184 protein-coding genes, 2 tRNA genes, 2 pseudogenes and 2 other annotated features (1 of these 190 running past the window's edge) are annotated in these 230686 nt (G+C 47.7%); of the genes and pseudogenes, 27 read left to right on the top strand and 161 right to left on the bottom strand.

The features are described from left to right. The first annotated feature begins 296 nt into the window (after positions 1 to 296). A complete protein-coding gene (locus tag M1L66_RS04550; protein ID WP_187022975.1) occupies positions 297 to 1967 on the top strand; it encodes a cell wall-binding protein in 1671 nt (556 codons plus the stop codon). Positions 1968 to 2179: 212 nt separating this feature from the next. Here M1L66_RS04550 and M1L66_RS04545 read toward each other — a convergent pair whose 3' ends face one another. After that, on the bottom strand, positions 2180 to 3634 hold the full coding sequence (locus M1L66_RS04545) for a hypothetical protein (protein ID WP_187022974.1): 1455 nt from the start codon (positions 3632 to 3634) through the stop codon (positions 2180 to 2182). 1110 nt (positions 3635 to 4744) lie between these two features. Between M1L66_RS04545 and M1L66_RS04540 the strand changes: the two genes are divergently transcribed. The 3 genes from M1L66_RS04540 to M1L66_RS04530 all read left to right on the top strand — a co-directional run bounded on the left by M1L66_RS04540 (position 4745) and on the right by M1L66_RS04530 (position 9890). Next, positions 4745 to 6565, top strand: coding sequence for a phosphotransferase (locus M1L66_RS04540; RefSeq protein ID WP_434691250.1), 1821 nt, complete (start codon positions 4745 to 4747; stop codon positions 6563 to 6565). Positions 6566 to 6679: 114 nt separating this feature from the next. After that, the gene (locus M1L66_RS04535) at positions 6680 to 7825 is read left to right on the top strand and encodes a cell wall-binding protein (protein ID WP_434691247.1); all 1146 of its coding nucleotides are present in this window, start codon (positions 6680 to 6682) and stop codon (positions 7823 to 7825) included. A gap of 214 nt (positions 7826 to 8039) precedes the next feature. Then, positions 8040 to 9890 (top strand): GH25 family lysozyme, encoded by a 1851-nt coding sequence (locus M1L66_RS04530; protein ID WP_434691244.1) that lies wholly within the window; start codon positions 8040 to 8042, stop codon positions 9888 to 9890. A gap of 87 nt (positions 9891 to 9977) precedes the next feature. Here the strand turns inward: M1L66_RS04530 and M1L66_RS04525 are convergent, their stop codons facing one another. The 3 genes from M1L66_RS04525 to thrC all read right to left on the bottom strand — a co-directional run bounded on the left by M1L66_RS04525 (position 9978) and on the right by thrC (position 14908). Continuing rightward, positions 9978 to 12095: a glutamine synthetase III gene (locus M1L66_RS04525; RefSeq protein ID WP_187022970.1), complete on the bottom strand. Its 2118-nt coding sequence runs from the start codon at positions 12093 to 12095 to the stop codon at positions 9978 to 9980. 303 nt (positions 12096 to 12398) lie between these two features. Then, positions 12399 to 13262 carry a class II fructose-1,6-bisphosphate aldolase gene (gene fba / locus M1L66_RS04520; protein ID WP_156834068.1) on the bottom strand — a complete coding sequence of 288 codons (864 nt, stop codon included), beginning with the start codon at positions 13260 to 13262 and terminating at the stop codon, positions 12399 to 12401. Between the two features lie 158 nt (positions 13263 to 13420). Next, entirely contained in the window at positions 13421 to 14908 is a 1488-nt protein-coding gene (thrC, locus tag M1L66_RS04515) for a threonine synthase (RefSeq protein WP_187022969.1), read from the bottom strand. Between the two features lie 245 nt (positions 14909 to 15153). Here thrC and sfsA point away from each other — a divergent pair, with 245 nt between their 5' ends. Next, complete coding sequence (sfsA, locus tag M1L66_RS04510; RefSeq protein WP_434691239.1) at positions 15154 to 15966, top strand: DNA/RNA nuclease SfsA; 813 nt, start codon at positions 15154 to 15156, stop codon at positions 15964 to 15966. Here sfsA and M1L66_RS04505 read toward each other — a convergent pair. The 34 genes and pseudogenes from M1L66_RS04505 to M1L66_RS04340 all read right to left on the bottom strand — a co-directional run bounded on the left by M1L66_RS04505 (position 15963) and on the right by M1L66_RS04340 (position 50922). Then, positions 15963 to 16889, bottom strand: coding sequence for a TPM domain-containing protein (locus tag M1L66_RS04505; protein WP_434691236.1), 927 nt, complete (start codon positions 16887 to 16889; stop codon positions 15963 to 15965). The two genes, sfsA and M1L66_RS04505, sit on opposite strands and share 4 nt — an antisense overlap. Then, positions 16886 to 17971 (bottom strand): TFIIB-type zinc ribbon-containing protein, encoded by a 1086-nt coding sequence (locus M1L66_RS04500; protein ID WP_434691234.1) that lies wholly within the window; start codon positions 17969 to 17971, stop codon positions 16886 to 16888. Before M1L66_RS04500 ends, M1L66_RS04505 begins: the two co-directional genes overlap by 4 nt. Beyond that, positions 17968 to 19239 (bottom strand): SPFH domain-containing protein, encoded by a 1272-nt coding sequence (locus M1L66_RS04495; RefSeq protein WP_434691232.1) that lies wholly within the window; start codon positions 19237 to 19239, stop codon positions 17968 to 17970. Before M1L66_RS04495 ends, M1L66_RS04500 begins: the two co-directional genes overlap by 4 nt. Before the next feature lie 165 nt (positions 19240 to 19404). After that, entirely contained in the window at positions 19405 to 20457 is a 1053-nt protein-coding gene (locus tag M1L66_RS04490; RefSeq protein ID WP_434691229.1) for a helix-turn-helix domain-containing protein, read from the bottom strand. A gap of 124 nt (positions 20458 to 20581) precedes the next feature. Next, entirely contained in the window at positions 20582 to 21412 is an 831-nt protein-coding gene (locus tag M1L66_RS04485) for a deoxyribonuclease IV (protein WP_187022963.1), read from the bottom strand. Between the two features lie 194 nt (positions 21413 to 21606). Then, complete coding sequence (locus M1L66_RS04480) at positions 21607 to 22569, bottom strand: ABC transporter permease (RefSeq protein ID WP_187022962.1); 963 nt, start codon at positions 22567 to 22569, stop codon at positions 21607 to 21609. Then, entirely contained in the window at positions 22547 to 23509 is a 963-nt protein-coding gene (locus M1L66_RS04475) for an ABC transporter ATP-binding protein (RefSeq protein WP_187023044.1), read from the bottom strand. The genes M1L66_RS04480 and M1L66_RS04475 overlap by 23 nt, the downstream gene beginning before the upstream one ends. Then, positions 23509 to 26001: a hypothetical protein gene (locus M1L66_RS04470; protein ID WP_187022961.1), complete on the bottom strand. Its 2493-nt coding sequence runs from the start codon at positions 25999 to 26001 to the stop codon at positions 23509 to 23511. Before M1L66_RS04470 ends, M1L66_RS04475 begins: the two co-directional genes overlap by 1 nt. Before the next feature lie 7 nt (positions 26002 to 26008). Next, the gene (locus M1L66_RS04465; protein WP_187022960.1) at positions 26009 to 27145 is read right to left on the bottom strand and encodes a sensor histidine kinase; all 1137 of its coding nucleotides are present in this window, start codon (positions 27143 to 27145) and stop codon (positions 26009 to 26011) included. Next, entirely contained in the window at positions 27135 to 27842 is a 708-nt protein-coding gene (locus M1L66_RS04460) for a response regulator transcription factor (protein ID WP_002601661.1), read from the bottom strand. Before M1L66_RS04460 ends, M1L66_RS04465 begins: the two co-directional genes overlap by 11 nt. A 122-nt stretch (positions 27843 to 27964) precedes the next feature. After that, positions 27965 to 28882, bottom strand: coding sequence for a cell wall anchor protein (locus M1L66_RS04455; protein ID WP_434691224.1), 918 nt, complete (start codon positions 28880 to 28882; stop codon positions 27965 to 27967). A 53-nt stretch (positions 28883 to 28935) separates the two neighbouring features. Next, positions 28936 to 29283, bottom strand: coding sequence for a hypothetical protein (locus M1L66_RS04450; protein WP_434691221.1), 348 nt, complete (start codon positions 29281 to 29283; stop codon positions 28936 to 28938). Further along, positions 29283 to 30386, bottom strand: a complete 1104-nt coding sequence (locus M1L66_RS04445) for a hypothetical protein (RefSeq protein WP_434691218.1) — start codon at positions 30384 to 30386, stop codon at positions 29283 to 29285. Before M1L66_RS04445 ends, M1L66_RS04450 begins: the two co-directional genes overlap by 1 nt. A gap of 111 nt (positions 30387 to 30497) precedes the next feature. Next, positions 30498 to 30761 (bottom strand): annotated as a pseudogene (locus M1L66_RS04440) (MFS transporter); the annotation flags it as partial. Between the two features lie 738 nt (positions 30762 to 31499). Beyond that, positions 31500 to 31634 carry a hypothetical protein gene (locus tag M1L66_RS04435; protein WP_434691215.1) on the bottom strand — a complete coding sequence of 45 codons (135 nt, stop codon included), beginning with the start codon at positions 31632 to 31634 and terminating at the stop codon, positions 31500 to 31502. A gap of 42 nt (positions 31635 to 31676) precedes the next feature. Beyond that, positions 31677 to 31913 (bottom strand): MarR family transcriptional regulator, encoded by a 237-nt coding sequence (locus M1L66_RS04430; RefSeq protein WP_434691212.1) that lies wholly within the window; start codon positions 31911 to 31913, stop codon positions 31677 to 31679. Positions 31914 to 32621: 708 nt separating this feature from the next. After that, positions 32622 to 34763, bottom strand: a complete 2142-nt coding sequence (locus tag M1L66_RS04425) for an RNA degradosome polyphosphate kinase (RefSeq protein WP_434691209.1) — start codon at positions 34761 to 34763, stop codon at positions 32622 to 32624. Then, on the bottom strand, positions 34763 to 36331 hold the full coding sequence (locus M1L66_RS04420) for a Ppx/GppA phosphatase family protein (protein WP_002601670.1): 1569 nt from the start codon (positions 36329 to 36331) through the stop codon (positions 34763 to 34765). Before M1L66_RS04420 ends, M1L66_RS04425 begins: the two co-directional genes overlap by 1 nt. A gap of 76 nt (positions 36332 to 36407) precedes the next feature. Next, positions 36408 to 37709 (bottom strand): ATP-binding protein, encoded by a 1302-nt coding sequence (locus M1L66_RS04415; protein ID WP_434691206.1) that lies wholly within the window; start codon positions 37707 to 37709, stop codon positions 36408 to 36410. 64 nt (positions 37710 to 37773) lie between these two features. Then, a complete protein-coding gene (gene pheA / locus M1L66_RS04410) occupies positions 37774 to 38910 on the bottom strand; it encodes a prephenate dehydratase (protein WP_434691203.1) in 1137 nt (378 codons plus the stop codon). Next, positions 38907 to 39656 carry a lysophospholipid acyltransferase family protein gene (locus M1L66_RS04405; RefSeq protein ID WP_373262480.1) on the bottom strand — a complete coding sequence of 250 codons (750 nt, stop codon included), beginning with the start codon at positions 39654 to 39656 and terminating at the stop codon, positions 38907 to 38909. The genes pheA and M1L66_RS04405 overlap by 4 nt, the downstream gene beginning before the upstream one ends. Before the next feature lie 55 nt (positions 39657 to 39711). Then, complete coding sequence (locus M1L66_RS04400) at positions 39712 to 40215, bottom strand: putative ABC transporter permease (RefSeq protein WP_243270336.1); 504 nt, start codon at positions 40213 to 40215, stop codon at positions 39712 to 39714. A gap of 130 nt (positions 40216 to 40345) precedes the next feature. Then, positions 40346 to 41842, bottom strand: a complete 1497-nt coding sequence (gene cls / locus M1L66_RS04395) for a cardiolipin synthase (RefSeq protein ID WP_434691199.1) — start codon at positions 41840 to 41842, stop codon at positions 40346 to 40348. A gap of 193 nt (positions 41843 to 42035) precedes the next feature. Then, positions 42036 to 43754, bottom strand: coding sequence for a GspE/PulE family protein (locus tag M1L66_RS04390; protein WP_434691196.1), 1719 nt, complete (start codon positions 43752 to 43754; stop codon positions 42036 to 42038). 47 nt (positions 43755 to 43801) lie between these two features. After that, positions 43802 to 44389 carry a type II secretion system protein gene (locus tag M1L66_RS04385; RefSeq protein ID WP_434691194.1) on the bottom strand — a complete coding sequence of 196 codons (588 nt, stop codon included), beginning with the start codon at positions 44387 to 44389 and terminating at the stop codon, positions 43802 to 43804. An 8-nt stretch (positions 44390 to 44397) separates the two neighbouring features. After that, complete coding sequence (locus M1L66_RS04380) at positions 44398 to 44817, bottom strand: prepilin-type N-terminal cleavage/methylation domain-containing protein (protein ID WP_349768946.1); 420 nt, start codon at positions 44815 to 44817, stop codon at positions 44398 to 44400. Positions 44818 to 45004: 187 nt separating this feature from the next. Next, positions 45005 to 45784, bottom strand: coding sequence for a hypothetical protein (locus M1L66_RS04375; RefSeq protein ID WP_434691191.1), 780 nt, complete (start codon positions 45782 to 45784; stop codon positions 45005 to 45007). A gap of 29 nt (positions 45785 to 45813) precedes the next feature. Next, positions 45814 to 46491 (bottom strand): hypothetical protein, encoded by a 678-nt coding sequence (locus tag M1L66_RS04370; RefSeq protein WP_434691188.1) that lies wholly within the window; start codon positions 46489 to 46491, stop codon positions 45814 to 45816. Between the two features lie 10 nt (positions 46492 to 46501). Beyond that, positions 46502 to 47980 carry a pilus assembly protein PilM gene (gene pilM, locus M1L66_RS04365; protein WP_187022948.1) on the bottom strand — a complete coding sequence of 493 codons (1479 nt, stop codon included), beginning with the start codon at positions 47978 to 47980 and terminating at the stop codon, positions 46502 to 46504. A gap of 22 nt (positions 47981 to 48002) precedes the next feature. Further along, on the bottom strand, positions 48003 to 49190 hold the full coding sequence (locus tag M1L66_RS04360) for a type II secretion system F family protein (protein ID WP_434691185.1): 1188 nt from the start codon (positions 49188 to 49190) through the stop codon (positions 48003 to 48005). A gap of 88 nt (positions 49191 to 49278) precedes the next feature. Next, positions 49279 to 49857: a prepilin peptidase gene (locus M1L66_RS04355; protein WP_434691182.1), complete on the bottom strand. Its 579-nt coding sequence runs from the start codon at positions 49855 to 49857 to the stop codon at positions 49279 to 49281. Further along, positions 49847 to 50275 carry a prepilin-type N-terminal cleavage/methylation domain-containing protein gene (locus tag M1L66_RS04350; RefSeq protein WP_242355868.1) on the bottom strand — a complete coding sequence of 143 codons (429 nt, stop codon included), beginning with the start codon at positions 50273 to 50275 and terminating at the stop codon, positions 49847 to 49849. Before M1L66_RS04350 ends, M1L66_RS04355 begins: the two co-directional genes overlap by 11 nt. Positions 50276 to 50291: 16 nt before the next feature. Further along, positions 50292 to 50717, bottom strand: coding sequence for a prepilin-type N-terminal cleavage/methylation domain-containing protein (locus M1L66_RS04345; protein WP_187022945.1), 426 nt, complete (start codon positions 50715 to 50717; stop codon positions 50292 to 50294). Positions 50718 to 50742: 25 nt separating this feature from the next. Beyond that, entirely contained in the window at positions 50743 to 50922 is a 180-nt protein-coding gene (locus M1L66_RS04340; RefSeq protein WP_187022944.1) for a DUF4250 domain-containing protein, read from the bottom strand. 183 nt (positions 50923 to 51105) lie between these two features. Here M1L66_RS04340 and M1L66_RS04335 point away from each other — a divergent pair, with 183 nt between their 5' ends. Continuing rightward, on the top strand, positions 51106 to 52113 hold the full coding sequence (locus M1L66_RS04335; RefSeq protein ID WP_434691178.1) for an asparaginase: 1008 nt from the start codon (positions 51106 to 51108) through the stop codon (positions 52111 to 52113). A 47-nt stretch (positions 52114 to 52160) separates the two neighbouring features. On the opposite strand, the gene clpB is transcribed toward M1L66_RS04335, so the two are convergent. Then, positions 52161 to 54749 (bottom strand): ATP-dependent chaperone ClpB, encoded by a 2589-nt coding sequence (gene clpB / locus M1L66_RS04330; protein WP_434691176.1) that lies wholly within the window; start codon positions 54747 to 54749, stop codon positions 52161 to 52163. Positions 54750 to 55021: 272 nt separating this feature from the next. Here clpB and M1L66_RS04325 point away from each other — a divergent pair, with 272 nt between their 5' ends. Then, a complete protein-coding gene (locus M1L66_RS04325) occupies positions 55022 to 55600 on the top strand; it encodes a glucan-binding protein (RefSeq protein ID WP_434691174.1) in 579 nt (192 codons plus the stop codon). Between the two features lie 192 nt (positions 55601 to 55792). Here the strand turns inward: M1L66_RS04325 and M1L66_RS04320 are convergent, their stop codons facing one another. The 22 genes from M1L66_RS04320 to M1L66_RS04215 form a co-directional block, all read right to left on the bottom strand. Beyond that, positions 55793 to 57115, bottom strand: a complete 1323-nt coding sequence (locus M1L66_RS04320) for an MATE family efflux transporter (RefSeq protein ID WP_434691171.1) — start codon at positions 57113 to 57115, stop codon at positions 55793 to 55795. A gap of 110 nt (positions 57116 to 57225) precedes the next feature. Then, positions 57226 to 58203, bottom strand: coding sequence for a Gfo/Idh/MocA family protein (locus M1L66_RS04315; protein WP_187022939.1), 978 nt, complete (start codon positions 58201 to 58203; stop codon positions 57226 to 57228). Positions 58204 to 58236: 33 nt separating this feature from the next. Then, the gene (locus M1L66_RS04310) at positions 58237 to 58974 is read right to left on the bottom strand and encodes a class B sortase (protein WP_187022938.1); all 738 of its coding nucleotides are present in this window, start codon (positions 58972 to 58974) and stop codon (positions 58237 to 58239) included. Beyond that, positions 58971 to 72620: a SpaA isopeptide-forming pilin-related protein gene (locus M1L66_RS04305; protein WP_434691167.1), complete on the bottom strand. Its 13650-nt coding sequence runs from the start codon at positions 72618 to 72620 to the stop codon at positions 58971 to 58973. Before M1L66_RS04305 ends, M1L66_RS04310 begins: the two co-directional genes overlap by 4 nt. Positions 72621 to 72785: 165 nt before the next feature. Beyond that, positions 72786 to 72926 (bottom strand): hypothetical protein, encoded by a 141-nt coding sequence (locus M1L66_RS04300; protein ID WP_434691165.1) that lies wholly within the window; start codon positions 72924 to 72926, stop codon positions 72786 to 72788. Beyond that, a complete protein-coding gene (locus M1L66_RS04295; protein ID WP_434691162.1) occupies positions 72901 to 76881 on the bottom strand; it encodes a hypothetical protein in 3981 nt (1326 codons plus the stop codon). Before M1L66_RS04295 ends, M1L66_RS04300 begins: the two co-directional genes overlap by 26 nt. A gap of 162 nt (positions 76882 to 77043) precedes the next feature. Continuing rightward, entirely contained in the window at positions 77044 to 79338 is a 2295-nt protein-coding gene (locus tag M1L66_RS04290; protein ID WP_434691160.1) for a DUF6273 domain-containing protein, read from the bottom strand. Further along, positions 79326 to 80255, bottom strand: a complete 930-nt coding sequence (locus M1L66_RS04285) for a hypothetical protein (RefSeq protein ID WP_434691157.1) — start codon at positions 80253 to 80255, stop codon at positions 79326 to 79328. The genes M1L66_RS04290 and M1L66_RS04285 overlap by 13 nt, the downstream gene beginning before the upstream one ends. A 942-nt stretch (positions 80256 to 81197) precedes the next feature. Beyond that, positions 81198 to 82904, bottom strand: coding sequence for a leucine-rich repeat domain-containing protein (locus tag M1L66_RS04280; protein ID WP_434691154.1), 1707 nt, complete (start codon positions 82902 to 82904; stop codon positions 81198 to 81200). Positions 82905 to 83326: 422 nt separating this feature from the next. Continuing rightward, positions 83327 to 83917, bottom strand: a complete 591-nt coding sequence (locus M1L66_RS04275; RefSeq protein WP_434691152.1) for a hypothetical protein — start codon at positions 83915 to 83917, stop codon at positions 83327 to 83329. Between the two features lie 245 nt (positions 83918 to 84162). Continuing rightward, the gene (prfA, locus tag M1L66_RS04270; protein WP_187022931.1) at positions 84163 to 85239 is read right to left on the bottom strand and encodes a peptide chain release factor 1; all 1077 of its coding nucleotides are present in this window, start codon (positions 85237 to 85239) and stop codon (positions 84163 to 84165) included. Between the two features lie 51 nt (positions 85240 to 85290). Then, positions 85291 to 86262 carry a N5-glutamine methyltransferase family protein gene (locus M1L66_RS04265; RefSeq protein WP_434691149.1) on the bottom strand — a complete coding sequence of 324 codons (972 nt, stop codon included), beginning with the start codon at positions 86260 to 86262 and terminating at the stop codon, positions 85291 to 85293. Next, positions 86259 to 87203: a DUF1385 domain-containing protein gene (locus M1L66_RS04260; RefSeq protein WP_434691146.1), complete on the bottom strand. Its 945-nt coding sequence runs from the start codon at positions 87201 to 87203 to the stop codon at positions 86259 to 86261. The genes M1L66_RS04265 and M1L66_RS04260 overlap by 4 nt, the downstream gene beginning before the upstream one ends. 79 nt (positions 87204 to 87282) lie before the next feature. Continuing rightward, positions 87283 to 87492, bottom strand: coding sequence for a 50S ribosomal protein L31 (gene rpmE, locus M1L66_RS04255; RefSeq protein ID WP_002601704.1), 210 nt, complete (start codon positions 87490 to 87492; stop codon positions 87283 to 87285). A 239-nt stretch (positions 87493 to 87731) separates the two neighbouring features. Further along, the gene (rho, locus tag M1L66_RS04250) at positions 87732 to 89435 is read right to left on the bottom strand and encodes a transcription termination factor Rho (protein WP_187022929.1); all 1704 of its coding nucleotides are present in this window, start codon (positions 89433 to 89435) and stop codon (positions 87732 to 87734) included. 275 nt (positions 89436 to 89710) lie between these two features. Further along, positions 89711 to 91012 (bottom strand): ectonucleotide pyrophosphatase/phosphodiesterase, encoded by a 1302-nt coding sequence (locus M1L66_RS04245; RefSeq protein WP_434691142.1) that lies wholly within the window; start codon positions 91010 to 91012, stop codon positions 89711 to 89713. A 22-nt stretch (positions 91013 to 91034) separates the two neighbouring features. Continuing rightward, the gene (locus M1L66_RS04240; protein WP_434691140.1) at positions 91035 to 92366 is read right to left on the bottom strand and encodes a replication-associated recombination protein A; all 1332 of its coding nucleotides are present in this window, start codon (positions 92364 to 92366) and stop codon (positions 91035 to 91037) included. 775 nt (positions 92367 to 93141) lie between these two features. After that, on the bottom strand, positions 93142 to 93939 hold the full coding sequence (ucpA, locus tag M1L66_RS04235; protein ID WP_002601709.1) for an SDR family oxidoreductase UcpA: 798 nt from the start codon (positions 93937 to 93939) through the stop codon (positions 93142 to 93144). Between the two features lie 66 nt (positions 93940 to 94005). Continuing rightward, positions 94006 to 95412: an APC family permease gene (locus M1L66_RS04230; protein ID WP_434691138.1), complete on the bottom strand. Its 1407-nt coding sequence runs from the start codon at positions 95410 to 95412 to the stop codon at positions 94006 to 94008. A 239-nt stretch (positions 95413 to 95651) separates the two neighbouring features. After that, complete coding sequence (locus tag M1L66_RS04225) at positions 95652 to 97073, bottom strand: sensor histidine kinase (protein WP_434691136.1); 1422 nt, start codon at positions 97071 to 97073, stop codon at positions 95652 to 95654. A gap of 70 nt (positions 97074 to 97143) precedes the next feature. After that, positions 97144 to 97719, bottom strand: coding sequence for an ANTAR domain-containing response regulator (locus M1L66_RS04220; protein ID WP_187022925.1), 576 nt, complete (start codon positions 97717 to 97719; stop codon positions 97144 to 97146). Between the two features lie 98 nt (positions 97720 to 97817). Next, a complete protein-coding gene (locus M1L66_RS04215; RefSeq protein WP_187022924.1) occupies positions 97818 to 98537 on the bottom strand; it encodes a polysaccharide deacetylase family protein in 720 nt (239 codons plus the stop codon). A gap of 183 nt (positions 98538 to 98720) precedes the next feature. On the opposite strand from M1L66_RS04215, the gene M1L66_RS04210 reads away from it, so the two are divergent. After that, entirely contained in the window at positions 98721 to 99326 is a 606-nt protein-coding gene (locus M1L66_RS04210) for an AAA family ATPase (RefSeq protein WP_187022923.1), read from the top strand. A 103-nt stretch (positions 99327 to 99429) separates the two neighbouring features. On the opposite strand, the gene M1L66_RS04205 is transcribed toward M1L66_RS04210, so the two are convergent. Beyond that, positions 99430 to 99624, bottom strand: a complete 195-nt coding sequence (locus tag M1L66_RS04205; protein WP_187022922.1) for a hypothetical protein — start codon at positions 99622 to 99624, stop codon at positions 99430 to 99432. A gap of 160 nt (positions 99625 to 99784) precedes the next feature. Between M1L66_RS04205 and M1L66_RS04200 the strand changes: the two genes are divergently transcribed. Next, positions 99785 to 100981, top strand: coding sequence for an acyltransferase (locus tag M1L66_RS04200; RefSeq protein ID WP_434691131.1), 1197 nt, complete (start codon positions 99785 to 99787; stop codon positions 100979 to 100981). Positions 100982 to 101030: 49 nt separating this feature from the next. On the opposite strand, the gene M1L66_RS04195 is transcribed toward M1L66_RS04200, so the two are convergent. The 17 genes from M1L66_RS04195 to M1L66_RS04115 all read right to left on the bottom strand — a co-directional run bounded on the left by M1L66_RS04195 (position 101031) and on the right by M1L66_RS04115 (position 115799). Continuing rightward, entirely contained in the window at positions 101031 to 101717 is a 687-nt protein-coding gene (locus M1L66_RS04195; protein ID WP_187022920.1) for a response regulator, read from the bottom strand. Further along, a complete protein-coding gene (locus tag M1L66_RS04190) occupies positions 101710 to 103200 on the bottom strand; it encodes a sensor histidine kinase (RefSeq protein WP_187022919.1) in 1491 nt (496 codons plus the stop codon). The genes M1L66_RS04195 and M1L66_RS04190 overlap by 8 nt, the downstream gene beginning before the upstream one ends. Next, complete coding sequence (locus M1L66_RS04185; RefSeq protein ID WP_434691127.1) at positions 103197 to 104771, bottom strand: TrkH family potassium uptake protein; 1575 nt, start codon at positions 104769 to 104771, stop codon at positions 103197 to 103199. The genes M1L66_RS04190 and M1L66_RS04185 overlap by 4 nt, the downstream gene beginning before the upstream one ends. Next, complete coding sequence (locus M1L66_RS04180) at positions 104761 to 105438, bottom strand: potassium channel family protein (protein WP_187022917.1); 678 nt, start codon at positions 105436 to 105438, stop codon at positions 104761 to 104763. The genes M1L66_RS04185 and M1L66_RS04180 overlap by 11 nt, the downstream gene beginning before the upstream one ends. Next, the gene (locus tag M1L66_RS04175; protein ID WP_002601722.1) at positions 105435 to 105875 is read right to left on the bottom strand and encodes a potassium channel family protein; all 441 of its coding nucleotides are present in this window, start codon (positions 105873 to 105875) and stop codon (positions 105435 to 105437) included. Before M1L66_RS04175 ends, M1L66_RS04180 begins: the two co-directional genes overlap by 4 nt. A gap of 213 nt (positions 105876 to 106088) precedes the next feature. Continuing rightward, entirely contained in the window at positions 106089 to 106292 is a 204-nt protein-coding gene (locus M1L66_RS04170) for a cold-shock protein (RefSeq protein ID WP_002601723.1), read from the bottom strand. A gap of 242 nt (positions 106293 to 106534) precedes the next feature. Beyond that, positions 106535 to 106909, bottom strand: coding sequence for a 50S ribosomal protein L7/L12 (gene rplL, locus M1L66_RS04165; RefSeq protein WP_002601724.1), 375 nt, complete (start codon positions 106907 to 106909; stop codon positions 106535 to 106537). A 120-nt stretch (positions 106910 to 107029) separates the two neighbouring features. Beyond that, positions 107030 to 107533, bottom strand: coding sequence for a 50S ribosomal protein L10 (gene rplJ, locus M1L66_RS04160; RefSeq protein ID WP_006773123.1), 504 nt, complete (start codon positions 107531 to 107533; stop codon positions 107030 to 107032). A 119-nt stretch (positions 107534 to 107652) separates the two neighbouring features. After that, positions 107653 to 107795, bottom strand: a sequence feature (ribosomal protein L10 leader region). 41 nt (positions 107796 to 107836) lie between these two features. After that, complete coding sequence (gene rplA / locus M1L66_RS04155) at positions 107837 to 108532, bottom strand: 50S ribosomal protein L1 (RefSeq protein ID WP_002601726.1); 696 nt, start codon at positions 108530 to 108532, stop codon at positions 107837 to 107839. 210 nt (positions 108533 to 108742) lie between these two features. Continuing rightward, positions 108743 to 109168 carry a 50S ribosomal protein L11 gene (gene rplK / locus M1L66_RS04150; RefSeq protein ID WP_002601727.1) on the bottom strand — a complete coding sequence of 142 codons (426 nt, stop codon included), beginning with the start codon at positions 109166 to 109168 and terminating at the stop codon, positions 108743 to 108745. An 84-nt stretch (positions 109169 to 109252) separates the two neighbouring features. Beyond that, the gene (gene nusG, locus M1L66_RS04145) at positions 109253 to 109768 is read right to left on the bottom strand and encodes a transcription termination/antitermination protein NusG (protein ID WP_055654710.1); all 516 of its coding nucleotides are present in this window, start codon (positions 109766 to 109768) and stop codon (positions 109253 to 109255) included. Between the two features lie 23 nt (positions 109769 to 109791). Beyond that, the gene (gene secE, locus M1L66_RS04140) at positions 109792 to 109995 is read right to left on the bottom strand and encodes a preprotein translocase subunit SecE (protein ID WP_002601729.1); all 204 of its coding nucleotides are present in this window, start codon (positions 109993 to 109995) and stop codon (positions 109792 to 109794) included. Positions 109996 to 110022: 27 nt separating this feature from the next. After that, entirely contained in the window at positions 110023 to 110172 is a 150-nt protein-coding gene (gene rpmG, locus M1L66_RS04135; RefSeq protein WP_080552267.1) for a 50S ribosomal protein L33, read from the bottom strand. A gap of 382 nt (positions 110173 to 110554) precedes the next feature. Continuing rightward, the gene (locus tag M1L66_RS04130) at positions 110555 to 112519 is read right to left on the bottom strand and encodes a DUF5107 domain-containing protein (protein WP_434691121.1); all 1965 of its coding nucleotides are present in this window, start codon (positions 112517 to 112519) and stop codon (positions 110555 to 110557) included. Positions 112520 to 112522: 3 nt separating this feature from the next. Further along, positions 112523 to 113392, bottom strand: coding sequence for a carbohydrate ABC transporter permease (locus M1L66_RS04125; RefSeq protein ID WP_187022915.1), 870 nt, complete (start codon positions 113390 to 113392; stop codon positions 112523 to 112525). 13 nt (positions 113393 to 113405) lie between these two features. Next, on the bottom strand, positions 113406 to 114350 hold the full coding sequence (locus tag M1L66_RS04120; protein ID WP_187022914.1) for a carbohydrate ABC transporter permease: 945 nt from the start codon (positions 114348 to 114350) through the stop codon (positions 113406 to 113408). A gap of 105 nt (positions 114351 to 114455) precedes the next feature. Then, entirely contained in the window at positions 114456 to 115799 is a 1344-nt protein-coding gene (locus tag M1L66_RS04115) for an ABC transporter substrate-binding protein (protein WP_055654704.1), read from the bottom strand. A gap of 253 nt (positions 115800 to 116052) precedes the next feature. On the opposite strand from M1L66_RS04115, the gene M1L66_RS04110 reads away from it, so the two are divergent. Continuing rightward, positions 116053 to 116247 (top strand): hypothetical protein, encoded by a 195-nt coding sequence (locus M1L66_RS04110; RefSeq protein WP_434691117.1) that lies wholly within the window; start codon positions 116053 to 116055, stop codon positions 116245 to 116247. A gap of 9 nt (positions 116248 to 116256) precedes the next feature. On the opposite strand, the gene M1L66_RS04105 is transcribed toward M1L66_RS04110, so the two are convergent. The 25 genes from M1L66_RS04105 to M1L66_RS03985 all read right to left on the bottom strand — a co-directional run bounded on the left by M1L66_RS04105 (position 116257) and on the right by M1L66_RS03985 (position 143834). Continuing rightward, entirely contained in the window at positions 116257 to 116598 is a 342-nt protein-coding gene (locus M1L66_RS04105; protein WP_434691114.1) for a helix-turn-helix domain-containing protein, read from the bottom strand. Between the two features lie 54 nt (positions 116599 to 116652). Beyond that, a complete protein-coding gene (gene glmM / locus M1L66_RS04100) occupies positions 116653 to 118008 on the bottom strand; it encodes a phosphoglucosamine mutase (RefSeq protein WP_187022516.1) in 1356 nt (451 codons plus the stop codon). Positions 118009 to 118132: 124 nt separating this feature from the next. Then, positions 118133 to 120388: a hypothetical protein gene (locus M1L66_RS04095; RefSeq protein WP_434691111.1), complete on the bottom strand. Its 2256-nt coding sequence runs from the start codon at positions 120386 to 120388 to the stop codon at positions 118133 to 118135. Between the two features lie 27 nt (positions 120389 to 120415). Further along, positions 120416 to 121657, bottom strand: coding sequence for a nucleotide sugar dehydrogenase (locus M1L66_RS04090; RefSeq protein WP_434691108.1), 1242 nt, complete (start codon positions 121655 to 121657; stop codon positions 120416 to 120418). Between the two features lie 45 nt (positions 121658 to 121702). Beyond that, entirely contained in the window at positions 121703 to 122788 is a 1086-nt protein-coding gene (locus tag M1L66_RS04085) for an NAD-dependent epimerase/dehydratase family protein (protein WP_434691105.1), read from the bottom strand. 14 nt (positions 122789 to 122802) lie between these two features. Beyond that, positions 122803 to 123846: a glycosyltransferase family 2 protein gene (locus M1L66_RS04080; RefSeq protein WP_434691102.1), complete on the bottom strand. Its 1044-nt coding sequence runs from the start codon at positions 123844 to 123846 to the stop codon at positions 122803 to 122805. Positions 123847 to 123862: 16 nt separating this feature from the next. Beyond that, entirely contained in the window at positions 123863 to 124402 is a 540-nt protein-coding gene (locus M1L66_RS04075; RefSeq protein ID WP_434691099.1) for a serine O-acetyltransferase, read from the bottom strand. Between the two features lie 7 nt (positions 124403 to 124409). Continuing rightward, the gene (locus M1L66_RS04070) at positions 124410 to 125447 is read right to left on the bottom strand and encodes an acyltransferase family protein (RefSeq protein WP_434691096.1); all 1038 of its coding nucleotides are present in this window, start codon (positions 125445 to 125447) and stop codon (positions 124410 to 124412) included. A gap of 8 nt (positions 125448 to 125455) precedes the next feature. Beyond that, complete coding sequence (locus tag M1L66_RS04065) at positions 125456 to 126424, bottom strand: hypothetical protein (RefSeq protein WP_434691094.1); 969 nt, start codon at positions 126422 to 126424, stop codon at positions 125456 to 125458. A 1-nt stretch (position 126425) separates the two neighbouring features. Then, positions 126426 to 127949, bottom strand: coding sequence for a sugar isomerase (locus M1L66_RS04060; RefSeq protein WP_434691091.1), 1524 nt, complete (start codon positions 127947 to 127949; stop codon positions 126426 to 126428). A gap of 9 nt (positions 127950 to 127958) precedes the next feature. After that, positions 127959 to 128852: an ATP-grasp fold amidoligase family protein gene (locus M1L66_RS04055; protein WP_025530864.1), complete on the bottom strand. Its 894-nt coding sequence runs from the start codon at positions 128850 to 128852 to the stop codon at positions 127959 to 127961. A 16-nt stretch (positions 128853 to 128868) separates the two neighbouring features. Next, complete coding sequence (locus M1L66_RS04050) at positions 128869 to 129996, bottom strand: hypothetical protein (protein WP_434691088.1); 1128 nt, start codon at positions 129994 to 129996, stop codon at positions 128869 to 128871. A 50-nt stretch (positions 129997 to 130046) separates the two neighbouring features. Continuing rightward, entirely contained in the window at positions 130047 to 131219 is a 1173-nt protein-coding gene (locus M1L66_RS04045) for a glycosyltransferase family 4 protein (protein WP_110322902.1), read from the bottom strand. Positions 131220 to 131242: 23 nt separating this feature from the next. Then, positions 131243 to 132391, bottom strand: coding sequence for a glycosyltransferase (locus M1L66_RS04040; protein WP_434691085.1), 1149 nt, complete (start codon positions 132389 to 132391; stop codon positions 131243 to 131245). Continuing rightward, the gene (locus tag M1L66_RS04035) at positions 132388 to 132993 is read right to left on the bottom strand and encodes an acetyltransferase (RefSeq protein ID WP_434691082.1); all 606 of its coding nucleotides are present in this window, start codon (positions 132991 to 132993) and stop codon (positions 132388 to 132390) included. The genes M1L66_RS04040 and M1L66_RS04035 overlap by 4 nt, the downstream gene beginning before the upstream one ends. After that, on the bottom strand, positions 132990 to 133640 hold the full coding sequence (locus M1L66_RS04030) for a sugar transferase (protein ID WP_434691079.1): 651 nt from the start codon (positions 133638 to 133640) through the stop codon (positions 132990 to 132992). The genes M1L66_RS04035 and M1L66_RS04030 overlap by 4 nt, the downstream gene beginning before the upstream one ends. Before the next feature lie 27 nt (positions 133641 to 133667). Continuing rightward, the gene (locus M1L66_RS04025; protein WP_434694191.1) at positions 133668 to 134852 is read right to left on the bottom strand and encodes a DegT/DnrJ/EryC1/StrS family aminotransferase; all 1185 of its coding nucleotides are present in this window, start codon (positions 134850 to 134852) and stop codon (positions 133668 to 133670) included. Between the two features lie 132 nt (positions 134853 to 134984). Next, positions 134985 to 135509 carry an antiterminator LoaP gene (gene loaP, locus M1L66_RS04020; RefSeq protein ID WP_434691076.1) on the bottom strand — a complete coding sequence of 175 codons (525 nt, stop codon included), beginning with the start codon at positions 135507 to 135509 and terminating at the stop codon, positions 134985 to 134987. Positions 135510 to 135740: 231 nt separating this feature from the next. Further along, positions 135741 to 137660: a nucleoside-diphosphate sugar epimerase/dehydratase gene (locus M1L66_RS04015; protein ID WP_434691074.1), complete on the bottom strand. Its 1920-nt coding sequence runs from the start codon at positions 137658 to 137660 to the stop codon at positions 135741 to 135743. 17 nt (positions 137661 to 137677) lie between these two features. Beyond that, positions 137678 to 138466 carry a CpsD/CapB family tyrosine-protein kinase gene (locus M1L66_RS04010; protein WP_434691071.1) on the bottom strand — a complete coding sequence of 263 codons (789 nt, stop codon included), beginning with the start codon at positions 138464 to 138466 and terminating at the stop codon, positions 137678 to 137680. After that, positions 138467 to 139201: a YveK family protein gene (locus M1L66_RS04005; protein ID WP_187022536.1), complete on the bottom strand. Its 735-nt coding sequence runs from the start codon at positions 139199 to 139201 to the stop codon at positions 138467 to 138469. A gap of 19 nt (positions 139202 to 139220) precedes the next feature. Then, positions 139221 to 139952 carry a CpsB/CapC family capsule biosynthesis tyrosine phosphatase gene (locus M1L66_RS04000; protein WP_187022537.1) on the bottom strand — a complete coding sequence of 244 codons (732 nt, stop codon included), beginning with the start codon at positions 139950 to 139952 and terminating at the stop codon, positions 139221 to 139223. A 93-nt stretch (positions 139953 to 140045) separates the two neighbouring features. Beyond that, complete coding sequence (locus M1L66_RS03995; RefSeq protein ID WP_434691067.1) at positions 140046 to 141590, bottom strand: hypothetical protein; 1545 nt, start codon at positions 141588 to 141590, stop codon at positions 140046 to 140048. Between the two features lie 16 nt (positions 141591 to 141606). Beyond that, positions 141607 to 142548, bottom strand: a complete 942-nt coding sequence (locus tag M1L66_RS03990; protein WP_434691064.1) for a hypothetical protein — start codon at positions 142546 to 142548, stop codon at positions 141607 to 141609. A gap of 428 nt (positions 142549 to 142976) precedes the next feature. Next, the gene (locus tag M1L66_RS03985) at positions 142977 to 143834 is read right to left on the bottom strand and encodes a tyrosine-type recombinase/integrase (RefSeq protein WP_187022540.1); all 858 of its coding nucleotides are present in this window, start codon (positions 143832 to 143834) and stop codon (positions 142977 to 142979) included. Between the two features lie 325 nt (positions 143835 to 144159). Here M1L66_RS03985 and M1L66_RS03980 point away from each other — a divergent pair, with 325 nt between their 5' ends. Further along, positions 144160 to 145428, top strand: a complete 1269-nt coding sequence (locus tag M1L66_RS03980) for a serine dehydratase subunit alpha family protein (RefSeq protein ID WP_025530066.1) — start codon at positions 144160 to 144162, stop codon at positions 145426 to 145428. Positions 145429 to 145622: 194 nt separating this feature from the next. Here the strand turns inward: M1L66_RS03980 and M1L66_RS03975 are convergent, their stop codons facing one another. The 6 genes from M1L66_RS03975 to M1L66_RS03950 form a co-directional block, all read right to left on the bottom strand. Further along, on the bottom strand, positions 145623 to 147293 hold the full coding sequence (locus M1L66_RS03975) for a DUF4091 domain-containing protein (RefSeq protein ID WP_434691061.1): 1671 nt from the start codon (positions 147291 to 147293) through the stop codon (positions 145623 to 145625). Next, a complete protein-coding gene (locus M1L66_RS03970) occupies positions 147293 to 148705 on the bottom strand; it encodes a sulfatase (RefSeq protein WP_187022543.1) in 1413 nt (470 codons plus the stop codon). Before M1L66_RS03970 ends, M1L66_RS03975 begins: the two co-directional genes overlap by 1 nt. A gap of 34 nt (positions 148706 to 148739) precedes the next feature. Further along, positions 148740 to 150203, bottom strand: a complete 1464-nt coding sequence (locus M1L66_RS03965; RefSeq protein WP_434691057.1) for a sulfatase-like hydrolase/transferase — start codon at positions 150201 to 150203, stop codon at positions 148740 to 148742. 3 nt (positions 150204 to 150206) lie between these two features. Continuing rightward, positions 150207 to 151781 carry an extracellular solute-binding protein gene (locus tag M1L66_RS03960; protein ID WP_434691055.1) on the bottom strand — a complete coding sequence of 525 codons (1575 nt, stop codon included), beginning with the start codon at positions 151779 to 151781 and terminating at the stop codon, positions 150207 to 150209. 93 nt (positions 151782 to 151874) lie between these two features. Then, the gene (locus M1L66_RS03955) at positions 151875 to 152774 is read right to left on the bottom strand and encodes a carbohydrate ABC transporter permease (protein ID WP_187022546.1); all 900 of its coding nucleotides are present in this window, start codon (positions 152772 to 152774) and stop codon (positions 151875 to 151877) included. Beyond that, a complete protein-coding gene (locus M1L66_RS03950) occupies positions 152774 to 153721 on the bottom strand; it encodes an ABC transporter permease (protein ID WP_002601767.1) in 948 nt (315 codons plus the stop codon). The genes M1L66_RS03955 and M1L66_RS03950 overlap by 1 nt, the downstream gene beginning before the upstream one ends. 371 nt (positions 153722 to 154092) lie before the next feature. Here M1L66_RS03950 and M1L66_RS03945 point away from each other — a divergent pair, with 371 nt between their 5' ends. Further along, the gene (locus M1L66_RS03945; RefSeq protein ID WP_187022547.1) at positions 154093 to 156327 is read left to right on the top strand and encodes a helix-turn-helix domain-containing protein; all 2235 of its coding nucleotides are present in this window, start codon (positions 154093 to 154095) and stop codon (positions 156325 to 156327) included. Between the two features lie 81 nt (positions 156328 to 156408). Here the strand turns inward: M1L66_RS03945 and rfbD are convergent, their stop codons facing one another. The 5 genes from rfbD to M1L66_RS03920 form a co-directional block, all read right to left on the bottom strand. Then, the gene (rfbD, locus tag M1L66_RS03940) at positions 156409 to 157251 is read right to left on the bottom strand and encodes a dTDP-4-dehydrorhamnose reductase (protein WP_187022548.1); all 843 of its coding nucleotides are present in this window, start codon (positions 157249 to 157251) and stop codon (positions 156409 to 156411) included. A gap of 27 nt (positions 157252 to 157278) precedes the next feature. Beyond that, the gene (gene rfbB, locus M1L66_RS03935; RefSeq protein ID WP_187022549.1) at positions 157279 to 158301 is read right to left on the bottom strand and encodes a dTDP-glucose 4,6-dehydratase; all 1023 of its coding nucleotides are present in this window, start codon (positions 158299 to 158301) and stop codon (positions 157279 to 157281) included. Between the two features lie 19 nt (positions 158302 to 158320). Further along, positions 158321 to 159205 (bottom strand): glucose-1-phosphate thymidylyltransferase RfbA, encoded by an 885-nt coding sequence (gene rfbA, locus M1L66_RS03930; protein WP_187022550.1) that lies wholly within the window; start codon positions 159203 to 159205, stop codon positions 158321 to 158323. Positions 159206 to 159228: 23 nt separating this feature from the next. Next, on the bottom strand, positions 159229 to 160470 hold the full coding sequence (locus M1L66_RS03925) for a MerR family transcriptional regulator (protein WP_434691048.1): 1242 nt from the start codon (positions 160468 to 160470) through the stop codon (positions 159229 to 159231). Between the two features lie 258 nt (positions 160471 to 160728). Beyond that, positions 160729 to 161259 (bottom strand): nitroreductase family protein, encoded by a 531-nt coding sequence (locus tag M1L66_RS03920; RefSeq protein ID WP_187022552.1) that lies wholly within the window; start codon positions 161257 to 161259, stop codon positions 160729 to 160731. Between the two features lie 121 nt (positions 161260 to 161380). Between M1L66_RS03920 and M1L66_RS03915 the strand changes: the two genes are divergently transcribed. After that, positions 161381 to 161737 carry a winged helix-turn-helix transcriptional regulator gene (locus M1L66_RS03915; RefSeq protein WP_187022553.1) on the top strand — a complete coding sequence of 119 codons (357 nt, stop codon included), beginning with the start codon at positions 161381 to 161383 and terminating at the stop codon, positions 161735 to 161737. Here M1L66_RS03915 and M1L66_RS03910 read toward each other — a convergent pair. From M1L66_RS03910 to M1L66_RS03835, 16 genes are all read right to left on the bottom strand, one after another. Further along, a complete protein-coding gene (locus M1L66_RS03910; RefSeq protein WP_434691044.1) occupies positions 161732 to 162934 on the bottom strand; it encodes an MFS transporter in 1203 nt (400 codons plus the stop codon). The genes M1L66_RS03915 and M1L66_RS03910 overlap by 6 nt on opposite strands. Next, a complete protein-coding gene (locus tag M1L66_RS03905; protein ID WP_187022556.1) occupies positions 162915 to 164447 on the bottom strand; it encodes an ABC transporter substrate-binding protein in 1533 nt (510 codons plus the stop codon). The genes M1L66_RS03910 and M1L66_RS03905 overlap by 20 nt, the downstream gene beginning before the upstream one ends. Before the next feature lie 46 nt (positions 164448 to 164493). Further along, positions 164494 to 165414: a carbohydrate ABC transporter permease gene (locus M1L66_RS03900; RefSeq protein ID WP_187022557.1), complete on the bottom strand. Its 921-nt coding sequence runs from the start codon at positions 165412 to 165414 to the stop codon at positions 164494 to 164496. A 41-nt stretch (positions 165415 to 165455) separates the two neighbouring features. Continuing rightward, a complete protein-coding gene (locus tag M1L66_RS03895; protein ID WP_002601778.1) occupies positions 165456 to 166400 on the bottom strand; it encodes an ABC transporter permease in 945 nt (314 codons plus the stop codon). Between the two features lie 114 nt (positions 166401 to 166514). Continuing rightward, positions 166515 to 168263, bottom strand: a complete 1749-nt coding sequence (locus M1L66_RS03890) for a sensor histidine kinase (protein ID WP_187022558.1) — start codon at positions 168261 to 168263, stop codon at positions 166515 to 166517. Positions 168264 to 168272: 9 nt separating this feature from the next. Further along, positions 168273 to 169820, bottom strand: coding sequence for a response regulator (locus tag M1L66_RS03885; protein ID WP_187022559.1), 1548 nt, complete (start codon positions 169818 to 169820; stop codon positions 168273 to 168275). A gap of 64 nt (positions 169821 to 169884) precedes the next feature. After that, entirely contained in the window at positions 169885 to 170583 is a 699-nt protein-coding gene (locus M1L66_RS03880) for an SDR family NAD(P)-dependent oxidoreductase (RefSeq protein WP_187022560.1), read from the bottom strand. Positions 170584 to 170594: 11 nt separating this feature from the next. Beyond that, the gene (locus M1L66_RS03875; protein ID WP_187022561.1) at positions 170595 to 171284 is read right to left on the bottom strand and encodes an SDR family NAD(P)-dependent oxidoreductase; all 690 of its coding nucleotides are present in this window, start codon (positions 171282 to 171284) and stop codon (positions 170595 to 170597) included. Positions 171285 to 171294: 10 nt separating this feature from the next. Continuing rightward, the gene (locus tag M1L66_RS03870) at positions 171295 to 171984 is read right to left on the bottom strand and encodes a ThuA domain-containing protein (RefSeq protein WP_187022562.1); all 690 of its coding nucleotides are present in this window, start codon (positions 171982 to 171984) and stop codon (positions 171295 to 171297) included. Positions 171985 to 172201: 217 nt separating this feature from the next. Further along, a complete protein-coding gene (locus M1L66_RS03865; RefSeq protein ID WP_110322923.1) occupies positions 172202 to 172693 on the bottom strand; it encodes a GNAT family N-acetyltransferase in 492 nt (163 codons plus the stop codon). A gap of 48 nt (positions 172694 to 172741) precedes the next feature. Further along, positions 172742 to 173476, bottom strand: a complete 735-nt coding sequence (locus tag M1L66_RS03860; protein ID WP_434691038.1) for a double zinc ribbon domain-containing protein — start codon at positions 173474 to 173476, stop codon at positions 172742 to 172744. A gap of 156 nt (positions 173477 to 173632) precedes the next feature. Beyond that, a complete protein-coding gene (locus tag M1L66_RS03855) occupies positions 173633 to 175069 on the bottom strand; it encodes a Sapep family Mn(2+)-dependent dipeptidase (RefSeq protein WP_434691035.1) in 1437 nt (478 codons plus the stop codon). Between the two features lie 8 nt (positions 175070 to 175077). Next, positions 175078 to 175923 (bottom strand): carbohydrate ABC transporter permease, encoded by an 846-nt coding sequence (locus tag M1L66_RS03850; RefSeq protein WP_187022565.1) that lies wholly within the window; start codon positions 175921 to 175923, stop codon positions 175078 to 175080. Further along, complete coding sequence (locus M1L66_RS03845) at positions 175920 to 176837, bottom strand: carbohydrate ABC transporter permease (protein ID WP_002601788.1); 918 nt, start codon at positions 176835 to 176837, stop codon at positions 175920 to 175922. Before M1L66_RS03845 ends, M1L66_RS03850 begins: the two co-directional genes overlap by 4 nt. A gap of 82 nt (positions 176838 to 176919) precedes the next feature. Continuing rightward, on the bottom strand, positions 176920 to 178311 hold the full coding sequence (locus M1L66_RS03840) for an ABC transporter substrate-binding protein (protein ID WP_156832611.1): 1392 nt from the start codon (positions 178309 to 178311) through the stop codon (positions 176920 to 176922). Positions 178312 to 178323: 12 nt separating this feature from the next. Further along, positions 178324 to 179295: a uroporphyrinogen decarboxylase family protein gene (locus M1L66_RS03835; protein WP_434691031.1), complete on the bottom strand. Its 972-nt coding sequence runs from the start codon at positions 179293 to 179295 to the stop codon at positions 178324 to 178326. Positions 179296 to 179532: 237 nt separating this feature from the next. Here M1L66_RS03835 and M1L66_RS03830 point away from each other — a divergent pair, with 237 nt between their 5' ends. After that, the gene (locus M1L66_RS03830; protein WP_434691029.1) at positions 179533 to 181323 is read left to right on the top strand and encodes a cache domain-containing sensor histidine kinase; all 1791 of its coding nucleotides are present in this window, start codon (positions 179533 to 179535) and stop codon (positions 181321 to 181323) included. After that, positions 181317 to 182816, top strand: coding sequence for a response regulator transcription factor (locus M1L66_RS03825; protein ID WP_187022569.1), 1500 nt, complete (start codon positions 181317 to 181319; stop codon positions 182814 to 182816). The genes M1L66_RS03830 and M1L66_RS03825 overlap by 7 nt, the downstream gene beginning before the upstream one ends. 48 nt (positions 182817 to 182864) lie before the next feature. Here the strand turns inward: M1L66_RS03825 and recD2 are convergent, their stop codons facing one another. The 3 genes from recD2 to M1L66_RS03810 form a co-directional block, all read right to left on the bottom strand. Continuing rightward, a complete protein-coding gene (gene recD2, locus M1L66_RS03820; protein ID WP_434691025.1) occupies positions 182865 to 185099 on the bottom strand; it encodes an SF1B family DNA helicase RecD2 in 2235 nt (744 codons plus the stop codon). A 115-nt stretch (positions 185100 to 185214) separates the two neighbouring features. After that, the gene (locus M1L66_RS03815; RefSeq protein WP_187022571.1) at positions 185215 to 186213 is read right to left on the bottom strand and encodes a rod shape-determining protein; all 999 of its coding nucleotides are present in this window, start codon (positions 186211 to 186213) and stop codon (positions 185215 to 185217) included. Positions 186214 to 187162: 949 nt separating this feature from the next. Continuing rightward, on the bottom strand, positions 187163 to 188719 hold the full coding sequence (locus M1L66_RS03810; protein WP_002601802.1) for an ABC-F family ATP-binding cassette domain-containing protein: 1557 nt from the start codon (positions 188717 to 188719) through the stop codon (positions 187163 to 187165). Between the two features lie 164 nt (positions 188720 to 188883). Between M1L66_RS03810 and M1L66_RS03805 the strand changes: the two genes are divergently transcribed. The 5 genes from M1L66_RS03805 (at position 188884) to M1L66_RS03785 (ending at position 195018) form a co-directional block, all read left to right on the top strand. Then, entirely contained in the window at positions 188884 to 189849 is a 966-nt protein-coding gene (locus M1L66_RS03805) for a putative ABC transporter permease (protein WP_434691021.1), read from the top strand. 181 nt (positions 189850 to 190030) lie between these two features. Further along, positions 190031 to 190687: a TetR/AcrR family transcriptional regulator gene (locus M1L66_RS03800; protein WP_187022572.1), complete on the top strand. Its 657-nt coding sequence runs from the start codon at positions 190031 to 190033 to the stop codon at positions 190685 to 190687. Beyond that, positions 190671 to 191903: an MFS transporter gene (locus M1L66_RS03795; RefSeq protein WP_187022573.1), complete on the top strand. Its 1233-nt coding sequence runs from the start codon at positions 190671 to 190673 to the stop codon at positions 191901 to 191903. Before M1L66_RS03800 ends, M1L66_RS03795 begins: the two co-directional genes overlap by 17 nt. 3 nt (positions 191904 to 191906) lie before the next feature. Beyond that, positions 191907 to 194228: an FtsX-like permease family protein gene (locus M1L66_RS03790; RefSeq protein WP_434691017.1), complete on the top strand. Its 2322-nt coding sequence runs from the start codon at positions 191907 to 191909 to the stop codon at positions 194226 to 194228. A gap of 31 nt (positions 194229 to 194259) precedes the next feature. Then, positions 194260 to 195018, top strand: coding sequence for an ABC transporter ATP-binding protein (locus M1L66_RS03785; RefSeq protein WP_434691014.1), 759 nt, complete (start codon positions 194260 to 194262; stop codon positions 195016 to 195018). Between the two features lie 544 nt (positions 195019 to 195562). On the opposite strand, the gene M1L66_RS03780 is transcribed toward M1L66_RS03785, so the two are convergent. The 10 genes from M1L66_RS03780 to M1L66_RS03735 form a co-directional block, all read right to left on the bottom strand. Then, the gene (locus M1L66_RS03780) at positions 195563 to 197299 is read right to left on the bottom strand and encodes a phospho-sugar mutase (protein ID WP_434691011.1); all 1737 of its coding nucleotides are present in this window, start codon (positions 197297 to 197299) and stop codon (positions 195563 to 195565) included. Positions 197300 to 197377: 78 nt separating this feature from the next. Beyond that, the gene (locus tag M1L66_RS03775) at positions 197378 to 198355 is read right to left on the bottom strand and encodes a spore coat protein CotS (protein ID WP_434691009.1); all 978 of its coding nucleotides are present in this window, start codon (positions 198353 to 198355) and stop codon (positions 197378 to 197380) included. 141 nt (positions 198356 to 198496) lie between these two features. After that, positions 198497 to 199729, bottom strand: a complete 1233-nt coding sequence (locus M1L66_RS03770) for a CCA tRNA nucleotidyltransferase (protein WP_187022717.1) — start codon at positions 199727 to 199729, stop codon at positions 198497 to 198499. 72 nt (positions 199730 to 199801) lie between these two features. Then, positions 199802 to 201235, bottom strand: coding sequence for a proline--tRNA ligase (proS, locus tag M1L66_RS03765; protein WP_434691007.1), 1434 nt, complete (start codon positions 201233 to 201235; stop codon positions 199802 to 199804). 314 nt (positions 201236 to 201549) lie between these two features. Beyond that, positions 201550 to 201751 (bottom strand) — a binding site (T-box leader). 232 nt (positions 201752 to 201983) lie between these two features. Continuing rightward, the gene (locus M1L66_RS03760; protein ID WP_434691005.1) at positions 201984 to 203336 is read right to left on the bottom strand and encodes an ABC transporter substrate-binding protein; all 1353 of its coding nucleotides are present in this window, start codon (positions 203334 to 203336) and stop codon (positions 201984 to 201986) included. Positions 203337 to 203440: 104 nt separating this feature from the next. Next, on the bottom strand, positions 203441 to 204262 hold the full coding sequence (locus tag M1L66_RS03755) for a carbohydrate ABC transporter permease (RefSeq protein WP_434691003.1): 822 nt from the start codon (positions 204260 to 204262) through the stop codon (positions 203441 to 203443). A 13-nt stretch (positions 204263 to 204275) separates the two neighbouring features. Next, complete coding sequence (locus tag M1L66_RS03750; RefSeq protein WP_434691001.1) at positions 204276 to 205166, bottom strand: carbohydrate ABC transporter permease; 891 nt, start codon at positions 205164 to 205166, stop codon at positions 204276 to 204278. Then, positions 205167 to 206210 (bottom strand): Gfo/Idh/MocA family protein, encoded by a 1044-nt coding sequence (locus M1L66_RS03745; protein ID WP_434690998.1) that lies wholly within the window; start codon positions 206208 to 206210, stop codon positions 205167 to 205169. Between the two features lie 7 nt (positions 206211 to 206217). Then, positions 206218 to 207510 (bottom strand): hypothetical protein, encoded by a 1293-nt coding sequence (locus M1L66_RS03740; protein WP_434690996.1) that lies wholly within the window; start codon positions 207508 to 207510, stop codon positions 206218 to 206220. 17 nt (positions 207511 to 207527) lie between these two features. Next, on the bottom strand, positions 207528 to 208517 hold the full coding sequence (locus M1L66_RS03735) for a hydroxyacid dehydrogenase (RefSeq protein ID WP_434690990.1): 990 nt from the start codon (positions 208515 to 208517) through the stop codon (positions 207528 to 207530). Positions 208518 to 208824: 307 nt separating this feature from the next. Here M1L66_RS03735 and M1L66_RS03730 point away from each other — a divergent pair, with 307 nt between their 5' ends. The 7 genes and pseudogenes from M1L66_RS03730 (at position 208825) to M1L66_RS03700 (ending at position 215987) form a co-directional block, all read left to right on the top strand. Further along, positions 208825 to 209652 (top strand): AraC family transcriptional regulator, encoded by an 828-nt coding sequence (locus tag M1L66_RS03730; protein WP_434690987.1) that lies wholly within the window; start codon positions 208825 to 208827, stop codon positions 209650 to 209652. Between the two features lie 11 nt (positions 209653 to 209663). After that, positions 209664 to 210608: a Gfo/Idh/MocA family oxidoreductase gene (locus M1L66_RS03725; RefSeq protein ID WP_434690984.1), complete on the top strand. Its 945-nt coding sequence runs from the start codon at positions 209664 to 209666 to the stop codon at positions 210606 to 210608. Between the two features lie 7 nt (positions 210609 to 210615). Then, entirely contained in the window at positions 210616 to 211494 is an 879-nt protein-coding gene (locus tag M1L66_RS03720; protein ID WP_434690981.1) for a sugar phosphate isomerase/epimerase family protein, read from the top strand. Beyond that, positions 211491 to 212663 carry an N-acetylglucosamine-6-phosphate deacetylase gene (gene nagA / locus M1L66_RS03715; protein ID WP_434690979.1) on the top strand — a complete coding sequence of 391 codons (1173 nt, stop codon included), beginning with the start codon at positions 211491 to 211493 and terminating at the stop codon, positions 212661 to 212663. The genes M1L66_RS03720 and nagA overlap by 4 nt, the downstream gene beginning before the upstream one ends. Positions 212664 to 212670: 7 nt before the next feature. Continuing rightward, the gene (locus M1L66_RS03710) at positions 212671 to 213435 is read left to right on the top strand and encodes a glucosamine-6-phosphate deaminase (RefSeq protein WP_434690976.1); all 765 of its coding nucleotides are present in this window, start codon (positions 212671 to 212673) and stop codon (positions 213433 to 213435) included. Positions 213436 to 213457: 22 nt separating this feature from the next. Then, complete coding sequence (locus M1L66_RS03705; protein WP_434690974.1) at positions 213458 to 214753, top strand: Gfo/Idh/MocA family protein; 1296 nt, start codon at positions 213458 to 213460, stop codon at positions 214751 to 214753. 239 nt (positions 214754 to 214992) lie between these two features. Next, a pseudogene (locus M1L66_RS03700) lies at positions 214993 to 215987 on the top strand (Fic family protein). A 25-nt stretch (positions 215988 to 216012) separates the two neighbouring features. On the opposite strand, the gene M1L66_RS03695 reads toward M1L66_RS03700, so the two are convergent. The 17 genes from M1L66_RS03695 to M1L66_RS03615 form a co-directional block, all read right to left on the bottom strand. Continuing rightward, complete coding sequence (locus tag M1L66_RS03695) at positions 216013 to 216204, bottom strand: DUF6398 domain-containing protein (RefSeq protein ID WP_434690971.1); 192 nt, start codon at positions 216202 to 216204, stop codon at positions 216013 to 216015. 62 nt (positions 216205 to 216266) lie between these two features. Continuing rightward, positions 216267 to 216695, bottom strand: a complete 429-nt coding sequence (locus M1L66_RS03690; protein ID WP_434690968.1) for a methyltransferase family protein — start codon at positions 216693 to 216695, stop codon at positions 216267 to 216269. 194 nt (positions 216696 to 216889) lie between these two features. After that, positions 216890 to 217564 carry an HD domain-containing protein gene (locus tag M1L66_RS03685; protein ID WP_434690966.1) on the bottom strand — a complete coding sequence of 225 codons (675 nt, stop codon included), beginning with the start codon at positions 217562 to 217564 and terminating at the stop codon, positions 216890 to 216892. 33 nt (positions 217565 to 217597) lie between these two features. Beyond that, a complete protein-coding gene (locus M1L66_RS03680; RefSeq protein WP_434690964.1) occupies positions 217598 to 218659 on the bottom strand; it encodes an AI-2E family transporter in 1062 nt (353 codons plus the stop codon). A 92-nt stretch (positions 218660 to 218751) separates the two neighbouring features. Continuing rightward, positions 218752 to 219030, bottom strand: coding sequence for a hypothetical protein (locus tag M1L66_RS03675; RefSeq protein ID WP_055654608.1), 279 nt, complete (start codon positions 219028 to 219030; stop codon positions 218752 to 218754). 30 nt (positions 219031 to 219060) lie between these two features. After that, positions 219061 to 219219, bottom strand: a complete 159-nt coding sequence (locus tag M1L66_RS03670) for a hypothetical protein (RefSeq protein WP_187022578.1) — start codon at positions 219217 to 219219, stop codon at positions 219061 to 219063. A gap of 30 nt (positions 219220 to 219249) precedes the next feature. Then, positions 219250 to 219334: transfer RNA gene (locus M1L66_RS03665), tRNA-Ser, on the bottom strand. 64 nt (positions 219335 to 219398) lie between these two features. Then, a tRNA-Tyr gene (locus M1L66_RS03660) sits at positions 219399 to 219482 on the bottom strand. 450 nt (positions 219483 to 219932) lie between these two features. After that, a complete protein-coding gene (locus M1L66_RS03655; RefSeq protein ID WP_187022579.1) occupies positions 219933 to 220892 on the bottom strand; it encodes a family 43 glycosylhydrolase in 960 nt (319 codons plus the stop codon). Positions 220893 to 220914: 22 nt separating this feature from the next. Next, entirely contained in the window at positions 220915 to 221772 is an 858-nt protein-coding gene (locus M1L66_RS03650; RefSeq protein WP_434690960.1) for a carbohydrate ABC transporter permease, read from the bottom strand. Position 221773: 1 nt separating this feature from the next. Then, positions 221774 to 222658: a carbohydrate ABC transporter permease gene (locus M1L66_RS03645; RefSeq protein ID WP_002601819.1), complete on the bottom strand. Its 885-nt coding sequence runs from the start codon at positions 222656 to 222658 to the stop codon at positions 221774 to 221776. A 37-nt stretch (positions 222659 to 222695) separates the two neighbouring features. Then, entirely contained in the window at positions 222696 to 224075 is a 1380-nt protein-coding gene (locus M1L66_RS03640; protein ID WP_434690957.1) for an ABC transporter substrate-binding protein, read from the bottom strand. A gap of 55 nt (positions 224076 to 224130) precedes the next feature. Beyond that, a complete protein-coding gene (locus M1L66_RS03635) occupies positions 224131 to 226062 on the bottom strand; it encodes a glycoside hydrolase family 127 protein (protein ID WP_434690954.1) in 1932 nt (643 codons plus the stop codon). Between the two features lie 461 nt (positions 226063 to 226523). After that, on the bottom strand, positions 226524 to 227576 hold the full coding sequence (locus M1L66_RS03630) for a LacI family DNA-binding transcriptional regulator (protein WP_187022581.1): 1053 nt from the start codon (positions 227574 to 227576) through the stop codon (positions 226524 to 226526). Between the two features lie 65 nt (positions 227577 to 227641). Then, a complete protein-coding gene (locus M1L66_RS03625; RefSeq protein WP_434690950.1) occupies positions 227642 to 228250 on the bottom strand; it encodes an SGNH/GDSL hydrolase family protein in 609 nt (202 codons plus the stop codon). 37 nt (positions 228251 to 228287) lie between these two features. Then, positions 228288 to 229937, bottom strand: coding sequence for an MGH1-like glycoside hydrolase domain-containing protein (locus M1L66_RS03620; protein ID WP_434690948.1), 1650 nt, complete (start codon positions 229935 to 229937; stop codon positions 228288 to 228290). Between the two features lie 26 nt (positions 229938 to 229963). Beyond that, positions 229964 to 230686: the 3' portion of an alpha-amylase family glycosyl hydrolase gene (locus M1L66_RS03615; protein ID WP_187022584.1), read on the bottom strand. The gene runs 960 nt beyond the window's last position; 723 of the gene's 1683 nt are visible here — the last part of the coding sequence; its start codon lies off the right edge, out of view; its stop codon occupies positions 229964 to 229966.

Below are 230686 nucleotides of genomic sequence, written 5' to 3'. Positions count from 1 at the left end.
CTTGTAATATCTAAATATTGCAAAAATACTAGAATTAATGTGTTATTATAAGCTAATAAATATACATGATAAGAAATTAATATACATTCGATAAAAGTAATATTAATCATATAATAGATTTTGTGTAAATAAATATAATCTGTACTTTAAATACAAAACTTTTATATATCAAATAAAATCAGTTGTTTATTACACGCTCCTTCCACCTAATTTCCCTTATAGGAAGTATAATTACCTCGTAATGCAATTAGGAATTTCAAAAAGTATTTCAAAAAGAAAAAGGAGAGTGCATTTTTATGAGAAAGCAGACAAAATTAGTTGCAGTATTATCTGCAGCAGCACTGCTTGCCATCGGTGCTTCCATGACATCTCTTGCAGCAACTGGCTGGCAGGAAGAAAATGGTACATGGGTTTATTATGACAAGAATGGCGATGCAGTAACAGAACAGTGGGCAAAATCAGGCAATAACTGGTTTTGGCTTAATGAAGACGGAGAAATGGCTACAGACTATCTGGTAGATGACGACGGTAATTACTATTATGTAGATGCTAACGGCGCCATGGTTACCAATCAGTGGGTATCCATTGAAAATGAAGATTATGATGGGGATGACGGAGATGAGCCGTTAAACTACTGGTATTATTTCGGTGCCAACGGAAAAGCTTTCAAGAGCTCCTCAAACAGCAACAGTGCTTCATTTAAGACTATCAATGGCAAGAAATACATCTTTAATGACGAGGCTCAAATGCTCTATGGCTGGATCGATACAGACGGTCAGAGAATAACTGGAGACGATGACTGGCGTGAAGGCACATATTACTGTGGTGATGAAAATGATGGTGCTCAGAAAGTTGGCGAGTGGGCTTATCTTGAAATTACCGATAATAACTGGGATGACATAGATACAGGACTTTCCAGCAATAACCTGTTTGATGATGAAGACCAGACTCGTTATTTCTACTTCAAAACTAATGGTAAGAAAATGACCGACGAAAAGGGCAAGACCATTAACGGCAGAAAGTACAGCTTTGATGAATATGGCCGTATGAATGCAGAATGGGTTAACTGGGATGCTACGCCATCTACAGCCAGTGCAGGCTCTGCCTCCTATACAACCGGATACAGATATTATGGAGATCCTGAAGATGGTGCAAGAGTTACCAAAGGCTGGTTCCAGGTAGTTCCGGATTCTTACTTGAGCCCAGATGACTATGAGGATGATGAGAACAACTGGTATTACTCTGACAAAGATGGAAAATTAGTTGCTTCCGAAATTAAGACAATCAATGGAAAGAAATATGCATTTGACTCCTATGGCGTAATGAAGAGCGGCCTGAAGGCAATTAAGTTTGTTGGAAACAGCACAACTGAGATTGACGAAATCAAGGGCGATGATGGTGTTGCTAACATGCATTTCGACACAGAAGACAACTTCAAAGATAACGTTTCAGCTTTATACGGCGCAGATTATAAGTTGTACTACTTTGGTTCCGGCGATGACGGCGCTATGAAGACTGGAAAGCAGACCGTAACCATTGATGGTGAGGATTATTCCTTCTTATTCAACAAGTCTGGCAGCTCCAAGGGTGCTGGTAAACTGGGCATCGATGATGATAAGTATTATTTAGGCGGTATGTTATTAAAGGCATCTAAGGATGATAAGTATTCCGTTATTAAAATCACGAAGGATGCGAGTGGCACAATTACTGCACTGGAATGCTTAAGCACAGAAGAGTTCCTTGATGATGTTGATGCAACTTCTTCAATTCCGACAGGAAAAGATGATGATTACGATGAGTACTACAATGTGAAGGAGTCCGCAGCAGATACTGCAACTACACAGTACAGACTTGTAAATACTTCTGGTAGTGTTCAGAAGAATAAGAATAAAGCAAAAGACGGTGATGATCGCTGCTTCAAGATTGGTAGTGGTAAAGAGATCGAGGCTGTTTTTGTAGAAAGCTAATTCTAATTTGCAACAAGAAATTCTAATTGCCATAGATTTAACCTGGAGTGTTGAAGTGTACTATTGTACACTTTGACACTCTTTTTGGTACCAGATTAGTATAAAAGGTAAAGCATAACGATTGTATAATAAAGAGGATATTCAACAAACCATTTAAGATTTGTCGAATATCCTCCAATAGCAATTAGAATTTCTTATCGAAATTTACGAATTTACTTTTTTGCTTCCCCGCCGAAGTATGTTACTTTACCATCAGCATCTGTACAATAGTACATACCATCAGCATCTTTTAAATTAGTTTTCTTTTTCATGATAGAACCAGAAGTGTTAACTAAGTAACCGTCTACTTTACCATCAACTAATTTGCCATCCTCGCCAAAGGACTGATATCTGTAATCCTTATCAGCTTTGATCTTACGGCCTAATACTAAAAGAGTCTTCTTTGTTTCTGTTGTTCCTTTGTACTTGTTAACACCAGTTGTTCCAAAGGTATAAGAATAGTTATCACCATCAACATCAATAGTCTGATTTCCCGTCTTAGCGGAACCATCATCACCACTGCCGAAGTAATATACTGCAATATTCTTATCTTTCTTATATGCTGCATATGCTGTATCAAACTTACCAGCATCATCAATCTCAATCATACCAGGAAGAATCTTTCCGTCTGACTGAATATTTAATGCCCAAAGGCCGCTCATCATTTCACCTTTTTCGTTGAAAGCATATTTCTTGTTGTTAATTGTTTTTAAAACTGAATAGTATACATTGCCGCTACCATCAGCATAATACCACTTTGTGGAATCATCATCATAAGCGCTCTTGTTAACGTTCTCTTCCGGAACTACTTTAACCCAGCCCTTCTGTAATCTCCAGCCTTCGTCTCCGCCGTTGAAATACTGATATCCGGAAATAGTAGCTGTATCAGGTGTAGAAACGCTATCAGTCCAGCCATCCTGCATTACACCATTCTCGTTAAATGCATATTTCTTGCTGTTGATTGTCTTGATTGCATACTTTGTAGCATCATCAGCTGCATACTTCTTGCCATTTGATGGGTTGAAGTAGAACCAGTAGTTCTTATCTTCATCATCTTTAATAACAGAAAGCTTCATCCAGCCTGAAGCACGAGCACCATCGTTCTCGTCGCCACAGTAGTAATCGCCTGACTGCCAAGCGTCATCACCTGTGATTCTGGTAGCATCTTCTTTATTTACCCAGCCATAAAGCATTTTGCCTTCGCTGTCAAATGCATACTGCTTGCCGTTAATTGTCTTAAAGGAAGCGGAACCAGTTGACTTATAAGCCTTGCCGTTTGCCTGGAAATAATACCAGTATGCATCTGGCTCGTCTGTGTCGCCTGCATTCTCGTTCTCAACTGCTACCCAGCCATTAGCTACCATAGCACCGTTGGAATTTACATAGTAGTAGTTTGTACCATCATCGATCAGCTCGTCGGTTGCCATAACTCCATCACCGTTTAAATAGAACCAAGCGTCTCCTGATTTTGCCCAAGTATCTGTTACCTGATCGCCGTCTTTGTTATAATAAACCCACTCGCCATTCTCTTCCTGCCAGCCAGTTGCTGCAAAAGAGGTCATGGAAGCGCCGACAGCTAACAGAGCTGCTGCAGATAATACTGCAACTAATTTTGTCTGCTTTCTCATAATTAATGCACTCTCCTTTTTCTTTTTGAAATACTTTTTGAAATTCCTAATTGCATTACGAGGTAATTATACTTCCTATAAGGGAAATTATCAATACTTTTTTTCACTTTTTTTGCATATTTTTCAAAAAGTAATAAATATTCACAATTCCACCAGGAAAATATCATTTCCTCCATCACACTGACAGTATAATATAATTTTTTCAAAAATGCTATAACTTTTCTCTGTGCATTTTCTTACGTAATCTTTACGAAAAACGGGCCTCTGCGGCATATTGTACTCCCATTAGTACAATCCAGCCATATTTAAATATATCCACCTAGTTCTCTTAAATTACTTCATGTATTTAACTGCTTCACATAATAGGACATACTGTTGAAATCTTAATAGCATGATCTCTTATTATATTGCCAATATACATATCTGCATTATTATGATAACGGACTTTCATGATATGCTTCAATTATTAATAATGCAATAATGCTATTAGTGATAGGGGCTTAATAATAGAGGCTGCGAATATCTGATTAGATATACTTTTAGGCTTTTGCTTTTTAGGCTTTTATGCTTTTATGCTTTTATGCTTTTATGCTTTTATGCTTTTATGCTTTTACTGCTTTTACCACCTTTACTGCTTTTTCTACATCATTGTTTTTTTTCGTAAACCGCTCTTTCTTCCCCATATTTACTTTCATCTTCCCCCCACTCTCCTATTTTATATCTATCCCTCACAAATTATTTCATCAGATTATAAATGCCATACTACTTAACAAATAGATTCACCTAACTTTAAATCTCCACCAACTACAAGCTTCCTGCCTACGCATCTGCTTGATAATAATACTAAACTTACCTATATATAATACTTTTCAAAATCCCACTCCATTTAACGGCACACCTTTCTAAGTCGTGCGCCACTTCGAAATCCTCTCTTCCGTCTCCTCTTCCCTTCCCTCCCCACTTCCCCACCAACTCCAACCTTGCATTTCCACACAATTATGCTATAATGTTCACATATACTAATATATCTATATTTTTGAACATCAAACATCTTCTTTTTACAATATGCATTTTCCTAAAATATGATCATTAACCACGGAGGTATCTATCATGAATCGTAATGTAATCATCTGCCGTTCTATTCTTGAGAACCCGGCAATCACACAGAGGGAATTAGCTCAGGCACTGGATGTCTCTCTCGGAACGGCCAATAATCTTGTGAAGGAATGTATTTCGGAACAGCTCATTGCCCTGGCCGGTGTGGGCGGTGCGTATGAGCTGCTCCCGGCCGGACTGGAGCTTCTGAAACAGTATAAGGTTGACGGGGCCCTGATTATCGCCGCCGGTTTTGGATCCCGCTTTGTCCCTCTGACCTTCGAAATGCCGAAAGGCCTGCTGGAAGTCTTTGGAGAGCGAATGATCGAGCGGCAGATTCGCCAGCTCCATGAGGTCGGCGTACAGAATATTACAATTGTCGTGGGATATTTGAAAGAGAAATTTGAATACCTGATTGATAAATATGATGTGAAGCTTCTATATAATCCTGAATATTCTTCTAAAAATACACTGACTACCATTTACCGCGCCAGGGAGGTCCTGCGGGGAAGAAATATGTATGTGCTCTCTTCTGACAACTGGATGCGGCATAACATGTACCACGCCTATGAGGGCGGCGCCTGGTACTCTTCTGCTTTTATGGAAGGGGAAACTTCGGAGTGGTGCCTCGATTACAATAAAAAAGGCAGAATCGGGAGCGTATCGGTTGGCGGCATCGATCAATGGGTTATGTATGGACCTTCTTATTTCTCAAAGGAATTTTCTGAGAAGTTCCTTCCGGTTCTTGAGGCCTACTATGAACTTCCAGGGACAGAACAGTTTTACTGGGAAAATGTCTATATGGATATGCTCTCGGGCGAGGCGGCAAAGCGCCTTCCAAATCTTAAGGAGGCTCACGGCGACATTGATATGTACATAAACCGGAGACCAGAGGATGAGGTGTACGAATTTGAAAATCTGGAGGAGCTTCGGAGATTTGATATCAAATATCAGCGTCACTCTGACAATGAAGCCATGGAGCTGGTCGCCCGGGTTTTTAAAGTGCCTGAGTCGGAAATAACGGAAATCAGATGCTTAAAATCGGGTATGACAAATAAATCGTTTCTATTTAAAGTAAAGGACCGCCACTATATCTGCAGAATTCCTGGGCCGGGAACCGAGCTTCTTATTAACCGGAGACAGGAAAAGGCAGTATATGATGTGGTAGCCGGACTCGGTATTACGGAGAAGATCATTTATTTTGACGGGAATACCGGATATAAGATCGCGGAGTATTACGATGGCGCAAATAATGCGGATCCCCGCAATTGGGAGCAGATGGAAAAATGTATGGCAATTGTACGCCGCCTTCATAATTCCGGTCTTACGGTTGAACACTCTTTTGATATGAGAGAGAGGATTGATTTTTATGAAGACCTTTGCAGAAGGCATGGGGACATCCCATTTGAGGATTATGGGAAGGTACATGGCTGGATGACAGAATTAATGGACCGCCTGGATTCCATGGGACGCCGGAAGGTTCTCTCTCATCTCGATGACAACGGCGATAATTTCCTGATGCTGGAGGACGGTGGGGTCCGTCTGATCGACTGGGAATACGCCGGTATGTGCGACCCGCTGGTGGATGTGGCCATGTGCGCGATCTATTCCTATTATACGGATGAGGAGACAGAACGCCTGATCCGGGTATATCTGGAGCGGGAACCGTCACTGGATGAGCGATACTCTGTCTACGCACATATGGCGCTTGGCGGATTTTTGTGGAGTCTCTGGGCTGTGTATAAGGCATCTTTGGGGGAAGAATTCGGTGAATATACGATTATAATGTACCGGTATGCAAAGCATTTTTATAAAAAATGCAGGGATATTGGATGAGTTTTGGAAATTTGTCCGCAAATCGTAATAATTTTTTTATGCATTATAAGGCCTCCTGTGATATAATGAATTTATATGTGATGTCGTATCTTGTAAGAATAGGAGGAGATTAGGATGAGATGTGGGAAAACAATGACTGCGTTACTCCTGGCCGGACTCGTGGGAAGCGCGACTTTAATACCGGCTGGCACCGCGTGGGCCGCGGCAGGATGGCAGCAGGAAGGCTCACAGTGGAAATATATGGACGCGGACGGGTCTGTACATAAAGGATGGGCAAAAAGTACTGATGGTACTTATTATTATATGGATCTTTCGACCGGTTACATGGTGACAGGCTGGAAACAGATTAATAATAACTGGTATTATTTCCGTTCCAACGGAGCCATGGCAACGAAATGGGTGGAAGACGGCGGGAAGTATTATTACCTGATGGATGACACCGGTGTTCTCGTGAAGGGCTGGCTGAGAATCGGTGATGATTATTACTATATGAAGGGCGACGGCACCATGTCTACCGGATGGCGCGAGATGGATGGCGGCTGGTTCTATTTTAAGGAAAACGGCAAGTGCACGCTGGGATGGGGACAGATCGGTAACGACTGGTTCTATTTTGGAAGTGACGGCAAGATGCTGACCGGCTGGCAGCAGATCGGCGGAGAGTATTACTATCTGAACTCAGACAGCAAGAACGTTCTCGGCAAGATGATGACGGGCTGGCTCAGCGATGGTACGAATAAGTACTATATGGATACTTCGAGCGGTAAGATGGCTCACGGCTGGAAGGAACTTGAAGGCTCCTGGTACTATTTTAATGATGCAGGCCATATGATGACAGGCTGGATTCAGCTTTCCGGTGTCTATTATTATCTCGATCCTTCTACCGGCAAGATGGCAGCTAATACGACTTTGACAATTGATGGAGTCAGCTATACATTTGCTTCCAATGGCGCTTACCAAAACAGCAATTCCAACGCGCCCAGCACAGGAGGCAATGTATCGGCGCCTGGCAGCGGAACGAATAATACGAACGTGCCTGGTTCCAGTACCAACACCAATACTAACACCAATACTAACACCAATACTTCCGGAGGCCCCGGAGGATCTTCCACGGGGAATGGCAATTTAAGCAGCGCCCCGGGCAGCAATAACAATACACCAGGCGGCAGCAGCTCGCCGGGAGGCAGCAATGCCCCAGGAGGCTCTTCCTCCAACAACGGTGTTTACCAGCTGGCACCGGGACTCACAAACGGACCAGGCTGATAGATGATTCAGACATACTGCCGTAAAAGGCAGAGTAATTCAGTTAAATACACCGTGGCAGCCGCCTAATGCTCATGCAGGCATGGCACCTGGCTCGTTGACCGCGGAAATAAAGGTTTTGTGTGGGTATCTGCACTTCGGCGCGGATACCCATCGTAGTTTTAATCGTAGTTTTATCGGAACAACTGACTGCAAGGATGAGGAGGCTGACACTTTGAAACACAGAAGAATTACTGGAAGAATTACGGCGGCAGCGCTCAGCGCCGTCATGGGCTGTTCAGGAGCATTCCTGTACTCCGCCCCGCCCGCCTACGCTGCGGGCTATGAACGGGTAAACGGGTATTATCAGATGCTGGATGGAACCGTGATCGACGGCGTCGTGGCAAGAGGAATCGACGTATCCCGGTGGCAGGGCAATATTGACTGGAATACAGTAGCCGCTGACGATGTGGAATTCGTCATGCTGGGTACCCGGTCAAAAGGGGCGGTAGACCCCTATTTCCACAAAAATGTGAAGGAGGCTTCCGATGCCGGAGTACGGGTCGGCGCCTACATTTATTCACTGGCAACCACACCGCAGATGGCTGTGGAGGAGGCGGATTTCGTCCTCGATCTGGTAAAGGATTATCCGATTTCATTTCCAATCGCGTTTGACGCGGAGGACAGCTCCACACTGGGTTCTCTTCCGCCAGCACAGGTCACGGAGATCATCAACACCTTCTGCGAACGGGTGGAGGCGGCCGGGTATTATCCCATGGTCTATGCCAACGACTACTGGCTGGCCAATAAGATCGATATGACAAACATGCACTATGACGTGTGGGTGGCCCGCTACGAGGTAAAACATAACTTCTCCGATCCGATCATGTGGCAGGCTACCAGCACCGGATCCATCGAGGGCATCAGCGGTAATGTTGATATCAATTTCCTTTACAAGGACTTAACTCCCTATCTCCCGGGGAATCTCTGGAGGACCATCGGGGACAAGACGTATTATTACCAGAACTATCAGATGCAGAAGGACGCCTGGATCAATGACGGGACCGGCTGGTTCTATATGAACGGCGAAGGCCTTGCTTCTACCGGGTGGCTGGAGAAGCTGGGACTTAACTATTATCTCGACGACACGACCGGACGCATGGTGACTGGTTGGAAACAGCTTTCCGACAAATGGTATTTCTTCAATGCCAGTGGTGCGATGAGTACCGGATGGCTGGATGATAACGGCTCGCGTTATTTCTTAAACAACGACGGTACCATGAAGACGGGATGGCTTCAGCAGATGAATCAGTATTATTATCTTGATGAGGCTTCTGGAAAGATGGCTACCGGCTGGAAGCAGCTGGACGGAAAATGGTATTTCCTTCAGGATACAGGTATTATGTCTACCGGATGGCTGGATCAGAATGGCACAAAGTATTTCTTAAACAGCGACGGCTCCATGGTGACCGGATGGCATACGGAAGGTGATAAAAAATACTTCCTGACCGACAGCGGCGCGGCGGCTACCGGATGGCGGCAGTTGGACGGCACATGGTACTATTTCAATCAGGGCGGCGATATGGCCCGCGGATGGATCAATCCGGACGGAAACTGGTACTACTTAAACCAGGATGGCAGAATGCAGACTGGCTGGCTGGAGGACGGCGGCGCAAAGTACTACTTGAGCACCTCTTCCGGAAAGATGACCGTTGGTTGGCGCGATGTTGACGGCGCATGGTACTATTTCAACGGCAGCGGCGCCATGGTCACGGGTCTCACGGAGATCAACGGGCAGCTCTACTACTTAAATCCTGCTGACGGCAAGATGGCGGCTTCCACTACCCTCGATTTTGACGGTGTCGATTATACCGTCGACGCAAACGGCGTCTGCACTAAGGTAGAGGAACCGGTGGAAGGTGCTGCACAGGATGGACAGAACGCCGGCAGTGCACCACAGGACGGACAGAACGCTGGCAATGCACCACAGAATGGACAGAGTGCCGGCAATGCAACACAGGAATCCCCGGCTGACAGCAGTCAGACAACGTCTCCAACGAAAGAGATCGGGCCTGGAATTAAATAAGTAAGACATTGAAAAGCAGCTTCGGCTGCAAAAAAGGAACCGCCTCCCTGTTCATCAGACAGGGGGCGGTTCTTTTTTTATTTTCCCTTATACTTCGAAAATCAGATCTCCATAGCTTGGCATCGGCCATAATTCCTTATCGACCATCATCTCAAGCTTATCCGCCGGAGCGCGGAGCGCTTCCATGGCCGGGACTACGATATCGTGGTAGGCATTGGCCTGCTCCTTATTGTCTTCGATGATGCCGCATTTCTCTGTTACATCAATCAGATTTGCCAGCGCTACCTTCATATCAGAAAGATAGGCGGAGGTCTCTGTCAGAAGTTCGGCCTGGACGCTCACATCGGCCTCCGGGCAGGCGGTCTGTACTTTGCTTAAGGAATCGGCCAGCATGGTCGCATATTTGACGGCCGCCGGGATAATCTGCTTGCCGGCCATATCGATCATGGTTCTGGCCTCGATGTTGATTGCCTTGCTGTATGCCTCATATTCGATCTCAACACGTGATTCCAGTTCGGCTTTCGTAAATACGTTGAACGCTTCAAACATCCGGACTGATGCTTCTGTGGTAAGGGCCGGAATCGCTTCCACCATGGATTTGATGTTCGGAAGGCCTCTCTTCTCGGCCTCTTCCACCCATGCGTCCGCATAGCCGTTTCCATTGAAGATGATTCTTCTATGGGCTGCCAGCTGCTCTTTGATCATATCATGTACCGCTGTATCGAAATCCTCCGCCTTTTCCAGTATGTCGGCCGCTTCCTTGAACGCCTCCGCCGCAATGGTGTTTAATACCACGTTCGGGGAAGAAATGGAATCAGAGGAACCTACCATACGGAATTCGAATTTGTTGCCCGTAAAGGCGAACGGGGATGTTCTGTTTCTGTCGGTCGCATCCTTGAATAAATCAGGCAGTGTCTTGACTCCCGTCTTTAATGTGCCTCCCACCTTGGAATGGGTGGCTTCGCCGGTGCTGCAAAGCTGATCGACCACGTCCTCCAGCTGTTCACCGATGAACACGGAAATAATAGCGGGCGGTGCCTCGTTGGCGCCGAGTCTGTGATCATTTCCAACGTCTGCCGCCGATTCACGAAGCAGATCGGCGTGACGGTCAACGGCCTTTAAGATACAGGACAGCACCAGAAGGAACTGAATGTTCTCATGAGGGGTCTCACCTGGATTTAACAGGTTGATTCCGTCTTCTGTGGTCAGGGACCAGTTGTTATGTTTTCCGGAACCGTTGACTCCGGCAAATGGTTTTTCGTGAAGCAGGCAGTTTAAGCCGTGGCGGCCGGCCACCTTCTTTAAGGTTTCCATTACCATCTGGTTATGATCTACGGCTACATTGACCTGCTCGTAGATCGGCGCCAGTTCATGCTGAGCCGGCGCAACCTCGTTATGCTGGGTCTTGGCCGGAACGCCTAAGCGCCAGAGCTCTTCGTTGACTTCCTTCATATATGCCGCGACACGCTCCCGGATGGCTCCGAAATAATGATCTTCCAGCTCCTGCCCCTTGGGAGGCATGGCGCCGAATAAGGTGCGGCCTGCGTAAATTAAGTCTTTTCTCTGTAAATATTTTTCACGGTCAACCAGGAAATACTCCTGCTCCGCCCCTACGGACGGGACCACACGTTTGGATGTGGTGTTGCCGAATAATCGTAAAATTCTCAATGCCTGCTCGTCAACAGCCTCCATGGATTTTAAAAGAGGTGTCTTCTTATCCAGGGCTTCTCCTGTATAAGAGCAGAACGCGGTGGGAATGCAAAGGGTTACGCCGATGGCGTCTTCTCTTAAAAATGCCGGTGAAGTACAATCCCATGCAGTATAGCCTCTCGCCTCAAAGGTGGCTCTCAAACCGCCTGATGGGAAGGAGGAAGCGTCCGGTTCGCCCTTGATCAGCTCTTTTCCGGAGAATTCCATGATGACTTTTCCCTCGGAGGTCGGTGCTGAAATGAAGGAGTCATGCTTTTCGGCTGTAATACCGGTCAGCGGCTGGAACCAATGGGTATAATGGGTCGCGCCTCTCTCAATTGCCCAGTCCTTCATCGCATGTGCAACAACATCAGCGATGGACGGGTCCAGTTCCGCTCCGTCTTCGATCGTCTTCTTTAATTTCTTGAAAACGGATTTCGGCAAGCGCTCTCTCATGACGGTTTCGTTAAATACGTTTTTACCGAAGATTTCGGCAACATTTACTACTTCGCTCATAAATTTTCCATCCTCTCATTTGGTCTGTGATTTAGACTTCTCGAGTCTCCTCTTTTTTCCTGGTTATGCGCGCAATCATCTGTGACAGATTAAGTCCGTCACTCCGGACTCTCGCTCCGGCGCAGAGTGCGCCTCCCCCGGAGGGTTCTGGTTTTATAGGGCGAACATTCCTATGATACCAGAAATGGCGCCCTCCTGCTGTCAGGAGAACGCCATCGTTCCTTAATTAAAATAAACCATTTCTCTCAAAAATGCAAGTATTTTTTTTAATAATTGCTTTTAAGAATTCAGGATTATTCAAACTTAAGCTTTTCCCACGGAACCAAATAATTCCATCTTCTCTTTGACGGTTGCCTTGATTGCTTCCGTTCCAGGTGCGAGAAGTTTACGCGGGTCAAAGCCCTTGCCTGCTAAATCCTTGCCTGCTTCGATGTATTTACGGGTAGCGTCAGCGAAGGACAGCTGGCACTCTGTGTTTACGTTGATCTTGGCTACGCCGAGGCTGATCGCTTTCTTGATCTGATCCTCAGGAATGCCTGTACCACCGTGAAGTACTAACGGCATATCGCCTACTTTGTCTTTTACGGCAGCCAGAGTCTCAAAGCTTAATCCAGCCCAGTTCTCCGGATACTTGCCATGGATGTTGCCGATACCGGCAGCCAGCATGGTTACACCCAAATCTGCAATCTGCTTGCACTCGTTCGGATCTGCACACTCACCCATTCCAACTACGCCGTCTTCCTCGCCGCCGATGGAGCCGACTTCTGCCTCTAAGGAGATGCCTTTCTCTGCACATACTGCTACGAGTTCTTTCGTCTTCTCAACGTTCTCTTCGATCGGATAGTGAGAGCCATCGAACATGATGGAGGAGAATCCTGCCTCGATACATTTATAGCAGCCTTCGTAGCTGCCGTGATCCAGATGTAAAGCTACCGGAACTGTGATGTTCAGTTCACCGATCATCGCCTTTACCATCGCTGATACTGTCTTGTAACCTGTCATGTATTTACCAGCACCCTCGGATACACCAAGGATGACCGGGGATTTCAGTTCTTCTGCTGTCAGTAAGACCGCTTTGGTCCACTCAAGGTTGTTGATGTTGAACTGGCCAACAGCATACTTTCCGTCTCTTGCTTTTTCAAGCATTTCTTTTGCTGAAACTAACATATCACAAACCTCCAATTCGATTTATATTTATTTCATTTCTACATCATTATATACCATTTCGCGTCATTTGCAAAGATAAATATTTTTTGAATTGTGATTTTTATAACAATCTTACATATTTTCTTACATATCGCCTTTTCCGACCATCATCTTTTCGATTATACCGAAAGAATCCCGGCTACCGTGGCCTGCATCTGATCAATTCCGCACTCCGCGGTATGGCGCACAGGCGCTGTACGGATCTCCTCTACAGCCTGCGGGATGGCAACGCCTGACAGCTCTGCCAGACGGTCCACAATGGCAAATTCATCTTCCTCCGGCCGAACGCCGTCGATGGCCTCCAGAACGCTTCCTGAGAACTTATACGGGCTGGCTGTGGACGCGATAACGGTTTTGGCAGGATCCTTTGTATCTTCTTTATAATGATTGTATACAGACGCTGCGACACCTGTGTGGGTATCAATTAAGTACCCGGTGTCTTCGAAGATCTTTTTAATCGTGGCACGGTTCTCTTCTTCCGACGCAAAGCCTCCAAGAAAATCTTTCATGAACCCGCGCATCTCTTCTGTCACCGTGTAGCTTCCCTTGTCGCTCAATTCCTTCATCAGGGCTGCATTGGCCTTAGCATCGCTGCCGGCGCTTAAATAGATGAGGCGCTCTAAGTTGCTGGAAATGAGAATATCCATGGATGGGGAGGTCGTCAGGATGAAATCGCGGTTCCTGTCGTATGTACCCGTGCGGAAAAAGTCATACAGAACCTTATTCTCATTGGAAGCACAGATCAGGGTCTTCACCGGGACGCCCATCTCCTTTGCCAAATAAGCCGCAAGAATATTGCCGAAGTTGCCGGTAGGCACCGTCACGTTGATCTGCTCCCCTGCTTCGATCTCGCCGGCCTCCAGAAGCTTTGCATAGGCATACACATAATATACAACCTGAGGAACGAGACGGCCGATATTGATGGAATTCGCAGAGGAAAGCTGGCAGCCTTTTTCGGCGAGCGCAGCCGCAAACGCCTTGTCTCCGAATATTTTCTTCACGCCGGTCTGGGCATCATCGAAATTACCGTGGATTGCCACTACGTGAGTGTTATCCCCCTTCTGCGTCACCATCTGAAGCTCCTGAATGCGGCTTACGCCGTCTTTTGGATAGAAGACAATGATGGCTGTTCCTTCCACATCGGCAAAGCCAGCCATGGCGGCCTTACCGGTGTCGCCGGAGGTTGCTGTCAAAACTACAATCTTGTTTTTTACCTGATTTTTCTTAGCGGCAGTGATCATTAAATGCGGCAGAATGGAAAGAGCCATATCCTTAAATGCGATTGTGCTCCCGTGGTATAACTCCAGGAAATAAGCGCCATCCGCCTTTGCCAGAGGAGCGATCTCCCCGGTGTCAAATTTGCTGTCATACGCTCTGGCGATGCAGTTCTTCAGTTCTTCTTCCGTATAGTCGGTGAGGAACAGCTTCATCACCTCATAGGCGGTCTCCTGATACGTCATGCCTGCCAGCTCTTCCATCGTTTTATCAAGCTTTGGGATAAAGGTCGGCATAAATAAGCCGCCGTCGTCTGCCAGCCCCTTTAAGATTGCCTGGGAGGCCGTCACACCGGTCTCGCCGCCGCGGGTGCTTTGATAGGATAATTCCATGATGTCTCTTTCCTTTCTTACTCTTACATATTGTAATTCAGCCGTATTTTCATGCTTTTGGTCTGAAACCTTGCCAGAATTGTAGCATACTTTGTTTGAAGGTGCAACCAGAAACCGCAAAAAAGTTTTCATAGTACGGACATATGTTTTTAGTTTGAGGACATTACATTTCAATTTATTTTTGTCACGTGATGTGGTATGCTAGGAATAGTCTGCGAGGCGTATAGAAAGGATATATTTTAACCATGAGATATGAACATATGATACAGGGTACTTTTATAAGCCGGCCTAACCGCTTTATCGCCCATGTGGCTATCCGGCGAGAGACGGGCGGTGAGGAGGAAACCGTAGTCTGCCATGTAAAAAACACGGGACGGTGCAGAGAGCTGCTTCTGCCGGGCGCTGCGGTAATACTTCAGTTTCATCCGGAGGCCGCGGCACTGGGCAGAAAGACGGAATACTCGCTGATCGGGGTCTTGAAGGAACGAAACGGAGAACTCCTGCTTATCAACATGGATTCCCAGGCTCCGAATCAGGTGGCAGCGGAATGGCTTCATGCCATGGAGCAGGCGCCAACACTGCCGGTGAACGGCTATGACAGTGAAAAGTTTCAGCCGGCGCTCAGACTGGCCAATATTCGCAGGGAGGTCACCCATGGACAATCCCGGTTCGATCTGGCTTTTGATATGGTTTTTGCCTCCTCTTCCGCCTCTGCTTTTCAGAGCCGTACGAAACCTGCCTTTATGGAAGTTAAAGGTGTAACTTTGGAGGAGAACGGCGTCGCCATGTTCCCCGACGCGCCGACCGAGCGGGGCATCAAGCACATTCTGGAACTGGCAGAAGCGGTAAAGGCAGGATATGAGGCCTATGTCCTGTTTGTAATCCAGATGAAGGGAATCCGGGAGTTTACTCCCAATCAAAAAACGCATCCCCAGTTCGGGGATGCGCTGTGCCTGGCCCATGAGGCCGGCGTCCATATTCTTGCTTATGACTGTATCGTGACCGCGGATACTTTAGAAATCGACCGGGCTATACCGGTATTTTTATCCACATACTAAAACTTTCTTCCTCCGCCGCCAAAACTGCGTCCTCCGGAGGAATGAGTCGTACTGCGGCCGGACGAGGACCCACCGCCCCCGGAATGACCGCTGGAAGTATTCTTTGGAATCACAATATGGGTGACGGTCTTATTGACCAGATTATCCGTATTGGCAGAAAAACGGAAGCGGCAGTCTGCCCGGTAGGCTTTTAAGTAATTTTCAGCCTGCCTCCGTTCTTTCTTCATCGCATAGCGGTTCCTGACACCAATGCAGGGGCTTATGGCCGCCAGCAGGGCCACCGCCAGGGCTAACGCGGCCTCTGGCCAGGTTATGCTGCGGTAGACGCTGATTTTACCGGTGTCGCGGTCGTAGTTGTACTGACCGCCCGGTATTCCGGCCGTGTAATATTTGCGGACACCCGCTAAAAATGCTTCGGCACTGGCCGCATAGTCCCCATTCGATGCACCCTCATAGGCGTTATCTAAAATCGTATTCCACCGCTTATCCGTCAAAAAACGGTTCATCGTTCCTACAGGAGCGATATACAGCTCCCGGTTATCCATATCAATCAGGAATATCACACCGCTGTAGTCTTTTCCCGTTCCGAAATTTCCGTTAGTGTAAAAATCTTCACTGTACCTCTCGGCCGACTTTCCACCTGCATCATCCGTGGTGACGATCACCACGTCCATGTTCATGTCTTTCCGCATGGAGGTAATCTCTTCTTCCATGGAACTTTTCTCCGCCTTGCTGAACAGTCCTGCTTGATCGAAGACTCTGGTTTTACCTTCTGCCAGGTCAGAGTTCCCGGAGGCCCAGGCTGTGGACACCATGCAGAATCCAGCCAGAAAGAGAATCGCCGTGGCAAAGAGCAGCAGCCGAAGCAGCTGACTCCCGTTTTTTATGTATACGGATTCACCATTTCTTTGTCGTCTCATCATATCAGATACCCCATCAAAAGCATGAATAAAAAGACCGGGAAGAAAATTTCTGCAAACAGTATCAACAATTTCGTCTTATCAATCGGAAGTTTTCCACAAACTTTTCCCGTTTGTCCATTGACGGTAAAATAGTACATCTCGTTTTTAGCCTGGTCATGATAGGTGAGTGTCCAGACCGGAAGAAGGGCGTATTCCCATTTCTCATCTCTCAGCTGCGCGTCCGATCGGCGAACGCTGACCCGGTCATACGTTCCAACACTTTCTTTTAGGGAATCAAGAGCAAACTGGCGAACCTCGCCGTATACGTCAGCGGAAAAGTCCTGTTCCTCCATATCGCGCCGCTCTGCCACAAAGCCTGACAGATAACCGGGGGTAAAATGTTCCAACTTCTCCATATCATAGGGCAGAACCCCCTCCACCAGCTCTCTGTTTGCCTTTTTTAAAGCATTACGGGTGACATGGCTCACTTCCATGTCGCCTTCCCGGAAAATATCGTACGTCTGGGTCTCTGTATACTGATACCGTCCGCTCACCCAGATTCGCAGCCTGTCGGCCCGGGCCTCCAGCTCTCCTTCCACCCGGCAGCTGTACATCAGATACGGGAAATACACACCGGACATCTTCTGGATCTGGTCCTCTGAATAAAAGGCTTTTGGCACATATCTTTTTTTCTTCATCCACTGGGAAAATATGGCGGTCGCTTTTTCTCTGTCCAGCTGAAAGGGGATGACATAGTCCGGATTATACTCTCCTGACAGCTTTCCGGAAAGAATTACCGGATTGTGACAGTAATAACACATGGTGGCCGCAGTAGTCTCATCGGTTACGATCTCCGCGCCGCAGCTGGGACAGGTGTAAAGGACAGGGGTCCCTTCCATTTTCCGGTCCTCCTGCGTCTCCTCTCCGGCCGTACCGGCGGACGGAAAACCGGTCTGATCGGCCGATGCTTCCGGGCTCAGCCGTTCCAGCTCTTCCTGAGTAAACTCAGACAGACAGTATTCACATGCATATTTCTGTTTGTCAGGATCAAACTGCAGGCCACCGCCGCAGTTCGGACACTTATATGTTATGGTCGCACTCATGGTCTTGGTTTTCCACACTCCGAACAGAATTTTCCATTGTTGGCAGTTCCGCATTCACAGGTCCATGGACCGGCTGGCCGGGGAGTTCCGCATTCCGGGCAGAATTTTCCTGTGTTGACATTTCCACATTTACAGGTCCATGAGTCACCTAACTGGCTTGCTGCCTGTCTGGCCTCAGACGCCTGCTGTACAAAGGACGGGGTTCCGGTTCCCGGTATCGGGCCATTGCCGCCTGCCTGGCCGGCGCCCTGCGTCGGCTGCGCTCCTGCCATCTGGTTCATCTGCATCTGCTGTAAATTCGCATTGGAAGCTGCGCCCATGAAGCCGCCTCCCGCGTTCATACCGACACCCATGCCCATAAAGCCAGCCATGGAGCCGTGCGCATTGCTTCCGGCTGCCTCCATGCCTCTGGCTACCGATCCCTGAACATAGCCTTCCCGCACGCCGGGATCGCTCAGCATGGCTCCCTGGTTTCTCATATTAATCAGATTCTTGGACTCTTCATCATACGAGATGCTGGCAATACCTACAGACTGAATCTCCATGCCTCGTATGGCCTTCCACTGACTGTCCAGAGTATCCGCCATGTAATTGCCCAGCTCTCTGCCCTTGGAAGCCACATAGGATATGCGGATCCCGTCAGCCGACATCTGATTAATGGAGGACTGCAGCGCCTCTAAAAATTCGGACAAATACTGCTCATTGATATCCGTTACCTCGACTCTTGCCTTGTTTTTCGGAATAGCCTCGGCGTAGAATAACAGCGGATCCGTTACCTTGATCGAGTACGTACCGTGGGCACGAAGAAACAGTTCTGCATTATAAAACTGGTCAAAATAGTTAATCGGATTCGGGGTTCCGAACTTGATTCCCTTGATCTCCTGCAGGTTGATAAAATAGACCTTCTGAGACGTAGGAGTTTCGCCGCCGAAACGCACACGGTCAAAGGACTCTTTAAGCGCCTCCCCGAACTGTCCGTTAAACAGGGATGGCAGGGAGGAATTCTTGACGGTATAATATCCCTCTTCCGCGGTGTAATCGATAATCTTGCCTCCATCTACCAGAATCATGAACTGATTGGGGTACACGTGGATGACGGAACCGTCGGAAATCGTATTATCCGTTCCCTTCGTGTTGGACCCTCTGCGGATTTTCACGCCGCTGGTGAAGACTGTCTGATCTCCCATATTACCTGACTCAATGACCTCCAGCCACTGGTCTGCCAGTGAACCGCTGATCGCGGTCGTAACTGCTTTTATAATTCCCATGTTGCTGCCTCCTGTCACGTTTATTAGAATAAAGAATGCGCCTCCTGCCCGGAGGGCTTATTGTGTAATAGGAATACTTTCCTATTATACAATAAATATCCCGATATGAGTATAGTATACCATACCGGGATTCCATCCATCTACAAAATTTTCTATTACGATTTTTTACTTTCGGTACTGCTCGATCAGCTGCCTGAATTCCTCATTGCTCTGAAGGAAGTCGTATTTTGAGCTATTCTCGAATTCGTATAAAATAGGCGGAATGATCTGCTTCGTATAAGTTTCCGGGACACCCTTAACCGGAATATGCCGGAATAAAGGCGAGTTATTCATCTCCCACGGCGTTGCCGCCGCCTTCAAAAGTTCTTTGATCATTCTGACGCTCTGTGCCTCATCTTCCCGGTCGAGTGCCGCCTGCAGCGCGATTACCAGCCCGTTATAGTTCCACAGTCCCATTTGCTCCGCAACGGCCTTCCAGCGTTCCCCTATGTCTGTGGCGTCCTCCGGCCGTCCCTCTTTCACTGCAATTTCAGCGAGGCTTAAGAGCACGCCCTCCAGCTCATTCAGCCGCGTGATGAGTGTCTGCTCCATCAGGCGGGCCGCCTCATCAAGCTTTTCCTGCCTGATATAGAGATTCGCCTGGATCTGACGTTTATCCATATGGTTTCTTTCCGGAAGCAAATCCAGCATCTTCTGTGACTTTTCATATTCCATACGAACCATATATTTCGATGCCAGCATAAACCGGGCGCCAGTGGCGACTTTCTCATCACCGCACTCCGCCGCTCGCTCATACAGAGAGAGAATCTCCTCCGCATACTCCTCCCGCTCCTCAGAACACGAACCTTTTATAAACCACGCTCCGTCTAACACCATCGCAGCCCTGTGAATCAGCGGACCGCATGCAGGATATTCCTGTACCTTTTCCCGCACCAGCCTGATACCCGCGCTCATTCCATCCGCGCGGACCGCCTCCGCCACCTCTACACAGAATCCGGCGATCTCCTGTTCCGTCAATTCCTCCTTGAAGCAGAGCAGCGTATTCAAATCCGTTTTCAGCAGACGGGCCAGCGCAGGCAATAACGAAACATCAGGGCAGGTGATCCCTTTTTCCCATTTATTCACGGCTGGCGCAGATACTCCTAAATACTCCGCAACCTTCTCCTGGGTCATTCCCAGTTCTTTTCGTTTTTCACGTATTACCGCATTCATTGCCATACATAATCCCTCCTGTTTTCTATGAAGAAGGGCCCTTCATGGTCTTATTATAGCAGGCTTCGAACTGGTATACAATTGAGTGTCTTTTAATTCATGGTTTTGTTTTTTAACTATAAGTTATTTTTTATCTGCTTGCCTCTCTCATGACTGCAATCTCCCTGGCATACCCGGGAAGCTCATTCGGTGTCTCTAAATAAAACGGCAGATCTTTTAAAGCCGGATGCGTTACCACGCGCTTCAGCGCTTCCTCCCCAATACAGCCTTCCCCGATCTTCGCATGGCGGTCCTTATGGGCACCCAGCGGATTCAGACTGTCATTTAAATGAATGGCCTTCAGCTTTTCCAGACCGATGATCTTGTCAAACTTCCCAATGACGCCCTCCAAATCATTTACAATATCATAACCTCCGTCCCACACATGGCATGTATCGAGGCAGACGCCCATGCGTTCCTTACACTCCACACGGTCTAATATCTCCCGCAGTTCTTCGAATTCACGGCCCACCTCGCTTCCTTTCCCGGACATGGTTTCAAGGAGAACCGTAGTACGCTGCTCCGGTTTCAAAATCTGGTTCAGCATATCCGCAATGAACGCGATCCCCGCCTCTGCCCCCTGTCCCACATGGCTTCCCGGATGGAAATTATAGCAGTTGCCGGGCGTATACTCCATACGCCTCAAGTCATCCGCCATCGTATCTCTCGCAAGCTCTCGCAGATGCTCATCCGCAGAGCAGGCGTTCAGCGTATAAGGAGCGTGGGCCAGGATCCGCTCGATCCCGTTCTCCTTGGCAAATGCCAGGAACCGTTCCACGTCATTTTCATCGATGGCCTTCGCCTTCGTTCCCCGCGGATTCCTGGTAAAAAACTGAAACGTATTTGCATCAATCTTCACAGCCTCTTTTCCCATGGCAAGATAACCTTTCGAAGATGATAAATGACATCCAATTGTCAGCATATGTTTTCTCCTCTTATTTTTTAAATTTTGCAGAGAGCGTGTCCGGCCAATCCCTGATATTCCCGCATTCTGCAATCTGGATACAAGCTATAAAAATGAACGCGGCCAGCGGACACACGTATTTTGTGTCCAACAGCCACGTTCAAAGTCTTTATTTGCAGGGAATGAGCCAAACCGTGACACGGCGCTTCGCCTTAAGACTGGCCGCCAGCCGCCGGAACACTCACCCCCACCTTACTCTTTACCTTCTGCTGTTTTACCGGTTTTCTCTTGACCGGATTGATGGCGCGAATAGCGACCAGCAGGAAGATCGCAGACAGAGCCAGCTGGATGATGATGCTTATGACCACCCAGTAATTCATGATGAAATTCTCCGGATGCGGGCCAAACCATCGGCTTAAGCTTCCGGTGACCTGGTTATCTCCTGCCTGACCGTTAATCATCACGTAAAATGTGGCGACTGGATTCAGGAGCAGCAGATATAAGAATCCGCCGGAATTCGCCTGCTCCGTCATGGAACCAACCGAGCTTATGTAGGTGTTGTTCATGTTCATGCGGGCGATGGAAAGTGCAAACACGTTAACCGCATACGTTCCCGCCGCAATCAGTATCAGAATACCGTAGGTTACCACCGTCGCAATGGTGGAACGCTTGAAAATGGCCGAGAAACAGATTCCCATGCTCCCAGTGAGCAGTGCTACCGCCACATAACACAGGAGAAGCAGGCAGACGTCATAAAACGTGATGCCGCCGTATACAAAGGACACGGCCAGCAGCGGGAAGCTGGATACGATCAGAATAAACATGGTCGAAAAGGACGCGCTCAGCTTTCCCAATATAATCTCCGACGGCTTCATCGTCGTTGTCAGCATCAAATCCAGCGTCTGACGCTCCCGCTCTCCGCTGACGCTTCCGGCAGTCAGAGCCGGCATGATGAACATCAGCATGACGAACTCCACCACGCTTACAAATACATACAGATTCAGGAAGGAGGAGTACTGGATCTCCGCTGTTATCTTTACTCTCGCAACCACGGAATACATGTTAAGCAGGGCCACCAGGGCCAGAATTCCGTTAAACACCATGATGATCAGTGCCAGCCTGAAGCTTCTGGAGCTGACCGTGGTCTCTCTTTTATATACCGGATTCATTTTCATGTACTAACACCGCCTTTTCTACATCGTGGTCAGTTATCTGCATAAATAAGGATTCCAGGCTTCCCGGTTCACGGATAAACCCGTGCACCATCACTTCCGCATCCACCAGCTGCTGAAGCAGAACCGCCTCATCCTCCTCGTCCCCGACGAACTGGACCATGATATTGCCTTCCTTTACGGAAATGGTCTGTACGCAGGGCTGGCTCTTTAAAATCGTCAGCGCCTTCTCCTTGCTCCCCAGAATGGAAATGATCAGCGGATTTGAGGTATTAACCCGGCGCAGGATCGCTTCCATGCTGCCGCTTAAGACCATCTTTCCCTGATCGATGATCCCGATGTCCGTACAGAGCTCGGAAAGCTCGGAGAGGACATGGGAGCTGATCAGGATCGTCTTTCCCTGCTCCCGCAGTTCTTTTAGGATCTCCTTGAATTCAAACCGGGTTCTCGGATCCAGTCCGGAGGTCGGCTCATCCATGACGAGAAGGGACGGATCGTGGATCAGCGCCCTGGCGAGGCACAGCCTCTGCTTCATACCGCGGGATAAGCCGTCCACATAGAAATTCACCTTGTCTTCCAGTCCAACCTGTTCCAGAAGCGTCATATAACGCGTTCTCGCCTTTAATCCGCCTATTCCATAGCAGGAGGCGAAAAACTCCATGTATTCACTGACCTTTAAATTGTCGTATACGCCGAAGAAATCCGGCACATATCCGATTTTAAGCTTCAGCTGGGACAGGCCGCCGGTTACATTCACACCGTCGATCAGCACCTGCCCCTCGTCCGCCTCTAAAAGTCCGGTCATAATCTTGATGGTTGTCGTCTTTCCGGCTCCGTTGGGCCCCACGAATCCGTATAGCGCTCCATCGCCGATGTCCATGTCCAGACCGTTCAGCGCATAAAATTTTCCAAATGTCTTTTTTAAGTTTCTGATCTCCAGCATCATTTATCCTTTCCCATGACGGTCAGCATCGGCAGTGTCACCCAGCTGTAATCCGTGTTGTTGTCAAAGATATATTTGATTGTCATCGTATTTCCAGGAGACAGATAAGGCTCCAGTTCATCTGCAGCGTAGACGCTCTTTCCGGTATCCATCAGATCGTAAATTCCCGTATCGTGATTGTAGAAATAGAGGCTTCCGCTGAACATAGACAATCCATTGTTCTTCTCACCTTCCAGGAATTCATCCGAAATCTTTTCAAATGTCAGGCTCTCCACCTCGATGTCATTCCCCAGGGAGTACTCTAAAATCGTCGGGTCCATGCCGTAGACAGAGTTGCTGGCCGCGTAATACTGGCCGCTCACGACGTGAGGCGCCTTCATCAGAGCCGAACGGCAGGTATAGCCGTTCTTCTTCGTGCTGATATCCAGGGCAGAGGTGAACATGGTCATACCGTAGGTATCGAAGTCACCCTTTGCCAGGAAGTTGCTGTCAGACTGCTCTCTGCTGAACGCCACGATCCGCGCCTCCGGACTGTAGACAGAGGCATACGTGTCGAGGTAGAAGCCCAGGATGTTTGCCCGGGAAAGTGCCAGCATGTAGTTCTCATCCTCGATATCCGGCTTCTCATACTGATAGCCCCCCGTCACACGCTCCGCAATTAAATAGGAGCTGTTCAGCGGATAATTGATGACCTTCAGACCGTCCAGCGACATCGTTTCTCCCGGCCCCAGTTCATCGATCACGATCATCTGGCCGAACATCATCACTCCTACCTTTTCCACCGGGAACGAGTACCGGTTCGTCACGGTACCGCTTATCTGGCCGTCAAACAGAGTGACATTCCCCGTAAGTCCCTGGTGCTCGGTGTTGGGACTCTTCTTCACAAGCGAGAAATATTTGGGAGTGAAGGCAACCACGTTCTGAGCAGATATCTTTGTCTCATTCAACCCGTACTCGACCCGCACCCTGCTCTCCTCCGTGCCTGTAAACTTGGGCACCGGCGTCATATCATAATAATAGCTTCTGGTTATGGGAAGCAGGTCATAGCCCGGATCCAGTGAAACCGCGTACGGTTTGTTATACGGAGTCCGTATGTTGATGTAGGTATATTCATCGATGGATTTCTCCGACGTATCCAGAATCGTGGCGTAGGTGAAGAACGTATTCTTAAACCGGGTTCCGACTCCCATAAGGTAGATGACCGCCGCAAAGGTAAGGGACAGAACGACCGCCCCCGTCCGGTAAAATCTTCTCCGCTCCTGCTTCTTTAACAGCAGGTAAAGCCCCGGTCCTACCAGAATGATATAACCGAGAATCACAATCACATACAGCGGCATATTCGGAAGCTTATCTACATTGCCTGTATTCAAAATGCCCTGAACCGACCAGTATTTGCTGGAATTGCCGTAATAGAGATAGGAGGATAAGTTGTTCAGCTTATCTTCTCCCAAAAGCGCAGTCAGAAGCTTATCCACGTAGGAACGCTGTGTCTCACAGAAGTCCGAGATATCCACGAAGTCATAGGCGGCGACTCCCACCAGTCCCTTTCCTTTCGGAGTCGATGTGAGAACCGGAAACTCGTCATTGGCCAGCACTTCAGTGCCGCCCTTTAACGAGATGTCGGCGCAGGTCAGATTGATAAAGGAATCTCCCGGGCCGTCGGTGGCATATTCCACGCCCATATCCACGGAACGCACATCCGGCGTGGGAAATGCCGTCTCGACAATCTCCTCACGGAACGCCGCCAGCGTATCATTGGCGCGGCCGCCGGTTCCGATTAACAGCGTTCCGCCCCCTCTGACCCACTCCCAGACAGCGTCAGTCTGGCTGTCTGAAAGCTTTCTCGTATCGTAATCCGTGATCAGCAGTACATCCAGCAGATCCATCCCGACAGCCTTATCCGGCATGGTATCCGCCGTCAGATTAAATGTCTTCGTCCTGACCGAGCTGTAATTGACGCCCACACCGTTTAAATAGTTCAAGCTGTCCGGAGAATCGGAAAGGATGCCCACATACAGCTCTGCGACTTCGCGGCTCACATTGATTCTCAGACGTTTGCGTACAAGCTCCGTGCCATTTCCATCGAACAGCTTTACATACAGAATCTCACCTCTGCCTGCCGGAATGTCCAGGGTCTTCTCCAGGTTCTCCCCTGCGGACAGGGTCAGCGGGTAATCGTAATCATAAATCTCATAATCGGACTCCATTGCCTGGATTCGAAGAGTCCCTTCAAACGCCTTCTGCTCCTGATTGGCCAGGGATATCTGAACCGGCACATAGCGGCCGCTCTTGGCCGCCCCGTCATATCCGTAAGTCACGTCCATCACGACCGGTGACGACGCCAGATAAATATCGGACTCGGTATTTAAGTTGTTCGCCGGCTCTGTCATATTCTGCGCAGCATAGGCATTTACACAGGAGGCAGGCAGTAAAACACTGCCTGCCATGCTCAGTATCACCGCCCATACGAGGGTATTTTTTCTGAATCTCATCCTTTTGTCATCCTATCTTTCCAAAGTTTTCCTTGTTAACGTCAAAATTCACTTTCAGTTTCACCGTAAATACCGTACCGGATAAATCGCTGGTCACGGTGATCGAACCGCCGTGCATATCCACGATATTCTTCGAGATGGCAAGGCCAAGTCCGGTTCCCCCCGTGTTGGTGGAACGGGACTGCTCCACACGGTAAAACTTGTTAAAGATAAGCGGCAGTTCATCCGCCGGGATCACATAGCCATAGTTAATAACAGAAACCGTGACAATCTCATCATCCGCGTGCAGCTTCACCATGATCCGTTTTCCATCCGCGCCGTATTTGATGGCATTGTTAATCAGATTATCGAAAAGCCGGGCCAGCAGATTCCCATCTGCAGTAATCACCTTGACGGGGACGTTGCTCTGAAGTTCATACGATAAATTCTTGTCTACAAAGCTGGGATAGAACTCTTCCAGCAGCTGGCTCAGCAGTTTCACCACATCCACCTGGCCAACATGCATGGAAAGCTTTCCGTAATTCATCTTTGTAAACCCAAATAAGTCTTCAATCAGCTTTTCCAGACGCTTCGTCTTCACATATGCGATATTTATGTACTTTTTCTGTATCTCCGGTTCCAGCTTCACGTCGCCGGAAAGCAGCTCTAAGTAACCGATAATGGAGGTAAGCGGAGTCCGCAGGTCATGGGCCACGTTGGTAATCAGCTCATTCTTCGTCCGCTCGGATTCTCTCTCCTTATCCATCAGCTCCTTTAAGTCTTCTACCATCTTATTTAAGTTGGCAGCCATGGAAGAGAACTCGTCGTCTCCTTCCACCTCCACGGTGACATTCAAATCCCCTTCGGAAATGTTCTGCATGGCATCGGAAATCTTCGTGATATAGCGGAGCGACTTTTCCTGAAGAATCATGAAAGTGACAGTAAAGACAAGGATGCCAAAGAGCACATACATCAGAATAACCACCACGTCAAAGGAGACGAGAATCGATATAAAGAAATTATCGATTCCCGCATTGTCCATATAGGTGGCGATCAGAGATACGTTGGTAACGAGAAAGACCTCGATCAGGACGGTAACGACCGCGCTGTAAAAAATATTTGTTATCACACGGGTGCGGAAGCGCCGGTTCATATCATTTTTCAATTTTGTACCCTACCCCCCACACTGTGGTGATAATCTTATTCTGCCTTGTGTCTTCCTTCATCTTGCCGCGCAGACGTCTGATATGTACCATGACCGTGTTATTGGCCTCATATACCTTTTCATTCCACACCTTCTCGAATATCTCATCCGTGCTGAACACACGGCCCGGATTGGACGCCAGAAGATAGAGGATATCGAATTCAATCGGGGTCAGCTTGATCTCTTCCCCGTAAACGGTCACTTTGTGGTTGTCTTTGTTGATAATCAGTCCGCGGATGGTAATCTCGTTGCCCGCCTTCTCATTCACCGCACTGTTGGGGTTTAACTGGGTGTAGCGGCGCAGCTGGGACTTCACACGGGCCGTCAGCTCCAGCGGGTTAAACGGTTTCGTCACGTAGTCGTCGGCTCCCGTTCCCAGTCCCATGATCTTGTCTAAATCGGTGGACTTGGCGCTCAGCATGATGATCGGTATGTTGTTTGTCTCTCTGATCTTTCTGCACATCTCCATCCCGTCCATGCCCGGCATCATAATATCGAGCAGAACCAGATGGATCTCATTTTTATCCAGAATATCCAATCCGTCCATGGCGTTATTAGCCTTAAATACTTTATATCCGTCACTGACCAGATAGATCTCTACCAGCTCAGCAATCTCTTTTTCATCATCTACCACCAGAATGTTCGTAGTTTCTGACATGAAAAATACCTCCCTTGTGTTATTTCAGCTTTAGTCTGTTTCCATTCTACCACAAGAAAGGTATCTTTGCTTTACTATTTTCTTACAAAATTACCATGGAATTTCCTACTCCCGCGGCCTTTTTAAGATTCTTTCCGCCCGCCGTCCGCCGTTTTTTCCTCAGCCCTCTTTTTAACCGCCATAAATCGGATTACGAGCGCGGTCAGGACAATGGTCAGGACGATCAGCCCCGCCACGGTGAGGGGCAGTCCCAGGCCGGATCTGCCTGTCTTTGGAAGGCTTTCCAGCGTTTTACGATCTGCTGGAGGGATAAGTTTCGGTTTTTCCTGCGGTTTCAACTCCGGATTTGCCTCACCCGGATCGCTTAAGTTAATCCAGAAATTCCTATAGCCGAAATAATAGCCCGAATGGCCCCAAATATCTCCGCCCGGATCCTGGTACGTCTGATTGATGGATATCTCACTCTCCATGGATTCCAGCGTTCCGTATGAAATCTCCGAGCCTGGATATTCCCAGAGATAGATGGTCCCCGTATCCGGCATGACCACCTTTGGCGCCGCCCCCTCATCCGTCTCCTGAATCTCTGCCCTGTGCTCTTCGGCAAAGCTGTAACCGTCGTATACACTTAAGAGTTCTTCCATCTTAATCCAGCCCACGGTGGCGCCCTCATCCCAGCTGTAGTCTTCCGCCGGCTGTCCTTCGTCATTTAAAACGTACTGGACCAGTCCCCATTTCCCGGACATGCCCTTGTCATACGTCATGGACACGTACAGAACAGGGCCATTGGCAAGGATATCAAGGACATTTCTCTTCTCGGGACTCTCCATGACCGCCACATATCCGTCGGCGCCATTGGCGTAATAACGGCGTCCCTCGTAATCGCAGTCTTCGTAATGCTGGTCGTAAAAAGAATCGTCCGGCGTCCAGATCACATCGGCTGCCGCTCTCTTTCCCGGCGTCAGCAGCAGTAACGCCGCCAGAGCCAGAAGGAATACGGCTGCCTCCCGGATAGGTCTTAATGTTCCAATCTCTATTTTCATAATCTCCGCCTCGCTTTCTGCTTCACTTAATCTGATTCATCTCTGTCCGACGCTTAAATGTATCGTGTAATCATCGCTCCCAACGTAAAGGAAACCAGGTTCGCACCAATCGAAAAGAGCCAGGGATGCCGTATGTTCCCTGCCGCGGCCTTATAGCACACCGCTTCCACTGCAATTGCCGCCGCTTCCAGTCCTACAGTAATTACGGTACGGTTCCAGCCCAGATACAGACAGTTCACATAGTAGAGAAATACCACAGCCGGATTCGTCAGCAGATTAACCAGTAAAACCAGCAGCATATCCCATCGGTCCCGCACACCGGCCAGCCAGCCGAAGCCTTCCTCCAAAGCAGCCGTAAGCCCCAGCGACACCAGCAGAACGGGAACAATCCACAGCCCCATCACTCCGCCACCTGCTTAAGTCCCCAGCCCAGAAGCAGCAGGGACACCACCGCCATGAGAGCCATACCGACCGGAGAGGAGGCATTTCCCGCCATAAACCGGATGCCAGACTGTACCGGGCCTCCGACGCTGCTTCCGCCGAGCCAGGCCGGGCAAAATCCCACAAAAAGGCCGAATGTCAGCAGACCGAAGCCAAAGCCCTTCGCCCCCGGAAATACCTTCGAAACAGCCCACAGGGTCAGCGGCATGGACATATTCCAGAAAAATACTGCCAGAATCCCCGCAGCCGGATAAACCAGGCAGAGAAATCCCACCGCAGCCGCGCACATGGAACGGAAGGCAGTTCTCTGAATGCTCAACTTATCGGCTAAAACGCCTCCCGCCATCTTTCCAAGCACAACAGCGCCAGCCAGAATGAAACCGCTTCCCGCCAGTGTATCTTTCCATGGGAAATTCTGTATCATACCGGAGTAGGACCGCAGAATCACTGCCGCCAGGAAACAGGCAGCCGCCATCAGTGTCCTGCCTGACTGCACAGAGCTGGACGGCATCGAGCTTGACGGCACAGAGCTGGACGGCACAGAGAAGGAAAACGGCGCATTGCCGGATGTAAGCCACAGCTTCTCTCTTCCCGCAGCCGCGCGGATCACCACCGCCGAAAGAATCAAAAGACCGCCGATCCACACAGCCGCCTCCGTTCCGGCCCGGCCGAACATGGTTCCCAGAAATATCCCCAGCGCGCCGGGAGCCACAAAGATTCCCAGCGGAGCCGCTTTCCTCTCGCTGCGGTTCAGGACATCGATCCCGCCGCCCACATGAAAGCAGGCGTTGCCAATTCCGGCCACAACGGCAGCTCCGGCCGGAAATCCCGCGATTCCGAGCAGCAGCCCGGCCAGAACACCGGCACAGCCTCCCACAGCCACACAGCTGTTGCGGTCCAACCGGTCGACCGCCGCCCCGATCGGCATCTGCAGGGCAAACGCGCAGAAATTATAAAGAAGCAGCCATAAGTACCACTGCTCTCCTCCCAACACATATGTGTAAACCAGAAAGGCGCAGGATAAGTCCACCGCCATATGTACAAGAGCATAAATCCCTGTCATAGACCTCCCACCGCCTTTCCTCTGTTGTTTTCTTCGTTATAAACTCATTCTATCATTTTACCCTCGCAATATCTTTACTTTTTTCCTAATATTTCTCTACATTCATGCGCAGATGGCCGCCGCCGTGGCAAAGTCCAGCATCACCATAATATTCCTCTTATTCACCCGGTCCGCAATAATTCCTCCCACAGGGAACAGTACGATCATAGGGATAAATGCGCACGCCGAAATCGTCCCAAACAAAGCCGAAGACCCGGTCTGATTCAGCAGATAAAGCGGAAGCGCATACCTCAAAATCTGATTGCCAAACAACGATATAATCTGGCCGATAACCACGAGCAGAAAATCTTTAGAAAAACCTCTGTCACTCTTCATCTATTACAACTCCTTTATCTTTTATTGTTTCCACGGACATATTTATTCTATCTCCATTTTATTTCCTTGTTAACAATATTTGCAAAGGGAAATTTCTCGATCACCGCCCCATGTAAAAAAAAGAAGGCCCTTCTCATTGAAGGCTCTTCTCAGTTTTAGTTATATGGTATGTATATCTGACTAATCGTTTTTCGTACATTTGCTTTATTCGTCGGATAAATAGTATAGCGTTACAAAATAATAAGCTTATTTTACTTTAGTATGGGGAGGGATTATAGGAAGAAGATTTAGCCATAAAAATAACGTACTAATCAATAAACCGAGATGGCATATACAAAATTATTGTGTTTCCGGCATATCATAATATCTTATGGAAACCCCATTATAAAAATTTCTTGTAATAGTTTTTCCAAAAATAAGGAAATTTACTGCTGTTCCATGCCCGGAGAAGTAATTATAGACCTGTTGCGTTTGACTGTTTTTAAGCCATACGCCCTGAATTATATAAATTCGGGGCATACTCCTATCCTGCAAGATTGTCTCAGGGCAGATTTATCCCTGGCGATAAAAACATTTTGAAAATAGTTATATTTGTAGTTATGAAATCAGAACCGTTTGCTCCCAGGATCGGCAAAGGAATCCAAGGAATATACCATTATTATGTACATTCAAACGCCAGAACATATGATATCCGCTGTCACCCTGGATACAGTTTTTCTTAGTTTTTATTAACGCCCTCTATAACTGGTCATACCCGACGCTGTCGGCATCCACCCCAAGCTTTTTAGTCTCATGATCCAGGTGGCGCTTATATGCTTCCACGAACCGGAGCATCCCATCGAGTTGTTCCTCAGTCACCTGATCGAATACCACTTTATCCCGATCCTCGAACTCCTGATGCAGTTCCTCATGGATCTAAAAGACCTGTTCGCCCTGTTTTGTAAGTCTAAAGTAGATTTCCTTCCGGTTCTCCGGTTTCTGGTAGCTCTCAACGACTCCCTTTTCCATAAGTTTCTTTGTAATTTTGCTGATTGCACTTCTGGTCATATAGAAAGCCTCAGCAAGCTTTGTCACATTAGAGTCCGTATTTTTTCCAATATATTCGATGCAGTGCACTTCCGAAGGCTTATACCCCTTCAGCAGTCTTTTCATCTACTTATCCAGAAAAATCCTCTTATTAAACAAATCCCAGAACCCGTCAAAAACCTGTTCTTCCTTGCTCATGCCCCAGCCTCCCATTTTCCATGTGCTGCTTTATATAAAATACTCTATCAAAACTTCTATATCCCGCTGTCCCTATCCTTTACTTCCCACCGCCTCCGCATTTTTCCCAGCGCAGCCGGTGCCAGCGGACTTTTCACAGCCTAGTACAGCATTGCGTAAGTTTCGGTGAATCATGTGCTTGATATTTGCGTCAGGGGCGCGTCCGCGAAGCGACGGCGTAGTGGACCCTACGTCTAGCTTCGTGGGCGTGACCCTGGCGTGAATAGCGAGTACAGAATTTACTGGAACTTATGCAGCGCTGTACTAGCCGAAAAAGAGAGGGCGGCCGGCAGTTTGGAATTGGCGAACTGTTCGCGAGGTCGCTGGGAGTTAGGCTGGAGGAGCGGCGGAGCGAGGTCAAAATCGCGTTTACCAGGCGCAGCTGTAAGTCCCTCACGTACGTTCGGCGGAATGATTTGAGGGCACTGAGAGCGAAACTCCTTCAGGATTTCGGTCGAATTGCCCGGTGCCCCGCTCCGCCGCTTCTCCGGCCTTACGCCCAGCCCCTCAGCGAACCGTGAGCCAATTCCAAACTGCCGGCCGCCCTCTCTTTTCCCCAACTGCCTGCGCAAAGTCCGCGTCCCCCCCCGTCCAGCCCTAATTCTGACTAATTACCGGCACAAACACCCGGTTACTCACCGGATCCATCTTCCCCAGCTCTGCTTCCACGTTTTTTACCGCTTCCTCGCAGAACAGATCCTGGCTGCACACCAGCACCTTGCCGCGTTTATCCGGCTTCTCATACGTTCCATCCGGTTTCAGTATATGAGCCTTCACATTGTCCTCCAGCTGAACCTTTAAGACATGCATGACCTGTTCCTTTAAGGATTCCTCCTCCACCGGGAACATGATCTCCACACGCTTATCCAGGTTTCTCGGCATCCAGTCGGCGCTGCCCATATAGATCTCCGGACTTCCGTCATTTTCAAAATAGAAGACACGGGCGTGTTCCAGGAAATTACCGACAATGGAGTGTACCTCGATGTTCTCGCTCAAATTAGGAATGCCGGCCTTTAAGCAGCAGATTCCGCGGATCACCATCTCGATTTTTACGCCGGCACAGGAGGCCTCGTATAGCGCGGCCGCAATCTCCTTGTCGCAGAGAGAGTTCATCTTTGCCATGATATGCGCCGGTTTCTTCTTTAAGGCGTTCTGCGTTTCCCGGCGAATCATCTTTAAGAACCGGTTTCTCAGCCAGATAGGCGCTACCACCAGTTTATTCCAGTGCAGCGGTTCGGAGTAACCGGACAGCATGTTAAAAACTGCCGTGGCGTCCTCGCCGATCTGCGGGTTGCACGTCATGAGACCAAGATCCGTATAAAGCTTTGCGGTGGAATCGTTGTAGTTGCCGGTTCCCAGATGCACATAGCGGCGGATCCCGTCTTCCTCCCGGCGCACCACCAGGGTGATCTTGCTGTGGGTCTTTAATCCTACCAAACCGTATATAACGTGACAGCCCGCTTTCTCCAGCTTCTTTGCCCAGTTAATATTATTCTCCTCATCGAAACGGGCCTTTAGCTCCACCAGAACGGAGACCTGTTTCCCGTTGTCGGCCGCTTCAGCGAGGGCCGCGATAATCGGGGAATTGCCGCTGACGCGGTAGAGGGTCTGCTTGATGGCGAGCACATCCGGATCCTTAGCCGCGCTCTTTACGAAGTTTACCACCGGACCGAAGGTCTCGTATGGATGGTGCAGCAGAATGTCGCCCTTTCGGATATTCGTAAATATGTCATCCTCGTTCATCAGAGCCGGAACCCGCTGCGGAACGTACTTCGGAGCCTTTAAATGCTCGAAGCCCTCAAGTCCGTACATCTTCATCAGGAACGTCAGATCGAGCGGTCCTCCAATCTCATAGATGTCGCCCGAGCTGATGGAAAGCTCTCTCTTTAATATCTTCAGCAGGCTTTTGTCCATCTTCTCGTCGATTTCCAGACGGATGGCCTCGCCCCACTGGCGCTTCTTTAACTGCTTCTGGATCTCCTCCAGTAAGTCGACCGCCTCTTCCTCGTCGATGGTCAAATCCGCGTTCCTCATGATACGGAAGGGACTGTAGGCGACCACATTATAGTTTAAGAACATGGAACCGATGTTGCGTTCGATGATCTCCTCCAGAAGGATTACGGATCGGCCGGATTTCCTGTCGGCTGGGATCTCCACGATTCTCGGCAGTACGCTGGGTACCTGAACCATGGCGAACTCTAAGTCCTCTTCTCCGCTCTTCTTCTGAAGAAGCGCCGCGATGTTTAACGTCTTGTTCCGGATTAACGGAAACGGGCGGGACGAATCCACTGCCATCGGAGTCAGAACGGGATATACATTTTCCCGGAAATACTCATCTACGTAGGCGCCCTGTTCCGCGTTTAAGTCCGCATGGGTCGTGACCACACACAGCCCATTCTGCTTTAACGCAGGGAGAATTGAGCGGTTGTAGGTGGAATACTGCATAGCTACCATCTCGTGCGTCTTTACGCCGATCTTTTCCAGCTGCTCGGAGGGCTTTAAACCGGCGATATCCGGCTTCGTATATTTTGCGTGGACCATGTCCTTTAAGGATGCGACACGGACCATGAAAAATTCGTCCAGGTTTGACGAGGTAATGCTTAAGAATTTCAGCCGTTCAAACAGGGGCAGGTTCTTATCTCTGGCCTCACTCAGCACGCGGTAGTTGAATTCCAGCCAGCTCAGTTCACGGTTTACATAATTATCAGGATTGTAGAATCTTTCATCAATATCTGCCATCAGGACAACCTCCTCTTCTGTTTTAATACAGGCCGGATTCCGAAAATTTCCTCGAAGAAATCCGCTTTCTGGGCAAATGCCACCGCCTCCAGGGTAATATCCCCTCCATAGGTCGTGGTCACCAGCAGCTGGCCTTCCTTAACACTCAGACGGCAATCGTGAAGCTTCTGCTTATGGCTCCGGTCCATGGCATTGGCCAGCCGCAGAATCGCCGTCAGCTTGGCGATCAGTATGGTCACGTCGTTATGGGTCAGCTCACCCTTTGTATCACGAAACAGGTCTTCATTAAATGTGACCTCATTGTAATCGAAATCAATGCTGTTATAGCGCACCACATTGGCGATGATCTCACGCTCCATATGGGATAAACCGATGATCTCCGTCGACATGATGATATTATACCCCGACTCTCCCGTGTACTTCATTCCGATAAATTTTCCGCAGGAGTGGATGATGGCGGAGATTTGCAGCAGGAGACGCTCTCTCTTTCCCATGCCGTGGTACCGCTTCATGCTGTCAAATATATCGAGAACGTGTTTTTCCATGTCCGCCGTGTGGGAAGCGTGACATTTGTAGCGCTTCGCCATGTTGCGGGACGCCGCAAGAATATCCTCGGTGAAATCGTGGGTGAATTTTACCGCCCTGGTCTCCTCCGCATATTCCGCGGCAATGCCGTCGCAGAGACGGATTCCGGGTATCCAGAACATCTCGGCCCCGGTCAGCTCTAAGACTCTCCGGTAAATGATGGCCGCCGGCATTAAGAGGGCCGCGTACTCGCTGTTCACACCGAAACGCTCTTCGATCTGGTAGAGAGGCATATCCACCAGCTTCTCATAGAATGCCTTGAAATCTTCTGCGGTCACCCGGTCCACAGGTTTCCCCGTTCCGCTTCCTCTGGATAAATAGAGGATACATTCCCCGATGCCGATTAAATTCTTGATCTCTCGGTCCTTTAAATACATCTTTTTAAAAGTCACAAGCTCATTATCCACCAGTTCCTCGATGAGAGTATTCTCCATCCGGATGTCGGCCTGGATATTGGACATCATCTCCCGTATCCTTAAGACGCCCAGGAGAAGGTTCTGGGTGGAGATCAGCGCGTCCTTATCGAACAGGGATATCTGCATGCTGCCGAAGCCCACGTCCACAATGGCTGTGCCTTTCTGAATTGTCTTGTTAAATTCCGCGTCCTTGGAGGCAATGGCCTTATAGCTGATAAACCGCTGTTCCGAGTTGCTGATGATCTGTACTTCAATCCCTGTCCGAACCCGGATCTGATCCAGTACGATCTGGTTGTTGCGGGCCTCACGCATGGCGCTGGTAGCATAGGCGCGGTACTCTGAAATCTTGTAGGCCTCCATAATCTCCGCAAACTGCTGTAAGACGCCGCACATCTCCTCCACCAGTTCATAGCTGATCTTTCCATTATTATAGGTATCTTTTCCAAGGGCGATGACGTGGCGCACATGGTCTACCCGGCGGATTCCGTATTTGGGCGAAACCTCATAGATACCGAGTTCCAGTTCAAATGAACCCACGTCGATGGCTGCGAATAGTTTAATTGCCATACTTGTCCTCCTTACCGCCCGGTACGGGCAACATCCTTTCCATTATACTCTCCTTTTGTCAGGACATGTGTCAAATTTACGTAAAATCTTCCCGGGTGCCCATCAGGTGTGTGATGAACTGGCTGGCCGTCCTTCCTGACAGTCCTCCGTGGCTTAACTCCCACTTGTTGGCCTCCGCGTAGAGCTCCTCCAAAGGCATATTTACATGATACCGCTCCGCCAGCTCCCTTACAATGTTCTGGAACTGCTTCTTATCCGGAGAGCCAAAGTATATGGTCACGCCGAATCTGGCTACCAGTGACAGCTTCTCCTGTACGGTGTCGTTATTATGTAATTCATCATCCAGCTCCCTCTTATCACTGAACTTCTCACGGATCAGATGGCGCCGGTTGGAGGTCGCATAAATCAGCACATTCCCCGGCTTCTTTCCGAGACCGCCTTCAATAATAGCCTTTAAATACTTGTATTCCAGCTCGGAATCCTCAAAGGACAAATCATCCATGTAGATGATGAACTTGTAGTTCCTGTCCTTCACCTGCTCCTGTACCTCGGACAGGCTCTTGAACTGGTGCTTGTATACCTCGATGATGCGCAGCCCCTGCTCGTAGTACTCATTTAAAATTGCCTTGATGCTGGAGGATTTCCCCGTTCCGCTGTCGCCGAACAGAAGCACATTGTTGGCCGCTCTTCCCTGGATAAATGCCTCCGTATTCTCGATCAGCTTCTTCTTCTGAAGCTCATAGCCGATGATATCGTCCAGATAAATGTGCTCCACGTTGGTGATGGGATTAATATAGACCTCGTGGTCGATCTCCTCGATTCGAAACGCCTTGTTAAGCCCGAACTTGCCGACGCCGAACCGACGGTAAAACTCTGTCACGGCTTTTCCGAAGGCGGCTACATCCTCAGACCGCTCCAGCTCCACCGCCAGCGCCACGATCTGGTCCCGGATTCTCTTGTTGAACACGCGGCTGTTGCCACTCACCGCCTGGTAGTCTGAGAGTGCGGACCAGACACCGCCGCCCGTCGGATCAGCCCCGCCGTCCAATGTGCGGATATCGTAATCAAACAGCTCCTTGATCACGTTGAAATCATGGGCGGCCAGTTCATTCAGAGAGCCTTCGATATGGCCCACAATTTCACATGAAGTACTGTATACATTTTCGTTGTTTGCAAGGCAGAATGCTAAAAAACAATGCCAGAGATTCCCCTCAAAGCCGTAAGTCACCGCCATGTCGATCAATTGGCTGGCACAGGCATAGGAATCCGGCATTGTTCCCGGCTTGTCGTCCGGCCCAACGGCCAGAAGTGTGGAAACGTGATCAAACAGTTCCCGGTGCTGCAGATTTCGGTAGATAATGAGTTCCTGCGATTTCATAAGTTCCTCCCTATTTTTTCGAAATGGCCAGGCAGCCTACAGCCGCCTGACCGTTCTTCGTTCCCTAATAATTGCCTAAAATTCTCATGTTAGACGCTTCTTCTTCAATTCCCTTTAACGCATTCTGAATCTGCGCATCGCCCAGGTTTCCCTCGATATCGACGAAGAACCGGTATTCCCAGTTTCTTCCGGCAATGGGCCTGGATTCAATCATGCGCATGTTCACATGATTATAGATAAAATTGCTCAGCATATTGTACAGGGAACCGCTCGTGTGGGGAAGCTCGAAGCTGATGCTCACCTTCGACGCATCCTCCCGGTATATGGGATCCCTGGACAGGATGATGAACCGGGTCGTATTATTTTTGTTATGATTGATGGACGGTTCCAGCACCTTTAAACCGTACAGCCTTCCGGCTGTCTCACTGGCCACCGCCGCCTGATTCTTCTTCCCGTCATTCAAGACCTTTTTTGCAGACGCCGCGGTGTTCTCCACACTGTACTGCGCCCAGTCCCGATGGGAGTTTAAGTATCGGGAGGACTGCATCAGCGCCTGGGGATGGGAAAATACGGTGGTAATATCCGAAAGCTCCGCCTCCGGAAGTCCCAAAAGCGCATGGTTGACCGGGAGAAAAATCTCCGCCACAATGTAATTATGGTATTTGATCAGCAGGTCGTAATTATCGCTGACTGCGCCCGCTGAGGAATTCTCGATGGGCAGGACCGCGTAATCGGCCCGGCCGGCCTCGACCTCCTTCATGGCGTCTTCCCAGAACTGCACGTGATAAGCGTCCACATCACTGCCAAAATACTGCAGTGTAGCTTCATGGCTGTATGCACCTTCCACTCCCTGGTACACCACACGGATTCCCTTCAGAGGAAGCTCCTTCACGGCCTTGAAATCCATCCTGGCTGTCAGTCCGTGTTCCGCCATCAGCTTATACTGATACCGGCGGCTGATCGTCATCATCTGGCTGAACAGTTCCTCCACGGCCTGCTTCTGGAAGCTGTCGTCTGTCATGGCCTTCACGGAGTCCAGCTTCTGTCTCTCCCGCTCTCCGTCGTAGACCGGTTTGCCGTTTTCAATCTTATATTCCGCCACGTCGCCGCATAGGCGCATGCGTTCCTCGAACAGGGTCACAATCTCCCTGTCGACCTGATCCAGTTGTTTTCTGATTTCCTGTAAATCGAATGCACTCATAAATTCTGTCCTTCTGCCAGCTGAAGCCTAAGCATGGCCTTTATCTGTTCTTCCGTATAAGCCCCCGGGAACTTCTTCACTTCCGGAGGAAGTTCCTTTGTGTGGAACGGCTCTCCAAAGGTGATAGTCACATGGGATGGCTTGATCTTCGGAAAATGCTGTTCAAAGACTTCTGCGGTCCCTGTCAGGGCCACTGGCACCACATAGCAGCCGCTCTTTTCCGCAATCTTTAAGCTTCCCTCTTTGAATGTCAGCATATCCAGCGGGTCGTCGTTCTTATTTCTCGTTCCCTCCGGGAAAATCCATACGGAAACGCCGCGTTTCACCTGTTCAATTCCTGCAAGGATGGTCTTTAAACCTTCCTTTAAATTCACGCGGTCGAGAAAGAGGCAGTTGACCAGCTTCATCCAGGATGAAAGAAGCGGAATCTTCTCCATCTCCTTCTTGGCCACAAAACCGGTCAGGGACGGAACCGTCACATATCCCACCAGGATATCGAAATAGCTGCGGTGGTTCCCCACGTAAAGTACCGCCTGGTCAGCCGGGACATTCTCTCTTCCCTTTACCGTGATCTTCACTCCCGCCATCCAGAGGATCAGCCGGAATACACACTGGATCACGGCCAGGCTCTGTACATCGCGCAGGCGGCGGTTTTTCTTACCAATCAGAAATTCCACCAGCATCAGCGGAATACTTAAAATTAAAAACAGAATGACAGTTGCTGCTACAAATATAAAACGTATCATTGGTCTTCCCCTCCATTTTTACTATTATATAAAATGAAGAGTGTAATTACAATACTTACCCGCCTTTCTTTTTCGTAATTTGCTCAAATAAAAGCCCTGTGGCGAACCACAGCGGAGCAAAATCGAGCCGTATGAGGCCGTCGATATTCGTACTCCGTCCCGTGTAGTCCCAGGGACACATTCCCCGTGACCGAAGCCACGCTCCTGAGACGTATTCCGCCACAAAAATCAGGACCATGTAAAGCATACCGTGGCGGACCGCCAGATCCGACTTTTTTACGCTCAGTGATTTCCCCGGATTGAGCCAGTCGTCGATCCATTTGCCGATCGGTCCCAGAAGCGCTCCGCATCCGTAGATTGGGAACATCAAAAGGGACGTCCTCCCCATCAGCCTCCAGTCGTGCCTCATGATTGATTCCGCTGACGTAAAAAGGACCTCCAGGCACCAGCCTGTGATTCCGCATTTGCAAAAATTGACTGGGAGCTGTTTTAGCTGCAGCGCCGTGCTGCTGATTGTAAATTTTTTGAATGTTGTTGTGTTTAGTGTTGTCGTCTTCATAAGTACCAGTATGTACCCAAAGCGGTAATTTTATGAACAAAAAAAGGGGGCAAATGCATTTCCTGCATTTTTCCCCTTTTGATCGTGGATCGACCGGTATCCGGACAGTCTCCGCTATAAACAGCGGATCTCATAGAAGCGGCGACAACAGTCTGCTGCACTGCTCCTTCACCCGGATCCACAAGTCTCTCGACGCATAGTCCTCTCTGGTTATCTCTTTGCAAAGCTTTAAATCCTCAATAAAGATATTCTCCAGTTCTTTCGTGGTCTCCTCATCGTAAATGACGGCATTGACCTCAAAATTCAGCTCAAAGCTTCTGATGTCCATGTTTGCCGTGCCATAGGAGCAGACGCGTCCGTCTGTCATCACGCCCTTGGCATGGAGGAAGCCGTTCTCATACGTATAGCACCTGGCTCCCGCTGACAGAAGATCACCCACATAGGAGTAGGTCGCCCAGTATACAAACGGATGGTCCGGCTTGCACGGGATCATCAGGCGGACATCCACTCCGGACCTGGCGGCAATCTGAAGCGCGGATAAGACGGCATCATCCGGAACAAAATACGGCGTCTGGATATAGATATGGTCGCGCGCCTTTGCGAACAACCGGATATAATTGTCCCGGATCTGCCTGCTGACAGCGTCCGGACCGCTGGCAATGATCTGAATCCCCAGCGGATGAATACCTGGATCCACCTGATCCAGCCGGAATAAATCGGCGCCGGTCTCAAAATACCTCATATCCTTAAACAGGTTTTCTCCTGCCGCGTAATTCCAGTCCAGCGCGAAACGAATCTGAAGACTCAGCACAGAACCGCCCGTCAGCTTTAAGTGCGTATCCCTCCAATAGCCGAACTTGGGGTCTCTGGAAATGTACTCGCGCCCGATGTTAAATCCGCCCACGTAGCCGACCTTGTTGTCAATAACCACGATTTTCCGGTGGTTGCGGTAATTCATTCGAAGCTGGAGCCGTCCCAGGATGGGCGGAAAGAAAATCCCTACCTTCACACCGCACTGCTTCAGTTCCTCCCATTTCTTCTTCGGCATGAAACGGCCGCCCATACCGTCACAGAGAATACGGACCTCCACTCCGGCTCTGGCCCGTTCGGCCAGGATCGGGCTGATGGAATCGAACAGCTCGTCGTCCTTGATAATATAGTACTGAAGGTGGATAAAACGTTCGGCTTTTCTCAGTTCATTGCGCAGATCCGTATATTTTGCCTCGCCGTCCGTAAAAATGCGGACAGTATTGTCGATGGTCAAAACCGCTCCTGAGGTCTCTAAATTGTACAGCACCAGGTCCTCATAGTCACGGGACAGATGAGACTCCAGGCTGGTATCGTGCGTCTTTAAAAACTCCTCCTGGCCGCGCACGGTAAAATAGACGCGGTCCTCCACTTCCTTAACGCGGAACATCTTGCTTTTCCCCATGTCCTGCCCCAGAAGGAGGTAAAACACGAAGCCAAAAATCGGTATGAAATACAGGACCATCAGCCAGGTCCAGACAGATTTCGGATCACGCCTTTGGAAAAATACTATTATGATTGAAAAAATCAGATTGATGTAAATTAAATGCTCCATGATCCACGACCAGACGGCTGTGACCGCCATCCATGCTGTCTCCATATGAAGTCCTCCTTTTTCCCCTTCGAGTACTCTCGGAAACTCCTTGTGCTCAGATTTGTGAGATGATTTTTCGTCAGATGTTCACAAATTTACGAGGCGTACACGGCGTGTACGTTGAATAAATTTGTGTGCATATGGCGGAAAATCAGCCACAAAGATGAGTGCAAAGGAGTTTCCGAGAGTGCTCCCTTCCTCAGTCTTCCCCGAAATAATCCATATCAATCGTATAGACCAGACGTTCCATCTCCTCAAATGTCGTAATTCCAGCCAGAACCATTTTCACCGCCTCTTCTTTCAGAGTCGTCATCCCATGGCTGCGAATTGCGTACGCTTTCAACTCGTCTTCTTTTCTGCCCTCTGTGATCATGCGCTTCATCTCCGCATCCACGCTTAAAATCTCATGGATGGCAATGCGGCCCTTGTATCCTGTCTCATTGCAGAGATAACAGCCCTTTCCCCGGCGCAGACGCACGTGTTCACCAGGAGCCGCAGGCTTTCCGTACATAATCTTCAGTTCTTCGGGACGCGCCTCATACTCTTCCTGACAGTAGGGACAAACCTTTCTCATAAGTCTCTGGGATACGATTCCGGCTATGGAGGCCGCAGCCAGATACGCGGGAATTCCCATATCCATCAGCCTCGTAACCGATGATGCGGCATCATTGGTATGAAGTGTGGAAAATACCAGATGACCTGTGATAGCGGCGCGTGCTGAAATCTCAGCAGTCTCCGGGTCTCTTGTCTCTCCGATCATGATGATATCGGGATCCTGACGAAGAATGGAGCGCAGTCCTGTCTGGAAGTTCAGCCCCGCTCTGTCACCTACCTGTATCTGATTAATCTTCGGCAGATTGCGTTCCACCGGATCCTCTATTGTAACAATATTCACAAGGCGGCTGCTTAAATACTGAAGAACCGAATATAATGTCGTTGTCTTCCCACTTCCGGTCGGTCCGGTAAAGTAAATGATCCCGTGCGGGATACGCAGAAGCTGTTTCATCTTCCGGTAGTTATCACCGGACATGCCAAATGCGGCGCTGCGGTCAATCGGCGTATTCGTCGTCAGGAACCGAAGCACACCCTTTTCGCCGTAAATGGTAGGTACGAAGGATACTCTCACGTTCATCTCCCTGCCATCCAGTGTGATTTTAAAGTGACCGTCCTGCGATTTCCTTTTCTCGGCAATATCCATCTTCGCCAGAATCTTGGTGCGCGCCACAATACCCTGATGAATGGCAGGAGAAAGCGTCATGTATGGAATCAGCATTCCGTCGCGCCTCATGCGGACAACCGTCTCATTTTCGTAGGGTTCAATATGAATATCACTGGCGTTTGTATTGTAGCCCTTCAAAAGCAGGCTGTTTAACAGACGGACGATTGGCGCCTGATCTTCATCGGAGCTTACCATCAGGTTCTCCGCAAAGGTTCTGGAAAATACGGCGTGTTCGCTGGCCAGTCTCGCCGCCGCTCTGGCGTCAATCCCTGAGTAATTCAGCTCGATCGCGTGGCGGATCTGCGTCCGTTCCGCCAGAATCAGCAGGATTCTCATATTGGTCACCAGACGGATATCCTCAAGCGCATATAAATCCAGTGGATCCGCCGTCGCCACGGTTAAACAGCTTCCTTCCATGGAAACTGCTATAATATTATATTTTATGGCCAGCTGTTTCGGAATTTTCTCCACTGCACGCTCATCGATATGAAAGAACTCCAGATCAATGACTTCGAGTCCCATACTGCGTCCCAGCACTTCCATAAGCTCCCGGTCCGTTACATACCCAAGATCCGTCAGAACTTCGGCCAGACGCCGGTCATTTGCCTCCGCTTTCAATTGCTTCAGACCTTCATTCAGTTGTTCCTTCGTGATGGCGCCCTGTTCTACCAGCACTTCTCCAATGTGTATTCCCTTCATTTCTCCAACCTCAAACTGTATTTTCAATCCATTCCCATGACGCCGACTCATTGCCTGCTGGAATATCCCGGATCTGTATAGTAAATATAGAGGGTATTTCCAGCCGTGCCGGCGCTGGCTTCCAGATCACGGCGGATTATGTCTTTGCCGTTCAGTTCTAAATTAACTAATTTTACCACAGAGTCTGCGGAATATAAAGCCGTATTCGTTTGATTCTTCCACGTAATCCGGTACTTTAAAACCGGTGCATTACCCTCTGACGATACCGGCAGAATCTCGCAGAAGGCCTTTCTCTTCCGGTAAAATTCCTCTTCACATATCGCTTCTCCGTCGCAGTAGATCCTGCCATCCCTTGAAAACAGGATTTCATGGCCGTATTCATCACCGGTCAATTCTTCTCTGCTGATCACCAGGCTCTCCGCACAGGAAATCCGGTCCTCCAGATAATCGACAATCACCTGAGTCGTTCTCCTTAAGTCGTCGGCGGAGGCGCTCGTTTCAAACATGTTTCCCGTGTAGGTATACATCCGGATCAGGAAGCTCATGAGAATGAATGCGATTGCCAGGGACGCGATCAATTCCGTCAGCGTCATTCCCCGGTCGCCGCTCAGACGGCCATTCCATTTTCCACTCACACTGCACCTCACTCCCTGGATTTCGGCACCGGCCCTATCACCTTCAGTGTGACAGGTGAGGCATGTCCTTCACCGGTCCATGACATCCCATATTCCATAATCACTGCATCCATGGAAATTGTATGATTGTTTATTTTGAATCTGAGTTTTGTCTCTTTCGTTCTGAGCGGTTCCTTTTCCAGCTCCACGCATTCCAGCGCAGCCATATACTGTTTTCTCATCACGGTTCCCCTGCCCAGGGAAGAATGTGCCATTCCCAGGCATTTCAAGAATATCGTGACCGCAATCAATAGAATGGTCCATGCTGCCAGAGACTCGATCAGAGTAAAGCCATCGTTTGATTTGCAGGGGTTTTCTGTATTATTGTGTCTTGCCATGTTACTGTGCTTTTCCATATTACTGCATCTTGCCATTTTACCACATTTCACGATTTGCCTCCCATTCGCGGTTAGAGTGCTCGGTTATTCCACTTATGCCATCCCGTTAATTTATAGTAACAGTTCAGACGGCGGGAAAATTGGTGCAATAACGGACGTTGAGCTGGCTCATAAGGCCGTCTTTACACCAATTTTCACATCGGATGGATATCCGATGCTTCTTGACCGGCTTTTTCGGTCAAGAAGATGAGCCGTCTGAACTGTTACAATTTATAAGCTGTGGTTCTCCCCGTTCATACCCGAGGACGATCCATGGCTCTTCCTCCGATTCCGTATCGTTCTGGAGATAAACTGTCATGATCTCGGTGCTGCTGCCTTTCTTCGCAGTAGCGGTCAACATAAGACAGTTCTCTTCCGGCATGTAGTATCCGGTCATCGTACAGCTTCCCATGGTGGCATCTAATTGGAACTTGATGGCGGAGATGGGAATCATATTGTTGATTCTGGAATCTGACATATTGGCCGAATCCGTGTTGGATTGCGCGTTTAGTTCTGCTTTTGGTTCTGTGCCAAATTCTCCATTTGATTCGTTTCCAGGCTCTGCTCTGAATTCTTCATCTGGTTCATCTTCCAGTTCCGCGCCTGACTCCTCATCCGGTTCGTCTCCCAACTCCGCGCCTAACTCCTCATCCGGTTCGTCTCCCAGCTCCGCGCCTAACTCCTCATCCGGTTCGTCTCCCAGCTCCGCATCTGATCCGCTACCCATAAATTCCGAAATTTCATCTAAAATGGCATCCCGCAGTTCTCCGGAACCGTTACCTGTAAAGTCTGCAGCCGCAGTCTGTACGATGGAGCGTGCCGTTAAATACGCCTGCCTGTCATTGTACTCCCTAAGACTCTGCCGATAATACGCTGAAGTGGCAAACAGAATCGCGGTCACCAGAATCATCAGTATCATAACCATAACTACGACCCAGCCGAGTACGTACCCTTCTTCCCCGTTTTTGCGCCCTGCCATTTAACCACCTCATTTCAGTTTACTGACTTTCAGGGCTCGCTGATTATTTTCATATTGCTGTATTCACCACTGTTTTTCAATTCCTCACTGCTTTTCAACTCCTCACTGCTTTTCAACTCCAGCATCAAGCAAGTCACCGTCATAGACAGCGTTTCACCATTGACGTTGCCGTCCGTCATCGCTTCCGCTCCATCGGCCTTATCCTCTATGCTGTTTCTGGAATATGAAGTCACAGAGATCCAATCTCTGTCGTATGCCCAGTCCAGCAGCCGGTATAAATCTTCCATTGTTCCTGATGCTTCTACATGGACAGTCGCCTTATGGATGTTATATCCGGTTTCCGCCGCCTCCTTTGTCTCCAGAACAGAAACATCTAAAACCTTAATGGTCTCGGGTACAATTTCAAAGGAGGTCAGATATTCTGCAAGTTCCGGAATCAGCATGGAATTGGTACGGTACGGCAGATAATCCTCCGTATTTTCACCAATCACGCCCTGTTCTCTGCCAATCTCCTGCTCCAGGACAGATTTCCCAGTCAGATCGTTCTCGGACTCGCGTTCCTGAAGCTGTATAATTTTCAGTTCCGCCTCTGTCCTTACCCGTTTCATATCGGATGGAATTTTCACCAGATAGTAGACTCCCGTTAAAAGCAGAAGAACTACCGCAATATAAACCAGTACCTTTTCTCTCTGCGTAAGTTTTCTCATGGTTCCCTCCTTATTCCGGCATTTTTAATACACACTCCAGTTGAAAATAATACCAGCCATCCTTTTCCTTTGTCACCGGATTGACATTGGTAAATCCGGAATACTCTATCTTTGAGAACAGTCCGCTCTCTTCCAGTCTGCGCGCATAAGCTGATATTTCCCCATAGTTCTGTGAATTTCCGTTAAAAATCAGCGAGCCATCCATGTATTCCGGTTCGGAGAGTTCCAGGCTTCCGCCCGCCGCGTCAAAGATATACTTCCGCACAGCGCTGTTCATCTTCGCAGTCTTTACCGCCTCTTTCTTTACTGCAGCCTGCCCGGCCGTCAGGGTTCTCAGGGACATCAGTTTCTCTTTCAACTGTTTTTCTTCTGCCAGCGCCTCTTTTCTCCCTTTTTCAGACAGGCGTTCTTCAAGAACATGTATCTCTTCCCTCATGTTTCTTACAGCAATCTCGTTACCCGCCGCAATCCCCAGGAAGATACTGAGAATTGCCGCAGGTAAAAGACATGCTCCAAGAAAACGGGACCGTTCCTCTCCCCTGCGCCTTTCCTTCTGTTTCGCCGCTCCAATGAGATCCAGAGACTTACGGCCTCCCAGCAGACTGCCGGTGACATACATATACTGGCCCATGGAATAGCTGATGCCGCCTTTTGATGTAATCAGCGCTTCCTCTCCAGGCACCGTCACGGTGATATCCTCATTTTTCACAATGCTGGGAATGAGGCGGTCCAGTTCTTCTTTCCCCAGCCCGCAGAGACAGACAAAATCCAGTTCAAATTCATCTCTCTGCATCTTGCAGAAATGAATAACGGACCGGATCACCTTCGCCATCTCTGCCGTACTCTCCTCAGTTCCTCTCTCATCGACCAGACGCATGCGGTTCGTATACGTATAGACACCATCGATGTAAAGCGATGTCATCATATTCCGTCCATCCGCGATTGCCATAATAAATGTCTTATTTCGGAAAGACGGCAGGAAATCAACCAGATTATTCAAACCATCTACTGCGACGTCAATCGATTTCAGCTTCATACCACATTCGGAGAACAGGCTCTGGTACTCAAGAATTACACTGCGTTTCATCGCCACACAGAGGATAGTACACCCTTTGTTATCCCTGTTTTTCCTCCTGATGATACTGTAATCATAGACGTAGCTGCCCTTCTCTGAGGGCAGAATCAGATCGGAAATCTCCCGTCTCACCAGTTCCAGCATCTGGCTGTGAGGCATCCGCGGAGCTCGCAGCACCTTCGTGATAATCTGGTTTCCGCCCATAGTCAAATACACATGTCTGCGGTATTTACCATACCGCTTCCTGATTCCGTTCAGTACCTCCTTTACGGCTTCCTCTTCTGTCACAACGTCGTTAATTAAGGCGCCTTCCTTTAAGCGGATGCTAAGGCAGTCCATAATCTCTATCTTTTTCCCTGACCTTCCAAGCACAGTTCTTATCTCATTTTCCCCTAAATAGACTGATAATCTCATATGTGCCCTCCTGTTTAAGGCCTTATCCGATACTCTTATAATACTGGTAAATGGGAACCATCACAGACAGCATCAAATAACCAATGATGACTGCCATGATAATAATCATGGTCGGCTCCAGAAGCGACAATAGCCGCTTTATCGCTGTCTCTGACCTTACTTCAAAGGATTCCGCGGTGCGTTTCAACATGGAACCCAAATTCCCGGATTCCTCTCCTATGTAAATGCTGTGAATTAGTTCGGGACAGAACTCTCTGATCTGAGACAGTGAGTCGGAAAGAAGCATTCCGTTTTTCATATCCTCCATTACCTGACAGAGCCGTTTCTTCATATAGCGGCTGCCCAGCGCATCCGCAGTCAGTTCCAGTGCATGAATAAATGGAACGCCTCCGCCATACAGGAAACTGAAGGTCCTTGCAAATCTGCCAGCCATGATCGTCTTAAGAAGTGTCCCGATCCCCGGAATATGAAGCAACATTTTATCCTTCCATACCACTGCGCCAGGCCTAGTAAATACTCCGGCCAGAATCACTGCAGCCGAAATAATGACCGCAGCGATATCTGTAAAATGATCTCGAAGCCCGCGGCTTACTGCCATCAGAATCTGCGTGGAAACCGGTATTTGCTCCATGGATTCGAACAGCTCGAAAAAGCTGGGAAGGACGGCCGTAAACAACAGGAGCACCACCGCAGTAACGGTCAGAAAGAGAAAGGCAGGATAGACCATGGCGGTCCCGATCTTCTTTCTCGTCTCATCTTCCCGTTCGAAGTACTCTGCCATTTTCTCTGACGCCTCTGCGAGGCCGCCTCCCGCTTCCCCGGCGCGCACCATGCCGATGAGAATGGGTGGAAATACGCCATCCTGCATCTCCATCGCCTGAGAAAAATCCACGCCATGCACGATCATATGGTAGAGATTTCCATAGATCTCCCTTAAATCTTTTCTCGATTCCTTGACACTGATTAAGTTCAGCGCCTGCGCCAAAGGTATTCCGGAATTCAGCATGACTGTCAATTCGCCCATAAATCGTGACAGAAGTCCATAGCCCAATGGACGCCTTCTGACTTTTCCGCGCTCTTCTTTAACCTTCACCGGATACAGACCCATGGCCCGGATCTTTGTCCACGCCTGATCAAAGTCCTGAGCCTGAATCTTCCCTCTCGTGCGCCTGCCGTTTATACTTTTCGCTGTATATTCGTAATCCGCCACAAAATCACCCTTTCTCTCATTCGGTAGTTCCAGCAGTTTCTAAAATTTTACCACGTTCAAGAATCTTTTCTATTAATCTTCTGGCCGCTCATCCTCTTAAAAATCCCAGATACCAGGCCAGCAGCTTGTCTCCATACAGAAGGGAAAGCACGACACCCGCCGCCAGAAATGGACCAAAAGCAAAATGCGATCCGCGCCCGGCCTTATGTGACGCCAGCAGCCAGATTGCATAACCACCTCCTGACACCACAGAGAGAAAGGCGGCAGCAATGATCCGCGGTCCTCCAAGTATAAGGCCGCAGACAGCCATCAGTTTGATATCACCGCCGCCAAAGCTTTCCGGAACGGCAAGCGTCATAAGATACATGGGCAGGCTGACAGCAAGCCCTCCCATCACTCTGCTTAAAAGAGTGATTCCAGGCTCCGTCACAAGAGACAGGAACGCAGGAATTAGAAGCGCGGCTGTCAGCCGGTTCGGAATGCGCATGGTTTTAAAATCCGTATATGCGATCGCCGCTAAAATCAGACACACCAGCCATATCATGACTGCACGGAGGTCAAATCCACCACAGTGATACCAGGTTATACCCGCCAGAAAAAGGGCCACCGCAGCTGCGACGACCCTCCTGGGAATACTTCTGCCCATATGCTCCTCTTCAGTCTTCATAGGTAACGCCCTTTCCGCCGGTGATCGTAATCTTCTTCCCATCTTCCGGGGTATACTCTATTTCCTCAACTTTGTTTCCATCCAGCGTTATCTTAAAGCTGCTTCCGCTCTCCACGTCATTGCCCAGAAGCGCCTCCACTCTGGCTATGTATTTGGAACCGTCACCTCTGGTATACTCGACAACCGAGGCCACAGCTATTCCGTTATTCGTGCCTTCCTGTTCCAGAGCCGCAGCCTGTGCTGCAACATAGACATTCCGGGCCTGCGAAGTATATGACTTCTTTCTGGCATCACTGATAAACCCACTCATGGTCGGAATAGCAACCGCTGCCAGGATTGCAATAATGACCAGAACTGCAAGCACTTCTACCAGCGTAAATCCATTTCTGTCTTCTCTTATGTGTTTCCATCTGTTCATCTTTGGTATCCCTTTTTCATTTTCTGTCACGGACTTCCACTTCGGAATCATTCTTTATCTCTATTTGATAATCCTTCACATCGTAGATCATACCGTTTATCTTGCCTGTCGACGGGTCATAAAAGATGCCCCGGATCTGTCCGCCTTTCGTAACACTGCCTTTCAGCATATCGTATAAAGCGTTCTCTTTGCTCCCTACCTCCGGGTAAAATATCTCGTTATACATTACGAAGTCATCGATCATTCCGTCGGCAGCAAGCCGGTCAATGACATACGACTGCATGGCTGCCTTTACCATAAACGTCTCCGCCACATATGACTTTTTCTTTGCATCATCGATAAATGCATTCAGCCCGGGAACGAGATTCGCTGCAAGAATCGCAATGATGGAGAGCACCGCAAGCGTCTCAATTAAGGTAAAGCCCGCATCATCATTTTGCATACGTTTTCGTTTGCTTTTCACCCATCTAAATAAACTGGTTTTTTTCTTCATTATAATAGTAGTCAATCGAGGCCAGTCCACTGGTTATCTCTTCCTTATCAAGGCCCAGCGACAGACAGCAGTCCTCCAGAGAGGGGTAATAGTCGCGAAGCTGTGTATTTAAGAAACTGAGCAGCATGACCGGGTCTTTAGGTACATTTGCCATTTCCGATTCTCCTGTTCTATATCAATGCAATTCATTCTAGCATATATTTCCGGTATTTTCAACGTGCAGAAATCGATTACGGTGCTGCAGACATCAATTTACGAAGAGAATTTTAAAAAGGCCTATACGAACGAAAAAAGTCGTGATACAATCGTTTTCAGCATAATAACAGGAGGAAATTTCATGAAAAAAATATTAATGCTCGGCACTGGCGGCACCATCGCCTGCAAACGCGGTGAATCCGGCTTAAAGCCTCTGATCTCTTCGGAAGAGCTTCTCTCATACGTCCCGGATGCGAAGCAGTTCTGCCAGGCGGACAGCCTTCAGATACTCAATATAGACAGCACCAATATGCAGCCAAAACACTGGCTCACCATGGCGGGAGCCATCGAGGCGCACTATGAAGAATACGACGGCTTTGTCATCTGTCACGGAACGGATACCATGGCCTACACGGCCGCCGCACTCTCCTATCTGATTCAGAATTCCTCCAAGCCCATCGTCATTACAGGCGCTCAGAAGCCGATCGATATGGAAAATACGGATGCCAGAATCAACTTGTGTGACAGCCTTCGTTTTGCCAGCGACGACCGTTCCTGTGGCATCACCATTGTCTTCGATGGAAAAGCAATTGCGGGTACCCGCGGAAAAAAGGAACGAACTAAGAGCTATAATGCATTTTCCAGCATTAATTTTCCATATATTGCCACAATCCAGGATGGCCATGTCATCTTTTATCTGGATGAAAAAGAGCATTTAACGGACCATGTTCAGTTTTATCGCACGCTGAACCCCAATGTCGCCCTGCTGAAACTGATTCCTTCCATGGGAGCCGATGTGCTGGATTACATGGCGGGCCATTATGATGCCGTCATCATCGAGTCCTTTGGCGTAGGCGGACTTCCCTCCTATGACAGCGGGGATTTCTACAAAGCCATCAAGAAATGGATTTCTCTCGGCAAGACCGTCGTCATGACCACTCAGGTAACCAATGAGGGCAGCAACATGTCGGTCTACGAGATAGGGCACTCCATCAAAAAAGAATTCGGTCTCCTGGAGGCATACGACATGACGCTGGAGGCCACGGTAACAAAGCTGATGTGGATTCTGGGGCAGACGCAGGACGCACATGAGATTCGTGATATGTTCTATCGCACAGTGAATAAAGATATTTTATGGCGTGCACACTGAAAATCCAATACCCCACAGTAATCTGCGGGGTATTGGGCTGCAATAATTTATTCGGGATATGCAATCAGCTGGTTTCCGTTTTCTGCTACATCGATCACAATTGTATTGCCGGCTCTCACCTCGTCTCCGAGGATGATCTTGGCGGCCAGCGTCTCCACATGCTTCTGGAGATACCGTTTCAGCGGACGTGCTCCGTAAATCGGATCGTAGCCCCGATCCACCACAAACTTCTTCGCAGCATCGGTCAGTTCAATCTTCAATTCCTTATCCCCGATCCGTCTGTTTAAATCCTGGATCATGAGATCGATGATCCCGGCAATATTGTCCTTGGTAAGAGGCTTAAACAGAATAATCTCATCCAGCCTGTTTAAAAATTCCGGACGGAAATGGCCTCTTAAATCATTCATAACCATGGCCTCGGCCTCCGGCGTAATACTGCCCCTCTCATCGATGCCGTCTAAAAGGTACTGGGAACCGATGTTGGAGGTCATGATAATAATTGTATTTTTAAAGTCTACGGTTTTACCAGTTGAATCGGTAATACGTCCATCATCCAACACTTGCAAGAGGACGTTGAATACATCCGGGTGCGCCTTTTCCACCTCATCAAACAGTACAACAGAATACGGTTTTCTGCGGACGGCCTCTGTCAGCTGGCCGCCTTCGTCATACCCTACATATCCTGGCGGTGCCCCAATCAGACGGGATACGGAGTGTTTCTCCATGTATTCACTCATGTCGATCCTGACGATGTTATTCTCATCATCAAACAATCTCTCCGCCAACGCTTTCGCAAGCTCCGTCTTACCCACACCGGTAGGTCCTAAAAACAGGAAGGAACCAATAGGCTTTGTAGGATCCTTGATTCCCGCCTTGGAACGGATAATGGCCTCGGTTACTTTCTCAACCGCTTCGTTCTGACCAATCACTCTCCTATGAAGCTCTTCATCGAGATGAAGCGTCTTATTCCTCTCGCTCTCCGTCAGCTTTGCAACCGGTATGCCGGTCCATTTGGAGACGATCTTTGCAATCTCGTCCTCCGTCACATTTTCATGCACCAGGCTTAAATCCTGGCTCATGACACGGGCCTCCTCTTCCTCCAGCTCCTTCTGAAGCTGAGGCAGCCTTCCGTACTGCAGTTCAGCCGCACGGTTTAAATCGTATTTCTGTTTGGCATCCTGAATCTCCCGGTTTAAATTCTCTATCTCCTCGCGCAGGGTCGATAAGTGTTCTACTGAAGATTTCTCATTCTCCCACTGGGCCTTGGAAACAGCAAATTCATCGTGCAGCTCCGCCAGTTCTTTCTGAAGCTCTGACAGCCGGTCCTTACTCAGATGATCGGTCTCTTTCTTAAGAGCCGCTTCCTCAATCTCCATCTGCATAATCTTTCTGGACAGTTCATCCAGTTCTGCAGGCATGGAATCAAGTTCTGTCTTGATCATCGCACAGGCCTCATCGACCAGATCGATTGCCTTATCCGGAAGGAACCTGTCGCTGATATAGCGGTCCGAAAGGATAGCCGCCGATACCAGAGCCGAGTCTGTAATCTTTACGCCGTGGTAAACCTCGTACCGCTCCTTCAATCCACGAAGGATTGAAATGGTGTCCTCCACTGTCGGTTCCGCCACCATAACCGGCTGGAAACGGCGCTCCAGCGCCTGATCCTTTTCGATGTACTGGCGGTATTCATCCAGCGTCGTAGCGCCGATACAATGAAGCTCGCCCCTGGCCAGCATCGGTTTTAACATATTGCCGGCATCCATGGATCCTTCTGTCTTGCCTGCGCCTACAATCGTGTGAAGCTCATCAATAAACAGAATGATCTGTCCGTCGCTCTTCTTCACCTCGTCCAGAACGGCTTTCAGCCTTTCCTCAAATTCTCCGCGGTACTTGGCCCCCGCCAAGAGAGCGCCCATATCCAGGGCAAACAGCTTCTTATCTTTTAAGCCCTCCGGCACATCACCGCGCACAATACGCTGTGCCAGACCTTCGACAACTGCGGTTTTACCAACACCGGGTTCCCCAATTAAAACCGGATTATTCTTTGTCTTTCTGGAAAGAATTCTTACTACGTTACGAATCTCGCTGTCGCGGCCGATAACCGGGTCCAGTTTCTGGTCTCTCGCACGCTCCACCATATCATAACCATACTTCTCCAGTGTATCGTACGTCGCCTCCGGGTTGTCACTCACAACCCGCTGATTACCGCGGACTGTTGACAATGCCTGAAGGAAATTCTCTCGCGTAATTCCATAGGACCGGAACAGCTCCTTTACCATTCTGGAAGGCTGCTTCAGCATGGCGAGAAACAGATGTTCCACGGAAACATACTCGTCTCCCATGGCTTTCGCCTCATCCTCTGCGCTGATCAATACCTTATTTAAATCATTGCTGATATAGAGCTGGCCTCCGCTCACCTTCGGCAGCTTTTCTATAGCCTGGGCAGCCTCATTTAAAAATTGTTCCTTCTGAACGTTCATCTTTGTGATGAGCTTTAAAATCAGGCTGTCTTCCACGGTTAAAAGGCTGTACAGCAAATGTTCCTGCTCAATCTGCTGGTTCCCGTATTCATAGGCCAGCTTTTCGCATTTCTGCACCGCCTCAAGTGACTTCTGTGTAAATTTATTAATGTTCATTTTATCCTCCTTCTCATCCTATCCGGAGATACAAAGCATTTGTTTTAATTGTTCTATATGTACTATAACAAATGTTTTATGTGATGTCAAGATTTTTTTTATATGATTGCATTTATCTGCTCTTATATTTACTCTTATATTTACTCTTATATCTGCTCTTACATTAATCTTACGTTTTTTTCCGCCTTGTTGTCTTTTGAATTCCTATCCTTTATAATTTACTTAACAGTTAATGAAAAACCTGTTGTCTTACAGAAAAGGAGAGGAAAAGAATGAAATTATATTCTCATTATATAAAGATTAAAAATATAAAAATCAAAAGTATAAGGACCAAAAGTATAAAGATCAAAAGTACTGCCGTGCTTGCGGTCTGCTCTCTGTTCTTTAGCGTGGGGCCCGGAGCAATCACAAGCTTTGCTCATACCCCCGACGAATCTCGTTTTTTAAACGGGACCTGGGAAAAAGACAATCATGGATGGTGGTTTGCCAATAAAGGGAACCCTGACTATTTTACTTCCACCTGGGCCGAATATCAAGGATACTCCTACTATTTTGGTGTCGATGGCTATCTGGTTACCGGTTGGAATTATATAAATAACCACTGGTATCGCTTCAATCCAGAGAAAGGGAATCATGAGGGGGCCATGATGACAGGCTGGATCTATGATCCTGACTATAAAGGCTGGTTTTACACTAACCCCTCCGGTATCCTGGTCACCGGCTGGAATAAGATCGGCGGGGAGTGGTACTACTTTAATCCAGAATCCGACAGAACCTTGGGACTCATGGCCGTCAATCAGGTAATCGACAGTTATTACGTGGACTCCGATGGAAAAATGAATGAGCCGTAGACTGCTGGATGGTTTGAATTATTTTTATAAAAAACAGGATTGGAATCAGAACGCATGACATGTATTTCTTAAATGTCCTGTGTTTTGATTCCAATCCTGTTTTATTGGTTACTTATTTATTGGCTACTTATTTGTTGACTACTTACTTTACATCATCTATTTTTCACATATTTTGATCATACGATTTCTATCTCAGGAGACAGAAACCGCCCGCTTTTCGAGTCCGTGGAACCGGAGTGAAAAGACTGCGGCCCGGAATATCCAGTCAATAAACATTCCATACCACACCCCCATTACACCCAAATGGAATATCCGCACGAAGAGATACGCAAACGCAATACGGAACACCCACATGGAAAATACTGAAACGGCCATCGTAAATTTTGCATCGAGAGAGGCCCTGAGTGTATACGGTATGGTAAACGCAAGGGGCCAGACGACCATGGCGATACTGTGAGCTGTAATCATCTGCCTCGATATCGCAGATGCCTCAGTCGACAGCCGGTAAATTCCCACCAGCGGACCGCCAAACACAATCATTACAGTACACAAAACAATGAGTATGGCATAATTGATACCAGTCAGCTGACGTGTATACTGCTTAGCCTGCCCCGTCTCACCGGCACCTACGCACTGGCCCACAATCGTGATCAGCCCCAGACCAATTGCATTTCCAGGCAAATATAAGAGGGTAACCAGATTTGACGCTACCGCGTAGCTGGCAATGGCAGCAGTCCCCAGTGACGAAACGAGACTCTGAAGAGCGATCTTTCCGAACTGAAACATTCCGCTCTCAAGACCGTTTGGAATACCGATCGATAATATATTCCTGATCATATGAAAATTTGGCCGCAGTTCACTCAGCCGGTTAATCCTGATTATATTATCCGGCTTCTGAATGAGATACACCATCAGCACAGCCGCCACCATTCTGCCTGCCAGCGTTGGATATGCCACACCTGCGACACCCATATGAAGTCCGAAGATACAGACCGCATTTCCTGCCACATTGATTGTATTCATGACAATGGATATTACCATAGATATCCTGGAATTCCCCATCGAACGGAACAACGCTGCGCAGGAATTATAGACGGCAATAAAGGGATAAGAAAGAGCCGTAATTCCAAAGTAAATCACCGCGTCATTCATAACCGCTGTTTCCACTTTTCCAAACACAATCCCCAGGAGATGGCGATTTCCAATTAAAGCCGCCATTGTCACGATCAGAGACAGTATTGTTGTAACTCCAACCAACTGTCCCGCCGCCCGGCAGGCATTTTCCGATTGTTTTTTTCCCAGATACTGAGCCGATACCACAGCTCCCCCAGTGGCAAGCGCCGCCAGAATCTGAATAATCAGAACACTGATGGAATCTACCAGGGATACCCCCGATACCGCTGCCTCACCGACCGCAGCCACCATCATGACATCGACCATTCCGACCAGTACGGCCAATATCTGCTCCACGATCAGCGGAGCCAGTAATTTCATTAAATCTTTTCTTGTAAACATACCTTCTGCCTCTGTGAACTGCCCTAAAGATAAGTGGTTTTATGCTACTTGTTTTAGATGTTCCCATGCCATAGTATACCACAAAAATACACTCTTGGCTAACTTACCCATTACTCAAACGGATACCGGATTCCCCACTGTTCTCTCAAAGCATCCATGGTCTCCATCATACGAATGGTGACATGGTGGGGCATCTCAGGACATTCCAGACGCTGCTCCCGGATTGCCTTTCGGCTGGCTTCTATCTGATACTCATATCCCGATATCTGCTCCGGCCTAATATAATTTTCCTTCAACCTGCGTTTTTCATCGAATACCTTAATGGATTCGAAATTATTTATATTTTCAACTTCTATGTATCCTTTTGTACCATAGATAATCCCTCTTCTGTCTGAAAGGACATGGATCGAGCTGTTTAATACCGCCATCTTCCCGCCTGAATAGCAGAAAGTCATACTGTTCTGGGAATCTACCCCGGACTCAGTCTTGATGACAGAGGAATTGATGGAAGTAATCTCATCACCAAATACTAAGGATGCAAATGCGATGGTATAAACACCAACGTCAAGAAGCGCTCCCCCCGCCAGATTTGGATCTACCAGTCTCTGAATCTTATCAATCAAGTAACACAGACTGGCCGTCAGTGTCATTGGCTCTCCTATCACGCCTGAATCAAGCACATCTCTTAAGGTCTTTGCCATTGGCATGTAACGGACCCACATCGCCTCAGTAATAAGCAGTTTCTTTTCTTCCGCCAGAGCAATCATTTCCTTTGCCTGTGCTGCGTTCACCGCAAAAGCCTTTTCACACAGAACATGTTTTCCATGTTCCAGACAAAGAATCGCATTCTTATAATGCTCTGAATGAGGGGTTGCTATATACACCAATTCTATTTCCGGATCTGCAGCAAGTTCCTCGTAAGAACCGTATGTGTGTTTAACGCCGAACCGCTCTCCAAAATCCTTCGCTTTCTCCGAACTTCTCGACGCCGCACCGTAAAGTTCCACTCCAGGCATCTGGTTCATCGTATCTGCCAGAGTTGCAGCAATCACTCCGGTTCCCAGTATTCCTATCTTAAGCGCTTCCATCCCTTCTCCTCCTGTTTTACAATTGTGATTTTGTCATTCAGTATAACACAACAGAACTGCGTGTACAATCATTCGTTTCCCTTTTCCCAGGCATGTGGACAGTGTAATAAGAGAATCTGTTATTTCAGGCTGGCTGCCCGTTGTATAGAGGGATTTACCTTTCACACTTTTTAAATATGTCTTTTTCTCCTCCTCACTGATAAAATGACTCTGGTATATCCCCGTCTCCTCTTCCCGGGCAGTATAGCAGGAAAATATCATATACTGCAGCCATTCCTCCTGTCGGTATATCCATATGCTCCTATGGTTCTGAAAGTAAGCTTCGCTCCGATACTGTTTCAAATCTGCAAACATACTTCCATCCTTCATGTTATGGCCATAGATAATCTGGTTCTCGCCTTGCTCCAGACAAAATATGGTGCCACAGGGATTTTCCTCTCCACTGAATGTGTGGTTTAAGTAATAACCCGGGATTGTATTTTTTACTGTCGGATAGTTGATGTTCGTCCCCGGAATCCAAATCCAAAATACATAATCCGGATTCCGGGAAGTCATCATGCGCGTCCATTTCTCCTCCTTCTTCATATTCACTTTCGGCGCTGCCGCATCATCGGTTGTACTGCCTGCTGCCAATTCAAACTGCTCCTGCAGCTGCCTGTATTCCTCCCGTCCAGTCTCATAGATTGAAAGCCTGATAGTCAAGCAGAAGGCAGACAGCCCAAAACCTGTCAGGAGCAGAATTGTTGTTACAAAACGTTTTACTCTGTTCATCTGCTGCCTTCTCTGTCATGCTTCCGAGAGTCTGGCCGTCTTAATCTGTATACAACTCCCGCCAGACATAAGAGCATGGCTGCCAGTACAGCACCAAGCGGATACTCATCTCCAGTCCGTTCACCAATCGGAGGGCTGGTTACCTCCACCGCACAGATCATGCCTCTGAATCCCGATTTATAACTGGCTGTTATTCTTCCAACCCGTCTGGTATCATCAGGTTCTTCCGGCGGAAGAGGCTGATCCGCCACCAGAATCATACTATCTCCGGTAACTCTTCCATTCAAGATTGTAAAGGTATAGTTTTCCTCGGATATAAGATATCCGGCCTGCCTTTTTGTCTCCCGGAATGTATAGATCCCATCCGGCGGCATAGAGAATTCAGCTTTCCCCTCCTTGTTGGTAACAACGGTAAAGATGTTTCCACCAGGTCCCGTAACTGTAAATTCAAAGCCTTCGAGCCCTTTTCCTGTCTCTGCATCCGTCTTCATCAGATACATGGTATTGGTTTCAGAATTATGCCGCTTCAAGTCTATCATCGTAACCTCTATCTGCTGATTCTTTCGTGGAACTGTAAATGAAATATCGGCTGCCGGATGATAACCAGGGGGCGTCTTCTTTTCGTGAAGATAATATGTCTCTCCAGCCGTCAGTTTTCCGGTAACCTCCACGGGTTCTCCGGTAGTTTCGAATTCGAATATGATCTTATCTTTTTCGAACGTAAGAACCTGCAGTACAGCTCCTTTTACGGTATTTCCTGACCCATCCTTCTTATTGATCCGTACTCTGGTCACATCATTTTTCATTTCTACCAGATCGGTGCTTCCGTCCTCACTCACGGTAAAAGGAACTTTCTCCGCATAAGAATAGCCAGCTTCCGGAGTTTCCTCGCACAGATAATACGTTTTCCCGGCTATTAATTTTGCTGTAATTTCATGAGGTCTTTCACCGGAAATCCAACGTTCCAAAACCTTGCCGTCTTCATCAAGAACAGCCATATGGTTACCCGGCAGTTCCCGGCTCCCGGTAAGTTCTTTTTTCGACAGTACCACATGGGTAGGCTTATCAACCATAATCACAATATCATGACTTCCATCTCTGCCTACCGTAAACGGCAGTTCTTCCGCAAGTGCATAACCATCGCGTGGTTTTACTTCATGCAGCCAGTATTCACCGCCTGCTGCCAGCTGACCGCTGATGGTCTTAAATTCCTGCTCTGTAGTAAAGACCAGCTCTTCACCTGCTTTAAATCCGGAGAAGTCTCTCACCGCTTTAGCAGGACTTTTGTCTTTATTCAGGATCTGTAGTATAAATCCTGTCTTTTGGCGTTCCGCATCCGACGGGCTTGCATTTGCCGGGGACGGCAGAGTGAGCTTCTTCACGATAATTTCTGTTTTTTTATCTTTCATACGTACGGTAATCGTCTCAGGTTCCAATGGAACGGTGAAAACAATGCTTTCGCAGTATCCATAACCCGCCGGCGGCTTTTCTTCTGCCAGCTCATACGTCCTGCCGGCTGCCAGAATTCCCTCTGCCAGAACCGGCTTACCGGAGGCAGTATAACAGAAGACTGTTTCGCCGCTCTCTATATCTCTGACGCAGTAATAGCCGCCTGTCACGGATTCCCCAGTGTCGGCATCCAGCTTCTCCAAATATATCCTGGTCTTTCTATCCTGCATGATTATTGTTTCCGGAACCCCCGCCTCATTGACCGTAAACCGTATATCTTCCTCCCGTGCATAACCGTCAGGCGGCGTATCCTCGCGAAGAATGTACTCTTTTCCTGGTATCAGTATATCTGCCGGAATAAGAACCGGTACAGACTCCACTTTCATAAATCTGTAAATCTCATTTTTTGTTTCTGCATCCATCACTGTATAGATACCTCCGGGAATTTCATCGCCGGAAGCAATATCAATTTTGGAAAAGTATAATTTTACAGGCCGGTCTTCCATATCCACATTATCAATTCTTCCGGATTCGTTTAATGTGAACCGGTATATCCCTGTAGTCTGCTCCATACCGTCCGTGTATCCCGTTGTTTCAGTCAAACAATAATTGCCTCCTGCAGTCAGCACTTCCCTGACCGTCTCATCGTTTCTGTTATTTTCAAAGACCGCCCCTTGTGCCTCCTTTGATATCGCTCCGAAGAACTCTTTGGTTACTGTTTCATAATCTCTGTTCACTTCCTGAATAATTTCGTATTCAGTCCCATAGGGAAGGCCGGGAAAAATAACATAATCGTCCCCCTTCAGGGTAATTTGTCCCATTCCCTTTATCCTGCCTTCTTTTGTTCCGGTATAATTCTGATAACCGGACAGCAGCTTACCTGACAAATCAAGGAAACGCATCTGATACGTAAAGGTATCCTGTGGATTCCCTCCCGTCCCGGAGATGTGATTTCTGATCGTTAGACTTCCTTTCGGCGCGATAGGATTTTCCAATATGGTTTCCATGAGATTCATTGGAGAACTGACAGTAAATACTGCTCTTGCTGACGCTCCCATCTGACCGCTTACCAGTGCAGCCAACTCCAGGTGCCCAACAGTGTGCGGTTCCGCATCATGAATCTGCCATGTCAGTATACCTTCAGTTTTTACAGGGTTCCCGGAGGATCTCATAAACTCAAGGCCTTTTTCCAGTTTAGCACTGACAATCAGATCCGCTTTTTCAAGACCAGAGTTTTCGTATGTGATAACGTACTTTATTACATCGCCGTTTATGACCGGCATCTGGCCGTTACCCACAGTTCCCGTGACCTCTGCGATGACACGTTCCTTTGTAACAGGATTTTCTATTACATGCTCAAAACTTCCATTCTCCACTGTCCATGTATCAAGCTCGTCCTGAGCCTGGTTTGCCAATTGAAGCCTGGTTCCAAGATATGTCCTGGATGGCAAAAGAAATGTCCCATTCTCATCAAACCAGATTCTCCTCGTCTCTTTTTTACTCATCTCCGTATTACCATCTGAATAGCGGGTATATTCGGTTATTTCGTACAAATGGCCTTCCTCTATTCCATCATCAGCCGTAAGTAAAATATCAGTACTGCTGATGATATCAGGCAGTACCTCCCCGGTATCCCGGTCCTTCAAAACTGTAAAGGTCTTATCCGCGGTCCTGCAAAAAACAGTGAGTGACTCAATGGTTCCGCCGGCAGAGGAACATTCCAGTACACTGAAATTATTTCTTATATTACTGATGCCGGTTCCAGCCTGATTCACGGTAAAGATAACCGGAGGCGACAAATGGCTGCCGGCCGGTGCTTCCAGTTCTTCCATAATATAGACATGACCGGCTGATAACTTCTTTTTAATTGTAAATCCCTCCGGCCCGGATCTGTTAATTTCTATGGCTTCTCCATTTTTTACGTATTCTCCATCTATAGCTACTGCATGATAAACAGCAATTTTGGCACCTTCCAGCGCCATGCCGGTATCAAAATTGGTCTTTTTGAAGTGTATTTGTGTGGGATAGTTTTCCACCGCATGGGTATACGTAACAACCTGACTGTCAGCCGTTCCATCAAAGGTAAAAAACTTCTTTCCCCCCGAGATCTGATAATAATCAGGCGGCGAGACCTCCTCGATTGTATAAGTATAAGGATTTATTGTTCCATCTGCCCGAACTTCGCCTACTGCCAGATTTTTAAGCTCTGCACGTCCATTATGACCGGTCGTAATATACCATTCCTCCTTTGTGTCTCTGTTCGTGATCAGGAATCTGGCATTTTCCAGAAGTTCTCCCGTATCAGCCGCCTTCTTAAGCAGTTCCAGGCGTCCCTGAGCCGGTTGATTCACCACACGGATTATCGTAGCCGTGTCACCGCCAATCTCAATTTTTACCGGTTCCCGTTTTGCCATATATGGCGGAACCTCCTCCTCAACAATATAGTAAGTACCATCTGGTATCTTACTGATTCGATGGGGTCTTATATCTCCGACACGAAAGCCTTCCGGAATATTTCCCAGAAACCACTCATCTTCTGTAAATCTTCCATCGAAACCCGAAATCCAACGCTCTATCAGATTTCTCTCATCATGAATAAAGCTTCCCTCTGTTCCCGGCCGATAGAGGGCCATCTTTACCCCTTCCACGGAATATTCATTGGTTCCGTCAGAAATCACTTTCAATATGGATACATACTTCTCCACATTCTCCAGGCTGAAGCGCTGTACACTCCCATTCTCCTCCAGTACAACAGCCTTGGGCTTTGTACGTTCAAAGCCTTCTGGGACCTCAGCCTCAACCAGAACGTAATTACCCACTTTTCGGCCGTCTTTTATATCCGTAAACGGCAGATAATCGATTCTGTGAACCCCTTCCAGTGTATCGTAGCTCTTCAGCCCTGCCGCCAGCTCCCGGTAGTTGAACTGATATTCGAAATTCAGGGGAAGCTGTCCGTCCTCATCCAGAGAGCCGTTATGGACGTTTCGATATATGGTGATTCTGATCATCTTACCGTCATCCGTTCTCCACAACTGTACCGCGCTGTCTGTGACGTCCATCTTTATGGAAGAAATTCTCTCTGCGGATTTTTCACCTGATTTTGTATGCCATGTCAGCCATACAAAATTATCTCCCAACTTCCGGTATGTATTTTCAAAATCCAGTATAAAACTGGATTGATTCACTGCAATTCCGAAAAAGGCCTTCATGCGGTCCATCCATTTAGGACTTATCTCATAGTCTTCTGTATAAGCTTTGAGATCGTCCGTCATCCATTCATCTATTAGCTGGTCTTTTACATATTGCGGCTCTCCTCCATTCATCTTAATATTTCCATCTTCATCCGTCTCGGCTCTGTAGAGTGCCAGACCTGCGGAATATTCCATTGGCAGCGGTATCATATTTCCATTCCCATCCATGCAGTATTTAAAAACTTCAAGCTTGGTATGGTCGTCTTTCATATGGAATGTCTGAACTTCTCCTGTTTTCTTGACCTCCAACTCCATGGAATGACGGATATAACCGCTGGCAGCTTCTATTTCTTCCAGAATATAGTCACCTGCCGGAATCCCTTCAAAATATTTTGGCTTTCCATCTGTAATCCAGTCTGCTGTCACTATGACTGGTGAATTATCTTCCGAGTTTTCTACAGTCCACTTTGCAGGTGTATTTTCTGTTTTCTCCAGGTAATAGCCAGAGGGATAAGTGACAGTATCTGTCGTATACTTCCTCCGGGCCTTATAAAGAGCCAGATGGGCCCCTGAAATCTGACCATAGCTGTAAGCGCCCTTTGGTTCCGTTGTTTTCAATATCCCCTGATAATCGCTGATTACATCTATGCGGTACTGATCCGCAGCATCCGTTTTCACGATCTCAATCTTTATTTTTTCATCTTCCAGCTCCGCATTCTGCACCTGTTTTGTTTCTTTCACTGTGATACCAACAGGAAATCCCTTTACATACCCAGCCGGGGGCTCCACCTCCTCCATAATATAAGTTCCCGGAATCACGCGTTTCAGCATGTCTGCCCGCCCTGTTGTAGGATTGATATTAAACGGATCGTTGGGATATTCATCTCCTGATATCCACGCGTTTTCCATGATCCACGCTTCCCCCTGACGATGAAACAATTTCTTATCATCTGCCGGATCTTCCTTTTGGCCTACATTTCGTAAATCCCATTGGTTATTAATCCGGTAAGCATTCCGGTTAAACGCAGGCAAAAGATCATAGTACCGATACCTCACATAATCGTGGTCAATATCATATACAGGCTCTCCTTTTTTATATACCTGGTCTGATCTCTGATAATATTCCGGAAGGCCATGGCTTCCAACTACCGGATTTACAGACTTTTTAAGCATGGTTCCATCGTAAGTTCCAATCGTATACTCCGCCTCTGTATCTGCGTGAATCGATGCAATCCGGTATGTCTTTATTTTTTCCTGTGCGATAACAGCGCCATTCACCGTCTTGGATACGTTAACAGGCCAGACCAGAATCCGTTCATACTTCTTTCCCCTCCGGTCCGTCCCCACCTCCGTAGTGTAGGCCATTCCTGTTGCAGGGTCGATCTTTGCATCTCTGTTTCCATCTGAATCCACATGGTAAAGTTCAGTCCCTTCCTGCAGTTTAAAACATTTATCTAGGGCCGAATAGACTGCTTGTTCCAAATCACCACCGGTGAGTTCAAAGACAGGATGGCCATTTTTTATAGCATAAACAGATTTCTGATTACGCACCTGAATACGGTTTCCATCACGGTCATAGCCATACACCTTTCCGTCTCTTCCCTGTTCTGTAACCCTTAGACCGCCCAATGAATAGTAGAGAATATCCGTATCCTTCCGCTCAACCATTCGGTAAGTCCAGGTACCGTGGCCGGTACTTCCACTGAGGCTTCCTTCAATATCATCTAAATTGACAAACTCCACGGTGTTTCCTGCATATCCTTCCAAAAGCTTTATACTCTGCACATTGTTATTGCGGTCCCGCAACACCTCTACGCCGTCGTAGCCGTAATCACCGTTGTCTCCATTTGATTTGACCTCGACCGCATCATACAAGGCCATCTTCGCCCCCGAAACGTAACGGTTTGTATCATCTGCAGTGTCCAATGGGCGTGTTATCAGGCCGTAACCAGCAAATATGCCGTCTATACAGACTGGTTCTACCGCGTCTCCTGCCAGTTTACGGCTCTCTAAGTATTCTGCGGTTCCCTTATACCAGGCATAGTTCAAATAGCTCCCCTCTTTATAAGCAAACTCCAGATTCTCCTGACCATACTTGGCCTTCAGCTCCGTTTCACTTCCCTCAACTCGTGTTTGGGTACGGTAAGTAACAGTCCTGTCCCGGTCCTTTAACTTGGATATCTCAAGCCGTATCGGTGTATTTCCCACATAAACCCGCGCAGTATCTTTTGCCCCCTCCGGCCTCTGTACGGTACCATCCTCATAGACTGCCGCGGCAACCCGGCCGTCCTGGTTTCCATTAAGATAGTAGGAAATCTTATCGGAATAAATTTCTATGGCGACCGGCTTCGTTCTGACATAGCCGGACGGCGGCCTCATTTCACACAAAACGTAGGTCCCCGCGCCCAATGGCTGCGGAGTGATCAGATAGCCTGTATTCTGATCCTGCCAGGATTTTTCTGACGGGTTTTCTTCTTCTGCCTGAAGCCCCTCCCGTGTCGTCGTATACGCTTCAAATCCCCCTGTTCTGCGCCCTTTTGCATTCGCCATGGTAATCTGCTCCGACTCTCTGCATACAGGGGTTCCCGCCTCCACAATTCCAGTCCACAGGCCGCCGATTCCCGGAAGCGCTCTGGCCGCCTTTGTAATCTCTTTCGCCCCCATCGCCTCTAAGAATTCTCTGGACCCCTTTATCAGGGTATCCGTCTTATAAAACTTTACCCGACCATCTGTATTCTCTCCATCTTCACGTTCTGCCGCATACACTGTAAAAACTGCCCCGTCATGGAGAATATTTTCCCCGGTCTCCGAATCCAGTTTTTCTATGCGCAGGCGGCTTCTGTAAAAGGTATTTCGAAATTTCCGGTATCCATATCCCAAACCGGAGGCTGAACCATCCGGGTTCTGTATGGAATCATGCTCTTCACTTACAGGTTCTGTTATGCTCCATGGCACCAGCATGGAGGCATATTTACCATCATAGGCCGTCTGCATACCTTCCATAGCAGATGCAGGCAATTTATTTTCTGAAACAGAACCATAACGGTAAATCCGTTCTATGCCATCACGTTCATATTCCGTTCCATTAGGTGCAGTTACCCCATGATTAACATCATCAGCCAGGTAGTGGCTGTTCGGATTTCCTCCGTTTTCTTCCGGAAAAACAATTGTATGATAGTAATCTTTCATCGGATCATATTCACTCTGAGTAATCTCAAAGTGCGGTATTTTGTAAGGATCTCCCAATGCAGTTCCTGCTATTTTACTGAGAGCGAGTCCATACTTATAAATCTCATAATCCCCCAGATATCCATGGGCCTTGATTACATAATCCTTTACGTTTTCATCAATTTCTCCCGGCCACTCCTCATTAAAACGGATAAAATATTTCGCTGTCAGGTCTGCCGCAGACAGATTCGCGTTGTAATTATAGTAACGACTCAGTCTTTCGGGAGTTATGCCAGCCCCTGTTTTTTCTTCTTCATATACAGCCGGTAACTCAATTTCCTTTGGCGCATCAATTGCATAATGTTTGTTGAGGAAATCTCCCAGTTCCTTATCCATGGGCTGCTGTTCCACTGTTACATAGGTTCCGTAAGGAAGGTATTCCGATATGCCATAACAGTATCCGAAAGCGGCATCCTCCTTATCCGCACTCAGGGTAGTTTTATCTATATCCCTGCCTCCATCTGATTCACTGTCCCACTTAATAGCATAAATCTCATCCAAGTCATAATGAAAGAATGGTTTTAAATAATTTTCGGCCTTAATTACAGCCGCTTTCAGAGCAGTATCATATATCTCATCCTGATAGCCTTCATGGCCGGCTGCACTTTCCGTTTCACCTGTGTAGTTTTCTCTCACCAGTTTTTCTACTTCTCTGTCCAGATACCATTGAATAGCAAACTGCCTAACTGAATCAGATCTGTCACTGTTTTCTTTTGCAATTTCAGAAGTATTGGCTTTATTTGGGATTTCCGTATTGTTATGTTCTGCCGGATAAATACACTCTGAACCGGCAGTTCCAAACAGAAGGCGTCTGATGAATGCGAAGGGCTTAAAAGAAGTACGCTCCTGTTTTGCTTTGTCCCACTTATCCTGATTTGCAACCCTTACCGCATCAAAAAACTTCTCATAATTAAGTCTTCTGATCTCCTTCTCGTTTCCATAGGCGTCCGTTTCATGAGACAGGATTGTTTCCAGTATTGCAGTATATCCCGTCTCCTGATTTTCATTGATCAAACCATCCGTAAAACCATAAAGCTCCTGATTGGCGATTGCGTCTCTATTGGATCTTCTGGAGTGTAAATCCGTACGATGCAGCACCTTCGTATAGATTTTTTGTACCCTCTCCGGATATGCCTCCCGATACGCAGCAACATCAACAGTATTTCCATTTCGATCAAGCCATTCAATCTCTCCATCTTCCGTTCGATACAATTGCTCCAGATTGGATCTTAAGTAGATCTTGAAACGGAAATTAGGTCTGAACGATACGTTGTCCTTCGTCCCACCGCCGTTCTGTGTAAAATAATCCTCATGGCCGGAATCAGCAAATGTATTGTCCTCATACCTGGCTCCTTCTTCAACAAGGATATCTTTCACGATCTTTATCTTCTGCATAATGGGACGTTCCATCACATCGGCAGGTTCTGTTCTTGTATTTCCATCCTGCCATGGCTGATCAAAGGCTGGTGGTGTAAGTGTTACATATTGAATATAGGAATCCGCCTCCCGCTGCAAGGGCTGGCAGGCAAAGAAGCTCTGGTCGATGTACGCCTGCTTGATCGAATACCTCCCACTCCCGTCATCGGATACTTTAAGCCTGACAGTATCCGTCTCTTTAAAAGCATCGAACGGAAGAGTAACTACATAGATTTCTTTTGCTGTATCATATGTAGAAGTAAGCCTGGTCTTCTTTTCGACCGTCTTAAATCCCTCCTGCTCCACATAATCTACGATAGTCTCTTCGGAGTATTTAAAATTTCCAGCGTCATCGATCTGCTGCTCACCTGGCGCGTATATCCAGTATGATGGTGTCCGGGCTGTCACCACGATAAATGATTCAGGGAGTTTTGACGGGTAAGACACATTCAGTCCATTAATATTTTGCTCTTTTATTGTCGCCCGCTCCAAAAAACCATTCTTCATACGATAGGACAGTACTGCCGGATTGGAGGTCGGATCATCGTATGGAATATAGACAAAATATCCATTTCCACTGTCTTTTTTTACATAAAGACAGTCTTTCTCCGGATTATAAACAGCATCATCCCGGCTGTCATCGTAAAGCTTCCATTCATAACGCATAATAGCATAGAGCTCTCCACCAGTCTGCTCCATATCAGAGATCCGCAGACTGTTAAAATACTGCAGGCCATGCGCTTTCATAGCTTCCGTAATAGAGAGGATCCATTCTGTATCCGTAGTTCCGCTTAATTTTACGCGCACCCATGGAGCATCTGCCTCCGGTTCTTTATATCCAAGGTTGTCGAGTTCCATATTATAGAGCGCTTGAAAGTCTTTCGGATATCCTCCTGAAAAAAGTTCTGTCACCGCAGGTGTCCCCATAGTATGATAATTCATCGGTTTAACACCAATTGTCTTCTCTTCCCGATCTGACACGGCATTAACGAGGTAACTCTGTCCTTCTGGAAAGGTTACAACATCTCCCCGATCGGCAGCCACTTTCTGGCCCGACCGGTAGACAAAGGTACCTGCCGCCGCCATAACCGGTTTTAATACAGTACTGTAAACAGGCACCGTAATTTTTTCCGGCACTTTCTCACTGGTGGATAGTTCGAACACCGCTCCTTCCGGAAATTTAATCCCGTGCAGCGTAATATCATGATCCGCCTGATAAGCAGTCACATCAAAATAGTTTCCATTTCCCACCATATCGAGAGTGATTTTTCCAATAGCAACGTCAGCCTCGTGATACTCCCCTTCATAATTATCTCTGCCATTTGTAATAATATTTGTTTTTCCATTGACGGAGAGTTCATATCCTTCTGATCTGGCCAGTTCCTTTACATAGTATGTGGTTCCATTCTCTTCCACAATTAAAGGCCGCCCTATCCAGCAGTTTCCATTATTCTTATCATTATCGGATACCGGGTATGCAACATGGCTTCCTTTCAAGCCTTCAATACCGGACTGATTGGAAGAGAATTTCCAGTATTCCGATCCATCACCTGCCATGGAATCTATCAGATGTATGGAATTGCCTTTTGAATCAAAACCAACATAATTTTCAATATCTTTGACCTTATCCGCATCTGCTCTGTTCCGATAGAGGTTCTGAGGCCCCTGGAATGCTTCCGGCCTTTTTTCAATCTTTCCAGATTTATAATTCCAAATCATCCCCGGTGCTTCTGTGAAAGCCATAAAGGAGGCATCACCATTTCGATCTGTCGACGCCACTGCAACTAAATCATCTTTTTGGTATACGGTACCGGTGCAGCCATCAGGGTGATTAATATCTTTAAGGGCAAACAGGCCGTATACCGCGCCCTCCAGGGTACCATCTCCCATTGAATCGCCATATGCATAATAATCTTTGTTTTCCCCAGCCTGCAAATAAAGATCACGTTTGTTGATATGTATCTCACCTTCAGTCCGGTGATCGTAGACAATAAATGTATGGTCTGTAATCCCTTTATCGCCCGGTACATGCGGCTCCACCTCGGAGGGTTCAAAATTTACGCGTTCCATGACTTCCTCATCGTCAATGAGTAAAGATCTATTATTTATACTTCGCTCAATCAGAGTTCTTGGCACTTCGAATAGTACCTTTAGTTTAGTCAAAAGGCCGGTCTTTTTCTTAGCATTGGAAGCTGTGGCATTAGATGGGGTGGCGTCAGATGATGTGGCGTCAGAGGGTGTAGCTATTTTGTCCAATGCTCCCTTTTCCACAAAATTGTTATTTTTCTCTGGCGCAAATGCATCTGATGACTCAGTCCCTTGCGGTTCGTCTTTTGTCTTATGTAAACTTAATCCCTTATTATACACACTGTCCTTATACTCTGAGGACGTAACCGTTTTGATCTCAATTGGAATATCGTCTGTATGGCTTCCATGATTTGTATATCCCGGCCGCGGAGTCAATTCTACTGCTGAGTATTCGTATTTCAGGGAAATAAACTGATTATAGAATTTATCCCGGTCAGCTTCCAGCAGTTCTTTTGCTTCTTCTGCATTAAGGGAATGAAAAAAGCCGCCCTGCTCTGCGAAAGTCTCGCAGTAGTCCACTTCTTCCTGCCATGCCTCCTTCGCAGCAGCTTCATTCTCAGCGTCAACATCCGGATCGCCACTTTCTTCTATTTCCGGTTCCGGATGACCGCCGCAGTACCCCTTCGTATAGGTATAAACCTTGGTATCCGTATGCGCCCTCTTTTCAGAAGCATTTTCCTCATTATCCCCCAGCATGAGAATGCCGTCCTCATTTGTTACATTGATATCCCAGGAACACGGATCATTTGCAGCGTCTCCGTCCGGATTCCCTTCTCCGTAATCCCAACCATCCCACTTCAGGAACTGACTCCCGCCCCTGTTTGCCCAGTTATCAGAGGTTTCCAGTGACGTATCGTCAAGCTGGGTATCATCGAATGCTTCAAGAATATCCCACTTAGAACCGGCAAGCGGTTGCCCTGTCTCAGAATCATATTTTCGAAGTTGAATATTATAATGCGCTTCCCAGATCTCCGTATGCTCATATCGGTGAACATCTATTTCCCAATCTCCGATCGGTTTTAAAGGAACCCGACCGCCCACAATAATCTCTAATGGTTCAGATACTGCGGAAAAATAAACCTGCGTATTACCCCAGCCAAAATCGCCGTCTTTACCTCTTTTCGCACAACCACGGAATCCGGCCAGGCCGCCAACGCCGAAACCACAATTATAAAAACGATCTTCTTCCGAATTTTCCTGAAGTTTCAGAGTGGCAATTGCATTTTCATCTGACACACCATCTGCTGACTTAAAATCAATGGTACTTCCATCATTGGAATACGCCCAGCCCGACGCCAGATTTTCTGCTGTCATTCGTCGGTATACTTCTTTCTCATAATCACTGAGATCCCCATATTGGAACGTCATATGATACATGCCATCCTCGCCCAGTGCAGGCTCTGAAACCGGCAGTACGCTCCCCATATCGACAGAATAATCAAACGACGACAGAAACTTTGCTGCTTTCCAGCAGTTAAAAAAATACTTCTGCGCCGGACCTTCATCCCGGAACGCATCGTAAATTGCCGTACTTCCATATGGATCTGGATTTAGCCTGGAGTTCAACATTGACCTTACAAAATACTGGACAAAATCCCAGTCACCCTCCGGCGACTCTCCTGTAAACATGCCCTGATCCACATACTTATCGTTACTCCAAATAGAAGCCCACAGGAGATAATAATACATGGACATCCGATCAGAATCCCTCAAATCCTCTATAGATGGAGTCTCATAAGCAGCGCTTATCAACGAGACAAGAAGGAGGGCAAACTTTTTTGTTTTCATATCCATAGGGGCATTTTTCAAGAAATCCGGATAGTCACCCAGGTTATTGGTGGGATAATACATCTTTTGGAAGGCGATTTGTGCGCCTACAGGTGCAAAGAAACCTGTGTTATGACTGTCTGCGCAGGCAAAGTAACGGTGATGAAATTTTGAAAAATCGAGTTCTGCTGATGTACCGGGAATTGTTATTGTTTTGGCCTTTTCGTCCTGAAACCAAAACTTACTTGTATAGCCTCCCATCAATGCGGTTTCCTGCTGTGATAATCCGGTGGGAATGAGCCCGACCGCCGGGGCCAATGCTGCCGCCTCTCCTTCCGCCTTCCAGGTCCAATTTTTTATTTCCATTGCATCCGCAGAAATGGCATCGGGCCAGTAATAAGTATGAACCGCAAAAACCGGCGGCGCCACTGTCGTTGTCAAAATCATACCGGCCAGCAAAATAGATGACAGCCTTTTTGCGGTTTCCTTCCACATTCCTTTTCTCATAGCGCCTCCTTTAGGGATTCCATTATCATTCGTCAGAGTACCATTCTCTCAAACAAATAACTTATATTTTCATGAGGGGAACTTAAGTTCCCCTCATTGTTTACTACTCTATCAGTTTTGCAGCATCCAATTTCAAAGTACCACATCGCAGATTCTGCTGTTGATTCATGAAACCCACTGTCCCTTCTCATTAACACTGTAGATTCCGTCAATTATGGTATTGGTTAAAAGCTTACCCACTCCCCCAGTCGAAGATGGATTAAAATAATACCAGATCCCATCAATCTGCTGCCAGCCAGTAAGCATTTGCCCCCTGTGTCCCGTCCGTTACCGGATTCAGGTAATAACTGCTGCCATACTGATCCGTAAACCAGCCTGTGGTCATAAATCCTTCCTCATTAAAGCGGAACCAGGACACCCCTGGCTGATTCCCGGTTGCATAGGGATTGCTGATGTAGGCCCATTCATTTGCATAGGTCCTGTCTGACGCAAATATCCATTTACCATTTGCTGTCTGCGTCCATGTTCCGGTTACTGCACCATTTGCTGTAGTCTGTCCAGTAGTCTTACCGGAAGGAGTTACACCGGTAGTTGTTCCCGTGCTCCCGGCACTGCTGCCTCCGGAACCTCCGGACGAGTAGGTATGGTCGATCACATTGAAATTTAATTCAATCCATACAGAATCCTTCATTTTTCCATTGACCGCTGCCGCATTTACCCGGACACGTTTTGTACCACTGGAGGCACCAGATTTTAACAGTTCCCTGATCCAGGCCGCCTTTAATTCATTATTTTCATCCAATAATACCGGAGCCACGGTTCCATCCTGTAATACAGTCACCAATGCCGGATCCTCAGAGGACCAAACGATGCGATTTAAATCCGTATTATTGGAATAAATAGTTGCCTTCAACGGTTTAGGCTCCTGCCCGCTATAGGTTAATATCGGCGCCGAACGCCGCCCGCTCAAAGTAAGGGTTAGCGGAAATACTTCTTTTTCCGGTTCCACCTCAATGCAGTTTGCCTGGAACTTAAGTGTTACCCTGCACCTGTCTGCCTGCATACCATCACGAGTCATTGCTGTGATATCCACTGTTTTCTCCGCCTGGTACGGAGGCCTCGACAGTGCTTCCAGAATCCATGGTGCTCCGTCATTTACTGTGAGGTTACCATTTGTATCCACCGTCAGAGCCGCCGGATCTGAAGAGCTCCAGGTTACGCCGCGGTCGTATGGCCTGTGACTCTCACTATCCTCAATATCAGGATAAACAATGGCATTCAAAGTGCGTTTATCAAACCCACTCTTTCCCGTAGTTTCTGAATAAATGTTTCCGGCTTTGTCATAGGTTAAATGGTATTCCATGGCTGGCTGACTTAATTTAATTGCTTCAGGATTGACCCTGGTCCTGTCTTCTGTCACAAAACGAACGGTAATCATACAATCTGCTGCTGCACGGTTGCCAAGCTTATCCTTTCCTTCGACAGTAACCCACACACTCCGCTCACCATTTCCAGAAAGCAGCGCATATCTGTCATTCTCCCTCTTCCCATCATCTGTCGCAATAATATCCCGGATCCATTTTGCGTCTTTATAGGCGGATATGGAAGCTTCTTTATAGGATGTTTCTTCTTCGTCTACCCTGATTACGGCCGGGTCACTGGTCATCCATGATACCTCGTCCCTTGAAAAATAATCCGGTTTAAATTCTGCTGTTAGCGATTGCGGTGGTGTAACCAGAATACTCTCTTCCGGTTCCAGCCGATTCCCTGTAAGCAGCCTGGTGACCGTATACTCCAGGGTCTGTTTATCCAGTACCGCCTCTTCTGTGGCAACCAGTGTATGATCAAGAATCTGGAATGTTACATTGATCCGGCAGTTAGCGGTACATGGTTTCCCTTCGAAGGATGCCGACGGCCTTGTTTCTGCAGTCAGAATTGCAACACCACCGTTTTGATGGCCGGCGCCAAAGATTGTATTTGGTATTTTATATCGGTAATTTTCCTCCTGTTGTTTTAGCTCCAACTCGCTGATAATTTCCCTGAAAAATTTTGCATTTGAATTCAACGTTATACTGGCTGATTTTGCTGTATATCCATCTGAGTTTTCATCCTCATTTTTTGCCAGTCCGATTAAATCCGCATCATCAATGCTCCATCTAACCCGGTTATCACTCACATCATTATTTGTATCAATAACTGCCTGTATGGTAACCGGCTGCACCTCTGTTCCCGGCTCCAGATTACCGTTGATATACCGGGCTATCAACTTTCCTGCCTTATTTCTGATTTCTGTGGTCTTTACCGGATTCTTACGATTGCCAGTTCTGGTCTGTGTCACAGTAAAATTATAGATATCCGGATCTACATGAACAGCTACCGCTACTTTCTTATAAGTTCCATCAATCACGATATCTTCTTCCGGCATCTTGAAGGTATAACAGTGGCTGTCCGCAGAATACACTGTATTCTTACTTATTCCGTCTGCGTTTATATAATATGGAGTTCCGGACATTTGAAATTTTTCTGTTTCCGTATCATTGGGAGATGTATTTACATAGACAATGGAGCCAGCCGCTACAGCTCCCCGGTTATTCTTATCAAGCACCTTGGAATACTGTGATGCTCCCTTTGCTTCCAGCAGTGCAACATCATAAAAATTCCGGCCATTCGCTGCCGTGTCGATCTGATTTACGATAATTAAGTATCCCCGAACCGGACGGCCTACAGAATTAGGCGCGAAATGATCAATCGTATAACGGCTGTCTTCGTTTTCGTCCATAACCGTTAAGATACCGTCTTCCAACTCTTCATAGAAATATTGGTCAGTCATATTTTTACTGGTTCCGCCCTGCACCAGCGTATAATGCAGATCACTGCTATGCCAGTATCCGATATGAGCCGCATAAGTATAATCATTATCATCTGCTATTTCGGATCCACATACATTGGCACTGATCTTGCTCTCGGAATCGGCAAACAGGTACGCCACATCGTCAATGTAATTAAAGTTTGTGGCCGCCCCCTGTCTCGTTCCGATAAAAGTGCCTTCTCTTGCCATTGACCCCAGCTGTGAATTCCCGATACTGCCTTCAAATCGTGCCACCTTTAATTTTCCGGATACATAGTTTCCGGTTATTCCGCCAATTGCAGTGGAATGGTAGCCTCCAATGGTTCCATTTACATGGACGTTATAAATATCTGTGGAATTCTGAAATCCGACTATTCCCCCGGTATAACCAGTTCCCTGGATCCGCGCCGTGTTCCCCGTACCAGTGGCAACATCACAGTCTGCGATAATAGAATCCGAAGCGATGCCTGCGACTCCACCGATGTAAATCACTTCATTTCCGGCCTGCGCATCTATTATAACGTTATCACATACGGTATTCTCAATAACGGTTCCGCTTACCTCACCTGCAATCCCGCCTGCGATCCCTGAAGTGTTCAGTGCTGCGTTTTTAACGGTCACATTTCGAATTTCTGAGTCAACAGCATAGCCCACTACCGTTCCAATTCTGTCATTTCCTTTTACTTCTTTATCTGGAATGATTTTTACATCGTGAACTTTTGAATCACGTATTGCTCCGAACAGACCAATATGATCATAATTTCCGTACTTATTTAACCTCAGATTTCTGATCGTATATCCCTTTCCATCGAAATCCCCATGAAAAGCGTATTCCACCTCTCCCGGCATTTCTGAAGAATCTCTGTAAAAACCAATGGGAATCCAGTCCATACCCTGCATGTCGATATTACCGCCAAGGGCAAAGTAACTGCCTGCATAATCACCCACGTAGTCCGCACCCTCTGCATCAGGAACCGCCATTCCCATTGCAGTCAATTCTGAAAGTCCCATGAGCTGTTCCCGATTCTTAATCAAAAATGGCTTTTTCTCAGAACCATCCCCCTGCGTTCCATTCAGGAATTCGAAACTTGTCTTTCCGCTCCATGAATCCCAGATATTTCCCAGTGAATTTGCTGCTTTCAAGGCATTAGACAGTGAGGCCTTTGTCTTTTCGTCCCCTCGTGATGCGTTGGATTCCGTAGCAGTCTGTTTCTCGCTATCTTCCAATTCAGCCCAGGTCGGTTCCAGAGCATTCGAACTCGTAGATGCATTTCTGCTGCCTTCCAGATCTTTTGCCAATATCGGATGCGAATGAAACGCAGAGAATGCTATTATGCCGCACAGGCTATAGGCCAAAAGCTTTTTCCACCGCTTACAGTCTCCCTGCCCTATGTTGTTGTTACTCTTTCTCATTGTCTTTTTCCTCCCTATTCTGTGTTGAGCACTCTCGGAAACTCCCTTGCACTCATCTTTGTGGCTGAGTTTTCGAGAGTACTCGTGTATTTTCTTCATTCACTGATCTGCCCCATGTAATCTGCTGAAACGGACAAATGGATACTCTCCTCCTCGTGAAGCTTACTCCTTATGCTGTGCGATGACAAAGGCTGGTCGAATTCCTATACTCGTGTCAGAGACATCAACCGGATGCAGGCTGCCATTTCCCAGATCCACCACGTAGATACCTTTTCCATACTGAAAAACGTCTTCCCCTTCATATTGCGGAGTTCTCAAGTAATATCCTTTGGAATATACAGAATATTGAGACTGTGGATTATTCTGGCTGCTTCCATTAAATTTCCATAGAACATCTCTGTATTTCACCGCTTCTTCCATCGATAAGATAAACATCTGGTCTTCCATTATCTGAAATGGTTTTTCAAGTTTTTCCAAGTCGTCAAATGCAAACTGCTCATATTCTCCCGAACCGGTCTTTCCCTGATAAGCTGTATTCACACCGGTATAAATGAAAGATATGTCTTTTGCTGGACTTTCCATATTTTTTTGAAGCCATTTACGGATATTGGAGGTTTTATAGTTGTTATCCAGGCCATATTCCCATTTCTGTATGGACGTCCCGTCACTTTCAATGTCGGACCGTATCACCGTTTCACATAGAAAAAGAGCTGCATTTCCACGGTTATCCATCATATCGCTGTAATCTTCATCAATACATCGAAATCGATATTGCTTACCACCAATACGTCTTATCTGTATATCGCCTTCCCGGCAAACTGCCTCTTTGGGTGCAGTCTCATCATTGATTTCCTGATAACAGACATCACAGAATCCATCTTCATCTTTATCGATATGCCCCGACGCCGGAAAGAGCACTGTCTCCTCATAGCCGCACAGCCTGCACAGTAATCTCTCATGCCCACCGGATACACAGTCTGCCAAAACATGCTCCTGCATACTCATCTCATGAATGCAGGATTCCTGTCTCCAGACTCTTTGAAAACCGATCCGTACAATACAGTAGCGGTTTTCAGCGCTCTTAAATTCATCCATAAGGAGCCCAGAGACATTTGTTATGTCAGCAAATTCCTGACCAATTACCACAGTGGAAGGACTATGGTTTCGTGCAACCAGATAAATCTCATGGCGTTCCCGGTCATGGACCATGGAAATCAGATTCCTGAGCCGTTCCCGGCTTTCTTCCTGATTCTCTGTAATTACCGGCCAATCTTCCGTTCTGCTTCCTGTGATATTGAGATCGGCCTCTTTGGCAGTCTGAATCCATTTCTCCAGTCGCTGCTCCCCCTCCTCCTGCTCGGGTTCTTCAGCCATTTGATCGGTTCTACGGAACAATACTGTATATTTTTGAAGACCTGCACCTGATACCGTTATCCGTTTTGGACTTTCTTCCAGGGCCTGATATAGCCAGCCATCACTTCCTTTCATAAGTTCCGGAAAATCTACAGTCAGCTCCATTCCGTCTTCACTCTTACCGGCCTGCGTACGCATTATTTTTCTGTTTGGATCTGTCTCCTCAACAAAACGCACTTCCCAGAAAACCATTTTTGCTTCAGACGGGGTTGCAAGGTCCTCAAATTTATATTCTGCACCTGACTCGTCTTCTCCAGACTTATCATCATTCTCATTCGAGTTTTCCCCGCCCCCCTGATCTTCGAACTTATTACTATTTCCATCTTCTGTTTCCGGCCGTTCGTCTCCATTGCTATCTTCTTTATCCCCGCCTGTTGAGGCGCCGCCTTCCCCCTTACCGCTCCCTCCCTTACTGTTTCCTCCCTTACCTCCGCTTCCACGCTTCCCTTTTCCTCCGGCAGCCGCTCCTGCCTTTTTATCCCCATCCATTGTCTCCGATGACCTCAGGCCTTTGTCGGCTATATACCATTCCTCCCCATGTTCATTCAGCCAGGCTCCACTTGTTCCTACGAAGTATCCGTCTGGAGTTTTACCCTCCAAATACAAGGCTCCCATCGGATACAAATCGGATCTGATCTCTGCAAGGTAATAGCATTTTCCGTCAATCCACTGCCAGCCTGTCATCATTTGGCCCTTTCCAGTGCCTTCTCCTGTATTAAGAAAATACCAGTATCCGTCCACATAGATCCAGCCAGTATCCGCCATACCAGACGCATTCAACCGGTACCAAGCCCCGTCCTGTTCCGCTTCATCCCCAGTATTTGACACAGGCCCATGAACCGTTTGATAGACCCACCGGCCGGCGTTTTTACTATTTTCCTCCACATTCTCTGCGCAGGAAGGAGCCGCATATGTAACGGTCAGAACGAATCCCAGCCACAGTATAAACCATTGTTTCTTTCTTCTGTATCCTTCCAGTCTGCCTCTCGGCCTATTACACGTATCTCCGGCTATCGCCTGCCACCTTTTTCTTAAAGTCCACATCCGTCCCTCTTCTCCCCTCTCTTTTCCACTGCCCGCTTAATCAGCCATGCCGCCAACAGCATGAATAACAGGACCAATATTAATGACACAGTAAGTACAATGGCCTCTCTCCTGATGATCCAGGCTGAGTCCGGGTCATACTCCACTGCTTCCACCACTCTGTTAGAGACAATTATCTTCTCTTCTGCCGGTGTTTGCTCATACTCCTTCAAGCTGTATACTGCTCTGCATCGATAGCCCTCAATCTCAGGATACGTGACCGTTCCTCCATAAGTAATCAGGTAATCTATTACTTTCCGTTTTCCAAAAGCAGTCGCGTCCCTGCATAAAATATCATCTTCATCTAAGTATGGCGCTCCATTCCATACAGTACTGGTAACCCTGTAATGTTCTTTAGTCACTCCAATTTCTGACAGAAGGGCGTCCTCATACAGTTCCAGCCGCAGCGGTTCTCCATCAATTGGCACATTCTCTCCTCCCAGTTGATATGTCTCTGCTCCATATGAATGAAACACGACCGGAAACGTAAAGTCATCGCGCCATTCTTCGTTCACCTTCTTCCTTTTGATTACCGGATACTTTGCACTTACCTGAAGTCCTGAGAAATCTTCTTTCGATGTGATACTTCTCGTCTCAGGAACTGACTCCATATTTTCTATACCTTCGTACAAAACTTCCTGTTCCAAACGCTTCTCCCTGGGACTCACTTTGACTGGCTCCAGTTCCCAGGTCTTTAGCCGATACAGCTTTTCTCCCTCTTCATAAATGAGTTCCGGCGCGTATTCTTCTGATGATCCAAACATGATCTCAGAGATCACCGTTATCTCCGGTTTCGGCCGGGCATAAGCCATTTCAGAAGGAATAGACATCAAAACTATCAGCGCAGCCAGCATACCACCTGGCCATTTTCTATTCATTTTCTTCACTCCTTGCATAGTGTATTTAGGTTACTCAAAGGGGGAACCTATACCCACTCAGTACCTATATTTTTTCATCTTCCCTTTTATTGGGGACAAAATAGAATTTAGCTATGTGATTCGTCCATAAAACAAGTACTTATACAGACACCTGTTAATCGCTTGCATCTGCTTCCCTAAATACCGTTTATAAAGCTAACTTACTCAAAAAAAGCGTAAACAACCTTCAATTAAATCGGAGATAAACCCGGCAGAATTTTATTCCGGATAGAGAAAAATAGAAAAGAAAAAACTGAATAACTAAACAAGCACTCATCCGTGCTCAAACAGCACAGCATGAAACACCTATACGAAACTAATTCGGGAATAAAAGGATATTACAAGATAAGTAAAATATATTGAAAAAACAAAAAAACGATACGGCTTATGCCGCGAGATTTTATGTATGTTTTACAACTCTCAATTGTAAAAACAGTATAACCGATAATTACCAAATAATCAAGGGGTTTTTCCAATTTCACAAAGATATTTTTACCAACAGAAAAAAGCCGCCTTCGGCCAAATCAAGCAGTTCATCATTCTAGTACAGCGTTGCATAAGTTCCGGTGGATTATACTAGTTTCCGATCTGCTCAATCCGCCAAGGCGGCATTTTATTCTCACAGCCAATACTCCAGTTACTGCTAATCGCATTTCAATAGCCTTCTCATACCTGCAACATTCCCACCAATCCCCTTCAGCCATCAACGTCTTCACGCCCAAACAATCAATGAGAATCCTCCACCGTATCAATCCAGTCCACATCGGCCATCGGCCGTTTTACCGTGCTGTCCTTCCCCAAATACTCCAACTGATCCAGTACATGTGTATCAGTCACGTAATTATCGGTGACATCCAGTTCCCTCAGATTTTTAAGTCCGGCTGCAAACTGAATATCCGTAAGCTAATTTCCCCGAAGGCTCAAATATTCCAGCGAGGGATAATGGCCTAAAAATGAGGTATATTCATCGAGAAGCACATCATCGTAATTAATAGAACGGACCATGCCGTCAGACCACATTTCAATATTTTTGTACAATTTCACATGGTTTAAGGAGAGGGCCTTTAATGCAGGATTATCCTGAAGACGGTCAAACTTCACCTCAAAACTGCTGCTGTCTAAAATCAGGGTTTCCAAGGCCGGAAGATTAAACGCATAGGACACATCCCCATAGAATTCCGAATGATTCATGTCCAGGCTGGTAAGTCCCTGGCAGCCGGCAAGAAAGCTTAAATCATCGCTGTTTCCCCAGTTTTTTCGGTAAGTCAGCTTCTTTAAAGCAGGCAGGGAAGCAATCACCGATGGCTGATCCACGTTGCAGCCCTGAACCTTCAGTTCTTCCAGGCCCGTCAGACTTCCAAGAAAACGAATCCCCATCATTCCATGAAATTCCCCATGCTTTAAACCGGTAAGTGCCGTAAGATCCGGATCATCCTGACTCGTATATTTATTTATTACCAAAGTTTCCAGACCTGTAAGCGTTCCCACGGGATTATAGTCACGAACCTCACCGTTGTCTACCAGCACAAGCGCCTTCAGACTCTCTTTCCCCATGAGCGGATCGAGCAGAAGAATCTTAGAATCCGTGATTCCAAGGCTCGCAAGTTCCGGCATATGATTAATAAAGCTGATATCTTTCAGTTTTTCCGCGTCAATCGACAGGCTCCTCAGCTTCTTAAGCACATTCAGGACCGTAAAATCATTCACCTCATCCATATCGTATAATTTTAAATTTTCCAGATCCTTTACCTGGGCCAATGCAGATATGTCCGAAATTTCCCGGCAGTCTTCCATCTCCAGAGACTTCAGTCCCGGAAAATACGACAGTTCTTCCAGACTCTTTAAATGGGAAGCGTTCAAACGTTCCAGGCCTTTGGCCGCATCTCCCAGCGCAAGACGCAGCATATCCAATTGTATGTAGTCGCAGGTTATCATTTTTAAGGAGCTCAATGTCTCCAGACTGCCCTCCGGCAATTCCGTGTGATCCAGATTCAGATACTCCAGCTGTGGCAGCGCGGCAATGTCCTGAAGATCCAGGGCCTCCTGACAGACCACCACATTGATATCCGCATCCTGCCCCTGTTCGGCGGCCACGATCGGATTTTCAAAGCTGTATGTAATCATCCATCCGGCTTCGCCTTTCCTCATGGACAAATATTTAAAACGCCCCAGTTCTTCTTCCGTGACCGAGGAAACGCTCGTTCCCAAGGCCTCCTTAATCAGTACCTCGAAGGACGCGGAATACGTGGCAGACGCCTTGCTTTTATCCGATGACTGCTCTTCCGAAACAGACGCGGCCACTGTCACTTCCCTGCTGGGATACTTATTCGCATTTTTTGATGTTCCGAAAAGAGGGATCAGAATAAGTGCCATGATGCCAATCACACCGATAACGGCTCCGACAGCAATTGCCGCTTTGCTCCCCGACTCCTCCTTCTTCGCCATGCTGTTGTGGGAGGTCTCCTGCTTATACTCGATAAACACCTTTGGCTGTTCCGATTCCAGATAATATTTTGTGTGGCAGTACTGACAGTATCCCACATTCTCGTCCTTTTCATCCAACTCGATGGGGCCGCCGCAGGACGGACACTTTAAGGCTGTTAGTTTCATTTTTGTTTTACATTCCTTTCGCTTCGTTCATGGTCAGACTGTCATGTTGCTCGCTGCCTGAACCGTATTTTATATAAAATCATTTTTGTAAATAATTCCGATCCTATACCGATCACAGGAAGGCTGACAGCACAATCCGGAATAAACCATAACCGCTATTTTTAATCATAAACCGATTCCATGCTCTTTCGCTTTCCGCCCTGTATGTTTTTATTTTGATTTGCTTCTTATGGCATTATACCACATGTTGCAGACCGTAGAGAACTATATTTTGAATATTCGAATTTACCATGCAGCATAAAAAGGCTTGTAAAAGCGGCGCAGGACCACGATTACAAGCCTTTTATGAATTCTTTTTATAAATTCCTATAATATATTTTTCTTATGCATCCTTCTTATAAATCCCCTGCTTCATCGCCGTTCTATCTCACCTGAATACGGAATGCCGTCGTCTGAGGCGGTATACTCGCCGTCTGGACATTCGCATGGGTTATCTGTACCAGCTGGCCTGGGCGCAGATCACACAATCTGATCGGAAATCCACTTCTGTTCAGGATAACCGTCGAGCTTGTGACAATATATCTCGTTATTCTGCTGATATTGTTTGGCATGCCGGCAAGAATCTGACTGTTATTGCAGTCAATCCAGATCACTCTCTGCGTTGTAGTATTGGCTGAAGGTCTGGGAGGCTGTCTCGTGACTATCGTAAATGCAGTAGACTGAGGCGGTATGCTTCGAGTCATATTCGGTGAAAATGTTACATCCACCCGCATTCCCCGGCGGATATCACTGAGACGGATTGGCATTCTGAAAGAATTCATGATTGCGGTGTTATTATTGACGTTCAACCGCAGCTGCTGAACAGTGGTTACTCCGCTTTGCCACGGAACCGAGTAGGAGATTATAATAAATCCGGTATTTCTGCCGGAAGAAGAAACCTCATCGACAAAAGCATTGTCGATTCTAAGAAAATTTCCCTGTGTAATTATGGAACCTAAGGAGTCATTGGCCATATAAACCTCTTAAGGATGGATATGTCTTTTCTATCATTATATGATTAGGAACACGAATGTTTCTATGGAAAAGGAAATTAATCGGTTACTGTCTGATCTTTTACCGCATCGGAGAATCCTTTTTATAACAGATGCACGTATTTATTCCACTAAAAACGCCCTGTTTTTCAAAAACAGGGCGCCATTCTCTATTTATTTCCTATCTCAACCTGAAACCATAAAAAACAAAATATCAAACCATCCGTTTACACGTTCTCATTCACCTTCGCCAGCTTCGCCGCCTGGTCGGCCGCAATCAGACTGTCCAGCAGCTCCGTGATATCTCCGTTCATAATTGAATCAATCTTATAAAGTGTTAGCTTAATTCGATGATCGGTCACACGTCCCTGGGGGAAATTGTACGTACGGATTTTCTCGGAACGATCTCCCGTACCAATCTGGCTCCGACGCTCTTCCGCCTCAGAATTCTGTCTTTTCTCCAGCTCCATGTCATACAGCTTGGAACGGAGCAGGCGGAATGCCTTTTCCTTGTTCTGAAGCTGTGATTTCTCGGTCTGGCTGTAGATAACAATACCTGTCGGAATATGGGTCAGACGAACCGCGGAGTCCGTCGTATTGACACACTGGCCTCCGTTACCGGAAGCACGCATGACATCAATCCTGCAGTCCTTATCCTCGATTACCACGTCCACATCCTCCGCCTCTGGCATAACCGCCACAGTCGCTGTGGAAGTGTGGATACGTCCGCCGCTCTCCGTCTCCGGAACACGCTGAACACGGTGAACACCGCTCTCATATTTCAACTTGGAATACGCTCCTTTTCCTGTGACCATAGCCACGACTTCCTTGAAACCGCCGATTCCGTTTTCATTGACACTGATCAGCTCCACTTTCCAGTGCTGGCCCTCAGAATAGTTCACGTACATACGGTACAGCTCAGCCGCAAACAAAGCGGCCTCATCTCCGCCCGCGCCGGCACGGATTTCCAAAATGATGTTCTTGTCATCATTGGGATCCTTGGGAAGAAGAAGAATCTTAAGTTCCTGCTCCAGCGCTTCGATCTGCTTCTTTGCATCGGATAATTCTTCCTTTGCCATCTCACGCATCTCTTCGTCATTTTCTTCGTCCAGAATGGTAAGGCTGTCTTCCACAGCCATCTTCGCCTTCTTATATTCCGTATAAGTCTCTACCAGCGGCGCTAAATCTGCCTGCTCCTTCATCAGCCTGCGGAAACGGTTCTGATCCTCCGTCACGGAAGGATTTCCTAATTCCAGCATCAGCTCTTCATAGTGAATCAATATATCATCTAATTTATCAAACATGGGAAATTAACCTCCAAAATCTTACATTTCAGGTAACTTTGCATTGATACTTTATAAAACCATAGTACCCCTGACCACGCGGTCAAGCCCCGGCGCATCCTGATACACACAAACCCCCCGGAAACCGGCCTCCCGAAGAAGTCCGCTCACCGCCTGCCCCTGGTCATATCCGATTTCAAAATAAACGGTTCCTCCCGGATTCAAGTAACTGCCGCATTCCTCAGCAAGCCGCCTGTAGAAATACAGTCCATCTGCCATTCCGTCAAGTGCCAGCCGCGGCTCGTGATCCCTGACCTCCGGTTCCAGCTCCTCGATCACGCGCGAAGGAATATAAGGCGGATTTGACACAATCACATCAAACCGCCTGCCGGAAAAAGCTGAGAACAAATCGCTCTCTGCAAGCGTAATCTTCTGCACGCTGCCCTTCTCATCTGCTCCCTCCGCCAATCCGGCGGAAACTTCCAGCCTCCAGGGCTTTTCCTGTCGGCACTCCGCTGTAACTCTGACGGAATTCCATTTCGCCTGCATCAATTCCCGGGCGTTCTCTTCCGCCACCTTAAGCGCCTCCAAAGAGATATCAGCCAGCGTCACATCAGAAAATCCACCGAGGATGGACAGGCTTCCCCCGATACATCCGCTTCCGGTGCAAAGATCCAGGACGACAGGGTTCTTTCCCTTATAATCCTTTAAGACCTGCTCCACCAGAGTCTCTGTATCCTGGCGCGGAATCAGCACATGTTCGTTGACTGAAAATTCCAGGCCCATAAATTCACGGCTGCCCGTAATATGCTGAAGCGGAATCCGCTCCGACCGTTTTTCTATCATCGCGCGGTAATCCGCTACGGCTCTTTTAACCGAATCCTCATCTTTCACCTCATCGTTTCTGTGCATGAGGAAATGCACCATATCTGTATGAAATGCCTCGAAAAGCAGATACTTTGCATCAAGCTCCGCCTCTCCGATTCCGGACAGCTTCAGTCTCTCCGTTCCTTCGTTCCATAATGCCTGTAATGTCAGTTTCATCCCTGCTTCTCCGGAAAATTCTTATTTAAAAACTCCCGCCAGTCAAAAACCGCCTCCACGGACGCGATGCCGACCTCAATCATACTGTCATCCGGCTCTGTCGTGGTAAGTCCCTGCATCCACATGCCAGGACGGCTTAAAATGTCCATGATCTTCGAATTGCTTCTGCCGGCCAGTCGCAGAAATTCATAGGATACCCCCGCGATAACCGGAATCAGAACGATTCTGCTGACTACACGCAGCCAGATCGTATCTACACGCACTACCATGAAAAACAGGATACTGATCACCATAACGATGAGCAGAAAACTGGTTCCGCAGCGCTTATGCTCCTTTGAGCTTTTTCTGACATTCTCCACAGTCAGATCCAGACCGTGCTCCAGACAGTTAATGCACTTATGTTCCGCTCCGTGGTACATAAATGTCCTGCGTATATCCTCCATATTGGAAATAATCTTGATATAAGCGATAAAAATTACGATTCTGATGATTCCCTCGATCACCGCCATCACGGTCTGCGATGCGATAAAACGATGAAATATGTTCGCCAGAAACAGTGGCAGAACCATGAAAATAGCAATCGCCATGATAACAGAAAACACCATGACCACTGCCATCAAGGCCTTCTCCAGCTTCTCACCGAATACGCGGTCTAAAAACTGTTCAAACCTTCCGGGTTCTCCCGCATCCTCATCATCCTCAAAAAAACTGGCAGAAAACGTGAGGGACCTCATCCCCAGCACCATGGAATCGACAAAGCTGAATATTCCGCGCACAAACGGCAGGGAAAAAAACTTTACCTTCTCCCCCATGCTGATATACGTATCCTTTTTAACTTCAATCTCTCCGTCCGGCTTACGGACTGCGGTGGCATACTCATCCCCGTTTTTCATCATAACGCCTTCAATCACGGCCTGTCCGCCGATGCCTGAATACTTCATATGTTCCACCTCTCTATAAATCCCAAAAAAGGTTGAGCTAAAGTGTTTCCACCAAACTCAACCTTTTCTTTGCTCTAACTTATTCAGCGGCCTTAACGCCATATTTACGATTGAATTTATCAATACGTCCACGTGCTGCAGCAGCTTTCTGCTGGCCGGTATAGAATGAATGGCACTTAGAACAAACTTCTACGTGGATATCTTCCTTTGTAGAACCGGTTACAAATTCATTACCGCAGTTGCAAACAACTTTGGCCTGATAGTAATTTGGATGGATTCCTTCTTTCATGATTTTCACCTCACCTGATTTCTATTTTATTTCAATAAGCACGCTGAGTCTCTATAACTCAATTTCAATCCGCACTCTGGATTTAAAATCCGAAATGACATAGCAGCTATGCTGTTGCATCCGAATATTCGGATGGTATTGACTTTAATATAATCCATTTTCTCTAATAAACAGCTTATACAGTATATCACAGAATATTTTTTAATGCAAGCATAATTTTTACAAAGACCGACAAAACATTAATATCGGAAAATCTTCTTCGACATCTCCACAAACTCCCGATTTGTTCGGGTTCTGGTGAACAGATCCAGAATCTTCTCCACCGCATCCTCAGGCTTTAAGGTGTTGGTCGCCTTGCGAATGAGATCCACGGCCTCGGACTCTTCCCTCGTAAGGAGCAGATCGTCTCTTCGTGTACCGGATTTCAGGATATCAATGGCCGGGAAAATCCGCTTCTCAGACAGCTTCCGGTCAAGCACCAGCTCCATGTTGCCGGTTCCCTTAAATTCCTCATAGATAACGTCGTCCATACGGCTTCCCGTGTCTACCAGGGCAGTCGCAAGAATCGTCAGGCTTCCGCCCTCTCTCATGTTTCTGGCGGCACCGAAGAATCGTTTCGGCATGTGTAAGGCCGCCGGATCGAGTCCGCCGGATAATGTACGGCCGCTGGGGGCTACCGTCAGGTTATACGCCCTTGCCAGCCGCGTAATGCTGTCCAGTAAAATGATCACGTCGCGTCCGTGCTCCACGAGACGCTTTGCCCGCTCGATTACCATCTCGGAGACTCTCTTATGGCGCTCCGGAAGCTCATCGAAGGTGGAATACAGAACTTCCACATTGTTGCCGGTTATGGACTCCTTAATGTCCGTAACCTCCTCGGGACGTTCATCGATCAGCAGGATGATGACATGCATATCCGGATGATTGACGGTTACTGCCTTGGCCACCTGCTTTAACAGAGTCGTCTTACCTGCCTTCGGCGGGGATACGATCATACCTCTCTGTCCCTTACCGATCGGGGACAACAGATCGAGAACTCTCATTGCCGTGGTATTGCGTCCCGTAGTCTCCATGTGGAGTCTCTTATCCGGGAAAACCGGCGTCATATTTTCAAAGTTCGGTCTGTGCTCAGCCGCGCTTGCCGGATAACCGTTGATGTATTTTACAAACAGAAGGGCTGCAAACTTCTCCGCGGCGGTCTTCACCCTGCGGCTGCCCTGTATGATATCACCCGTCTTCATATTGAACCGGCGTATCTGGGACGGAGCCACATAGACGTCATTCTCACCCGGTAAGTAGTTCTCACAGCGGATAAAGCCGAATCCATCCGGCATCACTTCTAAGATGCCGTACGCGTCGACGCCGCTGTCCAGTTCCTGAAGCTCCGGACTCGGCTGAAATTCCGGGCGCGCCTCCTCGGCCGTTTCCCTTACGGATTCGATCCGGTTCATCTCCTGGCGCTGGTCCTGTCTGTCCTGGCGGTCGTTCCTATCCTGGCGTTCATTCCTGTCCTGACGCTGCTCCGGCCTGTCCTGGCGGTCGCTTCGTTCCATGGAATCTCCCTGGGACTGCCTGTAATTACTGGTTCTCTGCGGTCCTTCCTGCCTGTAGGAACGGACCACCGTTCTTTTTTTATCATTCGGATTCGTTCTGTTTACGGAGGTCGCCTGTGTCTGAGCAGGAGCCTTCTCCTCCTTAGCCGGCTCTGCGGCTCTCCTCGCTGGTTCCTCGGCCTGTTTCACCGCTTCTCCGGCACTCACAGAAGGTTCTTCATTCCCGGTTGAAACATCTGCCGGAGCACTTTTTCCTTCCTTTTCGCCTGCCTTCTCACAGAGAATATCAATCAACTCCGCCTTTCTCATGGAACCGTAGCCCTTGATCTCCTGTTCTTTGGCAAACTCCTTTAATTTAGCCAATGATAATGTCTCTAATTTTTCACGCATAACTTTCTCCTTATTTTAACTACTCCATATGACAGTTCTTTCATATTCATGGGAATTATCTACGATAGAATATCGTAAACAGATGTAAATAAAATCTGACGTCAGGTCGTACGATAATTTCATTATATACCCTGATTGTCAAAAAGGGAAGATTTTTTTATCTCCATAAATTGCACAGCCCTTTGCCGTGTTACAGTTCACAGCCCTGTCGGCCTCTGCTTCCCGGTCTGTCCCGGCCTGTCCGCAGGGCCTGCGGCCGGAAGGGCGCAAAGCGGTCAGCGAATCAGTTCCTTCATTGTCCGCCCGTCCACCCGGCCCAGATCCAGTCCCAGAATTTCGGCCAGTGTCGGCCCTTCATCGACCAGTGACATTTTCTCCACCCTGGCCCCCGCTGTAAAATGCGGGCCTGCAGCCATAAAAAACGTCCGGTATCCATCCCGGTCGGGAAGATACCCGTGGGTTGCCGCCTGGATATGGAAATCCGTATGATGGTCGGAGGCTCCTGCCATTCTCCTGTATTCTTCCCAGCCATTCTGAAAGTAATACCCATCCGCGGCCTCCAGCACAAACGCACATTCCGGGTCCGCCCCCAGTGCGACGGCTTCGTCGCGGGTAAAGATGCGGGCAATTCCGCTGTTTTCCCGCTCTATCATGCGGTTTAAGAGTTTTTCCGTTCGCCCGAGACAGCTTCTATCCTTCACATAGATATAACAGCATCCGTCACAGTCTCTGGCGATCGCCTTCCAATCACGGATTCTGCCGTTTTTCACCTCTGCCAGCCCAGCCTTTACAAAATAGTAATTCGGGTAAATTGCTTCCTTCACATCCAACTGGCAGTGGTCTCCCAGTATCACCACATCCGTCTCGTCCTCCAGCCCCATTTTACGGAGCAGTCCTAGAAGCTCCCCGAGCCTTTCGTCATGGCGCCTGATGGCCGCCATGGCCTCCGGGCTGTCCAGTCCATACAAATGGCGGTTCGTGTCGACATCAGTCAAATGAACCAGCATCAGATCAGGCCGGTATTTCTCCAGGGTGTGAAGCATGGACGCATGGACGAAATGATCCAGCTGCGGCTGCCTGATGCCTTCCCGCATAGATCCGAACTTCATCTGAAGCTCCAGTTCATAAAGAGGCGTCCCGTTCATCATGCACACGCCCAGCTGATTCTGCCACGGACGGTTCGGAAGCACCTCCGGCAGGTTGTAATGCACTCTGGCCTTCCCCATCACCGGCCACAGAAGGGAAGCCACCCGGTATCCGTTCTTTACCGCTTCATCATACAGGGTCGTCCCCTGCACGTATTTCCGCTGCCAGAACCAGTCCGATGGTTCCCGCTCCGGCTGTACCTGTAAATTGTTGACGATTCCATGGTTCTTCGGATAACGTCCGGTCACAATGCTCACATGAGCCGGATAAGTCAGGCTGGGATATACGCTTACCACTTCACCGCATCCGGCCGCCCGCTTAAAGAATGGGCCGAAATTAGGCAGCGTCTCCATATAGGCTAAGTCCCTTCCGCCCACGGCGTCCAGGGACAGAATCATCATACGGCGTTTTTTTCTGTCTTGTCTGCTCATTTCACCAATTCCGCCTTTCTCCCTACTCCTCTGCCTCGTTTCGGATAAACTCCATGTGCTCCTTTATTTTTCTCTCGTATCCGTTCTCCGTCGGCTGGTAGAACACGCTCCCCTCCAAGCCGTCGGGCAGATACTGCTGTTTCACATAGTGATTCGGGAAATCATGGGCATATAAATATCCCTGGCCGTGTCCCAGCTTCGCCGCGCCCTTGTAATGGGCATCCTGTAAATGTACCGGAACCGGCATGGTCTTTCTCGACTTCACTGCCTCTAATGCGTCAAAGACCGCATTGCAGGCCGCGTTGCTCTTGGGAGCCGTGGCCACATAGGTGACGGCCTGGGAAAGAATAATCTGAGCCTCCGGCAGGCCGATCCGTTCCGCCGCCTGGGCCGCCGCCACGGCTACGACCAGCGCCTGCGGGTCCGCATTTCCCACATCCTCCGCCGCGCAGATCATGATTCGCCTGGCTATGAATTTCATATCTTCACCTGCGTACAGCATCCGGGCCAGATAGTAGACGGCCGCGTCCGGGTCGGATCCCCGCATGCTCTTAATAAATGCGGATATCGTGTCGTAATGGTTGTCCCCGTCCTTGTCGTAACGCACCACCCGCTTCTGAATACACTCCTGAGCCACGTCAATGTCGATATGGATCTTTCCGTCAGCCGTATCCCGCTCTGTCGTCATGACGCCCAGTTCCACGGCGTTCAATGCGGCTCTGGCGTCTCCATTCGCCACATCAGCCAGGAAGTTCATGGCCTCCTCGTCGATCACCGCATTGTAGACCCCCATGCCCTTATTCTTGTCGTAGACGGCCCTGCGGATCAGTTCTCTGATGTCCTCCCGCTCCAGCGGCTTCAGTTCGAACACCCTGGAACGGGAAAGAAGCGCTCCGTTCACCTCGAAGTACGGATTCTCTGTGGTGGCGCCGATCAGAGTCAGCGTCCCATCCTCCACAAACGGAAGTAAATAGTCCTGCTGCCCCTTATTGAAACGATGGATCTCGTCTACGAACAGAATCGTCTTTTTCCCAAACATCCCCAGGGAATCCTTGGCTTCCTTCACGATCTCCTCCATGTCCTTTTTACCGGCGACCGTGGCATTGATCTGTTTAAAATCAGCGCTGGTGGTATTGGCGATCACCTTTGCCAGCGTCGTCTTTCCAGTCCCCGGAGGTCCGTAAAAGATCACGGATCCCAGCTTATCCGCCTTGATTGCCCGGTACAGCAGCTTGTCTTTTCCGATAATGTGCTGCTGCCCAACCACCTCGTCAAGAGTCACCGGCCGGAGCCGGGACGCCAGGGGAGATTCCTTATCCATGGTATTTTCTCTCATAAAATCAAATAAATCCATTTTCCTTCTCCTGCATTGTATACAATATCACTTCCCGGCAGACCCACGTGAGCTGGATTCCGGAAAAACATCAGTCGTACCAAAAGTATAGCCCTGGTTTCCAAAAGTGTCAATGATTTCCAGGAACATACATTTGGATGCGGTATTTCAAAAGTTACAGTTCACTCCCCACCAGTGGCACCGCAGTCCGGTTCGGCCGGGCAGGCTTCCTCAGCCTTTCCTGTGACTTTGCAGGGTATTAGAAGTTCTTAACGCGCAAAATTTTTCGTTCAGGTAAAATTCCCACTTGTCTGAGCGCAGCGAGTTTGGGAATTTCACCTGGTTTTTAGAAAAATTCTGCACGTTTAGAACTTCTTATACCCGAAACCGGAACTGGAAAGGCTGAGGAAGCCTGCCCGGCCGAACCGGACTGCGGTGCCACTGGTGGGGAGTGAACTGTAACTTTCAAAAGCCTGGCCGCGTTGGAAAACAGAATCATAAAGTTTGATAAATAATAGCAGAACCTCTTTCTCTCCATATCGCCCTCCCATCTGATGTTTCCCAACGCTCTATTCCACGAATACCTTTTCAAAGACTTCCTGTGTCTCCGGAAATTCACTTTTATTCTAAAACTTCTCCGAATTCGCAAATGCGGTCTTCACGTTTACTCATTTTTCTCCACAGGTTCATTATACCATGGCCGGCAACCAATATCATTACGAACTTTAAAATATAGAAAAAGCCTGCCGGAGCACTCCGGCAGGCAGACTTGATCTGCATAAGATCCGTTCTTACATTAATTAACTCCGATAGACATCGTCTCCGGCAGAGTGCTTCCGCCGTCAATCACGATCTGAGATCCGGTTAAGTAGCTGGACTCATCACTTCCCAAAAATGCAAACAGTTCGCCGACTTCAATCGGTTTAGCCAGACGCTTCATCGGAACACCCACTGCGATGTCTGCGATTGCTGCCTCCGGATTCTCCGGATTGGATTCCAGAGCCATCTTTTCAACCATCGGTGTGCGGGCATAGCCTAACTGGGAGCAGTTTACGCGGATATTGCGGGCTGCGTACTCTACGGCAAGACACTTGGTCAGGCCGACGAGCGCGGCCTTTGTCATGGCATAGGCCGCCTCGCCCGCATCGGCAACAATGTCACCGGTTACGGAAGACGCGATCACAATGTTTCCGCCGCCCTGCTTTAACATATATGGAACTACAGCTTTACAGGTGTTCCATACACCCTTGATATTTACATCAATGTGGAAGTCACGAGTCTTGTCATCCATTTCCTCAAAAGGTGCTAAACGGCATACGCCCGCGTTACAGCATGCAACATTGATCTCTCCGAAGGTGTCAGCGCCCTTCTTAGCCGCAGCGTCCATCTGCTCACGGTCGGCTACATTGGCAATAACCGTAATAATTTCCGCATTGTATTCCCTGCGCAGCTTCTCAGCAGTCTCCTCTACCGAAGGGGATAAATCTACCATAATTAATTTTGCGCCGTATTTTGCGTAAGCAGTGGAGATTCCCTCTCCAAGACCTGCAGCAGCGCCGGTAATCAATGCAACTTTTCCATCTAACTTAGCCATTTTACATATCTCCTTTGTTGTTTTTTATATTCCAGGCGGAATGACCGCATGGTTTGCTCTAATCATTTAAAACTTCCGTATACCGTCCGGCGTCTCAATTTCCACCGGATGCTTCTTCCAGTTTACCAGGTTCATCCACAGCCAGATGATACCGCCGATTCCAAGATAGACGAAGAAGCAGATCCAGGAATCCACTCCCTGTCCCAACGTACAGAAAAATGCAATCGTTATCGCTATCACCATGGCGAAGATCCGGAATGCATCGCCGCCCTTCACCGTATTGGAGCTCTTCCAATCCGGATGCTTGTGGTGAATGCAGACCGCCGAAATCATTGTCAGCGCATACGCACAGGCACAGCCAAAACTCATCAGATTGAAGAATGCACTCATAAAATCAGAGGAGTTCTGTAAAACTATAAAAATTAAAGAAAGGATCAGCAGAAAAATATTTGGCAGCAGAGGCTGCTTATTTTTGTTCACTTTTGCAAATATTTTAGGCAAAAAGTTTTTGTTCGCCATGGAGTACAGCATACGGACCGTGGACATCCAGAAGCCCAGCAGGGAAGCGCCCATGCCCAGGAGGCAGGAGATGAGCCCCACAACTATAGGCCAGAAAACCCAGCCGAGTTCTTTCTGCATCGTAGCAATCGTCAGGAAACCATCCTGCGCAAATCCCGCATATATGTCCTTTAAACCGTCCAGACCCGCAACACAGAAATAGTAGAATACGTAGATACAGCCGCATGTCAGAATCGAACCGCAGATTGCTTTTTTAGAGCTTTTGATGGGGAAATCTCCCTCTTCCACCATCTGGGGAACTGTCTCAAAACCAAAATACGGAGTAATCAAAAGCGCCATACCGATAATCCAGCCTGGAATTCCGTGGACAGAATCCAATGTGGAGGTAAAAATATTTCCAAAGTTCGCGAGATGCCAGTGACCGGAAAACAGCAGGATAAATCCGGTCAGTATGGTAACCGCAATATTACAGAACAGCATGCCGGCCTGGGCTTTAACGAGAAACTGGACATTCTGAATACTCATCAGGAAGTACAGAATTAAGAGAATCGCCGCACAGCCTACCATGGGCCAGGTGCCAAGATTCAAATGCATCGTCTTATTCACCCATGTCATGATCGCCATAACAACAGCCGGCGGAACGGATATCCACGCCGCCATAATCAGCCAGGAGGCCAAAAATCCCACGTGTTTGTTAATCCCGACCGTGTTATAAATCAGCTCCCCGCCGGAAGTATGAAACAGAGAAGCAAGTTCGCTGTATACCAGTGCAATCGGAAGGATTGCAACCGTCATCAGGGCAAAAGCAAGAAATGTACCGGTGCCGCAATAACCGTAGAAAACAGAATCCCAGTAGTTTACAAAGGTAAAAATAGAGCCTGTCGCTACCGTATAAACAAAAATCAATTTCAAACTTTTGTTCAGACCGCCATTTTTATTTTGATTATCTTCCATTCCTAAAACTCCTTTACGTAATTAAACTTTTCAGCAGTCCCACCGCCGCAGAACATGAGGCGTTAAGCCCACAGAAATAAAAAGGTCCAAAAACCCCTTACAAAGTTTTTGGACCACAATGCCGCTCTACTGATATACGCCGTTGCATATCATCTTATATTAAATTTACGCTAAAGTGATATCCCTTTAACTGAATTAGATCATAGCACTTTGTGATTAATTTGTCAAGAAAATACCGGTTAATGGAAGACAGAAAATCTGACGGCGGTCCCCTCCCCGCTTTCCATCGTTAGCGTACCCTTAAGGCTCGATTTCACAAGGCTGTCCACAAGCTTTAATCCAAGTCCCATGCCGGATCGGTCACCGTTTTTTTCATCAATTCCGCAGCCGTCATCCCTGACCGTAACCCAGGAGTATTCCTCTCCCTTTTCTATCGTCAGGAAAATGCTGCCTTCCTCACGGTCACAAAAGGCATATTTGATGCTGTTTGTCACCAGCTCATTTACAATCAGCGCAACGGTGGATGCCACGTGCTCCGGAAGCTCCAGATCATCTCCTGTCACCTCCACATGAATCCTGCATCCGCGGACGCTCCAGCTCTCCAGCACACAATCGATAATCCGAGCCAGCATGGTCTTTAAATCAACCGCTTCCGCCCCGGTATGAGCGAGAAGGTCATAGGTCATGCTCATGCTGCGGATATATCCGGTAATGGTTTTGGCAAACGCCTTCACCTCTGCGTCTTTTTTCTGTGCCGCCTCCAGCCCGACGAGGCTGATGATCGTCTGAAGGTTATTTTTCACGCGGTGATGAACCTCATGGATTAAGGCAGCCCGGTAAGCGATTTCGTCCTCCATCTGCCGGATCTTCGTCTTATCCCGCAGGATAACGAGAATTCCCTGATACACTCCATTTTCCCGAATCGCACTGATATTCTCCTCCCATACGTATCGGTCAGTCCGAACTTCCTGCTTCCAGGTACCGCCAGTCATAATCTCTTCCTGGCTGTACTTTCCCGTCAGATCCAGTTCTTCATATCTGCGGCCGATGAGGCTCTCCGGATGCCCGGCCTTCTGATACAGCTCCTCCGCCCGTGCGTTCGCAAAGGTACAGATTCCCGCCTCATCGCAGATCAGGAATCCCTCCTGCAGATTGCTGATCAGCTGATTGATCTTACTGTCAAAGAAAGCCGCTTTTCCCTCTTTATTTACGATACGTATAGGCTCCGTATCTGCCCCGGAATTCAGATATTCATAAGTCAAAGATCCGATGACCTTCTGCTGGTCATTAAAAATGGGACTGACAGTATGGCGGACCACAATCTTTCTGTTGTCAATAATACCGATCAGCCCTCTGCCTGGAATTCCGTGTTCCAGCGCCCGATATACCGCCGGTTCATCTTCCTTCTTTTCAACCTCCCCGATCACGTCCCGCTTATAGAGGTCACAGTCCGGATGGCGGTACTGGGCCGCAACCATGGATTCCCCGTTTCGTGTCAGTATATTGATATAGGTATCCCCGCTTTCCAGATTACCGATAGAAGGCAGCGCATGGGATACATCCAGAAGAATCTGGATATCCGCTTCTGTCAAATCGGTATAAGAATGGGCAATCTGGACCAGCTTCCTGTCCCGTTCTTCTTTTGTCAGACAATCAGGCATTTTCCCCTCCCGTCCCCTGTTATTGCAGTCTGTTTTTTCAGTCTGTTTTCACACCTGTTTTTCAGTCTCTCTACTCTCCATACGCTTTTAAAAGCATTTTTGCTATCTCCGCCATGGGCTTTCCCTTGTCCATGGCCAGCCTGCGAATATAGGAAAATGCTTCCTTCTCTGTCATATTTCTGCGCTCCATAATAATTCCCTTGGCACGGTCCACATACTTTCTGTCATTGAGCGTTTCCTTCGTTCTGCTGAACTCCCTCTCCATTTCCTGAATCTGCTTATATTTATTCTGGGCAATCTTAATAGCCGGAATCAGAGTATCTTCATCCACCGGCTTCACAATATAGCCCATGATATCCATATTCACTGCTTTTTCGGCAATCTCCCTGTCCCGGTAAGCGGTCAGCACAATAATAAATCCGGCCAGCTTCTCCTCGTTGATCACCCTGGCCGCTTCCAAACCGGTCATAACAGGCATATTGATGTCCATAATTATAAAATCCGGTTTCATCTCCCTGCACAGAGTAACGGCATCCATGCCATCCTCGGCCTCTCCTGCCACTTCGTAACCATTATTCTCCAGGATTTCCCGAATATACATACGAATCAGAACTTCGTCATCTGCAATTACACCTCGTACCCCCATCAATCTCCCCCCTGCCATATACTCCCTGTTTGTATATGAAATATATGTATTTATTCAGCTTCTCATTATACCATGAAATCAGGGGGAAACGCAACTGATCAATCCACCAGAAGCTCCTCTACTGTGACAAAGGTATACCCCTGCTTCTCCAAAGTATCGACAACCTCCAGCGCCGCCTGCACCGAAGTCGGGAATACATCGTGCATAAGTATGATATCTCCGGGTTCTACATTCTTCACGATTTTCCTCACAACTTTGTTTGTATTCTGCAGCTTCCAGTCAAGAGGATCCACCGACCACAGCACCACCGTCATATCGGTTGCACACTCCAGCTCCTCATTCCACGATCCGTACGGAGGCCGCAGATATTCCGGCCTCTGGCCTGTGATCTCTTCGATTTTCCGGTTGGTTTCCCCGATCTGCCCGCAGGCATTTTCCAGTGTTTCCTTGCTCATCTGTACATGGGTAAACCCATGGTTTCCGATCAGATGGCCGTCCTCCTTCATCTGGCGGATCACCCCTTCTTTTCCGTCGATATTTTCTCCCAGAAGAAAAAACGTGGCATGTACGCCCCGCTCTCTGAGTCCATCCAGCAGCTGACTGGTATAGACGGAATGAGGGCCGTCATCGAAGGTAAGCGCGATCTGTTTCTCCCCGGAAAACTGGCGCCGCACCTCACTCCGCGCCGAATCCCCGGCGTCAGCCGGAAGAAAGAGAGTCCCCTTCGTTTCCTGATAAAAGCCATACATGCTTCTTCCCAGCGCGATATCCAGTGCAAGGACAGCAAACAGGCATAAAATTTTCCATCTCAGTTTCATTTCGATCTCTGGCTTTCTCACTATTATTAAACAATCTATGCACAGACGAAAGAAAATAAAACCGGTTTGTTTTCGTAATTTTTCTATCTTTTTCCCATAAAATACGATATAATAGGGATATAAACCTGTTATTGTTGCATAATTTCATAGGCACATGAAATTCTTTTGAAAGGAGAGGATGTTATGGGGCATAAAATTATTACCATCGGCCGTCAGTTCGGCAGCGGCGGACACGAAATCGGCGACAGGCTGTCCAAATCTCTTGGCATTCCGCTGTATGACCGGAATTTAGTGGAGATGGCAGCCGATAAAATGGGGCTTTCAGAAATCAGTGTCGAAGAAGTGGATGAATCTGTTTTAAACACATTTTTGTCAGCCTACCGCTATCCGGACCATGTCAATTCTTTCACCGGCTATGGCCTTCCCTTAAATGACAGCACCTATTTAACGCAGTCATCCATCATCGAAAGCCTGGCAAAGCGCGGGCCCTGTATCATCGTCGGCCGGTGCGCGGACTACGTTCTCCGGCAGAATTCCGGCTGTCTGAATATCTTCATCAGCGCTTCCATGGAGGACCGCGTCAAACGGATTATGGACCGCTACAACCTGACGGCAAAGGAGGCGGCCACCGCGATCAAGCGGACAGACCGGAGAAGAAAGAATTACTATGAGACGTATACCGATCAGAACTGGGGCAGCACCGATTCCCACCAGCTGCTGATCAACGTCAGCAAGCTCGGTATGGAACGAACGCTGGGACTGATTGAATACCTTTATAAGCAGCCATAATAACCTTATAATAAACTACAGGAGCGATATGCTTTCTTGAGGGAGAAACGGCATATCGCTCCTGAATTTTGTTCTTCCTGACTTTCCGGCATCCATACTGCCTCTATACCATACCAACCAAATGGTAAAACAGCCATATCACGCCCCCGCCAATCAAGGCAATTCCGCCGACCGCTGCAATGAGAAACAACGCAACCGCCGTCTGAAAAATCAGCAGGCAGAGCAGCGGATGCTTCTTTTCCAGTTTATCCACCATTTTCTTCACAAGGTTCCCATTTATTAAAAGGACTTCCATCATCGCAATCCCCTCCTCTTCTGCTTTCATTATAATGCAGGGCGATTTAAAGATTCTACGGTTGAGATTGCGGCTTTCATAAACATTCTATAAACGATTGACTTGTTCCGCTTTCCTGGGATATGATTAGAGTAATAACTTTTTACAGTGGAGGTCTTGACTGTTGCAGACGAAATATCTGATTTTGATTCTGGGGCTTTTGATTGTTATTCTGGCTCATGGTGACCGCGGCAGAAAGGCCGGCGGATCCGGCCCCTATATAAAGAGTATTCTGGGGATTGAAAACGGAAGCGGGAGACGTATCAAGGGATACGATTACATTCGTGTTCTGGCCGTTATGGCCGTCATCGGGACCCATGTCGTTCAGTCCGATACACAGCTTTCTTCAGGCAGTCCCGGATGGATCGGCCTGCGCATCGCGGAGACCGCATTTCTGACCTGCAACGTTCTGTTTGTCATGCTCAGCGGAGCGCTGCTGCTGAACCGCGGGGAAGAACCGGTCGCGTCCTTTTATAGGAAACGGGTCTTTCGGGTCGTCATTCCCATGGCGGTCTACTATATGTTCTACCTCTATATGGGACTCTATCATTCCGGGCTGTTTAATCCGGCAAACTGGCTTGACGCGGGAAGGCGTTTTCTTTCCGGCCCCTCGGACTGGAACCCGCATTTCTGGCTGATGTATGTTATCATCTCCTTCTATCTCACCGCGCCGTTTTTCAGAGTCATGGTGCAGAACATGTCCGACCGCCTTCTGACGTCATTTGTCTTCCTGACCTTTGTCATGAACGGCGCGCTTGCCTGGCTTCCGTTGGTCGGTATCCAGTTCAGTTTCGTAACCGTCCTATGCGGTTGGGAATCCGTGTTTGTATTCGGATATTTCTGGACGAGACCAGTCTCTAAACGCTTTTTTAAGCTTTTTATGGCCCTCGGGACAGTGTCCTTTGTCTTCACCGCTGCCGTCTCCTGCATCGCTCCTGACAGGGCTGAAATGCTGTTTAACAAAGCTCCTGCGATGCTCTTCATGGCAGGCGGCATTTTTGCATGGTTTTCTGAGAGGGAAGACCGGTTGAAAATGCCAGGAATGGCTGTCAGAGTAATCGGAAAGTATGGATTTTCCATTCTACTGATTCACTGGTACATTCTGCATTACGTCACCGAGGAACGGCTCGGCCTCTTCGCCTCCTCCCTTGGGGTTATCGGCGGCACCGCGCTCGCCATGGCCGTGACGCTGATCCTTTCCCTTCTGGCTGCTCTGGTATTTGATAATACCGTTGTCATTGCCGTGGAATACGTCTGCGAAGCTGCGCTCAAATGGTTAGAAAAGCTACGGAAAAGGCTGGCCCGTCAGCCAGCCTCATAGTTTACATAAATTCATATAGGCCTTTTTTCACTGCATCAGCCATTTCATTTTACGACTCCACAAATCGGTATCCCACTCCGACTTCCGTCAGGATAAACCGAGGCTTCGTGGAATCTTCCTCTATCTTCCGCCGGATATTCGCCATGAATACGCGGAGGGACTGGTAATCATCCGTCGTGTCGTAGCCCCACACCTCCTGCTGTATGAAATGGTGAGTCAGCACTTTCCCGGAATTGTTTACCAGAAGCGTCAGCATCTTATATTCGATCGGGGTCAAATGCACCTCGCCGCCTCTGACAAAGACTTTTCTCTTCTCGAAATCCATCTTAAAGGTATCCAGCTCGAAGACCGGCTCCTGCCTGGGGGCGCTGCTGCGGTGGCGCAGTGCGACCCGGATTCTGGCAAGAAGTTCACCGGCGTTAAACGGCTTGGTGATATAATCGTCGGCTCCGGCGTCCAGCGCGCCTACCTTCTCCTGCTCCATGCCCCTCGCGGAGACTACGATGACCGGCACATCGGATTCCTGACGAATCTGGTCCAGCACCTCCATCCCATCCAGGTCCGGAAGCCCTAAATCCAGAAGGATCAAGTCCGGATTGTTGGCGTAAAAGCAGGAAATACCAGTCAGGCCGTCGTCGGCCAGATCACACCGGTATCCCTTCGTCTTCAGTGTTATTCTTATAAAGTTCTGAATTGTCTTGTCGTCTTCTATTACCAGGATATCTGCATCATTCATTCTGTCTTACCTCCATCGGCATGTCAATCTGGAACGTGGCTCCCCCCTTGTCGTTGTTAAACGCCGTGATACGGCCTCCGTGAGCTTCCACGATGGCCTTGCAGATGGTGAGCCCCAAACCGACTCCCCGCTGCTTATCTCCGTTCTCATACGCAGTTGTAAAAAAATTATCAAAAATCTGATCCAGCCGTTCCTCCGGCACCCCGATCCCATTGTCGGATACTTTAAAAACCAGAAAACTTCCGTTCACTTTGGCGGATACGGTAATGGTGGTATCCTTTCCGGAGTGACGGATCGCATTGTCGATCAAATTCACCAGGACCTGGGTGAAGAGCCTGGCGTCTACCGGCAGCAGCACGATGTCGTGGGGGGTGGACGTCTTTAAATGGTGATCTCCCAGACGCTTGGATACCAGCGTGACCGCACCCGATATCAGGTCATCGACCACCTCTTTTTTCTTCTGTATCTCCAGGCGCCCTTCCTGAATTCTCGTCATATTGAGCAGGTTCTCCACCATGGAATTCAGCCACTCCGCATCGGTGCAGATATCGTTTAGCATGCTCTTTGCCGTCTCCTCGTCGAGCCCGTTATAATTGTCATACAGGAAATTGGAGATCCCGGCGATTCCGGTCAGCGGAGTCCTTAAATCATGGGAAATACTGCGCAGCAGAGTGCTCTTCAGCCTTTCCTTCTCAATCTGGATCTTGGTATCCTCCTTCTCCTCATTCAGCCTCTCCCGCTCCATCACCAGGGTAATCTGGGAAATGACGGTGTCCACATAAATCCGCTCTTCCGCCTCCAGCTCACTCTCGCTGCAGTCGAAGATTACGACGCCGTAGGTTTTATTGTTGCTGCGGATCGGCACGTATAGACAGGGATTTTCACCGAACTGGGACTCCCCGTGCCCGCAGACCATGGAATTGCGGTAACACCACTCCGCTATGGTATCGGCAAACTCCTCGTTATCCCGGTTTCGAATCAGGATATCCACGTGTCTGGCCGTCAGCTTCTTCAGACTTTCACAGCTGTATCTGGCCACGGCGGGAAGACCGGACAGATTTAAGAATCCGCTTCCGATGGCATTCAGCCTGGTGGTGATCTCCGTCCTGGTGTTAGCGATGTCCATCTGTTTCTGCAGTTTAACCGTCAGCGACGCCACGATAAAAGCAACAATGATAAAGATCAGCAGCGAGATCACGTAGTTGGGATCATCCACCTGAAAGGTGAATTTCGGGGCGGTAAACAGGAAGTTAAAGGTGAACACAAATACCACCGCCGAACCGATTCCCCAGCACATGCTGCTGGTCTCCACACTGCAGATCACGACGCCAACCACATAGAGCAGAAGCAGGTTTTCAATCCGGACCCCCATATGGTTGAGCACGATGGCAAACATGGTGGACAGCACCCATATGACAGCTACTTTTGCAGCATTTTTTACTATTTTTAAGACATATCCCGCATCTGCGGTTTCATTTCTCATGATTCAATCCTTTTCCCGTTTCTTTTTCCGCTTGTACCTGCCTGAAAACGTTTTTCACGCAGGAACTTCTTTCCGTCTGATGCCATTCTGACTACAGCGATAAGAACCACGTAGATCTCCAGCCGCCCCATGAACATACCGGTTATGGCGGTCCAGTGAATCACCGGACTGGCTCCATACGCCGTAATTCCCACGGACAGCCCCACCGTTCCCAGCGATGACGCAAACTCAAACATGGAATCCTGCAGGGAGTAACCGTAACAGCAGAATATAAATGTCCCCGCGCCAAACAGCAGGAGGTAGAAAAATACAAACGCGTTGATCTGTTTTCTCTCCCGGTCCGGGATCGTATCCTTCCGCCCGCCCCGGTTAATCTGCTCTGTAAATACCACCCGGTCCGGATACGTATCACGCACCAGCTTCCACCAGATTTCCTTCAGCATAACATAAACACGGTAAATCTTCAAGCCGCCTGCCGTGGAGCCGGCTCCGCCTCCAATAAGCATCAGAAGGATCATAAGAAACATCATGGCCGGCGTCCAGGAGGCGAAGGAGTCCACCGTCTGAAACCCGGTCGTCGTCAGCGCGGAAACCGCCTGAAATAAAGCCGTCCGAATGCTTTCCGGCACACTGCCGTACACGCTGTTCGTTAAAAGAACCGTCAGAAGAGGCACAAAGAGAGCCAGCAAAAACAGCATGAGCCTTGTCTCGCAGTGCGAAAAGAACGCCCTCCATTTTCCTTTCAGAAGAAGCAAATGAACGAAAAAATTCGTGCCTCCCAGCAGCATAAGCACGATTGTGACCATCTCGATCGCGGGGCTGTGATAATATCCGATGCTCTCCGGCCTCGTGGAAAAACCGCCGGTGGAAAGCGCTGCCACGGGGTGATTAACCGCGTCGAAGAGGCTCATTCCAAACAGCACATAAAGTAGTGTTCCAGCCAGAATATAGCCGCTGTAAATCCCTATGACCAGCCTGGCGGATTCGATTAAATTGGGGAGCAGACGGTCTGAATGGCCTTCCGCGTGATACAGACGCATCCCATACACATCGGACAGAACCGACGTCATGACCAACACCAGCCCGATCCCTCCGAAGAACAGCAGCACGGTCCGGTGAATCAGAAAAATATGCGGCGCCGTACCCGTATTGACCACAGTCAGACCCGTGGTGCTGAGTCCGCTGGTGGTCTCAAACACGGCCTGCGTCACCGTGTAATTTCCCGTAAGAACGAAAGGCATGGCCGTCACAAATATAACGATGATCCAGGTCCCCAGCACCACAATCATCTCCTGATTCTTTTCCAGCCTTCCGGTTTTTCTTCCCCGCAGGACAAGGCTCATTAAGTATCCGGCCAGAATGGCGGAGACTCCGGGCGCCACAAAGTACTGCGCCTGCCCGATTTCCTCCGGATAAAAGAATAGGGTAAGCAAAGGCAGCATCGTGATGATCCCCGCCAGAATCATCACGATTCCCATATAACCGGCAATGAGGCGGCCGCCTTTCAGCGTGCGCCGGTCGTCCTGGTATTTTGCGCCAAATGTTTCCCATATCTTCTTGTCACTTTTCATTTTCTTCACTGCCTATGATCGCTTTTACCGCCTCTTTCTGACTCTCAGGCGTGGTCATGACGACCAGACGGTCCCCCGCCATGATCTTGCTCTGCCCGTTGGGCACCGCCACCTCGGAATCCCTGATGATGCAGCTGATAATGGTGTTAAAAGGCAGCCGCATATCGGCGATCTTCTGTCCTACCGCCGGACAGTCGGACATCACTCTGATCTCATTCACCAGAACCCTCTGGTTCTCCAGCGGCATAACCTTGACCAGATCTTCCACCACAGAAGCCTGTTCAATATAATGGGCCAGCATATAGGTAGCACTGATGGCCCGGTCCACGCCCAGCAGCTCAAAAATTTCCACATTTTTCGGATTTCTTACGGTACAGACGGTCTTTTTCACGGCAAACAGGCGCTTTGCCATCTGGCATATCTCCAGGTTATCCGCGTCCTTCTCCCGCAGCGCGATCACTATATCGCATCCGCGGATTCCGGCGTCTTCCATCACATATTCCTTGCAGGGATCGCCGTAGATCACGGATATATCATCGTGAACCGCTGCGAGATGCTCACAGTAATTCATATCCTCATTGACCGTAATCAGTTTATGTTTTCCCATTAACAAAAGTCCGATCAGGAAATCAGCTTCGTCCCTGCCTCCTGCCACTACGATTTTCATGAGACCACCGCCTCCTGATACTCGCCTTCTGTCAGACGGTCAAACTCATTGACCGACAGCACAAACGGGCAGATTGGCTTCACATTAAAACCGCTCAGCAGCTTTTCTTTATTCTTATCATTGAGCCGTGAAAATACCTCCGGCACCTTAAAGATCCGGCATGCGATCTGGGACGCCAGAATATTAATATTATCATCATCCGTAGCCGCAATAAATACCTCCGCGCTCTCAATTCCAGCCTGTTTTAATAAATCCACGTCGGTTCCGTCGCCTACAATCTGATACCCTCCAAAATCATCCGGTAATTTCCGGAATGCATCTTCATTTAAATCAATAACCACAATTCTAGTATTACGCCCCGAAAGTTTTCCTGCCAATCCCGCGCCAAATCTGCTCGCCCCTGCGATAATGATTGTTTTCGTTTTATGAAAAAACATACTGGCACCTCCTTTTTCTATCTAAAGCATAAAACAGCGTATTCTTACAGTTTTATTGTAGCGGAAGGCATCATAAAAATGATAGTGGGAATCAATGCAGGCATATAAAGATTCTATAAAGATGGGATCCGGGAATAAAGGGTCAAAAAAAGACCACTGTCCCGCAAGAGACAGCAGCCTTTTTATTCTGGTTTTATTCAGCAAAAACGGTGATTATGCTAAGCAAACGTTAACTGCCTGCAGACCACGGTTTCCTTCGGTTGTATCATAAGTTACCTTCTGGCCCTCTTCAAGAGTCTTGTAGCCATCAGCCATGATTCCTGAAAAGTGTACGAATACTTCTTCGCCAGTCTCGTCGTTTGTGATAAAACCATAACCCTTTGCTCCATTAAACCATTTTACTGTACCGTTGTTCATAACGCGTACCTCCTATAAAAATAAAAAAATTATTTGATTTATCTCATGAAACAAAAATCACATATTTTTGTAAAGCATCATCCGAAAATAATGACTTACAAAAATATGTGAAATCATAACCTCATTCGATAATACGGGTGTAGTTTACACCTTTTTTCATAAATTGTCAAGACTATTACAGCATTTTCCCTAAAAAAACCCCCGAATCTACAAAACAGATTCGGGGGAAAGAAGAGTCTAAATTACTTTAATGTAACTTTTGCACCCTCAGCCTCTAAGGAAGCTTTGATCTGCTCAGCTTCTTCCTTGGAAGCGCCAGCCTTAACTACCTTCGGAGCGCTGTCAACTACGTCTTTAGCTTCTTTTAAGCCTAAGCCTGTAGCTTCACGAACAACCTTGATAACTTTAACCTTGTTAGGACCAACTTCAGTTAATTCAACGTCGAACTCTGTCTTCTCTTCTTCAGCTGCTGCGCCAGCGCCTGCTGCTGCTACAACAACACCTGCTGCTGCGGATACACCGAATTCTTCTTCACAAGCTTTTACTAAATCATTTAATTCTAATACGGATAATTCTTTGATAGCTTCAATAAACTCAGCTGTTGTTAACTTTGCCATGATAATATACCTCCATTTAATATATGTTTGATTTTTTGTAAGGAAGTTCAGCTCCCTTTGGTTGCTGAACCGCTAATTTTCTAAATTCAGGCTGCGCTGCGCTTGTCTTCATTAAGAAAATTAAGCCTCTGCGCTTTCGCCGCCCTGTGCTTCTGCGATCTGCTTGAGCACGCGAGCAAAGTTGGTGATCGGAGACTGGATGCTTCCAAGTAACTTTCCAAGAAGAACTTCTCTGGAAGGAATGCTGGAAATCTGAGCCATGCCCTTTTCATCGTAATATACGCCTTCAACAACACCGCCCTTAATCTCTAATGCCGGAGCTGTCTTGGCAAACTCAGCAAGGATTCTTGCCGGAGCTGTCGCGTCTGTCTTGGATACCGCTAATGCTGTAGGTCCTTCCAGATTCGGCTCCAAAGCCTCGAATGCTGTGCCTTTTCCTGCAAAACGGATCATGGTATTCTTGTATACTTTGTATACAACGCCTGCTTCTCTTAACTTCTTACGCAGTTCAGTATCCTGAGCTACAGTTAAGCCACGGTAGTCAACGACTACTGCAGTCTCGGCGCCGTCAAATAATTCCTTGATCTCGTCTACAACTGGCTGTTTTAATTCAACTTTTGCCATTATGGTTTACCTCCTGTTTAGTCTAAACCTGGCCGATTATCCGGCCGGTCCGCCCGTATAAACCGCAAAAAGAATATCTCTGTCCTGACGGAGCGCTTTTATCTCACTGGACTTTCGTCCCCGGAAAACAAAAACCTCTCTGCCACAAGGACAGAGAGGTCTACAGATCATTCGTTAAAACGATACTTGTACGTTCCTCGGCAGGCGTTTACACCTTATGCCTTGCGGCACCTGCTGTCTTCGGCAGTCAATACTTTGCGTATTGTAACATGATTTATGATTAATGTCAACCACAAAACAAAATTAGTTCATTAATTTTGCTACGTTCAGCTTTACGCCAGGCCCCATGGTAGAAGTCAGAGTAACGCTCTTTAAGTAAGCACCCTTAACAGCACTTGGTTTTGCTTTCATGATTGCATCGATAAGCGTCTGGAAGTTGTCCGCTAATTTATCTTCTTCGAAAGAAGCTTTTCCAACTGGCACGTGGATAATGTTTGTTTTATCAAGTCTATACTCAACTTTACCGGCTTTGATATCGTTGATAGCCTTCGTTACGTCCATGGTAACTGTACCAGCTTTTGGGTTTGGCATTAAGCCCTTCGGTCCGAGTACACGTCCCAGACGTCCAACAACACCCATCATATCTGGGGTAGCAACAACTACATCAAAGTCTAACCAGCCTTCGTTCTGGATCTTCGGAATTAATTCCTCTGCTCCAACGAAATCAGCGCCTGCAGCTAAAGCCTCGTCAGCCTTAGGTCCCTTAGCGAATACTAAGATTCTTACAGTCTTACCTGTACCATGAGGCAGTACAACTGCACCACGGATCTGCTGATCTGCGTGACGTCCGTCACAACCGGTTCTGATATGAGCTTCAATTGTTTCATCAAATTTAGCACTTGCAGCTTTCTTTACTAATGAGATTGCTTCCGGTGCATCGTAGAGAACAGAACGATCGATTGTCTTCGCTGCCTCTGCGTATCTTTTTCCTCTTTTCATTATAAATAACCTCCTAGTGGTATTGTCGGGGATGTCCCTCCCACGTTTTTAATTCCTGCTGATTCACGGGTGTGTTCACTGGGCTAAGCTCGAAAGGACCTCGCTATACCCGATAAAGCGGGGCACGCTGAGTTTCGCGAACGGCCTCGCACTAAACTCGAAAAGACCTCGTTATACCCGATAAAGCGGGGCACGCTGAGCGCTTCCGGCCTATTCAGCTACCTGAATTCCCATGCTTCTTGCCGTACCAGCAATCATGCTCATGGCTGCTTCCAGAGATGCTGCGTTTAAGTCAGGCATCTTTGTCTCGGCAATCTTCTGTAAATCTTCTTTGGAGATAGTTGCTACTTTTGTCTTGTTCGGAGCTGCAGATCCGGATTTAAGCTTGCATGCTTTCTTTAATAATACAGCTGCAGGCGGAGTCTTTGTGATGAAGCTGAAGCTTCTGTCAGCATAAACAGTGATAACAACCGGGATGATTAAGTCGCCCTGGTCAGCTGTTCTTGCGTTGAACTCCTTTGTAAACTGTACAATGTTAACACCATGCTGTCCGAGTGCCGGTCCGACAGGAGGAGCTGGTGTAGCCTTTCCCGCTGGAATCTGCAGTTTGATATATCCTGTTACTTTCTTTGCCATAATTAGGCACCTCCTAATAAATGTGGTATTGTCGGGGATTTCCCTCCCACGAGCCCTCTGAAACCAAAAGGCCGCTTTTACTTGTTACATCTTTTTAATTTCGTTGAAATTCAGTTCAACCGGGGTCTCTCGGCCAAACATCTCAACATTAATCGTGATGGATTTCTTACCTTCGTTGATGGACTTGATAGCACCAACGGTATCCTTCCATGCACCGGAAATTACCACAACGGTATCTCCAACCTCAAAATCAACAATGACTTCCTCATTTCTGAATCCTAAGCTCGCCATCTCATCTTCTGTCAGAGGAACCGGTTTCGATCCAGGACCAACAAAGCCTGTAACACCACGGGTGTTACGCACCACATACCATGTATCATCATTCATGATCATATGGATCAGTACGTAGCCGGGGAACATCTTCTTATCGGCCTTTTTCTCCACACCATTCTTCAGTTCGATAACGGATTCCAGCGGAACTGACACTTCCAGGATCTGATCCTGTAAGTTTCTGTTTTCAATGGTTTTCTCAATGTCGACTTTTACTTTGTTCTCATAGCCTGAATAGGTATGGACTACATACCAATGTGCTTCTGACATACACTCACCTTAACCCTTAATCATTATAAGATAAAACTGAGACCGAACTTGATGATTAAATCAAGAATGGCGATAATCAGTCCTAAAGCAATCGATACAGCCAGTACTGCAATTGTCTGCTTCGTTACGGTTTCTTGGTCAGGCCAGACGATTTTCTTGAACTCAGTCTTCAAACCCTGGAAGAAATTCTTCTTCTGAGCTCCCTCGTTGTTCACTGTATCTCCCATAATTTCACGTCCTTTACGTCAAACCGATTACTTAGTTTCCTTGTGCAAAGTATGTGTCTTACAGAATCTACAATACTTTTTGGTTTCCATTCTGTCAGGATGAGTCTTCTTATCCTTGGTCATGTTATAGTTACGCTGCTTGCATTCTGTACATGCCAGTGTGATCTTTGTGCGCACGACTTCCACCTCCACTTAAATTTTCGTTGTTGTTATTCGGCCATTCTTCTATTATCAGGTTCTCACGCCCTGCGCTGCCGCAAAACGTAATTTTGAGCATAAAAAAAAGACCTAAGCTCTTCCATTCGCCCAATTACTATATCATATGGGTCAGGATTCGTCAATCTTTTTTTGCGAAAAACTATTGATTTATAAAGTTTTTTAAGTATACCATGAAGAGAAAAAAATTGCAAGCAGGAAAAACAGCAGGGCCGGACAGCGACAGCCGGAAGCGAAGACTGAACTGTTACGAAAACGGCAAAAGGAGCCGCTGCTTTCGACTCCTTCCGCATTTTTCGACCAGACTGTAACTGTCGGCGCTCTCTTCCCTGCAAATATCCGCTCAGCTGTACCGGCTCTCAGCGTTAAAATCAAACACGTGAGGCACTTCTTCCTCCGGCATATGTAAAGCCCTTCGCAGCTCCCGCCAGAGGCATACGATAGAGTTCTCACCCTCCCGCAGATCGGCCACCACCAGGCCGCCCTCCGCTGTCAGAAGCGCATACGCCTCTTTATATCTGCCGGTCTGATAGAGCGCCGTAATATATTCCAGCACGACACGTGACTCGGAGGCCACGTTCTCCGGAAGCTGTTCATAGACCCGGATCAGCGCATCATACCCGCCGCATCTGGCCAGAACCTGGAAACCTTCCTTAACATAGGAAAGATCTCCCGCCCGCTCCATCAGTCCTATTTCCATCCCGGATACGGCTCTTTCGTACTCCCGGCCTTCCAAACAGAGCAGTGATGCCAGACCATAACGGCTCCAGGCGTTTTCCTTCTGGCGGATGCTTTCACAAAAACACGACTCCGCCTCCCTGTTTTTCCCGCGGGCCATGTGATTTAATGCAAGGTGGTATAACAGGTGCCAATCCGGTGAAACCGTACTTTGGGTTTGATTTGCCTGCTCTTTCAGCATCTCGTACCAGAAGTCATCCGCCATGCAGTCGGCAGGCATATCAGCCGGATCCGCTGACGGGAAATGGCCGGTTTCCAGAAAAATCCGCCATGGAGTCTGACGCTCATCCTCACTGGAGAAATCCAGATGAGGAGAAAGCGGTTCTTCCCCTCTGCGTACACGACAGGCATTTTCCAAGTCTGCGTAACCGCTGCCGCGGTAAACCACCTCGCCTGGCTTTATGGCCCATCCATGGCTGTCCCTCAGCGTTTTTTCCAGCGTCTCCCCTGCTTCGTCACGCACCATGGCCGTCAGGCGTTCCCGTTCTTCCTCAAAAGAGTCGCTGCGCCCGCTTAAAGTCACGGTGCCATACCGTTCCAGCCACTCCCACGCGGTGTGGGGCGCCATTGGAATACAGCCGTACTGCGTCTTTCCAAGCCCGGCCTGAATCTCCACATAACGGCCGGCTTCCTCCGTAAGGTATTCCTGCCAGCGCGCGGAAGCGCTGTTATTGCCCCAGGTAAAGAGCTTACGCCCCCGCAGGCGGCGGGTGGAATACTGAAGAAGCCCATAGCCGTCCGGAGCCACATTTGCAATATAGCGCGGGGCTTCCTCCGGGATATTGAAGAAATAATCCACCTGTCCGGGAATATTTTTGTAATATGAAATATCGATGCCGTCCACCACCGGAACCGGCACTTTATAGACGCTTCCTCCGCCGCTGCTGTAGGCGCTCTCCGCCGGCACAATCACACGGCCGCCTTCGTATTCCGGAACCGCCATATTACTCCACCAATACATGGGCGTTACATCCGGATTATGATTCACCACGCGCATGCGGCAGTTTAGGAAGGCGCCGCCCTCATCCAGCCAGAAATCCATCTGATAGACCATTCTGCGCACCCGCTCGTATTCATACATGCGCAGCACCGGCATACCGCTGTCATTCTCCAGCCTCGCGGTAAAGAGCGGTTCCATGGTCAAAGGCGTATGGCCGATGAGGCCGATGTTCCATTCCACGCCGCCTGAGAACCAGGCGTCACGCAGCGCCAGATTACTGGGGCGTATCACATCATTGGTATAAAGCAGCTCGCGCCCCGCCTTTAAATCGGTAAGCCGCCACAGGCGTCCGCCGAATTCAGGCAGAAACACGGCCCTTAAAAATTCATTCTCAAGGACCGCAGTCTTCACCGGATGAATGCCGCATTCCCGCGTATAGCAGGTATAATCCCGGTACGGATAACTATTCGTAAGCTTCCCGTAGGCTTCGTATATCTCATCGTCCTCGTCTAAGTAAAACGCTGTCTTGTTCTGCATATTTTCCATGCCTGTCAAGTTGGGCACCGAGGCCTCCGGCCCTTTGGGCGCAGTTTTCATATATGCAGTTTCAAATGTCAATGTCGGATTCATAGGCTACCCCTTGATCGCTCCGCCGGTTACGCCTGCGATGATCTTGTCTGACAGGAACAAGTAAAGCAGGAAGGTCGGCGCAAATACGATGACAACGGCCGCAAACATTCCGCCGTAATCATTTGTATACTGCATACCTTTTACCATATTATAAAGACCTACGGCAATCGGGCGTACGTTCTGCTTGCTTGCAAACAGCATGGACATGAAAAATTCATTCCAGATGGCGATAAAATTGAAAATCGTCACGGTTATAATACCGGGCTGCGCCAGCGGAAACATGATCTTCCAGAAAGTCTGGATGGGGGAACAGCCGTCGATGGCCGCGGCTTCCTCAAAGGTGTAGGACAGATTTGAGAAAAACGCCAGCAGGAAGAAAATGCTGAATGGCACATTCATGGCGATATAGAGGAACATAATGAGTCCCCGTGTGTTCGTAAGCTTTAATGATGTAATAATGGAAAAAAGAGGCATTACAATCATGATAACCGGAATGCCTAACGCTGTCGCAAACAGATTCTGCAGAATCATGTTGCCTCTGAATTTAAAACGCGACAGAGCGTACGCGGCGGGCGCCGCTACCAGAATAATCATGGTACAGGAAATCGCCGTATAGATCAGGGAGTTTACAAAGAACACGCTTATCTTCTGTGATTTCCATGCATTGGTATAGTTTTCAAAATGAAATCCGCTGGCGAATTTAAATAATTCTCCACTTAAAATCTCACGGCTGGTGGAAAAGGAAGCCAGTATAACCCAGCCGATCAACAGGATCGTAAATATAAGCCAGACCACGCACATGATATATCCGGGCAGCTTGGGAACTTCTCTCTTGATACTCACTCTCTGCTTTATTTCTTTTTGTTTTGCCATGCTATCTACCTCCCTACAGATCCGCGTCATCATTTTTAATGATGAGTGTGGTTAAGCTGAATACCGCAACTACAATGACTGCCATCATAACACCGATTGCGGCACCCACGCCGGAATCACGTACTGCCTGGACCGCATTGGACGCGCCGAAAACAAGCTCATACATATAGTTCAGCGGCATTACCGTCTGTTCGGACAAGTTGACCGGATCGAATACCTGGCCCCAGATAAAAAAGCCGACACTCGATACCGTCCACATAACGAGGTTGGTCCGAATGGAGCCGCGGAGCAGAGGAAGCGTTATATACCAGAATTTTTTGAATACATTGGCGCCTTCTATGGAAGCGGCCTCGTAATAATCTGCGCTGATCCGTTCAATACCGCTCATAAAAATCAGCATATGGTATCCTACCATACCGAAGCAGTAGGCAATCAGCATGCTCCAGAATTTGTGGTGGGGATCCGTCCACATGACATTGCTGCCGCCAAACCATCCGATGATGGTGTTAAGCAGGCCGTAGCTCTCCTTACTGAGCGCATAATACAGCCACATGGTACCCATAGCAACCGCGGAAACCAGGTTTGGCAGATAAATCACGCTCCGGAAAAACTTTTTTCCTTTCATACCGTTTGTGAGGGCTACCGCAAACACCAGAGCCAGAGCCATAACGGCGATACCGCCGACCAGCCACAGTCTTCCCAAGTTCATCATAGCCGTCTGGAACATATTGTTGTTAAAAGATTTCACATAGTTGGTAAAACCGCTGAACTGCCATGTGGAAACCGGATCTGTCACACCTTCTACCTTGCAGAAGCTCATGATAAAGGTGCGGATCGTCGGATACAGAAATACAATTAAGTACAGCAGCACAGCAGGTGTCAGGAACATTACCAGCATGGGAGTGGTGTTCCGGCGCAACGGGCTGCCGCCTTTTTTTGCCGTTTTTTGCTTTGCCATAAGAGTCGCCCTCCATTTTCCATAGAACACATTTTTCTATTGAAATAAAAAGGGGGCGGCGGCAGTGGCGCCACCGCCCCTTTGTCTATCAGTCTGTTAAAGCGATCATGAACCCTTCTGAATCTTAGCAAATGCGTCCGCAAACTGCTGTGCGTTGACACTGCCGCTGATCATCATAGCCATGTTAGTCTTAATAGCCGCGTTGACATTGGTATCATTTTCCATTCCTACTGCCCAGTTCAGTCTGTGTGTCGTAGAATCCAGAACTGCCTTTGCATCTGCAAGTGCTGCCGGCCATGTAGCATCGTTGTCCATGGGAACACCCATACTGGCGTCAGCAAGCTTCTGATCCCATTCGCCGCTTGTCAGCCACTGAATCAGGGCAAATGCAGCGTTCGGATACTTCGTATCTTTGTTGATTGCGAAACACTGTGCACCGTACTGGTTGGATTCTGCTCCGTCACCGCCTTCAGCGATCTGCGGAAGTGAGAATGCGCCCCACTTAAAGTCTTCCGGTGTCTGGTTCTTTACTTCGTTTGGAAGCCAGCTTCCGTTTAAGTACATGGCAACGCTGCCGTCAGCGATATTGCTCTGGCCCTGCGGATATACGTTGCCTGCTGCACGTGGATCTATGTAGCCCTTTGTTACCAGTTCTTCCAAAACCTGTGCTGTCTTTAAGACTGCTTCGTTGCTGAAGTCACCTGCGGCAACAGCCTCGGTCGTATCAGAACCAGCGACACGGTCCATAAGGAAACCGAACAGACATGCCATATAAGCGTCATCAACGGTCATCGGAATCACCCCTGCACCTTTAAGCGCTTCACAGTCAGCAAGGAATTCATCCCAGGTAGTCGGAACCGCGGTGATACCGGCTTTTGTAAAGGCATCCTTATTATAGAACATAATAAATGTGGATGGCTGATAAGGAACACTCTTTAAGGTGCCGCCGCCCTGCTGCTTGGCTAATTCGATCAGAGTGGCATTCTGTGCGCCGTTTAACGGAGACGCATCATACATACTCTGAATATCCAGAAGATATTTTCCCCAGGTACCGTTTACACGTTCGATATCTTCGTCAAAGACATCAACGGTCTCTCCTGCGGACAGTGCTGGCTCCAGAGTCTTACGTGTGTCACGGGAGCCTGCCCAGTTAATCTCTACTTCTACACCGGTAGATTTGACGAAAGCGTCAACAGCCTCGGAGATCGCCTGGCCCTGCGGCTCAGTCTCTGCCCACATCGGCCAGTAAACCAGTTTGGCGCCATCCTCAATTGTACCCGCTGCTGCGGCTGTCTCTGCCGGAGCAGCCTCTGATCCTTCCGGAGCTTTGGTCTCTGCCGAAGCCTGTGTGGTGGGTGCCTGTGTCTCTGCCGTCTTGGTGCTTCCACAGCCTGCAAGAGCAGATGCAACCATCGCAGACGCCAGAACTAAACTCAGTATTTTTTTCATGTAAAAAACCCTCCTTTTTCAAATATATTTATAGTATACACCATTTTTTTGTATATTTCAACGAAAAAAGAAATTTTTTCCACAAATATTTCACAACAGATTCCATTTTTGCATATTCCGTTTTATGCAACCTTACCATAGTGTTTTATTTCTCCTCATTACCGCCTTTTTTTCTATATATGAATGTCCCGGCCTTTTATGCATAAATAAGGAAGGGCTGGAGTACACTGGTATTAGATATGGAATGGAAAGAATGAAAGGAGTAAAAAACATGGTAGACCGTTGTGTATGCTGCGGCGCAATCGTTCCCGAAGGTACGGAGGTCTGTATCAACTGCCGTCACCAATATTTGGATACTGAGAATGGACAGACTGCGTCATGTCCGGGTCACTCCATTTCCCGGGCACAAAATCTGAAGGGGAAAGAAGCTTTCGGCCATTCGAAATAGGATATGATTTTATTTTTTCCCCGACCCCCTGAGGCAAAGGTAAAATTTCATCATTTCAATGGCCTCTTTCTGCGTCTTTTCATCGTATTTTTTCAGGATTCGGTAAGCCAGGTCCGGATTATCGATCCGTTCTTCTCCCGCCTGACCGAACAAAATATAATCCACCGAGAGGTCGAGATAATGCGATAAATCCAAAAGTGTCTCTATGGACATGCCGCAGGTTCCCCGTTCAATATCGCCGTAATAATGAACAGCCCTGCCTATTTTACCGGCCACCTCCGCACTCGTCATTCCCAGTTCCTTCCGCCTTTGTCTGATTCTTTTTGCAGCTCCGGCGCGGTCATATACCATTTCAACTCCTCCTTTATTTCCCCCAATAAAAAATGATCCGGTTTGTATTTTCTGTTATTCTGCCTGATACCCTCTGTCAATGATGGTATGCAGTATCGTATTCACGTAAGCGTCACACGTCTCTATCTGATCCGCCTCAACCATGATCCGGAGTACTGGCTCTGTTCCGCTTTCACGTACCAGAATGCGTCCTTCCTCGCCCAGTTTCTCTTCCACTATGGCAATCGCATTTTTAACTGCCTCGTCATTTCTGGCGGCAGCCTTGTCCCTGACACGGATATTTTTCAATACCTGTGGATAAACCGTAAACGGTTCGGCCAGTTTGCTGAGCGTCATTTTCTTCTCCAGCATCACTTCCATCATCTTTATGGCAGTCAGAATTCCGTCCCCTGTGGCGGCATATTTCCGAAAAATAATGTGGCCGGACTGCTCCCCGCCGAGCCGGTAGCCGTTCGCTTCCATATTTTCATATACGTACTTGTCTCCGACTGCGGTCTTTTCATATTCGATTCCAGCTGCGTCAAACGCCTTGTAGAGGCCGAAGTTGGACATTATGGTGGTGACCACCTTGTTTCCTGCCAGCTTGCCCCGCTCCTTCATGTAGCAGCCATAGATGTATAATATTGCGTCTCCATCTACAACATTTCCATGTTCATCGACACAGAGGCAGCGGTCGGCGTCCCCATCGAAGGCAAATCCCACATCCAGGCCGTTTTCCATGACATGCTTTTGCAGGGCCTCAATATGGGTGGAACCGCAGCCCTGATTGATATTAATGCCATCGGGATTGTTATGTATCACATATGTCCGCGCCCCCAATGTGTCAAAGACGTTCTTGGCAATCATCCATGCGCTGCCGTTGGCGCAGTCCAGGCCGACCTTTAATCCTTCATAAGAGCGGGTGGCCAGCGAGATCAGATAGCCGATATAGCGGTTCCGCCCGATGGCGTAATCGACAGTTCTGCCGATCCTTTCTCCTTTTGCAAACGGGATCTCTCCAGTAATGCCATCCAGATACGCTTCTACCTTCAGAATTGTATCTTCCTCCATCTTTTCGCCGTAGTAATTGATCAATTTGATACCATTATCATAATACGGGTTGTGGCTTGCTGAAATCATGATGCCGCAGTCGAAGTCCTCCGTTCTCACTACGTACGATACGCTGGGTGTTGTCGTGACATGGAGAAGACAGGCGTCCGCCCCCGAGGCCGTAAGTCCCGCAGCCAGGGCGTACTCAAACATATAGGAGGAACGCCTCGTATCCTTGCCTATTACAACCTTTGCGCGTCCGTCCGCGCGTTTTAATCCATAGTACCAGCCGATAAAACGACCTGTTTTGTATGCGTGTTCTGCGGTCAGAGTTTCGTTGGCTTCGCCGCGGAAACCGTCAGTGCCGAAGTATTTTGACATGAGTTGTTCTCCTTTGTATGTTGGTTTTATCCATCACGTTATCTATCTTCTGTATACTTTTTATATACAAAATAAAACAAAGAATCAGATTATCCAGAAGTATTCCATATACATTAGTTGCAGCTTAATCCGGAGCAATTGCTGTTGCCTCTGGTTCCACAATTTGTGTAACACAGTCAGATCCAAACTGTGTGATTATACCAGAAGTATTTGTCTTCCATTCCCCTCCATCTCCGTCTTCCACCTTTGCCTGCTTCATTACTTTACCTGACGAATTAATTAAACGCAGTCCCGTTTCCGGAACATCAAATGCTTCATATTTGGCAGCCGGATCTGCCTTCTGGAGTTTCCCGTTATAATAGAAATACCCGTCTTTAATTCCAGTAACCCCTTTCCCCGAACTGTCAAAACGGTAAATAGATTTTCTATTGTCTGTACCATCTACTAATGAACATCTACCTGTTACACCTGCACAGTTTTTTTCAGAATCTCCAAAATAATAAAATGCATTATCTATCTCCAGAAGTCCCCAGGCTGCATTTCCATAAACATCAAATGCGTACTGCATGCCGTTAATCTTTTTAATTTTATATTTTCCAGAAACTCCGCAAACTGGTTCTCCGCCTGACGCAAAATAATATTTTCCCTGGTCAGAGCCACCGTCAATATTCTCAGGGCTCTCCAACATCATCCAAGTATTTTCTAACCTCTCGCCCGCTTTCTCTAAAGAAAAAGTTTCTGCATTAGAAACATAATATCGGTATCCTTTTATTGCTGGACTTACGTTTTTTACCAGTACCCAGCCCATCTGCATGATCCCCTTAGAATCAAAACAGTACACTTTATCATCAACCTTAAGCTCCCGATATGTTCCTGAGGTGCTATACTTCTTCTTGCCACTTTGCGGATCGAAATAAAAATATGCATATTCCCCATAATTACTGATATACTCGGATACTGCCTCGTTATCATTTGACCAGTCATCCGGAATTTTCAGCCATTGCCAGCCATAAACTCTGGCCCCATCTTCTCCGCAGTAATAAAGATTACTTTCATCATCGTTGCCATTCCAGCCGGTCACCAACTCGCCGCCGCTTTTAAATCTGTATTTTTTTTCGTTTATAGTATACCAGCCATCCTGATAAATTTTTCCGTCATTACCCGCATAGTACCATCGTGTATATGAAGCACCGTTGCCAACTAATCCACTTATACTGAACCACTCATTTTCATATAATGCACCATTATCACCAACGTATTTTTTTTCGCCGCTTGGCCTGTTTCTCCACCAGTTTCGCATCATATTTCCATTGACATCAAAATAATACATCTTTCCGGCGATCTCATAAAATCCATCCTGGCATATAGCGCCATTTTCATCTGCATAGTACCATGTTGTTTTCAAATTATTAGCTGCAGCATTTCCGGCTGTTACGGAAAACCACCCATTTGCTTTAAGTACTCCATCTGTATCTAAATAATATCGTTTCTTTTTACCATCTACATACCACCGGCTGCGATAAGATGTACCATTATTATCAAAATAATACCAGTTTTCTCCGATTTGATTCCAGCCCCATCGTTTTATGAGGCCATCAGAATCTGCATAATACCAGTTTTCAAACTTTTGACCATATCCATTTACACCTTCAATGCTAAACCAGCCATTCTGCATACGCACACCATCTGTGTCCACGTAATATCGGTTTAAATCTATATTTACCCAATTATTCCGCGGAGAGTTTCCATTTATATCAAAATAATAAGACTTTCCTTGCAATTCGTGCCAGCCATTTCGAAGCAACGCTCCATCTGAATCAGCATAGTACCAATTTGTGTAGGATATACCCGCTGAATTTACTGAAGTGACAGAAAACCAACATTCCTGTCTTCTGGCTCCATTTTCATCCACGTAATAACGCTTGTCCCCAATATTAAAAAATACATTCCTCGGAGAATTTCCTCCCGGATAAAAATAGTACCAGTTTTTATCAATCAAATACCAGCCATTTTTTAGTATTATTCCATCTGAACCGGCGTAATACCAGGTGATGGTCTGCTTTCTGCCCGGCTGGGAGGGATTAGTTGTAATACTGAACCATGAATCTTCATAACGCTTTCCTTCGTTATTTACGTAATACCGGTTACTCTGATAATTAATCCAGTTAGAAGTGACAATGATTCCCTCCTTGTCCACAAAACGTAAGGAGTTATCTGGCCACGTCACCCATTGACCAGTCACCTTTTCATTATTCTCAATATACGTCCAATGCCCTTCCTCATTCTGCTGCCATCCTTCTGCTGCAAAGGCAGAAAACGGTAAGACAGTTAACAGGAACAATACCAACATTACCAGACCTATATATTTTAGTTTCTTCATAAAGCGCCTTTCTTCCAATAATCTCATCTAGTCACGGTAGAAGATATCTCTTGTATAAACCTTCTCTTTCACGTCCTCCAGACATCTATCATAACGATTGGCAATAATAGCATGTGACTTCCATTTAAATTCATCTAAATTATTCACAATTATACTTCCAAAAAATGTATCACCATCTTTCAAAGATGGCTCATAAATTATCACAGATGCCCCCTTTGCCTTGATTCGCTTCATAACCCCCTGAATACTGCTCTGACGAAAATTATCTGAATTACTCTTCATTGTCAGTCGATACACGCCCACTACCACTAGGTGTTCCTTTGCTTCACTCCAGTTACTATTTGCTGTATAATAGCCAGCCTTTTCTAAGACACGATCAGCAATAAAGTCCTTTCTGGTCCTATTACTTTCTACAATTGCTTCAATCAAGTTTTCTGGTACATCATCATAGTTGGCAAGCAATTGTTTCGTATCCTTTGGCAAACAATAGCCACCGTAACCAAAAGATGGGTTATTGTAGTGTGTTCCTATTCGCGGATCAAGACATACACCGTTAATAATCTGTCGTGTATCTAATCCTTTTAGCTCAGCATAAGTATCCAGTTCATTAAAATAAGAAACTCTTAATGCTAAATATGTATTTGCAAATAATTTCACTGCTTCCGCCTCTGTAAAGCCCATAAAAAGAGTTTCAATATCTGATTTAATCGCACCTTCCTTAAGAAGCTCAGAAAATATTTGAGCAGCCTGTATAAGTCTTTCATCTTCCATACAAGTTCCCACAATAATGCGGGAGGGATACAAATTATCATAAAGAGCTTTTGATTCTCTTAGAAATTCCGGACTAAAAAGAATATTTTTGCTGCTCATTTTTTCTCTTATCGCCGCAGTATAACCAACTGGTACTGTTGATTTTATTATCATTACTGCATTCGGATTATATTTCATGACTAGATCTATTACTGCCTCTACCGCTGAAGTATCAAAATAATTTTTCTTACTATCGTAATTTGTTGGTGCCGCAATGACTACAAAATCAGCATCGCTATAAGCTGATTCCGCATCCAATGTTGCCGTTAGATTAAGTTCTTTATCTGATAAATATTTCTCAATGTATTCATCTTGAATTGGTGACCTTTTCTTATTAATTAGTTCCACCTTTTCGGCTACAATGTCCACAGCTGTCACCTGATTATGCTGTGCCAATAATGTAGCAATTGAAAGCCCTACATATCCCGTCCCTGCCACTGCGATTTTCAAACCACTCATTTCTTCTGTCTCCTTCTACTGCTTATACCAAAGCAGATCTTTATACTATATTTTGTAAAATTCCTTATACCACAGTGCAAACATCCGAAGTCCCTCTCTTAAGCCAGTTCTCGGTTTAAAGTTAAATTCTTGCATCATTGGACTTATATCTGCATAAGTAATAGGAACATCACCAGGCTGCATGGCAACTAATTTTTTATGTCCGTCAAAATCATAGTCTTGCGGGATTACTTTTGCTCTGATTAATTCTTGTTGCAGAATATCCACGAAATTCAATAAATTTTCAGGTTTATTGTTACCTATGTTATAAACAGCATACGGGGGCACAGGAAGACCATCCTCGCCAAGCACTCTCTCTGGGGGCGCCTGCATTACTAACTTTACGCCCTCAACAATATCATCAATATATGTAAAATCTCTCTCACAATTACCATAGTTAAATATTTGAATCGTATCACCGCTCAGAAGTTTATTTGTAAAACCGAAATATGCCATATCCGGTCGTCCAGCCGGACCATAAACTGTAAAAAAGCGCAAACCGGTGGACGGGATATTATAAAGCTTACTATATGCATGAGCCATTAATTCATTTGACTTCTTTGTGGCTGCGTAAAGTGATACCGGATTATCTACCTTATCCTCAATAGAATATGGCACCTTTTTATTTGCACCATATACAGAACTTGAAGACGCATACACAAAATGTTCAACTCCTTTTGCACCATTATCATAGGAATGGCGGCAAGCTTCCAGAAGGTTATAAAAACCTATCAGGTTAGACTCAATGTATGCATCCGGGTTGGTAATTGAATAGCGTACACCTGCTTGGGCAGCAAAATTGATCACAAGATCTGGTTTGTAGTTTTTAAAAACAAAATCAATAATACTTCGATCAGCAATATTTCCTCTGATAAATGTCCAGTTTGATTCCGGATAAATCTTTATTGTTTCCTCTATTTGTTTTAAGCGATATTCTTTTAGAGATACATCATAATATTCATTCAGATTATCTATTCCAATGATGTTTATTGGAATAGCACAGCGAAAAAGTTCCAAGATCAGATTCGATCCAATAAAGCCGGCAGCCCCTGTTACCAAGATTGTTTTTGCATTTAAACATATTGTTTGCATTTAATTACTCTCTCCTATCTTCTAATCATTCTGGCAATTTTTCTTACAGTCCAATAAAGGGACAATATGTCATATTGTCCCTTTGCAATCATATGTGATTCTATGTGATCCCGTTCTTCATTATCTCTTATATTTACCATTGAAAAAGCGGTTTTATATGGTTCTTGAATTAATCCTTCTTTAAATCTCCTTTTTTTAATTCCTCGCTTCTGTGGATTTGATTTATTCATATAATCCTGCAGTATAATATTTCTGAAACACCTTCTACAAAATACGAAAGCGGCTATTTTATATTCTGGTGTATCTGAATGTTTTTCTGCAAATTCCAGACATGCATTTGCAGTCTTAGTCATTCGTTCAAATGTTTTAATATTATATCCTCTTGAAAGTGAATCATTATCAAGCCGATAATTATATGAGGCTGTCGGCAGGTATAAAACCTCTTCTGCACAGTCAAACGCATAAAGATTATAAATAACATCCTGAGAACGTTTTAAATCTGGATTAAATTTTAAGTTATTCTGTTTAACGTATTTCGTTCTAAATGCTTTTCCCCAAGTAGTATTCAATGCAACATCATTAAATTTCTTACTTGCAAACATAATGGCTTTAATCATATCATGCTTGCGAATCTCATATATATCTTCCATAATAGATTCATTTTTCAACAAATACTCTACTTTCTTATTTCCGATACATGCACGATAGCCCCAAAAAACAATATCACAAATGTTATTTTCTATTGCACACGATAATTTTTGAAGTAAATCAGCATCAATCCAATCATCAGCATCAATATGTACAATCCAATCTCCTGATACGTGATCAATGCCTGTATTACGAGCTCCTGCTAATCCCATATTATCTTGATGAATTACTTTGATATTTGAGTATTGATCTGCATAACAATCACATATAAATGCCGTTTTCCGATTTGATCCATCATCCACCAGAATAATTTCATAATCCTTAAAAGTCTGATTGAGCACAGAACTTATACATTGATGCAAAGCCTCTTTTTCAGTATTGTATACAGGTAAAACACATGAAAATTTCATTATATCCTCCAGGCAATTACACACTAAGCCTATTTCTATATCCGTTATCAGAAATCTTTTTTGCAGGTATCCCTGCCACTACAATATTTGGAATTTCTACGCTTTTTGTTACAACAGCGTTAGCACCTACAATCACGTCATCCGCGAGACATACACCGATTAAAATTTTCGCACCTGTTCCAAGATATATATGATTTCCCCCATTAACTTTTTCTGAAATATTAACACCATTCTGAATCACACAATTATCTCCGAAACGAGCAGTCGGATTAACAATTACTGCCCCATGATGGGCAATATATAAACCTTTGCCAAAAGTATTGACTGGGATCGTTAAACCAGATTTTACACTAAGCTTATACAATCTAAATTTTAACCAGGTTTTCAAGATCTTTGCTAAAAATCCATGTTTACAATTAACCACATATTCCAGTCTTCTCATACATTTTAAATATTTCCATGTGATCATCAATCTATTATGATAAAAGTCATTTATATGATTGGCCTTTTTATCAGCTAATATATAATTTTTATAATCTTGTTTGCTTGAAATCATATATCTCCTATCTTTTTATATTTATTTCAGGTAACTTATACAGATACTTCAGAGGTGTTTTTGTAATGATCAAGATTAAAATAAGCTCAATCGTCACGATTAAAACTAATGACAGAAGTCCAAATAGCAACTGGCCGCATGAACCGCCAAATGTTTTTAATAAAAACAGATAGACTGCATAAGTAATATAATATTCCTTATGAGTTGTCATAATTATTAACGAATTCTTTCCCAAAAATGAGAAAAGAGAATCCAACCATTTAACGTAACTAAAAATGCAGGATAAGGCTAAGGCAAATACTACACCCGACATGGAACACACAAAATATATTGCCGGATCCCCTATTTTCAGTATGTGAATATCTGCTTCATAAAAACGGACAAAATATTTATTTATAAAAAACATAGATAAAGAACCAACTATCACAGTAAACAAATGTTTTCTACTCTTAACCGACAGCTTATAAAAGAACGGTGAAATATCATATCCAATTGCTATAAACCCTGCTGCGATAGAAGAAGACAACATGAGCATTATCCCTTCAGGTAATTCACATTTTTCAAAAAGCCAGCTAATATATACAGCAATAACCCCCATACATATTGCCCACTGAATGCCTCCAAAACGCCTAAAAATTTTTGAATAAGCAAAAGCAATCAATTCAGCAAAAAACAATACTGGCAGAAACCAAAGAGTACCTACCCCTTGAAAAGTAACTGCTTCTATTACCGCACTAGAAACCCTGTCCGAAAATAGTGAATTATCTTTCAAAAGTGAAATAAATACCATAAAAAGAATAAATAAAATACTCATAGCGCCATATGGATAGATAAGACTTTTAATTTTTTTAACAGCAAAACTATAAATAGTTTCTTTTTCATATTTTTTCTTATCACTCCCAATAATAATTCCAGATATCACAAAGAACGTTACAACATGAAAAGTTTCTCCGACCAAAAAGACAGCCCCGCTTTGAAGATGCACATCTATAATCATTAATATAGCAATGCCTTTTGCAACATCGATTGTTCTATTTCTATCCATACATTTCCTCATAATGAATCTATAAAGTTCAAAAATGTTATATTAGAGAAATCATTTTTATATCCGTAATCTATTTCTTTACGATTTCGCACAAAATCTATACTAATTTGATTTATATTATTAAAAAAATGGATCCTATTTTCATTGTAATAAGGAAGCCTCACTATCTCTTCACAATTAGTAATTAGTTTTTTATTATAAATAATTGCATCCATCATTCGATAGGTCCTCCCTTTCGATCCTCCCTGGAGTATTTCAAGCAGACAATTTGAAGCCGCCTCACGTGCTAAACACTCCGAATAAGGAAGAAACTTATCGCCATAAATAATACCATCAGCCCTTCTTTGATCATTAGGTACCTCTGTTACATAAAAATCACAAATAAGCCCTGCTGCAGTCATTCTTTTATATATGTTCCTTATATCATCCAATCTGTCTTTAGCCGCTCCAATAAACACTAAATCACTGTAAGGGTATTTTTTTAGTTCTTCTTTAGACGGGGGCGCATATCCGACCGGGTGATAAACAAATCCATACGTCTCAGCATCTGCCTGGTTATAAACAATGATTTGATCAAAATCTTTTTTTATTCGTTCTATCTTTAATTGTTTATTGTATTTTAGGTCTTTTGCCACAATATCATGGAAGTGCAGAATCAGTTTACAATTAAAATAATTTTTTCTAAGAAATTTTATAAGCTGCCTGTCATACCATGGAGGTGACATAATCACAACAACTTTTTTATCACTTTTATATCGCAATAATTTTTTATACCAAATATTTTTTAAGGGCAAACTTATAAATTTGTTTGCTTTTAAAGATAAATGGCCTTTGGAAAGAATATTTAACACTTTGTTTTTAAAAAGCTTATGTTTATTCACTAGCTTCACATTATTCAGCATTTGAAGATCCAGCATTGTAAACTGCGACATTGGATCGCTAAGAAGATATATGTAAGTTGTTTCTCCATTAATCATTTTATCTTCCACCTATCCTGATCAATTTATTGATAAATAAATTAATACTACTAATGGCATATTTTTTATAGAATATTATATTAATTCCAATGCATTCAATGCCACATATAAAAGTGATCACAATTGCCACGCCTATCCACTTAATATAACTGTCAACATTAATATTAATGAAAGAAACTGAAAAGACCATAATAAAAGCAGACATACTGTCTGCTAATAATTGTTTAAAAAAGCTGCCTGCTTTAATATATATAATATTTTTCATTAAATAAAATGCCAGGTATAAGACACGATAAATCATTGAAACCAGTGTACCAATTGCTACTCCTACCAAGCCAAATTTGAACACCATAATCACAGAAATCATGATATTAACAACCGGCTCAATGATAGCGCTTGCTTGAGTCTCTTTAAAATGCCCCGCTGCCTGAACAACAACATTATATGGCATCTGGATGCATCGCGCTGCAATAGCAATAGACATAATGAGAGCAAAACCAGGAACTATATAATCATTAGCATCTGATATCCCATTTGTGTACACTTGAACAAATGGTACAACGAGCAAACCAGTAATCGTAAAGATCAACGTTGTTAACGTATGCATTACCCACTCAAACTTTTCAAAAACAGCCACTAACTCTTTTTTTTCATTTCTAGCCAACATATTGCCAATCAACGCGGACATACCGGCAGTCAGAGAATATACGAGGCCCCTCATCCCGTTTATCACCATAAAATAAACACCATACACACTAACATTTAATAGTGTAGAGAATAACGTCAAAATTATAGTATCTGTTTTTTCCTGCACTGTACTAGCCAGATGCTGAGCAATTCCATTCCACTTTTGTTTAATAGGCTCATCCTTATATTTAATTTCTAAATTAAGAGCATAATGCTTTTTCACATAAATCGTCAAAAAGAACGGTCTTGCAACAAATATAATTGCAGAAACTAATTTTACGGTATGAATACTATATCCCCACTTGATAAGAGCCACCGAAATTAACGTATTCAAAACTAGTGTTACACTATTAACAATAAATGATATGTATTGCTTTTGATCTGCTTTTAGTAAAAGCGAATATGTAATTCCAAAAAAGTATTGGGCAAATATACTAATAGATACAATGCCTATTAATGATGCAGTAAATGTAAAGTTAAAAGAATCCTTGACTAAGTTGGGATAAAAAGCAATTAATGCTGCTATGTAAATCAGCATTAGAATTCCAATAAATCTATAAAATCTTTGCGCAGATACTACAATACTGCTAATTTTGTTTTGATTATTTTCGGCCAGGGGTTTATATAAACTAGCTGGAACAACAGCTCCCATTCCTAATTCACATAAAGAAATAAACCCTAAAAATTGTGAAATGGAAGATACCAGCCCATTTGTATCAGATCCAAAATATAGTAATATGTATCGCGGTAAGATAAAACCACATATTATAGTTAATATCTCAAATACTATAGACATTAATGTATTTCGTCTAAGGTATATTTTTCTCATTTCGTTCATAATATTCCTCTATTGCTTCTTTAAAATTATCCAATCACCAAGTTTTTTATCCCATGATTCTGGATGAAATGCCTCAAATCCACACCCCGGAAAAAACGTCAACTCACCAAAATATATTCTCCCATTAATCTCATAAAAATCAACTCTGATAAATGGTATATTCCGGGATAATTGTTCTGCCAATTCTAACATCTGATTATAATTGGCCGGTTTAGGTATCTCTTTTTCGCTGACTTGATAGGTTCGTGAGAATGGCATAACATTCCAATCTCTATCAAAAAATGTAACACGCAAATTACCAGAAAATCTTTCTGTACATACAAAACTACATTTTACAACTCCGTTAAAGCACATAAATTTGTAGTCTTTTAAGTCGGAATCTCCACAGTCATCAACCATAAATTTTTCTGCTATAATTTTAGGTTTAACATTTTTATATGGCCATTCTCTTCCATACCAATAGAAATTATACTTTAATGCTGCGTTAATTTTCTGCCTGGCCTTTTCCTTATCAAAATTATATTTATCTTTACAAATCACAACACTTGCACTATCATGTGTACATTTCAGTACAAACTGATCCGGTAGCTGCTCAAATTCAATATCATCAAATTTGTCCCAAGGGCCTCCTGCCAAAGGAATTAAATACTCTTTACCTATTGTTTTAGAGATATACTGCCGAACCGCATATTTATCTACCATTATTGTATACTCTGGTTTATGATTATAAATTTTTAACCATTGCAGCTTCTCATTAAATGTAACCGGATTTTTTAAATTTAATTTTTTTCCTAAATGTTCATAATATCGAATAGATAAATACCAACTAGCCGGAGTAATGCTACGTATAACAGGTTTATTCAGAAACCAGGCTAAGTAATGCTTTAATCTTGTTTTTATCATTTTTTTCCTTCCTAATTTATAGGTGGAAAAGTGGAACTACTGCTGTTTCCCACCAATGCCCTAATACTAATTGTCTAAACAGGGAGGCTGCAACAATAAGAACTGAAGCTCCAGTTATTTTGAATCGCTTCCGCTGCTTCAATTCAAATTTATTATATCCGCCCGCAGCAATTGTTACCATCGATGTGGCTGTAATTAATCTCATGAATGTTGTAGATATCATAAATAGCGGGTAAAATATCACCTGCAGAAGATTAAAATAATACAGAACATCTGTATATTGTTGATTTAATAAACTTGTTTTTTTAGACTGTTTTTTTATTATAAAAGCTAGATATAACGATAGTAACTGCATAATTACCGGAATATAAAATCCTCCCTTCGTGCTTAATGACAAATAGTCATCCATTTTATCAGAATCTATAAAAGAAAATATTCTGCTTAAAAATTCATTAGCACTTCCACTAAGTCTCAAAACAAAACTTAATATCAGGGAAGCAATTACCAGAACTGGAATTATTCTATGACGTCGTATATGTGAATATATATTTAAGCTGCATTCTTCCACAGAAGCAGGCACATCTGTATTAATAAGTGCAAATAAAATAAATGCATAATACATAACATGCATTCCCCCTGCAATAGCCGTTAAAAATATATATAATAGTTTATTCTTTCTTCCTCCGCGCAATAAAAAACCTGACGCTAATAAGTAGATGCAAAATCCGTAAAAAAACTTTAAACCAGTATACAAATTTACAATATAATACATCATAAAAAAAACAAGAAAATGATGAGGATTAAATTGATGAATTTTTATAGCAATTATTATTATTAAAAATGCTCCCGCTAAGGTAATCCACCACCAGTTAACAAAACTAATTTCCGCAATCTGACCTAATCGCATCATAGTTAAAAATAAATAATAGAGAGTAAAAGATTTATCCCACATAGGATTATAATAAGCGTATTGAGCATTATAATTTGATAAATCATATGTATTTAAATATTCACAATGGCTGCATAAATAAAACAGAAAGCCAAATGTTATATATACCATTGCCCATTTTACTTCTCCGTTAATATCCTTTACAAGATGATATAATACTAATAATACATAGATTCCTATAAGGATATATCCCATCCACCTACCTCCCATATATAATCATGAAACTTAATTAAACAGGTATGCATCTATTCTGCAAAGCTCATAAAAAACCTTGTTCGTCGTTCAACTAATGTACTTCTCTGATATTTCAAAGCCTCATGAAAATTTTCGAAAGCCAGTCTTTCCATAATACAGCATTCCGATCTCATATCTAACAGCAGGTTACTAATTTCCTCCACTTCTGTCTTAGAGTTAGTAAAAATATACTTATTATCTATCAATTCTGGTATACCAGCTGTCTTAGCACCTATACAAGGTATTCCTCTGCTCATTGCTTCAATCATTGCTCTTGGCAGCCCCTCCTGTCTGCTCGGTTGTGCATATATATCTATGGAATCGAGCCAAGTAAAGACTTCATCATGAGGCATTTGCCCTATGATCTTAATTTGATCCGCTACGTTATTCATCTCCGCAACTTTTTTTAAGTAAGTTCCTTTTCCTCCCCCGATGAGTTGATACTCAAAGCAATCAATTCCCTGTTTTTTTAGCTGCCCCAGAGCCTGAATTATATATTGCTGGCCTTTATACAAAACATCTAACCCCGCAGCCGTACCTATAATTAACTTTGTATTCTTCTTATATTCCGAAATTTTCTTCAGTCTGCTTATAAGAACGTCTGTAGTTGCTGGTTGAAGTTCAACATTAGAACAGCCAATACTTTTTCCTTTCGTAGGATATCTTTTTTGAAGAAAATTATTTGTTACATATAAAACATAAGGAGCATTCCTTATCTGCCTGCGCATCATTACTGCCGAAAAAGGGGCTACTAATTTACCTTTAATACTGTAATTCCAATAGGAGTCCCACGGACAGCCGACGACTTCAACTAAATACTTTTTTTTCAAACTTTTACATAAACCAATACTGTAATTTCCTATTACACTCGGCAGCCGAATAAACACTAAATCGGCATTTAGAATTCTTTCCTTTAGTATTTTTTTTACCTTGTCAGTATTTATAATCATTCCGCTAAATGATGAAAGATTAGGACACTCTATTATGGATATCATTGGATTAGTCAGTTGGCTCATTTTTTTAATTGCTTGTTCTCTTGAAATGGGTCTTGTTCTTATGATAACCTCAAGTTCATCTGCAACGGCAAAATATCTTTGAAACATCTGGTCATTTAAAATACTATCAAAATAATCCCCATTTTCATCTTTATATAAAGGACCATCATAGCAAAATAATGCTTTCATTTAGTTAACTCCTTTACGATCTATTAAGTGTCTTTTAAGAGCCGTTTACGATCTTCCAGTATATATTGAAACAACTGTTCCTGGTTGAATTCTGTCATAGCAAATATGTAACCGTTTTGCCCCATTTTTTTTGTTTTTTCCGGATTTACATATAAAACATCCATAGCATTTTCCAGCGAATCAATATCTGCCTTTTTTACGATTATGCCAGTCTTCTGATCTTTCATTGCATCTATAGGACCTGGTATATCAGTAACAATAACAGGAACGCCCATAGCCTCTGCCTCAATAACACTCATTCCAAATCCTTCCCTATAACTTGGAAGAATATAAGTATCCATTGCTGCCAAATACTGTTCAACGACACTTGTATATCCTATATATCTAATTTGCGAGGAATTCTTTGACCACTGATACAATTCAGAATTGACATTTTCATCTGTCTCATTTGGTCCTACCATCAACAAGTAAATACAGCGATTTCTGCTGCTTATTCTTCTGAAAGCTTCTAATAACTCGTTAATTCCTTTGTCACGGGTTATTCTGCCTACAAAACCAAAAACAAATGCATTTAAAGGAATATTCAATCCACTACGGATCGCAATTCGATACCTCTCTTTATTAGCAATATTAAACTTCTTTAAATCAACACCGCAGGCGCTTCCATTCCAGATCACTGCACCTTTATGTTTCGGGTATAATCCGATTTCATGTGCAAAAGTTAAGTTGCTATTACTGTCTGGTTCAATCCATGTAGAAAGTGAGCATACAAATTTTTCTTCTATTTCGAATATTTTTTGCTTCAGGCCATGAAATCCAATAAAGGCCAGCCCCCACTGACAATATAATCTAACAGGTACTCCTGCCACTTTCCCAGAAATTGCAGCATATAAAGAGGCATTAGGCGATGAGTACTGAATCAGATCAAATTTTTCCCTTTTAAAAATTTTACGCATCTCAATTATTGATTTTATACCCGAAAAACTGATTCCACGTTTCATAGTAACCGGGAAATAATGAATATAATCTGGTAAACTCCTTGCAAAATCAACATCATAACTGCAAATAAAACTAATATCCCAGTCCGTATTTTGATGAATGTATATCGCTGTGTTTATAACAAAAGATTTTAGAGTCAATGGTATGGTGGTTATAAAACAAATTTTTTTCATCTAATTCTCCTTGCAGGATTTCCAACATACGTCCCCCGCTCATATATATCTCTAATAACGACAGTGCCAGCGCCAATCATACAATCGCTGCATATATACAAATTATTGATAACACAGCTTCCTATGCCTAACCAAGTCCTGCTTCCCACAGTTACACTTCCTGCAATATGTGCGCCAACTGAAATATGTACATAATCACCGATCTTATCATCATGGTCAATAGATGCGCCAGTATTTATTATACAGCCCCTTCCAACCACTGAATTGGAATTGATCACTGCGCCAGCCATAACTACTGTTCCTTTACCAATTTCAACATTTCGGCTAACCGAAGCATTTGGATGCACCAAAACAGCAAATTTATATCCCTTAAGACTTTCCTGAATTTTTTGTCTGATGTTTGCCTTTCCTATGGCAATTACAAATTCTGAAGTTTCTTTATATAACCAGGCATCAGTGCTCCTTCCTACGACTGGAAATCCAGCACATTCAGTCAACTCGCTATCATCCAAAAAGACAATATTTTTATATTCATTCTTTTCTGCAATATCTGCAACTACTTTACCGTGACCTGATGCTCCAATAATTACAAGTTTTCTCATATTCTTGATGTTCCCTTAAACTCCTCCATCGTAACAGATGTTTGGGAAGAAATACCTTCTCTCTTTATAAAAGCCTTTCTAACTGTACAGAAGATGATTTTTAGATCGCCCCAAAAAGTAATGTTATACACATACTCAACATCTAATTTAAATTTTTCTTCCCAGGATACTGAATTACGTCCGTTCACCTGGGCATGTCCTGACAGCCCTGGGCGAACATCATGTCTGTGTTTTTGCTCTTCACTGTAAAGCGGCAGATATTTTACTAATAAGGGGCGTGGTCCGACCACGCTCATATCTCCTTTAATAATGTTAAATACTTCTGGAATTTCATCAAGAGAAGTCGCTCTCAGCATTTTTCCAAATCTTGTTAATCTCATTTCATCTGGCAGAAGTTTTCCATACTCATCTTTTTCATCAGTCATTGTACGAAATTTATATAATTTAAAGATTTTCTCGTCCTTGCCTGGCCTTTCTTGAGTAAATAAGATTGGACTACCTAATTTAATACGTATCATAATAGCTAAAATAATATATAACCAACAGAAAACAATAAGTGCTGCAAATCCGCACAAAAGATCAAATGGTCGTTTAAAATACTTTTCATATGGCCTATGTAATTTTTTTACCTCATATCCTGTCCTCATATTTACTACCCTTCAGTTTTACAAAAATTACTGAAAACAATTGCGAATAATAGTTATAATTACATCTTGTTGTTCTGGTGTTATCTTGTTATCCGAAGGTAAGCACACTCCCCTATTAAATATATCCATGCCAACATCCATACTACTGCCTTCGGCATATGCGTTTGTTCTTGCCCTCCCATTTCCTTCTTGTGTTATGAAACCATTCATACGGTAAAGCGGCTGCATATGCATAGGTTTCCAAATTGGCCGGCCTTCTATATTATACTCCATCAGCTTCTCCAAAATTTCTGTAGGACAGCTCTTACCATTTTCTCTAACATACAAAACCTCTCTTTCACCTCTCACCTGCTTACTCATTGCACATTCATTGATAAGGATACAAGACAACCAGAAATTCGGCTCAGAATTTTCGCTGTCATATGGATTCATTGATACTGGAATATCTTTAAAACCTTCTTTATAACGCATATAAATAGCCTTTTTCTGTGTAATATGTTCCTCAAGATATGGGAGCTGCCCCCGGACAACTCCCGCTATAACATTACTCATACGATAATTGTATCCCAACTCCTCGTGTTGATACCAAGGCGCTTTTTCACGGCTTTGTGTCGACCACTTTCTTACTTTATTTGCTGCCTCCAAGTCATCAGTAAGAAGCATGCCTCCACAAGATCCAGTAATTATTTTATTTCCATTATAGCTAATACAGCTAAACTGGCCAAAGGTACCAGTCTGCTTTCCTTTATATGTAGCTCCAAATGATTCTGCTGCGTCTTCTATAATTAACGCATGATGCGTTTTACATATTTTCTTTATTTCATCAATTTTGCCTGGAGTACCATAAAGATGTGCAACCACAACAACCTTGACGTCCGGATAAAGGTCAAATGCTCTTTCTAAAGCTACCGGATCCATATTCCAGGTATCACGTTCCGTATCAATAAATACAGGATCCCCCATTTCATATACAACAGGGTTAACAGTCGCATCAAATGTTAAATCGGAACAAAACACTTTTTCTCCTGGTTTTACTCCTGCGAGTTTTACTGCCAGGTGGAGTGCCGCTGTACCAGTTGATAGTGCAACAGCATATTTGCAGCCGGTTTTTTCCTTAACAATGCGTTCTACTTCATTAATATTTTCACCAATAGTAGACATCCAATTTGTTTCATAGGCTTCCTGCACATATTTTATTTCTTCTCCATGCATAGTCGGAGATGAAAGCCATATTTTGTTTTCGAATGGTTTTATATTTGTTAATCTTTCACAATTCGTCGTACACTGGAAATCTGCATTACATTTTTTCTTCATTTGCTTACCTTTATTTTTCATTGTTCAGACTTATTTTTCTACCTTTGTTACTATTTCCAACCCTAACCTTATATCCATAATTCGTCCAAACATCTCCGTCTGAATAATTGCCATACGCTTATGTCTATCAATAAATTTTATTTCTCCTACCAGTTTAGTCATCGGACCAGAGGTAATAATCACTTGTTTTCCTGTTATATATCCTTCCGATACTTTCAACAAATGATTATTACCGCCGGTATCTCTTAAAAACTTCACTTCTGAATCTTTCAGTGGTACAAATTCGCTTCCCATGCCAAGTATCTTTGTAAGTTCTGGAATCTTTTTCAAATTTTTAAATAATTCATGAATCTGCTCCGTAACCATAAAAATATAGCCTGGAAATAACCGCAGCTCTTCTTTATGCCACATTCCCTCATAGCGGCGTTTTCTCTCATACATGGGAACAAAACACTCTTTTAATATGTCATTTCCTATTTGTTTACGGCAAAGTTCAGCTACTATATGTTCTTTCCCTGCACGAACCTGAACTGCATACCATTTCTGCTTTTCCATAAAATAACCCTTACACGTATATTCTTTACATCTTTACACTTTTTTAAGCCAGCAAAAAGGCAGGCTTCGCCATCTCATAGAAACTGCGTATTAGTATACACTCTCTATGAGTAATTATTTTATATAACAGGTATTGGCAAAAATGCGCAAAGGCGACAACTTCTTTCCAATACCTTTTGTAATTACCTTTTATTACTTTATGTAAAAAGCATAGATATTTCCAGAGCACCATTAACCTTCTGATTCTGTTTTTTCTGCTGCAGCAACTTGTTTTTCTACAACAGTGCCTTCTAACTTGTAATTATACTCAGGCACCAGCTTATGAACCATTGCTCTCATATCTTTTGTTTCCATCCAGGCAGCTTCATCGAGTTTCTTTAACTCGTCTTCAAACCAGGGATAATCAATATCCATCGGATGTCCAATAAAAATCCTTTTATTTTTGGTATCCTGAAGCCCTTCCTCTTCCATTAACAGTTCCTCAAAAAGCTTTTCACCTGGTCTTAAGCCAGTAAACTGAATTTGAATATCTTTATAAGGTTCATATCCAGATAAGCGGATCAAATTTTCAGCCATGTCCAATATCTTCACTGGTTCCCCCATATTAAGGATAAAAATTTCTCCCCCTCTGGCATAGGCACCCGCCTGCAATACCAGGCTCACGGCTTCTGGGATTGTCATAAAGTAACGAATTATATCTCTATGTGTTACTGTGACCGGTCCCCCTGCCGCAATTTGCTGTTTAAATAGCGGAATTACGCTTCCATTGCTACCTAAAACATTACCAAATCGGACTGCCACAAACTCAGTATCGCTTTTCTGATTACACATTTGAATTACCATTTCACATAACCGTTTGCTCGCTCCCATAATATTTGTAGGATTTACCGCCTTATCCGTTGAAATTAAAATAAAACGTTTTGTCCCATATTTAATTGCGGCCATTGCAGTTTTATAAGTGCCAATCACATTATTTTTAATCGCTTCATTTGGACTGTCCTCCATTAGCGGAACATGCTTATGGGCTGCTGCATGATATACAACGTCTGGTCGATACGTACGAAATAAGAAATCCAGACGATTTGTATTTCGTACCGAACCAATTAATACAGTCAGATTCAGCTCCGGATAGTTCCGTTTTAATTCCTGTTGAATCTCATAAGCATTATTTTCATACATATCAAATATAATCAGGTGCCCCACTTCATGCCCAGCCAACTGTCGGCATAATTCGCTTCCAATTGATCCGCCGCCTCCTGTAACCATGACAACTTTGCCTTTTACATACCCCATAATCTCGTCTAAATCAACTTTGATAGGCTCTCTCCCTAAGAGATCATCAATCTCAACATCTCGAAGTTTTGCAATACTAACCTCGCCACTCATTAATTGGTATAGACCTGGAAGTATTTTCAATATACATTTTGTTTTCTGGCAGATTTCCAGTATTTTTTTTCTTTCCACGCCTGTTGCTGTGGGAAGAGCAATATATATTTCGTCTATTTTATACTTCTCTGCCAGCTCAGGAATTTCTTCCCTCGTGCCGCGAATAGGAACTCCATTAATATATTTACCTATTTTATTATGGTCATCATCAATAATGCATACTGGTATTCCTGATGCCCTCTCACTGCTGTTTAATTCTTTTATTAATAGGGTACCAGCCTGCCCTCCACCTACAATCATTACCCGTTTTTGCACTGCAGCATCTCGTTTTCGCCCCAAATGCCTGCCCGCCAACTGCAAAGCCCTGTAACTCATACGACTTATACCAATAAATGCCGTCATGAATAACAGCCACAATATATGGTAGCTTCTAGGCACCACAATATTAAAAATATTCATACCTGCAATCTGTAAAACACAAGTCACACTGCAAGCCGCCACAATATATTCCATTTCTATAATACCGGCACTGCTCCATACTATGGAATATAAGTGAAACAATGAAAAAACTATAACAGTTGTCACTGTTAAAATACCTGCATATGACATCATTGCTTCAACATACTGTAAAGGAATGGATTTTGTGGACAAATCAAACCGGATCCAAAGAGCTAAAAATGAGCAGATCTGAATCATGCAGATATCGTAGATAAGAAATAATACCGATCGGAACCATTTATTTGCTATAATACGTGTCTTTATCATTTTATCCCCTTCGTATCCTACTTGCGTCTTCTTGAACGTTTTATCTGATTTTTTTCGCCGCCGGCAGCCATAGTCATCTCGTCTGTTTTTTCTGCCTTATCACTGCTTCCGCTGGCCCCATAACCGTAATACTTCCCATAGTACTTACTGTAATACCCGCTGTAATAGCCTTTATTCTCCTGGTCCACCTTGTTAAGAACCGCGCCCAGGATCCGGCATCCGCTCTTCTCCAGCTGGCCTTTTACCTTTTGAACCATCTTATAGCTGATGACTCCGCTCTCCACCACGATAACGGCTCCATCCACATTTCGCGCAATGATCGCCGCGTCAATGACGCTGCCCAGAGGCGGGGTGTCAATCAGAATGTAATCGTAGTTTCCCCGCTGTTCGCCGAGCATCTCCTCAAACCTGACATTTCCCAGAAGCTCCGCCGGATTCGGTGTGGACGGGCCGGCGAAAATTACTTCCATGTTTTCTATGTTTGTGCTGTAAGTGACATTTTCGGCGGATTCCTGGCCTACGAGATAATGGCTCAGTCCTCTCGTCTCCCGGTCGACGCGGTAATGGCCCATCAGGACGGATTTGCGCATATCCGCGTCCAGCAGAAGCACCCGTTTCCCATCCTCGGCAAATGATCTCGCCAGTTGGAATACGACTAAAGTTTTTCCCTCGTTGGGAATGGTACTGGTAAACAGGATCACCCTCTGGTCGTCACCGCAGAATGTGATGTTGGTTCTCAGCGTTTTGAACGCTTCGTTTGTCCGGAAATCCAGCTGCGGTATTTTATTAAATTCTACCTTCTGCATTTACTCCACCGCCCTTCTTCCCCATTTGCTTTTCTTTCTTTTTCTTTTCTCATTTTCTTCAAATTCCGGTATCTGCCCCAGCGTGTTGAGGTCCAGATAGCGCTCGATATCTCCGGCATTCCGAATGCTGTCGTTCATCAGATACAGCAGAATGATAACGCCTGCGGCCGCGATTCCTGCCGCCAGTCCGCCGAGTACCGTATTCTTTCTCACATTGGGACTGGAAGGCGCTGTGGGGAGATTTCCCTCTTCCACGATTTTTGGCGGCACCGAGTCCATGATCTCGGCAATGCGCGCTACCGACACCGATGCCATCTCATCGGCAATGGCCCGTGCTGTCTCTGGATTTGTATCCCTGGCTGAAATAGTCAGAATTCTCGTATCGGCCGGATTGTTGACCGTAATTTTCCCATTTAACTGCTGATAACTCATGTCTAATCCCAGATTCCTTGTCACCTGCTCAAGAACCGGACGGCTGGTCACCAGCACCTTATAATCCTTTGTCAGCTGTGTTCCCAACTGAAGATCTGACAGCGATGTAATATTGTTTGTCTTGTTTAATATGTAAATCATGGTGGAAGAAGTGTAAACCGGTTCCATCAGGGTTGTTGTGTACAGCATGGCCGCCGCCGCCCCCACGACAACCGCCAGAATCATAATCCACAGCCTTCTTTTCATCACCCAGAAAAGCTGCAGCAAATCAATCTCTATCTCATCGTCTCTTGTATCTTTCATCGTTCTCCCTCTGAAATTCTTATAGTATCCGGTCCTCCAGCAGCCTCGCAGGATTTTCATAGAGCACACGCTCCACAAGCCCATGATCACAGTGGCGTTCCAGCCATTCCACCGCCTTTCTCATCCGCGGCGGTTTCCTGTCCGCGCCATGTGCATCCGTGGAAATCAACTGGACATAACCGGCTTTCATCAATTTTCTGTACCAGACCATCCGCACGTCCGGAATCCGCTGAAAAAAGCACTCTGTGTTCATCTGAATCACAATTCCCAAATCACGCAGTTCCTCTATTCTCTCCACGCTCTGATACAGGCAGACATATCGCTCCACATGTGCCAAAACCGGGATATATCCCTTTCTCACCACGCGAGAAAGCCCCTGAAACATATCCTGGTATCTTACCCCCTGATAGAATTCCAGAAGCACGTACTTTGTATCTGCAATTGTAAATATCTCGCCCTGTTTTAACAGTTCCTCCACGCCGGAAACGCAGAGCACTTCGTTGCCGCAGTAATACTTTATGCCTTGAATCCCTGCATTTTCGGCGGCCTCTTTGACCTCATTTATTCGTTTTACAATGACTTCCTTCTCCGCCGAAACCTTCCCCGGTGTATAATGAGGGGTAAATACAATATGGCTGATACCTTCATCCCACGCCATCTGAACAGCACGCAGAGACTCCTCCAGAGAAACGGCACCGTCATCTATTCCATAAAGCAGATGGCAGTGGAGATCAAATAGACCGAGCGGCATTTTTGTACCCCCCCCCCCCCCGAAATGATTCCGATAATCATTATTATCTTTATTTCTTCCTTTTCTCATTCCTCTCATGCCATCCTCCCGACTTCATCTTTCGTACTTCATACATTTTGATATATAGAATGCCATTGCTGACAAACAGCAGCCCATGCCTCCAAGTGAAAGTGCACTGTATCCGGCTGAGACTGACAGATACCGGGCAAATTCATTCATATAGACCGGTTCTGTCCATACAGTTCCATCCCCTCCGAATCGCCAAAGCAAAAGACCGCAGACGGCAAGGCCTAAAAATCCCACAAACAGGCTGGCTCCGAATCTCTTGACTGCCCGGTAACCGGAACGGCTCAGGCAGATCAGTTCTGTGGTCCCCAGTGAAAAGACCAGAACAGCGCCTCCCAGTAAAACCGGCATCCAGCACACAAAATCCCTCGTCTTCTGGCGCCACCAGTCCATCCCCGCCCAGTGCACCAGATTCTCACACCGTGCCTCCAGGCCGTTCATCAGGTACTCCATGCCCGCGGCAGCCACTTCAGAATTCGGATATGCATGCCTGTAACCGGCAGATACAAAAGACCGCAGCGGTTCCATCGCTCCCGCTAAATCAGTGTGCGGCGATTCTCCCTCAAGCTCTGCTTTTACCTGCTGCCTGGCAGTCAGTACCACATTGGAATACTTGACCATGTCCCCGTAATCATATTCAGGCGCCTGGATCAAGGACAGAGTCCTGAATGTCTCCCGTTTCATATCGTCATAAACCGTCTGGTACCAGGAAGTCTTTTCGATCTGGTTTAACACCGCCTGTTCTGAAAATGCTCCAATGCGAAGCGATAGAAGCAGTCCTGAAAGGAAACAGGCGCCGGCCGTCATGCAGATTACAATCGTCTGCAGCACTTTTCTCACCTTGCTCCGGCGCCTTAAGCTCCGGTTCCTGGCAGTTTGGGCCAATGCCGTTATCAAAATGAGTAAACACACGGCTTCGCCCACCATGAGCAGGCAGTAAAGAGTCGGATCTAACAGACGGAGCCACCCATTTTCTGTTCCAACTCCAGTTCCTGCGTTCTCTCCTCCCGCACGATTCCCTCCGAACCACCAACACCCCGGTAGCCGGACAATAACAGGAGCACACTTCTTGAACTTTTCATCAAGCTTATTGCCGGTCCACTCCTCAAATGGTTCGTCAGACCTCTCCCCAAGCTGTTTGTTGGACCGCTCCTCATCTCCTGACAAGCCTTCCTGTCCATAGCCCTTTTCTTCCTGAGATCCCACCTCTGACTCCATCGCTTCTCTGGTATCTGTAGCGGTATCCCCACTGCCTCCGACTTCATAGAGATAGCCTTTCGTCACACCGCGTTCCACACTGCCGTACATTTCTGCGGCCGCGGCGGCGCAGGTATCTGCGTTTAAGTCCACATCCTCCCTGCAGAGGTATGCGATCAGCTGGTCGATATACGTCTGTTTTGCCCGGTACTCTTTTCCATTCCATTCAAACGTACCTTTGGCCTTTGCCACCAGCTCCTGCTCGCTGGCATTTAATCCGGAGGCGCAGCCGGTCAACGGTGTGATCAAAACAAATATAATGGATAAAAGAAATGTAAAAAGGATTACTGATAAACATTTTGTTCTTTGAATCATCTCAGAGGACCGTCACTCAATTGACAGCAACGGAATATACGAGAGTTCCGTCTTCATAACCATAGTCCAGCGTTCCGGAATAGGATACCGTCACCGTGTAGGACCCTCTGGCCTGAGAAAAGCTTCCGCTTCCCGAAAAGCCCAGGCTTCTCGCCGCTCCCACCAGGTCGCCTGCCTCATGAACCACTGCGCTTCCTCCCGGACCGCTGATTGTCACTTCATTGATATATCCGGAGGACAGAAACACCTCAAAAACCGACTGTGCAGCCGGAAGTCCCTCCAGCATGGTAGAAACTGCAACCGGAGTCACACGAATGCTCTGTCCGTCAATGGAAGCGCTGGCTATGTGTTCGCTCCCGCTTGTCTGATTGACTGCATCTATGATGTCATTCTGTACGACGTCCCTGACCCGCACTTTTTCCCTGGATGAACTGCTGTCTGAACCGGAAGTCTGGTTTCCGTTGGCGGACCACACCTGCGCAGTCGGAACAGGAGGTACGGATCCTACGGTTCCATTTTCCGTAAAGTGATAGATCACACCGTTAATTTCCTTATCCCCAGTAAACAGCGCTCCGCCCAGTTCCATATAGTATACTTTCTGGTCTACTTTGATCAGGCCGGTCTGCATGGCTCCGCTGTAAGCGAGAAAATACCATTTTCCATCAGGATCCTGGTGCCAGCCGGTCTTCATCGCTCCTGTGTCTGTTGCCAGGAAATACCACAAGCCGCTGCCATCCTGAAACCAGCCGGTCTGCATTATTCCATTCTGGTCAAAATGATACCAGCGCCCATCTGTATCCTGGAACCATCTGGCTGCCTGATACTGCCCTTCTACAGACATATAACGCCAGCCCTCCCCGGTTAAACTCCATCCCGGCGTCTGCGCGTAGACGGCTGCTGCCGCGCTGATACTAAGTCCCAGTGTAACAGCTGCTAGTTTCCATGTTTTTCCTCTCATCTTTTCTCCTCCTGATTGAAATAACCTGATTAAAAGACCTGTCCGCAATTGCCTTGTCTGCATGATTGGAATATTATGCCGCCTCGGCTCTCTGATTCTGCCCGAGAAATAACCGTCCAAGTTCGGTTTACAACATAATACACAATATGTAGTAAAAAAGGCCTGCGCTGTCATGTATTTGCGGCCTTTTTCCGTATTTGGAATAAATGCCGCTGTCCGAGCGCAGACCTGATCCTATTCGTTTTTATTGCCGCAAAGCCTTACAGGTTCTATAAAAAAATACCCTGTCGTATATTGACAACGAAACTTCGTTGCTGTATGCTTATCACAACATAATGTGTAATATGTAGTTTACCGTATTAAATCCTTGACATAAAAATCTAAGAGTTGTATAATTGTCACAACATAATGTGTAATATGTTGTATTTTTATATTATTAGACCCATTTCATTTAATTGTCTTTCATATTCCCAACTGCTCGTCATAGTATAAATCCTGGTTGTTTCGATGCTGCTGTGCCCCAAAATATCTGCCAGATGCACAATATCTTTCTGTTTTCCATAATATGTCCTTGCAAACAGATGACGCATATTATGGGGAAATACTTTTTCATGGGAAATCCCTGCTCTCTCACATATTTTGTTCATTTCAGTCCAGACATTGCTGCGGTCGATCGGTTTACCTGTCCGGGTTATAAAGATGCTTCCCGACTGGATGTCGTTATTGATACAGTAGTCTTTTAGTTTGTCCTTCAGCTTTAGAGGAATCAGGATAATCCGCTCCTTTCCTTTGCACGAGACGCTCGCATACCCCCTCTGCAGGGATTCTGCTGTTATATTGCGCAGCTCGCTGATGCGAATTCCGGTCCCGCAGATCGTCTCCATAACCAGGGCCAGCCGGTCTTTCTTCTCAATCTGGGCCGCTTCGACCAGTCGAATGTATTCCTCTCTGGTCAGCTCCCTGTTCTGATCGGTAAAAACGCGTTTCTGGATCTTCAGCAGCCTGACGCGGCATTCCTGTCTGTCGTAAAATGTAAGGAAACTGTTCAGCGCGGTTAAAAAGGAATTCACACTGGAAGGCTTATATCTTCCCATTAATTCTGTTTTGTAGTGCATGGCGTTTTCTTTCGTTATTTTGTCTTCCGTTCCCCCACAGGTCTGCAAAAAATCCAGAAATTTACCAGCATCCCGTACATACTTACTGACTGTCGACTTACTTTTCTCATTGTAGATGAGATACCTTCGATACTCTTCTAACATCATATCTGCATTCATTTCTGTCTCCATCTGTCTTCTCCTTTTCAATTTTACGTTTTATGCACTATTATTACCGATACCAAAGAAAATATTATCTGTTAGGAGATCAGAAAAAAAGTGTTTCATCCATTTCCTGTATAAAAATATCGGCTGATACGTCGCCCGAAACTCAAACCGTGGCTGGAAACGATGCAATATCCCCAAAACCATTGACTTTCCATTCGGAATTTGATAAATTTTTATTATTAAAACATCCTAATTCAGCGCAGCAGCCACAAGGAATTTCACTACCTGTTCGGGCTTCATGCTGATTTACCTGCTTACAATATGAATGAATGGAAAGGTGAAGATACTCATGATGAACGAGAGAATACACGATGAATTCCTGAAGATACTGGCTGAAGAATTGATCCCCGCCATGGGATGCACTGAACCCATCGCACTGGCCTACGCCGGAGCCAGGGCCAGAGAGGTGCTGGGCTGCCTGCCCGACAGAGTCATCGCTTACTGCAGCGGCAACATGATTAAAAATGTCCGCTGTGTCACGATTCCCAACTCAGAGAGTATGGTCGGCATCGAAGCCGGCGTCATGCTGGGAATTGTCGGAGGCAATGCCTCCAAATGTATGGAAGTTTTAGAAGATCTGACAGATGAGGACCGGAAGACGGCGGCCGCTATGCTGAGAGACGGAGTCTGTACCGTGGAATATCTGGATTCTGAGATTCCGCTGCACATCATCCTGGAGCTGCATAAGGACGCTTCCGTTGTAACGCTGGAGATCCGGTATGACCACACCAACATCACGAAGATTACGAAAGACGAAGAAGTGATTTTCAGTTCAGACCATAAGGAAGGCGGATGCAGTCTGGCGGACCGCAGCCTGCTCTCCGTGGATAATATCAAGGATTTTGCAGACCAGGTACCGCTTAAGGATATCCATGAGCTGCTGGACCGGGTCATCATTCATAATATGAACATTGCCTATGAGGGAATGGCCGGAAGCTACGGACTCGGCATCGGAAAGATCATCAAGGAATCGTACCCGGACGGCGTGGCTGTCCGCATGAAAGCCTACGCGGCCGCCGGATCGGAGGCCCGAATGGGCGGCTGTGACATGCCGGTCATGATCAACTCCGGCAGCGGAAACCAGGGAATCGCCTCCTCTGTACCTGTCATTGTCTATGCAAGGGAAAATAATATCTGCCAGGAACGTCTATACCGGGCTCTCGCATTTTCCAGCCTGCTGACCATCTATCAGAAGGAGTTTATCGGCAAGCTGTCTGCCTTCTGCGGCGCCGTATCCGCTTCCTGCGCATCGGGAGCCGCCATCACCTATCTGGTGGGCGGAACCCTGGAACAGATTAAGAACACCATCGGGAATGTCTTAGCCAATATCCCGGGCATCATCTGCGACGGAGCGAAGATTTCCTGCGCCGCCAAGATCGCCACAAGCCTGGATGCCGCCATGATGGCCCACTATCTCGCCATGAACGGCAGGGCCTACCAGGCAGACAGCGGCATTCTCCAGGAGGACGCCGGCGAGACGATCAGCTGTGTGGGATACATTGGAAAAGAAGGCATGAAACAGACCGATAAAGAGATTATTAAGATTATGCTGCAGTAGTATCTAGTACAGCATTGTGGTTCTCTGCAATGTAATTTAACAAAATATGCGATTCATCTCCCACCTGAAGAGGCTGGGAGATGAATCGCAAAAACAAGTTCAGCGGCAGTGGCGGGCATATATCCCCCACTGCCATGTCATTCTGGGTGTTGTATTCTGGACTCAGAATGTGGATTGAAACAAACAAACACACACTAATCTTCATCCAATTCCCGGTTAATCCGGTTTCTCATCTGGAGAATCCAGTAATCCGACTTCGGATACCGCTTAAAGGTGATGGGCTCTCCCAAATCCTCCTCCAGCATATCAACGACGTACTCTCTCCCCTTCTTATCGGCCAGCTGCTCCATGGCCCTCACGTCCTGCATCGTATGGCACAGGACCATCATGCGTATGGATTCCTCCGGTTTTCCGTCCGCCCCCGGATACACCAGGAATGAATCACCGGATGGAAATGCGCCGTCGGCATCCGTGGACCGGTAGGGATCCAGGGTCTTTAATGAGTACTGGGAATTATAAAAATTGTATCCCCAGTGAAGGATCCCCTCCATGCCGTATTTAAAGACCTGCGCGCCATAGATACGGCATCTGGCGGACGGCATGGCCATGAAGCGGTTGCTGACCAGATAATCCTGGGCTGTACAGTAATAGCTCCACAGAGGCGTAACGCCTGCTTCCAGAAATGGTTCCATATGGTCATTGGAGCACACCGGGCAGTCGATTTCTCCCTCCCTGCAGACCGCGATGCTGGAGATGGCGTCCATGATGACAAAATCCTTCAGATACGGCGCCACGGATTCTCTCGCCTGCTTATAGGATAAGAGATGCTGCGGCTCCGGTTCATCGGAAATGTGAAATCTGGTTATCCCGGCAATGCCTAATTCCCGCAGTTTTTCCGTCAGCCTGGGAAGATAGGCCTCCAGGAATGTGGTGTAGCGTCCGCCCACGGCCGGATCATCCCAGCCGAACAGCTTTATTTCCTTCCCGTTCTCCTCGGCCATGATCTTCGGAGGATGACCGGCTCCCCACTGGGTAAAGAGATGGGACATTTCAAAACAGGTCATGCCGCAGGATAAGCACATGGCAACCCATCGCTCCAGCCTGGCAAAATCGAATTCATAGCCGTCCCCGGGAAGCACCTTTACTCCCACCAGCTGAATTGTAGTCCGCTCTCCGCCGGGCGCCGTGTCGAGAGGCGGGGTGAACTGCGGCGTCAGGATCATGTTACAGCCCCTGGACGCAGCCGCCGATATGAAATTCTCCATGATCCTCCAGTGCTCCTCGGAAAAGACAGGCACCTGGTAATAGTCGGCAAGGCAGTCTCCGTGGAACCATTCCGTGCGCAGGAGTCTCTGGGGACCGAGTATGGTCCGGTACACCTTTATGGAGGCCTCTCTCCTGCACAGCTCCTCTCCCTCTGGCGAGGCAAATACCACAGCCACAGGAATATCCCCATATGGTCCGTTCTCCGGAATCTCCACATCAATCCACAGGCTCTTAAACTGGCCCGGCGTGAAGGTAATGCGACCTCCTGCCGGCTCGGTCAGCAGATCCGGATACATTCCCGGCTGTGTGCGCAGATAATTGCTGTCCGCGCAGCTGTTTACCGGACGTAAGGATGGAACCGGGATGATCTCCCGGATACGGCAGTATTCTGCAGCCGGTGATTCCACCCGCACCACTGCATCGAAATTTCCCCGGCCGCCATTTCCGCCGCCGCAGGTATACGCGGTCACGAAGCTGAACGTCTCCCCGCGAAGCATCGTAAATCCGGTGCAGCACGGGTCCTCTTCCGGCTCCTGTCCGGGAAATACCTTCGCCAGTGCGCTCATCAGTTTTATCTGATATTCTCTGTTCTCTTTCATCACGCCTCCCCATACGCCTCATTTACTTCCGGGAAACGGGCGCATACCTCCCGCTGCCATCCATGCAGGAGCATCCGGAGCCGCGAAGCCATCTCAGGCATTTTTTCATAAATATTGTTCGTCTCACTGAAGTCCGCCTTCAGGTCGTAAAGTTCCCCGCGTCCGTCTTCGAAAAACTCAATATACTTGTAGTCTCCCAGAACAACGGAAGCGGCAGGAGTCCCTCCCTGGTTACCATAGTGTGGGTAGTGCCAGAAGACAGGCCTTTCCGGCATGTGATTACCGGCCAGCAGAGGAACAATGCTCCTTCCGTCGATAGGAGTGCCCGCTTTTTGCGGTACGCCGGCCAGTTCCAGGAATGTGGGATAGAAATCCGGGGTCGTAACAGGCACGTCACACCGGCTCCCCGGAGCCACGTGGCCCGGATACTTAACAATCAGCGGAACCCTGGTCCCGCCCTCATAGACCCAGCCCTTTCCTTCCGAAGCGGGCAGATTGCAGGTGGGTGAGCCTTCGCTTGTGGCGAGTCCGCCGTTATCAGAAGTAAATACCACCACGGTATTCTCCTCTTCTCCGCACTCGGAAAGCGCCTCCAGCAGCCGTCCGATATTCTGATCCAGATTCCAGATCATTCCCGCATAGGACGGATCCGACTGAATCACTCTTCTGACCACGCGCCGTCCCTTCTTATCCTCGGTATGGTGGAATTCTCCCTCCACCAGGGCCGTCTCCCGATCGAGCCCCTGCTCTCTCGCCTTCTTTTCGAAGCGCTCCCGGTCCTCATCCTTCACCTGTATCGGTGTATGTACTGCGTAATGACATAAATTCATGTAAAATGGCTTCCTGCTCCCGCACGCCTTCCGCTCTTTCAGCAGGCGGACCGCCTCGTTCGTGATCCGGTCTGTCAGATATTCCCCTTCCGGCCCTTCGGGAAGCGTCTCGATCCCATAGGGGCTGAAATATCCTTCGTGGGGATGGCCCCAGGAACAGCCGCCTATATTGACATCAAATCCGAAATGTTCCGGGTAGTATTCTCTTCCTCCCAGATGCCATTTCCCAACATGCCACGTTTCGTATCCCGCATCCTTTAGCGCCTGAGCGATTGTATACTCCCCCTCCGGCAGATGCTTGATATACGGAGCATCAATGAGTTTTCCCCTTAAGGGGTGGGAGGTCCCTTCCATATCGATCCAGTCCGTCACTCCCAGCCTGGCCGGATACTGTCCGGTTAAATAGCTGGCTCTTGACGGAGAGCAGACCGGGCAGGACGCGTAGGAATTGGCAAATACCATCCCCTGCCTGCAAAGCCGGTCAATATTGGGCGTCTCATAAAAGGTACTGCCGGTACAGGCCAGATCCCTCCAGCCCATATCGTCCATAAAGATAAATAAAAAATTCGGTTGTACTGCCATGATTTCTCTCCTCTGTTTCCAAACATGCACTACTTTACGTCCCCACCGGGCCATATACATCTGTGCGTACAGCGTAAAGGCCGGGTCTGCAAAGCTGTCCCGATCCTGTCACACCTTCCCTTACCCCGTCGATCGCAGGATCCGCATACTTGAGAAACCACGTTTCCATCTGCTTCTTCAGCTCCAGAACCTTAGCTTCATACTCCGGAAGCCCAAAGAGGTTTTCTGTCTCTCCCGGGTCGTCGGTCAGGTGATAGAGTTCGTGCGTTCCATAGGGATATCTGTGGATATACTTCCATTCTCTGTTCCGAATCATCCGCACCGGGCCATATTCGTCAAACACGACGATCTCTCCCGTCCGCTCCTGTTCCCCGCCGGTAAGCAGGCTGGAAAAGCTCTTCCCCGGAAGACCTTCCGGGAACCGGTCAGACAGGCCGGTCAGTTCCAGCAGTGTGGGGAACAAATCATACGCACTCACTATCTCACAGCATACACTTCCGGGAGCGATATGGCAAGGCCAAGATATAAGAAACGGCACTTTGACTGCCGAATCGTACATATTCATAGGAAAGGTTCCGTTTCCCTTTCCCCAGATTCCGTGCTGCCCCATACTCATGCCGTTATCCGCAGAGAAAATCACGATGGTATCCTCTGTCAAATGCTTCTCTTCCAGGGCGTCTAAAATTCTTCCTACCTGCTCATCCATGGCGCTGACCGCCGCAAAATAGCCCCGCAGATTTTCCTTCCTCTTTTCCGTACCGTAGACCGGCCCGGTCAGCAAATCGGGATGGTCCGGAATATCCGGAATGGAGGCAAAATCACAGTCCTCATAGAAATCGATCCATTTGGCCGGATGGTGCTCCTTTCCCCATGGGGCGTGAGGCGCCGTAAAGTTCACAGCCAGGTAGAACGGTTCCTCCTCCTTTGCCAGTTCCTCTAAATAGTCCAGGGCCTTATCGGCGAAGAGTTCCGTCACGTATTTGCCGTGCTCCACCGTGATCTCCCCGTGATCCACAATGTCCGGATGGTAATAACAGCAGCCGCCCAGACCGATAGTGTACCATTTTTCAAATCCATGCTGGGGCGTCACGCTGTCCCCCAGATGCCATTTGCCCGCCAGGGCACAGTGATATCCGTCCTCCGCCAGGATGTCCGTATAGGCAGTCTGCCCGTCTAAATAGGCGATAGGCTTCCGCTCATTCTTATAGCCGTCCGCATAGGGATTCTCTTTTCCCTGGGCGGCAAATTTCTCCGCGTCCACACTTCCGCTCCGGATCCAGTCCAGGACACCGTGGCCCGACGGAATCTTTCCGGTGAGGAGTGACGCACGGGCCGGCGAGCAGACCGGCGAGGCGCAGAAGAAGTTGTCGAAACGCATCCCCGAAGCGGCTATTCTGTCCAGATTCGGGGTATAAAGCTCGGGGGTGCCCGAGCAATGCATTGCCCAGGCCCCCTGATCATCTGTAAGTATGAAGAGTATATTTGGTTTCTTTCTCATCGATTATTCCACCTGTTTTTCTGACTTGTAGATCTCATTGGCTTCTTTTAAGATCTCATCGCCGCCCTGGTTTCTCCACTCTTTCCCAAGAGATACCACGCCATCCTCGATGGAAATCTTTCCCTGAAGCATATCGGAGAAATACTGGATAAATACGTCATTCACTGCGGATCCATTTTCAATTTCCGCCGGGGTCTTCTGTTTGATCAAATTCGGCATCTGGCACTCTGTAGCTACCTTTACGGTATCCAGAGCACGTTCTCTGTTGGGATCGGATACCGGAATATATCCGCTCTCTAACGGCCAGTAGAAGGAGCCCCAGGCCAGAGCATGGGCCCAGCCGTCTTCTGCAAATGCGTCTTTTGCACGTTCTTCTTCGTTAAAGGTGATGGTGTCTCCGTCTTTTGTATAGTGGATTCCTTCAATACCAAGTCTCAGTAAGTCATTGCCTTCCTTAGAAACCATGAAATCGACAAATTCAGCCGCCTTATCCGGGTTCTTGCACGCTGTGGTGATACAGGTCATCATACCGTTTTTCCCCTGCTTATTCAATCCGCTTGCGCCGTCCGGTCCTTCCGGTGGAAGTCCGTAGCTAATGGAAGCGTCCGGAAACAGCTCTTTTACACTGTTTTCATGGCGTGTCACATGGCGGAACAATGGCGCAAGCATGGAGCCGCATTTACCCTGATAGAATTTTTCTTCTTTTTTCGGATTATCATTCAGCATCAGCTCCGGATCCACCACTTTCATATCCCATAAATCCTTGATATAATTCATCGCCGGGATAAAGGAGGGATCTTCGAAAAATGGAATGACCTCTCCGCCCGCATTAACAGAGTAGTCGGCATAAGGGAGACCGTAGGCAAAAAATACCCAGTCAAACGGCGTGCCTCCTGTTGTGCTGCTCGGTTTCTCAGCGGTATATCCATAAGTATTGGCCTTTCCGTCGCCGTCCGGATCATCGTTTGTAAATGCAATCAGCGTATTTTTCATATCATCCAGTGTCTTCGGATAAGAGAGCCCCAGCTTATCCAGCCAGTCCTGTCTGAAAACAATCAGGGAATTGGCCGCACTGTACTGCGTAATAAATGGAAGTCCGTAGTAGTTCCCGTCGATAGCAGACCACTGGTAGTCATTCTCCAGCCATGCTTTTATATTGGGCTTCGTGTCAAAATACTGATTCAGCGGAATTACCATTCCGTCATCAATCCACTGCTTCGTAGCGCTTGTTCCATAAGCTCCCGTCACAACATCCGGAAAATCTCCCGAAGCCATGGCCACATTAACCTTCTCCGTATTTGCCTCCGGCACGATCTCTACAGTCAGATCAATGCCCAGTTTTTCATTAATGGCTGCCACAATCCGGTCATCCGGTTTGATCGCCTTCGCTGCCCCATCACCTGTTGTCAGCCAGTGAATGGGAACTCTATCCTCTGATTTTGAAGAAGCTGCCTCCTTGCCAGATGCCTCTTTCGTCTCCGTCTTACCGGCTGTCTTCGCGGTTTGGCCCCCGCAGGCCGTTAAAGAGGCTGCCATAACTCCCGCCAGTACCAAACTCATTACCTGTCTTTTTTTCATTACATACCCTCTCTTTCTTTTATATAAATCTGCTGTTTACCGTATTTCGGGTGTTCCTGGTACACTTCCAGTACAACCTTGCGCAAGGTAGTACTAACCCTTGACCGCCCCCGCCGTCATTCCTGTTGTAAAATATTTCTGGAAGAATGGGTAGGCGCACATGATCGGAATAATCGCCATCATAACCGCAGCCATCTTCATCGGCTGCCCCAGCAGGAACAGGCTCTCGCCTCCGCTGGAATACGCTGCATCGTTCTGAAACAGCATGGAACGAAGGAACAACTGCAGCGGCCACGCCTGTTTGCTGTTGATATACATGATCGCCGAGAAAAAGTCATTCCAGTGATCCACCGCATAAAAGAGCGTAACGGTCGTCAGAGCCGGTTTGGAGATAGGAAGCATGATACGGAACAGGACTCCAACTTCCGTACAGCCGTCCAGCAGCGCCGCCTCTTCCAGCTCCAGCGGTAAATCCATGAAGAAATTGCGTAAAATAATCAGATTGTAGGTATTGATCGCCGATGGAAGGATCATGGACCACAGGGAATTCATCAGATGAAGGTCCTTAACCACGATATAGGTCGGAATAATACCGCCTGAGAACATCATGGTAAACACCGCCAGGAACATGAAGAACCGCTGTCCCTTTAAATCCTTCTTTGACAGCACATAGGCCGCCATCGTCGTGATCGTCATATTAATCAGAGTACCTACAATTGTTATGAAGAGGCTGTTAGCGTAGGAGGTCCACAGTTCTATATTCTTCACCATGTAGGCGTAGCCGTCAAGTGACCATTCGGAAGGCCACAGATGGATACTGGTCGCAAGATAGCTTTTCAGTGAGGAAAATGACACCACCAGACAGTCCCAGAAGGGATAAAAGGTCGTCAGAGCCAGCAGCGTCAGCAGCGTCACATTGACGACATCAAAGACTTTGCTTCCTGCGGAAACCTTAACATGGCTTCCTCCCTCTTGTTTTTTCAATCTCAGCATCAGTAAATTCCCTCCTCTCCCGACATTCTTGCAATCTTATTGGCGGCCACTACCAGGCCGAAGTTAATGACCGATTTAAACAGGCCGACCGCCGTGGCCAGTTCGAATTTTCCGTCCTGAAGGCCCATTCGGTATACGTACGTGTCGATAATATCCGCTGTCCCGTAGACACCCGGATGGTAGAGAACGAAGATCTGCTCGAATCCGGCCTGCATCAGACTTCCGATACGGGTAATCAGTATTACAATGATGATGGAACGAATACAGGGAACCGTAATATGTACGAGCTTCTGCCACCGGTTGGCGCCATCCACGGTCGCCGCCTCATAGAGCTGGGTGTCGATGCCTGTAATTGCGGCCAGATAGATGATGGTATTCCAGCCGAAGGTCTTCCAGATCATGGACACTACCATGGTCGGCACGAAAAACTTTTCATCCGTCAAAAATCCGATGGGCTGAAAGCCGAGACTCTTGATCACTCCGTTGACAATTCCCGAATCCATGGAAAGAATACTCGTCAGAATACCGCCAAGAACTACCCATGATATAAAGTTGGGAATGTAGATGGCCGTCTGAATCACTTTCTTCATCCGCAGGTGGCGCAGTTCATTTAACATGAGAGCAATGATAATCGGAAATGGGAAACCGAATATCAGACGGATCAGGCTGATCCTTATGGTATTCCAGAACACCGAATAAAACTTTTCCATAGAAAACAGCTTTTGAAATGTTTCAAAGCCGACCCAGGAACTCCTCATAATTCCTTTCATCGGGTTAAAATCCTTAAATGCGATTGTCACCCCATACATTGGTACGTAACAAAAGATGATGTAATAGACAATTGCCGGAACCAGCATCAGATACAGATACTTGTGTTTCCATATATAAGTTTTGATACCGGGCCCATTTCTCACCTTTCTGTTTTTACTTACGACTGCTTTCCCCAACCTTCTCCCTCCTCGTTATGAGCATTTAGCGGACATCCTTTGGCCGCTTACGTGAAATCTCTTACATTTCTCGTGACTAAAGCATAGCAAACTATTGTACTAAAATAAGTACAAAAAATAAGCCTATTTCGTTCATTTTTTCACAAACCGTCATATTTACCTTATTTTCAATGAGGATTGCAAAAATTCATCTGCCTTTTAACCAATTAAGTTTATTTTTTGCTATTGATTTTATACATTATATCCAATTTGTGTTTTGATTTTTACCATTACGCGGAAACCTTTTCGCTCATTTCGTACAAATCTTTTTGACTATCTGCCCGTTTTTTGTTATAATTGGATACAACTAATCATTGGAAAGGATGGGACCATTGGGAATTAAGCACAAAAACACCAGGGACAGCAAATGGAAAAACATTCTGAAATCCAGACATTTCCGTTCATTTTTCTATATTACATTTCTATTCACTACTGTAATCTTTATCATTGGCGGCGTGGTGATTACGCTTCAGAACCGGATGAAGCTTCACGAAAATCTGGAGATGAAAGCGAATTATGTGGCGCTGTCGGTTCAGGATAATTTGTCCAACATGAAAAGCAGCGCAGTATTTATGGGGAATCTGGCATCCATCGAGCAGGTTCTGGAGTCGAAGGCGCCCACACTGGATCAGCTCTTACGCATGACCAACGATGTGACTCCCTACTCCACCCTGTACCACTACGAGTCCATCTGCCTCTTTTTCAACCGCTCCCAGAGAGTCTTTGACTCCAGCGGCGGGATGTATGATTATAGTGATTTCTATAATAAAGAATTGCTAAACACCCTTGAGAATATGAAGGGAGAAGAGATGTGGCTGATTAACGTTCCCTATAAACGTTACTACGCCCCCTCTCCGGCGGTTACCGTAATAACCTATGCGCGCAGGCTCCCTCTGTATAAATCCCAGGGGCGGGGCTATGTGACGGTGTCCTACTCCCTCGACCGGCTTCAGAAGGCCGCCGCAGAAACCGCAGGCCACAATCCTTACACGGCCACGGTTTCCTTTCAGGACCATTTGCTCTGGTCTTCCTCCAATACCGTCATGAAGAACTGGGACAACGGGCTGTCTGTCTCTGAGAATGAGGAACTTCTGCTGCCAGGCACCTCCACGTTCTCCTCCTTCTCCACCATCGGGGCCAGGTGCTCTTTTTATGCGTCAAGGATAGACCTCTTCACCGCAGTAAGCGCCACGCTCCTGCAGTGGTTTATCATCTATCTGGCCGTGGCTGCGGCCGATTTCGCCGCTTCCATGATTTACGGCATGATTATGCTGCGCCCGGTGGATGCGATCATGAAGAAAATCGGGATCAATCCCTACACGGAGATTCCCGGAGTCCGGGAAGACGAATTTTCGCTGATCAGCACCGCACTCGATAATCTGAACGCGCAGCTGTCCGACATCGGGACCGTCATGCATGAAAACCAGCAGCTGGTACGCGAACGGCTGCTGTCGGGCATCCTCTATAATTACGTGGATATCACCAGTCTTCCGCCGGAATACGAGGAACACGGGCTGGTATTTCCCTATCCGTTTTACGCCGTTATCCTTATTTCCCTTCCCTCTCTTGACGAGATGGAGGACTATACGAGGCGCGAACAGCTGAAGCTGGTCATCCGGACCAATACCACCAACGCCTTTTCCGCCCTGGGCACTGCCTACAGCCTTTATATTGACAATAAAAGCATCTGCATTATCCTGAATACCGGACTGTCCGACGCCCTGGGAAAGGAGCTGTCGAAGCTGTGTACCGCCCTGAAGAAGCGGATGAAACAGAGTCTCAGTGTCTACCCGCTGTTCTCCATAGGTATCTGTTCCGAGACGGAACCGGCCCCATGGCAGGTATGGCAGCTGGCCCGGCGTAACTTCATCTTTACGGCCGCGGATGCCGATGATTTCGTTCTGCTCAGCTATCAGAATGAATTCACCTCCTCTATCGACCAGGATATGCTGTCCCGCATCACCCAGGCAATCATCGATAAAGACGGCGCCGGCTTAAAGGAGCAGACCGATGCCTTCCGCGACCGCTATCTGGAGAGCGAGGACCAGGAAGAAGTCAGGCGGATGGCTCTCATCACCGTCAGCACCATCTACGCCTCTCTTCTGGAGATCAACGGGGACATTCCTGACATCCAGATAAACGCCTCTGTGCGCAAGCTGGAAAACGCCTCCTCCATCGAGGAAATCAATAAGTATTTCTACAACTGCCTGTTTGGGATGCTGGATGCAAAGAACAAGATTTCCACGGAATCCTACGGTTACATCCAGAAGGCGATCCAGTATATCGAACAGAATTACTCGCAGCCCATCACCATCCCGCAGATTGCCGGCTTCGTGGGCGTCAGTTCCATCTATCTGACGAAGCTGTTTAAGCTCTCTACCGGAAAGACGCTGTCGGAGTATTTAAACTACTACCGCACCCAGAAGTCCCTGGATCTGCTGATGAATACGGAGGAGACCATCGGCTGGATCAGCGAAGCCGTGGGCTACAGCGATGTAAGAAGCTACATACGTTTCTTCAAGAAATTTTACTATATGACTCCCAGCGAGTATAGAAAAGACCGCTGATCCTTCCTGCGGAACAAAAAATAGGGTTCTCCGATTATAACAGCGGAGAATCCTATTTCTTTGTACTGCTTCTGTACTTCGTTACTGGATTTCTTTCAGATACCGTTCCAGCGCATCCTGCCAGGATGGCAGTCTCTCAAATCCGTTTTCTTCCAGCTTATCCTTGCTCATGCGGCTGTTCATCGGCCGTTTCGCCTTTGCCGGGTACTCTGCGGAGGTGACCGGAATTACCTCGACATTCATGTTTGCCTGTTTAAATATCTCCCGTGCAAAATCACACCAGCTGCACAGTCCCTCGTTTGTGGCATGATAGCGGCCGTACTTGTCGGTCTCAATCATATCCACCAGAAGGCGGGCAAGATCGTAGGTGTAGGTGGGGGAACCGATCTGGTCGGATACCACGGTGAGTTTGTCGCGGGTCTTTCCCAGATTCAGCATGGTCTTTATGAAGTTCCTGCCGTTTACGCCAAACACCCAGGCGATGCGTACGGTAAAGTATTTGGTGAGATTCTGCTCGATCGCCAGCTCACCCTCGTACTTCGTAAGGCCGTAGACATTTAACGGTTCTCTCTCATCGTCAGGCTCCCAAGGACGGGTGCCCTGGCCGTTAAATACGTAGTCCGTGCTGATGTACATCATCTTGATGTCCAGCTCCCGGCAGACCCTGGCAATATTCTCCGTGCCGTATGCATTCACGCGTCTGCAAAGCTCCAAATTGTCCTCCGCCGCGTCCACTGCTGTATAGGCCGCACAGTGGATCACCGCATCCGGACTGGCTTCCCGGATCACACGGTTTACGCTCCCGGCATCTGTAATGTCCATCTCATCGATATCCACGCCGATCGCCTCATGGCCTCTCTTTTCCAGCTCATCGACCACATCGTGGCCCAGCTGGCCCTTTACTCCTGTTACAAATACTTTCATATACGCCTCCAGTGTGCTTTCTGCGAATTATAAACGGTCTCCGTACATATTCTCAAAGTAGTTCTGGTACTCTCCGTTGATGATGTGCTTCCACCAGTCTTCATTGTCCAGATACCACTGAATAGTCTGTTCGATTCCCGTATCAAATGTGTATTTCGGCTTCCATCCAAGCTCTGTCTCCAGCTTTTTCGGATCGATGGCGTAACGTCTGTCATGGCCGGGACGGTCGGATACGTACTTGATTAAGCTTTCCGGCTTGTTTAATGCCTTTAAAATCGTCTTTACCACTTCCAGGTTCGTTCTCTCATTGTGGCCGCCTACGTTGTAGATCTCGCCTTCCCTGCCCTCGTGGATAATTAAGTCGATTGCCTCGCAGTGGTCAGCTACATGGAGCCAGTCACGGACATTTTCACCTGTTCCATAGACCGGAAGCTCTTCATCGGCCAGCGCGCGGCTGATAATCAGCGGAATCAGTTTCTCCGGGAAATGGTACGGTCCGTAGTTGTTGGAACATCTCGAGATGGTTACCGGCATCCCGAAGGTTCTGTGGTAAGAGAGCACGAATAAATCGGCGCTCGCCTTGGAGGACGAATACGGGCTGGAGGTGTGGAGCGGGGTCTCTTCCGTGAAGAATAAGTCCGGACGGTCTAACGGAAGATCTCCGTACACTTCGTCGGTGGATACCTGGTGGTATCTCTTGATTCCATACTCACGGCAGGCGTCAAGCAGAGTGGTGGTTCCCATAACATTCGTTCTGACGAAGCTTTCCGGATCGGTAATTGAGCGGTCTACATGGCTCTCCGCCGCGAAATTGACGATCACGTCCGGTTTCTCTTTTTCAAATAAGTCGAAGATGAATTTGCGGTCCGCGATATCACCCTTTACGAACTTGTAATTCGGCTTGTCCTCTACCGGCTTTAAAGTCTCTAAGTTGCCCGCGTACGTTAATAAGTCTAAGTTGATGATCTCATAATCCGGGTATTTGTTTACCATGTGATGGACGAAGTTGCCTCCAATGAAGCCTGCGCCTCCTGTAACGATGATTTTCATATGTGATTTCCTCCTGTTTTTACTTAATATCAATATATTTACCGGCCAGAACATCCATAAGATAATGGCCGTACTGATTCTTCTTAAGTGGTTCGATATCCTCTAAAAGCTGATCCCTGGTGATCCAGTGGTTTAAATACGCGATCTCCTCAAGACACGCCACTTTTCTGTGCTGATGGGTCTCCATGGTGCGGACAAAGTTGGTGGCGTCCGCCAGGGATTCGTGGGTTCCTGTATCGAGCCAGGTAAAGCCCTGTCCGAGAAGTTCCACATCCAGTCTGCCCTCTTCCAGATAGATCCGGTTTAAATCGGTGATTTCCAGCTCACCGCGGGCGGAAGGCCGCAGGTTTTTCGCATACTCCACGACCTTATTGTCGTAGAAATAGAGCCCGGTCACGCAGTAGTTGCTCTTCGGATGCTCCGGCTTCTCCTCAATGGAGATGGCCTTTCCGTTGGAATCGAATTCCACGATGCCGAACCGTTCCGGATCGTCCACATAATATCCGAACACGGTAGCCCCCTCTTTCTTGTTGGCGGCCGCCAGAAGACGTTTGGTCAGACCGTGTCCTGCGAAGATGTTGTCGCCCAGAATCATGGCTACATGATCGTCCCCGATAAATTCCTCGCCGATGATAAACGCCTGGGCCAGCCCATCCGGTGACGGCTGAACCGCGTAGGACAAGTGGATTCCAAATTGGCTTCCGCTGCCTAAGAGCGCTTCGAACCGCGGCGTGTCGTCCGGTGTGGAGATAATCAGAATATCTCTGATTCCCGCGTTCATCAGAACGGACAGCGGATAGTAGATCATCGGCTTGTCGTAGATCGGCAGAAGCTGCTTCGATGTGACCATGGTCAGCGGGTAAAGTCTTGTGCCGGAGCCTCCGGCGAGGATAATTCCCTTCATAGTGTGTTCCTCCGTATTTTATTTTATCTGTTTTCAGTTTTAGTTCTTGCGCTCATTTTTTCCGGTATTTTTCTTCCGTTCATTTTCTTCTTGCATCGAAAGATACCGGCTCTCTTGGTGACATAAAGCGTCCCCTTTTTCTCGATCTTCTTTTTTAGAAATTCCCGGAATTCATCGTACCGCTCGCTCAAATACTCCTGCTGGTTACCGTGACAGGAAAGAATATACTCCATCAGCGGCCCCTCGTCCCGTACCTCCAAATGGTCCTCATACAGGATCTCTTCCACCTGGTCAAAATGGCGGTTCAAAATCTCCCGGCCGTTTTCCAGGCCAAACACGTCGTATAAGTTCACTTCCGACAGCACGATCCGTGAATCAAACTCCTTCACCAGCTGACTGATCTCCTTCATATGTTCCCGGCCGTAGGTGCTGCAGAAAAATGTCCCGGCCGGCTTCAGCACCCGCCGCACTTCCTCCAGCGCACCGTCTAAGTCCTTTAAATAGAACAGCACATGGTTGGCCGAGACCTTATCGAAGCTCTCCTCCGCCTTCGGAATCCTGCCGCAGTCAAAGACTTCATAGGAGAATCTGCCCGGCACACCTTTTAAATGTTCCCTGGCATCCTGGATCATACCCTCCGAGACATCGGACAGGCAGATCACCGCTTCCGGCGGGATTAAATCCCGGTTTTCTCTCCACAGTTCTCCATTTCCGCATCCGGTCTCCAAAACTGTTTCACCGTCCTTCAGCTCCAGCTGGGAGTACAGCCACGGAAACCACCCGATGGGATTCTTCGCATATTTCTTGTGAAGATCGATCCTGATGTTGATATTGGCCGCATTCTTGTACTGCTCCACCAGACTCTTTTCCATATTGGTAATATGGATTAAGTGCAGGATTTTATTCCAGTCAATGACCGGATTGTCCTTTACCAGCTTCGAGGTCTCCGAAAGTGTCTGCTCCACCAGTTTCAAATGCTCGATCCGTTTCTTCACCAAATCCAGCTGAAGCTCCAGGGACTGCTCTACATAGCCGTTGTCATCATCGTTGATGGTGATCGAGCGGATCTCGTCTAAGGAGAAGCCTAGATATTTCAGTGAAAGGATCTTCTGGAGCTTGGCAAAATCGGAATCCGTGTACAGCCGGTATCCGGCCTCGCTCATGCCCGCCGGTTTCAGCAAGCCCTGTTTGTCGTAATAACGGATCGTCCGGATTGATACGTTTGCCTTTTTTGCGAACTCTCCGGAAGTATAATACCCTTGCATATTCTGCATCACCGCCTTTGTTCTGGGATCTTTATGATACCATTATATAGGGTGACGTAAGGGAAGGGTCAAGTGTTTTTTAGATTTTTATATTTTTAGAATTTTTAGCAATGGAATACAGCCACCGGTATTCCAAAATGGACGGAGAAATCTAGATTAGAAAGATTAATAATGGCTCCTTCCGGAAAATTATTCAGATATTCCGCTAAGGAGCCATATTTCTGACTTATAAAAACTGATACAGTCTGAAACCATCTCTTATAAACGAACCGTTTCGATTTTTGTTCGATCTGCCTCCCGGGCCGCCAGCCCATCGGTTCCCTTTCCCACAGCCGCCATTGCAATCGGCATAAATCCGGACGGAACTCCCGCTAATTCACACAGTTCAGGAAGCATCTGCATCACGGCCGGAACGGCAAATAAATAGATGGAACCTAATCCCAGATTGGTCGCTTCCAATAAAATGTTCTCTACAATACAGGAGGCATTGCAGTATGGAATGGCAGCATTGGGGCCTTCTCCCTTCCTACCGCTGATCAGGATCGCTGTTGGCGCATGATAGATCGGGTGCGCTCCTACTGCCGGTATCGCGGCGCAGACCGCTGCCTCGATTTTCGCAAGAAGCTCCTGATCCTGTATTACGCTTATTTTAACGTCTGAATAGTTTCCATTCGCAACCGGTGCCGCATTGGCCGCCTCCAAAAGGGCAGTACACTCATTTTCAGTAATCTGCTCTCCTGTAAAGCTTCTGCATGACCGTCTGGTTAATATTGTCTGTTTCATATCCATAGTATGAATCCTCCTTCGCTTATGATATGATAATCATACTATGTACGAAAAAGTTAAGCAAGTACGCAGAATTATCATACCTGGTACGGTTCAGCGTACTTCATATCAAGGAGGTTGCCATATGGAACAGGAAATCAAAGCAGAAGCATCTTTACAGGGTAAGCCGGATACAGTCTCACCGGATACATGTCCGGTCCACAGAACGCTGGAGACTCTCAGCGGGAAATGGAGATCACGGATTCTATATGAATTATGCCAGAAACCATCGTACCGGTTCGGCGAATTGAAAAAGGCGATTCCAAAAATTACAAATACCATGCTGACCTCCACATTAAGAGATTTGGAGGAATTAGGCATTGTCACCCGCAAGCAGTTTAACGAAATCCCTCCCCATGTGGAGTATTCCTTGACCGACAAAGGGAGGGCGTTGTTTCCCATTTTTGTAGAGATGGCAAAATGGGGTGAGGCGTATCTATAATTTCCGGTATATAACCAGGATCACGGTGCACAAAACCAGCAAAACAGGGATAACCATCATACCGGCCAGATAACCGGCCACATCCACCAGCGCTCCGATAAAGCCGGACAGAAGCGTGCCGATCAGTGAGCTGGTCAGGCTGACTGTAGAGGTGGCGGTTCCTGATAAATGCGGATACCTGCTGCATGCCATTCCGATGATCGAAGGAAAGGCGGCTCCCGTCAGGGCCCCCACCGTAAAGAGGACGGCAACCAGGAAGACTCCGCTTCCGATTAGAAAGGCGGCGGTATAAAGGACGGCCGACAGGAGGCATGTGATACAGAGCCATTTGCTGTACTCTATCTTACGGTCCACAGCAGGCTGCATAAACCTTCCGACTACGATTCCGCCCCAGAAAAGGATCAGGGCCATACTCGCGATGCTTCGGTCCAGGCCCAGGCCCTCCTGGATATAGGTGGTGATCCACAGGCCTATGGCCGCCTGATGCCCCATGTAAGCGGCACACAGCAGTGCCAGAATCAGGATGGTCCGGTCCGCCAGGAGGCTTTTTACGCCTCCCAGCAGGCTGCCGCCGCCCGCCATATTTTTCTGGTCCTTCACCGGTATCGCGATGATGACGAAAGCCAGGGTTACTGCGGTGCAGAGAACGCCCAGGTTTACGAAGGACCGGTTCCACGGCTGGCCACTCCGCTGGACCATGGAGGCATAGATCGGACCTGCCAGCGAACCGAGGCTGAAGAATGCATGGATCATATTCAGATATGCGGTTCTCTTCTCCCCGTACGCCTCCGACACAAATGCGCTGATTAAAAGATTCAAATAACTGTTTGCCACACCCAGCGCAAAAAAGAATACGAGAAGCATGACATAGGCCGGTGCGGCCCCGATTCCGAACAGCACCGCGGTATAGATGGTAAAGAATACCACGATCAGTTTCAGCTTCGGAAACCGGTCGGATAAGACTCCGCCGAATACCATGGCTGCAATTCCGCCCACATTCTGAACGGAACCGATAATTCCGATCTGGGTGTTGTTTAAGCCGTAGCTCTCCGTCATTTCCGGGATCAGGATTCCGATCATCGTCGAAGAGATTGCAAAGAAGAACATGATTCCGAACAGGCAGTAGATGATGATCTTCATCCGGCCGGTGTGGACCGCCTGCCCTTTCACCGCCATACTACTTGTTATTTGCTGCATAGAATTCATCCACCTGCCTCTGTAATTCAGCCTTCACCTTGTCGTTGCCGGCGGCCTTCGCTTTCTCGGTCAGCTGAGCCAGATCCTTCTGCACATCGGTCGTCATCCCCAGCCGTAGTGGCGCGTTATACTGGGCGTATACGTTCTGCATGGCCGCGTACTCTGATTTTACCGGGTCTGTGTCCATGTTGAAGTTCCTGAAAATATTCGCTACCGTGACGTCCTCCAGCGCCTGTTTCTGCTCCTCGTAATCTGCGGGTGCATTGGTCGGGACGAGATAGAACTGCTGACTTCTGAAGCCCCATGTCCCCGGCTCCGGTATGAACTGTGCAGTGTCCAGGCACGTATAGCGGTTGTTCTCATCTCTGGTAAAATCTTCCCCCTCAATGCCGTAGGTCAGCAGATTATAATACGTTTCATCGGTCTTTAACTTGTCAAGAAGCATCAGAGCCCGCTCCGGGTGCTTCGAGGAGCTGGGAACCACCATACAGTCCTGGGTATAAGCCAGATGGTTTACATTGGGCTGAACATTATACCAGCGCACCTTCCAGGAGGGATCGCATAACTGATAGTTGGAAACGCCCTGATCGAAGTTGCCGAAACCGCCCGCTGCCACACCGGCCTGGACCATATCGGTTGATGTATCTTTAATAGAAAGCGCTGATTTGGGCCACAGACCTTCGTCCGACCATTTCTTCGCCTTGTTTAAATAATCCTCGTAGCCCTCCCACTCGTGAGCCGCAATTACTTTCGGACTTCCGCTGGAGCTGTCGATATAGTACATTCCATACTGGCCGCCATTTACCGGATAAAGCCCCTTAGATTCCAAATAGATATCCGTCAGAACGTGATCCTGGCCGATAGCTGCCAAGTTGCTGAACTGGGTCTCCCCCGCGTTCACTGCCTCTAAGTATTCCATGTACTGGTCGATATCCTTAATCTCATTGAAACCGTATTTCTCCATCATATCGCCCCGCACAGTGACACCGTAGGCACTGTAGGTATAAAAGTTCGTAGGGTACGCGTAGATGTGGCCGTTGATGGTTGCCTGGGCCAGGGACTCCTCCGGCTGCAGCTTCATGCTTTCCGCACAGTATTTTGGCAGAAGGTCCTCCAGCGGCATAAATGCCCCCTTCTGAGCCAGGTTTGCAAAGTTTACCCACGTTCCGCCGTAGGCTAAGTCAAACTCCTCTCCTGAGGAGAAAATAAGCGGATACTTGGTTGCCATGTCACCGTATTCGATGAAGTTTACGGTCAGCGTGCAGTTTAAATCCTTTAACGCCAGTTCATTGAATTTCTCCAGAACTGCGTCGTATCTGGCGGGCCGCGGCCCCAGCAGATACATAACTAAATCCACCCGTTCCGAAAGGCCTGCGCCTTCCGTCTCCCCAGCCTTTGCCGATGTCGTCTGTTCCCCCGTTGTACTTGTCTTCCCACTGTTTCCCCCGCATGCGGTAAGCGCCAGCATACTGGCCGTCAGCAGCAGCGCCGCGCTCCTTCTCAGCTTCTTCATAAATTCCCTCTCCTTTTATTATGATAAATTTTTAATAGTAACCCCATTATCCCTTGACCGCACCAATGGTAATTCCCTGTACGAAATACTTCTGTACAAATGGATATACCAGGATTACCGGCCCCGTCGCCACGACCGCCATGGCCATCTTAAGAGAATTGGACGGCATACTGTTGGCGGAAATTCCGATCTGCGCGGCTATTCTCGCCAGTACCTGTTTGGCAGCCAGCATGTTGTAAAGCAGGTACTGCAGCGGATATTTTGTGTTGCTCTCGATGTAAAGCATGGCATTATACCAGTCATTCCAGTAATCCAGCGCGACGAAGAGTCCAACCGTGGCCAGCCCCGCCTTGGACAGCGGAAGAACGAATTTCACAAAGATCAGGAACTCGCCGGCCCCGTCCATTTTCGCGGATTCGATAATGGACATCGGCACGCTCGACATAAAGCTCTTCAGCACCAGCATGTAGAATACGTTGACCAGATAAGGAAGAATCAGCGCCATCAGGCTGTCCTTCAATCCAAGGTACCGCACCACGAAAATATAGACAGAGAGCATTCCTCCGTTGAACAGCGTGGTAAAGTAAAAATAGAATGATATTTTGTTCCGGTATTTGAAGTCCGGTCTCGAGATCACATAGGCCGCCATGGAGGTGATCAAGAGTCCCAGCCCCGTTCCTGCTGCCGTGATAAAGATCGTCACACCGTAGGCCCTTAAGATATCCATCGGATGCTCAAACAGCGTCCGGTACGCCTGAAAACTGATCTTTCCCGGCAGAAGTCCATAGCCGTGCTGCATAATATAGTTTTCTTCCGTTATGGAAGCGGACAGCAGCATGATAAAGGGAAGCAGGCAGATCGCTGCCAGAACCACCATGATCACGACGCCCAGAATATCGAACACCCGCTGTTCCTTCCCCCGTCTTACCTTTAACTCAACTGTTTCATTTTCCTTTGATTTCCCCATTTATTTCCCCTCTCTTCCATCAGACATGCGTCCCGTTCCGGTCAGAACAGCGCGTAATCCGGATCAATCTTCTTCACAACGGCATTGGCAATATTGATGATTACGAAACACATCACCGACTGGTACAGTGTGGCCGCCGCCGTCATTCCCATATCGGTTCCGGAAAGCAGGGAGCGGAATACGTAAGTGTCGATCACATCCGTAATGTCATAGAGCTGGCCGTTCATTCCGATGATCTGGTAGAACATCTGGAAATCTCCGCGAAGCACTTTTCCGAGGTTCAGCAGGAAAATGATAATCAGCGTAGGCTTGATTCCCGGGATCGTTATGTACCGGATCTTCTGCCAGATATTTGCTCCGTCAATATCCGCCGCCTCGAAGCACTCCCGATCCAGGCCCGCGACCGCCGCTATGTAGATCACGGAATTGTACCCCACCCATTTCCAGGAGTTGAAAAAGATGATAACGATAATCCAGGCCGCCGGTATCGCGTACATGTTGATCGGTTCCATCCCCAGACTGGTCAGAAGATTGTTCAGCGTTCCCGTTTCATAATTGAAAATGTTCTGCACAAACGCCCCGACGATGATCCAGGATATAAAATAAGGAAGAAAGATGATGGACTGGGTCGTCTTCTTAAACCGCCTGCCCCTCATTTCGCTGAGCACGATGGCCACGACCAGTGCCAGCCCCTGCGAGATCAGCAGGTTTACTACGTTGTAGAGAATTGTGTTGCGCGTCAGCTGCCAGCCTTTGCCCGACGCAAACAGAAACCGGAAATTCTCAAATCCGTTCCATGGACTTCCCCAAATCCCCTTTGCATACCGGAAATCCTTAAATGCCAGCACCAGTCCGTTTAACGGAATATAGCTGAATACCAGCACGATAAGTACTGCGGGAAGAATCATCAGAAACAGCGTTCTGTTCCTCTTCAGTTCGTGTAAGATCCCCTCTTTTTTCATTGCTAACGTTACGCCCTGCCCCAAAGGGCGTTTCCCCCTTTCCCAGTTCTCTGGTGAAATAACTTGTGGCTATAGCAATATCTTACTATAGCCACCTGCCACTTCCAATATAAGGAAACTGCGATTTTAAGGACAAAACTAAGATTGTGTCTTGGTACGGATCGTCACCGTAGTTCCTTGCCCAACGGCGCTCTCATACCGCAGACCGTATCCCTCCCCGTATTTTAAGCGTATTCTGTCATGAATATTAAACACGGCGTAATGGGAATTGTTCTCGTCCACCTTCAGGATGGTCTCCAGCTGCTCCTTCGTCATCCCTTTCCCATCATCCTGTACCTCTATGATCAGGTCGCCGCCCTCCTCCCGCGCCCTGACGGTAATTGTCTCCTCCCCTTCATCCTCGGCAGAGATTCCATGGGAAACAGAGTTCTCGATTATCGGCTGAAGGGTCAGCTTCAACATTTTCTTACTCATCAGCTCCTCTGGAATTTCCACTTTTAAATGAATTCTTCCGTCAAACCGGAAATTTTGAATTTTTACGTAAGTTACAATATGTTCAATCTCATGGTGAAGGGAGACGGTATCAAATCCCTTGCGCAATACAGACTTGTAATACCGCGCCAGCATCTGCACCAGCTCGCCGATCTCGGGCGCATCCCGCTCCATGGCTTCCCAGTTGATGAGATCCAGTGTATTGTAGAGGAAATGGGGATTGATCTGGGCCTGGAGCGCCTTTAATTCCGCGTCCTTGATGGCAATGCCGCTCTCATACTTCTGCTGCATCAGTTCGTCGATCTCCCTGCGCATCTCCTTATACTCCCGTCCCAGCCGCCCGACCTCGTCGGCCGGATCGGTGGAGACCTCCTGCGCCACATCCTGGTCCCGCCAGTGGCTCATCTGGTAGGAGAGCCGCTTGATCCTATCGGAAAAACTGCCCGCAAAAAAGTAGATGATACACGTTGCCACGCCCATAATCGGAAGCAGCCCCCAGATCATGCCATCACAGACCCGGCGGCTCTTGGCCCTCAGTTCTTTTAACGGCACGACTGCCACCATACTCCAGCCGGTATTTTCCAGCTCCATCTGGTTCATCATATAGATTTCTTTGTCCTTCTTTACCTCTCTCCACCCGTTCGCTCCGTCTCCATTTTCCAGCAGGAAGAAATCCGGCTCCATGGATTCGGCCATGGCTGCCTTGGAACTTCCAATCAGTTCGTGATCCTGATTGGCAATATAGACACAGCCCCGCTCTGTGCTGTCCGCCTTTTCCAGGATCTCGCTGACCGAGTCCACTGGCAGGCTGACCTGCTCCACGCAGAAGGTTTTCGAGTAATCGTCCTGCTGAACCACCCGTCTGGTCAAAGAAATCACCCGCTTCGTCTCCCCGGTCAGAGGCATGATGAAATCATAGGGAGCTGACCATACGGCCCGCTCTCCCTTTCCCTCCATCTGCTCCATAAGCGCCGGGTCCAGCCGCTCCAGGGAGGAAAAGTTCCGGCTGGTATCCTTATAGGTGTAATTGTCGGGAGCGTAGATGCAGACATTGCAGATATTGCCCGTTTCCAGAGACTGCATAAACTTGGATATATCCGACCAGTACCGATACTCCTGCCCCGGATCCCGATCCGTCTCGTTGACGCATCCGTCCAGCACCAGGTATACGTCCCGGTTATAATACAGAGTATCCGAGGCATACGTCACCATCTTTGTCTCCGACTCGACAAAGGTCTTCGCCTGTTCCATGGAATTATCGAGAAAATGCTGTAGATTACTCATCTCGTACTGCATGGTTCTGGCATAGATAAAGAAGAAGATCAGCGCGTAGGAAACCATGGCGGCACCTAAAAATACCACTACATACTTTGTCTTCAGTGAAGCATTTTTCATCGTCTCCCCCTACATCCTCGTCTTCCGGAAATCTGACGGGTTGATGCCTTCCTGCCGTTTGAAAATCTTGGCAAAATAGTTTTGGTCACTGTAGCCGCACTGCTCTGCAACCTGGTAAAGCTTTAAGGACTTATCGCCCAGAAGCTCTTTTGCCGCCTTGATCCGCACCAGAGTAATATACTGTCCGATCGTGAATCCGGTCTCCTTTTTAAAGAGGTTGGATAGATACGTGGGCGTTAAATAGACGCTATCCGCCAGCGTAGTGATATCTAAATCCTCTCTGGAATAATCCTTCTTGATCTGGCAGATCACCTGGAAGACGGTGTCGCTTAAGCCTTCCCTCTCATGGCTGGGCGCCAGCTTTTTCTCCGCTGCTTCTATGAAACAGGAGTGAAGTTCCTCCAGTGTCCTGGCCGCGCAGGCGGTACACCAGATCTCGTCTCCGGTCCTCACCACCTCCTGGTGGAGCAGCTTCAGCGCGGCGCATTCCACCGCATAGAGCAGCTGGAAATAGACCTTACGGATCTCGCTGACCGAGCAGACGCTCCCCCGGCGAATCGTCCGGTACAGCCGTTCCTCCCATTTACAGATCCCCGGCACATCGTAGCGCCGGATGGCTTCCTCGATCTCTGACAGCTTCATCAGCTGGCCGCTGGTCGTCCTCTCCCCGCCGTTCTTCCTATAGAACGACGCGCTCCCGTAACCGGTGAAAAACAGTTCCTCCTTCATCTGCTCTGCTTTTCCAAAAGAGGCCGCAATCTGCTCATATCCCCGGACAACGGAGCCGGCAGCACAAAAGAGCGGTATCCCCTCACGATTCAGCCGCTCAATCACTTCCATTATTGTATTCTGTATACTCTCTTTGATAAAACACCCTTTTTCGGGGCTGAACAGGATCATCACCAGTTCCCGTTCGCTGCGAAAATACTTAAGCGTCCGCTCCTGCCGTTCTTCGAAGTACGGAAGAATGGTTCCCAAAAACTCCGCCCGAACCTTAATTGCCTCCCTTGCCTCAAACAACAGCACCTGAAAACACGTCTTCTGATCCAATGGAAACTCCAGGAAACGGCAGTTATCCAGCAGTTCATCCGTAATCTCCTCTCTCACCAGCCCCTTGACCACATACTCCTCGATCACCGGCATATTGCACCGGAGAGATGATTTCAAGTAAGCCGTCTCATGGCTGGCAAAGCAGTGGTCCACCGCCTTTTGGATCGCTGCCTCCAGCTCCTCGATGGAAAATGGCTTCTCCACAAAGCTCACCGCCGATAAGCTGATCGCGGCGATCAGGTTCTCTTTATCCGCATAGCCGCTGATAAAGATCAGACAACAGGCCGGAAGCATTTCTTTCAGCTTCCGGCACAGGGTCACACCGTCCATATCCGGCATACGGATATCGGAAATGACAATATCCGGTTCCCAGACAGAGCTGATGCGCAGCGCCTCCAGGGCGCTGCCTGCGGCCTTGATCTGTTCAATCCCCAGCTCTGTCCAGTGCACATACTTTAATATTCCGTTTCTAGTAGCCGTCTCATCATCAACCACCATCAGTTTCATATTTCTGATCCCCCCAATAAGTGCTGCACTGCGTAATGCATTGTGAAGAAAGGCGGGATTTCCTCTACCACGGGATTTCCTGCAGATACCGGTTCCTCATGACAAGGCGGTTTTCATCCGAATGAATATACGGTTCCTTCTCATCATAGCAGAGTCCCTGTTCTATGTATTCCGCACCGCTTATGCCGCCCTTCCCCTCCGCCGCATAACAGCGGAACGTAAATCCCTCCGGCCTCAAACGGTTAAAATATATCTTCTCCATCATATGAATTGCCGCCAGTGACATGCGGTACGCAAACGCGTCTGTTTCTCTCGTCCATCCGACACTGGAGCTGCTTTCGGTAATCACCGCAATCCTCTTCTTTTCCCCCAGTCTCAGAAGCGGAATGCTCTGTTCAATCACCTGGCGCATTCCGTTTATATTATAATCTAAAACTCGGAGCATGTCATCGTAGTCATGATATTTGCCGTCCTCGCAGCCGATCTCCCCATCGTGCTCCGCGCGGCATCCTGCCTGCAGCACCAGAACATCCAGTTTCTTCTCTGCCTGCATGATCTGCTCCGCCAGCGCTGCCGGTTCTTCTGTTCCGAGATCGAGCTGGTTCACGTGAAGGCCCGGATACGTTTCTTCCAATCTCACATTAAGCGCCGCGTCTCCATTCGTTACCCCCGCATAGACGGCATCTCCGCGTTTTAAGTACCAGGCGGCTGTCTCAAGCGCCTCCTGATTCTCGACACCCACAATTAATACGATCTGTCTCATACTTCCTCCTCCTAAAACGGCCAGCACTCGTTGGATACGTCCGTCATAACAAGCACATCTTCCCAGTCCCGTTCCTCTGCAAACTGCGCGTATGCCACCGCGGCTGTCTCCTCAGGCTCAAAATTGCCGATCGTGCTCTTCGATCCCATCATATAGCTGCGAACCCATCCCGGATGGTACAGCCGGAAGGAATAGCCGTCCTTTGCCAGCCGGTTAAACATCAGCCTGACCTCCATGTTCAGTGCCGTCTTTGACATACAGTAGGCAAAGCTGTCGGTACGGTGGGCGACGGAAATGCTTCCCGCCTCCGACGATACGAAGCAGAGACGTTTTAGTCCCGTCCTCATCAGCGGAAGAAATGCCTCCACCATGCGCATCGGACCCAGGGTATTGACATGAAAGACGGCTCTCATCGCCACCCTGTCATCGTCCATGCCGCCGATTCCGGCACAGTTGACCAGCATATCCAATGACTCCGTACGTTTTGCCACTATATCGGCTGCCGCTCTCACGGATTCCGTATCCGCTGCATTGAGAGGAATCATTTCAACCTGTTCCCCACAGGACTCCTGCAATCCCTTTAATTCACTCCATTCCGGCATGAACTGACCGGCATACACCTTCCAACCATGTTCCACAAACTGCTGGCAGAGGGCGAATCCAACGCCCCTGTCGGCTCCTGTTACGAATACTGATTTCATCTGCTCTCCTTTACCGGTCTTTTTTGCACCAGGCAATGGCATTTAACACCATCTGCCTGAAGTTGTCATTTTCCCATACGGCCATGGTGTGACCCGGCATGAGCACACAGAGTCTTCCCCTGCCGGCTTCCTTTACATAGCCGCCCGTCTGAACGCCGCCCGTCTCTGAGGTGGTCTCAAACAGTATTTCCGCGCCTTCAGCAAATACCTCTACCTGGTAATGTTCATCCCGCTCCGTAAAATCATTTACCCCCTCCATGACCGGGTGCTCCGGATTTGTCACATGGACCGATACCGGACAGCGGGGCGGATGGCCCGTAAAACGGTTGCCTATGAAATCAATATACTCCCTGCAGGGCCTCTGAAATTTTTCCTCTGTCCTGCAAAACTGCTCTGAAAAAGCATTTCCGGAGTGAATGGAGATAAAGCCCCCGCCCTGCTCCACATAGTCACGGAACTGCTGCGGGCATACCTCTGTCACCCCTTCCTCAAACCACGGCTCCGTATTGGCAGCGATCACATTGTTGCTCTTACAGTTGATCACCACCGGATACTGGTCCAGAAGCTCCGGGGTCAGAATATCCTTTACCGCCATTATAAAATCAAAATGATACGCCTCCCCCTCCATTCGTGCAAATCCCTTTTCGATCACTTCGGCTGGATGCCACAAGTCATCACATAAAACCAACACCCGTTCCATGAATGTCCTCCTTCTCCCTGATACATGTCAATTGTCTGCGGTTACTAAGCTCATTATAACGGTTTCGGGAAAAATAAACAGGATACGAAACTATGATTTTAAGGAATATTTTTCGTTGTCTTATATGGAAAAGCGGTAATTAAAAAGAAGCGGCAGCAGTTTTTCCTGCTTCCGCCTCTCATTCGGCCACATTCTTACAGCAATCCCGCTGTCTTCCCTACACCATCATCTGGTAATTCTCAATATCCAGATACCTTCCAAACTTCACGCCCACTTCTTTGATCGTCCCGCAGTGCAGAAATCCAAGCTCCTCGTGCAGATGGATGCTGGCCTGATTCCCGCCGGTGATTACGGAAACGACGGTATGGATTCGCTCGTCCTCCCTCGCCAGGTTCAGTATATGCAGCGTCAGCTTCCTGGCAATTCCGCGCTTCCGGTAATCCCTGTGGACGTAGACAGACAGTTCCACGGTAGCCGCATAGGCCTCCTTCACACGATAGGGGGACAGGCAGGCATAACCGACCGCATGGCCGTCCTCCACCGCCACGATTAAGGGATGATTACTTATGTTATGAGCATAATACCAGTCGAGCCGCTCCGACAGCGTCCTGGGGTTGATATCGAAGGTCGCTTCCCCGTGCAGCACCTCGTGGTTATAGATATCCAGCAGATATGGGACGTCTTCTTCCTGCGCAATTCTGATTTCCATAAACTTTTCCTCCTGCGTTTCTATTTCTTTTCCTAATATTACAATATTTTACTGTCCCCGTCCAATACAAATCGCAATAAAATAGACATTTTTCACTCCCGCACGCAACAGTGCCCTGGCGCACGCCTCCATCGTGCTCCCGGTCGTATAAATATCATCCACCAGAATCACCCGCGTTACCCCTTCCGGCACCGCTCCCGCCGCAAACGCCTCCTCGAGATTGTGAAGCCGCTCCTTTGGATTCAGCTGCTTTTGTGGCGCGGTCTTCTTCCTGCGCACCAGCATCTCCGGACAGACCGGGATCCCCAGCCGTGCTCCGATCCGGTCGGCAAAAATCTCCGCCTGGTTAAAGCCCCTCTGACGCCTGCGGGACGGATGGACGGGCACAGGCACCAGCGCATCGGCTCCCAGCCGCATCAGAAGCTTCCCATACCGAAGGCAGACCGCCTCCGCGTAAAAATCAAGATATTCCCGCCGGTTTCTGTACTTAATATCCGCCATGGACTTTTTCGCGGCGTCATCATAGTTCAACAGCGCCCTCCCGTAATCAAAGGACCGCTCGTGCTTCGTACAGTCCAGGCAGTACTCCCTCTCGGCACTGGTAATCTCCTTTCCGCATTTCTTGCAGACCGGCTGTTTCACGAAAGACAGCTTTTTCACACAGCCGGGACAGATCAGTTCTCCTTTGGGCAGCACAATGCCGCCGCAGACAGGGCAGCGGCGGGGGAAAAGGAGGTCGGTTAAAAAAGTCCGGAGCCGCACCGGAAAAGTCTCGTTTTTCATATTTTTTCTCCTGTTGGGGATGGGTATGAAAGATTCTGTTACGATTAAAAAAGATAAGATATGCGCAAATAATGTTCAGAACTGCCGTGCGAAGCCGTATCGGAGTATAGTCCCATTATACCATCTATGTTCTGTTTTTCAATCTCTTTCATCTTTTTAAGACTCTGGATTTTTTCTTTTTCCACTCCGCACTTTATATAGATCATTTAAATTCATGAAGGCATGAATGTAGACCTCCATCGCTTTCTTAAGACTGGATACCGACTGAATTTCATCGCAGCCATGGCCTCCCCCGTGGCCGGCAGGCAGCCCAAGCTCAGAGTAATCTTTCGGTATGCCCGGCCCAAAGCACACGGTATTCGGTATCATTCCCGCATAGGTATTGCCTCCCATCACATACGGTTTTTTCCCATCCTTCACCACATGATCATACGCAGACAGCAGCGCTCTTACCTCCTCTGAATCAATACTGCCGCAGTAACCATCCCGGTGCTCTTCAGCAGAGACCGTAAAACCATAACGCTCCGCCGCTTTCCTCAGCTGTTCCACCATCTCCCCGGCATTGACCGAAGGCTGGTATCTGATATCCATTGTCAGGCGAACGGTCCGGCCCTTCATCTCCAGCACAGTTCCGGCACATGTGAGATCATCAAAAACCGGATCGCCCACCGCAATCCCCAGTTCTTTTCCATACCCATCCAGACAGGCTTTTTGCAGAAATTCCAAAATATGTTTTTCCTCTTTTTTCAGCCCGATCCCCCGTTTTAGAAGCCTGCCAGCCAGACCTATGGGGTTTACACAGCGATCCGGTGCCGCCGCATGTCCTGGTGTCCCATTTATTGTATAGCTCACGATGGACCCGGATACCTCTCTCCTGATCATCACCCCCAGCCGTAATGCCTCCTCTTCCATATCCCCCATATCTATGGATCGGTCAATACGGATCACAGCTTCTGCCGGTACACTGTTGGAGGCTTCCCCTGCCGTCATATCGATTATCCCTTCTGGGACCGAATCCCGTTCCAGAATCACCACGCATCTGCCCTTTTCCCCATAACACAACGGAAAGCGGCAGTCTGATACAAATCCGAAATCGGGAGCCGGCCATTTCGTCAGATAATAGGCCGCGTCAGCCATTCCCGTCTCTTCACTCAGTCCACAGATCTGACTGATACGAAAGCATGGCTTTATGTTATGCTCCTTCATATATCTGAGGCAGTAAAGAACCGTGATGACCGCCCCTTTATTATCTGAAACCCCTCTTCCAATCAGAAAGTCTCCCTTTCTCGTACAATCCCACGGGGGATAGGTCCAGCCTTCACCGGCCGGAACAACATCAAGATGTCCCCATACCTGTACTTCGCTTTCACCGTCCCCGTAGAGTATCTTTACACAGCGGTTATCGCAGTTCTCCGTATGAAATCCATACTGAGCCGCAATTTTTATCATACTGTGCGCCGCTTCCACCACATCATCTGACTGCTCCTGTCCCGGCCGCGAGACACTGGGGATATTCACCAGTTCTCCGATATCCCGGACCAGTTCTTCCTCATGCATATCAATCCATTGTCTGATATCAGCCTCTCGATCCATATTTCCTCCTATCCCTTAATTCCGGAAGATACGATTCCATCCACCAGATACTTCTGAAGCAGAATAAATATAATAATCAGCGGCAGAATGGAAAGTACCGACATAGAGAACATCGCTCCATAGTCCGAGGTAGAAGCCGGATCACAGAACAGCTTCAGCGCAAGGCTGATGGGATACCGTTCTGATTTATTTACGTACAAAAGAGGCGACAGAAAGTCTTCCCATCTCCACATAAAAGAAAAGATGACTGCGGTAATAAGGGCCGGTACTACCAGCGGAAAAATAATCCGGAAGAAAATGGAATAATAGGAACAGCCATCTATCTTTGCCGCCTCGTCAAGCTCCGTGGGGATTCCATTTATAAAGTTCATGATCAGATATACGAAAAATCCCTGAATAGCAAAGCAGTAGGGGACAATCAGAGGAAGATACGTACCAACCCAGCCCAGCTTCTGATACCATAAGTACTGGGGAATCATAAGTACCTGGGCCGGAAGCATCATGGATACCAGCATTGCGGCAAACAGAAGCTTCTTTCCAAAAAAACGGCATCGTGAGAAGCTGTATGCCACAAAAGCGGAGGACAGAATGGTGCCGAACGTCGCAAGAGCTGCAATGAAAAAGGAATTTTTAAAAAAGGTGCCAAAGCTTACTTTTCCGAACCCTCTCCAGCCATTCTGATAATTCTCCAGGGTAAACCGCTTTGGTATCAGCTGCCCGGCTGTCGTGAAAATAGTGTTCGTCTCTTTAAAAGAGCTCATTACCATCCAGAGCAGTGGATACACCATAATGAACGCTCCGATCCCAACCAGAAGGTGGTAAACAATTTTTCCGGCTATTTTTTTGCTTTTCATGATCTTTCATTCCCTCCTTCATAAACCCAGAACTTTTTCGACCAGAACAACAGTACCGTAATCATGGCGATAATCACCAGCATCACCCATGCCATTGCCGCGCCATACCCCGTGTTATAGAATTCAAAGGACTGCTGGTACATATAGACGCTGTAGAACAGTGTTGAACTCATCGGCCGCCCCTGAGTAATAATAAAGCACTGCGTAAACGCCAGAAACCCGTTAATCATCTGCATCACCAGATTAAAGAATATGGTGGGGGTCAAAAGCGGCAGCGTAATCCGGAAAAACTGGTTGATTTTTCCCGCCCCATCCACTCTCGAGGCCTCGTAAAGGGAGATTGAAATCTGCTTTAATGCGGAAAGAAAAATCAGCATGGAAGAACCAAACTGCCAAACTGCCAGGAGAATTAAAACCCATATCGCGGTATTCTTGCTTCCAAGCCAGGAAAAATGGCTGTTGACTCCAATCAGCTGAAGCAGATGGTTAAACGTTCCATCCTCTGCAAAAAGCCGTTTCCACAAGATAGAAATCGCTACCGACCCGCCAATAATTGACGGGAGATAGTAAGCCGCCCGGTAGATTCCTGTCGCTTTCGTCGTCTGCTTGAGAATCAGGGCTACAATCAGGGCAAATACCAGGCGCAGCGGAACTGAAACCAACGCATAAAAGAATGTCACGGAAATTGACTTGTAGAAGGTTTCATCCTCCGTAAACATTTTTACATAATTGCCAAGACCAATAAATTTGGGGGCGCCCAGAATTTCAAATTCACAAAAAGAATAATACAGCGACATTCCCATGGGAATGACCATAAACACAAAAAAACCAATGATAAAGGGCAGTGCAAAGACGACGCCCGCCGTGCTGTTTTTGCTGAATGCCATTTTTAATTTAATCCATTTTTTATCCATACAAACCACCGCCGTTCTGATAGATTCGAGCCATTTTGGGCAGTAAAAAGGCTGCCGCTCTTCTGCAGCAGCCCTCTGTAGCCTACGATTGCTTACTCTGTAAAATTTTCGTTCCCTGGTTCAACAGCTCCTCTGCTGCCGCCTCGGGGGTAATCTCCTCGTAACAGACCTTTTCTTCCATTTTATATACCACGTCATAAACCTCTGTGGCTCCGTTGGGAGATGCCGGGCTGACCATGGAGCACTTTGGAGTCACCACATTGTTAATATAATCAACTACCTTCTGGTCTGATTCGCTCATATCTGATGCAATTGCCTCTGCAACTGCCGATGATACAGGCACTCCACGCTCTCCTAACAGAATCTTGTTGCATTCCACGGAGTTAGTCCAGTAATCAATGAGTTTTGCCGCCTCTTCCGGCTGACTGCTGTCAACGGAAACCGAGAAGAACATGCTGGGTTTCAAGTAATTGGATTTGACCGCATCATCGGATGGCCACGTAGTGATGCCGATCTCCATGCCCTCCGGAGCTGCATTCGTGACGGCATTCATATTATTGGAAAAATAAAACGCACACCAGGACATATTGGACGGATCCGAGCCATAGACTAAAGGCTCCTGTTCCGGCTGTCCGATAGATCGCTCTGCAAATACACTCGGATTGATCAGCCAGCCCTCATCAATTCCCATTTTATAAAGGTTAAAATATTCCGTCAGGTTTTCCTTTGATGCTCCGATCGTACCGTCTCCGAATAAATACTCGCCCTTTGAGCGCAGGAAGAAATCCAGCCATGAGGTTCCATTGTTATACTGAAGATTCGTTTTGTATCCCGTCTTCTCATTTACCTGCCTGCAGATCTCCAGGAATTCTTCCATTGTCATGTTATCCCTGATCTCGATTCCATTTTCCGTAAGCAGGGTCTTATTATACAGAAGTGCCGGCGAATTTACCCCAATGCAGACGGCATACAGGCCATCTCCGATTTTTCCGAATTCCTGTACTGTCTTATCCACATTTTTCAGATCGATGACGCCGCTGTCCACATACGGCTGTAAATCTACCAACATGCCGTTATCCACGTACTGTTTGATATAGGCCTTGTCCATCTGTACAACATCAGCCATGGTATGGCCCGCCGCGGAAGTCGCCAGCTTATTCCAGTAATCCGCTCCTGAGAGGAACTGTCCGTCAAACGTAACTCCGGGATTTTCCCCTTCATAGAGTGATAATGCTTCCTGTGTCAGTTCTGCCCGCTGCTGGCTCCCCCACCAGGTTATGGTCAGTTCCGTTTTTTCACCGGATTTTTTATCTGCCTCTGTCGTCGTTTCTTTTGTTTCCCTACTCTCCTGTCCCGTCGTACTCTGAGCTGCCTGCGTGGTATCCTGCTGCTCCTTTGCCGGGCTGCCGCTGCATCCGGTAAGTCCTGCCGCCATAATCACGGCCGCTGCCATTAGCATCACTCTCTTTTTCATATTCCTTCTCCTTTATAATTTTCTTGCGGTCTCCACCGCTAATTTGATTCTCGATAAATCCTGTTCGGTGGCCACGGTGCAGTCAGCACCGAGAATCAGCCCCTTCCGTCCATACGACTCCACGATGGAGTGAACGGTGTTGATCAGAGCCTCCTCACTTCCGGCTGCCAGCACCCCCTGCCGGTTAGCCAGACCTCCCATAACTGTCTTCTGATGAAAGATATCACGGCCTTCCCTGATGGAGCAGGGTACTTCAAATGTTCCCCAGTTCACCACATCATATAGATTTTCATCGTAATCCCGGTAATAGTCCAGATTCACATCCCGGTTGCACACATGAAGGAAACAGTACCCTCCCGCGTCTTTTACTGTTTTCATAATCATCTGGTCAAATGGCGCCACCCACTCTAAAAACTGTTCCCTTGTAAGTCCAAATCTTCTCTCCGCTCCCAGGGAGGCCACAAACACTCCGTCAAGCCCTGCTTCTATGTATTTGACAGCCAGTTCACAGAGTCCGTCTGTTATTCTCTTCATGGACTCCAGCACTTTCTCCGGTGCCTCGTTAAGCCACGCATCGAAGATTTTTCTCGATTGATCATATCCATAACCAAGTGATTTGAACGGATGGTACATGGCTGAGGTGCCCACACTGTGAAGTGTACCGATTGTAAAGCATTTCCCGTCCGCCTCTTCTAAAATCCGTTTAACCAGGTCCAGCTGCCTCTTCATAAATGGCTGTTCTGCTGATATCTTCTGGAAGCTCTCATAATCCTGTCTGGTGATAAGCTCATGATCACAGGTCACCAGGTTTTCATTCATAATTTTCAGAATATCCGTATCCGTCTGCTTCAGAAACTGAATATGCGCGTCAACCGCGCTCTCACCATTTGCATACTCCGGCGGAAAATGCATGGAAAAGCAGGAAGGAATTCCATCCGTCTCTTCTCCTCTGACCGCCCGTATTACACGTTCTCTTTTTGTCATGTTCCTTCTCCCCTATCGTGTCTTTACAGTCTCACGCTCCGCCGCTTTCTCTTTCAGCGAAGTTCCTCATCGACTGATCCCAGTATATCACCCGGCCTCCACAATATTAATCCAATATTCCGGTATCATATGTCAAAAAACCGGCTTCTCCATGGCTTGTTCTTGCTTTTTTCTCTGTGTTTTCTTATGATTATAGTGTCAGGGACACAGCTTGCGGACAAATAAGGGGGAAACGATATGATGGAACTTCTGGCCACTAAAATAAAACTGCTATTTTCCAATACGTCTTTAAAAAGAAAGATTCTTACGATTGTTCTGGTCTCCATCTTCCTGATATCAGGAGTCAGTCTGGCCGGGCTGCAGATCGTTTCTAACGCTTATTTAAAGCTGTTAAGAAATACCATTGCCAATAATCTCTCTTATTCTGCGACCACGATCTCTTATTATTTGTCCAATATCGAAACCATGTCCGGACTCATGCTGTCCGACTCGAATATACAAAACAATCTTGCCGATGTCAGACATTCGGACAATCCGCGTATTCGGACTGAAGCGTACAAGAATCTATCCTATACGGTTTTGGAATACTATCAGCAGTATAAGCCTAATTTTATCAGTTATATTACCCTTAACAACCCTGATTTTATCACCTATTCGAATTTTCTCGGTTCGCGCAAAACTCCCGAAGAGATTGAACGTACTGTTCTCGACGCCGCTCAGGCCGCAGACGGCAGGCCTGTATGGATCAGCGACTACGGAAAAGATTACGGAATCTTTATGGGACGCCTGATAAAAAATATCCAGAGCTCCAATCTGGAAGAGCTGGGCACGCTTCTCGTATCTCTGGACCTGGAAGCGCTTATGGATTCTTTAAACAAGGATAACTCGATGTACGAGGATCCCCAATACTATATACTGACAGGGGATACCATTATTTATAATGACAATCCCGTCTCAGCTTCCATTCATGACCAGCGCCGGAAACCTTCCGGGCAGAGCTATGAGATCATGACAATTGACAGACATAAGTACTTTGTGACGGAAGAGACGATTCCCGGCTTTGACTGGACTTACGTTTGCTATGTCTCTTACGATCCCATATTTCAGTCGGTATCATTTGTACGGACACTCAGCATCTGCATGATTATCCTGAGCATCCTGTCAGCCATTGCATTTTCGGAATCCATGATATCCTTCATCAGCTGCCACACCAGAGGGCTGATTCGTAAAATGGAAGTCTTCAGTACCGACGAAAATGCAGTCATTGAAAGCGATTACGATTACAGCTGCCGCAAAGACGAGTTCGGTCTTTTAAACCGGCAGTTTGACCACATGGCCGAAAAGATCAGAAATCTCATACAGGTAAACTATGTAAACGAGTTATGGAAAAAGGATGCGCAGCTTAAGGCTCTGGAAACCCAGATCAATCCGCATTTTTTATACAATACTCTGGAATCCGTCAACTGGCGTGCACAGGTGGCCGGCAATATGGAGATATCATCCATGGTGGAATCGTTGGGCACTCTGCTCCGTGCTACACTCAGTAACTCCACCTCCCATTTTGATCTGAAGAAGGAGCTGGAAATCGTAACCGCATACATCACCATCCAGAAATACCGATTCGAAGACCGCCTGGAGTATTCCATTCACTGCAACGAGGCATGGTATAACGCTCAGATCCCCAAGATGTGTATCCAGCCTCTCGTGGAGAATTCCATTAATTATGGTCTGGAGGAGTCCACAGAGCTCTGTACCATAGAAATCACCATCGAGCATCAGCCGGAATCGGATACACTGACCGTTCTGGTCAAAAATGACGGTTCCTTCTTTGAAGATCACCTGTTGGAAAAACTGCGTTCACAGGAAATAAAGCCCCATGGCTTTGGCATTGGCCTTATTAATATCAACGAACGGATCAAGCTGATGTTTGGAAAAGACTACGGTCTTTCTCTTTACAATGAAAACGACTGGGCAGTTGCCAGAATTATTATGCCTTATATCACGGATCAGGAGGGGATCTTATGTTGAAAATGATAATTGCCGACGATGAGCGCGTTATAAGGGAAAGCATTTCCTGTCTCATTGATTGGGAGAAACTTGGTGTGGAATTGGCCGGATTGTGCAGAAATGGCCTGGAAGCTTACGATATGATTATCGATGAGGCACCGGATATTGTCCTGACTGATATTCGGATGCCGGGAATGGATGGTTTGGAACTGATCAGAAAGGTCTCACTCATGGATCTGGATACATGCTTTATTATTCTGTCAGGATACGGCGAGTTTGAGTACGCGAAGGAAGCCATGAAGTACGGGGTCAGGCATTACGTGTTAAAGCCCTGCAACAAGTCATTGATCTCGGACTGTATTGTGGATGTTGCGAAAGACTGTTACGCAAGAAAACGCACACGTTCCCTGGAAGACGGCCATTTTCTTCTGACCAGCAGCATGCACCATAATATTGTCTCCAGTGTTATCAGTGAAAGCCTGGGACAGAATAAGGCTCTGCCGGAAATCATACGGTCCTATGAGCCGTATCTCGACTTTTATTCCACGCCATACCAGCTTTTCTATGTATTTTATCTGGAGATCGGCAGCCTTGAAGTATTTCTTCAAGAGCTGAAGCATTACTGTGAGCAGACTATGCTGCAGATTACCATACACGGAACCTACGTACACAATACTCTTCTCCTGTTTTTTAAGGACTATTCGGCAGACTGCGGAATGCTGGAACAGTTTATAAAGCAGCTGGCGCTTCCCATCAAGCCTGTAGAACTGGAAATCCAAAAAGAGACTTATCACAGTCTGTGTGAACTTCTGGAAGTGATCCTGGTCAAGTTAAAGCGGTTCAGTATTATCTATTATCTGAACAACTTTCATTTGCTTTATACGTGCAATTACAACTACCTCATGTCTGAGGCGGAAAGACTGTATCAGGAGTTAAAATCCGGATCACAGGACAGCTTTCAAAGCCTGTCGGAGCTTCTTCTGGGAATCGAAGACACTGCATTTTTAAAACAGCTTTCCGGAAGCCTGCTCTTGAAAGCCTCTGCCGATAATCCGGCCTTTTCCGCCATCAACCTGACGGAATGGCTGTTTGAAATAGATGCTGAAGCGGATCCGGCAAAACTGAAATCACGGATTCTGGATCACTTAAAACGACTGCTCCTTCTACCGCCCAAAGATACCAATACCAGCTCCATGATTGATCAGATCACTACCTATGTGGAACAAAATTTAAGCAACTCAGGATTGACGTTAAAATTTATCTCCGAGCAGGTTCTCTTTATGAATGTGGATTACGTCAGCAAACGATTCTTTAAGGAAGCAGGCCGCAGATTTTCCGACTACCTGACCGATATTCGGATTATGAGGGCCAAAGAATACATCGCTGCCGGCGAGAAGATTCAGATCATCGCAGAAAAAGTTGGCTGCGGCAATAATCCCCATTATTTTTCCCAGCTCTTTAAGAAGAAAACGGGGATGACCCCCAGCGCATACAGCGACAGTCTCCGAAAATAACAGCCGAAACCGGGCGGCATATTCATCTGCCCGGTCCGGCTGTTTCATTTACTCCTGGAGCACGGTTTCATAAATCTCACAAATCCTCTCCCTAAGCCCCGAATACCGTCTCTGCTCCATCTCATTATCCACCATGGCCTGGAACACCTCCGGCACTCCCACCAGGCAGACACAGGCCCTGGCCCGCGTCACTGCGGTATAGATTAAATTCCGCGTCATCAGCATCTTCGGACCGCTGAAAATGGGAATCACCACGGCGGGATACTCGCTTCCCTGTGATTTATGGATGGTGATGGCATAAGCCAGCTCCAGTTCCTCCATCTGTTTGAAGCTGTATTCCACCATACGGCCCTCATCGAACTCCACGGTAACCAGCTCCGCAAATAAGTTGATCTCACGGATGATTCCGATATCCCCGTTGTAGATTCCGGTTCCCTTGTCCACAGGGATCCCGTATTTATTCCGGACTTCCCACTCGATGTTGTAATTATTTTTGATCTGCATGACCTTGTCGCCCACACGGAAGGTCACGCCTCCGCTCTCCTTCTCCAGCTTGCTCTTATCCGGCGGATTTAGATATTCCTGCAGGATGGTGTTAAGCCGTTCCACCCCCAGCGCGCCTTTCCGCATGGGAGTCATGATCTGGATATCGTAGGGGTCTGCGCCCACATACCCCGGCAGTTTCTTCTGTACCAGGGTAATCATGGCGTTGATGATCATATTAGGATCATCCCGCTTGATAAACAGGAAGTCATTGCTCTTCTTTCCCAGGGGAACCGTCTCACCTGCATTGATCTTATGGGCGTTGACGACGATATCACTCTGGCTCGCCTGCCGGAAGATTCTGGTTAACATAACTACGTTAAAACAGCCTGCCTCGATGACGTCTTTCAGCACATTGCCGGGGCCGACGCTGGGCAGCTGATTCACATCACCCACCAGGATCAGTCTGGTTCCCGGATTGACCGCCTTTAACAGAGACTGCATCAGATGGATATCCACCATGGAAGTCTCATCGATGATGACGGCGTCCGCGTCTAGGGGATTCTCCTCATTTCTTTCAAAATGCATGCCGATGGAACGCTCGTCCCCCGGCATACCGGAGATTTCCAGCAGCCGGTGTATGGTTCTGGCCTCATAACCGGTGGCCTCGGTCATCCGCTTCGCCGCCCGGCCAGTCGGCGCTGCCAGAAGGATCTCCATCTCCTCACTCTCAAAATACCGGATAATGGTGTTGATCGTCGTCGTCTTTCCGGTTCCTGGTCCGCCCGTGATGATAAGAAGTCCGCTGTTTACCGCTTCCACCACAGCCTTCACCTGTTTTTCGTCCAGCTCGATCGACTCTTCCTTCTGAATCTGAAGCAGCTTCTTTCTGATCTTCTCTTCCGGCTCCCGGCCCCTGATATTTAAATCGTGGAGCATCCGCGCCACGCCCATCTCCATGTAGTAATACTGGGAGGCATAGACAACACGAACGCTCTCCGACTCCCGGATCACCAGACGCTTGTCGATCTGCATGTCCATCAGATGTTTTTCGATGGCTTCCGGTTCTACCCGCAGGAGCTCCGCTGCCTGGGAGAGGAGGTCCGTCTCCGGTAAGTACGTATGGCCATTGCCGGTGGCCTGAAGAAGCGTATAGAGAACGCCGGATTTAATGCGGAAATCCGAATCCGTGAAGATTCCCACCCGCTTGGCGATCTCATCCGCCATCTTGAAGCCCACGCCGGCGATATCGTCTGCCAGCTGATATGGATTTTCTTTAATAACCGTATAAAGCCTGGGGCCATATTCCTGATAGATTTTCACGGCCAGACTCATGGAAATGCCGTATTCCTGGAGGAACATCATAGCCTGGCGCATCTCCTTCTTCTCTTCCACCTGCTCGGAAATCGCCATGGCCATCTTCTCGCTGATCCCCTTCACTTCGGATAAACGCTCCGGCTCTTCCTCCATAATACGGAAAGTATCTGCCTTAAAACGCCGGACAATCCGGGCCGCCAGCGCGGCTCCGATTCCCTTTACGGCGCCGGATCCCAGGTAACGCTCCATGGCGGCCGTATCCTCGGGAGCCTTGATCTCGTAGGTTTCTACCGTCATCTGTTCCCCATAGACCGGATGCTCGGTCATGGGGCCGGTGGCTTCCACCATCTCGCCCTCGCTGATATAATGGAAATTGCCGACCAGAGTGTATTCCTCTCCTTCGTCCGTAAGGCTCAAGACCGTATAGCCATTTTCTTCATTGCGATATTTAATTCGTTCTACAAATCCGCAGACCGTCGCCATGGTCTTCCCCCTTTGTCGTCATAGAAAAAATACAGAAAGCAGGCAGTCACAAAACAAGCCCTGCCGGAATCCTATGATCCGCCAGGGTTGTCCTGCAACTATCCTGCTCAAATGGTTAAAATTCAGACTTACCGCCGTCATGGGTGAACTCGATAAACTTTCCTGTACCGATCGCAACTGCCGTAAGCGGATCTTCCGCGATCATGGTATTGATTCCCGTCTTCTCCTCGATCAGAGAATCCAGGCCGGAAAGCAGGGAGCCGCCGCCCGTAAGAACAATGCCGCGGTCGAAGATATCGGCAGCCAGTTCCGGCGGAGTTCTCTCAAGTACGTTGTGTACGGCGTCCACGATCTGCATGGCCGGTTCTTTCAAGGCATCCAGAGTCTCATCGGAGGTAACAACAATCGTCTTCGGGAGACCGGTAACCAGGTTACGACCTCTAACCTCCATGGTCAGAACTTCCGGTCTGCGGTAAGCAGCACCGATATTAATCTTAATCTCCTCTGCGGTTCTCTCACCGATCAGAAGATTGTGTTTTTTGCGCATATAACGGACCAGCGCCTCATCGAAATCATCGCCGGCCACCTTGATGGACGTACTCACTACCGTACCGCCCAGGGAAATAACGGCGATATCGGAAGTACCTCCGCCGATATCTACGATCATGTTTCCGCAGGCCTTGGCGATATCGATGCCTGCGCCGATGGCAGCCGCAACCGGCTCTTCGATAATCGCTACTTCTCTGGCGCCCGCCTGATACGTAGCGTCCTCTACCGCCTTCTTTTCAACCTCTGTGGCTCCGCTTGGAATGCAGACGCTGATTCTCGGCTTTCTCAGTGTTTTCTTGCCTACGGCCTTGTTGATGAAATATTTTAACATCTTCTCCGTTACGGTATAATCGGAGATAACACCCTGGCGAAGCGGTCTGACTGCGACGATGTTGCCCGGCGTTCTGCCGATCATCAGTCTTGCCTCTTCCCCGATTGCCTTGATTTTATTCGTGTCACGGTCGATTGCAACTACGGAAGGTTCTTTTAACACAACACCTTTCCCTTTAATATACACAAGTATGCTGGCGGTACCTAAGTCGATACCGATATCATTGGACATCATAATTTATTTCCTCCTGTTCGCTTAAACGGTTCCCAGAGTTTCCTTTATCTGTTTTTCAAATTCGGGTTACTGGCCCTAATAGTTGTTTCAATCCACGCTCGATAATTTCACAGAGTGCGACTACATCTTATAGATGTGCGGCTTGACTTCATGTCAGTGGGGATACCGATTTCTCTCCGCCCGCCACTGCCGTTAAGCTTGTTTTTGACATTTCAGCCCTCCACCTGTAGAGGTGGGGGAATTCTCGCTTGTTTTGTTAAATTTCGTTTATCTCCCTTATTATATACAATAACAACCTGTTTTTAAAGGGTTTTTTTTATTTTTATTATGTTTATGGTTTTTTTATGTCCAATACACACTTTGGTCACAATTTCCCCGTATACTGAGAATACGTTATCCGAGAGGATAGCGGGCCTTTGTTTCAAGTAACTTACTTGAAATCACAAAGCTTTTTCATACTCATACCGGATGGTCATAAGATCATCCGGCCCCCCTAAAGATTAGTTCCCGCTTCGATCCCCCTCGGAGCGGGAATTTTGTCTGTATAAAGGAATTCGGGAACCGAATGAAAAAGGACGTTCGGGGAGCAGGGCACAAGAAAAAGAAACATAAGAATAGCATACCCGGTTTTTACGAAATAATTTTAAATAAATACTTCATAAAGTTATAACCTTTTTTATTTTTTCTTAATGGAAAGTCCACAGATTGCACACAAATTCCTGATATTATATAACTAATCACAAAACAGTGATTAACACAAAGCTTTTTCATACTCATACCGGATGATCCAAAAAATCATCCGGCCCCCCTAAAGACATTATCCTAATTTATTATACCTACCATTCCCAATAGTTTAAAGAAGCAGCCGCCTGGAACAAGGCGGCTGCTTCTTTATTATCATCATTCCTTCCCGGCGCCCTGCCGGGAAGGAACGGAATATCAATTTCTTCTATGACAGCTTCAGCGCCCACTCCCGGCAATCCCATACCTTTGTCGCCACGCCCTCATAAAACTCCGGCTCATGGCAGATTAAGAGGATACTTCCCCGGTACTCCTTCAATGCGCGTTTCAGTTCTTCCTTCGCCTCCACGTCCAAATGGTTGGTCGGCTCGTCCAGCAGAAGCACGTTCGTTTCCCGGTTAATGAGTTTACATAATCTCACCTTTGCCTGCTCACCTCCGCTCAGGACACGGACCTGGCTCTCGATGTGCTTGGTCGTCAGGCCGCACTTGGCCAGGGCGGAGCGGACCTGGTACTGAGTATAGGCCGGAAATTCCTTCCAGATCTCCTCGATACACGTCGTCTTGTTGCCGGGCGCCATCTCCTGCTCGAAATAGCCGATCGACAGGTAGTCGCCAAGCGTCACCTTTCCGTCCAGCGGCGGTACCAGTCCCAGAATACTCTTTAAGAGCGTCGTCTTTCCGATTCCGTTGGCGCCGACCAATACGATCTTTTCCCCGCGCTCCATACGGACGTTTAGCGGTCTCGACAGCGGTTCGTCGTAACCGATAATCAGATCAGTGGTCTCGAAGATCGTCTTTCCCGCGGTTCTCGCCTCCAGGAAATGAAATTCCGGCTTCGGTTTCTCCCGCGCCAGCTCGATGACATCCATCTTGTCCAGCTTCTTCTGTCTGGACATGGCCATGTTCCTGGTTGACACCCGGGCCTTGTTGCGCGCCACGAAGTCTTCCAGCTCCGCAATCTCCTGCTGCTGGCGCTTATAAGCCGCCTCCAGCTGCGCCTTCTTCACGGCATGGACTTCCACAAACTTATCGTAGTCTCCCACATAGCGGTCCAGACTCTGATTCTCCATATGATAGATGATATTCACCACGCTGTTCAAAAATGGAATATCGTGAGATATCAGAATAAAGGCGTTTTCATACTCTAATAGGTAACGTTTCAGCCACTCGATGTGCTGTTCGTCTAAATAGTTGGTCGGCTCGTCCAGAAGCAGGATGTCCGGTTTTTCCAGAAGCAGTTTTCCCAGCAGAACCTTGGTCCTCTGGCCTCCGGAGAGCTCGGTGACATCCTTATCAATGCCGATATCCGTAAGCCCCAGGGCCCGGGCCACCTCCTCCACCTTGGAGTCTATAATATAGAAATCGTGGGCCATCAGAAGGTCCTGGATCGTTCCCAGTTCTTCCATCATGGTTTCCATCTCTTCCTCTCCCGCTTCGCCCATGCGGTCACAGATCTCATTCATCTGTTCTTCCATCTGAAACAGAAATGCAAACGCGGACTTTAACACGTCCCGTATCGTCATTCCCTTTTCCAGAACCGTATGCTGATCCAGATAGCCGACGCGGACGCGCTTCGCCCATTCAACCTTACCTTCGTCAGGCTGAAGCTTTCCGGTAATAATATTCATAAATGTGGATTTGCCTTCGCCGTTGGCTCCGATTAAGCCGATGTGCTCTCCCTTTAAGAGACGGAACGACACATCGCTAAAGATGGCCCGGTCTCCAAATCCATGTGTCAGATGTTCAACGTTTAATATGCTCATTCGTAAACTCCTCAATCTTCTTATTCTTTACCCATTTTACATGACAACCGCCGTTCTGGCAAGGGGAAAGAGCGCGCCAAGTTTGGGTTGTAAAATTCGACAAAAACGTTTATGATATAGTATAGATCGTTAAGTCGATAATTTTAAACGAAAGGATTTTACTTATGTACATATACACCTGGTATCAATGGCTCCTCTTTTTCTTCATTTACTGCTTCATAGGCTGGATCATTGAATCCACATACGTTTCCCTAAAATGCGGCCATTTCGTAAACCGCGGCTTCTTACGCCTTCCGCTCCTCCCGTTATATGGAAGCGGGGCCATCATCATGCTCTGGATCTCCCTGCCGTTCCAGGATAACCTGTTCCTTGTTTTTCTGTCCGGTATGATCGGCGCATCCGCACTGGAATACGTCACCGGCTGGACCATGGAGCGCCTGTTTAAAATGAAATACTGGGACTACACCAACAATCCCTTCAATATTAACGGCTATATCTGCCTGGGCACCTCCATTGCCTGGGGCTTTCTGACCATTGTGCTGACAGAATTTATTCACCGCCCCGTGGAAACCGTGGTCCTGGATTTAAACCCCATCGTGTGCATCGTCTTATGCGGCATTATCGGAGCCCTGTTTGTGGCCGACACGGTGGAATCCACGAAAGAGGCCCTCGATCTGGGCCGCGTGCTGGAGTCCATGACAAAGATGAAGGCGGAGCTGGAGGAGATCCAGGTGCAGATGGCTCTCTTAAAGGCAGAAACCGCGGACAAGCTCTCCGACCTGCGTGACGAGCAGATTCAGCGGGCGGCCAACCTAAAGGGCGAAGCCGCTGTAAAGATCACCACCTTGAAAGCAGAAACTGCCATGCGTACAGAAGAGACCATAAACGCATTAAAGGAAAGTGCGGAACGGGGCCTCGAGGCCGCTTCCCTCTTCAAGGAGACTGCAGGCAAGGCAGTCCCCGACTTATCCTCACTGAGTGAACGTCTCCAGTCCCTCACAGAAAACAGGGACAAGCTATCCAAACATCTGGGCTTCTACCGCAAGGGCCTCTTAAGAGGAAACCCGACCGCTTCCTCCAGACAGTTTGGAGAGGCGTTAAAGGAATTAAAGGAACGTCTGAAAAACTAAATAGCAAAAAGCAGAGTGAAAAGACTGGAAAAAACAGAGCAGAAACATCGGCTCTGTTTTTTTGTATCATAAATGCTGCCATATTTTTTATTCTTTCTCTTTACAAACAGATCAGAGTATGGTATTCTCTTTTTATAGACCGACAGTCAGTCGTTAATGAATCGTAAAAGGAGACGGCACAATGAGAACGGTAAAAGAACCCGAGATACGTAAAAATGAAATTTTGGATGCGGCAGATACACTTTTCGCCCGGAAAGGCTTTGACAATACCAGTACCGGCGATATTTTAGAGATGGTCGGAATCGCGAGAGGAACCCTGTACTACCATTTTAAATCTAAAGAGGATATTCTGGATGCCCTGATTGACCGGTATAACAGGCAGATCCTGAGTGCGGCGCAGGAGGCCGCGTCCGACAGCAGTCTCTCCGCCAGAGAACGTCTGATCCGTACGATACTGGCGCTGAATGTCAGCCAAAAGGGCGGTCAGGAGCTGAAGGAACAGATGCACCGGCCGCAGAACGCGCTGATGCACCAGAAGACACAGATGGCGGTATTAAACGGCGTCACTCCGATTCTGACGGGGTTAATCCGGGAAGGCGCGGAGGCCGGATACTTTCAGACTCCCTACCCAAGGGAGTGTGTGGAGATGATTATGGTCTACAGCAACGTCTTCTTCGACGATGCCACGGAAACCTCAGAGGAACTGAGAGACGAGCGGACGCAGGCGCTTATCTTCAATATAGAACGGCTGCTGGGAGCAGAGACCGGGAGTCTTGCGTCGGATCTTATGAGGGTGTTCGGCAGCAGAAAGGTCGAGAGGAATGAAGCAGACAACTAATTTTAATAAATTTCTTCTCCTCTGGACAGGAGAACTGGTTTCCGCCATCGGAAGCGGACTCACCTCCTTCGGGCTGGGCGTATACGTCTTTCAGCAGACAGGTATGGCCTCCGCCACGGCACTCGTCACACTGCTGGCCTTTGCTCCGGGACTGATTCTGGGTGTTCCTGCCGGGGTTCTGGCAGACCGTTATGACCGCAGACTCTTAATGATACTGGGCGACGGCCTGTCCGCGCTGGGACTCCTTTTTATCCTGTTCTGCCTCTCTAAGGGGGAGGCCGCGTTGTGGCAAATCTGTGTGGGCGTTACCATAAGTTCTGTGTTTTCCTCGCTTCTCGATCCCGCCTACAAGGCCACGGTGACCGACTTGCTGACGCCGGAACAATATACGAAGGCCAGCGGTCTGGTAGGCGTCGCGGGATCTGCGAAATACCTGATTTCTCCGGTACTGGCGGGCCTGCTGCTCACCATCTCCGATATTCGTCTTCTGCTTCTCTTAGATACCGCTACCTTTTTCTTGACGATTACTGCGACGCTGGTCGTCCGGAAAGGGATCGACTCCAGGAAGACAATGGAGAAAAAATCCTTTACCAAAGAATTTTCGGAAGGATGGAATGCCATCACACAGAAGAAGGGCGTGCTGGTGCTGGTTATTCTGTCTTCTGCCATCACATTTTTCTTAGGCTTTATCCAGACGCTTTTCGGCCCGATGATCCTGGGCTTCGCAGACAGCACTGTCCTCGGTGTTTCCGAGACCATCTGCGCCTCGGGCATGCTCATCTCCAGTCTGGTGATCGGGACGGTCAGTTTGAAGAAAAACCGCGTGGTTATCCTGTCTGCCGCCCTCTTTGCAGCGGGGATCTTCATGGCCGGTTTTGGAATCAGGGAAAACATTGTAGTTATCTGCACTTTTGGATTTCTTTTCTTCTCCTCCCTGCCTTTTGCAAACGCAGCGCTGGATTTTCTCGTCCGCACGAATATTGCCGATGATTTCCAGGGCAGAGCCTGGGGGCTGATCGGTGTCCTGTCACAGCTGGGATACGTGGCCGCTTATGCAGTTTCCGGCATTCTGGCAGACGGTACCGGCGCGCTGTTTTCCATCGGCTCCGGGAGAGGTTCCGGTCTCCTGATCGTCGCAGCCGGTATTTTCCTGGCCGCCATATCCTTTCTGCCCTGCCGGATTAAATCCGTGAGGGCCCTTGAAGAAACGAGGTAAGTTATGAACTATTGCCGCATCATCCGTAACGATATCAGAAAAAGCCGGCTCACCACCATGATCACTTCCCTGTTTGTGGCGCTGGCCGCCATGCTCGTCTCCCTGGCCGTTATTCTGGCTCTGAACCTTGCAGGCGCCCTGGACCGGCTGATGGTGCAGGCAGAAACACCCCATTTTATGCAGATGCACTCCGGTCCGCTGGATGCTGAGCCCTTAAACCGTTTTGCCTCACACCATGAGGCCGTTGACCGGTATCAAATTCTGGAATTTTTAAATATTGACAACGGGGAGATTGAACTGAACGGCCAATCCCTGATCAGCAGTACGCAGGACAACGGTATTTCCACTCAGAGCGGTGCGTTTGATTACCTTCTGGACCTGGATGGAGCCGTCATTACCCCTGCCGTCGGAGATATCTACGTTCCGGTCTGCTATATGCAGGAAGCCGCCATGAAGACAGGCGACACCGTCTACGTCTGTGGAATTCCGTTTCGCACAGCCGGATTTCTGCGGGATTCACAGATGAACTCCATGCTCTCTTCCTCCAAACGCTTCCTCGTAAGTCCCCAGGATTTTGAGCGGCTGAGAGACCTCGGAACTATGGAACATTTAATCGAATTCCGTTTAAAAGACTTGTCGGCCCTGGATGCCTTTGCCGCTGATTATATGGCCGCCGGACTTCCTTCCAACGGTCCGGCCGTCACATACCCGCTGTTTCGCATGCTGGGCGCCTTATCCGACGGCATGATGATCGCCGTGATCCTGCTTCTCGGTTTCCTGACCGTGATGATCGCCTTCTTATGCATTCGTTTTACGCTCCTGGCCCAGTTGGAATCCGACTACCGGGAACTGGGTGTGATGAAGGCGGTCGGCCTGCGCGTCTCCGACATAAAGAAATTGTATCTCGCCAAATATGCGGCAATTGCCGCAGCTGGATGCATGGCAGGCATCGTTCTGTCATTCCTGCTTAAGAGCCTTCTTCTTCAGAATATCCGTCTAAATATGGGAACCGGCGGAAACGGGACGGCCTCCTTATTCCTCGCACCGGCGGGCGTTTTGATCGTGTTTTTTGCCATTTTGCTTTATGTAAATGGAGTTTTGGGACGTTTACAGAATATATCCGCCTCTGAGGCCATGCGGCGCGGTACCGGGCCGATAGCTTCCGGCGGCGCCGGCCGGATGGCTCTGAGCCACAGCCATTTTTCCAATGTCAGCATTTTCCTGGGAATCCGGGATGTACTCCTGCAAAAGAAGCTGTACGGCGTCAATTTCACCGTACTTCTCTTTGCGGCATTTCTCCTTGTGATTCCCATCAATCTGTATACCACCATGTCGTCCAGGGGCTTCGTCACCTACATGGGAATCGGTAACTGTGATCTGCGGATCGATCTGCGCCAGTCAGACCATTTGGCAGAAGATGCCGCCCGGATCGCCCGGGAGATGGAACAGGACGACTCCATTCTCCGCCATACTTCGCTGATTACCAAGGCATTTCAGGTGGAAACGCCGGACGGCACCGTTCATAATCTACTGACAGAGCTGGGGGATCACCGGGTATTTCCTGTTTCCTACGTAAAAGGGCAGGCCCCCGTCTCCCCCGATGAGATCGCCCTCTCTGCCATGAACGCCGAAGAACTGGGCAAGAACCCGGGAGACAGACTCACACTGATTACCGGCAGCGGTACACAGACCATGACGGTAAGCGGAATCTATTCCGACATCACCAACGGAGGAAAAACGGCGAAGGCCTCCTTCCCGGCGGATTCAGACGATACGGTATGGGCCGTCATCTATGCCGGACTGAAGGATCCCTCGATGCTTTCACAGACTGTCCGTGAATATGGGGACACATTTCACGATACAAAAGTCACGGATATCCGCGATTACGTCGCCCAGACTTACGGACCAACGCTGAACTCCATCCGCATGGCGGCCATCGCTGCGGCTGCGGTGGCTCTTGCGCTCACCGGTCTGATTACACTGCTGTTTGTCAACATGCTGACCGCAAAGGACCGCTACTCCATCGCCGTGATGAAGGCCTCCGGGTTCACGGCCGGGGACATCCGGCTGCAGTATATAAGCCGTTTCGTACTCGTATCCGTGTGTGGAGTCTTTGCCGGAATCCTTCTGGCCAATACTGTAGGCGGGGCATTGGCCAGCCTGGTGCTCTCCGGTTTCGGCGCCCCCTCCTTCCGCTTTGCGGTAAACCCTCTCCTGTCCTGTCTGCTCTGCCCGCTTCTCATGATCTACACCGCGGTCTCCGCCTCACTTGCCGGCACAAAGGGAATAAAGAAGATCACAATAGCTGAATATGGAAAGGAATAGCATGGAAAGGTATAACATAGAAAGGTATAACATGGAAGAAATCATACACGCCAAAAATATCATCAAATCGTTTCACGAGGGATCCGAAAACCAGCGCATCCTGGATGGTATCAGCCTGTCGGTCCGCGAGGGCGAATTTATCTCGGTGATGGGTCCCTCAGGTTCTGGAAAATCGACGCTTCTCTTCGCACTGAGCGGTATGGACCGCATCGACAGCGGCAGCGTATCCTTCTGCGGCAGCGAACTGTCCGCCTGCACGGAAAACCAGCTGGCAGACCTTCGCCGGACACAGATGGGCTTCGTCTTCCAGCAGCCCACTTTGCTGAAGAATTTAAACATTCTGGACAATATCATCCTCCCTTCCCTGCGGGATAAAAAGAAGGACGTCTCCCGGATCACCGAAAAGGCAAGATCACTCATGAAGGAGACCGGAATCGGGGAGCTGGAGGACAGGGATATCTCCCGTGCCTCGGGCGGACAGCTCCAGCGCGCCGGAATCTGCCGCGCTCTCATGAATAACCCGCGAATCCTGTTTGGCGATGAACCTACCGGCGCCTTAAACTCAAAATCCGCCCAGGAGATCATGGATATATTTACGGAAATCAACGCACAGGGAACCGCAGTCATGCTGGTAACGCACGATGCCAGGATCGCAGCCCGCACAGAGCGCGTCCTGTTCCTGTGTGACGGCAGAATCGTGCGCGAGGCTCATTTCCCCAAATATACCGGGAAAGATATGGAGCAGCGGATGGAAAAGATCATGGTACTTATGAAAGAAGCCGGGATATGAATGTTTGACGACTATAACAGTTCAGCCCTCGCTTCCAGCCGCTGCGGTTGGAAGCGAGGGCTAAACTGTTACGTTTGGCTTTCGCCGCAAGACAAAAAAGGATTGACTTTTCCATAATTTTATCATATCATAATCTTAGCCAAATAAATGCTGTGAAAGGTTATAGACTCAAAACGAAAAGCCCCAGAGTTACCGCTCTGGGGCTTTTCTTGCTCGTTATGGTGAGCTGTCCCATTTAGGCTGCAGCTGCCTATTTATCCCCATCCAGCCATTTGCATATGTAGTAGCCAACCACACTTGCTCCGACAGAGATTATAAATGCCGTGATAATATCGGCCATAGACTCACCTCCTTTCTATAGGAGGTTTGACAGCGTCTTCAGAATACCACAATTTCTGATATTTATCTACATTTTTTTAGAGTATTTTAAGAAATAATTTCTGCTGTGAGCAGTAACTGCTGCGCATATATAGCGGTCCTGAATCATTTGAAAAACGCCTGTGTTTTGGTTCCACAGGCGTTTTTACACTTCATTATTATTCTATCACATCATGGAATCCACCATGGCCATCACCGCTTCACCCAGCTTCGCAGATTTCTCATCCGCATCCGCAAGGGAAGTGCCCTTGATCCCATAGTAGAACTTGATCTTCGGCTCTGTGCCGGATGGCCTTACACACAGCCATGCGTCATCGGTCAGATCGTAATAGAGAACGTTTGATTCCGGAAGTCCGGTCGGTTTTACTTCGCCGTTTTCCATATCCTTAATGGTATCCAGCTTGTAGTCCCTGGCAGAGACCGTTCTGTATCCGCCCACTTCGGTTGGTGTGTTGTTTCTTAATGTATCCATGATGGCCTGGATCTTTGCCTGGCCCTCGATTCCCTTCAGTCCGATGGACTTGACGGCGTCTTTATAGTAGCCGTACTTCTCATAGATGGCAATCATGGCATCCCATAAGGTCATGCCCTTCATCTTATAATAAGCGGCCGCCTCACAGAGCGCTACAGTGGCGGAAATCGCGTCTTTATCACGGGCATACGTACCGATCAGACAGCCATAGCTCTCCTCCAGACCGAATAAATACGTTCCGTATCCCGTGTTCTCTTCTTTTAAAATCTGCTGGCCGATATACTTAAATCCGGTCAGAACCTCAATCAGCTCGCATCCGTAGGACTTCGCCACCGCGTCAACCAGATTGGTGGTAACGATGGACTTCACCACCTGTCCATCCTCCGGAATGGCACCGCGCTCCTTCTTCTGGCTCAGCACGTATTCACATAACAGGGAACCTGACATGTTGCCTGTAAGCGGAATGTAGTCGCCGGACTTCGCGTCTTTTACGTAAACGCCGAGACGGTCTGCATCCGGATCGGTCGCCAGCACTAAATCGGCGTCCTTCTCCTTTGCCAGAGCAAGGCCCAGTTCAAAGGCTTCCTCTGCCTCCGGGTTCGGATAGCTGACGGTCGGGAAGTCTCCATCCGGAAGCTCCTGTTCCGGAACCACATATACATGGGTGAAGCCGATCTCAGCCAGTGCTCTCCTGGCCGGAATGTTGCCTGTGCCGTGGAGTGGAGTATATACAATCTGAATACTGTCCTGCATCTTGTCGATCGCTTCCTGATTCACTACCTGGGCTTTTACCTGCGCGATGTATTTATCATCAATGGTTTCGCCGATGATCTCGTACTTGCCTGCTGCCTTTGCTGATTCCACATCGGTGGTCTTTACCGTGGAAAGGTCTGTGATCGCCAGAACCTCCGTGGTTACTCCCTTGTCGTGAGGCGGGGTAAACTGTGCGCCGTCCTCCCAGTAAACCTTGTATCCATTATACTCAGGCGGGTTATGGCTTGCGGTGATGTTAATACCGGCAATGCAGCCCAGTTCCCTGACTGCGAAGGAAAGTTCAGGAGTCGGACGCAGGGATTCGAACTTATAGGCCTTAATACCGTTGGCCGCCAGAGTAAGGGCCGCTTCCTCTGCAAATTCCGGAGACATATGTCTGGAATCGTAAGCGATTGCCACGCCTTTATCTGCGCCGCCCTGCTTGATAATATGATTGGCAAGCCCCTGGGTTGCCCTGCGGACCACATAAATATTCATACGGTTGATTCCCGCGCCGATGATGCCGCGCAGACCTGCCGTGCCAAATTCCAGATCCTGATAAAACCTTTCTTTAATTTCATTCTCGTCCTCTTTAATGGACCGGAGTTCTTCTTTCGTAGCCTCATCGAAGTATGGATTAGCCAGCCATTCTTCATAAATACTCTTATAGTCTTTCATAAAACACAATACTCCTTTCTCTCCATTCTGTTATCAACATTATAAATCATAACAGCCTAAAAGGAAAGCGAAATTGTGTTATTTAATTCTGGAAAGGAACTCATTGCGAAGCGGCTGCTGCAATTCCAAGTCCTTTAATTTCTCGATATTTCTGGCCGGAATCCAGGCTTTGTTCGCGTTGTAGTAGAAATTAATCTGTTTCCAGTATTTTTCCGGATACAAAAACAGATAGTAAAGGCAGGTCCTGTCTGTGTCCGAAAGCGGAAGAATCCTGGAATACGTTTCCAGCATGGAGTTCCCGAGTTTTAAACTCCAGTCATGCTTCTCCATGGCTTTTCTCATAAAATGGTACAGGTCTTCCATCTGCATTCCCAGATGCATGCGGTTAAATTCCACCACGGCCACGTCCCTGGGACACATCAGGATATGATGCTGGTTTAAGTCTCCATGACACAGATAGCATTCCTCGTCTCCGTGATACGCACAGAATTCCTTCATACCAAGTCTGGCGTCCTTGGCCTGCTCGTAAAACATATCGTAGTTTCCTATGACGCAGAGTTCAAACTCCGTCTTTTTTCTCTTGTTTCGGATAAAGGAACGCGCCCTTATAAGCTCCCGGTTATGGCGCTCCATCTCATCTCCCGGAAGCTGCACGAGAATAGAACCGAGATTCCACTCTTCCTTGAATTCGATCTTTCGCAACATTTTATGTAAATTGGCAATCTGCGTAATGGCTCTGAGGACTTCTTTGTCGTCTTTTAAATTACACTCTTTGTCGGCATACCAGTCTTTTACGATCCATCTCGTCCCGTCATCCGCGCTGGAAAGCAGTTCGCCCTCACGGTTTCTCACATAACGGTCCACAAAAGGGTGCCAGGCCTCTTCCAGCTGTGTAAACACCTGGTCTTCGAAATCCAGCCGTTTTATGGTCCCTTTATATTCTCTGAGAAGCTTCAGGCCCTGGTTTGTCTCACACAGCCAGGCGCCGCGGCCGCGTCTCACATCCAGAATTTCAAGCTCATACTGCGAAAGCACCTCTGTGTATTTCTCTATCACAACCACCCCTCCAACTCTTAGCTCATCGGCTACTTCTAGGGTATGAGTGGCGGGACGGAAATATACGTGAAAAAAGAAAGTTTGGCCCCTGCTTCCACTGCTGTTTTTACACAGCCGCGGCCGCAGGGGCCAAACTCCTTCTCATGATTCTTTTATCCCATTTTCCAATCCGGCGGCGCGCAGCAGATACGCTCTCTCGTTGCACTCCGGCCGCTCCAGCACCTGTTCCATCAGCGCATTCAGCGTCTTCCCAAGCGCCGGTCCCGGCTTCATACCGGCCGCCATCAGATCACGGCCATCCACAGCCAGTTCCTTTAAGTTCACCGGGTCTCCGGCCCTGCGGATCTCCTCCGCCAGTGCCTTTACCGTCTTTAACGTCTCTCCATAGCCTTCGCCTACTTCTCCGGCAAATACCTCCTGGAAGCAGAGCAGGCTGTCGAAGAGATCGCCGGGAATCTGGTTCATCACCCGCCGGATCGCCGGTTTTTCAGCGGCAATCGGCGTTCTCCACCGGGATACAAGTATTTTTACCCGATCCATGGTGTCACAGTCCATCTTTAAATCCCGCAGTATGTCTGCCGCCGTCTCCCCCTGCTCTCTGCGGAGGAAGCCGGCCCATCTCATATATTTTACAGCGGGAAGACACCCCAGCGGACGCAGCTCGCCTTTGCTCAGCATGGCTGCCTTAAAAAATGGCTCCGATATATAGCGGGAAGCCCCGGTGTCGGAAACTCTCTTCATCTTTTCCGGATGGCCGGACAGCAACAACTTCGTAAGCTCCGTCGCGATACGCTCTTTGCTCACCTTTTCCAGGTTGGGTGCGATCAGGGAAATCGCCTCGTACGTCTCGTCCTCAATCCGGAAATCCAGCTGTGCGGAAAACCGGACTGCCCTCAAAATCCGGAGCGCATCCTCCGTAAAGCGATTCACGGCGCTTCCGACGCACCGGATCACCCGGTTCTCTAAATCCTCCATGCCGCCAAATGCATCCACCAGCCCCTCACGGCCGTTGTAAGCCATGGCGTTGATGGTGAAATCGCGGCGTTTTAAGTCTTCTAAAAGGCTGGTGGTAAAATCTACGGATTTCGGATGGCGCCCATCCTCATACTCACCGTCTACCCGGTACGTGGTCACTTCATAGCCCTGCCGGTTAAGCATCACCGTAACCGTGCCATGCTGGATCCCCGTATCGATCGTCCGGCTGAAAATGGCCTTCACTTCCTCTGGCTTCGCCGAGGTGGTGATATCCCAGTCCTCCGGCTCTTTTCCCAGCAGGCTGTCGCGGACGCACCCACCCACAACATACGCCTCAAATCCGTGCTCATTCAGTTTATCAATGATCTGCTCCGCGTCCGCCGGAACCCGTATTTCTATCCCCATGCCATCATCTCATTTCTATAATTATAGGCGTATCAAAACAGCCGTATGGCTGAATCGACGCATGCATTAATATGCGCGGCCCCAGTATACCATCTTCGTCGCCGGCTTTCCGCAGCAGATACACGTATCGGAAAGTTTCTCCTGCTTAAATGGCATACAGCGTGAAGTCGCTCCTGTCAGTTCCTTGATCTTGTCTTCACATTCCTGGCATCCGCACCACATGGCTTTTACAAAGCCCGGTTTCTCTTCAATCGTCTTTGTAAATGTATCAAAATCAGTCGCCTCATACGTATGGGCCTCACGGTGTGCCAGTGCGCGCTCGTACATATCGTGCTGGATGGTATCGAGCAGTTCTCCAACCTTCTGACCGATCTCCTCCAGGGAAACGGCGGTCTTCTCATGGGTATCGCGGCGAACCAGAATGGCCTGGCCTGCCTCAATATCCTTCGGTCCGATCTCCACGCGGATCGGAATACCGCGCATCTCAGATTCAGCGAATTTCCATCCCGGGCTCTTGTCGGTGTCATCCACCTTCACACGGTATCCGGACAGCACGGATTTGATCTCGGCCGCCTTCTCCAGAACGCCTTCCTTCGACTGCTGGATCGGTACGATCATCACCTGGACCGGTGCGATTCTCGGTGGCAGCACGAGGCCGTTGTCATCGCCGTGCACCATGATGATGCCGCCGATCAGACGGGTGCTCATGCCCCAGGAGGTCTGGTGTACGTACTGCAGCTTGTTCTCTTTATCAGAATACTGGATTTCAAAGGCTTTTGCAAATCCATCGCCAAAGTTATGGCTCGTTCCAGACTGAAGCGCCTTGCCGTCGTGCATCAGCGCCTCGATCGTGTAGGTAGCTTCTGCTCCGGCGAATTTCTCCTTGTCGGTCTTCTGGCCGCGGATAACCGGCATGGCCAGGACTTCCTCGCAGAAATCGGCGTAGAGATTTAACATCTGCTCGGTTCTTGCCTGCGCGTCCTCTGCTGTGGCATGAGCCGTATGGCCCTCCTGCCATAAGAACTCGCGGGAACGTAAGAACGGTCTCGTCGTCTTCTCCCAGCGCACAACGGAACACCACTGGTTATATACCTTCGGCAGATCGCGGTAAGAATGAATGTCCCTCGCATAAAAATCACAGAACAGAGTCTCTGAAGTCGGTCTCACACAGAGACGCTCTGTAAGCGGCTCCAGACCGCCATAGGTCACCCATGCCACCTCCGGCGCGAACCCTTCCACGTGATCCTTTTCCTTCTCAAGAAGACTCTCCGGAATAAACATCGGCATGTATACATTTTCCACGCCAACCTCTTTAAATCTTCCGTCCAGTTCCTTCTGGATATTCTCCCAGATCGCGTAACCGGCCGGTTTGATGACCATACAGCCCTTTACGCTGGAATAGTCGATGAGTTCTGCTTTCTTCACCACATCGGTATACCACTGGGCGAAGTCCACATCCATTGATGTGATTGCTTCTACTAACTTTTTGTCCTTTGCCATAACAATTCTCCTTTACCTTTTAAATTTACGTATTTTCCTGTCAATAGAGTCCGGCAAGCCGGACTCCTGCGCCGGAGCGCGGCTGCCTCAGCAGCCATATTTCCCTGGCGCGGAGTGTGCATCCTGCCCGGAGGGCTTTTGTTTCACAGAATGCACCTTCCTGTGAATGGAGTCCGGCAAGCCGGACTCCTGCGCCGGAGCGCGGCTGCCTCAGCAGCCATATTTCCCTGGCGCGGAGTGCGCATCCTGCCCGGAGGGCTTTTGTTTCACAGGATGCACCTTCCTGTGAAACAAAAAGAGCCGCCGATCCCCGGACAAGGGACCGAACAGCTCGGTGGTACCACCCAATTTAGCCACAATTGTGACTCACTTGTATCTCCGATAACGCCGGATATGCGCCGCAGTTTGCTGCGGGACTCCAAGGCAGGTTGGGCGACCATGGGCATGAAGGTCTTCCACCAGTGACCCTCTCTCTGGAATGCATCATCGCTTACTAATCCTCTTCCACGTCTGAAATGTATGTTGTCATGTTAGTTTGTATGGTTGATTTTACGCTATTTGGATTTCTTTGTCAAGGGGAGATCAGAACTTGCTGCTAATACTTGGTTATCGTTCACGGGCTGTGAACTGTAACTCAAACTCTATTTTCATAAGTTTACCATAGATACAAGCGTTTGACAGCTAGATAAAGGAAAAATCCCCGCCTGTCTCTTAAGAAAACAGGCAGGGATAACGCTGTATGCCTCCGCTAGTTGCTCACCTGGCTAATCTGTGCCACAATGCCTTCAATATCCGTCTTCATCTTAGCCACTCCATCATCAAATGGTACACTTTCCGATACAATCGCCTGTAAATCCGGAATAAATACAGTCCCCATGGTCCGGGCCGCCGCATGGTTCGGCTCGCCTCTGACCGCATCTAAGCTCTTCAGGATAATATCATATCCCTTCAAATCTGCATTTGGGTTCTCCACGCCCAGCTTGGGAGAGATGTACCCGCCAAAATTACACCATTTTGCATTGATCTCATCCTGCGTAAAGTATTCCAGGAACTTTGCCGCCGCTTCCACATTCTTACATGTCTGCGTCACGGCCAGGCTCCCTACAGTAGACATGGCGTACTGCCCCGCATCTCCCTTCAGCACAGGACCTGCGGCCCAGTTGAACGTAATATCGGGAGCAAGGCGGCGGTAAAATCCGGCTCCGGCCGATGATAAGACACTTGCAGTGCTGCCGCTCATAAACATTGAATTATTGTCGGAAACACTCAAAGAATCCGCTGGCGTATAACCATTCTGATACCAGTCGGTAAGACGCTTTAACACCTTTTTTCCGGCATCATTATCGATCACTACCGTGCCGTCCTCCTCGATGATATCACAGCCCTCTGAAAAGAACTGTGCGTACGCAAAGTTGCTGACCAGGGAACCGGAATAGTTGTAATAGATCCCGTAAATATCCTTTTCCTTACAGGCCTTCAGCATAGCGTCAAATTCATCCCATGTTTCAGGAAGATTTTCTTCCGTCATCCCTATTTTCTCCAGAAGATCTAAGTTGTAACAGGGGATTCCCATGTCCACCAGGCAGGGCAGTCCATATAGTTCCCCGTCGAATCGGACGCTGTTATCCAGAAGAGGCCCTGAAAATTCCTTTAATGTATCTTCTGATATGTACTGCGTAACCGGAGCCAGAATTCCATAAGCCTTAAAAAGCTTTAAAATATCGGGGTTTAAATACATAATATCCGGCCCCTGGTTTGCCGCAATTGCTGTCAGCATTTTGGTTTCGCGGTTGTCCCATGGAAGAATTTCTATATTGATTTTTATTCCAGGATTTTTTGATTCAAAATCTGAGATCATGGTCTGATAATTTTCCCGCTCTTCGGCCAGCTGGTCATCCGTGCCAAATGGAAATGTCCAAAAGGTCAAGGTACAGTCCTCCGAAGACACATCCGCTGCCGCCGTACCTGTTTCCTCTGCTGCTTTTGAGCTCGTCTCCCCCGTCTCCCTGCCGCTTCCCTGATCCGGCGCCGCTCCTGCGCACCCGGCAAGCCCTATTGCCGCCGTCAGCATAAGCGCTGCTATGGCTATCCTTTTTTTCATATTTCTTTCCTCTCTTTCTTTTATTCCCGCTTGCAGCGGGGTTTTTGACTTTGACTCAGGAATTTGTGAAACGCCTGATCACGTTCCTTTTATATAAAGCGCACTCATCCCTTTACGCCCCCCATAACCAATCCGTCAATAAAATACCGCTGCAGGCAGAGGTACAGCAGGAACACAGGAAGGAATGTGATTACGCCCGCTGTCATCTGGGTATTAAAGGTTGCGGACTGCTGGTTTAAGGTGGCAAGCCCCACAACCAGGTTATACATCTTCTCACTTGTTGTAAAAATCAACGGTCCCATAAAATTATTCCAACTGTTCATAAACGTAAAAATCGCCACTGTGCTGAGTGCCGGTGCACTTAAGGGAAGGATAATCGTAAAAAATATCTTCCATTCGCCTGCGCCGTCCATTCTTGCAGCTTCCATCAATTCATCCGGAATCGTGACGATATACTGGCGCATCATAAACATATATGCCACAATCCAGCATCCCGGAAGCAAAAATACAATATAATGGTTCAGCCAGCCAAGCTTTGAAAACAGCAGATAGTTAGAAACAATCGTCGCCTGGTACGGAACCATAATTGCCATCATAAAGTACCAGAAGATCAGATTTTTACCCGGAAATTTCTTCTTGGCAAAGATATATCCCAGCAAAGCATCTAAAAAAACGCCTGTAATCGTTGGAATCACACTGATAACCAGCGAGTTGAAAAACCACCGCAGCATCTTGCTTCCCATCCCCATTACCTTTGCATAAAGCTTAAAGGTAATCTGCTTCGGCATCCAATTCGTCAGCGTAACCACATACTTTGTTTCCGCATCCAGCGAGCCGGACAGCATCACAAGAAACGGAAACAGGAACACACAGGTGAGGACTATGCAGACTCCATAGTACAGCACACTTCTCATGATTCTTTTCATTACCGCTTCCTCCTCACTTCATAATATCCTTGCTGGTCAGCCAGAACTGGAACAATGAGATCATCAATATCAGGAAAAACAACAGATACGCAATGGTACTTCCATACCCCATTTTCATAGAGAAAAAGCTGGTTCTCCAGATATGCATAACCAGAACATTGGCCGAATTCTCCGGGCCTCCAGTCTGATTAAACAGTGTGTACACGGAATCAAACACCTTTAGAGCACCGCTGGTCATAATAATCAGGACATAGGTAAACGTGGGCTTCAGAAGAGGAAGCGTAATATAAAAAAATCTCTGTCCCCCGGTACAGCCGTCCACCCTGGCCGCCTCGATCATATCTGTCTCAATCCCCTTAAGTCCTGCAAAAAAATACACCATGGCTGTTCCCAGGCTCTGGAACACCCCCAGCATTGCCACTGTAGTAAGCGCCATGCGGGAACCCAGAAAAAATTGGGGGGCGATTCCCAAAAAGCCCAAAAAGCTGTTGATAATACCGTTATCCTCCGCGGAAAAAAGCCACTTCCAAATACTGGCGATCACGATGGTTGACGTGATCACGGGCAGAAACCAACCCCCCTTGAAAAATCCGACTCCCCAGCAGCGCCGGTTAATTAAAAGCGCCAGTCCAAGTCCCATCACAACGGTTGGAATCACCACCAGCAGAGCATAAAACACTGTAATTTTAAGAGACTGCCACACCAAAGGGTCGCTCCCCAACTGCCTCCAATTGGCCAGGCCGATAAACTTTCCGGCCCCTATAAGGCTCCAGTCCGTAAAGGTCAGTACAAAGCTCATAACCATAGGCACTACCGTTGTCAATGTGTACTGAAGAAACACCGGTATCAGTACCACCGCTACAAATCCGAGGGACTTGTCAAACTTTTTCCTCCGTTTTTCCAATTACCATTCCTCCTCTTTCAATACAATTCGTTTTTTTTCTTCCGACGACTGGTAAGCAGCCAGAATCGTCCTCACCGCCTTTCTGCCCTCTCGCGCATCTACTAAAAGCTCCGTGTCTTCCCGGATTCCGCTGATAAAATCCTTCATTTGCGCCAAATGCCCCTCCGCGCTGATGCTTTCCGGATCTGAGCAGGATTTGATCTCCTCCAGCTTATTTTCATACTCCTCAAAGCCTTTGTTCCCCTTCACCGTCCACCGTACAATGCGGTCCTCCTCCAGGATAATAGTTCCATATTCGCCGTTTATTTCGATTTTTCTGGGAAATCCAGGGTAATCCGCGGTTGATGCCTCGATTACGCCCACAGCACCGTTCTGAAATTCCACCACTGCCGATAAGGTATCCTCAACCTCAATATCCCTGGCTCTCGTTTTGCTCTCTGCGTAGATGGATTTTATATTTCCCATCAGATACTGGATCAGATCCACGCCGTGAATCCCCTGATTCATCAGAGCGCCTCCGCCATCTAAGCTCACCGTTCCCCTCCACACGCCGGAATCGTAATACTCCTGAGGGCGGTAATACTTCATATACAGATCCGCCCTGGTGATTCTTCCCAGAATCCCATCCGCAGCCGCTTTCTTTACCAGCTTTACTGCCGGACTAAAGCGAAGCTGCGAGATTACCCCCACCTTCAGTCCCATCTTGTCGGAAAGCTTAATCATATCATCACAGTCTGACAGTTTCAAGGAAACAGGCTTTTCAACCAGCACATGCTTTCCTGCCTCCAGGGCCTGCATGGCTGTTCGGGCGTGAAGTCCGCTGGGCGTGCAGATGCAGACCGCGTCAATGAGGGGGTCCTTAAGCATCTCTTCATAGCTGCCGTAGGCCTTGCAGCCCCATTCGGCAGCCCTCCCTTCGGCAGATTTGCTGTCGACATCAAAGACTCCGGCCAGCCTGGCATCCTCAATCCGTTCAATCGCAAGAAAATGAAATTTTGAAATAACGCCGCAGCCCACAATGCCAAAATGAATGATCTCTTCCATCACCAGGTCATCCCTCCCCTTCCACTATTTTTTCATATTCCGGCGCGGGAAGCACACCCGCAAACCGTTCATAAAATCCTCTGTCCAACCGGTAAATCCCATTCTGAGGGTTGAGCCATGGGGCCGCCGGCAGTGGGTGCCCCTTTCGCAGTTTATCCCAGTCCCGGTAATTCTGGAATCCATTGCTCTCGATCACCCCTGTTTTAAGTCCCGGCAGTGTTGGCAGCCTGGCCGCCACATTCATATTCCATTCCAGCATAACAGGCGGTACCGTTAAATCCGCGCAGAAGCAAGGCGTCCCATGCTGAAACGCCTCTTCAAACATGGGAAGCGTTCCGCTCAGGGTTTTGGCAATGGGTTTCAGCGTAATGGCCCCATAACCAAGCTCCTCTATGTACTGTGTTACATCCTTTTTTTCATGGATACTCTCATCCGCGGCCACCCTGACAGGCAGGCTGTCCACCTTGAGCTTCACCCCGTCTGCAAACGGTTCCTCCAGTAAAATGATCCGATCTAAAGCCCCCATCCGGTCCGCCGCATCAAGGAAGCGCTGCATCCTCTCCAGACTGTCATATCGCCCATTGGCATCTAAATAGTAGACAGGACGGCCGCAGTCAGTATGGAGAGTCTCATAATCTGCGGCAATCCGGTGAATCTGCTCAAGGCGCCGAATATCGAGCTCCAGCATTCCCTGATAATCGTCACTTCTTCCGGCATTTGCGCCGATCTTGATCTTCAGCAGAAAATCTCCGCTGCCGAGAATTTTCCTGATCCCCTCGTCGGATACCTGGTAGCTGATAAGCGGAATCTGCCCTAATCTCTCCTGGCGGCCCCGCAGGGATGGAGCGCTCTCCCGGATTAATTCCTCAAAGGTTTCCTGTCCATGAAGCTTTGCCTGCAATTGCCAAAGCGCGAAATCGACCGGTACAAGTGCATTCCAGATAAACGTGCGGGAAAGCCCCGGCCGCCCCGTCACCGCTGCCGCGTAATCATACAGCTCCTCATACAGCTCCTCCGTCATCCTGGAGGGCGATGTAAATTCCTTCCCTTCCAGCTCATTCAGCGCCTTTTCCGTGAGAGATGCCATTAACAGATTACCGCCTGTCTCCGTGTGTCCGGCAAAGATATCCGGCTCTGACCACAGAATGCTCTGAACCCCCACTCCTGTTCCCGTCAGCCCGTTTTCCAGTTCCAGCCTGCATACGATCTGCCACAGTTCACTTAAGGAACCACCTTTAAAACCGAAGGCCTGCTTAAGCCGTTCACGCTGAAACCCAAGCTTTCTTCCAATAATCTTCATTCAGTCTTTCCTTTCCCTTAAGCAATGGTAGAAAGCATCTCCTTTGTAACCTCCGTCAAAAGGGCTTCTCCCTGGATATAGCGGACCATCTCCTCGTAAACATGGGCGCCGATTTTATATTTTCCGTTATTAAAAAGTCCGGCGACATGAGGAGTCATAATGCAGTTGGGCAGCTTCCTTAAGGGACTGTCCGCTTTTGGCGGCTCTGGATCGGTCACATCAAGGCAGGCATATTTCAGTTTTCCGTTTTCCATTGCCTTTGCCAGCGCCGCCTCATCGATCAGGGAACCTCTGGCTGTGTTGATCAGGATAGCCCTGTCTTTCATAAGCCCGATACTGTCCTCATTTATCATGTGGTATGTGGCATCAATGGAAGGAGCGTGAAGGGAAATGATGTCGCTTTCTTTTAAAAGATCGGAAAGCTCCGCCTTCTCCCCGCCCAGCTTTTCGATGGCTTCTCTGTCAAGTCCCGGATCATACACCATGATTCTGACGTCAAACGGTTTCAAGAGCTCCACATAATGAGCGCCGGCAAAGCCGCATCCCACCACTCCCACTGTCATCTCATACAATTCATTGACAGGAGAAAATTCCTTAGGCCACTCCCCGCTGTGAATCTGCTCATTGGCTGAAAAAACATTTTTAGCGGCGGCAATGGTGAGCCCCAAAGCCATTTCCGAAACCCCTCTGCTTAATACACGGGCGCTCGATACCACGCGGATGTTCCGGTCATAAAGCTCATCTGATACGATACTCTTCACACTTCCTGCAGCATGAGCCACCAGCTCCAATCCCGGCGCACAGTCCAAAAGCTCCTGATCCAGTCTGGGCGATCCCCAGGAGGTAACTGCGATCTGTGCATCCCGCATGACCTCGCATATTTTCCTCTCATCTGTACAGCCGCATTCAAGAGCAGCTACCTCTCCCAGCGCCTGGATTTTCTTCCAGACCTGGTCTGTAATCAGCTCTTTTCTTAATTTCTCTTCCACTAAAACCGCGATTTTCATGGTCCATTCCTCCAATTTACATTCTGTATCTTTACAGCAATACGTTGAATTTGTACCAGTTCAGATTACACGTTTTTCAGCTTTTTGTCTTTATCGCATATTTAATAGTTTTTAACAATTATTTTTTCTTAAACTAGAGTATTTACCGTTAAATATGACAATCAAATTCGATGTTTTGCATTTATTTTATATTTTTTAACACATCTTTACTATTTGTCCGGTCTGTATTGTCTTTTATTTTGTCTATGTTTATAATGAGAATTACCTCAGCGTGGTACGGAAACAATTTTTACAAGGAGTGATACGATTGAAAGACTGTTCTGTTTTATGGAGTGGAATTTACTTCCAAAACGGGGAAAGCAATCCCCATTGTCACGAATTTTTTCAGATGGTCGGCATCTTAAACGGTTCCGGCACGATTCAGATTGATGATAAGAAATATGACATTCAAAAGGAGCACTTTTATCTGTTTAAACCGCAGGAAATACATTCGATCCGGTGTTCGGATGAAGCGAAAAATCAGTTAAAGCTCATGGATATCAAATTTTCCATAACGGACGCGCTCCTGTTTGAGCAGCTCATCGACCTGGGAAACTGTTTTACTGTCAATGATTTTAATTTTATACGGATTTATTTTGACAAGATCATAAATGAAAGCAATGAACGTCAGCCATTTTACTATCCGCTCATCAACTGCCATTTATATGAAATATTAATCCGTATTATCCGGGATAAAACCGGTTACCGCCAGTCCGGCCCTGCAGTTTCTGAGATTAACGGGCAAAAGACCTGGAAGGGCGTGGATATCGAGGCCCTGCTCAATTATGTACACGGAAATTACTCTACCATCATTACCTTAGATGACTTGTCGGAAATGGCAAAGATCAACAAAACCACATTGATTGGTATTTTCAAGGATGTGTTCCACACAACGCCCATACGCTACATCAACAGCTTTCGGCTGGAACGGGCCAAGGAACTGCTGACCAATACGGATATCAGCATCAGCGAGATTGCGGAGCTGATCGGCTTCCAGAGCATTCACAACTTCAGCCGTCATTTTAAAGGCAAGGAAAACTGTACTCCCATTGAATACCGGATGTTTCACAAACAAAATAAATATTTTACTTATTAAGGAGGATTCACATGATTAAGATTGGCGCAGTAAACATTGATACTTCCCATCCGATGGGGTTTGGGGAAGTGCTCGAGAAGGGAAACCGGGCGCGCTACGTAGGAGTGTATAACGACTCATTTCGGCCGGAGACGGAGGTAATGGGATTTATGAAGCGTTTTGGAGCAGAGCACCTCTGCTCTTCTCTGGAAGAGCTGGCAGACTTGTGTGACATTGGTTTCATTCATAGCTGCGACTGGGATGACCATCTTCGTCTGGCCATGCCATTTATCGAGAAGAAAAAACCTGTGTTCATCGATAAACCGATTGTAGGAAGCTTAAGAGACTGTGAAAAAATACAGAAGCTGGCCGACAGCGGAGCGGTGATACTTGGTTCTTCCAGCGCCCGGTACGCTTATGAAATCCAGGATTTCTTAAAAATGCCTCTCGATGAACGCGGTGAAACAGTCAACGTTTTTGGCACATCAGGCGTAGATGAATTTAACTACGGCATCCACGTGGTGGAAATTATCGGCGGGCTATTAGGCTCCGGCGCAGTGGAGGTACGGTATATGGGAAAGAGCGAAGCGGACGGCAAACTCTGCGAGAGCTATTATATTCAGTTCGCAAACGGCAAAAGCGCCCTGTACAATACATTTACCGGAACCTGGCAGCCGTTTGCCATTACTGTTATGACCACGAAAACCACCTGGCAGATACGGATAGACTCAGGCCGGCTGTATGAGGCTCTGCTGGATGAAATCTGTAATTATATGGAAGGAAAGCCAAACCGTTTAGTGCCGGTAACCGATCTTGTGGAATCCACAAAGATCATGCTGGCCGGAGCCGCTTCCAGAGCCTCCGGAGGCGCTCCGGTCCGGCTTGACCGCTTAAAGGCAAACGGTCCGGGATATGACGGAAAAGCGTTTTGGACTGCGTATGGGAACAGTGCAGGCAGTATGTATGCTGCCCGATAGGAGGAATATGAAGCTGGCATTTATTACCGATGAAGCAACCCAGGATTTGCATGAGGCTATCCGGTTTGCAAAGGATTACCATTTAGACGGTGTGGAGCTGCGAAGCGTCTATGACACACCCATTGATCAGATTCCGGCGGACACGCTCACCGACTGGAAGCGGCAGCTGGACGAAAACGGCCTTCGCGTCTGCAGCCTGGCAAGCAGTTTTTACAAATGCGGTACATCTCCAGAGGAAATTTCGGAAAACATGGAGAAGCTGAACCGCCTGTGCAGTGCCTCTGATATACTGGACTGCCCGGTTATTCGCGGCTTTGCCTTCTTCTCGCCGGAAAGCGGACTGATACCGGCCGCTGAGCTTGTTCCATTTTTTGACGAACCAATCCGTCTCTTAAAAGCGAGAAAGAAAACGCTGCTCCTGGAGGCAGATCCCAGCGTGAACACTACCAGCCACAGGGCGCTGGCTTCTCTGCTGAAGGCCATTGATTCCCCCTGTGCAGGAGCCATATTTGATCCCGGCAATGATATTTATGACCCGTTTAGAGAGCAGCCATTTCCCGAAGGTTACATGGCCATCCGCCCCTGGATTCGCCACATTCATATTAAGGACGCCATTTATAAAAACGGGGAGCCGGAATGTGTCATGATCGGTACAGGGCTGGTTCCATATCCGGAGCTCCTGGCGCAGATCGCGGCGGACGGTTATCAGGGATGGCTGTCCCTGGAAACCCATTACCGGAAAGACATTGTATTAACCGAAGAGCAGATGCGTCTTCCCCAGGGGGCTTCCTTCTCAGTCGGAGGGTTAGCGGCTGCCGCAGAAAGTGCGGAAGCTCTTCACACGTTACTGAACGAGGTCCAAAAGGGCAGGGAGGCTTCCTTATGATTATCAAAAATGCAAATTTAGTGCAGGATTCTTCCATCACGCTTAAGGATATCCGGATTGCCGATGGAATAATCAGCTCCATTACCGACAGCGGCGGCAGCGTCGATATGACGGAAGAGGTTCTCGATGTCCATGGCCTCTACCTGTCCCATGGATTTTTGGATATTCATGTCCACGGAGGCGGAGGCGGCGACTTCATGGATGGAACGAAAGAAGCATGGCATCAGGCTGCATCCCTGCATTTAAAGCACGGAACCACAGGGCTTCTCCCCACCACACTGGCCGCAGGATACGACAAGCTGGTTCATGCCCTGGAGCTTTATAATCAGTTAAAATGCGGTTTTCCTGATTCCGCCCGGCTGCTTGGAATTCACATCGAAGGGCCATACTTATCACGTTCCCAGTGCGGGGCGCAGGACCCGGCTTATATTCGTGACCCGAATCCCGGGGAGTACAAAGAGCTTCTCTCGCTCTGTCCCGATATCCTGCGCTGGACCATCGCCCCGGAGCTTCCGGGCGCTTTTGACATGGGTGATTATCTGGCGGAGCGGGGAGTTCTCCCCTGCATTGGCCACAGCGATGCCGACTACAGTACCGTAAGGGAGGCCGTCTCCCACGGATACCGCCATATCACTCATCTCTATTCCGCCATGTCAACCATCGTGAGGAAGGGCGGATTCCGCCAGGCGGGAATTGTGGAAAGCGCCTATCTGCTGCCGGAGTTAAGCAGTGAGATCATCAGCGACGGCTGCCACCTGCCTCCAAGTCTTCTGACAATGGCCTATCGCTTGATCGGCCCGGACAGGCTGGCACTGGTCACCGATTCCATGCGGGCGGCCGGCGAAAGTTCTGGCACAAGCATCTTGGGCAGCTTAAAAAACGGCCAGACAGTTATCCTGGAGGACGGCGTGGCCAAAATGCCGGATCGCACGGCCTTTGCCGGAAGCATCTGTACTGCCGACCGGCTGGTTCGAAATATGGTGCGTATGGCCGGCGCGAGTCTTCCGGATGCAATCCGGATGGTGACGGAAACGCCCGCACGGATTATGAATTTAGATAAGACAACAGGCCGCGTGGAGGCCGGAAGAACCGCCGATCTTGTAATTTTCGATGACAGGATAAACATCAGGTATGTATTTATCGGCGGAAAACTCATAAATCAGGAGTAAAACAAGTATGAAAACAATAAAAAAAGATATGCTGCAGGCCGCAATTTATCCTGCCCGCTCTGAGATGGGGCTGGAAGCAGCCTCCGCCATTGCAGATTCCATACGAAGGGTTCTTGAAACAAAGCCCTTCTGCAACATTATTTTCGCGGCTGCGCCTTCCCAGAACGAAGTGCTGGCCGCACTGACAGCTCTGGCAGGCTCCGGGGAAACGGACTTTAGCCGGGTGAATGCCTTTCATATGGATGAATACATTGGCCTTTCCCCCCATGCGCCCCAGAGTTTTGCCAATTTCTTAAAATCAGCGCTTTGGAACAGGGCATCCTTCCACAGTGTCAGCTGTCTTGACGGCAATGCAGTCCCTGAGGAAGAATGCCTGCGCTACAGCCGGCTTCTCGAGGAAAATCCGGCGGACATTACCGTAATGGGAATCGGCGAGAACGGCCACATTGCGTTTAATGACCCCCATAACGCTGACTTTCATGATCCGCACAAGGTAAAGGTTGTCACGCTGGATGAAGTCTGCCGGATGCAGCAGGTCCATGACGGCTGCTTCCGCTCACTGTCCGAAGTGCCCTTACAGGCATTGACACTGACCATTCCGGCCTTAACCGCGGCAAAAGAGATATTCTGTATTGTTCCCGCGAAATCAAAAGCTTCTGCAGTCAGCCGTACTCTGAATAATCCGGTAGATGAAAGCTGTCCTGCCACCATTCTGCGGCATCACAGCCACGCCAGACTCTATCTGGACCAGGACAGCGCATCATTACTGTAAAACATTAGGAGGTCTTATTATTATGAACAACATGGTAACTTTTGCCGTCTGCGGATGCGGAATCCGCGGTCTGGAGGCATACGCAGCCTATCAGAAGCATCATCCGGAGGAAATGAAACTCGTTGCCGGGGCTGATATCCGCCCGGAGCGCTTAAAGCTTCTTCAAACGGAATACCAGGTTCCGGAATCCAAGTGCTTTTCCAGCTCCGATGAACTGCTGGATCAGCCAAAACTCGCGGATGTCATGATCATTGCCACCCAGGATAAGCAGCATGCGGCGGAGGCCTTGCGGGCCTTGGAAAAGGGCTACCATCTGCTTCTTGAAAAACCCGTTTCCCCCGACTTGCAGGAATGTATTGCCCTGCAGAAAAAAGCCCATGAAACAAACAGGGCTGTCATCGTCTGCCATGTACTGCGCTATACATCATTTTACAAAACCATCCACGATCTGATCTGCAATGGCGCCATTGGCAAGCTGGAATCCGTAGATGCGGTTGAGAACGTTGCTTACTGGCATTACTGCCACAGCTTTGTCCGCGGGAACTGGAGAAGAGAGTCTTCCGCCAGTCCCATGATCCTGGCCAAATCCTGTCACGACATGGACATCCTGCGGTGGCTCATCGGTGAAAAATGTCTACGAGTCTCCTCTTTCGGCTCCCTGGATCATTTTACAGAGCAAAATGCCCCGGAAGGCGCGGCACGGCGGTGTATGGACGGCTGCCGCCAGAAAGAGGATTGTCCCTTTGATGCGGAAAAGATTTATATTGAAAATAAACAGTCCGGTTTTCTGCACATCGGCCCACAATGGCCCTGCACTGTCCTGGACTCTTTTCCAACGAAAGAAAGCCTCTATGAAGCAATCATTACAGGTCCTTACGGCCGCTGTGTTTATCACTGTGACAACGATGTGGTTGACCATCAGGTAGTGGCGATGGAGTTTAAGAACAATATCACTGCCACCTTCACCATGTCCGCCTTCACAGAGGACTGCCACCGCACCATTAAAATTATGGGGACAAGAGGGGAAATAGAGGGAGATATGGAGGAATGCATACTGCGAATCAGACGTTTCGGAAAAACAGAGGAGATTATAAATCTGAAGGAAAGCCTTCCTTCCACAGGTACGGAGGAAAACTTTGCTGGACACGGCGGCGGCGATTTACGCATGATGAGCGCTGTCTGCCGCCTCATTTCTTCCGGTGAACATGAGGCACTCACCTCTATCGACGTATCGATCGAAAGCCACATTATGGCGCTGGCCGCGGAAGCCTCCCGGCGGACGAATGGGCGCGTCATTGAGCTGGAGACATTTTCTTAGTGAAACATGGCGACAAGCCGTATCGGTTCTTTCCTTCCTGTGGGTGCGATCATACAGCGGACTGTACCCACAGGAAGGAAAGTACCTCATCCTTTAAGAAGGCTGTTTTAAAGGGAATCAATTCGTTACAGTTTAACTTCCCCCTTATTTTATGGTAATATTTAAGGGATTTAAAGGAGGTTGAGGGAATGAGAGAATTCAACTATAAAAAAATCAGAGAACAGAAATAGGACTCTGACATCCTTGGTTATATAGCAGCCATCTATAAAGAAGCGGGTAAACAGGAGTAGTACCTGAAGCAGCGTCCGAATGAGTTGGAAAAGCTCGTAGAAATTGCAAAAATGCAAAGCACCGAGGCATCTAATGCTATCGAAGGTATCGTCACCACCAACACACGTATTAAACAGCTGGTAGAGGAAAAAACGACTCCAAGAAACCGTGATGAACAGGAAATTGCCGGATATCACGATGTTCTAAATGTTATTCATGAGATTTTCGATGCGATTCCAATTGCCAGAAATTATGTCCTGCAGATGCACAAAATACTATACAGCTACATGAACAACCCAATTGCCGGGCAAACAAAAAATGTTCAGAATTATATCAGTGCCGTTTACCCGGATGAGCATACAGAAATCCTATTTACTCCACTTGCCCCATTTGAAACGCTGGAAGCTCTTGATAGAATTTGTGAAGAGTACAATCTGGTTATTGGCAACACGGTAGTTGAACCCTTAATTGCAATACCAGTGATTATTCACGACTTTTTGTTTATCCATCCCTTCAATGATGGAAATGGCTAAATGAGTCGCTTGCTCACAACGCTGCTTTTATACCGAAATGGTTTCTATGTTGGGAAGTACATCTCACTGGAAGCTAAAATTGCCCAGTCAAAAGACCTTTATCATGATGCCCTTAGCCGGTCACAGAATGGGTGGCATGAAGGATGCGAGGATGGCATTCCATTCATAAAATACCTGCTTGGTATCATATTGGCGGCATACAAGAATTTTGAAGACAGATTTTCCATTGTTGAAACCAGGCTGCCTGCTGTTGATATGGTAAGAAAAGCAGCGCAAAACAAAATTGGAAGATTTAATACACAGCACATCCGGGGGGATGCCCGTCCCTAAGTATCAGTTCGATTGAGGGCTCTTTGCGAAAGCTGGTAAAAGCCGACGAATTAAAGCGTGAAGGCTCAGGAAAAGCAACCTGCTACATTCGGTTGAAGTAAAAGCCCTTAAGCAAATAGCCGTTCTTTAACTCCACGCGCTGGCGGCCCAGGTGCTGCTCCTTCCGCTTTGCAGAGGTGATGGACGTTTACGGCATAATTTTTCCAGTGCGCGAAGGCATAATTCTTTATATTCTTCACTGAGATATTTTTCACTGTACTCAATTATAATACGTGAAATTTCTTCATATGTTTTTTGCATTTCTTTAGGAATTTTCATAGCAGAACCTCCATATATTTAGATATTTCGTTTCTTTTAACTTCCTGATAAACGAAACTTTTTTAATAAATAAAAGGAATCAGTTTAAGCTTTGTTACAGTGCAATCCTGTTCAAATTTCTCTTTAAATCGCACTTTAAGAGCTTTCTCTTCGACATCTATTCTTATTCCATAGCATACAAAGCATAATAACAAAACGAAAATAACTCCCAGAATATGGCGGTAGGCCAAAGCACCCCCAAGCAGGCTGGTGATACTCCCTGTATATGCCGGATTTCTTACTGTGTGATACAGTCCTGTTGTGAGCAAATGCTGATTCTTTGTCGTCTGCACAGAAAGGATAAACGCTTTTTTTAATGTCAGTACAGCAATATACCGCAGCGCTACACCTGCCACAATAAGTACAAGGCCTATACAATAGACAAAATGCAGAAGCAGCCATTTCCGCATCCATACAGGAATACTCTGACTTCTGAAATAAGCAGCAACCATGATACTGAAGCACTAGGCAAACATAATCATATATTCCGATAAAACTAACAAGCCTACAAACCACATAAGTATCTGGTATTCGGTTAATGTTGCAAATTTCGCAGGGTCATCCATAAACATCATCCTTTTATATTTCGATTTTCCAGTCTGATTGACTGAAATTTGCGAATATTTTCCATCGTACCTAAACCTCATCAGGAATTTTTACAATATCCTCCATCGGTATTTTCCAGTGGCTTCTCGCTTATGATCCGCTCTGAATCCTGTCGGACCAGTTCCCGTAATTGTCTGGTGTACTCCGACATGTTGGATATTTCATTGCCATATGTAAGATTCAGTTCATATTCCAGTGGAAGCCATGTGTCCGCACCTGCCTCATTGTGCTGAATCAGGGTCTCGATTTTGTCCAGTGCCTTGGTGAGCTTCGCCTCCTTTGTCCGAAGCGCTTCCATCTCATCAAACAGGAGGTTAAGTTTACCCGCCAACCTTTCAGGGAGAACGGCCGTCATGGTTCGGAGTGCGGCGCTCTCCGTCTTTTCATCTGTGCTGTCTTTTATAAACGCCGGAATGTCACCGGTAATGGCCTCGCCCCAGTCGTGAATCAGGCACATACCCAACACCCGGTCCATATCCAGTTCCGGGAACTCGTCCCTCAGAAGGAACGCCATGACCGCCAGACGCCAACTGTGCTCCGCCACACTCTCCCTTCTGCCTGATGTGGTCCAGTTATGGCGGGTGTTGCATTTTAATTTTTCCAATATTTCTAAAAATTCAATCAGCTTCCTTGGCTCCATCACTGCCTCCATTTCTGCCACGATATAAGTGACGTGGTATACCTGTTGTGATTCTTTCTGGAACCAGTATACCACCAGTACCTCCTGGAGTAAATAGTCCGGGAGGCACTAGCCGCCGTACAGTTCCACAAGATCTTCAATAATCAGAAGACCGATCGGCCCCAGGATAAAGCCCAGAAGACCGAACAGCTGGAGTCCCACATACATGGAGATCAGCGTTTCAAGCGGTGTCAGGCCAACCTTGTCTGCCATGATTTTGGCCTCCATCACCTGACGGAGGAAGTAGCAGATAATATAGATGACAAAGAGGCCGATTCCGTAGAGCCAGTCTCCATTTACCAGGCGAAACAGAGCCCAGGGAATCAGTACCGTTCCCGTGCCGAAGATGGGAAGCGCGTCGAGAAGGCCGATTCCGATTCCCAGAAGCAGGCTGTACTGATTGCCCATAAGGAAAAGGCCTGCGGTGCAGATGCACATGGTCAGGAACATAATGCTTCCCTGTGTCTTCAGCCATGCGCTGCCTACCATGGTCAGCCTGCTGCCCAACAGGGCAAATTCGTGGCGGAAAATGGAATTGTCACGGCGCATCCGGATATCCTCCATCTCCTGAAGGGAGAGGATGGTGGCGATAAACAGAATAATGGTCATGACCGTAACCTCCACGAAACAGCGCACGACAGTCATGGAGTTTACCATTAAAAACGGCATGGCGGCATCCTTCATGGCCTTCCCGCCGCCGACCAGCATCTCGCGCAGCATTTTCACCAGAAAGCCCCTGGGGAGGCGGAAGAGATTCTCGGTAAAAAAGCAGCAGCCGGTCAGCCAGCGGTCGAGGCTGCTAATCATCTGCGGAAGGTTATCGAAGAACAAATTCGCCTCCATACACAGCTTTCTCCCGCCATAATACAGAAGCGTGCCGAACAGCGCCATCAGGATGATGATCTGGACGCCGCCGATAACCGCCAGGGGCAGATGGACTTCTTTCCTTTTTAATGTAAACCGGCATTTCTTTTCCAGCCATACGGCGGAAGGGCGAAGTGCCAGGGCAAATATATATGCAATCAAAAAGGGAATCACCAGGGGCAGCAGATACTTAAAGCTAGCATAAACTGCCCCCGTAACTCCCAGTATTAAAAAAGTTTTCTTCAGTTTCCTACTCGGTTTCTCCATGGACTCACCTGTTTCTGTTTTGTACTTCTTTTGTACAAAATCTAGTATGAGCCGCAGGGCAGTAAATTATTCGGACTTGCTCCTGCCAAAATTTATCCAATTTTGTGATTTTCGATGTAGTATTTTTTTTTATTCGCTGAACCGCCCTCTACGACACAGAAATCCAGCAGATCGCCGACCTCCGTGTACAGCACCAGCGATTCCAGTGTCCTGGCCACGGTAGAACGGTTGATGACCTGTTCCCGGTCTGAAAACGGTGCGTACTGCCGATTGATCATATCCGCGATCTGCGTGATCGTCAGCGGCTGCTCCTTTGATCCATGTTGTTTTAATATATTTACAATTACCAGCGGAAATAAAACCTGATGCATGATACTCATCCTCCTGTTGAGGCTTAAAGATCATGCGTTCCCTGCCGCGGGACTGGATATCCGCCGCACGTTCTTTAAGCGATCGTCTTCTGCAACGCAAAAAAGCCTGTAGTTATAGTTATCATAACTGACAGGCGCGCTGCTGTAATATCGCTCACGCAGTACGACGGTTTCCATTTCGTTTTCCATTCCTTTCTTCCTATTATAAAATACTCCAAACGGAAAAGGAGGGATTCGAACCCCCGGTGCCTGACGGCACAATACTTTAGCAAAGTATCATCTTAATCCTCTCGATCACTTTTCCAATTCTTGAATTTCCCGTTTTTCCGAAGCGCGGCGGCTCCCGTCCCGCTTCGTTTGACGAAAAATGGATGCGGCAGGACTCGAACCTGCGTTGTTTCCGATGTGAGAGATTTACAGTCTCCTGCCCTCGCCGCTGGACTTACGCATCCTCAAATGTTACGTTTCAGACTTTCTTTCTGTTGTCTATGGTCATACTTTACCATACCGAACTATGCAAATTTGCATTACTTTAAAGATTTTTAAAATTATTTTTCATAGTATGGCAGATATCCTGCTGCACACAAAAAAGGAACCGCCGGGCAGCGATTCCTCCGATATCATTACATTTTACATTCAAAATGTCTAAACGGATTTCACGATAAACCATATCCCGACTGCATGGATTCCCTCTTATATTGTACGCCAAAAGCTTCACTGCAGTAAGTCTCTGCACTGAAGGTATCGCTGCAATATTCATAAGTGAATGCATGAGCTGGTCTGTTCATCGCTGTTATCCTCATAAAAACGTTTTTCGCCGGAAGCGGCAGAAGCGTTTTTGATTTCGTTTATGTTCGTTTTACTTCATCAGTGTATCACAGAGGATGCGGTCTGTCTGCTGTCTAAAGCCTCATCGGCTTGAAAACCATCTCCCCGTCCTCCCATTCCACACAAGCCAGATACGCGTGCCGGTTCGGGTCATACAGCGGATCTCCCGTGATCTCATCGTACTGCCGGGCGTGAAATACCATGATATCCCGGCCATTCTCATCGACAGTGAAGGAATTATGGCCGGGACCGTACAGTCCGGCCGTTTCATCGGTCACAAGGACCGGCAGCCGTTCCTTGGTCCAGCTGGCGGGGTCCAGAAGATCACTGTCTTCTTCGGCGCTCAGTAAGCCCATGCAGTATTCCGCGCCTGTGGCGCTGGCCGAATACGTCATGCAGATGCGTCCATTCCTCCGGATAACAGCCGGCCCTTCATTGACCCAGAAATCAACCCGCTCCCAGTCGTAATCCGGAGACGACAGGAGAACCTGTTTCGTCGCCAGACTATGCGGGGACTTCATCCTGGCAATATAGAGATTGGAAATCTTCTTTCCCACGCTCACCTTTTCCGCCCAGACACAGTACCAGGCGCCGTGCGAGGCAAAGACGGTCATATCCAGGGAAAAATCCTGAAAGGAAAAATCATCTGCGGCCTCCATCATCCCCAACTCCTGCCAGGGACCTTCCATGGGATCCTCCGCCCTGCACTCCAGCACATACGGCCGGATGGCCCAGACATCCTCGGCAGCGCCCGCGGCAAAGTAGAGGTACCAGGCGTCTCCGATCCGGTGAAGCTCCGGCGCCCAGATGTGGGCGCTCATCTCACCGCTTTTATGCTTTTTCCATACCGTTTTCTCGGGAGCCTCCCGAAGCCCCATAAGGGAATCCGACTTTCTCAATATTATTCTGTCGTACTCCGGAACGCTGGCCGTAAAGTAATACGTACCGTCGTCGTGGCGCGTCACATACGGGTCTGCCCGGTTACTGATAAACGGCACATTTTCCGGAGTCTTTTTATAGTTAAACTGATTCATACGTGTTATCCCCCTCCGACGCTTAACCTTTCACCGCTCCGGCCGTCATACCTTCAATGAAATACTTCTGGAAAGCAATAAACAGGATGAAGATCGGGATGATGGAGAACAGGGAACCCACGATCAGCAGGCTGTAATTGTCCCCATAAGGGTTGATCAGCGTATTTAAACCAAGGGTCAGTGTGTATTTATCCGAAGAACGGATTACCAGCAGCGGCCATAAGTAGTTGTTCCATGCGTTCATGCCGTTTAAGATCGCCATAGCGGAGAACGCCGGCTTCATGATCGGTACGATCAGCCTTAAAAAGATTCCGTATTCCGTGGCGCCGTCGATTCTTCCCGCCTCTAAGAGAGACTTTGGAAGGCTCAGTAAGTACTGACGGAAAAAGAAGATTGTGGATGCATGCGCCATGAACGGAAGGACAATGGCCGTATAGCTGTCCATCAGCTTCATCATGGACATCTGCTTATACAGCGGCAGCATGACAACCTCCAGCGGGATCGAAAGGATGAGAAGGACGATGACGAAAAATACCCTTTTCCCCTTAAACTCGTACGCCGCAAAGCCGTATCCGACAAAGGCGCTTACGGCCAGTGTCAAAAGCACGGTCAGAGCCGTTAAAAAGATACTGTTGAAGAACCAGGTCCAGTACTCGTGCTGTCCCGTGAAAAGAAGGACGAAATTGTCGAGGCTCATTCTGGAGAAGTTGATATCCAGGTTTAAGCCGTACTGTAATAAGTCGCCTCCGGGCTTGAAGCTGGCGATTAACATCAGCCAGATCGGAAGAATAATCACGATTGCCAGAACGATGAACAGGATGGTACTGCCCCACAGCTCCAGACTCGCCTTTTTTGATTTACCGGATAATTTCGTCTGCATACTATTTATCCTCCTCTTTAAAGGTACCTGTCAGCTTCAGCTGAATGACATTGACAACCATGACGATGATAAGAAGCACCATACCGACGGCACAGGCGTATCCCATGGCCCGCTTCTCCACGCCCTGCCGGTATAAGTATCCGACAATGGTAAGGCCAATGTTGTTCGGGGAGTTGTTGCCCTTGAACAGCATGGTACTCTCCAGGAACATGGACAGGCCCGCGTAGATGCTGATGGTCAGTACGTAGACTGTAGTCGGCTTTAACAGGGGGATGGAAATACTTTTAAACTGCTGCCATTTCGTCGCTCCGTCGATGGACGCCGCCTCGTATAATTCTGTCGGAATGTTCTGGAGGCCGGCCAGGAAATAGAGGATATTGACGCCGGTCCAGCGCCAGCAGGCCAGCAGAAGGAGGGCAAAATATGTGGTATTAGCGCCCTTTAACCATTTGATCGGGTCGAGGCCGAAAAATCCAATGACCTGATTGAAGAGGGAGGAGGCCGATTCTCCGAACATAAGCCGGAAAATCGTACCTGCTACCACTACCGACGTCAGAGCCGGCAGGAAATAAACGGATTTAAAGAACTCGGTCCCCTTTAACAGCTTATTGTTTAATAATGTAGCAAACAGCATCGGGAAAGGAATCAGCAGAACCAGTGTCCCGACCATATACTTAAAGCTGTTCCACACGGCTTTATAAAAGATTTTATCCGTCAGCAGCCGGGAGTAGTTGTTAAACCCCACCCACTCATCCTTCAGCACATCCTGAAAGCTTAACAGCACGCCGTTGCATATGGGGGCGATCCAGAACAGAAGGACCGTGATAACAAACGGGCAGATAAATACGTATGGGGCTATTTTCTGTGAATAAAACAGTTTTTTCATTCCGCTAACTCCTTTCCTCGATGCTTTCCATCATTACTTATCTGAATTCATTGTCCAACGTTTCCTGGGACTGGGTAAGTGCTTCCTTAATATCCATTCCATCCTCGTAAATGCTGTTGAGCGTTACGTTGCAGAATTCGTTGTTGATGGACGGCATCTTCTCATCTGTAAAGCAGGTCAAGAGACCAATACTGTCTTTTACTTCATTTAATACGTCAAATGGATAGGTGGTAAAATACTGTACAAACTGGTTATCCGGATTCTGTGTCAGCGCCGTGTCGGTCCATACTTCTGTGTTGACCGGGTCAAAGCCCAATACGTTCCAGATTTCCTTACTTGCTTCAGCAGACAGCTTGATGTATGCCATCACTTCTGCCGCCAGGTCTGCGTGCTCGCCGCTGGCTACAACAGCCGTACCGGTACCGCCGCCGCCGATGGTCTGAACCTTGCTGCCTTCAAATGCAGGAACGGCTGCGATTGCTACTTTGCCCTTTAAGTCGGTCATGTAGTTGGTGTATCTGGATGTCTGCCAGAAAGGCATAATCTGTGCTGCGTAGTCGCCGGAATTATAGAACGGATACGCTTCCTCGTTGTCAGGCTGTCCGCCCGGAACGGTTGCAAATGCGCCTGTATCCTGCATTCCCTTTATGTAGGTCAGTACTTCTACCATCTCGTCGCTGGTGATGTTGACATTGCCGTCAGCGTCTAAGTAATTTCCGCCCTTCTGAGCCAGCATCAGATTGATCATCCACTGTGCGCTGGTTTCGATACATGCGAAATACTTGCCGGTTGCTTCATAGTACTTGACGCCCGCTTCCTTGAAGTCATCCCATGTCTTAATGCTCTTGTAGTCAACGCCTGCCGCATTTAAGATATCTTCGTTATAGAAAGCTACCGTGGTTCCTACGTGGGTCGGGAAGCCGTAGATCTTTCCATCCTTGGAGTAAATGTCGAGCCTGGATTCTACAACGGTGTCTCTGTACGGCTCGATTGCAGATGTCAGATCCATCAGGCCGATTTTCCCTGTCATGAACGCCGGGAATTTGCCCAGCTCGATATCCACGATATCCGGCGCGCCTTCGCCTGACTCCAGAGCCAGAGACAGCTTGTTGTGCATATCATCGTAAGCCATGTTGCTTAAGACCAGCTTCACCTTCTTATCCGGATTCTCTGCGTTCCACTTCTCCGCCATGTCTACATAGAACTGCTGGTGCAGCTCGATGAAGGTCCATACATTTAAGGTGGTAACGTCGTCGCCTTCCACGGCCATCTCATTCTTGCCTGCGGAAGCAGCTGTCGTCGTCTCGGCGGCCTTGGTATCATCTGTTTTCGTATCTGCGCTCTTGGAGCCGCATCCTGCGAGGGCTGAAACTGCCATCGCTGCCGTCAGTAAAACTGCTAATACTCGTTTTCTCATAAAAGTTTCCTCCTTATTCTGAATCATTTATTCTGATCAGGCTTATTCGCCTGCATCACACATGGTATAGTTCCTTCATCCATACGGTCATCTCACCCGGCGTGCGGTTGCACCACCTGGCGTATGGAACTGCCTTCAGCAAAACATCTTCTAACTGCGGCCGTTCTGCGGCGTACAGCGTCTTCTCCTGCGGCGCTCCTGCGGCCAGCCGTTTGCCGTGAATGGAAACGCTCACCACGCCGCCTAAAAGATCCGGTTCCCAGGTCTCAGCCGGCGGCTGGGAAGTATCTGCAAAAACTCCGGCCAGATTCGCGCCGTTGTCCGTTTCTTCCAGACAGTACACGACAGGCCCTTTCTTAACGGCCACTTTTCCCGCGTCCGCCCGTACCATGGGATTGGCCCACACATAGGCGGCCGGCATATTCCAGGTAAGAGTGACCGGGTCATGGCCGCTGTCCTCATCCAGCACGGCGTACCCCGTCTCCTCATGCCACCGGACCGGTCTGCCGTCACGACCCGTTATTGCAAACCCTTCTGCATATGCGGGAATCCGGAGCGCCAGCTCCATCTCCTTCCCGCCAGCTCCAACTCGTGTAATCTCACACCGGCCTTTCCAGGGCATCTGACTCTCGATTTTAAGAGAACCAGGGATTCCATCGATTACGGCGCTTACATATAAGTTTACATAAACTCGTTTTCCTTCTCGAAATGCGATATAGTGGCCCAGGCTTGCTAACGTTCTCGCAATGTTAGGCGGACAGCAGGCAACGCCGAACCATTTCTGGCGCACCGGCTTGACATGTTCCATGGAAGTCCGGTTCATGCAGTTGTCCGGCCACACCTCCAGGGGATTAACGTAGAAGAAGCTCTTTCCGTCCATGGCGATTCCCGCCAGGATATTGTTGTAAAGCTCCAGCTCTACGATCTCCATATAGGAAGCGTCCTTTGTGATTCTCGCCATGCGGCTTCCGAAGAGAGCCAGGCCGATGGACGCGCACGTCTCGGAGTAATTCCGGTCGTTCGGCAGGTCGTAATCGGTTGTGAACCGCTCCAGAATGCCGGAGGAACCGATTCCTCCTGTCAGGTACATTCTCTTTCTGGTCATATTGTCCCAGAGAGTCTTACAGGCATCCATCAGGGCTTCGTCCCCGTATTCCAACGCCAGATCAGCCATGGCACAGTACATATAGACGGCTCTGACTGCGTGCCCCTCCGCCGTCTTCTGATCCCGCACCGGCATATGGGACTGAGAATAGGCCGGGTCATATCCGGAGAACTCAGGAAAGATTCCCCTGCCGCCTCTCCTCTTCTGCTCCTCCAGAAAATAATTCGATCCCACGCCCCGGATATCGATAAAATACTTCGCAAGCTCCAGATACTGCCGTCTGCCGGTCACGCGGTAAAGACGCACCAGTGCCAGTTCGATCTCCTGGTGGCCGGGATATCCGTGAATCTGATCCGCCTCCGGCCCGAAGGTATCGCAGAGCAGATCAGCCGTTTTACAGACAATCTTTAAAAATTTATCCTTCCCGGTGGCCTGATAGTAGGCAACAGCGGCTTCTATCATATGGCCCGCGGTGTAGAGTTCGTGCCCCTCCTGGAGATTTTTAAACCGTCCCTCCGGTTCCTTTATAATAAAGTATGTATCCAGATAACCGTCTTCCTGCTGGGCTCTCCCGATCAGTGCGATCGTCTCATCGGCCAGCCGCTCCAGCTCCTCATCGGGAAAAGCCTCCAGCGTATACGCCACGGCTTCCAGCCATTTCGCCACGTCCGTATCCTGGAACACAGCTCCCATGAAGTCTCCTTCTTCTTCCCTTGCAGCCACTTTAAAATTGTGCAGGCAGTGGCTCGGCTCCGCGTCCTTTACTAAATCGTTTAATATTTCCCACTGATACGGGATAATGCTTTCTCTCACGAGATCAATGGAAGGTTTCCAGAATTCATCGGTAATTTTCGTATTTCTCAGCGGTATTTCCTGAAACATCTTAGCGTTTCCTCCTTTCTCGTTATATTAAACGATTAACATAAATGTTAAAAAAAAATACCATTTTTAACGTATGGCATGTTTTTATTGGCTTTTTCTTATCATTTATGCATTAGATATGCTTTTTTTATACTTTCATTTCATCTTTTTGTTTTATATGTTAGATAATATCACAATAAAATTGCCTTGTAAAGTACTTTTGCGCAATTTTTCCATTTTATTAATCGTTTCATATAGGGCATTTTGACTACAAGTATAGGATTTTCCTATGGCAGCAAAAAAGGAAGTACAGTCTGCATGTCCGATATCTCTCGGTTAGCAGATCGTACTTCCTCTCGTTGTCACTCCGGAATCTTTTCTGATGAATTCTTTTCTGATGAATTCTTTCCTGGAGTATTCTTATCTGATGAATTCTTTCCTGGAGTATTCTTATCTGATGGATTCTATTCTGGTACATTCTTCTAAGACATATTCTTTCCGGATATATCCTTCACCGACTTCCGAATCCGCCTGGTACACTCCACTGCGCAGACGGAGTCCTCTTCGCTGATCTCCCTGCCTTCCAGCATCTCAATCATGATTTCGCTGGCCCGGTAGCCGATATCGTGAAGCGGCAGGTCAATGGTCGTCAGCGGCGGATTATAATAACTGGACAGCTCCCGGTTATCGTAGCCCACCACGGACAGATCCTCGCCCACCGCCATGCCTAACTCCGCCAGCCTGTCGTAGACGCCGCCCGCCATCAGGTCGTTCATGCAGAATACCGCCGTGATGTCCTTTGCAAGAAGCTTCGTAATGCCCTCATAGCCTGATTCCCTGTTCCAGTCTCCCTCGGTCACGAACCCCGGGGAATAGAGGATTCCGCTGTCAAACAGCGCCTCCTGGTATCCCACCAGCCGGGACTGCGCGTGGATACTGTCCGATTTTCCCATGATCACGCCGATTCTCGTATGGCCGTTCTCGATTAAGTATTTCGTGATCTCGTATGCGCCGTGGCAGTCGTCCACCACGACAGAGGGCACCTTCGGCGTCCTGGAGTAGCCGTAGGCCATCACCGCCGGTATGGGAAGGTTGTCCGGTATGCATAAGATCGGCCGCTCATGGGCCGCTACATAGATGATTCCTTCCACCTGCTTCTGCATCAGCTTTTTGATCTCGCGGCGTACCACCTCGTAGTAGTCATCCTTGCTGTAGTAGGTGTCATTATACTTTTTATAAAGCCTTAAATTGATCAGAAGAATCTGATAATCCACCTGTTCGCACTGTTCCGTAATTCCATCTATGATATCCGGAATGCTGAATATGGTCATATCCTCGGCGATCACGCCGATGCTTCTCGTTTTCTGCAGCTTCAGATTTTTGGCCACCACGTTTGGCGTGTAATTCATCTTCTCAATCATAGCCAACACGTTTTTCCTGGTCGCCGCGCTGGCCCCGGGCTTATCATTCAATATATTTGATACCGTTGCCACGGAAACATTGCATGCCTTTGCAATTTCCTTTATGGTTGCCATTCAATCACCCCCAAGTCTCTAAAACTATTAATACAGATTTTGGGGGAAATGTCAAGCTGAAACGTTTAATATATACAAAATCTCTGAATCTCCCGGTTCAGGACCGCGCCAATCCTCTGGTAGCCCGCCCGGTTGGGATGAACCCGGTCTTCCAGGTATATACCGGCATTATCGCGATGAATTCCGCACAGCCGCCGCATGTCGATGAGCGGGAAACCCAGCCGCTTACTGGAGCGCTCCAGCTCCTCGCAGTAATCAAGCATGGTGTGTCCGTTTTTGTTGGGCAGTTCGTAAGCCTCTCCCGCCTGCGTCATGCCATCCGGGCACTCAAACCGGTAGATCGGAGTCACCCAAACCAGTTCCGCAGTGGGAGCCGCGGCGCGCAGCCTGTTTACAGCTTCCTTTATCCCATGGGAAAACTCTTCCAGCCCGCTTCCCCAGTACCAGTCATTGCTGCCATGCCAGATAAGAAACAGATCTGCGTCTTCCGGAACCGGATTCTTATCGAGTACCTCCAGCATGCCGACGGGTGTCTTCCGCGTCAGTCCGCTGGAGCCGACGGCAAAATTATAAACCTTTTCCAGGGAGAGGCTGCTTTTCAGCATGACTTCATAGCCGCCCTCCCCGTGTGTTCCCGTAGAAATACTGTCGCCGTAAATCGCCATTGTCTTCATAAAAATATCTTACCTCATAAGTCATACAAGTCAGGATTTAAAATGTCAGTTTCATGTCCCCCTGCACCATAATCGAATGCTGTGCGCCCTGATAGATCAGATTCAGCTTGAAGCAGTCCTCCGTATGAATACTCACCTCAAGGGACCCGCCTGCGTCTGCGGCCTCAAAATCAGCCGTCTTTCCAGCAAACCAGTACTGCTTGCAGCCCAGAACGCCTCCCCGCACCAGATGCTCGGATATCTCCCAACGGACCGTCGTTTCCGTCTCATTCCTGTCGAGGGACAGGCCTGCGGCGTACTGGACCAGATAGAGAATCGGAGCGAGGCCGGACCAGCCCACGAAATCCTTGTTGTCTGCATCCCCGCTGGATATCTCATCCGGCGGATAGTTCTCCCAGATAGTTCCTGTCTGCTCATAGACTTTTGCGATCACGTCCAGATGGTTGATGGCGATGTCCTTGGCCAGCTTATGGAATCCGTGCTTCTCCAGTCCGCAGGTGACGAGGGCATTGGTCGGAGCCCACACGGAGCCTCTCCAGTATCCGCCTCTTGGATCGTATCCCTCTTCGTCCGCAGCCACAACCGGAATCCGGTGTACGCGGTTAAAGGTCTCCTTGTCCTCCAGCCATTCGATGAGACGTTTTCCCTGCTTCTCATCTGCCACGCCAGACACCAGCGGGAAGAAGCCCGCGATCGTCTTGATTCTGGTCTGGCGCTCGCCAAATGTCATATCGTAGTAAAATCCGTCCTGTTCGTTCCACATATAGTGATTGATTTTCTCGATCAGAACCATGCGGTCCTTCACGAGGCCTTCACGCCGCTTATCGTAATCCGGCACCTCGTATCCCCGTTTTACCAGGACATCCATGATGTCAATCAGATTGCCTGCAAACATGGCCATCTCACTGCTGGTATCTACCGCGAGCCCCAGATGCTTATTTCTCGGTGAGTTATCCATACTCGCCCAGTCCGTAACGTACAAGCCGTTCTGATGGCGCAGATGGTACTTCATCGCCTCATGATAGTGGTAGAGCGGCTCAAATACCATGTGAAGACGCGCCGCGTCTCTCGTATGGCAGTAGCTCTCCCATTCCGCGAAGGCGAGAAGGGGATGGTTTAGATTGTCCAGGGTCAGATACGGCTTCTTCTCGATGATGCGACCCATATTCGGCTTGTACATGTCCTCATACGGCAGCTTTCCCAGTTCTCTCAAGGTACGGAAGCCGTAGTGATTCTGGAAATAGGAGTACAGCGGGCTGTCAAAGGCGTTGACCCACAGGAGAAAATCTTTTCCCGTATCCCGCACCATCTCTCTGGGTATCTCCCCATCATCAAACTGTTTGCAGTAAAAGTTATCCAGGGAACAGATTCCCGGAACGTAAGGATGAAGAAGATTGCAGAACAGCGTCATAAATACCGTGTCCCAGAGGAATATATCATCGTTAAATGCAGCGTCCACAAAATTGCTGACAAACCCGCTGCCCTCTGTCGGACGGTGTACGTTGGTATATAAAACCTGAATCGCATAATTGTAGCAGTCCACCCATTCCGGATGGCTTGATACGATAGGAACAGGAAGCCTGTCCTTTACCTCTTCGTAGCTTAAAAGGGGCGCTCCGTCGTACTCTTTCTTATCAAAATACATTCCCCTGTCGAGGGAATCCAAAAAGCTGTAATCTCTGTCCATACCCTGCTTCTCCTCTTTTATATTGGTCAGCTGTTAATCTTCATCCACAGATATTCATATGGCTCCAGCGTGACCTCCTGATTCATCAATTTACCGGAAAGCAGACCGCTTCCCGCCATTCCTGTCTCTAATTCTACCACATCATCCGATACATTGATAAGTACCAGAATCTGATTTTCTTTCGTTCCCCTCAAGAGCGCGAACACTTTTCTATCCAGCTTCAGAACCTGCTGCGGACTGTTGGGCGAGAACGCGTCCTCCTGCTTCCGGATCTTTAACATCTGCCTGTATCCAGCCAGCACCCGGCTTCTTAAGGACTCCGGATCCGAGAGTTCCGCCTTCAGCTGGTCTGCGTCAAGCTTCTCCCTGTTAATCCGTCTCTTAATCCCTGATTCTTTGAAATCCTTATAACAGTTTCTGGAGCCCAGAAGGCTGTGGTAATAAATCGCAGGCATTCCCATGACGGAAAGCAGAATACACTGGGAGCCAAGGAATTTGCGGACCATTTTCCCCATATCCGTCTCGTTGCCGGCTATGGCGTCCAGGTAATTGATATTCAGTTCATACGGCACCATACTGCCGTCGGCCAGGGATCGGTAACCGACTTCTCCGCCGCGCTCCATGACCTCTGCCACCATGAGGCGCCGTTCCCCCTCGCTTAAGATGTCTTCCACCGGGCGAAGGCCGATTCCGTCGTGAGATGCCAGGAAATTAAAGTAGGAAGTCGCTTCCGTAGTCGGTTCCAGCCC

It is taken from the genome of Hungatella sp. SB206 (assembly GCF_051132295.1).
Classification (GTDB): Bacteria; Bacillota; Clostridia; order Lachnospirales; family Lachnospiraceae; genus Hungatella; species Hungatella effluvii.
This window is presented reverse-complemented; position numbering and strand designations above follow the sequence as displayed.

Excerpts from the sequence above, each read along its gene's own strand:
- M1L66_RS04305 (WP_434691167.1), bottom strand. The coding sequence starts at position 72,620 with ATGAGAAAAGGAATGTGGAAGGAAACCGCAAAAAGGCTGTCATCTATT.
- M1L66_RS04225 (WP_434691136.1), bottom strand. The coding sequence starts at position 97,073 with ATGCCTGATTGTCTGACAAAAGAAGAACGGGACAGGAAGCTGGTCCAG.
- M1L66_RS03840 (WP_156832611.1), bottom strand. The coding sequence starts at position 178,311 with ATGAAAAAGAGAGTGATGCTAATGGCAGCGGCCGTGATTATGGCGGCA.
- M1L66_RS03710 (WP_434690976.1), top strand. The coding sequence starts at position 212,671 with ATGAAAACAATAAAAAAAGATATGCTGCAGGCCGCAATTTATCCTGCC.
- M1L66_RS04130 (WP_434691121.1), bottom strand. The coding sequence starts at position 112,519 with ATGAATCCGACATTGACATTTGAAACTGCATATATGAAAACTGCGCCC.
- M1L66_RS04055 (WP_025530864.1), bottom strand. The coding sequence starts at position 128,852 with ATGATAAAAACAAGATTAAAGCATTACTTAGCCTGGTTTCTGAATAAA.
- M1L66_RS03780 (WP_434691011.1), bottom strand. The coding sequence starts at position 197,299 with ATGAAAGACTATAAGAGTATTTATGAAGAATGGCTGGCTAATCCATAC.
- M1L66_RS03900 (WP_187022557.1), bottom strand. The coding sequence starts at position 165,414 with ATGGGGAAATCAAAGGAAAATGAAACAGTTGAGTTAAAGGTAAGACGG.
- M1L66_RS04265 (WP_434691149.1), bottom strand. The coding sequence starts at position 86,262 with ATGAAACTGACATTACAGGCATTATGGAACGAAGGAACGGAGAGACTG.
- M1L66_RS04500 (WP_434691234.1), bottom strand. The coding sequence starts at position 17,971 with ATGAGTGCGACCATAACATATAAGTGTCCGAACTGCGGCGGTGGCCTG.
- sfsA (WP_434691239.1), top strand. The coding sequence starts at position 15,154 with ATGAGATATGAACATATGATACAGGGTACTTTTATAAGCCGGCCTAAC.
- M1L66_RS03725 (WP_434690984.1), top strand. The coding sequence starts at position 209,664 with ATGATTAAGATTGGCGCAGTAAACATTGATACTTCCCATCCGATGGGG.
- M1L66_RS03735 (WP_434690990.1), bottom strand. The coding sequence starts at position 208,517 with ATGAAAATCGCGGTTTTAGTGGAAGAGAAATTAAGAAAAGAGCTGATT.
- M1L66_RS04445 (WP_434691218.1), bottom strand. The coding sequence starts at position 30,386 with ATGACAGGGATTTATGCTCTTGTACATATGGCGGTGGACTTATCCTGC.
- M1L66_RS03815 (WP_187022571.1), bottom strand. The coding sequence starts at position 186,213 with ATGATGTCCAATGATATCGGTATCGACTTAGGTACCGCCAGCATACTT.
- M1L66_RS04125 (WP_187022915.1), bottom strand. The coding sequence starts at position 113,392 with ATGGCAAAACAAAAAGAAATAAAGCAGAGAGTGAGTATCAAGAGAGAA.
- M1L66_RS03675 (WP_055654608.1), bottom strand. The coding sequence starts at position 219,030 with ATGCATCAGGTTTTATTTCCGCTGGTAATTGTAAATATATTAAAACAA.
- M1L66_RS03905 (WP_187022556.1), bottom strand. The coding sequence starts at position 164,447 with ATGAAGAAGCTGAGAAGGAGCGCGGCGCTGCTGCTGACGGCCAGTATG.
- M1L66_RS04310 (WP_187022938.1), bottom strand. The coding sequence starts at position 58,974 with ATGAACAGAGTAAAACGTTTTGTAACAACAATTCTGCTCCTGACAGGT.
- M1L66_RS04120 (WP_187022914.1), bottom strand. The coding sequence starts at position 114,350 with ATGGCAAAGCAAAAAACGGCAAAAAAAGGCGGCAGCCCGTTGCGCCGG.
- M1L66_RS03880 (WP_187022560.1), bottom strand. The coding sequence starts at position 170,583 with ATGAGACAGATCGTATTAATTGTGGGTGTCGAGAATCAGGAGGCGCTT.
- M1L66_RS04230 (WP_434691138.1), bottom strand. The coding sequence starts at position 95,412 with ATGGAAGATAATCAAAATAAAAATGGCGGTCTGAACAAAAGTTTGAAA.
- rfbB (WP_187022549.1), bottom strand. The coding sequence starts at position 158,301 with ATGAAAATCATCGTTACAGGAGGCGCAGGCTTCATTGGAGGCAACTTC.
- M1L66_RS03790 (WP_434691017.1), top strand. The coding sequence starts at position 191,907 with ATGAACTATTGCCGCATCATCCGTAACGATATCAGAAAAAGCCGGCTC.
- M1L66_RS04215 (WP_187022924.1), bottom strand. The coding sequence starts at position 98,537 with ATGAAACTGAGATGGAAAATTTTATGCCTGTTTGCTGTCCTTGCACTG.
- M1L66_RS04340 (WP_187022944.1), bottom strand. The coding sequence starts at position 50,922 with ATGGCAAATGTACCTAAAGACCCGGTCATGCTGCTCAGTTTCTTAAAT.
- M1L66_RS04540 (WP_434691250.1), top strand. The coding sequence starts at position 4,745 with ATGAATCGTAATGTAATCATCTGCCGTTCTATTCTTGAGAACCCGGCA.
- M1L66_RS04045 (WP_110322902.1), bottom strand. The coding sequence starts at position 131,219 with ATGAAAGCATTATTTTGCTATGATGGTCCTTTATATAAAGATGAAAAT.
- M1L66_RS04355 (WP_434691182.1), bottom strand. The coding sequence starts at position 49,857 with ATGAAGACTGAAGAGGAGCATATGGGCAGAAGTATTCCCAGGAGGGTC.
- M1L66_RS03885 (WP_187022559.1), bottom strand. The coding sequence starts at position 169,820 with ATGAAACTGATGGTGGTTGATGATGAGACGGCTACTAGAAACGGAATA.
- fba (WP_156834068.1), bottom strand. The coding sequence starts at position 13,262 with ATGTTAGTTTCAGCAAAAGAAATGCTTGAAAAAGCAAGAGACGGAAAG.
- M1L66_RS03970 (WP_187022543.1), bottom strand. The coding sequence starts at position 148,705 with ATGGCAGTACAACCGAATTTTTTATTTATCTTTATGGACGATATGGGC.
- rfbA (WP_187022550.1), bottom strand. The coding sequence starts at position 159,205 with ATGAAGGGAATTATCCTCGCCGGAGGCTCCGGCACAAGACTTTACCCG.
- M1L66_RS04535 (WP_434691247.1), top strand. The coding sequence starts at position 6,680 with ATGAGATGTGGGAAAACAATGACTGCGTTACTCCTGGCCGGACTCGTG.
- nagA (WP_434690979.1), top strand. The coding sequence starts at position 211,491 with ATGATTATCAAAAATGCAAATTTAGTGCAGGATTCTTCCATCACGCTT.
- M1L66_RS04095 (WP_434691111.1), bottom strand. The coding sequence starts at position 120,388 with ATGAAGAAACTAAAATATATAGGTCTGGTAATGTTGGTATTGTTCCTG.
- M1L66_RS03960 (WP_434691055.1), bottom strand. The coding sequence starts at position 151,781 with ATGAAAAAAAGACAGGTAATGAGTTTGGTACTGGCGGGAGTTATGGCA.
- cls (WP_434691199.1), bottom strand. The coding sequence starts at position 41,842 with ATGGAGACAGCATGGATGGCGGTCACAGCCGTCTGGTCGTGGATCATG.
- M1L66_RS04405 (WP_373262480.1), bottom strand. The coding sequence starts at position 39,656 with ATGATACGTTTTATATTTGTAGCAGCAACTGTCATTCTGTTTTTAATT.
- M1L66_RS03855 (WP_434691035.1), bottom strand. The coding sequence starts at position 175,069 with ATGGATCGAGAGGCTGATATCAGACAATGGATTGATATGCATGAGGAA.
- thrC (WP_187022969.1), bottom strand. The coding sequence starts at position 14,908 with ATGGAATTATCCTATCAAAGCACCCGCGGCGGCGAGACCGGTGTGACG.
- M1L66_RS03965 (WP_434691057.1), bottom strand. The coding sequence starts at position 150,203 with ATGAGAAAGAAACCAAATATACTCTTCATACTTACAGATGATCAGGGG.
- M1L66_RS04295 (WP_434691162.1), bottom strand. The coding sequence starts at position 76,881 with ATGAGAAAGAGTAACAACAACATAGGGCAGGGAGACTGTAAGCGGTGG.
- M1L66_RS03690 (WP_434690968.1), bottom strand. The coding sequence starts at position 216,695 with ATGGTTGCTGCTTATTTCAGAAGTCAGAGTATTCCTGTATGGATGCGG.
- M1L66_RS03785 (WP_434691014.1), top strand. The coding sequence starts at position 194,260 with ATGGAAGAAATCATACACGCCAAAAATATCATCAAATCGTTTCACGAG.
- M1L66_RS03625 (WP_434690950.1), bottom strand. The coding sequence starts at position 228,250 with ATGAAGACAATGGCGATTTACGGCGACAGTATTTCTACGGGAACACAC.
- M1L66_RS04425 (WP_434691209.1), bottom strand. The coding sequence starts at position 34,763 with ATGGCAGATATTGATGAAAGATTCTACAATCCTGATAATTATGTAAAC.
- M1L66_RS04275 (WP_434691152.1), bottom strand. The coding sequence starts at position 83,917 with ATGGCCAATGACTCCTTAGGTTCCATAATTACACAGGGAAATTTTCTT.
- M1L66_RS04065 (WP_434691094.1), bottom strand. The coding sequence starts at position 126,424 with ATGATTAATGGAGAAACAACTTACATATATCTTCTTAGCGATCCAATG.
- M1L66_RS04545 (WP_187022974.1), bottom strand. The coding sequence starts at position 3,634 with ATGAGAAAGCAGACAAAATTAGTTGCAGTATTATCTGCAGCAGCTCTG.
- M1L66_RS04430 (WP_434691212.1), bottom strand. The coding sequence starts at position 31,913 with ATGAAAAGACTGCTGAAGGGGTATAAGCCTTCGGAAGTGCACTGCATC.
- M1L66_RS03975 (WP_434691061.1), bottom strand. The coding sequence starts at position 147,293 with ATGAAAGAGAACAGAGAATATCAGATAAAACTGATGAGCGCACTGGCG.
- M1L66_RS04315 (WP_187022939.1), bottom strand. The coding sequence starts at position 58,203 with ATGGAAGCGCTTAAGATAGGAATACTGGGAACCGGAGTGATTGCTGCA.
- M1L66_RS04420 (WP_002601670.1), bottom strand. The coding sequence starts at position 36,331 with ATGGCAATTAAACTATTCGCAGCCATCGACGTGGGTTCATTTGAACTG.
- M1L66_RS04350 (WP_242355868.1), bottom strand. The coding sequence starts at position 50,275 with ATGAACAGATGGAAACACATAAGAGAAGACAGAAATGGATTTACGCTG.
- M1L66_RS03995 (WP_434691067.1), bottom strand. The coding sequence starts at position 141,590 with ATGATTCAAAGAACAAAATGTTTATCAGTAATCCTTTTTACATTTCTT.
- M1L66_RS03955 (WP_187022546.1), bottom strand. The coding sequence starts at position 152,774 with ATGCTGAGATTGAAAAAACAAGAGGGAGGAAGCCATGTTAAGGTTTCC.
- M1L66_RS04205 (WP_187022922.1), bottom strand. The coding sequence starts at position 99,624 with ATGATGGAAGTCCTTTTAATAAATGGGAACCTTGTGAAGAAAATGGTG.
- M1L66_RS03910 (WP_434691044.1), bottom strand. The coding sequence starts at position 162,934 with ATGCAGCAAATAACAAGTAGTATGGCGGTGAAAGGGCAGGCGGTCCAC.
- M1L66_RS04455 (WP_434691224.1), bottom strand. The coding sequence starts at position 28,882 with ATGAAAATAGAGATTGGAACATTAAGACCTATCCGGGAGGCAGCCGTA.
- M1L66_RS03890 (WP_187022558.1), bottom strand. The coding sequence starts at position 168,263 with ATGAAAAATGCTTCACTGAAGACAAAGTATGTAGTGGTATTTTTAGGT.
- secE (WP_002601729.1), bottom strand. The coding sequence starts at position 109,995 with ATGGGAGATACAGTGAACAACGAGGGAGCTCAGAAGAAGAATTTCTTC.
- M1L66_RS04320 (WP_434691171.1), bottom strand. The coding sequence starts at position 57,115 with ATGTTTACAAGAAAAGATTTAATGAAATTACTGGCTCCGCTGATCGTG.
- M1L66_RS04050 (WP_434691088.1), bottom strand. The coding sequence starts at position 129,996 with ATGGGATATATCCTTATAGGAATCTATGTATTATTAGTATTATATCAT.
- M1L66_RS03745 (WP_434690998.1), bottom strand. The coding sequence starts at position 206,210 with ATGGAAGAGATCATTCATTTTGGCATTGTGGGCTGCGGCGTTATTTCA.
- M1L66_RS03800 (WP_187022572.1), top strand. The coding sequence starts at position 190,031 with ATGAGAACGGTAAAAGAACCCGAGATACGTAAAAATGAAATTTTGGAT.
- M1L66_RS04090 (WP_434691108.1), bottom strand. The coding sequence starts at position 121,657 with ATGAGTGGTTTGAAAATCGCAGTGGCAGGGACGGGATATGTAGGGCTT.
- M1L66_RS04550 (WP_187022975.1), top strand. The coding sequence starts at position 297 with ATGAGAAAGCAGACAAAATTAGTTGCAGTATTATCTGCAGCAGCACTG.
- M1L66_RS04000 (WP_187022537.1), bottom strand. The coding sequence starts at position 139,952 with ATGCCGCTCGGTCTATTTGATCTCCACTGCCATCTGCTTTATGGAATA.
- M1L66_RS04370 (WP_434691188.1), bottom strand. The coding sequence starts at position 46,491 with ATGAGAAAACTTACGCAGAGAGAAAAGGTACTGGTTTATATTGCGGTA.
- clpB (WP_434691176.1), bottom strand. The coding sequence starts at position 54,749 with ATGAACATTAATAAATTTACACAGAAGTCACTTGAGGCGGTGCAGAAA.
- M1L66_RS04245 (WP_434691142.1), bottom strand. The coding sequence starts at position 91,012 with ATGAGCAGACAAGACAGAAAAAAACGCCGTATGATGATTCTGTCCCTG.
- nusG (WP_055654710.1), bottom strand. The coding sequence starts at position 109,768 with ATGTCAGAAGCACATTGGTATGTAGTCCATACCTATTCAGGCTATGAG.
- M1L66_RS04040 (WP_434691085.1), bottom strand. The coding sequence starts at position 132,391 with ATGAAAAAAATTTGTTTTATAACCACCATACCATTGACTCTAAAATCT.
- M1L66_RS04285 (WP_434691157.1), bottom strand. The coding sequence starts at position 80,255 with ATGAATAGAAAATGGCCAGGTGGTATGCTGGCTGCGCTGATAGTTTTG.
- M1L66_RS03740 (WP_434690996.1), bottom strand. The coding sequence starts at position 207,510 with ATGAAGATTATTGGAAGAAAGCTTGGGTTTCAGCGTGAACGGCTTAAG.
- M1L66_RS03635 (WP_434690954.1), bottom strand. The coding sequence starts at position 226,062 with ATGTTTCAGGAAATACCGCTGAGAAATACGAAAATTACCGATGAATTC.
- M1L66_RS03915 (WP_187022553.1), top strand. The coding sequence starts at position 161,381 with ATGGAACAGGAAATCAAAGCAGAAGCATCTTTACAGGGTAAGCCGGAT.
- ucpA (WP_002601709.1), bottom strand. The coding sequence starts at position 93,939 with ATGGCTAAGTTAGATGGAAAAGTTGCATTGATTACCGGCGCTGCTGCA.
- M1L66_RS04485 (WP_187022963.1), bottom strand. The coding sequence starts at position 21,412 with ATGCTGACAATTGGATGTCATTTATCATCTTCGAAAGGTTATCTTGCC.
- pheA (WP_434691203.1), bottom strand. The coding sequence starts at position 38,910 with ATGAGTGCATTCGATTTACAGGAAATCAGAAAACAACTGGATCAGGTC.
- M1L66_RS04210 (WP_187022923.1), top strand. The coding sequence starts at position 98,721 with ATGGGGCATAAAATTATTACCATCGGCCGTCAGTTCGGCAGCGGCGGA.
- M1L66_RS03645 (WP_002601819.1), bottom strand. The coding sequence starts at position 222,658 with ATGAAAAAACTGTTTTATTCACAGAAAATAGCCCCATACGTATTTATC.
- M1L66_RS03695 (WP_434690971.1), bottom strand. The coding sequence starts at position 216,204 with ATGAAAATTCCTAAAGAAATGCAAAAAACATATGAAGAAATTTCACGT.
- M1L66_RS04185 (WP_434691127.1), bottom strand. The coding sequence starts at position 104,771 with ATGAAAAGTGACAAGAAGATATGGGAAACATTTGGCGCAAAATACCAG.
- M1L66_RS03990 (WP_434691064.1), bottom strand. The coding sequence starts at position 142,548 with ATGAGAGGAAAAACATGGAAACTAGCAGCTGTTACACTGGGACTTAGT.
- M1L66_RS03655 (WP_187022579.1), bottom strand. The coding sequence starts at position 220,892 with ATGAATCAGTTTAACTATAAAAAGACTCCGGAAAATGTGCCGTTTATC.
- M1L66_RS03810 (WP_002601802.1), bottom strand. The coding sequence starts at position 188,719 with ATGAGCATATTAAACGTTGAACATCTGACACATGGATTTGGAGACCGG.
- M1L66_RS04025 (WP_434694191.1), bottom strand. The coding sequence starts at position 134,852 with ATGCATGGAGAAGAAATAAAATATGTGCAGGAAGCCTATGAAACAAAT.
- M1L66_RS03760 (WP_434691005.1), bottom strand. The coding sequence starts at position 203,336 with ATGAAAAAAAGGATAGCCATAGCAGCGCTTATGCTGACGGCGGCAATA.
- M1L66_RS04010 (WP_434691071.1), bottom strand. The coding sequence starts at position 138,466 with ATGCAGAAGGTAGAATTTAATAAAATACCGCAGCTGGATTTCCGGACA.
- M1L66_RS04335 (WP_434691178.1), top strand. The coding sequence starts at position 51,106 with ATGAAAAAAATATTAATGCTCGGCACTGGCGGCACCATCGCCTGCAAA.
- M1L66_RS04470 (WP_187022961.1), bottom strand. The coding sequence starts at position 26,001 with ATGAGATTCAGAAAAAATACCCTCGTATGGGCGGTGATACTGAGCATG.
- M1L66_RS04325 (WP_434691174.1), top strand. The coding sequence starts at position 55,022 with ATGAAATTATATTCTCATTATATAAAGATTAAAAATATAAAAATCAAA.
- M1L66_RS04415 (WP_434691206.1), bottom strand. The coding sequence starts at position 37,709 with ATGAAATCGCAGGAACTCATTATCTACCGAAATCTGCAGCACCGGGAA.
- M1L66_RS04035 (WP_434691082.1), bottom strand. The coding sequence starts at position 132,993 with ATGAGAAAACTTGTAATTATTGGAGCATCAGGTCACGGTAAAGTAGTT.
- M1L66_RS03980 (WP_025530066.1), top strand. The coding sequence starts at position 144,160 with ATGATGAACGAGAGAATACACGATGAATTCCTGAAGATACTGGCTGAA.
- M1L66_RS04180 (WP_187022917.1), bottom strand. The coding sequence starts at position 105,438 with ATGAAAATCGTAGTGGCAGGAGGCAGGGACGAAGCTGATTTCCTGATC.
- M1L66_RS03620 (WP_434690948.1), bottom strand. The coding sequence starts at position 229,937 with ATGGACAGAGATTACAGCTTTTTGGATTCCCTCGACAGGGGAATGTAT.
- M1L66_RS04190 (WP_187022919.1), bottom strand. The coding sequence starts at position 103,200 with ATGAGAAATGAAACCGCAGATGCGGGATATGTCTTAAAAATAGTAAAA.
- M1L66_RS03835 (WP_434691031.1), bottom strand. The coding sequence starts at position 179,295 with ATGACAAAAAGAGAACGTGTAATACGGGCGGTCAGAGGAGAAGAGACG.
- M1L66_RS03720 (WP_434690981.1), top strand. The coding sequence starts at position 210,616 with ATGAAGCTGGCATTTATTACCGATGAAGCAACCCAGGATTTGCATGAG.
- rplA (WP_002601726.1), bottom strand. The coding sequence starts at position 108,532 with ATGAAAAGAGGAAAAAGATACGCAGAGGCAGCGAAGACAATCGATCGT.
- M1L66_RS04240 (WP_434691140.1), bottom strand. The coding sequence starts at position 92,366 with ATGGATTTATTTGATTTTATGAGAGAAAATACCATGGATAAGGAATCT.
- recD2 (WP_434691025.1), bottom strand. The coding sequence starts at position 185,099 with ATGGCGACGGTCTGCGGATTTGTAGAACGAATTAAATATCGCAATGAA.
- M1L66_RS04505 (WP_434691236.1), bottom strand. The coding sequence starts at position 16,889 with ATGATGAGACGACAAAGAAATGGTGAATCCGTATACATAAAAAACGGG.
- M1L66_RS04110 (WP_434691117.1), top strand. The coding sequence starts at position 116,053 with ATGAAAGGAGTAAAAAACATGGTAGACCGTTGTGTATGCTGCGGCGCA.
- M1L66_RS04475 (WP_187023044.1), bottom strand. The coding sequence starts at position 23,509 with ATGCTGGAGATCAGAAACTTAAAAAAGACATTTGGAAAATTTTATGCG.
- M1L66_RS04070 (WP_434691096.1), bottom strand. The coding sequence starts at position 125,447 with ATGGATAGAAATAGAACAATCGATGTTGCAAAAGGCATTGCTATATTA.
- M1L66_RS04030 (WP_434691079.1), bottom strand. The coding sequence starts at position 133,640 with ATGAGGACAGGATATGAGGTAAAAAAATTACATAGGCCATATGAAAAG.
- M1L66_RS03680 (WP_434690964.1), bottom strand. The coding sequence starts at position 218,659 with ATGGAGAAACCGAGTAGGAAACTGAAGAAAACTTTTTTAATACTGGGA.
- proS (WP_434691007.1), bottom strand. The coding sequence starts at position 201,235 with ATGGCAAAGGACAAAAAGTTAGTAGAAGCAATCACATCAATGGATGTG.
- M1L66_RS04085 (WP_434691105.1), bottom strand. The coding sequence starts at position 122,788 with ATGCAAACAATATGTTTAAATGCAAAAACAATCTTGGTAACAGGGGCT.
- M1L66_RS03755 (WP_434691003.1), bottom strand. The coding sequence starts at position 204,262 with ATGAAAAGAATCATGAGAAGTGTGCTGTACTATGGAGTCTGCATAGTC.
- M1L66_RS04060 (WP_434691091.1), bottom strand. The coding sequence starts at position 127,949 with ATGAACGAAATGAGAAAAATATACCTTAGACGAAATACATTAATGTCT.
- M1L66_RS04490 (WP_434691229.1), bottom strand. The coding sequence starts at position 20,457 with ATGGCAATGAATGCGGTAATACGTGAAAAACGAAAAGAACTGGGAATG.
- M1L66_RS04080 (WP_434691102.1), bottom strand. The coding sequence starts at position 123,846 with ATGAAATTTTCATGTGTTTTACCTGTATACAATACTGAAAAAGAGGCT.
- M1L66_RS03870 (WP_187022562.1), bottom strand. The coding sequence starts at position 171,984 with ATGGAACGGGTGTTGGTTTTATGTGATGACTTGTGGCATCCAGCCGAA.
- rplK (WP_002601727.1), bottom strand. The coding sequence starts at position 109,168 with ATGGCAAAGAAAGTAACAGGATATATCAAACTGCAGATTCCAGCGGGA.
- M1L66_RS03670 (WP_187022578.1), bottom strand. The coding sequence starts at position 219,219 with ATGGAAAACGAAATGGAAACCGTCGTACTGCGTGAGCGATATTACAGC.
- M1L66_RS03925 (WP_434691048.1), bottom strand. The coding sequence starts at position 160,470 with ATGCAAGGGTATTATACTTCCGGAGAGTTCGCAAAAAAGGCAAACGTA.
- M1L66_RS04300 (WP_434691165.1), bottom strand. The coding sequence starts at position 72,926 with ATGCTTACTGGCTGGCAGCAGATTGATGGGATCTGGTATTATTTTAAT.
- M1L66_RS04375 (WP_434691191.1), bottom strand. The coding sequence starts at position 45,784 with ATGGCAGGGCGCAAAAACGGGGAAGAAGGGTACGTACTCGGCTGGGTC.
- M1L66_RS04345 (WP_187022945.1), bottom strand. The coding sequence starts at position 50,717 with ATGCAAAATGATGATGCGGGCTTTACCTTAATTGAGACGCTTGCGGTG.
- rplJ (WP_006773123.1), bottom strand. The coding sequence starts at position 107,533 with ATGGCAAAAGTTGAATTAAAACAGCCAGTTGTAGACGAGATCAAGGAA.
- M1L66_RS04495 (WP_434691232.1), bottom strand. The coding sequence starts at position 19,239 with ATGGGAATTATAAAAGCAGTTACGACCGCGATCAGCGGTTCACTGGCA.
- M1L66_RS03850 (WP_187022565.1), bottom strand. The coding sequence starts at position 175,923 with ATGAAAAGCAAAAAAATAGCCGGAAAAATTGTTTACCACCTTCTGGTT.
- M1L66_RS04525 (WP_187022970.1), bottom strand. The coding sequence starts at position 12,095 with ATGAGCGAAGTAGTAAATGTTGCCGAAATCTTCGGTAAAAACGTATTT.
- M1L66_RS04280 (WP_434691154.1), bottom strand. The coding sequence starts at position 82,904 with ATGAAACTAACAGCCTTAAAGTGTCCGTCCTGCGGCGGCCCCATCGAG.
- M1L66_RS04015 (WP_434691074.1), bottom strand. The coding sequence starts at position 137,660 with ATGATAAAGACACGTATTATAGCAAATAAATGGTTCCGATCGGTATTA.
- M1L66_RS03795 (WP_187022573.1), top strand. The coding sequence starts at position 190,671 with ATGAAGCAGACAACTAATTTTAATAAATTTCTTCTCCTCTGGACAGGA.
- loaP (WP_434691076.1), bottom strand. The coding sequence starts at position 135,509 with ATGGAAAAGCAGAAATGGTATGCAGTTCAGGTTCGTGCAGGGAAAGAA.
- M1L66_RS04115 (WP_055654704.1), bottom strand. The coding sequence starts at position 115,799 with ATGAAAAAAATACTGAGTTTAGTTCTGGCGTCTGCGATGGTTGCATCT.
- glmM (WP_187022516.1), bottom strand. The coding sequence starts at position 118,008 with ATGTCAAAATACTTCGGCACTGACGGTTTCCGCGGCGAAGCCAACGAA.
- M1L66_RS03920 (WP_187022552.1), bottom strand. The coding sequence starts at position 161,259 with ATGGATATGAAACAGACAATATTAACCAGACGGTCATGCAGAAGCTTT.
- M1L66_RS03630 (WP_187022581.1), bottom strand. The coding sequence starts at position 227,576 with ATGGCAACCATAAAGGAAATTGCAAAGGCATGCAATGTTTCCGTGGCA.
- M1L66_RS03985 (WP_187022540.1), bottom strand. The coding sequence starts at position 143,834 with ATGGAGACAGAAATGAATGCAGATATGATGTTAGAAGAGTATCGAAGG.
- M1L66_RS04220 (WP_187022925.1), bottom strand. The coding sequence starts at position 97,719 with ATGGGGGTACGAGGTGTAATTGCAGATGACGAAGTTCTGATTCGTATG.
- M1L66_RS04170 (WP_002601723.1), bottom strand. The coding sequence starts at position 106,292 with ATGAACAACGGTACAGTAAAATGGTTTAATGGAGCAAAGGGTTATGGT.
- M1L66_RS04260 (WP_434691146.1), bottom strand. The coding sequence starts at position 87,203 with ATGAAGTATTCAGGCATCGGCGGACAGGCCGTGATTGAAGGCGTTATG.
- M1L66_RS03845 (WP_002601788.1), bottom strand. The coding sequence starts at position 176,837 with ATGGATAAAAAATGGATTAAATTAAAAATGGCATTCAGCAAAAACAGC.
- M1L66_RS03860 (WP_434691038.1), bottom strand. The coding sequence starts at position 173,476 with ATGAAAAACGAGACTTTTCCGGTGCGGCTCCGGACTTTTTTAACCGAC.
- prfA (WP_187022931.1), bottom strand. The coding sequence starts at position 85,239 with ATGTTTGATAAATTAGATGATATATTGATTCACTATGAAGAGCTGATG.
- M1L66_RS03650 (WP_434690960.1), bottom strand. The coding sequence starts at position 221,772 with ATGCAGACGAAATTATCCGGTAAATCAAAAAAGGCGAGTCTGGAGCTG.
- M1L66_RS04175 (WP_002601722.1), bottom strand. The coding sequence starts at position 105,875 with ATGTTTTTTCATAAAACGAAAACAATCATTATCGCAGGGGCGAGCAGA.
- rpmE (WP_002601704.1), bottom strand. The coding sequence starts at position 87,492 with ATGAAAGAAGGAATCCATCCAAATTACTATCAGGCCAAAGTTGTTTGC.
- M1L66_RS04290 (WP_434691160.1), bottom strand. The coding sequence starts at position 79,338 with ATGTGGACTTTAAGAAAAAGGTGGCAGGCGATAGCCGGAGATACGTGT.
- M1L66_RS03705 (WP_434690974.1), top strand. The coding sequence starts at position 213,458 with ATGAACAACATGGTAACTTTTGCCGTCTGCGGATGCGGAATCCGCGGT.
- M1L66_RS04450 (WP_434691221.1), bottom strand. The coding sequence starts at position 29,283 with ATGGGGCTGTGGATTGTTCCCGTTCTGCTGGTGTCGCTGGGGCTTACG.
- pilM (WP_187022948.1), bottom strand. The coding sequence starts at position 47,980 with ATGAGATTATCAGTCTATTTAGGGGAAAATGAGATAAGAACTGTGCTT.
- M1L66_RS04005 (WP_187022536.1), bottom strand. The coding sequence starts at position 139,201 with ATGAAAGATACAAGAGACGATGAGATAGAGATTGATTTGCTGCAGCTT.
- M1L66_RS03825 (WP_187022569.1), top strand. The coding sequence starts at position 181,317 with ATGTTGAAAATGATAATTGCCGACGATGAGCGCGTTATAAGGGAAAGC.
- M1L66_RS03640 (WP_434690957.1), bottom strand. The coding sequence starts at position 224,075 with ATGAGAAAACGAGTATTAGCAGTTTTACTGACGGCAGCGATGGCAGTT.
- M1L66_RS03830 (WP_434691029.1), top strand. The coding sequence starts at position 179,533 with ATGATGGAACTTCTGGCCACTAAAATAAAACTGCTATTTTCCAATACG.
- rplL (WP_002601724.1), bottom strand. The coding sequence starts at position 106,909 with ATGGCAAAGTTAACAACAGCTGAGTTTATTGAAGCTATCAAAGAATTA.
- M1L66_RS03865 (WP_110322923.1), bottom strand. The coding sequence starts at position 172,693 with ATGGAAATCAGAATTGCGCAGGAAGAAGACGTCCCATATCTGCTGGAT.
- M1L66_RS04460 (WP_002601661.1), bottom strand. The coding sequence starts at position 27,842 with ATGTCAGAAACTACGAACATTCTGGTGGTAGATGATGAAAAAGAGATT.
- M1L66_RS04480 (WP_187022962.1), bottom strand. The coding sequence starts at position 22,569 with ATGAAAATGAATCCGGTATATAAAAGAGAGACCACGGTCAGCTCCAGA.
- rho (WP_187022929.1), bottom strand. The coding sequence starts at position 89,435 with ATGCGTGAAAAATTAGAGACATTATCATTGGCTAAATTAAAGGAGTTT.
- M1L66_RS04195 (WP_187022920.1), bottom strand. The coding sequence starts at position 101,717 with ATGAATGATGCAGATATCCTGGTAATAGAAGACGACAAGACAATTCAG.
- M1L66_RS04390 (WP_434691196.1), bottom strand. The coding sequence starts at position 43,754 with ATGAAGGGAATACACATTGGAGAAGTGCTGGTAGAACAGGGCGCCATC.
- M1L66_RS03875 (WP_187022561.1), bottom strand. The coding sequence starts at position 171,284 with ATGAAATCAGTATTCGTAACAGGAGCCGACAGGGGCGTTGGATTCGCC.
- rfbD (WP_187022548.1), bottom strand. The coding sequence starts at position 157,251 with ATGAAAGTATTTGTAACAGGAGTAAAGGGCCAGCTGGGCCACGATGTG.
- M1L66_RS03805 (WP_434691021.1), top strand. The coding sequence starts at position 188,884 with ATGTACATATACACCTGGTATCAATGGCTCCTCTTTTTCTTCATTTAC.
- M1L66_RS04075 (WP_434691099.1), bottom strand. The coding sequence starts at position 124,402 with ATGATTTCAAGCAAACAAGATTATAAAAATTATATATTAGCTGATAAA.
- M1L66_RS04400 (WP_243270336.1), bottom strand. The coding sequence starts at position 40,215 with ATGAAGACGACAACACTAAACACAACAACATTCAAAAAATTTACAATC.
- M1L66_RS04105 (WP_434691114.1), bottom strand. The coding sequence starts at position 116,598 with ATGGTATATGACCGCGCCGGAGCTGCAAAAAGAATCAGACAAAGGCGG.